The organism is Nonomuraea sp. NPDC005730 (assembly GCF_040630865.1).
Classification (GTDB): Bacteria; Actinomycetota; Actinomycetes; order Streptosporangiales; family Streptosporangiaceae; genus Nonomuraea.
In genome coordinates this window covers 1-207,975 of record NZ_JBEXYK010000010.1, presented here as the reverse complement: position 1 = coordinate 207,975, position 207,975 = coordinate 1, and the positions used below count along the sequence as shown (strand labels likewise).

Genomic DNA, 207,975 nt, shown 5'->3' with positions numbered 1-207,975 from the left:
TTGGGAAGATCACCCGTTCTACCGGATCTCCGTTCTCATGTCTTGATCACCGCAGGGCTAGACGATCCAGCCCCAGCCCTAACTAACCGGCATTGCCGCTAGAGGGCCGGCGGCGGGGAGCAGAGGAGGAATCGACGCGGCATGGGCGTCACCCTAGCCGCCGCCCGCCGCGAAAGCAGCGGGATTTCACGGCTTGCGGGCCACGCCTCCCAGCAGCAGCTCTTCCCAGGGGGCCAGCGGGCCGGGCAGCCGCTCGTCGGGGTGCCATTCGGGGAAGTGCACCACCCCGGGCTCCACCAGCACGAGCCCGTCGAAGTACGCCTCGATCGCCGGGCGGTCGCGGAAGTGGCCGGTGCCCATGGTGGCCTGGAGCAGCGTCTCCAGGGCCTTGGCCTTGGGGTTGCCGGAGGCGAACATGTTGGAGACGGCCAGGTGGCTGCCGGGGGCGAGTTCGGCGACGTACCGCCGGACCAGGCCGTGGGGGTCGTCGGCGTCGGGGAACAGGTGCAGCAGGCCGATGGCCAGCAGGGCGGTGGGCTGGTCGAGGTCGATCAGGCGGCCCAGCTCGGGGTGGCCGAGCACGGCGTCGACGTCGCGGGCGTCGGCGGTGATCGCGGTGGCGTCGGGGTTGCCGCTCAGGATCGCGCGGGCGTGCGGCTCGACCATGGGGTCGATGTCCACGTAGACCACCCTGGTACGGGGGGCGGCGAACTGGGCGACCTCGTGCGTGTTCTCGATCGTCGGCAGGCCGGCGCCGAGGTCGATGATCTGCCTGATGCCCGCCTCGCGGACGAGGAAGTCGACGATCCGGCCGATGAAGGCCCGGTTGCACCAGACGAGGTCGACCACCTCGGGCACGGCGTCCTTGAGCCGGCGCGCCACCGAGCGGTCGACGGAGAAGTTCTCCACGCCGCCGAGCAGGCAGTCGTGCACGCGGGCCACGCTGGGACGCGTGACGTCGACGCCCGGAGGGACCCACTCCTGCGCCTCGCCGACGGTCATCCGGCCCCCTTTCCAGTTCGTGACGCGGATCGTATCCGCCGCCACCGACGCTTTGTCGGGGGTTTACCGGAGTCTGTCCGGGTAGCGGGAGTCTTGCCCGAGAAAAGACGGAAGAAGAGAGGAAGAGAGCCCAATGGAGCTCTGGAACTATCGTCCTGACGTCTATGACCGTGGTCAGAGTCTGGATCTCGTGGGGTACCACGTCCAGGCGACCGACGGGAAGATCGGGTCCGTCGACGAGGCGACGTACGAGGTCGGCGAGAGCTACATCATCGTCGACACCGGTCCCTGGATCTTCGGCAAGAAGGTCATGCTGCCGGCGCAGGTCGTCACGCGCATCGACCCTCAGGAGCGCAACGTGCACGTCGCGCGCACCAAGGCCGAGATCAAGGACGCGCCCGAGTTCGACGAGGGCAGGTACAAGGAGTCCGAGTACCGCACGCGGCTGGGTGATTACTACGGCCGCTACGGCGGGTGACCCTCGCAGTCTGTCCTGGAGGGAGGGCCGCGTCCGGACAGGGCGCGGCCCTCCGCCCGTTCCGGGCCGCCCCATCAGGGCCACCGGGTCAGGGCCACCGGCTCTCGCCGCTGGCCACCACCGGCTCGCTCAGCACGCCCAGCCGCTCCAGCAGCGTCACGAACGTCGTCGCGTACGGCGAGTCCGCCGTCACCGCCACCACCCGCGGCCAGTCCACCTGCTCGCGCAGCGCCCGCACCTGGGCCAGCAGTGACCCGTAGTCGCAGGCGTGCTCCGACAGCGGCAGCAGCCACGAGATGACCAGGTCGGTGGCCTCCAGCACGGGCACGATCACCGCCGACGCCTTCAGCGGCTCGGCCCGGTTCAGCAGTTCCTCGGTGATGTCGTGGTCGGAGACCCGGAAGATCAGATCGACCAGCCGCCCCTCGTCGTACGCCTTGACCAGCCAGTCCTCCGGCGGTTTGGCGGTCTCGAAGCCCAGCCCGCGCAGGGCTTCCAGGGCGGCGGGCACGTCGTGCTCGGTGAGGACGAAGTCCACGTCGTGCAGGGAGGGGGCGGCCCCTCTGGCGTAAGCCGCGCAGCCGCCGGCCAGCGCGAACTTCACCCCGGCGTCCTTCAGCCCGGAGCTGGCGCGCTTCAACGTGTCAAGGATGGCGTCAGTGACCGCATGACCATGGCTGCTCATGGTTCCGGGCTACCCTCACGATCGTCATGTAGACGTTGCGAACAGCCCAAGAGACAGCCCGGGAGACGGGCGTAGAGGCAGGGGTTGAGGGTAGCGCCACACCCTATGACCGAGATGCTGGAGAAGACGGAACGGGCCTACGGCAACGGGCATGATCGTCCGCTGGGCGGCTACCTGGGCATCCTCGCCACGTACGGGGCGGGTGTGGCCGGTGCGGCGGCGGCCGCCGTGCTCACCAAGAGGAAGCTGCCCGAACGGGTCGGCGTCCTCGACATCGCGCTCATGGCGGCCTGCACGCACAAGGTCTCCCGGCGCCTGGCCAAGGACCCGGTCATGAGCCCCCTGCGGGCGCCCTTCACCAGGTACGAGGGCCAGGGCGGCCCGTCCGAGGTCCAGGAGGAGCCGCGCGGGCCGATGGGCGAGCTGCTGGCCTGCCCGTTCTGCCTGGCCCAGTGGGCGGCCACCGCGTACGCCGTCGGCCTGGTCTTCGCCCCCAGGGTGACCAGGCTCGTCGGCGCCACGATGACCGCGGTGGCCATCTCCGACTGGCTGCAGCTCGGGTACGCCAAGCTGATGAAGTCGGCCGACTAGCGCACCCTCCGGTACGCCGAGCTGATGAAGTCGGCCGGTCAGCGCACCCTCGGGAGCACCTCGCGCTCGTAGAAGTCGAAGAACGCGTCCTGCTCCGTGCCGATCTGGTTGACGTAGACCTCGTCGAACCCCGCGTCCACGTACTCCTTGAGCGCCCGCGCGTGGACCTCGGGGTCGGGGCCGACCGGGCTGCCGCCCACGGCCTCGTCCTCGGTGACCGACTCGGCGAGCTGCTCGAAGTGGCGCGGCAGCGGCAGGATCTGCGACGCCTCCCCCTTGATCCCCTGCGTGGGCCACAGGCGGTGAACGGTCTTGCGCGCGGTGGCCTCGTCGGCGGCGTAGCAGGCCTTGAGCCCGCCGAGCGCCGGTCTGCCCGCGCCGCCCGCCTCGCGGAACCGCGTGACCGACTCGGCGTCCGGCGCGGTGGAGATGTAACCGTCGGCCAGCCGGCCGGCCAGCGTCGTCGACTTCTCGCCGAACCCCGACATCAGGATGGGCACCGGCTCGTCGGGCAGCGTGTAGAGCCGGGCCGTGTCCACGCGGTAGTGGGCGCCCCGGTGGGTCACCAGCTTGCCGGTGAACAGCTCGCGCATCAGCCCGACGGCCTCTTCGAGCATCTCCAGGCGTTCGCTGAGCGGGGGCCAGCGCGACTCGACGACGTGCTCGTTCAGCGCCTCGCCGGTGCCCACGCCCAGCCGGAAGCGTCCGCCGGTGAGCGCCCCGGTGGTGGCGGCGGCCTGCGCGACGACGACCGGGTGCGTACGGATGAGGGGGCAGGTGACGGCTGTGGTGATGGGCAGGGAGGTCGCCTCGGCCAGCGCGCCCAGCACGGACCAGACGAAGGGCGCCTGGCCCTGCTCGTCCAGCCAGGGGTGGAAGTGGTCGGAGATCCACAGAGCCTCGAAACCGGCGCGTTCGGCGGCTTTGGCCTGACGTACCAGTTCTTTGGGTCCGTGTTCCTCGCACGACAAGAAATAGCCGAATGTCGTCATGAATCACCACCTGCCCGTTACGGCGGAGGAAAACATGTTACGGAGTCGCGCGTGGGGGCAGTTGCACTCACATGGCTACTTTGCTTTGGATCATCGCCGTAATCCTCGTCATCTCCGGAATCTACGTGATTCTGGCCCGGCGCGACCTCCTCTGGGGGATCGTGCTCATCGTCCTCGGCTTCCTCGTGGGGCCGGGTGGGGTCAGTATCTTCAATGTGTAGGGCGCACGCCGCCCCGCACTCCGTCCGTGACAACCCGCTGGGCCGAACCTCGAGAACGGCCCAGCGGACCCCCTAGTTTTGCCGAAATATCAGCACCACCAGCCCTCAATCCCGATTGATCGGGCATGGGGAGCGAGTGAGCAGATTCCCGCCGTTCAGCCGCTACGAGATGAACGCGGCTTCGGCACGGGTCCGTGAGCAACTTGTTCACGTACGCCGCCACCTGCGTACCCAGGCCATCCTCGACGAGGCCACGGCCCGCCTGGCCACCCGGCTCAACATCCGCCCAGGCGAGGCCGCCGAGCAACTCGCCAGGATGGCCCAGCACAGCGGTCTGGAGCTGATCGAGGTCGCCAAGGGCATCGAACGGCCGTCCGAGCAGGTGCTCGAACGGCCCGAGGTGCCCGAGTGGGTACGCGGCATGCTGGCGGGGGTGCACGCCTCGGCCCTCTTCCTCACCCCCGCCCGTGACGACGCGGGCCGCGTCGTCGACTTCCTCGTCCTGGCCGCGAACAGGCACGCCAGGACCCCCGCCGGACGCACGGCCGACGAGCTGGCCGGACGCCGGCTGCTCGAGGTCAGCCCCGGCGTGGCCAGTTCTGGCCTGCTGGACGACTACATCGCCGTGTACGAGTCGGGCGAGTCCCTGCACCACATGCCGCTGGAGTTCGTCGAGGCCATGGACTACCGGCTGTGGCCGGCGACCCTGAGCGTGCGCGCCGCGCGCGTGGACGAGGGCCTGCTGGTGAGCTGGCGCATCCTCGACGACGAGGAGCTGCTGGTCTCGGGCTGGGAACGCGCCCAGCGCCTGGCCGAGCTGGGCTGGGGGGAGTGGAACCTGGCGACCGAGCGCACTCTGTGGACACCGCAGATGTACGAGATGTTCGGCCGCGCCCGCGCCGACGGCCCGATGCCCCTGGAGGAGTTGCCCGGCGTGGTGGTCGCCGAGGACCTCCCGGTCATGGACGAGCAGATCCGCACGCTGCTGGAGTTCCGCGAGGCCGTGGAGAACGAGTTCCGCATCCAGCACCGGCACGGCGTGCGCCACCTGTGCGTCTACAGCGAGCCGATCCTCGACGAGGACGGCATGCCGGTCAAGGTCCGCTGCCTGGTCCAGGACGTCACCAAGAACCGTCGCAGGGAACGCGCGCTGGCCGTGGCGCACGAGCAGGCGACCAAGGAGAAGGAACGGGCCGAGCAGGAGCACCGGATCACCGTCCAGCTCCAGAACACGATCCTGCCGATCCGCCGGGGCCTCATCCCGCTGCCGGGGCTCGCCGTCGGCGTGCGCTACCTGCCCAGCGAGGACCTGGCCAGGCTCGGTGGCGACTGGTTCAAGGCCCGGCTGATCACCGACGGCCGCGTGCTGCTGGCCATCGGCGACGCCATGGGCCACGGCCTGACCGCGGCGAGCATCATGCTGCAGATGCGCTCCGGGCTGGCCGGCCTGGCGTACACCGGCGCTCCCGCCGGTCAGCTCGCCACCTGGCTGAACGACCTCATCGTGCACTCCAACGAGGACGTCACGGTCACCGGTACCGCGATCATCGGCCACTTCGACCCCGAGCGGCGCACGTTCGCCTGGACCAACGCCGGGCACCTCGCGCCCGTCCTGATCAGGGACGGCCGCGGGCGGGCCGTCGAGGGGGCCACCGGCACGCTGCTGGGGGCGTTCGACGCGGCCGAGTACGACATGACCGTCACCCAGCTCGAACCCGGCGACACCCTGCTCATGTACACCGACGGCGTCGTGGAGCGGCGCGGCCAGGACCTGGACACCGGCATCGCCGCGCTTCTGCGGGCCTCGCACGCGTGCGTGGGGGACGATCCCGAGCAGATGATCGACTGCCTGCTGCGGCGGCTCGGCGCCGACGACTCCACCGACGACGTGTGCGTGATCGCCGTACGCGTGTTGTGACGCCCTCCTGCGGGGTCAGTCGTCGTAGTCGTTGCCGGGCTCCTCCAGGCAGTAGACGCCGTACGCCCTGCCGAGGACGGGCAGGGCGACGTTGCGCACCCGGATGCCGCCCGAGGTCGTGCCCTTCTCCGTGCCCTTGTGGGCGTGCCCGTGCAGGATGAGGTCGGCGCCCGCCGTGTCCACCGCCTCGGCCAGCAGGTAGCTGCCGAGGAAGGGATAGATCTCCAGCGGCTCGCCCTCCAGCGTCTCCTTGATCGGGGAGTAGTGGGACAGCACCACGCGCTGGTCGGCCACGAGCTCCTTCAGCGCGACCTTCCACGCCTCGGCGATGTAGCGCGTGTGGGAGATGAAGTTCTTGATCTCGCGCTCGCCGAACTCGCTGGCGCTCTTGCCGGCGAACCCGCCGCCGAACCCCTTGCCGCCGACCACGCCCAGCTTCCGGTCACCGCACTGGATCACCGCGCCGTCGTCGTCGAGCACGATGACGCCGGCGTCGCGCAGCTCGGCGGCGATCTCGTACTGCAGGTCGGAGTGGTAGTCGTGGTTGCCCAGCACCGCCACGGTGGGGATGGGCAGGCCGCGCAGCTCGTCGGCCACGACCCGGCCCTCCTCCAGCGTGCCGTGCCGGGTGAGGTCTCCCGCGACCATGAACACGTCGGCACGTTCCTCGATGCCCTCAAGCCTGCGCCGGTACTGGCCTCTGACGTCCTCGCCCAGGTGGATGTCGCCCACCGCCGCGATTCGCAGGTCAGTCAAGATGCTCATCCTCCCCCGGCGCCGAGACGTCGACCACGCGTATCTCGTTGTGCAGGTGCAGCTGGGGCGCGATCTCCCGCGCCACCTGGCCGAGCCTGTCGCGCTGCTCGGCTCCGCTCACCTGGCCACGCAGGAACAACTGGTCGCCGCGGACGTCGACCCGGATGCCCAGCTCGTGCGTGCGTCCGTCCTCGGCCAGCGCCTGTTGGACGCGGGCCGCGACGTACTGCGGAGCTTCCATCTCTTGCCTCCTTCTATTGTCGCCGCATGCCCGGGGATTAACGGCTCAAACGGCGCGAATAAGGTCTATAACGGCCCGTTCCACCGTCCCGTGGGTGGCGAGCTGCCCGTAATCGGCGTCCGCTCCGAGTTCGGTGAGGGCCGCGGCGATCGTCCTGTCCTGGTCGTACGCCTCCACCACCCGCGGGTCCACGTACGACGCCCGCGCCACGGTCGGCGTGTTGCCCAGATACTCGGCCACCTCCCGCATCACCCGGGTGACCGCCCGCTTCCTGGCGGTGCCGCTCCCCCGGGCGTGCTTGGAGACCGCCAGGCCCACGGCGGCCAGGACGGTCGCGTGCCAGGTGCGGAAGTCCTTGGCGGTGACCTCGCAGCCGACCAGTTCGCGCAGGTAGTCGTTGATGTCCTCGCTCCTGACGTCGCCCCAGCCGCCTTCCGGGCGGCGGTAGCGGAGCAACTCGCCCTCCGCGCCGAGCGCCTTGAGCGAACGCAGCACCGTGCAGGCGCCGGGATCGGCCACCACGACCTCGCGGGAGATGTCCCCCTTGGCCTGGTAGGCACAGGTCACGACGCCGTTGCTGCAGGTCACGTGGTCCATGCGCAGGGTGGCCAGGCCGTAGGTGTCGTAGCTCTCGCCGCCGATCCTGAAGAAGCCGACGTCCAGCAGGCGGGCGGCGGCGGCCAGCACCCGGTCCCTGGTCAGGCCGCGGCCCTTGAGGCGGTCGTCCACGGCCTTGCGGAACGCGGGCAGGCGCTCGGCCACCTCCAGCACGTGGTCGAACTTCGCCTTGTCCTGCTGCTCGCGCCAGAGGTCGTGGTAGCGGTACTGCCTGCGTCCGGCCGCGTCCACGCCGACGGCCTGGAGGTGGCCGTACGGGGAGGGGCAGATCCACACGTCCTTCCACGCCGGGGGGATGACGAGCGACCTGATGCGCTCCAGCGTCGCCCTGTCGCGCACCGGCCGCCCGTCCGGTCCTTCGTAGCTGAACCCGCGCCCGCGACGGCGCCTGGCGATCCCCGGCTCACTCTGGTCACTGGGATGTAGCTCGGGCACGCAGGGCGGCTACCCAGCACGTTAGGCAACAAACAGGACGGGCAGGTGAGCGGCATGCCTGAGAACACGGATGACGGTAGATGGCACGAAGAGGGTGACCGGAAGGGCCACCCCATGGTGCCCGCCACACCGCGCGACGTGGTGCACATCAGGGTGGGGTCGTTCATTCTGGTGTTCCTCTTCGCGTTCACGGTGCTGGGGCTCATTGCGGGCGCGCCGGTGATGGCAGGGATCGCGATCGTGTTGTTCATCATCACGATCATCGACATCGCGATGGCGATCCGGCGGCAGAAGAATCGAGACACTGGAGAGGCAGGCTGACAACCGATATGGCATCCCTTCGAGGACGCGTGGTAGTGGTGACGGGCGCGAGCGGCGGGGTCGGCCGGGCGGTGGTGCGCGAGCTGGGCGCTCGCGGCGCGCGGGTGGCCCTGATCGCCCGCGGCACGGCGGGCCTCGGCGCGGCCGCCGTGGACGTGGGAACCGCGGGCGGGGACGCGAAGGTCTACGAGGCGGACGTGGCCGACTACGAGCAGGTGAAGGCGGCGGCGGAGCGCGTCGAGGCGGAGATGGGACCGATCTCGACCTGGATCAACACCGCCTTTTCCTCAGTCTTCGCCAAGTTCACCGATATTTCGCCAGATGAGTACGCTCGTACCACTTCGGTGACGTACCTCGGCTACGTGTGGGGCACCAAGGTCGCCCTCGACCTCATGGGCCCCCGCAACGCCGGGACCATCGTCCAGGTCGGCTCGGCGCTGAGCCATCGCGGCATCCCCCTCCAGTCGGCGTACTGCGGAGCCAAGCACGCCATCAAGGGCTTCACCGAGTCGCTGCGCACCGAGCTCCTGGCCGACCGGAGCGGCATCGACGTCACGCTGGTCCAGCTCCCGGCGGTCAACACCCCTCAGTTCGAGTGGGTCCTGTCCAAGCTGCGGCGGCACCCCCAGCCCGTACCCCCGATCTACCAGCCGGAGGTCGCGGCGCGCGCCATCGTGTACGCCGCCGAGCACCCCGGACGCAAGGAATACTGGGTGGGCGCCAGCACCGCGGCCACCCTCATGGCCCAGCGCGTCGCCCCCGCCCTGGTGGACCGGTACCTGGCCAGGACCGGCGTCCAGTCCCAGCAGACGGACGAGAAGCAGCCGAGCGGGGTGTCGAACCTCTGGGAGCCGGCCGACGAGGACAAGGACTACGGGGCGCACGGCACGTTCGACCGGCGCTCCCACGGTCACAGCCCCCAGGTGTGGCTGTCCCAGCACCGGCGCGCGGTGATGCTGGCGGCGGGGGGCGCGGCCGCTGCGGTCACGGTGGCCCGCCGGCTCGCCCGCTGACCGGGGGCCTTTCTCCGGCCCCCGCCCGGCACCTGGTTACCGGGTGGGCCGCGGGAGCCCATCCCGGACCAGGCGCGCAGCGAAGTGTCCTCTGCCGATGTACCCGCCATGCCCCATCGCCCGACCCGGCAACAGCCCTGTTCATCCCCCACCAGCCGCCCCAAAGATCATTGGTCGGGCAACGGGAGCGTCCCCGGACCACTGCGATCCTCAGAGTCGCAGCACTCGCCTCCAGAGGGCCCGAGGATCAAGGCGGTTCGGCTCAGCGCCCCGGCAAGGCTCGCTCCAGCTCGATCAAAGCCAGCGCAGGCCCCTCCTCGAACTCGTGGTCGTGAGTCCTGCCGGTCTCGGTGAAGCCGTTCTTGGCGTAGAAGCGGCGGGCCTGGGCCGAGTCCCGAATCGTCCACAGGTGCACGTCGTCGTACCCGGCGTCGCGTGCCGCGTCCAGGACGGCCGTCAGCAGAACGCCGGCGATGCCGCTGCCCCAGACGTCCGGATGGGCGAAGAAGGTATAAATCTCCGCGGAGCCGGGACGGGAAGTGGAAGCCCCGAACCGGGCGAAGGCCCCGGGCCGCTCGTTCAGGCGCGCCAGCAGGATCGGGTCCCCACCCTCGGCCAGGATGCCGTGCCACTTGCCGCGCCGCTCCTCGATCCCGGCCGCGGCGACCTTCGGCGCACACAGCGGGCCGTGCGAGACGCCCCAGGACAGGGCGTGGATCTCGCCGAGGACGTCCCCGTCGCCGGGTTGCGCGGGGTGGACCGTGATCACGTCAGGCATGCCTCAGACACTACTGTCAGCAACCGTTGCCAGCCTCGCCGGGGGACGAGAATTCGATCTACCGGTCCCCACATCGACATGGCAGATCAGACAGCCGTACGCGAGCCGGTCCCAGTTCCAAGGGCGCCTGCGACTCCGAGGAGCGCGCTGTCACGTCCTGCCCCTGGCTCAACGGAGCACAACTGAGAAGTGGGTTCTGAACGACGTTTCTCAGTTGCTCTCAGTACGTCGCGCGTCCCTTACGCGAGGATCGCGGTGGCTTCGACCTCGACCAGGTGGTCCGGGACGGACAGGGCCGCGACGCCCAGCAGGGTTGCCGGTGGGGTCGCCGTCGTGCCCAGTTTCGCCTTCGCCCGGGAGATCCCGTCCAGTAGCGCGGTCATCTTGTCGGGGGTCCAGTCCACGACGTGGACGGTGAGTTTCGCCACGTCGTCGAAGGAGCCGCCGGCCCCGGCGACGGCGGTGGCGACGTTGAGGTAGCACTGTTCGACCTGTGCGGCGAGGTCGCCCGCGCCGACGGTGGTTCCCTCGGCGTCCCAGGAGACCTGGCCGGCGACGAAGACCAGCCTCGTCCCCGACGCGACCGCCGTCTGGTGGTAGACGTCGATCTCGGGCAGCCCCTCGGGGTTCAGCAGGGTGACGGGCATGGTGGTACGCCTCCTCATGGGGGCGGCCGGGACGCGCACGGCCGCCCAAAGCTCTCTTGTGGTTACTGAGGAACTGTAGGAGAGTGTCCGCTGACGTGGAAGAACGCACTTTTCAGTGACTGGGGAACCTCATGGTGACCAAGCAGTTCAAGGGCTCGGACGGCGAGGCGGACCTGAGACGGGCCGACTCCCTGGCACGGGAGATCTTCACGGACGTCGCCAACAAGTGGGCGCTCCTGATCATCGAGGCCATCGGCGCGGGCACCCTGCGGTTCGGCGAGCTGCGCGGCCAGGTCGAGGGCATCAGCCACAAGATGCTCACCCAGAACCTGCGCATGCTGGAGCGCAACGGGCTGGTCGAGCGGAAGGTGTATCCGACCGTGCCTCCGCGGGTGGAGTACACCCTCACCGAGCCGGGGCGGGCCCTGCGCGCGACGGTCGACGCGATGTGCGCGTGGACACAAAGCCACCTCGGCGACATCGAGGCCGCCCGCCGCCGCTTCGACGCCTGACGCCCGACGCGGGGACCGGCCAGGCGAAGGAGGTTTCAACTGCCGACAAATGGGGTCGGGTGACGTCAGGCCCGAGTTAAGCGCCGCGCAGGGGGTAGGCGGCGTGAAACTCACGAGGAGGGTCTTGATGCCTGAACGCGATCTCCAGTACTTGACCGAACTGGCCGCGCAGCTGCGCGTCGACTCCGTACGCGCCGCCGCGGCGGCCGGTTCCGGGCACCCCACCTCGTCGATGTCGGCGGCGGACCTGATGGCCGTGCTGTTCGCCTGCCACCTCAGGTACGACTTCGACCGCCCCGACAACCCCGGCAACGACCACCTGATCTTCTCCAAGGGCCACGCCTCCCCCCTTCTCTACTCGCTCTACAAGGCGGCGAAGGTCATCGACGACGAGGAGCTGCTGTCGTTCCGGCGCCGGGGAAGCCGGCTGGAGGGGCACCCCACCCCCCGGCTGCCCTGGGTGGACGTCGCGACCGGCTCGCTCGGTCAGGGGCTGCCGGTGGGCGTGGGCGTGGCCATGGCGGGACGGCTGGAACGGCTGCCGTACCGGGTGTGGGTGTTGTGCGGTGACAGTGAGCTGGCCGAGGGGTCCATCTGGGAGGCGGCCGAGCACGCCGGGGCCGAAGGGCTGGCCAACCTGGTCGTGATCGTGGACGTGAACCGGCTGGGGCAGCGCGGCCCGACCCGGCACGGATGGGACACCGGGGCGTACGCGCGCCGGTTCGGCGCCTTCGGCTGGCACACGATCGAGATCGACGGCCACGACCCCGGCCAGATCGACTTCGCGCTGGGGGACGCCTGCAACACCCGCCGGCGTCCCACCGTGATCCTGGCCAAGACCCGCAAGGGCGAGGGGGTCGTCGAGGTCGAGAACCGGGAGGGCGCGCACGGCAAGGCGCTCAAGGATCCCGACAGGGCCATCGACGAGCTGGGCGGGCCGCGCAGCGTCCATGTGGACGTGCACAGGCCGGAGGGCGACGCCGAGCCGTACCACTTCGACCCGCGACCGGCGACGGTGCCCGAGTTCGAGGTCGGCGCGAAGGCGGCGACCAGGGCGGCGTTCGGCGCGGCGCTGGCGGCGCTCGGCGCGGCCCGCGGCGACGTGGTGGCGCTGGACGGCGAGGTGGCCGACTCGACCAAGACCGAGGAGTTCGGCCAGGCGTTCCCCGAGCGCTTCTTCGAGATGTACATCGCCGAGCAGCAGCTCGTGGCGGCGGCCGTCGGCCTGTCGGTGCGCGGCTGGACCCCGTACGCGGCCACCTTCGCGGCGTTCCTGACCAGGGCGCACGACTTCGTCAGGATGGCCGGCGTGAGCCAGGCGTCGATCCGGCTGGTCGGCTCGCACGCCGGCGTCTCGATCGGCGAGGACGGCCCCTCGCAGATGGGCCTGGAGGACCTGGCCATGATGCGGGCGGTGTACGGCAGCACGGTGTTGTACCCGTGCGACGCCAACCAGGCGGCGGCGCTGACCGTCGAGATGGCGGACCTGTCAGGGGTGTCCTACCTGCGCACCACCCGTGGCGAGACGCCGGTCATCTACCCGCCCGGCGAACGTTTCCCGGTGGGCGGCTCGCGGGTGCTGCGGAGCTCGCCCGACGACCGGGCCACGATCGTGGCGGCCGGGATCACGGTGCACGAGGCGCTGGCGGCGGCCGACGAGCTGAGGGCGGCCGGCATCCCGGTCGGCGTGATCGACCTGTACTCGATCAAGCCGGTGGACGCGGCGGTGCTGGTGGAGGCCGCCACGACGACGGGCAACCTGATCACGGTCGAGGATCACCGGCTGGAGGGCGGTCTCGGCGACGCCGTGCTGGACGCCGTCAGCGAGCTCGGCCCGCGGGTGGTGAAGCTCGCCGTGACCGGGTTGCCCGGGTCGGCGACGCCTGAGGAACAGCTCGCGGACGCCCGCATAGACCGCCACGCGATTGCCGAGGCGGTCAAGCGGTTGTTGTGAAGGAACTAGCGGGCCTTCGCCGTGGCCTTCCTGTTGGCCTTCTTGATGGCGTCCACCAGTTCCGTCTTGGTCATCCTGGATCGGCCGCGCACCCCGAGCCTGGACGCCACGCCCTGCAAGTGCTCCTTGCCGGCGTTGGCGTCCACGCCCTCCTCGGTCCTGCCGGAGCGGTCGGTCGCGCCCTTGTCGGACGGTCCCTTCTGCCCCTTGGGCTCCCAGTGGTCTCCGACCTTCTCGAAGGAGTGCTTGAGTGCGGCGAACGCGGTCATGTGCGCGCGCCGCCCCTCTCCGTACTCCTTCACGGCGGAGTCGTGCGCCTTGATCCACGTGTTCTGTGCCTTCTTCGGCGAACGCTTGATGGTCGACGGCAGCTCGTCAACGGCTGGCATGTCGATTCACCTCCTACAGCGGCGGCTCGTCGTAGTGGCGGCGCTCCTCGTACACCGTGGTCCTGCGGGTCTCCGGCTCCTCGTAGATCTCGTGCCGGTGCACCGGCTCGTCGATCGGGCCGACCGCCCTGCGGGTGACGCTGATCCGGTAGATGCCGAACAGCAGCCCCGCCAGGCCACCGAGCATGAGGATGACGCCCACGACGTTGATGTCGAGACCGGCGAGGTCGAACTCGACGGCCCAGGTGAGGATCGCACCGAGCATGATGAGGATGATGCTTCCGGCGATGGTCATCAGATTTACCTCCTTGACACGAAGGAACCTCTATCCACATGTCGAAAAACAAACCAGTCGTGGTGATCGGGCTGATGGGATCGGGTAAGACGACCGCGGGCCGCCTCCTCGCCACAGCGCTGGGGATGCCGTTCACGGACAGCGACCCGTTCCTGGAGAAGGAGCACGGCGGCACGGCGGCGCAGATCGCCGTCCGCGAGGGGGCCGGCGCGCTGCACCGGTACGAGGCCGAGCACGTGCTGGCGGCGCTGGCGGGCGAGCCGAAGGTGATCGCGGCGGCGGCCAGCACCGTGGAGGATCCCCGGGTGCGCGAGGCGTTGCGCGAGGCGTTCGTGGTCTGGGTGGACGCCGCCGACGCCGTCCTGGCCCGGCGCATGAGCTCGGGCGCGCACCGCCCCGAGTTCCAGCCCGCGGAGATGCGGGCCCGGCGCGAGCGCTACTTCCAGCAGGTGGCGGACCTGACGTGTGACGTCGGCGTGCTGACCCCCGAGGAGGTGCGCGACGCGGCTCTGCGGAAAATGGGTTTGCCCGCCGATGAGCAGGACTGATACCCAGAGGGGATGTTCGCCGAGAAACCCACTCTGACGGGTGAGCGCGTCCGGTTGCTCCCGGTCGGCCCCGAGCACGTCGAGGGCCTGATCACGTTGATCAGCGACCCGGAGGTGCAGCGGCTGACGGGCTCGCACGGCGAGGTCGACCACGGGGTGGCCCGCCAGTGGTACGGCACGAGGGGCGAGCACGCCGACCGGCTCGACCTGGCCATCATGGCCGGCGACGAGTACGTCGGCGAGGTCGTGCTCAACGAGCTCGACCGGCACAACCTGTCGTGCAACCTGCGGATCGCGCTGATCGGCGCCCGGGTCTTCGGCAAGGGCTACGGCACCGAGGCGATCGAGCTGGTCCTCGGCCACGCCTTCGCCACCACGCCGCTGCACCGCATCGGCCTCGGCGTCTTCACCTTCAACGAGCGGGCGCGGCACGTCTACAAGAAGATCGGGTTCGTGGAGGAGGGCGTGCAGCGCGACGCCCTGCTGTGGGAGGGCGAGTGGCACGACTCCGTGACGATGTCGGTGCTGCGGCCGGAGTGGCAGTCAAGATCCAGAAGCCTGGCATAATGATCATGACGCATGGGTCCCCCGAGGCGCGCGGGGGACCTGTGGTCGTTCCCTCACAACCAACGGCCGGTCCGGCGCATCTAAGCATCAGTGACGATGCGCTTGGTGCCTGGTGATCCCGAGAGGCTGGGCGGCTTCTGGCTGGCCGCCCGGCTCGGCGCGGGCGCGCGCGGGGTGGTCTACGACGCCTACGACGACGAGGGCCGCCGCTACGCGGTGAAGGTGCCCCGGGTCGAGGTCGAGCCGGTCGCGCGGGTGAGCTGCCCGCATCTGGCGGAGGTGGTCGCCTCCGGGGTCGATCACGGCATCCCCTACGTGGTGAGCGAGTTCGTCGACGGGCCCGACCTGCGGCAGGCGGTCGAGCGGCACGGGCCGTACCGGGGCGAGGAGCTGGCGGCGCTGGCGGGCGCGTTGGCCGGGGCGCTCCGCGCGCTGCACGCGGCCGGGCTGACGCACCGCGACCTGCGGCCGGAGAGCGTGCTGCTGGCGGCGGGCGGCCCCAAGGTGATCGACATGGGGGTGGCGGTCGGCGGGTCGCTGGGGGCGACGTGCACGTACCTGGCCCCCGAGATCCTGACCGGCAGCGGCCACGAGACGGCGACGGACGTCTTCTCCTGGGGGGCCGTGGTGCTCTACGCGGCCACGGGCGGCGATCCGTTCTCCGGGCGGAGTCTCGGCGCCGTGCTGCACCGGCTGCTGACCGTCGATCCCGACCTGAGCGCCCTGCCCGACGGGCTGCGCGAGCTGGTCGGGCGGGCGCTGGCCAAAGACCCCGCCGCCCGCCCCGCGGCGGACGAGCTGCTGGTCGAGGCCGATCCCGCCGCGTTGCGCCCGCCGGCGGGCGTGGCCGGGCACAGGTCGCTCGGCGAGCTGGCCGAGCGCGTCTACGCCGGGCTCACGCCGCGCCAGCAGGAGGCGGTGCCGGGCCTGCTGCTGCGCCTGATGGACGGCGACGACCCCCACGACGAGGGCGGCGTGCTGGCCCCGCTGATGGACGCCGGGCTGCTCGTACGCCGGAGCGTGCGGGTGCCGCCGACCGAGACCGCGGTCGGCAAGCTCGTGGCCGTGCGCGACGACCGGGTGGCGCCGGCCAGCGCCGCGCTCTACCGGGCCTGGCCGCGCCTGCGCGGCTGGGTGGCCGACGAGCGCGACGGCCTGGCCGTCCATCGGGAGCTGCGCCTGGCGGCCGACCGGTGGTCGCGCCACCGGCGCGGGCGCACGTACCTCTACCGCGGCGACCGGCTCGACACGGCGCTCGGCTGGGCCGCGGCCAGGCGCCGCCACCTGCGGCTCAACCAGCTCGAACGCGACTTCATCGGCGCGAGCGTGGCCATGTCCAAGCAGCGCAGGCGGCTGCTGCGGCCCTCGCTGGCGACCCTGGCCGCCGCCCTGGCCGTCGCGGTGTCGATGTCGGCCGTCTCGCTCAACGGCGAGCGGGAGCTGCGCGGACACCTCCTTGAGGCCAACGCGCGGGCCGTGGCCGCCCGCGCCGAGGCGCTGCGCTCCTCCGACCCGCGTACGGCGATGCGGCTGAGCGTGGCTGCCTGGCGGATGTCGCCGGTGTTCGAGGCACGGGTGGCGTTGCAGGCGTCGCTGGCGCAGCCGGAGCTGGGCGTGTTCACCGACCCCGCGGCCGACGAGCGGGCCGGCTACCTGCTGCGCGGCGACGAGCTGGTCAGGTGGCGCGACCGCACGCTGAACGTCTGGGACGTCCGCAGCGGCCGGCAGCTGGCCGCGCACGCGCTTCCCGAGGGCAGCGCCGCGCTGAGCGACGACGGCCGGTACGCCGAGGGCCCCGGCGGGCAGCCCGTCGAGGTGGCCACCGGCCGGGCCCCCGCGACCGGGACGTACACGATCACCAGCGGCAACCGCACCAGGGTCTACCGGGGCGCCGAGGTGCTGCTCGACGTGCTCGACCACCGGGTGGCGGTGTCACGTGACGGGAGCCGGGCCGCGGTCTCCGACCTGGACGGGCGGGTCGAGCTCTGGTCGCTTCCTGGCCGGGCCAAGGAGGGGGAGTTCACCGTACGGCCGCAGACCGGGCCGGACCGGTCTGCGCCGCCCCTGTCGTTCAGCCCCGACGGCCGCACCCTGGCCGTCGCGGGCCGCGACGGCGTGACCCTCCGCACGCCCGGCGCCGAGCCGCCGCAGGAAGCCACCGCGACGACCACCGCCACCACGGCCACCACGGCCATCACCGCGTTCGCGGCGGAGGCGGGCGACGGGGAGATGCCGGCGGACGGCTCCGCCGGCACGCCCGTGTTCAGCCCCGACGGCAGCCTGCTCGCCCTCCCCGGCCGGGACGAGGTGCGCCTGTGGAGCGTGGCCGACCGGCGGCTGGCCGGCGCCTACCGCTTCCGCGGCGACCAGCACGGCGACCTGGCCTTCTCCGCCGACGGCCGCACCCTGCGCTACCTGAGCGGCCTGGGCTCGGTCGTCTCGCTCGACGTCTCCGGGCTGCCGGCACCCTCCCACGGCGTCCGCACGGCCGCGCTGTCGAGCGACGGCCGGGTGGCGGCCAGAGACGTCGGGAACGCCATCCGGCTCACCGACGTGGTGGCGCGCAAGCCGCTGGCCGAGATCGCCGCCACCGGCGACGTGGCCTTCGACGCGGCGGGCAGGCTGCTGGCCGTGGCGGGCGACCCGGTCACCGTCTGGGAGGCGTCGGGCGGCAGGAGGGTCGCCGTCATCGACGCGGGCGGCGACGTACCGGCTGTGGCCCTGTCCCCCGGCGGCGACACGCTGGCCACCGCGCGCGGCCGTCGGCTGGAGACCTGGGACGTGCGCGCCGGCCGCCGGATCAGGGCCTACGAGGGTGCGGGCGACCTGGCGATGGCCTTCAGCCCCGACGGCTCGACGCTCGCCTCCGGCACGAACCTGCTCGACCTGCGTACCGGCGAGATCACTCCGCTCGCCCCGGCCGCCGCCCGGCCCACCGCGCTCGCCTTCTCCCCCGACGGCCGCACGCTGGCCCTCGGGCTCGGCGCCGGACGCGTCGAGCTGTGGGACGTACGCGAGCGCGAGCGGGCCGGCTCGGTCGAGGCCGGCACGGCCCCCGTGCACGACCTGCGCTTCTCCCCCGGCGGCGACCTGCTCGCGATCGACGCCGAACGCACCTCCCTGTGGGACGCCGGCACGTTGCGCGAGGTCGGCCAGGTCGGGTCGTGGGCCGAGGGCCTGGCCTTCAGCCAGGACGGCCGCAGGCTGCGCGGCGTGGCGGCGGACGGCAGCGTCCGCGAGAGCCCGGTGGACCCGGCGCTGACGGCGCAGGAGGTGTGCGCCCGCGCGGGCGGGCCGCTCAGCCAGGACGAGTGGAGCCGGCTGATCCCGGAGAGCGGCTACCAGGGCGGCTGCTGAGCCGGGCGGCCGGTCAGGAGGCGGGGTAGGTCTTGAGCACCCTGCCCTGGGGGTCGGCCACCAGGTAGCCGGTGCGGTAGGCGTCGCCGAGGTAGACGAGCAGGACCTGCTTGGTGCTGGTGAAGACGAAGTTGGGATCGATGATGAGGTAGCGCGTGGTGGGCTTGCGCACGCCGAGGACGCTCTCGGCCTTCTTGAGCAGGCCGGGCAGGGCGTCCCAGTTGTACTTGGCCAGGTCGACGGGCGGGGTGCGGACGGTGGAGCCGGTGCCCTCGCGGGTGGCCTTGCCGTCGCGGTAGGCGTAGCGGTCGTAGACGGCCGGGTCGCCCTTGAGCGGCGCCTCGGCGGAGATGTACGTGGGGTAGACGACCATCCGGACGACCTTGGTGCCGCCCATGACCGGCTTGAGCGCCTTGATCGCGGCGCGGATGCCGTCGGGGGTGAGCAGGTTCTCCGGCTGCGGCTCCGGCTCCTTGCTCGCCTCCGGCTCCTGGGCGTCGGTGGTCTCCACCGGGGTGATCTGCGGCGTGTCCGGCTGGGTCGGCTCCTCGGCGCCGCGCACGCCCGGGAGCAGCGCGTAGACCAGCACGCCGGTCACCGCCAGCGCGCCCACGGAGGCCGTCACGGCGGCGACCGGCGAACGGCGGGCGCGGCGCGACGCCACGGTGCCGGGCTGCGAGAACGACGGCTGCGGCCCCCAGGGGTGCGGCGCCCCGGGCGGCACGGTGGCCCCCTGCCGCGCCACGGGCGGCACGGTGGCCCCCTGCGGCCGGCCGTACTGGAGCGGACCCGGCGACGACGGACCCTGATGGAGCGGGCCGGGCGACGACGGGAAGTGGCCCTGATGGAGCGGGCCCGAGGGTGCGGACGGGTGACCGGGCTGGAGCGGTCCCGAGGGTGCGGACGGGTGGCCGGGCTGGAGCGGGGCCGGGGCGGGCGGCAGGTAGGCGGGCGGGGCCGAGCCGGGGTCGGCGGCGGCGGCGAGCATGCGGTCGAGGGTGTCGGCGTCGGGCCGGCCGGCCGGGTCGCGGCGCAGCAGCGCGCCGAGCACGGGACCGAGCGGCCCGGCCCGCTCCGGCGGCGGCACCTCCTGGTTGAGCACGGCGGCCAGCGTCGCCAGCGTGGTGCTCCGGCGCAGCGGGTGGCGGCCCTCGACGGCCACGTACAACAACATGCCGAGCGACCACAGGTCGGAGGCGGGGTCGCCCTCGTGCCCGTTGATGCGCTCGGGCGCCATGTACTCGGGCGAGCCGATGAACGACCCGGTCGCCGTCAGGCTGGTCGACTCGCGCACGGCGGCGATGCCGAAGTCGGTGAGCACCGAGCGGCCGTCCTCGCGCAGCAGCACGTTGGCGGGCTTGACGTCGCGGTGCTGGATGCCGACGGCGTGCGCGGCGCGCAGCGCGGACAGCACCTCGCGCCCCAGGCGGGCGGTCTCCCAGGGCGTCATGGGCCCGCGCGCGAGGCGGTCCTGGAGCGAGCCGCCGGTGACCAGCTCCATGACGATCCACGGGTAGCCGTCACCGCCCGGGTCGACGATGTGGTGGATGGTGGCGACGTGCGGATGGTTCAGCCGGGCCAGCGCGCGGGCCTCGCGCAGCACCCTGGCCCGCAGCTCGCGGGCGGCCTCGGGATCGTGCTCCTCGAACGAGGGATCGGGCGGCCGGACCTCCTTCAGCGCGACCTCGCGGTGGAGGGCGGTGTCCCAGGCGCGCCACACCAGGCCCATGCCACCGCCGCCGAGCCTCTCGGTCAGCTCGAAGCGGTTGTCGATCACGCGTTTGTGCATGGGAAGCAGCGTAGGGCCGGGTCGTGGTCGCCGTCATCAGGGTGGTCGCGGTGGTGATGGACGGGCTGGTTGGATGGGCGCCATGAACGCAGGCGATCACCAGCTCGGCATCTACCTGACGGGCATGCTCGAAGGCCGTACGCCGGAGCTGACCACCGACCTCTCGGCCCTGGAGGGCGCGGCCAGGCGGGTGCTCTCGCCCGAGGCGCTGGGCTACATCGTGCCCAGCGCGGGCAGCGGCTCGACCGCGCGGGCCAACCTGGAGGCGTTCGAGCGGCGCCGGATCGTGCCGAGGATGCTGCGCGGCGTCGCGCGGCAGCGTGACCTGTCGTGCGAGGTGCTGGGCACCCGGATGGCGGCGCCGGTGCTGGTGGCGCCCATGGGGGTGCAGACGCTGGCCCACGAGGAGGGCGAGCTCGCCACCGTGCGGGCCGCGGCCGCGGTCGGCGTCCCGTACGTGCACTCGACGGCCGCCGCCCACGACTTCGAGCAGGTGGCGGCGGCGGGCGGGGACGCGCCGCGCTGGTACCAGCTCTACTACCCGACCGACCGGGACGTGTGCCTGAGCTTCCTGCGCCGGGCCAGGGCGACCGGCCATTCGGTGCTGGTGGTCACGCTGGACACGACGCTGCTCGGCTGGCGTCCGGCCGACCTCGACCGCGGCTACCTGCCGTTCCTGGCCGGCACGGGCATCGCCAACTACCTGAGCGACCCCAACTTCGCCGGGGTCGAGAACCCGGTCGCCCACTGGGCGGGCATGTTCCCCAACCCGGGCTTGAGCTGGGACGACCTGCCGTTCCTGCGCGACCACTGGGACGGCCCGATCGTGCTCAAGGGCATCATGAGCACCGAGGACGCGCGCCTGGCCGCCGAGCACGGCGTCGACGGGATCGTGGTGTCCAACCACGGCGGCCGCCAGGTCGACGGCGCCCTGGCCGCGCTCGACGCGCTGCCCGGCATCGCCGAGGCGGTCGGCGACCGGCTGACGGTGCTGTTCGACTCGGGCGTGCGCACCGGGGCCGACGTGGTCAAGGCGCTCGCGCTGGGCGCGCGGGCCGTGCTGGTCGGCCGTCCCGTGCTGTACGGGCTGGCGCTGGGCGGGCAGGCGGGCGTCGAGCACGTGCTGCGCTGCCTGCTGGGCGAGCTGGACATCACGCTCGCCCTGTCCGGCTACTCCTCCCCGGACGAGCTGGGCCCCGACGCGCTCGCCTGAGGGCACATCGAGGTCCGGAAATGACCGCGATTGCCCCTACCTTTGTCCCCATGGATCCCCTCATCTCCCAGCGCGCGCTCAACCGGGCCACGCTCGACCGGCAGCTGCTGCTGCGCCGCGGCGGCGGCAGCGTGCAGGAGGTCGTCGAGCGGCTCGGCGGCCTCCAGGCGCAGACCCCCCACACCTGGTACGTCGGCCTGTGGAACCGCATCGAGGGGCTCAAGCCCGAGGACGCCTCCGGCCTGCTGGCCGGCCGCGAGCTGGTGCGCATCGCGTTGCAGCGCTCCACCATCCACCTGGTCACCGCCCGCGACTGCCTGGCCATGCGGCCGCTGTTGCAGGTCGTCACCGAACGCATGACCCGTACGACGTTCGGCCGGCGGCTGGCGGGCGTCGACCTGGACGAGCTGGCCGCGACCGGCCGGGCGCTGCTGGAGGAGCGTGCGATGACCTTCGCCGACCTCGGGCGGGCACTGGCCGAGCGGTGGCCGGAGCACGACCAGCACGCGCTCGGCCAGGGCGTGCGCTGGCTGCTGCCGCTGGTCCAGGTGCCGCCGCGCGGGTTGTGGGGCAGGAGCGGGCCGGTCGCGCACACCACCGCCGAGTCGTGGCTGGGCCCGGCGGAGGTGCCGCCGATGACGCCCGCCGAGCTGGTCCGGCGCTACCTGGCCGCCTTCGGCCCGGCCTCGGTGCAGGACGCGCAGACGTGGTCGGGCCTGACCAGGCTCGGCGAGGTCGTCGAGTCCATGGACCTGGTCCGCTTCAGGGACGCCGCCGGCCGCACGCTGTACGACCTGCCGGAGGCCGTCCGGCCGGCGGCGGACGTCCCGGCCCCGGTGCGGCTGATGTACGACTTCGACAACCTGTTCCTGTCGCACGCCGACCGCTCGCGGGTGATCAGCGAGCGGGGCGCGGCCGTCATGCAGGGGTCGTTCATGGGCACGAACGTGATCCCCCGGATCATCCTGGTGGACGGCGTCACCGCCGGCGACTGGACGGTGACCAGGGCCAAGGGCGTCTCCACGCTGAACGTGCACCAGTGGACGCCGATCGCCGAGCTGGACGAGGTCGAGCGGGAGGCGCGGCTGCTGCTGGAGTTCCTCGCCCCCGACGACAAGCACGACGTCTCAGTCCTTGACCGCCCCTCCAAGCCCTGACACGAGCCGCCGCTGCACCGCCACGAAGAAGATCAGCACCGGGATCGTCATCAGCGTCGAGGCCGCCATGATCCCGCCCCAGTCGTTCTCGTTGGGCTTGAAGAAGACGAGCAGCGCGGCGGGCAGGGTCTGGTTGTCCTTGGCCGAGATGATGAAGGTGCGCGCGAAGACGAAGTCGTTCCAGGCGGTGATGAAGGAGAACACGCTGGTCGCCACCAGGCCGGGCGCGACCAGCGGGAACAGGATGCGCCACAGCACTGTCGCGCGTCCGGCCCCGTCGATCATCGCCGCCTCCTCCAGCGCCTCCGGCACCGCGGCGACGAACCCGCGCAACATCCAGATCGTGAACGGCAGCGTGAAGGCGAGCTGCACCACCACCAGCGAGGCCAGCGTGTTGAGCAGCCCCAGGTCCCGGACCACGAAGAACAGCGGGATCGTCAGCGCCTCGACCGGCACCATCTGCGCGACCAGGAACATGATCAGCACGGTCGTCCTGAACCGGAAGGCGAACCTGGTCACGGCCACCGCCGCGAGGAAGGCGACCCCGGCCGACAGCACGACCACGACGAGCGCCACGATCGCGCTGTTGAGCAGGTAGCGGGCGAAGTTCTCCCCGGTCAGCACGCGGACGAAGTTGTCCAGCGTCGGATGGGACGTCCAGGGCCTGACCTCCAGCGACTGGATCTCCCCGGCGGGCTTGAGCGCCGACAGGACCATCCAGTAGAGCGGGAACGCGGTGAGCAGGGCGACCACCAGCGCGACCGCGTTGGGCAGAAGACGGCGTCGGTTCACAGGCGTTCCCCACTGCGCCGCAGCGCCCGGATGTAGAACAGGGTGATCACGAGCAGGATCAGCGTCATGACGACCGCGACGGCCGAGCCGAGTCCGTACTCGGAGGAGCCGAAGGCGATCTGGTAGGCGTAGACGTTGAGCACGGTGTTCTGCCCGGCCACGCCGCCGCCGTTGGTCATCACGTAGATCTGGGTGAAGAGCTTGAAGTCCCAGATGACCGACTGGATGACCACGATCGTGACCAGCGGCCGCAACATCGGCACGATGATCCGCCAGAACCCCTGCCAGGCCGAGGCGCCGTCCAGCGCGGCCGCCTCCAGCACCGAGGCGGGAACGGCCCGGATGCCCGCGTACAGGGTGATCATCACCAGCGGGAACGAGTGCCACACGACCGTCGCGCCGACCACGCCGAAGGTGACCCACCGGTCGTAGAACCAGTTGAACCCGTCGATCCCGAGCACCTGGTTGACCAGGCCGAGGTCGGCGTCGAACAGGAACATCCACACGGTGGAGCCGGTCATCGCGGGGGCCGCCCACGCGCCGAGCGCGGCCAGCGACAGGGCCGTCCTCGGCAGCGGCCCGGTCCTGGTCAGCAGCACGGCCAGGGTCGCGCCGACCGCCAGCGTCGCGACGACCAGCGCCGCCGCGAACCCCACGGTCTGCGCCAGCACCTCCCAGAACCGCCGGTCGCCGAGCAGCGCGGCGTAGTTGCCGAACCCGACGAACGTGCTCGGCTGCCCGCCGCTGACCTGCGCCTGCCGGTAGTCGAAGACCGACAGCAGGCCGAGCATGTAGACGGGATAGCCGAACATGGGGACCAGCACGGCCGCCGCGGGCAGCAGGTAGAGCCAGGGGCGCCCGCGGCGGACGGTCGTACCTCGGCTCACGAGCGGCCGAAGGCGGTCTTGACGGCCGCGGCCGCCTCGGTGGTGGCCTGCTCGACGGTGGACTGACCGGTCGCGACCTTCTGCAACATCGTGGGGACGACCTTGCCGTTGTCGATCTTCACCCAGGCGGGGTCGATCGGCACGAACCGGGTGCCCTTGGCCACCGTGTCCAGGAACGGCTTCACGAACGGGTCCTTGGCCGCCAGCTCGTCGCGGGCCGAGGTGAGCGTCGGCAGGTTGCCCATCGCGTCGTACATCTTGGCCTGGTACGCCTTGCCGCCCAGGAGCTTGACGAAGTCCGCGGCCAGGGTGCGGTGACCGGCGTTCTTCAGCACGCCCAGGTTGTTGCCGCCGGCGAAGGCGGGCGCGATCGAGCCCTCGGCCGCGCCGGGCAGCGGGACGACGGCGTACTTGCCGGCCGCCGCGCCGGCGTCCACGGCCGAGCGGTTGAAGTTGCCGAGTATGCCCATCGCGGCCTTGCCGCCGGCGAACAGCTCGACCGTCTTGCCGCCGGTCAGCGAGACGCACGCCTGCGGCGGGCAGACGTCGTCGGTCAGCAGGTCCGTGTACGCCTTGACGCCCTTGCGCGACTGCGGCGAGTCGAGCGAGGTGATGTCGCCGCCGGCGTCCCAGACGAAGGGCAGGGCGCCGAAGGTGTACTCGCCGCCGACGGCGATGCCGTACAGGTCGGGCTTCTTCTCGCGGATCGTACGGGCGGTCTCGGTCAGGGCGCCGATGGACGTGGGCGGTTTCAGACCGAGCTCGTCGAAGACGTCGGTGCGGTAGTAGAGGGCCCGGATGCCGATGAACCACGGCAGGCCGTACTGCTTGCCCTGGACGGAGGCCGACTTGACCAGGTCGGGGGTCAGGTCCAGGCCCTTCAGGTCGGCGGTGAGGTCGGCGAATCCGCCGGCGGCGGCGTACTCGGCGAGGTCGGTGTTGCCGTACTCGGCGACGTCCGGGGAGCTGGCCGGGTCGTTGAAGGCGCCCTTGAACTTCTCGTGCCGGGCGGGCGTGGTGGGGATGTAGGTGACCTCGACCTTGACGTCCGCGTGCGCGGCGGTGAACTCCTTGATCGCCTCGTTGACGACCTTGTCCTTGGGGGCCCGGTTGGGCTCGTCGAAGAGCCAGACGCGCAGCGTCCCCGTCCGCTCGTCGCCGCCGCCGGAGGCGGGAGCGGTCGAGGGGGCGCAGGCGGCCAGCGTGAGCAGGGCCGTTCCGGCCGCGGCAAAGTAAAGAAACTTCACTATTACCTCCTGCGCAGACACTAGGAATTCGCCCCGGAGTCGAGAAGACTTGTCAGGAGATGTTGTGCAGTGCACAACAGGGTGCTGCATTGCGCGAAATTTCATCGAATATGGTGACTTGCGTGCCCGAACGCAACCAGTCCGCCTCGCTCCGGCGCGCCCTGGCCGTCCTGGACCACGTACGCGGCCACACCGGCCTGTCGCTCACCCAGCTCGCCGAGGGCGTGGGCCTGTCCAAGAGCACGGTGCTGCGGCTGACCGTCCCGCTCGTGGAGGCCAGGCTGCTCGAACGCGACCGCAGGACCGGGGCGTACCGGCTGGGGCACGGCACCCTCCAGCTCGGGCAGGCGTACCTGGCCACGCTGGACCTGCGCGCGGTCGCCGCCGAGGAGTCGCACCGGCTGATGAGCGAGGTGCGCGAGACCGTGCACCTGGTCGTCTACGACCACCCGCACGTCGTCTACATCGACAAGGTGGAGAACGAGACGAACGTGCGCATGGCCTCGCGCATCGGCAGCCGCGGCCCGGTGCACGCCACGGCGGTCGGCAAGGCGATCCTGGCCTGGCAGCCGGAGGAGGCCCTGGCCGGGCTGGCGCTCGACCCGATCACCAAGCACACCATCACCGACGCCGACCGGCTGCGTGCCGAACTGACCCACATCCGGCGGCGCGGCTACGCGGTGGACGACCGCGAGAACGAGCCCGAGGTGCGCTGCGTCGCCGCGCCGATCTTCAACCACAACGACGCCGTCGTCGCCGCCGTCTCGGTCTCCGGGCTCACCTCGCGGATCACCGCCGCGCGGGTGCGGGAGCTCGGGCCGCTGGTGGCCGGGGCGGCGTCGCGGATCTCCAGAAAGCTGGGCAGGCCGACCACATGACCGAACTGGTGACCTTCGGCGAGACCATGGCGCTGTTCGCCGCCCGGCGCACCGGGCCGCTGCGCTTCGCCCGCGACTTCGACCTGGGCCTCGGCGGCGCCGAGTCGAACGTGGCGATCGGCGTGGCCCGGCTCGGCCACCGGGCGACGTGGGCCGGACGGGTGGGCGACGACGAGTTCGGCGACCTGATCCGGGCCACGCTCGCCGGCGAGGGCGTGGACGTGCGCGCGGTCACCGACCCGGACGCCCCCACCGGGCTGATGATCAAGGGCAGGCGCACGGCCGACCTCGTTGACGTGCGGTACTACCGCAAGGGCAGCGCCGGTTCCCGGCTGCGGCCGGCCGACCTCGATCCGGCGCTGATCGCCTCGGCCCGGGTGCTGCACGTCTCCGCGATCACCCCGGCGCTGTCGGCGTCGGCCCGGGAGACCGTGGCGCACGCGATCGCCGTTGCGCGGGCGGCCGGCGTGCTCGTCTCGCTGGACGTCAACTACCGGCGGGCCCTGTGGACGGCGCAGGAGGCGGGCGCCTGGCTGCGGGAGACGGTCGGCGGCGTGGACGTGCTGTTCGCGACCGTGCCGGAGGGCCGCCTGGTCGCCGACGTCGACGACCCGGCGGAGCTGGCCAAGGCGCTCGCCTCGCTCGGGCCCTCGTACGTGCTGGTCAAGTCGGGGTCGGCGGGCGCGCTGGAGTTGTCCGGCGGGGTGCTGCGCCGGGCGCGGCCGTACCGGGTGACCGAGGTGGACCCCGTGGGGGCCGGGGACGCGTTCGCGGCCGGGTGGCTGGCCGACTGGCTGGCCGGGGCGGACGCGGAACGGCGGCTGGACACCGCCTGCGCGGCAGGGGCGTTCGCTGTGACCTCGCAGGGCGACTGGGAGAGCCTGCCCCGCCGCTCCGACCTGGGCCTGCTCGGCCGGGGCGCCGACGGCGTGAGCAGGTAGCCGCCCAAGGACGAGGTTTTGCCCGTTTTCGACCCGTTCTTGAGGGCAGCCGGGGAAGATCTCGTCCGGGGAGAGGAACAGTGCGATGACAGACGTCTCCAGCAAGGGTCCGCAGTCGAACGACGAGCGCGAGGTGCTCACCAACCGACAAGGGCATCCCGTCTACGACAACCAGAACCAGCGGACGGTCGGCCCGCGCGGACCGGCGACGCTGGAGAACTACCAGTTCCTGGAGAAGATCAGTCACTTCGACCGCGAACGCATCCCCGAACGGGTGGTGCACGCCAGGGGCGCGCTGAGCTACGGCTACTTCGAGGCGTACGGCAAGATCGGCGACGAGCCGGTCAGCCGCTACACCAGGGCCAAGCTGTTCCAGGAGGCCGGCAAGCGCACCGACGTGGCGCTGCGCTTCTCCACCGTGATCGGCGGCCGCGACTCCGCCGAGACCGCCCGCGACCCGCGCGGCTTCGCGATCAAGTTCTACACCGAGGACGGCAACTGGGACCTGGTGGGCAACAACCTGGCCGTCTTCTTCATCAGGGACGCCATCAAGTTCCCCGACGTCATCCACGCGCTCAAGCCCGACCCGGTGACCTTCCGGCAGGACCCGAACCGCATCTTCGACTTCATGTCCCAGACGCCCGAGTCGATGCACATGCTGGTCAACCTGTTCAGCCCGCGCGGCATCCCCGCCGACTACCGGCACATGCAGGGATTCGGCGTGAACACCTACAAGTGGGTCAACCAGCAGGGCGAGACGTTCCTGGTCAAGTACCACTGGATGCCCAAGCAGGGCGTGCGCAGCATGACCGCGGCGGACGCGGCGGTCGTCCAGGCGGGCGACCTCGGGCACGCCACGAAGGACCTGCACGACGCCATCGAGCGCGGCGACCATCCCGAGTGGGAGCTGCTGGTCCAGCTCATGAGCGACGAAGAGCACCCCGAGCTGGACTTCGACCCGCTCGACGACACCAAGGTGTGGCCGGAGAACGAGTTCCCGGCCAGGCCGGTCGGCCGCCTGGTCCTGAACCGCAACGTCGACAACCAGTTCGCCGAGAACGAGCAGGCGGCCTTCGGCACCGGCGTCCTGGTGGACGGCCTCGACTTCTCCGACGACAAGATGCTGGTCGGCCGGACGTTCTCCTACAGCGACACCCAGCGCTACCGGGTCGGCCCGAACTACCTGCAACTCCCGGTCAACCAGGCCAGGAACGCGCCCATCAGGACCAACCAGCGCGACGGCCAGATGGCGTACTTCGTCGACACCGGCGGCGAGGACCCGCACATCAACTACGAGCCCTCGCTGCGCGGCGGCCTGCGCGAGGCCGAGTACCCGACCCTGGACGAGGAGGGCCCGGTCATCAACGGCCGGCTCATGCGCAGGCGCATCCCGCGGACCAACGACTACAAGCAGGCCGGCCAGCGCTACCTGCTCATGGAGCAGTGGGAGCGCGACGACCTGGTGCGCAACTTCGTCGACGCGCTCAGCCAGTGCGACCGGCGCATCCAGGAGCGCATGGTCTGGCACTTCCTGCTCGTGGAGGACGACCTGGGCCTGCGCGTCGGCGAGGGCCTCGGCATCACCCCGGACGACGTCGCCCAGCTGGAGCCGCTGGCGAGCCAGGACCTCACCGACGAGGACCGGGAGCGCCTGGTCAAGCTCGGGCGCAACGGCCCGCGCGACGTGGAGGGGCTGAAGATGACCCACTGCGTGCCCGACGAGCGGGCCGCCCACGCCGACGGCCTCTGAGCGACGGCTACAGCAGCCCGGCGGCGGCCAGCAGCTTGCCGACGCGGCCGGTCTCGTCGTCGTTCAGCGGGATCTGCGGCAGCGCGGTGAGCGGGCAGTCGATGACGCCCCGCAGGTGCAGGGCGGCCTTGAACGCGCCCAGCCCCGCCGAGCTGCCGCCCATGCGGCCCGCGCCGACCCGGACGATCTCGAACAGCCTGACCAGGCGTTCCTGCTCGGCCCTGGCCGCCTCCCAGTCGCCGCGGGAGGCGGCCCGGTACAGTTCGGCGTACCCGTGGGGGTCCACGTTGCCGAGGCCGGGCACCACGCCGTCGGCGCCCATCCACAGCGCGGAGTCCACGGTCACCTCCGACCCGGTGAGCACGCTGAACGGCGCCCGGCGGCCCAGGATGACCTGGCGCAGCCCGCCGTCGTCGCCGCTGGAGTCCTTGACCCCGGCGAGCGCGCCCTCGGCGGCCAGGTCGAGCAGCAGGTCCGCGCCCAGCTTGGTGTGCACGCTGACCGGCAGGTCGTAGGCGTAGACCGGCAGGCCGGCGCGGGCGGCGATCGTCCGGAAGTGGGTGCGGATCTCCTCGGGATGGGTGCGCGTGTAGAACGGCGCGGTCGCCACCAGCCCGGACGCCCCCGCCGCCGCCGCGACGCGGGCGTGTTCGAGCACCCGCGGCGTGGTCATGTCGATCACCCCGGCCAGCACCGGCACCTGGCCGCCCACGTGCCCGACGACCGTGTCCAGCACCACCCGCCGCTGCGCGTCGGTCAGGTAGGCCACCTCCGAGGAGGAGCCGAGCACGAACAGCGCGTCCACCCCGCCCGCCAGCAGGTGGTCCACCAGCCGGGTCAGGGAGGCGGCGTCCACCTCGTGGCCGGGGGTGAACGGGGTGCAGACCGGGGGGATCACGCCGGTCACCGTCGCGGACCCGGCGACATCGGGATCTGTCATGAGTGCTCCTGGATCAGCTCTAGGTCGGTGGCTCCGGCCGCCACCGGGTGGTGGCAGTGGAAGAGGTGGTCGTCCCCGGCCCGCGTGGCGGCGGGCATCTCGGCCGCGCACAGGTCGTCGGCCCGCCAGCACCGGGTGCGGAACGGGCAGCCGCTCGGCGGCCTGGTGGCCGACGGCACCGCGCCCACCAGCGGGATCGGGGTGATGGGCGAGATCAGCCCGGGGGTGGCCGAGAACAGCGCCCGTGTGTACGGATGCCTGGCCCGCCCCGGCACCGACCGCGCGGGCGTCTGCTCGACGATCCTGCCCAGGTACATGGTGACCACGCGGTCGCTCATCCGGCGCACGGTCTGGATGTCGTGCGAGATGAACACCATCGCCAGCCCGAGCCGGTCCTTGAGGTCGAGCAGCAGGTTGAGGATCTGGGCGCGGACCGAGACGTCCAGGGCGCTGGTGGGCTCGTCGGCGACGACCAGCCGCGGTTCGAGCGCGAGCGCCCTGGCCACGGCCACCCGCTGCCGCTGCCCGCCGGAGAGCTGGCCGGGCAGCGCGCCGGCCACGCCGGCGGGCAGGCCGACCAGGTCCAGCAGCTCGCGCACGCGGGCCTCGCGCTCGCCGGAGGTGCCCCGGCGGTGCACGTCGAGCGGGTCGCGCAGGATGCGCCCGACCGGCAGCCGCCGGTTGAGCGCCGTGGACGGGTCCTGGAAGATCAGCCCGACGCCGCCGCCGACGAGCATGCGCCGCTCGTCCTGCTTCAGCGTCCACAGGTCGCGGCCGTTCAGGCGCACGCTGCCCGAGGTCGGCCGCTGCAGCCCGACCAGCACCTTGGCCAGCGTGGACTTCCCGCAGCCCGACTCCCCCACGATCCCGACGGTCTCGCCGGGCGCGACGGCCAGCGAGGCGGCGGTCAGGGCGTGCACGCGGTCCCGCGCGAACAGCCCTCCCGAACGGGCCTTGTGCACGACGTGCACGTCGTTCAGCTCAAGCACGTGTCTCACTCCCTGCGAGTTCGACCGCCGGGTGGTGGCAGGCCACCGCGTGCCGCCTGGCCTCTCCGGCCAGCACCGGGGTCTGCGTACGGCACACGCCGGTGGCCATCGGGCACCGGTCGGCGAACCTGCACCCGGCCGGGAAGTCGGCGGGCGCGGGCACCACGCCCGGGATCTGCGTCAGCCGCTCGGCCCCCGACTCCAGCGACAACACCGAGCCGAGCAGCCCCCGCGCGTAGTGGTGGGCGGGCTCGCCGACCAGGGCGGCGGTGGCGCCGGTCTCGACGATCTGGCCGCCGTACATGACGACGACGCGGTCGGTGACGTCGGCGACCAGGGCCAGGTCGTGCGAGACCAGGATCAGCGCGAACCCCAGCTCCTCGCGCAGCCGCAGCAGCAGCTCGATGACCTGCGCCTGGACGGTCACGTCGAGCGCGGTCGTCGGCTCGTCGGCGACGATCAGCTTGGGGTCGCGCGAGAGCGCCATCGCGATCAGCACCCGCTGCCGCTGGCCGCCCGACAGCTCGTGCGGGTAGGCGGACAGGGTGCGGCGGGCGTCGAGGCCGACGAGTTCGAGCAGCTCGGCCGGGGTACGCCGGCCGCCCCTGCGGGTGAGCTGCCTGAGCTGGGCCCGGATGGTCATGGCCGGGTTGAGCGAGGACAGCGCGTCCTGGTAGATCATCGCCATCTCGTGGCCGAGCAGCCGGCGGCGGGCCCGGCGCGGCAGCGCGAGCAGCTCCCTCTGGTCGAAGCGCACGTGGCCGCCGACCCGGGCCTGGCGCGGTTGCAGGCCCATGACGGTCAGGGCGGTCAGCGACTTGCCGCAGCCGGACTCCCCGACCAGGCCGACGACCTCGCCGGGCCACACCTCGAAGCCGACGCCGTCCACGATGTCCACGCCGGGGTCGAAGCCGATCCTCAGCCGTTCGACGCTGAGGATCGGCTGTCCCTGCGGGAGCGGACGGGCGCGTCCGGCCAGCCGGCGGGCGGCCTCGGCCAGGCCGGGCAGCTCGACGACCTGGCCGGTGCCGGGGGCGGCCTGCTCGTAGGCGTCGTCCTTCTTGGGGGCGGCTCTGCGTACCGGGGCGGCCCAGGCGTCGGAGATGCCCTCGGACAGGATGTTCAGGGCCAGCACGGTGAGCAGGATCAGCAGGCCGGGGAAGACCGTGGCCCACCAGCCGCCGAGCAGCACCAGGTTCTTGCCGTCGGCGATGACGCTGCCCCACGACGGGTTGGGCGGGCGTACGCCGGCGCCGATGAACGACAACGACGCCTCGAACACGATCGCGTCGGCCACCATCACCGTGCAGAACACCAGCACGGGCGCCGCGCAGTTGACCGCGACGTGCCTGAGCACGATGTACGGCGTGCGCGCGCCGATGACGCGCTCGGCCGCCACGTAGTCCTCGCCGTACTGGGCGATCACGTTGGCCCGCACGACCCTGGCCACGGACGGCATGTAGAGGAAGGCCATGGCCATGACCAGCACCGGGATGCTGCCGCCGAACACCGCGACCAGCACGGCGGCCAGCGCGATGCCGGGGAAGGCCATGATCACGTCGAGCACGCGCATGACGGTCTCGTCCACGACCCGGCGCGAGGTGGCCGCGACCGCGCCGACGACCGCCCCGGCGACCAGGGCGAGCCCGGTGGCGCCGAGGCCGATGATCAGCGACCAGCGGGCGCCGTACAGGAGCCTGGACAGGATGTCGCGGTTGGCGCTGTCGAGGCCCATCCAGTGGGCGGCCGACGGGCCGCCGCCGGCGGCCTCCTGGAAGTACGGCGAGTGCGGCGCGATCAGCGGCGCGAGCAGGGCGGCCAGCACGACCAGGACGACGACCCCGACCGCCGGCCACGACGCCGCAGGCAGCCGCCGGAAGGCGACGCCGGGCCTGGACAGGCGTTCGGTGAGTCCGCTTCTCATCAGGCGGCACTCCTCAGGCGGGGGTTGACCAGCAGGTAGAGGATGTCGACGACCAGGTTGACCACCATGAAGCCGATCGCGATGGTGAGCACGACGCCCTGCACCACGGCCGGGTCGCCGTCGCGCACCGCGTTGATCATGAGCTGGCCCATGCCGGGCAGGCCGTAGATCGTCTCGATGACCACCGTGCCGCCGATCAGGTAGCCGATGCGCAGGCCGAGCACGGTCAGCGGGTTGATGAGCGCGTTGCGCAGCACGTTGCGGCCGACCACGACGATCATCGGCAGGCCGCTGCCGATCGCGGTGCGCACGTAGTCCCGGTCCAGCTCCTCGACCATCGACGTGCGGATGATGCGGGTGAGCTGGGCGGCGATCGGCAGCGACAACGACAGCGCGGGCAGTGTCATCGACTGCAGCCAGCCGGTGAGGGAGTCGGCGGGGTTGATGTAGCCACCGGTCGGGAACAGCCCCTCGCCGACCGCCAGCCACTGGATCATCAGCAGCGCCAGCCAGAACGCCGGGGCCGCCACGCCGACCAGCGACACGACCCGGATCGCCTGGTCGGGCCAGCGGTCGCGGAACAGCGCCGCGGTCACGCCGAACACCAGCGAGAGCACGATCGCCACGGCCAGGCCGAGGAACGTGAGCTGCAGGGTCAGTGGCAGTGCGGTGGTCACCGACTCGACGACCGGCTTCTTGGTGAGCACGCTGGTGCCCATGTCGCCCTGGGCGAGGTCGGCGACGAAGCGCACGTACCGCAGCGGCAGCGGGTCCAGCAGGCCGTTCTCCTCCTGGAAACGGTGGATCTGCTCCGCGGTGGGGTTCGCGCCCTGGAAGTAGGCGTACTCGGGCTTGACGCCCGAGAAGCGCATCACGACGAACACGAACGCGACCACGCCCAGGACCAGCGGGATCAGGATGAGGAGCCGCCGCAGCAGCATCCTGAGTACGAGCGTCATGTCCTCTTGGCCTGCAGCAGGTTGATGCCGGGGTACGGCTGGGCGCGGATGCCGGAGAGCTTCTTCGGGTCCCAGGCGGTCATCAGCTCGTTGTGGACGACGGGGTAGAGCACCGCCTGCTCGGCGACCAGGTCCAGATATTTGTGGATCTGCTCGCTCTTCTTGGCCTTGTCCGTCTCCTTGCCGGCCGCGTCCATCATGGCGAACAGCTTCTCGGCGTCCTTGCTGCCGTCCCAGTGGCTGTACTTCATCCACAGGCCGCCGGGCACGTAGTTGTAGTGCAGGATCAGGTCGGCGTCCATGCCGAACTGGTTGGGGTTCGAGGCCGCCGCGACCACCTGGTAGTCCTGGAACTGGTCCATCTTGGTGAACAGCGCGGCCGTGTCCTGCGGCTCCAGCGTGGTCTTGATCCCGACGGCCTCCCAGGAGGCGGCGATGGTGGGCAGGCAGTCGACGATCCAGCTCACGTTGACGGCCATGAGGTTGACCGTCAGGTTCGTCACGCCCGCCTCCTTCAGCAGCGCCCTGGCCTTGTCGGGGTCGTGGTCGTAGACGACCGAGGCGCGCCGGTGGTCGGGGTGGCCCTCGTTGAGGAAGGAGCTGGAGGCCGTGCCGTGGCCCTTGAGCGCCACGTCGATCATCTTCTGCTTGTCGATGGCGTAGTGCAGGGCCTGGCGGACGCGTACGTCGTCGAAGGGCTTGGCGGCGGTGTTGAACATCAGGAACATGTGGTTCATGCCCTTGCCGCCCTCGACCGTGAGGCCCTGCTGCTTGAGCTGGTCGACGTTGGCGTACGGGATGTTGTCGGCGATCTGCGCCTCGGCCGAGCCGCCGGAGATCTTGGCCACCCGGGCGGAGGCGTCCACGATGGTCAGCCAGTTCATTTTCTTGACGGTGGCCGGGCGGGGGCCGTTGTAGCCGTCGAACGCCTCGAAGGAGGTGTTGGATTTGGGGTTGTGCGCCGCCTGCTTGTACGGCCCGGAGCCGACCGCCATGCCGCTCTTGGCCTTGTCCCACGCGCCCGCCTGGCTGAACACGTGCTTCGGCATGATCTTGGCGATGGTCAGCCGGGGCGCCGCGTCGGGGAAGGGGAACTTCAGGACCAGCTCCACGGTCCGGTCGTCCACCTTCTTCACCTCCTGGAGCCACGGCTTGAAGAAGTTGCCGGTCAGCACGTTGTCGGGGCCGAGGATGCGCTCGAAGGTGAAGAGCACGTCGTCGGCGGTGACCGGCTGCCCGTCGTGCCACTTGGCGCCGTCGCGCAGGGCGAACGTCCACGACGTGGCGTTCGGGTCGGCGGGCAGCGCCGTCGCCAGGGCCGGGTACGGCTCCCGGGTGACCGGGTCGGTGTCGAGCAGCCCTTCGTAGACGTGACTGATCCCGGCCATCGCGAACGCCGACGCGGTCTGCGTCGGGTCCCAGCTCTGGTCGTTGCCGTAGCCGATGACGGCGGTGATCAGGTCTTTGTTCGATCCGGCGCCGACCGAGCCGGTCGAGGCCGGGCCTCCGGAACAGGCGGAGAGGGTGGCCGCGATGAACGCCGCCGCACCCGTGGCCCCGCTGTAGCGCAGGAAGTCACGGCGGCTGAACTCAGAGCTCACGGATGCCTCCTGGGGGGAAAGGTAGAACGTAGGACATCCCATGTCCTATCTTGTGCGTAACGTGGACGCTAAACGCCAGGGCGTCTTGAGGTCAACAGAGGATTTCCGGAATGTTACCTACGATGAAAGGAAGCTTCATGGCCGCAGTCCCGCGTCCGGCACGTCCCAGCCGGGCCGTCGAGGCCCAGGAGGGCGTCAAAGACCTGATCGTCAGGCGCGGGCTGGTCGCGGGCGACCCGCTGCCCACGGAGTCGGAGCTCATGGAGGAGCTCCAGGTCAGCCGCAACTCCGTCCGGGAGGCGCTGAAGGCCCTGCAGGCGGTCGGCATCGTGGACATCCGCCACGGCTTCGGCATGTTCGTGGGCCGGATGTCGCTGTCCGGGCTGGTGGACGAGCTGGCCTTCCACAGCCGCATCACCCTCCAGAACGGCCGCAACCACCTCGCGCACCTCATCGAGATCCGCGAGATCCTGGAGAGCGGGCTCGTCCAGCGGCTCATCGACCTCGGCCCGGAGGCCGACCTCGCCCCGGTGGCCGACGTCATGGCCCGCATGGACCACGAGTCGCAGGTCGGCGAGGTCTCCCCCGAGACCGACCGGCTCTTCCACGACCTGCTCTACCGGCCGCTCGGCAACCCGCTGGTCAGCCAGCTCCTCGGCGCGTTCTGGGACGTCTACCACCAGCTCCGCGACCACCTCGGCGCGCCCGACGAACCGCCCGGCGACGTGGCCAGGCGGCACCGCGACATCTACGCCGCGGTGCTGGCCGGCGACCGGGCCGCCGCGGTGTCGGCCGTGTACGCGCACTTCGACGGCGTGCGCAACCGGCTGGCCCGGCTGGGAGGTCAGTCCGGATAGCGGGCCACGCGCCTGGCCCACGGCCGCCGCCACTCCTCGTACCACTCGGCGAACCAGGGGTGGGGCGCGGCCAGCGGCACGATGTGGGTGACGGTCTCGTGGTAGTAGCGCTTCTGGAACCGCCAGTGGAGGCGCTGCAACTCCTGCACGTTGCTCACCCGGTCGGCCAGCTTCACCAGCACCGCCTGCGCCGGGGCCTTGGCCAGCGCGGCCAGGTGGTCGGCCTTCGCGCGCCCGGCGGGCCTGGTCACCCAGCGGACGAGCCCGGTCACCTCCGCGCCGAACCGCCGGGCCAGCTCCCGCTCGGTGCACGCGGTGTCCTCCAGCACGTCGTGCAGCACGATCGCGGTCAGCACGTCGGGGTCGCGCACCTGTGCCCCGGCCACCGCCACCTCCAGCGCCTCCAGCAGATGCTCCACGTACGGCCGCCCGGTGGGACGCTGCTGCACGCCGTGCTGCGTCCGGGCGAAGCGCACCGCCTCGCGCAACCTCGTGACGGCCTGCGACGGGAGCGCCTCGGCCAGGGGGCCGGCGGCCTGGCCCCACGACATCCAGCTCGTGAAGATCTTCATCGGGCTCCTCTCGACGTCCTAGGCTGAGAATATGACCGAGATCGCCGTTCCCGACGGCTCGTGGACGTTCAACGGAGAGATGCTGCGCATCGTCCCTGGCGGCGACAAGGACGTCCACGAGCTCCGCAAGGTGCTCGGCGAGGTCGCCGTGCCGCTGGAGGCCATCGCGACGTGCGCGTTCGAGCCCGGCCGCAAGGGCGGCCAGCTCCGCCTTCGCCTGCGCTACGGCGCCGATCCCCTGTCCGACCTCGTCGCCGGATCGCTGGCCGCCCCCGCCGACCCGTACCGGCTGGCGGTGCCCAAGGAGCGCGTCGGCGCGGCCCAGTACTTCGCCGACGAGGTCCGCGACACCCTGGAGATCAACCAGACGCCCAGCGGCCCCTGCGAGCACTACCTCCTTCCCGGCCCCGCCATCCCCGTCTCGGCCACGGCGGGCGACGGCACAGCGATCTTCGACGGCGAGCGCGTACGCCTGGAATGGACGGGTTTCGCCAGCTCGGAGAAGGAACGGGCGGGGTCGCAGGAGTTCCCGCTGGCCGAGCTGGTGGGCGTGGAGTGGAAACCGCAGTCCGGCCTCGGCTACGGCACCCTCCGCTTCCGGCTCAAGGGCGACGGGCCCGGCGCGTCCCCGCAGAAGGACCCCCACTGCGTCTCCTGGGGCATCCAGCGCTTCGGCGGCGCGACCGCGCTGGTCGGCGCCGCGGTGCTGGCCCGGCTGCCGCGCGAGCAGCCCGAGGAGCTGGAGCCGCCGGCCGCCGGCGGCGACGCCCACGACGCGGTGCTGCGCCGCCTGGCCGAGCTGGGCGAGCTGCACCGGTCCGGGGTGCTGACCGACGAGGAGTTCGCGGCGGCCAAGCAGGCCATGATCCGCCGGCTCTGACCGGCGACCGGCCGTGCCGGCGGACGGCCCGAAGGACAAGCCTCCGGGCCGCGGCCGGTCAGGCGGTCATCGGGTCAGCACCATCAGCGTGAAGAAGCCGGTGTACTGGCAGAAGTACGACAGGTAGGTGCCCTTCGCCTTGAGCTCCTTGCCCTTGGCGATGCACTTGGCCTCACTGCTGTAGTCGCCGTACTTGATCCAGGTGGAGGCGGCGGCCGAGGCGGCCGAGGTGGTGGCGGAGGCGGCGGGCGCGGTCATCGCGGTGCACGTCGCGGCCAGGGCGACGGCCGCGACGGAGGTGGCGGCGGCGCGGGTGAGCTTGGACATGGACATCCCTTCGGGGTCAGGGGTCATGGCGGAGAAAACTAGATCATTTCCCGCCATCGTGATCATAATCATCCGCGCGGCGGCCCGCTGATCCGCCGGCTTAATCGGCTTGGCTGACGTCCGTCCCCTGTGGGACGGTTGAGCCGTGTCCGACCAGCTTCCCCGTACCGTGCACGAGGCCGTCGAGGCGGAGCGGAACGGCCGCCTGCCGCGCTACCTCTACTTCTGGGGCCACCGCCCGGCCCGCGACGGCGGCCCCGGCCGCGGCTGCCTGTCGCAGTGGTGGCCGGTGACGTTCACCGAGGGCGACCACACCTTCGCCTCGGCCGAGCACTACATGATGGCCCACAAGGCATGGCTGTTCGGCGACCACGACAGCGCCGGCCGGATCCTCCTGGCCGCGACCCCGGGCGAGGCCAAGAAGCTCGGCCGCACCGTGCGCGGCTTCGACGAGGCCGTGTGGGCGGCACACCGGCTCGACATCGTCACCCGGGCCTCTCTCGCCAAGTTCGGGGCGCACCCGGACCTGCGGGAGTTCCTGGTCGGCACCCGCGCGCACGTGCTGGTCGAGGCCAGCCCGCTGGACCGGGTCTGGGGCATCGGCCTGGCCGCCGACGACGAGCGCGCCGCGTCCGCGGCGACCTGGCGGGGGCTGAACCTGCTCGGTTTCGCCCTGATGGCGGCCCGCGACGAGCTGGACGCCTGATCAGGTCAGCACCTTGGTGATCTCGGCCAGGTCCAGCCGCCGGAACTCGGCGGGCTCGTGGCACCACACGTCGAGGTCGGCGCCGCGCACCTCCGGGCCGCTGATCGTCAGCTCCTCACCGTCGTGGACGATCCGGGCCGTGCCGTGGTACTGCAGCTCCATCGCCACCCGTTCGCGGGCCTTGGGGGGCAGGGCGGTGGCGTACCGGGCGAACACCTCGCGGATCCCCTGGAGCACCGGGGTCGGCTCACCGGCGGTGGTCACCAGCCAGGCGGCGGCGCGTTCGGGGCTGAGCACCGCCTGCTCGCGGCGGGCCGGAGCGACCGGGGCGCGCCTGGGCTTTCTGGACGCCACCGCCAGCGAGCCGTCGGCCTCGCGGGCGACCGGCGCATAGCCGGCCTCCCTGAGCAGGGCCAGCGTCTGCGCCGGGTCGAGCGCGCTGGCCAGGACGGTGGGGGCCAGCAGGCGCGGACGCAGCTTGGCCAGGCTGCGGTGCGCGGCCAGCTCGGCCAGCAGGGCATGGTCGTCGCCGACCACGCAGCAGCCCACCGGGACCACGCCGATCTCGCCGTGCCGCCGCGCGACGTCGTGGATGAGGTACGTCAGCGGCTGCGGCAGCGGGCCGGAGGCCACCTCGGCCAGCGCCGCGACGAGGCCGTCGGCGGTGTGGCCGGCGTCCAGGGCACGACGCACCGAGGACGGGCCGAACCGCCACGAACCGCCGGGCTCGCGGTCGGCGGCCCGGTCGAGCACCTCCGCCAGGGCGGCGGCCGGAGGTCCGGTGACGACGGCGGTCAGGTCGGTCCCGAACAAGGCCGTCTGCCGGGCTCCCGCCAGCAGCCCCTCCGCGGCTTCGTCCACTCCCCCCGGCGCGGCCTTCTCACCGGCGCCTTCCTGGACGGACAGGGCGGGAAGGGTCGCCCGGAGTGCCAGGCCGGGCGGGCTGAGGGCGTCCGCGCCGACCAGTCCGAGCAGCCTCGACTCGGCCAGCACCGCCAGCACGACCTCGCGGCAGCTCTCCCGCTGCACCAGCGGGAGGTGCCAGCTCGCGGCCCGCGCCACCTCCTCCGCGTCCACCACCGACGCCGCGCCGGGAAGAAGGCCGAAGACCACCTCGCGGATGACGCTGGACGGCGTCCCGGTCCCGGCGGGGGCCAGGGGGAGGCGCGGCTTGCCGTCGTACCGGCGGGTGGGGCTGATCGGCAGCCGCCACCACGCCTCGACCAGCGCGACGTACCGGCCGGCGGGCGAGAGCCGCAACCAGGCGTCGAACCCCTTGGTCGGTGAGACGCCGGTGCGCCGCGTCTCGGTCGCCCGCCGCGTGCGCACCTGCGTGACCGGGTTGGCGCCCAGCAGCCCGGCGGCGTGCGTCAGGTCCAGCAGCAGGCGGACCTCGTCCTCGTCGCAGCTGAGCCGGCTCGCCAGGCGGCGCACCTCCTTCACCCCGACGCCACCGCCCTTCAGCTCGGGCAACGGCTCCCCCGCCGCGGCCTGCAGCAGCGCCGCGGCCCGGTCCAGCAGCCGCAGGGCGGCCACGGACGCCTCGTGCGCGACCAGGTCGGCGGCGACCGGCCGGGTCCGGACCGCGGGCGGCCCGGACGGAAGCTCGACCCGGTAGTCGCGCCCGCGCAGCGCGAGCGCGACCTCCATGGGCATGACGTAGGTGCGTTCCCAGTCGACGCTCCAGATCAGGCCGTGGTCGGCGGCCCACTGCACCGGGGACGCCGCGGCCCGCTGCCGGCGGTGGCCGCGGGCCGGGAACTCGTCGAGCACGCGCCCGGGGCCGCGCTGGAGGAAGTCGTCCAGCAGCTCACGGGTTCCGGCGGGGGCATGGGCGACCTGCCGGGCCAGCCGCTCGGGGTCGGCGAGGGCCGCCGTGATCGACTCGACCAGCACGGCCTTGCGGGCCGTACCCCTGCCGCCCAGCCGTCGGTGCACGTCGGTCAGCTCGGCCACGGTGACGTGCGTCAGGACCGAGGCCAGGCCGGGACCGAGCCCCAGGGGCGCCGGCAGCACCGCGGGCATCCCGGCGGCGAGGTGCAGCGCCCCGCCCTCGCCCCGCCGTACGAGCGCGACGCGTTCGAGCCGGTCGATCAGCCCCGGCAGGTCGGCGCCGGCGGCCACCAGCTCGGACAGCGGCCGGCCGCTGCGGGCCGACACCAGGATCGCCTCGACCAGCAGCAGGCAGGGCAGCGGTGTCCGGGACAGCGCCAGGTGCACGGACTCCGGCGCGTCGAGCCGCTCGGCCAGCTCGGCCAGCCGCCGCGGCGGCACGGGCCGCAACACATCGGGCCGCGCCGCCAGCAGCTCGGCCAGCCGCTCGCGCCCCAGCCCCGCCAGCCACCCCAGAAACGTCTCGTCCACCGACCGATTGTCGCAAGCCGCGGGGAGTGAAGGGGCCTGGAAAGCAGCGAAGCCGCCTGGTGAACCAGGCGGCTTCGGTGTGGTGCGCCGCCAGGGACTCGAACCCCGGACCCGCTGATTAAGAGTCAGCTGCTCTAACCAACTGAGCTAGCGGCGCAACAGGGTTAACTGTATCAGCCGCCGAACGGTGCCCGCACATCAGCCGAGCCGCTCCCCCAGCCGCCCGTACGCCCCCAGCACCAGGTCCCAGAAACCCTTCACGTCCACGGACGTCGCCACCAGCGCGTTCGCCTGCCGTCCGCGCAGGTCGAAGTCGGTGACGGTCATCCCCCGCGTGTACGTCCCGGCGGTCTCCACGTTCACCACGGCCGGCACGCAGGTGAACAACGACGGGTCCAGCACGTACGCCACCGCACAGGCGTCGTGGATGGCCGGGCCGCCCTCGGCCGTCACCACGCCGTAGAACTGCGCGGCGGGCACCAGCAGCTCCGACAGCCGGCCGAGCGGCCGCATGCGATCGAGCACGTCCGCGGTGACCAGGGCGGACAGGGTCACGTCGAGGCCGAGCTGGCGTACCTGCCAGCCGGCCTCGAAGACGATCGCCGCGGCCTCGGGGTCGGCCAGCATGTTGAACTCGGCCGCCGGGTTGTGGTTCCCGCGGGTGTACGAACCGCCCATGATCACCAGCTCCCGGGCCCACTCCACGACGCGGGGCTCGCGGCGTACGGCGAGGGCGATGTTGGTCAGCGGGCCCACCGCGACCAGTGTGATCTCGCCCGGGGCGGCACGCAGGGCGTCCACGATGAAGTCCACCGCGTGACCCTCGGACAGGGCGCGCACGGGGGCGGGCAGGACGACGTCGCCGAGACCGGTGTCGCCGTGCACGTGGCCGGCGCGGACCGTGCGGTGCAGCAGGGCGCCCGCGCTGCCGGGCGTGACCGGCACGTCGCCGAGGTCGAGGAACTCCCTGAGCGCCAGCGCGTTCGCGGTGGTCAGCTCCAGGTCGACGTTGCCGCCCACGGTGGTGACGCCCACGACGTCGAGGTCGGGGGAGCCGGCGGCGAGGGCCAGGGCGAGCGCGTCGTCGATGCCGGGGTCGCAGTCGATGAGAACTTTCTTCACACCACAGGACAATACGCATGGCCGATGGCAGGCGGGACAGCGCCGGGGCCGGCTGCGGGCATGGATCGGGGCCGGGCAGTTCCCCCAAATCTGCCCGGCCCCGATCGGTGGCGGTCCAGGCCGACGTCTTCCCCCAAAAACGTCGGCGGTCCCGCACTCGCGGACCGCGGTCCCCCTCCGCGTCCGCATCGGTGAAGGTCTGTTGTGGCCTCTCGACCTGCTACAACGCTACCGAGACGAATGCAACGGTCGCGTCATAACGGGGTCGAATAAGCGTTTAATCCGACTAGGGAAGCTCCAATCGAACCTCTGTACCGTCCTGCAACGATCTGCTCACCGTGCAGTACTTGTCGTGCACCCGCCCGGCCACCGCCCTGAAGACCTCGTCGGCCTCCTCCGAGGGCAGCTCCACGTCGTAGGTGACCGTCACCGGCCCGAGCTTGTTCGGCTCGACCTTCTCCGACTCCACCGTCATGGCCAGGCGCACCAGCCGGTGCCCGCGCTTGGCCGTGAGCGGCTCGACGGTCACGATGTTGCAGCCGCCCACCGCCGCGAGCAGCAGCTCGACCGGGGTGAACACGCCCTCGTCGTCGCCGCCGCCGATCTTCACCTCGGCGCCACGGGCGTTCGTGGCCCGGAAACCGCCGTCTTCTGTCCGCTCAACACGCACGTTAGCCATGTTTCAGACCTTACTCAGAAAGCTCTCATGTTCCTTCAGCATCGTCGTAGACATGGCTAGTGAGGTGAATGCGAGTCACGGTCCCATCCTCTTCTGGTGCGGGGTCGCGGTCGCCGAGTTCGGCGCGATCCAGCCCGGGTTCGGCTACCTCTGGCGGCCCACCGCGTACGCCGCCGCGGCGTTGCTCGTCGCACTCGGCTTCGCCATCGTCAAGGCCGCCGATCTGCTCCGCACCGAACAGGCCAGGCAGCGGCTGCGGCTCGGCGGCTACCTGGCCGGCGCGCTGCTGGTGGCCCACGAGCTGAGCTCCACCGCGTACGTGACGGAACTCAGCCGCGTCGGTTCACTCCTGCTGTACGCGATGGCGGCGGTCATGGCGGTCCGCAGCCACACGGTCGTCCCCGAGACCAGGGGCAGGGTGCTGATCGCGTCCGGCATGGACCCGGAGACCCTGCGCGCCCAGCTGACCGGCGGCACCGGGACGGACACCGTGGCGGTCTACCGGGCCGAGCGCGCCACCAGCGAGCTGCGCGACCTGGAGGCCAGGTACGGCCTCATCCTCGTCACCGGCGCCGAGCACGACCCGAGGGCCAAGGAGCGCATCAGCGCCTCCGGACTCAGCCGCGAGATCCCCGACATCGCCGAGCGCGAGGTGGTCGTCGAGGGCCCGCGCCCGTTCACCAGGTACGTCGGCGGCGCATTGTCACGCCTCGCGATCCCGAGATCACAGGTGCGTTTCAAACCAGGGCAAAAGGTTTAGCCTCACGTTACGGCCGACGTGAGAGCGTGGGCAGCGGACAAGGAGGCCAGGTGACGATTTTCCCCGGAAGCGCCCGTGTCGACACGGTCATGGGCATGCCCGTCAGCGTGGACATCCGCACGGCTCTGCCGGCCCGAGAGCTCACCCCCCTGCTCGACGACGCCTTCTCCTGGTTGCGCTGGGTGGCCGACACCTTCAGCCCGGCCAAGGAGGACAGCCAGATCTGGCGCCTGAACCACGGCCTGACCATCAGGCAGATCCCCGAGCTCGTCGAGGTCCTGCACCGCTGCGAGGAGCTGGGCGAGGCGACCGGCGGCTGGTTCGAGCACCGGATCAACGGCGTGATCGACCCCTCCGGCTACATCAAGGGCTGGGCCCTGGAACGCCTGTCGCGGGCGCTGTGCAACGCGGGCGCCGGTGACCACCGCATCAACGCGGGCGGCGACATCAGGGTGCGCGGCTCTGCCGCCCCGGGCAAGCCGTGGCGCGTCGGCATCCGCGACCCGCACACCGACGTCGTCAGGAAGGGGCTGTTCGCCCACGACCTCGGCATCGCCACCTCGGGCGGCGCGGCCGTGGTGGACCCGCGCACCGGGGAGCGCCAGCAGACGCTCGGCTCGGTCACCGTGATCGGCCCCGACCTCGGCGTGGCCGACGCCTACGCCACCGCCATGTACGCCATGGGCCCCACCCTGGCCAGGCGGTTCGCGACCGACCTGGCCGAGGCCGGCGCGTACGACACCATGATCGTGCTCCGGGACGGCCAGGAGGTCAGCACGCCGGGCATCTCGGGCATCGCCGCGGGGGCGCGCCTGGCCGGCTGAGCGGGCTCAGGCGTCGGGATGATCGCGTAGATACTCCAGGTAGATCGGGCGCAACGCCTCGCCCAGCTCACCCTCGCCCGCCGCGAGCGCGTCGCTGAGCAGCGCGGACACCCGGCTGAGGTCGTTGGCGGTCTCACTCTCGTGACCGCTCGCGGCCTCGGCGGCCGGGATCACCTTCAGCAGGTTCCACAGGAAGCCCAGATCCCCATGGCGTACGGCGTACCGCACCGCTCGGTCGTGCAACTCCGCCGCGGGCAACGAATCAAGACCATTAGCGTCCATCCCGCTCCCTTTCCCGACATGAGTCACAGGTAACCGCCGCCACCATGCGTGCTCGACCGGCTTCGTACAGTCGATCTATCGCGCCGGCGATCGCGAAGTGGGAGGATCAACCAGCGTGAGATTCATCATCAGAACCGTGGCCGCGGCCGCCGCCCTCTGGGTCGCCATCCAAGTCCTCGACGGCATCCGGATCACCGCCCCGGAGAACTCGGCCAAGTACTGGGGCGTGCTGCTCCTCGTGGCCCTGATCTTCGGTGTCGTCAACGCCACCGTGAAGCCGATCGTCAAGGCGCTGGGCTGCGCGGTCATCGTGCTGACCCTCGGGTTGTTCCTCCTCGTCATCAACGCGGCCATGCTGCTGCTGACCAGCTGGATCGCCGGCCAGTTCGACATCCCCTTCCACGTCGACAACTTCTACCCGGCCGCCTTCTGGGGCGCGATCATCATCAGCGTGGTCAGCTGGCTGCTCGGCCTGTTCATCCCCGACAACGACTGATCCCCTCCCCATGCAGCTCAACGGCGCCGGCCTGACCTGCGCCCAGGTGCACGAAGCCGCCCACGGCCGGGCCCGGGTCACGATCGGTTCCCTCGATCGGGCCCGGGCCTCGTGGGCCACCGCCCAGGGGCTGACCGGCCCCGTCTACGGCCGCAGCACGGGCGTGGGCGCCAACCGGGACGTCCGGCTCGACTCCCCCGGCCTCGACCTGCTGCGCAGCCACGCCTGCGGAGCGGGTCCCCTGGTGGCGGCCGAACGCGCGCGGGCCATGCTCGTCGTGCGGCTCAACCAGCTCATGGCGGGCGGCTCGGGCATCGACCCGGCCGTGCTGCCCGTCCTGGCCGAGGCGGTCGCGGGCGGGTTCACGCCGCCGGTCCGCACGTACGGCGCGATCGGCACCGGCGACCTGACCGCGCTCGCCACCACGGCCCTGTGCCTGCTGGGTGAGGTGCCCTGGCGGCGGGCGGGCGAGGAGACGGCCGGGCCGCGCTTCGCGCTCGCCTCCGGCGACGCGCTGCCCTTCATCAGCTCGGGCGCGGCCACGCTGGCCGACGCCGCGCTGGCCTGCCACCGGCTGGGCGCTCTGCTGGAGGCCGCCGTCGACGTGGCCGCCCTGTCCTTCACCGCGGTCGACGCCTCCGCCGAGCCGCTGGCCGCCGCCGTCCAGGAGGCCAGGCCGCATCCGGGCCAGTCACGCGTGGCCGGACGCCTGCGCGGCCTGCTCACCCACGAGCTGGCCACCCGCGTCCAGGACCCGTACGGTTACCGCGCCTTCGCGCAGGTGCACGGCGCGGCCGTGGACGCGTTGGAGCGTGCCACCGCCACCGTCGAGACCGACCTGAACGCCGCCACCGAGAACCCGCTCGTCACCGGCACCCTGGCCTGGCACAACGGCAACTTCCACTCGGCCCCGGTGGCCCTGGCCCTCGACGCGCTGCGCGCCGCGCTGGCCCAGACGGCCCAGCTCAGCACCGCCCGCCTGGCCACCCTCATGAACCCCGCCTACACCGGGCAGCTGCCCTTCCTGGCCGACCGGCCGGGCGCCTCCGGGCTCATGATCCTGGAGTACGTGGCCCAGGACGCCCTGGCCGAGCTGCGCCACCTCGCGGCCCCCGTGACGACCGGGACCGCGGTGATCTCGCTGGGCACCGAGGACCACGCCGGTTTCGCCACCCAGGCCGCCCGCCACGCGCTGCGCTGCCTCGAACCGCTGGAGATCGTGCTGGCCTGCGAGCGCGCCGCCGCCGTGCGGGCCCGCAAGGGGGCACGGCCCGACGGGCAGCTCACCGACGAGCTGGACGAGGCGCGGGCGGCGCTTGCGCGACCGAGCCACGCTCCCTGAGCGTCGGCTCCTGGACCACGCGGCGGCGGCGGGTGCCGCCGTCGGCCGCGGCCACGATGAGGCGCACCGCGGCCCTGACGATGCCGTCGATGTCCCAGTCGACGGTGGTCAGGCCGGGGGTGAGCAGGCCCGACATGGGATGGTCGTCGTAGCCCATGACCGACACGTCGCCGGGGATGGACAGGCCCAGCTCCTTGGCCGCGGCGTAGACGCCGTAGGCGATGGAGTCGGCGAAGCAGAAGACCGCGCCCGGCCTGGACGTGGAGAGGATCTCGTGGGCCGCCGAGGTGGCCGCCGCCAGGTCGTGGGGGGCCGTGACGACCTCGATGTCGAGCCCCAGCCGGTCGGCCTCGGCCAGGACGTGCACGTCGGCCGGACGGTCGGGGGTGCTGGCCTGGGTGGGCGTGAGCACGGCAACCCGGCGGTGACCGAGGCCGGCCAGGTGTTCCAGGGCCAGCGTGACACCCCGGCGGTTGTCGAAGACGACCTCGCCCGCCGTGCCCGCCAGTGAGTCGCCGATCGCGACGACGGGCAGCGACTCGCACAACTCGGCCCAGAACGGCGCGGCCGGATCGACCGGCTGCACGATCATGCCGTCGACGCGCTGGTCGCGGAGCTGCTGGGCGAGCACCCGCTCGCGGTCGGGGTCGCCGACCGCGTCGAGGATCAGGGCATAGCGGTCTTTCTCCCGCAGCCCCCTGCTGATGCCGACCGCCAGCGACTGCTGCCACAGGTCTTCGAGCGAGCCGCAGAGCAGGCCGATCATGCCCGTGCGGCCGCTGGCCAGGGCCCTGGCGATGGGGTCGGCCTCGTAGCCGAGCTCGGCGGCGGCGGCGCGCACGCGCTCCATCGTCTCCTCCGAGACCTGCATGCCGCGCAGCGCATAGGAGACGGCCGCCGGAGACAGGCCGGTCGCGCGGGCCACTTCCCGAATCGTCGCTCTCTTCCGCGGCATCCCGCCAGCCTATTGCCTGCCACCGACAGAAGCCGGGTTCCCGCACGGGCTCGCGGGGTTCTTCTTGGCCCGCCCTCGACGTGCCAACCGTTGACAAAAGGGACAGTGAAGCGTTTCACTGAACCGTATCAGTGAAACGGTTCACCTGCTTGATTTCGCAGTACACTTCGTTTACCTGTAATCTCAGTAGGAAATAGAGGGAGGTGTGATCGTGAGCATCGACGTGCACCAGCATCTGTGGACGGATTCGTTCGTCGCCGCGCTGCGCGCTCGCACCGTCCCGCCCCGGCTCGACGGCTGGACGCTGCTGCTCGACGGCGAGCCGCCGTACGAGGTGAACCCGGCCGACCACGAGCACCGGGACACGACCGGGCTCGACCTGGCGCTGGTGTCGATGTCGAGCCCGCTGGGCGTGGAGTTCCTGCCGCCGGAGGAGGCCTGGCCGGTGATCGACGCCTACCACGAGGGCGCGCTCGGGCTGGGCGAGCCGTTCGGGGTGTGGGCGGCGACCTGTCACAGCGAGCCCGATCCGGAGCGGCTGGCCAAGGACCTCGACCGGGGGCTGGCCGGGCTGCAGATCCCGGCCACCGCCGTACCGGACGACCGGCTGCTCGACGTGCTCACCGAGCGGGACCTGCCGCTGTTCGTGCATCCGGGGCCGGCCGCCGTGCCGCCGCCGCCGGGGGCGCCGCCGTGGTGGCCGGCGCTGGTGCCGTACGTGCAGCAGATGCACGCGGCCTGGCACCACTTCCACGCCGTGGTCCGGCCCCGGCATCCTCGGCTGCGGGTGTGCTTCGCGCTGCTGGCCGGGCTCGCGCCGTTGCACTCCGAACGGCTCATCGCCCGTGGCGGCACCGGGCGCGGCCTGGTCGATCCCGGTTTCTACGTGGAGACGTCCTCGTACGGGCCGCGTGCCATCGACGCGATCGTCCGCGAGCTGGGCGTGGACGTCGTCGTCAACGGCTCCGACGCCCCGTACGCCACCGCCCCCGACCCCGGCCTCGGCACCGCCGCCCGCCACGCCATCCAGTCCACCAACCCCCGCCGCCTCCTGGGCCTCCCCCAAACATGAACCCGCGAGGGAGCGCCGGTGCCTGGAGGAGCGGCGGGAGCGCAGCGACCAGAGCGGGGGAAGGCACCGGCATACAGGCGACCGAGCCGCCTCACGCAGTGAGGCAATCAGACCCGCAAGGGAGCGCCGGTGCCTGGAGGAGCGGCGGGAGCGCAGCGACCAGAGCGGAGGAAGGCACCGGCGCACAGGCGACCGAGCCGCCTCACGCAGTGAGGCAATCAGATACAGCGCCCGCCTCACGCAGTGAGGCCGTTAGACCCGCGAGGGAGCGCCGGCGTCTGGAGGAGCGGCGGGAGCGCAGCGACCAGAGCGGGGGAAGACGCCGGCATACAGGCGACCGAGCCGCCTCACGCAGTGAGGCCATTAGACACAGAAAGGAGACTCGTACGTGAGTGACATCCAGATCCAGGGCGGGGGCGTGTGTGCCGGGCTGCCGGAGCGTACGCTCGACCGGCGCGAGCTGCGCGACCTGGTCGACGAGCTGGCCGCCAACCCGCGGGAGTGGCGTGACATGGTCGACTTCCCGGCCGACGGCGGGCGGCACTACGCCTCCCTGTACCGGGACGCCTACGTGGACGTCTGGGTGCTGTGCTGGCGTCCCGAGGACGACACGGGCTGGCACGACCACGACATCTCCTCGGGCGCGGTGCACGTCGTGCAGGGGGCGTTGCAGGAGTGCAACCCGCGCATCGGCGGCGAGCACCTGGAGACCGTGGTGTCCGCCGGGCAGTCGTTCTCGTTCGGTCCCGACCACATCCACCGGCTCGGCGGCGCGGAGGGCGAGAGCGTCTCGATCCACGCGTACTCGCCGCCGTTGTGGCGGCTCGGCCAGTACTCCATCGACGACAGCGGCGTCATGCGCCGGGTGTCGGTGAGCTACGCCGACGAACTGCGTCCTATGGACGAGCCGGTCGCTGTGGCCTGAGCACGCAGCAGCTCCCGCACGCCTCGACGTCGGGCAGGGTGATCCACAGGCAGCACGTCCTGCGGAAGTAGCCGTCGTCGGCGGGCTCGACCAGCCCGTCGACCGGGCTGCCGAGCTCGGCGAGCAGGGCCATGTAGTCGCCCTTGACGATGCAGGTCAGCGGATGGGCGAACGCCTCGGCGGTCGAGCCCCACAACGTGCGCTCGCCGACCTTGGCGAGCGCGCTGATGGCCTTGACCAGCGGCTGCTGCGCCTCGGCCAGCGACTCGCGGATGGGTTCGACGCCGGTGCCCCAGCTGACGCGGGTGGCGGCGATCGTCACGCCGGCGTCGGAGACCCTGAAGTACGTGTCGGCCAGCCGCATGACGGGGATGCGGCCGTCGAGGGCCCAGCCGAGCGCCATGGGCAGGCTGTGCCAGTAGCCGAAGGTCTTCCAGAACAGCGCCGCGCCGACGTGCCGGGGCGCGTTCCAGCGCGCTGCCGTCTGCGCGACCAGGCCCTCCAACAGCGTGTACGGCTCCCGCACCAGGTCGGCGGCGGCCGTCCAGCTCTCGTCGGGGTCGATCACGAGCCCCGGCTCGACCCCGATGACACCGCCCCGGCCGTCGGCCAGACGCTGGAGAGCCTCGGTCAGCACGCTGCGGATCCCTTCTACAGGTTAGCCTTACCTAAGGTAGCAGGGCGTCCGGCGAACCATCCAGCCACCAGCTGGGCCCCGAGGACCCCCAGGCCGACCGTCAGCGGCACGGTCCAGCCGCCCGAGACCTCCCTGAGGTAGCCGAACAGCAGCGGGCCCAGAGCGGCCACGACGTACCCCACCGACTGGGCCACGGCCGACAGCGCGGTCACGCCGGCCGGATCGGCCGGGCGCAAGGCGATGATCAGCAGCGCCAGCGCGAACGAGGCCCCCTGGCCGATGCCGAGCACGATCATCCACAACCACGGCACGGTGGCCGGGGCCAGCAGCACGCCGAGGTAGCCGAGCACGGTCAGCACGCCGGCGCCCACCACGTACGGCACCTGCGAGGCCCGGCGGCCGGCCAGCACCGGCACCGCGAGCGAGGTCGCGACCTGGACCAGGTTCGTCAGGCTGAGCAGGTAACCGGCCTGGTCGGCGGGCAGGCCGGCGTCGAGGAAGATGGTCGGCAGCCAGGCCAGCATGACGTAGAAGGTGAGCGACTGCAGGCCCATGAGGGCGGTCACGTACCAGGTGACGCGGCTGCGCAGGACGGCGCCGAACGGTCTCGGGCCGCCCTGCTCGGCGGGCCCGCCCCGGACCGCCTGCGGCAGCCAGAGCAGGGCCGCGAGCACGGCGGGCACGGCGAGCAGCGCCGAGACGCCGCGCCAGTCGAACCCGGTGGCCCGCTCCAGCGGGATCACCAGGGCCGAGGCCCCGGCCGCGCCGGCCACCACGGCCGCGACGTAGACGCCGGTGAGCAGGTTGACGCGGGTGGGGAAGTGCTGCTTGACGATGCCGGGCATGGAGACGTTCATGACGGCGATGGCGGTCGCGGCCAGCGCCGAGCCCAGGTAGAGCATGGGAACGCCGTCGAGCCCGCGCAGGCACTCGCCCGCCGCGACCACGAGCAGGCCGGCCAGCAGTGTCCTGTCCAGGCCGATGCGCCGCGCGAGCAGCGGGGCCAGCGGGCCGAACACGCCCAGGCAGACCACCATGACGGTGGTGATCGCGCCGCCGCCCGACGGCGACAGCCCCAGGTCTTTCATGATCTCGTCGAGGAGCGGCGACAGGCCCGCAATGGCGGGCCTCAGGTTGAGCGCGGCCAGCACGAACCCGGCCACCAGCAAGACGTGACGCAACGGCATAGGGCACCTACTCTGGCACAGGCGTCTGACAACGTTGTCCGCCCGGGTGGAGTAGGACATGATCCATGCGTGAGACCGACGATGAAGGACGTCGCGTCGGCGGCGGGCGTGGCGCTCAAGACCGTCTCGCGCGTGGTCAACGGCGAGCCCGGCGTCCATCCGGCCACCGCCGAGCGGGTGCGGGCGGCCATCGACCGGCTGGGCTACAGCCGTAACGAGAGCGCCCGGGTCCTGCGCACGGGCATGACCGCCACCATCGGGCTGGTCATCGAGGACGTCGCCGACCCCTTCTACGCCGGTCTCAGCCGGGCCGTCGAGGACGTCGTCATCGACCACGGCTGCCTGCTGCTCAGCGGGTCCTCGGGCGAGGAGCCGGGCCGGGAGCGCGAGCTGGTCGAGACGTTCTGCGCGCGCAGGGTGGACGGGCTGATCGTCGTCCCGGCCGGCGACGACCACGCCTACCTGCGGGGCGAGCTGGAGGCCGGCACGCCCGTGGTGTTCGCCGACCGGCCGCCCGAGCCGGGGATCGACGTGGACACCGTGCTCGCCGACAACGCGGGCGGGGCCGAGCAGGCCGTCCGGCACCTGCTCACGCACGGGCACCACAGGATCGCGTTCCTGGGGGACGATCCGGCGATCTACACCGCGGCGCAACGGCTGGCGGGTTACCGGCGGGCGCTCGGGGGGCTGTTCGACCCGCGGCTGGTGGCGATGCGCCCGCCGTCGCTCGACGACGTACGGGCCGACCTGCGGCGCATGCTCGCCCTGGACGCGCCGCCGACCGCGCTGTTCACCGGGAACGGGCGGCTCATGGTGACCGCGTTGCGGGCCCTTCCGGAGCGGCGGCTCGCGCTCGTGGGGTTCGACGACTTCGAGCTGGCCGACCTGCTGCGGCCGGGGGTGAGCGTGGTGGCGCAGGATCCGGCGTGGATGGGCCGGGTGGCCGCCGAGCTGCTGTTCCGCCGCCTGCGCGGTGACGGCGGGCCGCCGGAGCACGTCGAGCTGCCCGTGCGTCTCATCCCGCGGGGCTCCGGGGAACTTCCGGCGACGTGACCGGCGCCCCGACCGTGCCGGAGGAACCGGAGGAACCGGCGGCACGGGAGGAACCGGCGGCACGGGAGGAACCGGCGGCACGGGAGGAACCGGCGGCGCCGGAGGGCGTGGAAGGGCGCGGCGGGCGCAGGGGCCCGATCAGGGCCAGGGCGACCAGGACGCCCGCCGCGCCCGCCGCGACGATCGCGGCACCCGGCCCGATCGTCTCACCCAGCGCGCCGACCAGCGCCGCCCCGGCCGCCTGCCCCGTCATCAGCCCCGCCGACTGCAGCCCGAACGCCTGCCCGCGCCCCTCCTCGGGCACCGCGTCCACGAACCGCCGCTGCAACCCGAGCTGGTACGACAGCCCCGCGGCCGCGCACGCGGCCAGCACCGCGGCCCACCCCGCGCCCGGCCCGAGCGCGAACCCCAGCCACGGCACCCCGAGCAGCACGGCGAGCGGTGCCGACAGCCGCTCCCGCAGCGGCGGCGCGGCGAACCTGCCCACGCTGAACTCCCCCACCGCCATCCCGGCCGCCGCGGCGGCGAGCACCACGCCCGCCCGCCCCTCGCCGCCCAGGTACGGCACGATCATCGCCTCCGCCCCGGCCAGGCACATCGTCGGCAGCCAGCCGGCCAGCAGCAACCCGCGCACCCGCCGGTCGGCCAGCAGCGACCGGTTCACCCGCATCGTCTGCCGCACGGCCCCCGTCCCGCCGCTCCCGGCGGCGGCGCGGGCGGGACGGTCGGGCAGGCCGAACCGCAGGACCACCGCGCCCACCGCCGACAGCGCGGCGGTGGCGGCCAGCGCGCCGGGCGCCCCGGCGAAGGCCAGGAACGCGCCTCCGGCCGCGAGCCCGCCGACCTGGGAGGCCGCCGAGGCGATCCCGAGCACCGACCGGCCGAGCACGAACGCGTCCCCCGGCAGGACGTCCGGCAGCGCAGCCGACCTGGCCGCGCCGAACACCGGCGAGAACAGCCCGCTGACCAGCACCAGCGCCAGCATCCCCCACACCGGCAGCCCGGCGTAGGCGAGCAGCAGGCACACCGCCGCCCTGACCAGCTCGCCGGTCACCATCAGCGCCCGGGGCCGCAGCCGGTCGGCCAGCGACAGCAGGAACATGCCGCCCACGATGTACGGCAGCCACCCCGCCATGTACGCCGCCGCCGACAACCCCGGGGAGCCCGTCCGCGCGTACACCAGCACGGACAGGGCCAGCATCTTGATCGATTCCCCGGTGATCAGCAGCGCGAAGCTGCCGAACAGCACCCGGAACTCCTTGACCGCGAACACGTCGCCGTACGTCGCCGCTCTCACATCCCCGATGCTGCTTAATCGGCTCCCGAGCGGGCTATGGTTTCGGATATAACCGAAAGGTGGCACTGAGGATCCAGGTGACCCCGCAGGACCTGGTGGCCAGCAGGTTCGCGATCTCGCCGCTGATCGAGACCATGCACGCCCACTGGACGCTCGACGGCAGGAACGAGCCGGGCGTGCACCGCCGGTGGGTGGAGCGATGGCGCGGCCCGTACCTGGACCTGGTGCGGCGGCATCCGGCGCTGCGCGCGCTGGCGGCGATCAGCGGCAACAAGGGCGACGCGAACGTCGACTTCATCGCCCCGCCGCCGGCCGGGATGAGCGTGCCGTTCGAGACCGAGCTGGCCTCGATGCGCCGGACCCCGGTCACCCAGGCGCACGAGGAGATCGCCGGGGTGCTGGCGGGGCTGCCGCCGGTGCCGGGGCCGGTCCGGGACCTGCTGTTCTCGCCGCGGGTGGTGGAGGTGCTGGCCGACGCGTACGAGGCGCTGTGGCAGGAGATCATCTCGGTGGACTGGCAGCGTTTCCACACGATCCTCGAACGCGACGTGATCCAGCGGGCCGGGCGCCTGGCCGCCTACGGCTGGGCCGCCGCCCTCGACGACCTGAGCGACCAGGTGCGCTGGCGTCCGGACGGGCACATCGAGGTGCGCCTGCACACCCGCCACGGCCTCCACGTGCTGGGCGGCGGGGGCCTGCTGCTCGTGCCGACCGCCTTCTCCGGCTCGGTCGGCGTGTACCTGGAGGCGGCCTGGCCCAACGCGCTGGTCTACCCGGCCCGCGGCACCGGCGCCGCGGTCGGCGTGCCGGACGGCGACCTGGCGCTGCTGATCGGCCGCACCAGGGCACGCGTCCTCACCGAGCTGGCCGTGCCCGCGACGACCACCCACCTGGCCGCCCTGCTCGGCCAGAGCCTCGGCGCGACCGGCGGGCACCTGGCCGTCCTGCGCAGGACGGGCCTGGTCGTGGGCACCCGCACCGGCCGTTCCGTCCAGTACGCCCGTACGCCGCTGGGCGACGCGCTGGCCGGCCGGTCACCGGCGTAGCGGGCCGTCCCGCGTCAGCCCTTCAGCGCGCCCGCCATCAGGCCGCGCATGAAGAACCGGCCGAGCAGCACGTAGATCAGCATGGTCGGGATCGAGGCCAGGATGGCCGCGGCCATCTGCTGGCTGTAGGGGGTGGCCTGGGCCCCGGCGATGTTGTTGAGCATGACGGTGGTCGGCCAGCTCTGCGGCCCGGTGATGAAGACGGCGAACAGGAAGTCGTTCCACAGCGAGGTGAACTGCCAGATGATCACCACCGCGATCGCGGGCCACGACACCGGCAGCACGACCGACCAGTACGCGCGCAGCATCCCCGCGCCGTCCACCCGCGAGGCCTCGATCAGCTCGTCGGGGATCGTGACGTAGTAGTTGCGGAAGATCAGCGTGCAGATGGGGATGCCGTACACGACGTGCGCGAGCACCAGGCCCGGGATGCCGCCGTAGAAGACGCCCTGCAGCCCGGTCTGCTCGTTCAGCCAGACCATGAGCTTGACCAGTGGGATCATCACGCCCTGGTAGGGGATGAACATGCCGAACAGGAACAGCGTGAACAGCACGTCCGCGCCGGGGAAGCGCCATTTGGACAGCACGTAGCCGTTCATCGACCCGAACGCGCACGACAGCAGCGAGCCGGGGACGGCCAGCAGCACGCTGTTCCACAGGCCGGGGGCCAGCTTCTCCCAGGCCACCCGCCACGCCTCGGTGGTCCACGTCTTCGGCAGGTTCCACGCCTGGCCGGGGTCGGCCTCGGTGAGCGGCTTGAAGCTGGTGGCCAGCAGCACGTAGATCGGCACGAGGACGACGACCACCAGGGCGAGCAGCAGGCAGAACCGCACGACCCCGAACCCGGTCCTGCGCCGGGCCGCGACGGCCGTCATGGCCTGCGCTCCTTGCGCACCGACCAGATCAGGTACGGGATCACGAAGACCGCCACGCTGAGCACGATGTACGAGGCGATCGTGGCCCCCTTCGCCGGGTCGTGCGAGTCGTAGACCGCCACCCACATGAACACCGCGGGCACGTCGGTGATGATCTGCTTGCCGGACACCGCCACGATGAGGTCGAAGACCTTGAGCGAGATGTGTCCCAGGATGATCAGCGCCGACAGGGTGACCGGCCTGAGCATGGGCAGCACCACGTGCCGGTAGACGCCCCACTCGCCGGCGCCGTCCACCCGCGCGGCCTCGCGCAGCTCCTCGGGGACGCCGCGGAAGCCCGCCAGGAACAACGCCATGACATATCCGGACATCTGCCAGATCGCTGGGAGCGCCATCGCGGCCATCCCCCAGTCCGGATCCCTGAACCACTGCCACTGCGGCAGCCCGATCGCGTCGAACAGCCGGTTCAGGCCGACCGCCCGCTCCCCCGTCCCCGAGTTCATCAGCCACCGCCACACGATGCCGGTCGCGACGAACGACACGGCCATCGGGAACAGGTAGATCGCCCGGAACGTGCCCTCCCCCCAGATCCCCTTCTCCATGAGGAACGCCAGGAACCAGCCCAGCACCAGCGCCCCCGCCACGAACGCGATCGTGAACACGATCGCGTGGTCGACCGACAGGCGCCAGCGCGCCTGGTCCCAGATGTCGACGAAGTTCTTCAGCCCCACGAACGTGCCCTCGGACACCTCATCGTGCTGGTCCGTCATGGCCAGGCGGAAGTTCCAGCCCAGCATGCCGTACACGAACACGCCGATCGCCACGATCGACGGCGCGACGAGGAGGAGTCCGGGCAGCCAGGTGCGTGCCCGCCTCACAACCGTTTCCCTTCGCGCGGGTACGGCGGGAGCGCCCCGCCGTACCCGCATGCGTCACTGAGCGTTGGCCTTGGCCGCGTCGGCCAGGCCTTGCTGCAGGCCCTTGACGTCCTTGCTGCCGATGAACAGCCCGACCGCCTCGTTGATCGAGGCCAGCCACGGCTGGCTCACCGAGACGCCGTGCTGGATGGAGCCGGCCAGCTTGTTGCCCGACCAGTCCTTCAGCGCGTCGGCCAGGTAGTCGGTGTAGAGCGACTGGTCGGCGTCCTTGCGGGCGGGGATGGAGCCCTTCTTGGGGTTGAAGGCGTCCTGGCCCTCCTTGCTCGCCGCGACCTTCAGCCACGCCACGGCCCCGTCCCGGTTCTTGGCGCCCTTGGGCAGCGTGAAGCTGTCCGACAGCCACATGTAGGTGCCCTCGGTGCCGGGCGCGGGCGCCCAGTCGAAGTCCATCTTGGACGTCTTGCCGAGGCCGCCCTCCGGCGGGTTGTGGAAGTAGCCGTAGGCCCAGTCGCCCATGATGTTGAACGCCGCCTCGCCGTCGGCCACCTGCTTGGCGGCGGGCTGCCAGTCGTCCTGCGGGTCGCCGGCGTACGACATGATCTTGGCGTAGTTCTCCAGCGCCTTCGTCATCTGCGGGCCGCTCCAGTCGGCGCCCGGCTTGAACAGCGCGTTGTAGGCGTCGGTGCCGAGCGAGCCGAGCAGCACGTTCTCCAGCAGGTGGGTGGCGGTCCACTCCGAGCCGACGGAGATCGGGATCTTGCCCTTGGCCTTGACCTTCTCCAGGTCGGCGATGAACTCCTCGATCGTCTTGGGCGCGGCCGCGATGCCGGCGTCCTTGAGCACCTTGGGGTTGAACCACAGGACGTTCGACCGGTGGATGTTGACCGGCACCGAGTAGATCTTGCCCTCGACGCTGATCTGCTCGACGAGCTGGGCGGGGAAGACGTCCTTGAGCTTCAGCTCGTCGTACAGGAACGTCAGGTCCTCCAGGTTGCCCGCCTTGATGTAGCCCTGCAACTCGGCGCCGGCGTGCCCCTGGAACGTGTCGGGCGGCGTGCCGGCCTGCAACTTCGACTGCAACAGCGCCTTGGCCTTGTCACCCGAGCCGCCCGCCACGGCGGCGTCGAAGAACGTGTAGTTCGGGTTCTTGTCCTCGAATATCTTCTTCATCGCCTGGAGGCCGTCGGCCTCACCGGGGCCCGTCCACCAGGAGAAGACCTCCACCTGTTTCTTGCCGCCGCTCGACGAACCCGGCTCAGCAGTCTGGCCGCCGCTGCCTCCGCCGCAGCCCGCCAGGCCCAGAACGCCCGCCATCGTGATCGAGACGGCCGCTAACCACCGTCGCATCGCACACCATTCCCTTCGCGATCCCCGAAGTTGGTGACCTTTGACAACGTTGTCAACAACGGCTATCAACCCACTTCACGCGCGCCGACGTCAAGGGCGGAGCAGGTAACAGGTCCGCATACTCAGCCCACGCGCTCCAGCGTGCCGGCCGGCCCGGTGAGCACGGTGACGCCCGCGTCGTAGCCGGAGCCGGGCAGGTCACCACGGCCGGCGGCCACGACCAGCGCGCCCTTGGACACGGCCAGGCCGACCAGGGCGGGCAGGTCGGCGCCGTCGCCGGGCGGCCACGTGCACAGCACGACGTCGGACTCCATCAGGCCGATGGGCACGTCGAGCTCGGCCATCCTGGCCAGCAGGTCGGCGTGCGTGAGCCGGGCGCCGCCGGGGAGCGCCAGCGCGTCCTGGCGCTTGGCGTCGAGGGCGGGCAGCGCGGTGGGCTCCAGCACGAGCAGGCCGCGGAAGTCGATCGTGTCGAGCGCCGGGCCCAGCGAGACCACCTGGCGCACGCGGGAGCCGTCGGCCGCCGCGATCGCCGTCTCGGCCAGGTCGGGGGTGGTGATCAGCATGCGGGCGTCGCACTCGCGCAGCAGCGCCGCCACCTCCTCGGCGCCGAGCCCCGCCCCGATCGGCGCGGCCACCCCGCCCGCCGCCAGCACGGTGTGCAGGGCCACCGTCTGGGTGCCGGTCGTGGAGACGTGCACCCCCACCACCTGGTCGCGGCGCGCTCCCCTGCGCACCAGCCCGGACGCCGCCCTGGTCACCTCGGTCACCAGGCTGCGGTAGCCGTAGACGTGGCCGCCGCGCAGATCGATGAGCGCCGGCCGCTCGCCCCGCTCGTAGGCCCGGCAGAACACCTCGTGGATCACGGTGCCGGAGGACGAGGCGGACGGCGTCATGCCCGTCAACGTACGGTCGCCCGCGCGCCGGCCGCATCCACCGATCTATGTAGAGCGGTGTGCATTTCCCCAGCCCAGGGCCGAGGTGGGCGGGCCCGAGCCCTGCGCGACTCGAGCCCGCTGTCACGCGTCCTGGAACCGGGCCCCCACCCCTCCGAGAAGGCCCGGCTCCGTCGGGACGCGTGACGTCCCTCGGTCGATCGGCCGTCGCGGCCCCCGGCGCGAGGACGGGAAGCGCGGGGCGCGGTCGATCACACGGAGAACGGTAGGCGTTCGGACCGGGGCGGCACATGCGCTGACATGGCCATTCGACGATGTAAGCGCCGGGCGGCGGCGATGTGTAGAGAACCCGCCGGGATCAGCGTCCGCCGATCACCCATGCGGCAATCTGTGTACGTGTGGAGAAGCCCAGCTTGCCGAGGATGTTGGCGACGTGCCGCGCGGCGGTGGCCGGGCTGATCACCAGTTCGTCGGCGATGGCCCGGTTGCTCAGCCCGCGGGCCACCAGCTCGGCGATCTCGCGCTCCCTGGCCGTCAGCCTGCTGTCCTGGGTGGCCGGGGCGACCGGCGCGGCCGGCAGCTCGGGCAACGGGCCGCCGAGCGCGCACGAGACCGCCTGGTCGGCCGTCATCGCCAGACCTTCGGCCCACAGCAGCGCCACCACGGTTTCGCCGAGCCGTTCGCGGGCGGGCGCCAGCAGCTCTTCGGTGCGGGCGTCGGGGCGGCGGTCGCGCAGCCCCAGGGAGGCGGCGGCCAGCAGGACCGCGCGCCGGTCGTCGCCCTCGGCCGCCACCAGGCGCGCCCAGGCCGCCAGCCGCCGGGCGATGCTGTCGCGCAGGCCCGCGTCGCGGCTGAGCACCAGCGCCTCGGTGAGCCGGGCGCGCGCCTCGGCCAGGTCGCCCTCGTCCAGCGCGACGCGGCCGAGCCCGGCCAGGCAGCTCACGATCTGCTGCCGGGCGTCGATGTGCCGCAGCAGGCGCAGGCCGGCCTCGTAGTGCCGCCGGGCGGCCGGCCGGTCGCCGGTGCGCCGGGCGATCTGGGCCAGGCCGACGTGCCCGTAGGACTGGCCGAGGTGGTTGTCCAGCCGTTCGCTCAGCGACAGGACCTCCTCGAACGCCCGCCGCGCCTCGTGCAGGCGGCCGGCCCGCAGGCCGAAGTCGGCCCGGGTGCCCTGGGCGAGCGACTCCAGGATCGGGTCGCCGCGCCGCCGCGCCGCCTCCAGGGCCGGGGTCAGGGGCTCCTGGTCGCCGGTCGCCTGGGCCAGCATGATCAGGCCAACGGCCTCGCCGTAGGCGTCCTGGGCGTCGACGCACAGCGCCAGCCCGATCTGTACGCACCGCGCCGCGAGCCCCGTCTCGCCGGCCGCGAGCGCCAGCTCACCGCGCAGGATCATCGCCTGCCCGCGTAAGCCCTCGGGCACGTCGGGGGCGTCGAGCGCGAGCAGCCGGTCGAGCCGCTCGGCGATGTCCAGCCGCCGCCCGCTGGCCATGAGCAGGTAACGCACGTCGGTCAGCAGCTGCAGGGCGGTCTGCGGCGACCCGCTCGCCACGGCCCAGTCGCAGGCCGCGCCCACCTCGGCCTTGAGCCCGTCGAACAGGTTGACGAAGCGCTCGACCACGGGCCACGACGTGCGCGTGCCCGGCGTGAGGACGTCCTTGAACCGGCCGGCCAGCCCGGCGAGCGCGGCCAGGTGCGCGCGGCGCAGCGCCGCCTCCTCGCCGGACTCCGCGAGCTGCTCCAGCGCGTATTCGCGGACGGTCTCCAGCAGCCGGTAGCGGGCCTGGCCGGCGACCTCGCCGTCGAGCACGACCAGCGACTTGTCCACCAGGTCGCACAGGCGCGGCAGCACGTCCTCCTCGGGCAGGCCGGTGCCGGCGCACACCGCTTCGGCCAGGTCGAGCGTCCAGCAGGAGCGGAAGGCCGCCACGCGGCGCAGCAGCAGGCGTTCCTGGGGGCTGAGCAGCCGGTAGCTCCAGTCGACGGCGGCGCGCAGCGTACGGTGCCTGGCGTGGGCCGTACGGGCGCCGCCCGCCAGCACCCTGAACCGGTCGTCGAGCCGCTCGACGAGCTGCCTGACCGACAACACCCGCACCATGGCGGCGGCCAGTTCGAGCGCCAGCGGCAGCCCGTCGAGCGCCTGGCACAGCTCGATCGCGAGCGGCAGCGTCTCCTCGTTCAGCTCGAAGCCAGGACGCGCGGCGGTGGCCCTGGTCACGAACAGGCGCACGGCCTCGCTCTCCTCGCCGACGAGCGAGAGCGGCGGCACCCGCCAGACCGTCTCGCCCGGCACCCGCAGCGGCTCGCGGCTGGTGGCCAGCACGGTGAGCCGCGGGCAGGCGCCGAGCAGGTCGCGGCAGAGCTCGGCGCACTCGCCGACCACCTGCTCGCAGTTGTCCAGGATGAGCAGCACCCGGCGGCCGCCGATGGTGTCCGCCAGGTCCTCGGCGATGCCGAGCGCGGCGCGGACCCGCTCCCGCAGCTCGCCCTTCTCCACGTCGGCCAGCTCGACCAGCCACACGCCGTCGGGGTGCTCGGCGGCGACCCTGGCGGCCAGGCGCAGGGCCAGGCGCGTCTTGCCGATGCCCCCCGCGCCGCACAGCGTCACCACGCGCGAGACGCGGCCGAGTTGGGCCAGCTCATCGAGATCGGACTCCCGGCCCACGAACAGGTTGGGCTCGGCCGGCAGGTTGCGGAAATCGGCGGTTCGCAGCATCACTGTGAGTGTGGCATCAACTACCGTTCGCGCCCAGACTCAAATCGGTGGAGAACTCGGCGGCCCGCGGTCAGGCCAGCGCGGCCTCCAGCACCGTGCGGGCCACCTGCGCCACCGCGCCGGCCCGGGGGCCGGGGTGCTCCAGCACCACGCCGACCGCCACCTCGGGGGCGGTCGCCGGGGCGAACGCCGTGGCCAGCGCGTGCTCGCCGCCCGCCGTAGCGATCTTGGCGGCCACCTCGACGCCGGGGACGGCGACGGCCGCCCCCGGCCCGCCCGCGTGCGTCTCCGTGGTCATCATCGCGGCCAGGTAGCGGGCCTGGACGGTCGTCATGGTGGTGCGGTACGGCTGCGGCCCCGCCTGGCCGAGCAGCGAGCCGTCCGGCAGGCTCACCTCCTCCACCAGGTACGGCCGCATCAGCACGCCGTTGTTGGCCACGGCCGCCGACAACATCGCGACCATCAGCGGCGTCGCCCGGTCCTGGTCCCGGCCGACGGCCGACAGGGCGGTCCGCGCCCGGTCCATGCCCTGCGGGTACGTGCTGGCCGCCGGAGCCATCGGCACGCGCAGGTCCCCGTCGCCGAACCCGAACGCCTCGGCCTGGTCCCGGAGGGTGTCCTGGCCGAGCCGCACCCCGATGCCCGCGAACGCGGTGTCGCACGAGGTCTGGAAGGCGCGCAGCAGCGTGGGCCGGGGCCTGCCGCACGAACCGGCGACCGAGGCGGGCAGCCGCGGCCGGACGGCGGCGTCCACGGGGGCCGTGGGCGTGTACTCGCCCGAGGCCAGCGCCGCGGCCGTGGTCACCAGCCTGAACGTGGCCCCGGGCGGATAGACCTGGTCCAGCGCCCGGTTCAGCAGGGGCCGGCCGGGGGCCTCGCGCAGCCGGTCGAGGGCGCCGTCGAGCCGGGCGGGGTCGAAGGTGGCCAGCGTGTTGGGGTCGTAGGACGGGTAGCTGGCCAGGGCGAGGATCGCGCCGGTCGCCGGGTCGACGGCCACGGCCGCGCCGGGCACGCCGGCGGCCTCCAGGGCGTGGTAGGCGGCCCACTGGGTGCGCTGGCCGATGGTCAGCCGCACGTCGGCGCCGGCCACGTCGCCGTCGCTGACCATCGAGCGCACCTTGACCTTGGCGTCGTCGCCGGACAGGACGCCGTCCTCGGCCTCCTCCACGCCCGTGGAACGGTAGAGGGACATGTAGCCGGTCACGGGGGCGTAGAGCTCGCCGTCGGTGTAGACCCGCTGGAACCGGTACGGGCCGCCGCCGGGCGTCGGGCGGCTCCTGGCCACGGTCGCGCCGTCGTAGGTCAGGATGTCGCCGCGCGGCCGGGCGAACCGGGCGATGAGCGAGCGCTCGTTGCGGCGGTCGGCGTTGAGCGCCCGCGCCCCGAACGCCTGGACGACCGTGACGTGGGCCAGCAGGACGAACAGCAGGGCCGCGCAGAGCACGGCCATGCGGCCCAGCGGGACGTCGATCTGCTTCGCCCTGGTTCCCGCCATGGTCCTTGGTCTAACAACCGGACCACCAAGGCGGGGCTACAGGACGCTGCGGTAGTAGGAAATCTTGCGGTGGATGTAGTTCTGGCGCTCGGCCAGGTTGACGATCTGGGCCTGGACCTGCCGGTCGTGCTCCTCCAGGAGCCTGATGCGGTCGGGGATCGTGTCGTCGCCGCCGCGGACGAGCTCGGCGAAGCGCAGCAGCATGGCGATGGGCATGCCGGTGTCGCGCAGGCAGCGGATCATGCCGAGCCAGCCGACGTCCTCCTCGCTGAACCTGCGCTGACCGGCCGCGTTGCGCTCCACGCGCTCCAGCAGGCCGATCTTCTCGTAGTAGCGGAGAGTGTCGAGGCTGAAGCCGGTCTCCTCGACGACCTCGGCGGGGGTGTACACGCTCACGCGTCCCAGTCTTTCACCTGGAGTGCACTCCAGGTCAACGGCTTGACATGGAGCGCACTCCAGGTCCGAGGGTCTGGCCCATGAACATCGCGCTCGGCACCATCCCGTTCGGCACCAGCGTCGGCCTGCGGGAGACCTTCGCCATCCTCGACCGCTTCCAGGATGCCGGCGGCACCATGCTGGACACCGCCAACAACTACCCCTTCTGGAACGAGGGCCGCACCGGCGACGAGAGCGAGGAGGCCATCGGCGCCTGGCTGGCCGCGCGCGGCAACCGGGACCGGATCTTCCTCGGCACCAAGGGCGGGGCCCGGCCGACCGTGCCCGGCGACCGCACCCTGGACTCGGCCGAGGGCCTGTCGGCGGCGGCCGTCGCGCGGGCCGCCGAGGCCAGCCTGCGGAGGCTGCGGACCGACTACGTCGACCTGTACTGGTCGCACATCGAGGACCGTTCGGTGCCGCTGCACGAGACGCTCGGCGCCCTGAACACGCTGGCCGAGCAGGGCAAGGTCCGCGCGCTGGGGGCGAGCAACATCGCCGCCTGGCGGCTGGAGCGGGCCAGGAACCTCTCGGGCGCGCACGGCTGGCTGCCGTACGGCCACCTCCAGCTCCGCCACACCTACCTGCGCCCGCGGCCCTTCACCCGGCTCCCGGAGGGCGGCCACACGCTGGCCTCGGACGAGACCCTCGACTACGTCGGCGCCGAGCCGGACGTGACGTTGTGGGCCTACAACACGCTGATGTCGGGGGCCTACACGCGGGCCGACCGGCCCATGCCGGAGGTCTACGACCACCCGGGCACCGCCCGCCGCCTGGCCGCGCTGCGCGAGGTCGCCGTCGAGCTGGGCGCGACGCCCAACCAGGTGGTGCTGGCGTGGCTGATGGCCGACGGTCACGTGCCCGTGGTCGGCGTGTCCACGACGGCCCAGCTCGACGAGGTCGTCGGCGCGGCGGACGTCAAGCTGGACGCCGAGCTGCGCGCCCGGCTGGACGCCGTCGCATAGGGGGTCAGGGCAGGTGGTCGGCGAGGTAGCGGCGGACGAGCTGCTTGCACTCGGCGATCAGGTCGGCGTCGCCGCCGGGATCGGCCCGGAAGGCGAGCTTGAGCACGGCGTCGGTGGCCTCGACGGCCACCACGAGCGCCCGGTCGAGCCCGGGGCCGGCGGGCGCGTCGAGCAGGGCGAGGGTGAGGGCGCGCAACCGGTCGGCCACGATGACGTTGTTGTCGAGGGCGCTGTCGAGCGTGCGTTTGGTGCCCTCCAGCGGCGGCCCGCCCGGGGTGGGCAGGACCTCGCCGAAGTCGACCACCGCGAACCCGGGGGTGGTGCGCTTCATGTCGACGAACTCGTCGATGGCCAGGTCGACCAGGTCGGTCCAGTGGCCGAGGTCGGCCTCGGCGATGCACTGGGTGACCCGCTGGAGGAACGCCTCCAGGTTGCGCAGCGCGAGGGCGCGCACCAGGCCCTGCTTGTCGTGGAAGAACTGGTAGAAGGTGCCGATGGGGACCTCGGCGCGGCGCGCGACCTCCTTCGTGGTCAACGCCTCGTAGCCCACCTCGTCGAGCAGGAGCGCGCACTCGTCGAGCATCCGCTCCACCCGCTCCACGCTCCGGCGCTGGGCGGGACGGCGGCGCAAGGTACTCGTCATGCTCCCCATCCTGGCTTATTACCAGCAGGTACAGACCGGCCACTTTGCCGTCCGTTAACATGAGCCATACTCGCATAAAGGAGCCGAGATGTTCTTATGGGGTACGGCGACCGCCGCCTACCAGATCGAGGGCGCGGTGGCCGAGGACGGCCGGGGCGCGTCCATCTGGGACACCTTCGCCCACGAGCCCGGCCGGACCAGGGACGGCCACACCGGGGACGTGGCCTGCGACCACTACCACCGCTGGCGCGAGGACGTCGCCCTCATGTCCGGCCTCGGCGTGAACGCCTACCGCTTCTCCGTCGCCTGGCCGCGGGTGCAGCCGCTCGGCGCCGGCGAGGTCAACCCCGCGGGCCTCGACTTCTACGAACGCCTCACCGACGGCCTGCTGGCGGCCGGCATCCAGCCCGTGCCGACGCTCTTCCACTGGGACCTGCCCCAGGCCCTCCAGGACCGGGGCGGCTGGACGGACCGCGACACGGCCGGCCGCTTCGCCGACTACGCCGCGATCGTCGCCGAGCGCCTGGCCGACCGCATCCCGCTGTGGATCACCCTGAACGAGCCGTTCGTCCACATGGCCTTCGGCCACGCCATGGGCATCCACGCCCCCGGCCAGGCCCTGCTGCTCGACGCCCTCCCCGTCGCCCACCACCAGCTCCTCGGCCACGGCCTGGCGGTCGCGGCCCTGCGCGCGGCGGGCGCGCGGCAGGTGGCCATCACCAACAACTGCACGCCGGTCTGGCCCGCGTCGCAGGAGGAGGCGGACGTCAAGGCCGCCGACGCCTACGACGTCCTGCACAACCGGCTGTTCAACGACCCGGTGCTTCTCGGGAAATATCCAGATCTGTCGGCTTACGCCGCCAACCTCGACTTCGTCCACGACGGCGACCTGGAGACCATCTCCGCCCCCCTGGACGCCCTCGGCATCAACTACTACAACCCCACCCGGATCGCCGCCCCGCCCCCCGGCGAGCTGCTCCCGTTCACCGACACCGGCGTCACCGGGTATCCCACCACCGCGTTCGGCTGGCCGGTCGTCCCCGACGGCCTGCGCGAGCTCCTGACCGGCCTCAAGGCCCGGTACGGCAGCGCGCTCCCGCCGATCCACGTCACCGAGAACGGCTGCTCGCAGCCCGACGAGCTCACCCCGCGGGGCACGGTCGAGGACCAGGCCCGCATCGACTACCTGCGGGGCCACATCGACGCCGTCATGGCCGCACGGGCCGAGGGCGTGGACGTGCGCGGCTACTTCGTCTGGTCGCTGCTGGACAACTTCGAGTGGGCCGAGGGCTACCACCAGCGCTTCGGCCTGGTGCACGTGGACTTCGCCACGGGCCGCCGCACCCCCAAGGCGTCCTACGCGTGGTACAGGGAGCGCGTCGCTCAGAACACCGACACGTGAACGTGGTCGTAGTGGTTGGCGGTCACGCCGCCCCGGTCGGACATGGGGTCCCAGCCTCCGCCTGACCGGATGTCGTAGTAGCGCTGCTTCCAGATGATGTACATGACGCCGATCCGCGAGCCGTTCTGGATGAGCCATTCGGCCAGGGCGTCCCCGCGGTCGGCGTCGGCCCCGGAGGCCATGGTGCCGCCGCGGGACATCATGAAGTCGCAGGCCCGGCCCTTGCCGTGCTCGCCGGGGTCGCCGGGGCGCAGGCAGCCCACGCCGTACTTCATCGGGAAGTTCTGCATGATCTCGGCGCGTACCGTGATCATGCGCTGGGTCAGGCCCTCGGCGCCGCCGGGCTGCTGGAAGCCGTACTTGGCGAGCAGGCGCTCGATCTCACGCCGCTTGCCCTGAAGGGTCCTGATCTCCTTCTTCAGCTTGTCGATCTTGTCGTTGGCGTTGAGCTTGGCCTCTTTGGACTTCGCGATGAGCTTCTGGATGCTCTGGACGCGCTCGGTCCGCTCGGTGGCCATGTACGACATGTTCGCGGCCTGCCCGAGCGCGGTGGCCGGGTCGACGTTGAGGCCGAACAGCTGCATGCCGTCGAGGGGGCCGTTGACGTAGGCCTGGCGCGCGATCTCGGCCACGCCGGCCTGGGCCGCGGCCAGGCGCGCCGCCAGGTCGCCGGAGGTGTCGGTGGCGTTCTTGGCCTGGATCCTGATCTCCTCCAGGCTCTGGATCTGGCCGCGGTAGAGGTCGTTGAGCCGGGACGCCTGCTTGGTGAGTCTGCGCAGCTCGTCGATGTTGGGATCGGCCGACGCCGGCCGCGGGGAGGCGAGCCCGAGCAGCCCGGAGAGGACGACGAAGACCGCGGCGAGCCGCCAGATCCTCACACCCGTCCCCTCCTCGCATAGACGGACCGAAACTATAGAAGATGATCTTGATGGCTGTCATCCGAACCGGCCAAGTGACGCACCTTTGGCGAGGTACATAGTCCTTTGTCGGAAATAAGGAAGATCTAAAATATTGGGCCTTGTGGAGGGCTTGATCCCGGTCTGAGATGGCGATCGAACTCGTCTCTGCGAAGGGGCAGATCGTGTCTCGAATCATGACCATCGCCGCGGCCGTGCTTCTCGGCCTGGGCACCTCCCTCGTCCCCCTCACCGCCGAGGCGTCGGTCGATCCGCTGCCGCCCGGCGACCGCATCGACCTCTACCAGGTGGACGGCAAGCCGGGCACCGCCCAGTTCCTGCGGGAGAAGGGCTTCGACGTCGTCCAGCACGAGAACGGCGGCGACAAGGAGCACGTCGAGCTGACCGCCGCCCAGGCCGACCTGGCCGGGCTGGCCAAGCTCGGCCTGCGGCCCGAGCCCGTGCGCAACCCGCAGGGGCAGAGCAACCTCCAGGCCGCCAAGGCCCAGGCGGCCGGCGGCTACACCGTGTGGCGGTCGTACTCCGAGCAGGGCGGCATCGCCGACCAGCTCAGGGCGATCGCGAACGCCAACAGGGACATCGTCAAGCTGCAGTCCATCGGCAAGACGCTCAAGGGCCAGGACATCCTCGCCGCCAAGGTCTCCACCGGAGCCCGGCTGCTGCCCGACGGCCTCAAGCCCGCCACGCTGTACTCGGCCACCCAGCACGCCCGCGAGTGGATCGCCGCCGAGGTGGACATGCGGCTGCTGAAGTACGTGGTCGCCAACAGGTCGGCGCTGCGGGACCTGCTCAACCGGACCGAGCTGTGGTTCGTGCCGGTGGCCAACCCCGACGGCTACGACTTCACCTTCACCGAGGGCAACCGCCTGTGGCGCAAGAACCTGCGCGACAACGACGGCGACGGGAAGATCGCCAACGGCGACGGCGTGGACCCGAACCGCAACTTCCCCACGAACTTCCGTTACGACGAGGAGGGCTCGTCGAGCATCCCGAGCAGCGAGACCTTCCGCGGGACCGGCCCGGCCAGCGAGCCGGAGACCAGGGCCATGGACGGCCTGCTCAACCGGGTCAGGTTCGAGATGAACCTGAACTACCACTCCTTCGGCCCGCTGCTGCTCTACCCGAGCGGGTTCCAGATCGCCACGAAGACCGCCGACAACCCGATCTACGAGGCCCTGACCGGCGACGACGACGCCCCGGCCGTCCCCGGGTTCGACCCCGACCTCGGCGCGGAGCTCTACACCACGAACGGCGACACCAACGACCACGCCCACGCCCGGTACGGCACCCTGTCCTGGACGCCGGAGCTCGACGAGGGCTGCGACGGCTGCGGGTTCGTCTTCCCCGACGACGAGGCGGCGGTGCAGGCGGAGTTCGCGAAGAACCTGCCGTTCGCGCTCGACGTCGCCAGGTCCGCGGCCGACCCGGTCGAGCCGGTCAGCCACCTGGGCAACAGGACGCCCGACTTCGTGCTCGACCCGTTCGAGTTCAGCTACGGCACCGACCAGGCCGTCCAGGTCACCGCCAAGCGGAGGATCGGCCCCGTCCTGCTCAACTACCAGGTCAACGGCGGCCGGACGAGGATCGCACCGACCGGCGAGTGGAAGGGCGGCGAGCGGTACGGCAAGGGCTACGACCGCTACTACCACCGGCTGCGCGGAAGGATCACCGGCACCCGGCCGGGCGACAAGGTCAAGGTCTGGTTCAGCGCGATCGGCAGGAAGAGCGGCGACTTCACCTACACCGTGCAGGACGACATCGGCGGCAAGGTGCTCGTGCTGGCCGCCGAGGACGTCACCGGCCTCAGCCCGGCCCAGGGCGGGACCGAGGCCAAGTACGCCGCCGACTACGTCAAGGCGCTCCAGGACGCCGGATACACGACCGACGTCTACGACGTGGACAAGATGGGCCGCAGGGCTCCGCACCCGCTCGGCGTGCTCAGCCACTACAAGGCGGTGGTCTGGGAGACCGGCGACGACGTCATCCCCCGCTCCCCCGGGCAGGTCGCCGGCACCACGTCGAAGGGCGGCGTGGACACCGAGCTGGCGGTGCGCGACTACCTGAACGAGGGCGGCAAGCTGCTGCACGCCGGCAAGTACCCCTCGTACGCGGCCAACAACAACGGCGCGTACTACTACGAGCCCGACCAACCCGGCCACCCCGAGTGCACGGTCCCCGACGACCCGCCGTGCATCCAGGTGTTCAACGACTTCCAGCAGTACTGGCTGGGCGCCTACGTCTTCTTCGACGACGGGGGCACCGACCAGGCGAGCGGGCAGCCGTTCGCGCTGAAGGGCAACGGCGGCAGATTCGAGGGCTTCGCCGGCACGCTGCAGCCCGGCCACACCAACTCGTTCGTGGCAACCTCGGCCATCCTGCCACCGGCGCAGTTCCCGCTGTTCGCGAGCTCGGCCCAGGTCAAGTGGGTACGCCCGGGCGGCCCCTTCGACCCCCACACCGGCTCCTGGGACGTCTACAGCGGCATCGCCGACGTCTCCTGGAAACGGCTGACCACGACCGTGGACCTGACCGGCAAGAGCTCCGGCGACCTGTCGTTCTGGACCTCCTACGACACCGAGGCCGACTGGGACTTCCTGACGGTCGAGGCGCACACCGCGGGCGCCGACGACTGGACCACCCTCCCCGACGTCAACGGCCACACCTCGCAGAGCACCGGCGAGAGCTGCAAGGCGGAGAACAGCGGCGGCTGGCGGGTGATCCACCCGTTCACCCAGCACTACCAGGGCGCGGCCTGCGAGCCGGCCGGGTCCTCCGGCGCGTGGCACGCCGCCTCGGGCAACTCCGGCGGCTGGCAGCAGTGGAAGGTGGACCTGACCGCGTACGCGGGCAAGCGGGTCGAGCTGTCGATCTCCTACCTCAGCGACTGGTCCACCCAGGGTGCGGGCGTCTTCCTCGACGACGCCAAGGTCACCCTGGACGGCGCGGCGGCCGGTGACACCTCCTTCGAGTCCGACCTCGGGGGCTGGGCCGTCGCCGCACCGCCGGCCGGCTCGGCCCCCTCGATCAACAACTGGTTCCGCACCGACCAGGTCTTCGAGGAGGGCGGCGGCATCGTCACCGCGGACACCGTCTATCTGGGCTTCGGCGTGGAGAGCCTGAGCGACCAGGCCGCGCGTACGGACCTGGTCAAGCGGTCGATGCGGCACCTGCTGGGCGACCCCCGCTAGCGACACCCCGAGGGGCGCGGCACACCGCTGCCGCGCCCCTCTTGCGTGCACGGACAGAACATGGTTCGGTCGCCTTGAGGCGTACGCGCAGCAAGCAAGCATTCGGTCAAGCAGGAGGCTCACGACATGCGCCAGCACGACAAGCTGTTCATCGGGGGCGAATGGGTGACCCCGGCGGGCACCGGGACGATCGACGTCATCTCCCCCCACACCGAGGAGGTCGTGGGCCGCGTCCCCGACGGCACCGCCGAGGACATGGAACGCGCGGTGGCCGCCGCCCGCCAGGCGTTCGACCACGGGCCGTGGCCGCGCATGACGTTCGCCGAGCGGGCCGCCGTGATCGAGCGGCTGGCCGCGATCTACAACGAGCGCCAGGGCGAGATGGCCGCCCTGATCACCGAGGAGATGGGCTCGCCGATCACCTTCTCCAACCTCGCGCAGGCGCCGCAGCCGCTCGGCATGCTGCAGTTCTACGCCGGGCTGGGCAAGGAGTTCGCCCAGGAGGAGGAGCGTCCCGGGCTGTTCGGGCCGATCACCGTGCGGCGCGAGCCGGTCGGCGTCGTCGCGGCCGTCGTCCCGTGGAACGTGCCCCAGTTCGTGACCATGACCAAGGTCGCGCCCGCGTTGCTGGCCGGGTGCACGATCGTGCTCAAGCCCGCGCCCGAGACGCCGCTGGACGCGTACCTGCTGGCCGAGTGGGCGGCCGAGGCCGGGATCCCGGCGGGCGTGCTCAACATCGTGCCCGCCGGGCGCGAGGTGAGCGAGCACCTGATCTCCCACCCCGGCGTCGACAAGGTGGCCTTCACCGGCTCCACCGCCGCCGGCCGCCGCATCGCCTCCATCTGCGGCGAGCAGCTCAAGCGGGTCAGCCTGGAGCTCGGCGGCAAGTCCGCCGCGATCATCCTGGACGACGCCGACCTGCAGGCGAGCATGGGCTTCCTGGCCATGGCCACGCTGATGAACAACGGCCAGGCGTGCGTCGCCCAGACCCGCATCCTGGCCTCGCGCAGCCGGTACGACGAGGTCGTGGACGCCGTGGCCAACATGGTCAACTCCCAGCCCGTCGGCGACCCGGCCGACCCGGCGACCGGCATCGGCCCGCTGGTGGCCAAGCGCCAGCAGGAGCGCGTCGAGGGCTACATCAAGATCGGCATGGACGAGGGCGCCAAGGTGGTCGTCGGCGGCCTCGACCGTCCCCGCGACCGCGGCTGGTACGTCGCCCCCACGGTCTTCGCCAACGTCGGCAACGACATGCGCATCGCCCGCGAGGAGATCTTCGGCCCGGTCCTGGCGGTGATCCCGTACGAGGACGAGGCCGACGCCCTGCGCATCGCCAACGACAGCGACTACGGCCTGGCCGGCACGGTCTGGACGGCCGACACCGAGCGCGGCATGAACGTCGCCCGCCAGGTGCGCACCGGGACCTACGGCGTCAACTGCTTCATGCTGGAGTCGAACGCGCCCTTCGGCGGCTTCAAGGCCAGCGGCATCGGCCGCGAGCTCGGCCCCGAGGGCCTGAACGGCTACCTGGAGTACAAGACGATCGCCCGGCTGGGCTAGCGGCGGGCGAAGAGGGGCCCCGCGCGCCGCGGGGCCCCTCTCGCGGGCCGGGGAAGGCACCCAGCGTGCCCCCGCGACGCTAGGTGCCGGATCCGCCGCCTACAGTCGGCGACTGCCCGGCTACTGAAGTATGTCCCACGGTCACCGCCAAGGCGGTTTCCTTCCCCGAGGACTTTTCTCCCGGCGGATCCTTTCCATCCGTCTTAGATAGACGGGTATTACTCACGAAAGGTTCGAGGAGATCCATTTACCGATACGCCGGATGAGTTCGGGGCTGGCGGCCGACTCCGCGTGCCCGTAGCCCGGCTCGATCCACAGCTCCTTGGGCTCGCGGGCGCCGTCGTAGAGCTGGTGGGCGTGGTCCAGCGGGAAGAAGGCGTCGGCGTCGCCGTGCACGACCAGCAGCGGCGCGGGCGAGACCAGGGCGGCGGCCTCGTGCGGCGGCATCGGGATCGGGTCCCACTGGCCGCTCGCGATCCTGGTGCGCTTGGCCAGCCGGGCGGCGAACCTGCCGAACGGCTGCTCGATGGCCCAGTGGACCTGGCGCATGGGCTTGGTGCCCCGGTAGTACCAGCGCGCCGGGCCGCTGACCGCCGCCACCGCGTCCACGCCCCGGCGCAGCGCCGCGTGCCGGACGGCCACCGCCGCCCCCATGGAGAAGCCCACCACCGCGATCCGGCGGTAGCCGACCACGCGGGCATGCCGTACGGCGGCCTCGACGTCGAGGATCTCCAGGTCGCCCACCGTCGTCTCGCCGCCCGAGCGGCCGTGCCCGCGGAAGTCGAACGCGAGCACGCCGCCGTGGCCGCTGAGCACGTGCGCGATGCGGCGGGCGGTGCGCTCGCGCCAGGATCCGGTGAAGCCGTGCGCCATGACGATCCCGATGTCCCCGGCCGCCGAGGGGGTGTGGGCGGCGTCGATGCGGACACCGTCCTCGGTCCTGAGCATCACCGGGAAATTGGGCGCGAAAGGCATGAATACCAGCTTATTCGTGGTCCGTTTCCAGGCCGTGCTCGGTGGCCCACACCGCGATCTGGGCCCGGGAGGCGAAGCCCAGCTTCTCCATGATGTTGGCGACGTGCCGGGCCACCGTGGCCGGGCTGATCACCAGCTTCAGGGCGATGGCCCGGTTGCTCAGGCCGCCGGTGAGCAGCGCGGCGATCTCCAGCTCCCGGCCGGTCAGCCCGCCCTGCCAACCCCCCGGCGACGGCCCGGACGGCCCCGCGGGAACGGCCTGGCCGGGATCGAGCACGCGCCTGGCGACCTCGTCGGGCGACTGCCGGGCCCCCTTGACCCACAGCAGCGACACCCGGCCCTCGCCGAGCCCGGCCCTGGCCCGCGTGAGCAGCTCCTGGACCGGGCCGGGGACGCCGTACTGGCCGATGGCCTCGCGCAGCGCGGTCGCGGCGGCGGCGGCCAGCACCGCGCCCTCCAGGTCGCCCTGCTCGGCCGCCAGCGCCGACATGGCCGTCAGCGCCCGCACCACGCCCCTGCGCTGGCCGGTGCGGGTGCTCAGCGCCAGGCTCGCGGCCAGGTGCAGCCGGGCGGCCGGATAGTCGTGCATCCGGGCCGCCACCCGGCCCAGCTTGGCCTGGCAGCGGGCCAGCTCGACCCGGTTGCCCATGTCCTCCAGCAGCGGCAGGGCCGAGGTGTGGCAGGTCATGGCGGCCTCCAGGTCGCCCGCCGCCTCGGCCACCGCGCCCAGGTGGGTCAGCGCCCTGGCCAGCGTCCAGTGGTGGCCGGCCTCCCTGGCCAGGGCCAGCGCCTGCTCGCCGCGCCGGCGGGCCTGGCGGAGCTGGCCGCGGAACAGCGCCAGGTTGAGCTGGGCGATGCGGACCGTGGCCAGGTTGAACAGGTCGTCGTGGGCGGTGGCCGCCGCCTCCAGCTCCTCCAGGTAACGCAGCGCCTTCTCGCTCTGGCCGGTGCGGAAGAACACGGCCAGCGCCACGCTGTAGGTGACGCCCAGCCAGTGGGTGTAAGGATGCCTCTTCTGCTCCTCCACCCCCTGCACGACCAGCTCCTCGGCGCGGGCCAGCTCGTCGCAGATCTCCAGCCCGTACGCCAGGCCGCCCTTGGCCACGGCGACCACGTCGGAGGGCACCGGGGACAGGTCGAGGGCGAGCAGCCGCTGGTGCCAGCCGACGGTCTCGCCCAGCTCACCGCGTACGGCCAGGATCGCCAGGGCGGCACGGGCCAGGCGCAGCCCGAGCACCGGGTCGGCCGACTCCACCGCCCGCTCCACCGCCGCCCGGCAGTCGTCCATCAGCGCGCGGCCCCTGACGAAGTGCGGGACGCGGGCGGACCAGGGCATGCGCGGGTCGAGCGTGCCGGCCTGGTAGCAGTGCTCCATCTCCTCGCAGATCACCCGCAGGTGCCGGTCGCGCAGCCGGGTCAGCTCGCCCGCCTCGGCCAGCCGCTCGGCGGCGTACTGCCTGATGGTCTCCAGCAGGCGGTAGCGCCCGTCGTGGTGGAGCACCAGCGACTTGTCCACCAGGCCGTTGAGCAGGTCGAGCAGCTCGGCCCTGGGCACGATGCCGCCGTCGGCGCACACCCGTTCCGCCACGACCAGGTCGAACAGCCCGGCGAACACCGACAGCCGGCGCAGCAGCACGCGCTCCTTGGGCCGCAGCAGGTCGTGGCTCCACTCGACGGTGGCCAGCAGGGTGCGCTGGCGGGCGGGCGCGGTACGGTCGCCCCTGGTCAGCAGGGTGAACCGGTCGCCGATGCGGTCGGCGATGCGGCCCGGGCTCATCAGGCTCGTCCGGGCCGCGGCCAGCTCCAGCGCCAGCGGCAGGCCGTCGAGCGCCCGGCACAGGCGGACGACGTCGTCCATGCTGCCGGTCACCGACCTGGCCCCCGCCGCCAGCGCCCGCTCGACGAACAGCAGCACGGACTCGGCGTCGGGATGGTGGTCGTCGGGCAGTTCCAGCGGCGGCACCCGCCAGACCAGCTCGCCGGGGATGCGCAGCGGCTCGCGGCTGGTGAGCAGGAAACGCAGCTGGGGGCAGTCGGCGATCAGGCCGGCGACCAGCTCGGCGCAGCGGTCGACCAGATGCTCGCAGTTGTCGAGCACGATCAGCGCCCTGGCCTCGCGCAGCCGTACGCGCAGGCCGTCGAGCAGCCGCCCCGGGGCCTCGTCGCGGACGCCGAGCACGCCGGCCATCTCGTTGACGATCAGGGCGGGGTCGGCGAGGCGGGCCAGCTCGACCAGCCAGACGCCGTCGGCGAAGCCCGGCGCGGCCCTGGCCGCCACCCGCAGCGACAGGCGGGTCTTGCCGATGCCGCCGACGCCGCTCAGCGTGACCACGCGTTCGTCGTGGACCAGCGTGCTCAGCTCGGTCAGGTCGCGCCCGCGGCCGACGAAACGGTTGGGCTCTGCGGGCAGGTTGTGCGGAACTGGCGGAGTCATGTCGGTGCCCAGGGTCAGCGGAGGATCACAGGTGCGCTCAGTCTCCACCTCCGGCCGACCGCGTGCGATCACTTTCCGTGGACTGTCCGCGACTGCGCGGATACGGATGCCGCCCGCCCAGCTCGGCCACGCTCATCACGATCCGCACGCGCGACTCCTCGGCCGCCTCCACCGCCTCCGGCACGTCGGAGATCATCACCCGCGCGCCGCTGGCCCGGATGCGCTCGCCCAGCCCGGCACGGTCGAGGTCGGCGGGCACCGGCCAGACGACGCCGCCCGCCGCCATCACCGCGTCCGCCGCCACCAGCAGGTCGGGCCCCACGGGCAGGCAGACGAGCACCGTGTCGCCCGCGCGTACCCCTCTGCGCCGCAACTGGGCGGTCGCGATCGCCGACCGCTCGTCCAGTTGCTTCTCGGTGAGCTCCACGCCCGTCCCGGAGTCCACCATGACGATGTGCTCATCCATGGCGTCCACGGTAGGGAGGGGGTCACGTGCCTACATGGGGCGGAATATGCAGATCCCTATGCAGAAGCGCTGGGGTGCTCGGCGGCCCACACCGCGATCTGCGCGCGCGAGGTGTACCCCAGCTTCTCCATGATGTTGGCGATGTGCCGGGCGACCGTGGCCGGGCTGATCACCAGCTCCTCGGCGATGGCCCGGTTGGACAGGCCGCGGGTGAGCAGGCCGGCGATCTCCAGCTCGCGCACGGTCAGCAGCGAGTGCCTGACCGGCTCGGCCGGCACGGGCGGCGGCGCCGCGGGCCGCTCCCCCGCCAGCACCTGGCGGGCGGCGGCGTCGGGGCTCATCGCCCGGCCGCGCGACCACAGGGAGGCCGTGCGGCCCTCGCCGAGCTTGGCGCGGGCGCGCGAGAGCAGCTCCTCGATCCTGATCGTGGCCGAGTGCTGGCCGATCGACTCGCGCAGCGTGGCCGCGGCGGCGGCGGCCAGCACCGCGCCGTCGAGGTCGCCCTCGTGCTCGGCCAGCACCGACAGGCCGGCCAGGCATCGGGCCACCCCCTGCCGCTGGCCGGTCTGCCGGCTCAGCGCGAGGCTGTCGGCCAGCCGCTCCCTGGCCGCGGCGAACTCGCCCAGCATGGCCGCGACCCGGCCCACCCTGGCCAGGCAGCGCGCCAGCTCCGAGTCGCTGCCCAGCTCGCACAACCACGGGACGGCCAGCTCGTAGCGGGACTTGGCGGTCTCCAGGTCGCCGCGGGCCTCGGCCACCGCGCCGAGCTGGGCGGCCATCCTGGCCATGAGCCAGCGGTGGCCGTGCTCGCGCGCCCGCGCCAGGGCCTCGTCGCCCAGCCGCTGGGCCTCGCGCAGCCGGCCCCTGGTCAGCGCCACCGCCGACAGCCCGGCCAGCCCCGCCGCCTGGTTCCAGGCGTCGCCCGACTCGGTGGCCTCGGCCAGGCCCCGCTCGGCGTGGTGCAGCGCCTCGTCGATGCGGCCCATGCGGAGCAGGACCACGACCACGAGGCTGTGCATGACGCAGCGGGTGAACACGTTCTCCTCGCCCAGGCCCGCCAGGCTCTGCGTGGCCACCTCCAGCGACCGGCTGAGCTCGTCGCGCGCCTCCAGCCCGTAGGCGAGGTACGCCTTGCCCTGCGCGACCTGCCCGTCGGGGACGGGTTCGAGGTCGAGCGAGAGCAGCCGCTCGATCCAGCCGACGATCTCGGTCAGATTGCCGGAGATGGGCAGCAGGGCGGTGCTGGCGGCGCACAGGCGCAGGCCGAGCCGCGCGTTGCCGGACTCGGCGGCCCAGTCGAGGGCGGCCCGCTGGTCGTCGAGCAGCTGCTTGCTGGCCGTCAGGCACTCCAGCCGCTCCGGCCAGGGCACGCCCGGCCGGACCATCTCGGTCGTGAAGTGGCGTTCCTGCAGATCGCACAGCACGGTCAGGTGCCGCTCACGGACGTCCTCGCGCTCGCCGGCCCGGTCCAGCCGCTTCATCGCGTACCGCTTGATCGTCTCCAGCATCCGGTAGCGCCTGCGTTCCTCGTCGCACAGCACGAGGGACTTGTCGACCAGGCCGCCGAGGAGATCGACGATCTCGTCCCGGGCGATGGGCCGCTCGGCGCAGACCTGCTCGGCCAGGTCGAGGTCGAAGTCGCGGGCGAAGACCGACAGCCTGCGCAGCAGCACCTGCTCCTTGGCCGACAGCAGGTCGTAGCTCCAGTCGACGGTGGCCAGCAGCGTGCGCTGCCGCGCCGGGGCCGTACGGCCGCCCGTGGTCAGCAGCGAGAAGCGGTCGTCGAGCCGGTCGGCGATCTGCCCGGGGCTGAGCAGGCTCGTACGGGCCGCCGCCAGCTCCAGGGCCAGCGGCAGCCCGTCGAGCGCCTGGCACAGGCGGACCACGTCGGGCAGGGTGTCGGGGCCGAGCCGGGTGCCGGCGGCGGCGGCCCGGTCCATGAACAGCTGCACCGACTCGGCGTCGGCGTATCCCATCTCGGGCAGGTCGAGCGGCGGCACCCGCCAGATCAGCTCGCTGGCGATGCGCAGCGGCTCGCGGCTGGTGGCCAGGATGCTCAGCCGGGGGCAGCAGGCGATCAGCTCGGCGGCCACCCCGGCGCACCCGTCGACCAGGTGTTCGCAGTTGTCGAGCAGCAGCAGGCAGCGCAGCTCGCGCAGCCGGGCGGTGACGGTGTCGAGCAGCGGGCGCCCGCTCTCCTCGCGCACCCGCAGCACCCTGGCGATCTCCTGGACGATCTGCTCCGGACGGTTGACCCGGGCCAGCTCGACCAGCCACACCCCGCCCGGATAGCCGCCCACCAGCCCGGCGGCCACCCGCAGGGCCAGCCGGGTCTTGCCGATGCCGCCGACGCCGCACAACGTGACCACGCGCGTCTCGCCGAACAACCCGCGCAGGTCGTCGAGGTCGCGTTCGCGGCCCACGAACCGGTTGGGCTCTGCTGGAAGATTGTGCCGGGGGGCCTCTGGCATGTGTTCACCCTGCGTCGCCGAAGGATCACACTCTTGCACAGTGTCGCACTTTTCACAGGCCAAGCGAGCTGACGATCGCCCTTTCGTCCACAACGCGCAGAATGGGGTTTCCCAGCAGCCGCCTGGCGACGTCGTACGGCGCCACGACCATGGTGGCCCTGCGCTCGGCGGCCAGCACCCGGCAGCCGATGACGGTCGGCTCGTTGGCGGCGATCACCACGTGGGCGCCGGACATCAGGGCCAGGTCAAGCACCCGCAGCCCCTTGAGCAGGTCGCCGGCCGCGTTGACGACGACGTCGTCCTTGCCGACCACCAGGCGGGCGGCCAGGTTGCGCAGGTCGGCGGCGAGCTCGTCGTGGTCGAGCACGCGGCCGCCGCCCGGCGCCAGCGCCGCGCCCGCCAGCGGGCCGAACTCCACCGGGCTCGCGTTGAGCAGCCCGGCGAACGGCAGCGCGCCCGGCGAGGGGCGGAAGGCGTAGACCCGGTCCGCGGCGACGCCGCCGGGCGCACGGGGGCCGCGGGTGATCACCATGCGGACCGGACCCGAGCCGTCCAGCACGGCGACGCCGCCCGCCCAGGCCACCGCGTGGACCGCCACCACCAGCGAGGCGCCGAGCGGCAGGTCGATGAGGACGCGGTCGCCGTAGGTCAGCCCGTCGCGCCGCAACCCGCCCGCCGCGCGGGTGACCCGCCTGGCGAACTGCGCGTACGACAGCACCTCGCCGGTCCTGACGTCGCTCACCGCCGGCTGGTCGCCCTTGCTCGGTGCCGAGCCCATAACCAGCTCTGTCCACGTCATGACGACAATGTAGGGACCGCGACGGCTCCTGCCATGCACACAAATGTGCAACCTGCTATGTACGTCCCGTCTCGCGCTCGTACAGCTCGGTGAGGGGGGCGAGCCGGTCGGCGGGCACGTTCAGGCGCAGGCCGGCGCCGGCTCCTCCGCCCAGGACCCGCGGTGCGTCGAGCTCGCCGGCCGCGCCCCCACGCGACGAGCAGCACCGGCCCTTCGTCCTCACGGGTGCTCGTTGCCCCCTGCTCGTGGTCCATGCGGGAGGCCGGGAATCAGACGCGCGGGCCGGGGCGTTCCCCCATACAGCGCCGCAGACGCCTTGTCCCGCTCTTGTCACGAGAGGGGATCAACTAGACTTGGTGGGTCGCGACTTCGCGCGGCCGCCCCCACGACACAGAGCGAGAAGTCATCATGCCTTTGAACAGCCGCGACGACCTGCGGAACATCGCGATCATCGCGCACGTCGACCATGGCAAGACCACACTGGTCGACGCCATGCTCTGGCAGTCCGGGGCCTTCCGCGCGAACCAGGACGTCGACGACCGGGTCATGGACTCCAACGACCTGGAGCGCGAGAAGGGCATCACCATTCTCGCCAAGAACACCGCCGTCCAGCACGGCGGCATGACCCTGAACATCATCGACACCCCCGGCCACGCCGACTTCGGCGGCGAGGTCGAGCGCGGCCTCTCCATGGTCGACGGTGTGGTGCTGCTGGTCGACGCCTCCGAGGGCCCGCTGCCGCAGACCCGGTTCGTGCTGCGCAAGGCCTTCGCCGCCAAGATGCCGGTCATCCTGTGCATCAACAAGGTCGACCGCCCCGACGCCCGCATCAAGGAGGTCGTCGACGAGGTCTACGAGCTCTTCATGGACCTCGACGCCACCGAGGAGCAGATCGACTTCCCGATCGTCTACGCCTCGGCCAAGGCCGGCCGCGCCTCCTTGAACCGTCCCGACGACGGCGGCATGCCCGACTCGGAGGACCTGGAGCCGCTGTTCGACATCATCAAGTCGACGATCCCGGCGCCCACGTACGACCCCAACGCCCCGCTGCAGGCGCACGTCACCAACCTCGACGCCTCCTCCTACCTGGGCCGTATCGCGCTGTGCCGGATCCACCAGGGCATCATGCGCAAGGGCCAGCAGGTCGCCTGGTGCCGTACCGACGGCACGATCCAGAAGGTGAAGATCACCGAGCTGCTGATGACCGAGGCGCTGGAGCGCAAGCCGGCCGAGGAGGCCGGCCCCGGCGACATCATCGCCATCGCGGGCATCCCCGAGATCATGATCGGCGAGACGCTGGCCGACCCGGAGGACCCGCGCCCGCTGCCGCTGATCACGGTCGACGAGCCGGCGATCTCGATGACGATCGGCACCAACACCTCGCCGCTGGTCGGCAAGGTCAAGGGCTCGAAGGTCACCGCCCGCATGGTCAAGGACCGGCTTGAGAAGGAGCTGGTCGGCAACGTGTCGCTGCGCGTGCTGCCCACCGACCGTCCCGACGCCTGGGAGGTGCAGGGCCGCGGTGAGCTGGCGCTGGCCATCCTCGTCGAGCAGATGCGCCGTGAGGGCTACGAGCTGACCGTCGGCAAGCCGCAGGTGGTCACCAAGACCATCGACGGCAAGGTGCACGAGCCGGTCGAGCGCCTGACGGTCGACTGCCCGGAGGAGTACCTCGGCGCGGTCACCCAGCTCCTGGCCGTCCGCAAGGGCCGCATGGAGCACATGACCAACCACGGCACCGGCTGGATCCGCATGGAGTTCGTGGTCCCGGCCCGCGGCCTGATCGGCTTCCGCACCGAGTTCCTGACCGAGACCCGCGGCACCGGCCTGGTCCACCACGTCTTCGACTCCTACGAGCCCTGGTTCGGCGAGCTGCGCACCCGCAACAACGGCTCGCTGGTGGCCGACCGGTCGGGCCCGGTGACCGCGTTCGCCATGCTCAACCTCCAGGAGCGCGGCACGCTGTTCGTCTCGCCGACCACCGAGGTCTACGAGGGCATGATCATCGGTGAGAACTCGCGTTCCGACGACATGGACGTGAACATCACCAAGGAGAAGAAGCTCACGAACATGCGCTCGTCCACGAGCGAGGAGACCGAGAAGGTCATCCCGCCGCGGACGCTCTCGCTGGAGCAGGCGCTGGAGTTCATCCGCGAGGACGAGTGCGTGGAGATCACGCCCGACGCGGTCCGCATCCGCAAGGTCGTGCTCGACGCCGCCACCCGCGGCCGCGCAGCCGCCCGCGCCAAGCGGGTCTGATTCGTTTTCTCCGCACCACGGCCGCGTGTCACTTTTCCCGGTGACACGCGGCTTCCGTGTCAGCGGGGCCTGTCAACGATCGGCCCGAGCACGCGCGATGGAACGTCTCTCCCGTGTCACGGTGTAAAGAAACGTGGTCATGAGACCATCTGTGATAACACCGTGACCCTATGCCATAGAACATTTCGGCATGCCGGAGAATCATCCCAATTGTGGGAAAGCTCCGGATGGCAATTTCATTCGGGCTGGCTCTGGTGTCGTTCGGGGCGATCGTTTGGTGCACCATCGCAGCCAGACCCGTGACCGGGTCCGACAGGCCCAAGAGCACCGTCGTGACCAATCCGTGGGCGGCCGCCGCCGCCCGCGCCGACCCGGCCGCCGGATGGGCCCGTACGGCCGCCACCGAGGTCTCGGTCACCCGGGCCCGCGCCGCCGACCTCGACGCCGTCCCCGAGGGGCGGATCGATCCCCGGCAGCGGCAGGTCAGGATCACCGTCAGGCACCGGCTGGACATGCGTCCCGACGACCCGCTGGCCGAGGCGCTGCGCCAGGGCGGCGGCTTCCCGGGCACGCTGCCGCAGGTGACCGACTCCGGGTTCGGCGCGCTCAAGGTGGACGGCCAGAGCCTGGCGCCCACCACCCGGCTCGCGCCGCTCGTCGTCTCCTCGCCGGGGCACGTCACGGCCGAGTTCACCGTGACACTGCTGCGCCAGGTCAAGGTCGAGGGGCTGTTGCGGCTCGACTTCACCTCGCCGACCGCGCTCCCGCTGATCGTCGTGGTACGCGCGGTCACCGTGCTGCCCGGCGAGTGGACCGTGCTGCGCGTCGAGGGCATCCAGCCGGAACGGCAGGAGCGCGGGCTGCTGCGGTTCTCCGTCGGCGCCTACCCGGTGAGCCTGACGCTGGCCCCCGGGTCCTACGGCTTCCCCGACGTCGCCGAGGAGGACGACTTCTCCTGGGCCACCGCGCTCGGCGTGCTCACGGCGTGCGCGCTGGCGGTGTTCCTGGTGCGCTCGCTCGGCCGTCGGTGGTGGCAGCGGGTGCCCAACAGGGAGCTGGTCGTCGGCCTGGCCATCGCCGCGCCGGCCCTGCTGATCCCGCTGGTCGCCGCGGAGTGGTCGCCGGTCGGGTACGTGATCCTGTTCGTCGCCGTGCCGGTGATGGCCCTGCGGCACGCCGGACGGGTGCTGCCCACCAGCCCGCCGTGGACCGGCCGCGACCTGCTCACGGTGACCGGGATCGGCCTGCTGGTCGGGATCGGCATGCTGAGCTGGTCCTGGCTGCACGGCCAGCTCCCCGGACGCGTGCTGCTGACCGGCGCGGCCGTCGCGGCCCTGGCGGCGGCGGGCGCGGCGGTCGGCTTCAGCGTGGACCTCGGGGTCAGGCCGGTGGTCGTCCGCCTGGCCGCGCTGTGGGCCGAGGCCGCGGTCGGGCTGCTGGCGCTGGCCCTGTGGCTGCGGGCGCTGCTGGACGGCGTGTACCCGCCCGACAGCGTCCGGTTGCTGCTGGCGCTGAGCTGGGCGATGATCCCCGTGGCGGCGGTGACCGTGGCGACCAGGCGGTGGAGCCGGGCCGCGGTGGTGGGCGCGGTCGTGGTGAGCCTGCTCGTGCAGGGCTGGCCCACGGAATGGCTGGACGCGGGGTCGTGGAGCCTGGCCGTGCCCCGCGCGGGCGTCCCGACGATCGGCAGCCTGCCGCTGGACCCGCTGGTCCGCGGGGTGCTCGGGCTGCTGCTGCTCGGGTTCGTGATGCTGGTGCTGCGGTTGTGGCGGCTGGGCTGCCGGGCGGCGGCCGTGCGCGACCCGGCCGCCGAGTCGACGATGGTCGTCGTGCTGATGGTGCTCTACATCACGCCCGGCGGCAGCACCACGCTGGCCGACATCGACGTGCCGCTGCCGCTGCTGGCGATCACCTCGATCGTGGCCTGGCTGACCGCGCGCTGGCTGCTGGCCGGGCCGCCCGCGTCCGTCGTGGAGCCGGACACGCAGGAGGAGCACCGGCAGTTCGTCCGCGCGGCCCTGCACAGACGCCTGCTGCTGCTCGCCGAGCAGGAGCTGTACCGCGCGGGACGGACCAGGCTGGCCGCGGACATGTCGATGGCCGAGTTCGACCAGCGGCGGCAGGCGCTGGAGTCGGCGCTGCGCGAGCACGGCCGCCATCCCGAGACCGCCTTCGCCACGGCGGCCGGCTGCACGCCCTGGCACAACGGCGTGTCGGCCTTCACCGTCAGCCTGCTGCTCAGCCTGCCCTTCGCGCTGGTCTACGGCCGGCCGGAGGGCGCGGACCTGACCAGCTTCCTCTTCGACGGCCGCTACCTGCTCACCCTGCCCGCGTTCGGCTTCCTGTTCGGCTACTTCTACCCGTGCGTCAGGGGCACCCAGCCGATGACCAAGGCGCTGCACCTGGCCGTCGCGGCCCTGCTGACCAGCCTGGCCGGCTACCTGTCGACGCTGGTCGAACCGGACATCGGCCCCCTCGACAAGGCCCAGGTCGTGGCCATCGTGGTGGGGCAGGTGATGATGGTCTGCGTCGGGCTCGGGCTGTTCTGGGAGTGGCGGATCATGCACCTGGCCGGCGAGCCGTGGGCCAGGGTGCGCAACCTGCGCAGCGTGCGCAGCCTGGCCGCGCCGACCCTGGCCCTCGCGCTGGCCGTGGGCACGACGGCGGCCAGCTCGGCGGCCGGGCAGACGGTCGACCGCATCCTGAAGGGGGACCAGGTCACCACGAGCCAGCGGTGACCCGTCAGCGGCGCGGCAGCTCGCTGCCCCTGACGTGCGCGCACTGCCAGTCGACCAGCGCCGCGAAGTCGCGCCAGGCCCGCTCGACGCGCCCGCGCACCTCGGCCGTGTGCACCCACGGCTCCGGCTCGTGGCGGACGCCCGCGAACAGGGACTTGTGGCGCAGCAGCTCGATGCGCGGGTGGTCCTCGTCGAAGCCGCGCGGCCTGGTCTTCAGGCGCTCGCCGCCGATGGTGTAGCCGGCGTCGGCGAGCCGGGCCGTGATCGACTCCAGCGGCTTGCCCGACACGTCCTCGTCCACGGCCGCGCGGTAGCGGGCGACCTGGTCGGCGGCCTGGGTGTAGCGGCCGCCGGCGACGTACAGGCCGGCGGCGCTGATCTCGACGTAGTAGCCGATGCCGGGCATCAGGTCGACGAAGGCGCCCTGATGGGTCTTGTACGGCGTCTTGTCCTTGGAGAAGCGCACGTCACGGTAGGGCCGGAAGAGCTGGGCCGGGCCGAACTCGGCGGCCAGCTCGTCGGTGAGCTCCGTCATGGGCCCGCGCACCGCGTCCTCGTAGAGGTGCTTGTGGCGGGTGAAGTAGGTCTTGGAGTTGTCCGCCTCAAGGCCCTCGTAGAAGATGAACGCCTCGTCGGGGAAGCCGGTGAAAGCCATGGCCCAAGGGTGCCATGCCACTCACCGTGCGGTGTACGTGCGGCCCGGCGTGGGCGGGCGGCCGTACAGTTCCGAGACCGTCACGAACGTGTAGCCCTTCTTGGCGAGCGTGTCGAGCACCTTCGGCACGGCCTCGACAGTGGTGGGGTGGATGTCGTGCATGAGCACGATCGACCCGGCCTTGGCGGTGTCGGCCCGCCTGACCACGGCTGCGGGCTCGCGGTGCAGCCAGTCGAGGGTGTCGACGTCCCACAGGATCTGGGCCAGGCCCTCGCGGCGGGTCTCGGCGGCGACGGCGTCGTCGGTGCTGCCGTACGGCGGGCGCATCACCCGCATCTTGATCCCGGTCAGCCGGTGGACGAGCTCGTCGGTGTGCCCCAGCTCGTTGCGCACCCCCTCGCGGGACAGGCCGGTCAGCGACGGGTGGGACCAGGAGTGGTTGCCGATCTCGTGGCCCTCGTCCACGATGCGGCGGGTGATCCGGCCACCGCTGTCGGCGGCCACCATCTCGCCCAGCACGAAGAACGTGGCCCTGACGTGGCGCTGGCGCAACAGGTCGAGCAGCTTGCCGGTGTAGGGCCCTGGACCGTCGTCGAAGGTCAGGGCCACACACTTGATCTTGCCGCAGTCGAACCTGCGGCTGCGCGGCCAGTCGGCCTGCTGCGCGATCAGCCGCTTGGCCAGGACCTCAGGACTGACCTGCGGCCGGATCATGGCGGAATGTCGGCGCGGCACCGGTTGGGTGGCGCAGCCCACGAGAACGATCAGGACGAATGGCAAAGCCCAAATGCGCATGTTTTCCCCCGAAACACCGCACGCGGGGGCCTTACGGATAGTCCTGGACCGGTCTCCCCCGTAGTTCCCTGGCCAGGTCGTCCCACCAGAGTGGGATATCCGCGTGCAGCTCCTTGTAGCGGCGCGCCACGCGCATGGCACATCCAACCGGATCCGTACCCAGATGACGACGTTTAACCGGACCTTCCTGCCAACGGTAAAAACCGTCCCTGTAGTGCACGACGAGACCTATCCAGACCGAGATGGTCGCTCCGTCCCCCACCTCGTACGCGCTGGTGACTCCCAGCCCGTGCAGCTCCGCCTGGAGTTTCTCCGCCGCCGCGCGGGCTTCGGTCACACGCCACCCCCTGCCGACGTTTCCGTACACAACAGATGTACCCAGCAACGGGCATCAGCCGTCCAAGACATGGAGTAATCATGAAACTCCGGGGAGTCACGCGCAGGCCGTTCGACGTTATTGGTCGACTTCCGCCGTTGCGCGGCCGGGCCGCCCTTGTTAGGTTGCGGCCGTGCGCCGTGAGCGGGCACAGTCGCTGAAGCACGTCGCGGTACCGTACGACTCCGATCGGGCCTTCCTCGACCTCGTCGTGCCGCGCGTGCGCACCGCGCTGGACGAAGACCGGCGCGTGCTGGTCGTCAACCGCCCCGACCGGCTGGCGTTGTTGTCGGAGGCCCTCGACGGCGACGCGCGGCGCATCGACAGCCGCCCGGCCGGCCCCTGGTACGACCACCCCCACCGGATGCTGGCCGCCTACCACGAGTACACGCGCGGCCGGCCCACCCTGGTCGTCGGCGAGCCCGTCTGGACCGATCTGAGCGAGCTGCGGATCCAGGACCTCATCCGCTACGACTCGGTCGTCAACGCCGCCCTGGCCGCGGCCCCGTCCGTCATGATGTGCCTGTACGACCTGCGCCACGTACCCGAGCCCGTGCGCGAGCTCACCTCGGTCGTCCATCCCCTGGTGCTGGGGTCGGGCGGCGAGGCCGCCAGCGGCCGGTTCGTACAGCCCCACGAGCTGGTGCTCGACGGCGACGACGCGCCGTTCCCCGAGCCGGGCCCCGGGGCCTGCCTGGTGCGTTTCACGGCCCGCGAGCTCAAGCGCCTGCGCCAGACCGTCGGCGACTACGCCAGGACGGCCGGCATGGACCGCAACCTCATCTCCTCGCTGGTGCTCAGCGTCTCGGAGATCGCCGCGAACTGCGTCGAGCACGGCGCCGGGTTCGGCACGATCACGATGTGGGTGGAGGAACGCGACCTCGTCTGCGAGATCGCCGATCCCGGCGGGGCGCTCGACGACCCCCTACCGGGCTACATACCGCCGGAGCCCGAGTCCCCGCGGGGGTACGGGCTCTGGATCAGCCGGCAGCTCTGCGACCGGGTGCAACTGCGCGACGAAGGCGGCGTGTTGCGCGTCCGCCTTCGTCTGTCCCTGGACTCCTCCTAGGCCGCGGCGCGGGGAGCGGGAAGGCGCACGGCGCCCTCCTCCCGCGCGTAGTCCTCCAGCATGCCGCGGAGCTGGCGGCGGCCACGGTGCAGACGGGACATCACGGTGCCGATGGGCGTCCCCATGCGCTCGGCGATCTCCTTGTACGCGAACCCCTCGACGTCGGCCAGGTAGACGGCCACGCGGAAGTCCTCGGGCAGGGAGCGCAGGGCGTTCATCACGACGCTGTCGGGCAGCCGGTCGAGCGCCTCGGTCTCGGCCGAGCGCAGGCCCGTCGAGGTGTGGGACTCGGCGGCGTGCAGCTGCCAGTCCTCGATGTCCTCGGCGGCCGACAGCTTCGGCGAGCGCTGCTTCTTGCGGTAGTCGTTGATGAAGTTGTTGGTGAGGATGCGGTGCAGCCACGCCTTGAGGTTGGTGCCCTCACGGAACTGGTGATAGGACGTGTACGCCTTGGCGACGGTCTCCTGCACCAGGTCCTCGGCGTCGGCGGCGTTACGGGTCAGGCGCATGGCGGAAGCGAACAGCTGCGACGTCACGGGCACGACATCGCGCTCGAACCAGTCCTGACGCTGCTCATCGGTCATAGTGATCAATTCATTCCCCCTTGCGCTATCCCCCGTTCGGCACAAGCCGCCTGACAGCGTTCCTCATCCTCGCAACTCCCAGGTAAGGGACGCGTTAGGAGAGTCCGCATAGGTCAGAAGGGGTTTGTAGTCCATCTGCTCGCGGCGTGCGTGGTCACGTCCACGGCCGGACAAGTCTCATTATCATAACACTACCCACCCAATTTCGTAGGAATAGTGGTCAGAGTCACAGGGGATAGCGTATGGACATGGAATCTGTGGACCGTCACGACACGGGGACACGTCGGTGGGTGGCGGAGGCCATCCGCAAGGTGGAGGCCGACGCCAACCGAAGTTGTGACACTCACCTGCACGTCTTTCCGCTTCCCTCGCACTGGGGCGTAAACCTCTATCTGAAAGACGAATCGGTGCACCCGACCGGTTCACTGAAGCACCGGCTGGCCCGGTCCCTGTTCCTGTACGGCCTCGCCAACGGCTGGATCGGCCCGGCCACCACGATCGTGGAGGCGTCCAGCGGCTCGACCGCGGTCAGCGAGGCGTATTTCGCCCGGCTGCTCGGCCTGCCGTTCATCGCCGTCATGCCGGCGTCCACGTCGCCCGAGAAGTGCCACCTCATCGAGTTCTACGGCGGGAAATGTCACCTCGTCGCCGACCCCGGGGCGATCTATGACGAATCTCACCGGCTGGCCGCCGAGACCGGGGGCCACTTCATGGACCAGTTCACCTACGCCGAACGCGCGACCGACTGGCGTGGCAACAACAACATCGCCGAATCGATCTATTCCCAGATGTCCATGGAGCCGCACCCCGAGCCCGCCTGGATCGTCGTCGGCGCCGGCACCGGCGGCACGTCGTCCACGATCGGCCGCTACATCCGCTACCGCCGCCACCCCACCCGCCTGGCCGTGGTCGATCCGGAGGGCTCGGCGTTCTACCCGGGCTGGGTCTCGGGCGACCCAACGGTGACGGCCTCCGGGTCGCGGATCGAGGGCATCGGGCGTCCCCGGGTGGAGCCGTCGTTCCTGCCCAGCGTGATCGACCGCATGATCGCCGTCCCCGACGCCCGCTCGATCGCCGCCATGCACTGGACCCGCGAGGTCACCGGCCTGGACGTCGGCGGCTCCACGGGGACGAACATGGCGGCGTGCGTCGAGCTCGTCAGGGAGATGCGCGAAGCGGGCGTCCAGGGCAGCGTCGTCACCCTGATCTGCGACCGCGGCGACCGCTACAAGGGCACCTACGACAACCCGGAATGGCTGGCCGGCCAGGGGCTGGACCTCCAACCCCACCTGGCCGACCTGCGGGCGCTGCTGCCGCGCTGAGCGCCTGGGCCTAGGAGGCGGCCTTGGCCGGGTCGACCGAGAAGGTCTTGGCCAGGTCGTCCAGGATGGCCTGGGCGCCCTGGATGCCCACGGCGCTCATCCAGGTCAGGTCGCTGACCTCGTGCTTGTCCCCCTTGAGCCGGCCCCACAGCGGGTTGCCGACGAACTTCTCCTTGGGGCCGTCGCTGGCCGGGTCCGGGTAGGTGGCGACGAAGATGTGGTCGGCGTCGAGGTCGGCGATGCGCTCCTGGCTGACGTCCACGGCGATGGCGTCGTCCTTGGTCGGCTGGCCCTCGGGGCGGGTGAAGCCGACGTCCTTCAGCACCACCCCGGAGTAGGACTTCTCGACGTAGAGCCGGACGGTGGGCTCACCGGCGAAGCGCACGATCGAGACGGTCGGCAGCTTCCCGCCCTGCTTCTCCTTGATCGCGGCCCCGATCGTGCCGGCGCGCTCCTCGAACGCCTTGATCCGGGAGTCGGCCAGGTCCTCCTTGCCCAGGGCGCGGCCCATGAGCCGCAGGTTCTCCTTCCAGATGGCGCCGGTCGTCTCGCTGAAGACCGTCGGCGCGATCTTCGACAGCTTGTCGTACAGGGCCTCGTGCCGGACCTTGGCCGACACGATCAGGTCGGGCTTGAGCGCGGCGATCTTCTCCAGGCTGGGCTGCTCCAGCGTGCCGACCGGGGTCGCCTCCTTGCCGTACTGGGCGACGAGCGGGCCGAGGTAGTCGGGCAGCTTGGTGTCGATCGACCGGTAGGTGGTGTAGCCGATCACGGGGGTCTCCAGCGTGAGCACCGCGTCCACGAAGCTCTGGTCGAGCGCGACGACCCGCTTGGGCTGACCCGAGATCTTGGTCGAGCCCATCGCGTGCTCGATCGTCCTGGCGGCCGGGTCGGCCGACGGCTTGGCCGCTGGCTCCGTCGAGCCGCACGCGGCCACCCCCGCCACCAGCAGTACACCGGTCAGCACCCGCCACGCTCTCATCGGAACCCTTTCTCGAAGTAAGGCGAACCTAAATTAGGTTAGCCCTGCCTAACCTGGCATACTTCACCACGATCGGGCAAACAAGGGGAGGAAACTGGTGACCGCGCTCGCGCCCCGCCTCCACGGCATCCGGCGCCGGCGGCTCGTCCTCCTGCTCCTCCTCCTCGCCGCCGTCGCGGCCGGGGTGGTGCTGAGCATCACGGTCGGCTCGAAGTCCGTACCGCCGGGCGACGCCTGGCAGGCTCTGACCGCGCCCACGGGCAGCGAGAACGACATCATCATCCGCTCGCTGCGCGTGCCGCGTACCGTGCTCGGAGTGCTGGCCGGGATCGCGCTCGGCGTCGCGGGCGCCCTCATGCAGGGCCACACGCGCAACCCGCTCGCCGACCCCGGCCTGCTGGGCGTCACGCAGGGCGCGGCGTTCGCCATGGTGGCCTCGATCATCCTGCTCGGCGCCTCCAGCCTGCTCGCCTACATCTGGTTCGGCCTGGCGGGCGCGCTGGTGGCCAGCGTGGCGGTGTTCGCGCTCGGCATGACGGGCGGCAGGGGCGGCCCCACCCCGGTCACCCTGGCCCTGGCCGGCACCGCGGTCAGCGCCCTGCTGTACGCCATGACCTCGGCCATCGTGCTCCTCGACGAGCAGGCCATGGACGTCTTCCGCTTCTGGCAGTCCGGCTCCATCGCCTCCAGGGGCCCGGACGTGGTCTGGCAGGTGCTGCCGTTCATCCTCGCCGGCCTGCTGCTCGCCCTGGTCAACGCCCCGGGCCTGAACGCCCTGTCGCTCGGCGAGGACGTCGCCCGCTCGCTCGGCCAGAACATCGCCCTGACCAGGACGGTCGGCGTCGCCTCCGTCACCCTGCTGTCGGGCGCGGCGGTGGCGGCCTGCGGCTCGCTGGCGTTCGTGGGCCTGATCGTGCCGCACCTGGCCCGGCCGCTGTCGGGCACCGACCACCGGTGGCTGCTGCCGTACTCGGGGCTGGTCGGGGCGGCGTTGCTGCTGATCGCCGACGTGCTCGGCCGGGTGGTCGCCCCTCCGGGCGAGCTGGAGGTCGGCGTGGTCCTCGCGTTGATCGGCGCGCCCTTCTTCGTCGCCCTGGTCCGCCGCAGAAAGCCGGTACGGCTATGACCGCGCTCCCCCTGCGCCTCGGCACGCTGTCCTGGCGGCTGCGCCTGCGCGCCGTCGCCGTCGGCGTGACCGGCCTGGCGCTCCTGGTCGTGCTCATGGCGCTGAACATGCGCATCGGCGACCTCCCGATGAGCCTGGCGGAAGTGCTCCAGGGCACCTTCGACGTCAACAGCCCGGCCCACTTCGTCATCATGGAGCTGCGCCTGCCGCGCGCCCTGACCGGCGCCCTGGTCGGCGCCGCGCTCGCGCTGTCCGGCGCGATCATCCAGTCCATCGCCCGCAACCCGCTGGCCAGCCCCGAGATCCTCGGCGTCACCACCGGCGCCTCGGTCACCGTGGTGGCCGGCGTGGTGGCCAGCGGCAGCGTCTACGGCGGCACCAGCGGCCTGCTGGCCGACCTGGGCATCCCCGCGCTCGCCCTGCTCGGCGGCCTGCTCGGCGCGTCCGTCGTCTACGGCCTGGCCTGGCGGCGCGGCCTGGACGGCTACCGCCTGGTCCTGGTCGGCATCGGCGTGGCCGCCGTGTTCACGAACGTGAAGTTCTGGCTGCTGACCGTCGGCGACGTGAACGACACCGGCCGGGCCATGGTCTGGATCAGCGGCTCGCTCAACGGCCGCGGCTGGGAGCACGTCGTGCCGGTGGCGCTCGCGCTGGCGGTGCTCGTCCCGGCCACCCTGCTCGGCACCCGCTCGCTGGACGCGCTGCGCTTCGGCGACGACGTGGTCACCGCCCTCGGCGTGCGCGTGAACGCGGCCCGCGCCCTGCTGATCCTGGGTGCCGTGCTGCTGGCCGCGGTGGCCACGGCCTCGGCCGGGCCGATCGCGTTCGTGGCCCTGGCCGCGCCGCAGATCGCGCTCCGGCTGACCCGCTCGGCCCGGCCGCCGCTGCTGTGCTCGGCGGTCACCGGGGCCGTGCTCACCGCGGGCGCCGATCTGATCGCCCGGACCGTCTTCTCCCCGATCGAACTGCCCGTCGGCATCGTCACGGCCGTGCTGGGCGCTCCGTACCTGATCCACCTGATCTGGAGGGCACGCAAATGAGGCTGCAGGCCGCGGGCGTCAAGCTCGGCTACGGCGACCGGACCATCGTGGACGGCCTCGACCTGGGCGTCGAGGCGGGCACGGTGACCACCATCATCGGCCCGAACGGCTGCGGCAAGTCCACCCTCCTGCGCGCGCTGGGCCGCCTGCTCAAGCCCCAGGGCGGCCAGGTGCTGCTGGACGGCAAGCGCATCGACGCCATCCCCACCCGCGAGGTGGCCAAGATCCTCGGCGTGCTGCCGCAGGCGCCCTCCGCCCCCGAAGGGCTCACCGTGGCCGACCTGGTCGCCAGGGGCCGGCATCCGCACCAGACGTGGTACCGGCAGTGGTCCTCCGACGACGAGTCGGCCGTCGCCGCGGCGCTGACCATGACCGGCCTGGCCGACCTCGCCGAGCGCCCGCTCGACGAGCTGTCGGGCGGCCAGCGGCAGCGGGCGTGGATCTCCATGGCCCTGGCCCAGGGCACCGACCTGCTGCTGCTCGACGAGCCCACCACGTTCCTCGACCTGGCCCACCAGGTGGAGGTGCTGGAGCTCGTCCGGCACCTGCACGAGCAGGCCGGCCGCACGGTCGTCATGGTCCTGCACGACCTCAACCTGGCCGCGCGCTACGCCGACCGGCTGGTGGCCATGCGCGCCGGCCGGGTCGTGGCCGCCGGCGCCCCGCACGAGGTGCTGACCGAGGAGCTGCTGCGCGAGGTGTTCGAGCTGGACGCGAAGGTCATCGAGGATCCGGTCGCGGGGACTCCTCTCGTGGTGCCGATCGGACCGCTCGCAGCTCCCCGAGCCTGACGGTACCGGCCGCCCGTCTCCTCAACCCTCGGCCAGCGCCCGCCTGACGTCCGGATCGTCGGGAGCGAGCTCGGCGGCTCTGAGCAGGTCCTGCCTGGCCTCCTTCGCCCGTCCCAGCTCGCGGTGGACCATCGCCCGGTTGAACAGCAGCTCGGCCGTCTCGGTCAGCTTCAGCGCGCGGGTCAGGTCGGCCAGCGCGCCGTCGGGGTCGCCGCGCTCGAAGGCGAGCACGGCCCGGTTCCCCCACGCGGCGGCCAGGTCGGGGTCGACCTCCAGCGCGGTGTCGAAGGCCGCGTACGCCTCCGGATGGCGGCCCTGGGCCGTCTCCACCTGGCCGAGCACGCAGAGCAGGTGGGCGTCGCGCGGCCGGAGCGCGAGCCCGCGCCGCACGTCCCGCCTGGCCTGGTCGTACTCGCCGTGGAGGGCGAGCAGGCCGCACCTGTTCACGTACGCGGGGGCGAAGTCGGGGTCGAGCTCCAGCGTGCGGTCGAGGTCGGCGCGGGCGCCGTCCAGGTCGCCGGCCGCGAACCGCAGCTCCGAGCGGTTGTAGTACGCCTCGGGGAAGGGCGGGCTGAGCCGGATGACGGCCTCGTAGTCGGCCAGGGCCTCGGCCGGTCTGCCCAGGTTGTACAGCAGGTTGCCCCGGTCGAGGTAGTAGTCCGGATAGCCGGGATCGGCGTCGATCGCCGCCGTGTAGTCGGCCAGCGCCTCCTCGTACCGGCCGGCCTGGGCCAGCAGCTGGGCCCTGTTGGCGCGCAGCACCAGCCGGTGGACCGGGTGCTCGTCCGCCAGGTGCTCGTCGGCCAGGGCGATGGCCTGCTCGACCAGCCGCAGCGCGGCGCCCGGACGGCCGGAGCGCAGCTCCACCAGGGCCTTGCCGTTGAGGTCGAAGCCGAGATGGAAGGCGCGTTCGCGGGGATCGGGCAGCAACGACGTGATCGTGACGGCCTCGTTGATCCACGCCATCGCCTCGCCGGGGTCACGGCGGGCGGGGTCGTGGTGGCGTACCAGGATCATCGCGGTGGCGTAGGCGATGGTGGCCCGGTGCTTGGGGTCGGTGCTGAGGCGCCTGGCCCGGTCGTAGAGCTCGCGGGCCTCCTCCTCGCGCTCCACCGCCTCCAGGGCCGCGGCGACGCGCTGCACGAGGGTCCGCCACCCTTCGGGGTCGTCCTCGTACGCCATGCCGCGCAGCGCCTCCGTGCCCGACTCGGCCATCGCATGGTGGAAGCCCTCGTCGCGGTAGCGGTCGAAGTCGGCGCACAGCGGGCCCTCACCGGGCGACGACGGGCCCTCCTCGACGCGCAGCAGCCCCGGGTCGAGCCGGCGGCGCAGCACCTCGACCAGTTCGCGGTCGGTGTGGTCGGCCTCGCCCAGGTTCGACACGACGAGCGTGACCGGCCCCGTGACCGCCAGCAGCTCGCGGACGAACTCGGCCAGCCCGTTGGCGATCCTGAGGCTGCGCCGCGCCCCCGGGATGAGGATGCGCTCCGCCCTCGGCAGGTCGTCGGCGAGCGAGCGCCTGCGCACCGGCACGAGCGGCCGCAGCCGGGGCGCCGTGACCCGGAGCTCCACGTCATGGGCGGCGACCAGGTCGGGCCGCCGGTCGAGGGCCTCGGGAACCAGAAGGTCGAGCAGCGCGGCGGCCAGCGTGTAGGGCCCGGCTGCCCGGCGGTCGGCGTCCAGGGCGATCGTCCTCACGACCGCCCCCTTCCCAGCGGTCGGCGTTCCCGCGTGGAAACGCCGACCCAGAGACAGGTCAAGCGCAGTGTCGCGGTGAGGCGAGCGTGGAGGGCCTGACAGTCCCGGGACGATGGACGACGATCTTCTTCATGGGCATCCCTTACGTGATCGCGGATAACCCGAACATGTCAGCACAAAGCTAACTAACGACTCAAGACTTTTCTGGTAAGGGCTATTTCGGCATGAATTAGGACACGACCGATAAACGGCGTTAGTCGCCCAGGATCGCGTCCACGAAGACATCCGGGTCGAAAGGCGCCAGATCGTCCGGCCCCTCGCCGAGCCCCACGAGCTTGACCGGCACGCCCAGCTCGCGCTGCACGGAGATCACGATGCCGCCCTTGGCGGTGCCGTCGAGCTTGGTGAGCGCGATGCCCGTGATGTTGACCACCTCGGCGAACACCTGGGCCTGGCGCATGCCGTTCTGGCCGGTGGTGGCGTCGAGGACGAGCAGCACCTCGTCGACCGTGGCCTTCTTCTCGATGACCCGCTTGACCTTGCCCAGCTCGTCCATCAGGCCGGTCTTGGTGTGCAGGCGGCCCGCGGTGTCGACGATGACGACGTCGACCTTGTCCTCGATGCCCTTGGCCGTGGCCTCGAAGGCCACCGAGGCCGGGTCGCCGCCCTCCGGCCCGCGCACGGTCTCGGCGCCGACCCGCTCGCCCCACGTCTGGAGCTGGTCGGCCGCCGCCGCGCGGAAGGTGTCGGCGGCGCCGAGCACGACCTTCTTGCCGTCGCCGATGAGCGAGCGGGCGAGCTTGCCGGTGGTGGTGGTCTTGCCCGTGCCGTTGACGCCCACGACCAGGACCACGGCGGGCCGCTCGCCGTGCTTCTGCACGTGCAGGCTGCGGTCGAGGTCGGGGTTGACCTGGGCGAGAAGCTGCTCGCGCAGCAGGCCCCTGACCTCCGCGGGCGTGCGGCTGCCCAGCACCTTGACCTTGGTGCGCAGCTCCTCGACCATCGCGCGGGTCGGGGCGACGCCCACGTCGGCGGTGATCAGGCTCTCCTCGATCTCGTCCCAGACCTCGTCGTCGAGCCGGTCGCGGGACAGCAGCTCCAGCAGGCCGCGGCCGAGCGCGCTCTGCGAGCGCGCCAGGCGCGAGCGCAGCCGCACCATCCGCCCCGCCGACGGCGGCGGCACCTCGACCTCGGGGGCGATGACCATCGGCTCGGCCGGCTGGACCGGCGGCGGCACCGTGGTGACCGCTCCGTCGGCCTCCTCGACCGGGCCGGCGGGCCGCTTCTCCTCCTCGGGAAGCGGCGGCGCCTCGGGCGGCGGCACGGGCGGCGCCGCCTTGCCACCCGGCCTGAACAGCAGGAAGAGGCCGCCGGCCGCCAGCAGGGCGACGACGGCCACGATCACTATGACGCCGAGGTAACCATCCACAAGATGTCAGTTTTCCAGATCGACCGGCATGGTCATGCCCAAGGCACACGGATGATGACAGGCCGGATCAGGCGGATTCGCGCTCCCGCAGGCGCTGGCTGACCACCTGCGTCACGCCGTCGCCGCGCATCGACACGCCGTAGAGGGCGTCGGCGATCTCCATCGTGCGCTTGTTGTGGGTGATGACGATGAGCTGGGAACTGCGCCGCAACTCCTCGAACAGGGTCAGCAGCCGCTGGGTGTTGGTGTCGTCGAGGGCGGCCTCGACCTCGTCCATCACGTAGAAGGGCGAGGGGCGCGCCTTGAAGATGGAGATCAGGAACGCCACCGCGGTCAGCGAGCGCTCGCCGCCCGACAGCAGGGACAGCCGCTTGACCTTCTTGCCCGGCGGCCTGGCCTCGACCTCGATGCCCGTGGTGAGCATGTCGGTGGGGTCGGTGAGCACGAGCCGCCCGTCGCCGCCGGGGAAGACCCGGGTGAAGATCTGCTCGAACTCGCGGGCGACGTCCTCGTACGCCGAGGCGAACATCTGCTCGACGCGGTCGTCGACCTCCTTGACCACGATCAGCAGGTCGCGCCGGGTCTTCTTGAGGTCTTCCAGCTGCGAGGTCAGGAAGGCGTGGCGCTCCTCCAGCGCGGCGAACTCCTCCAGCGCCAGCGGGTTGACCTTGCCGAGCTGGGTCATCTGCCGCTCGGCGGCCCTGGCCCGCTTCTCCTGCTCCTCCCGGACGTACGGGATCGGCGGGTCGCCCGGGACGGCCACGTCGGGGCCGTACTCGGAGACCAGCGCCTCGACCTCGACGCCGAACTCCTCCATCGCCCGCTCCTGGAGCTGCTCCAGCCGCAGGCGCTGCTCGGTGCGGGCCACCTCGCTCCCGTGGACCCGGTTGACCAGCTTGTCGAGCTCCTGGCCCAGCTCACGCACGCGCACGCGGACCTGCTTCAGCTCGGCGTCGACGGCGACGCGGGCGAGGTCGGCGTCGTCGCGCTCGCGGGAGGCGAGCCGGATCGACGAGGCCAGCGCCCCGAGCACCTGCCTGGCGCCCTTGCTGACCGCCTCGGCCAGCAGAGCCTGCCGCCTGCGCCTGGCCCGCTGAGCGGCGGCCTGGGCGCGTTCCTGGCGCTCGCGCTGGGCGGCCCGCAGCAGGCCGTCGGCGCGGCCCTCGATGCCCTTGACGCGCTCCTCGGCGGTGCGCACCTGCAGCCGGGTGTCCATCTCGCGCTGCCGGGCCGTCTCGCACGTGGCGGCCAGGTCGTCGCGCAGGTCGGTGGTGGGCTCGGTCTCCAGCTCCTGGGCGTATTCGGCCTCGGCCAGCCGGATCTCCAGCTCGGCCAGCTCCTCCAGCCCCTCGGTACGGGAGTCCTGGGCCGCGGTGACGCTGCGGGCCAGGCGTTCGGCCTCGGCGTGCGCGGCGTGCGCGGCGGCCTCCAGCTGGGCCAGCCGCCTGGCCGCCGCCGCGTTGCGCTGGTCGGCCTCCCGCTGGCGGGCCCTGACCTGGTCGAGGACGCCCTGCGCGGCGCTCACCCCGGCCTGGGCGGCGGTGACCGCGCTCTGGGCCTCGTTGACGTGCGCCTGGGCCGCCTCGACGGCCGTCTGGGCCGCCTGCTCGGCCTCGATCGCCTGGTCGAGCGCCTCGGCCGTCGCCTCCGCCGTGGCCTCGGCCACCCGCAGGTCGTGGACGGCCTCGTCGAGCGCCGCCCGCACCTGCAGGACGGAGGTGCCGCCGGCGGACCCGCCCCCGGCCAGATGGGCCCCGAGGACGTCGCCGCCCTCGGTCACCACGCGCAGCTCGGGACGCCGCCCCACCAGCTCGCGCGCCGCTTCGAGATCGGCGACCACGACGACCCTCGCCAGGACGTGGTCGAGCGCCGGCCTCAGCTCGTCGGGCACGGTGACCAGATCGGCGGCCCACCGCCCGCCCTCCGGCGCGGCGGGCCGGGATCGCGCAACCTGGGAGTGATGCGCGGTGTCCGAAACCCCGGTCTCGGCCACCAGCAGCGTGACCTGCCCCGCGTCGGTGCTGCGCAGCAGGCCGAGCGCCTCGACGGCGGTGTCGAGCGTCTTGACGGCAACGGACTCGGCGACCGGGCCGAGCACGGCGGCGACGGCCAGCTCGGCGCCCGGCGTGACCTGCATCGAGGCGGCCAGCGGGCCCAGCACCCCGGCCAGGTCGGCGTCGAGCAGCGCGGCGCCGCCGTCGCCCTTGGCCAGGCCCAGCTCCAGGGCGTCGCGGCGGGCCTGCAGCGCGGCCACCGAGCGCTGGGCCTCCTGGTCGGCGGCGCGGGCCGTGGTGACGCCCGCCTTGGCGGCCTGGACGGCGGCCCGCGGCCCGCCGAGCCCGGCCTTGGCCTCGTCGGCGGCCACGCGGGCCGCGTCGGCGGCGGCCCTGGCCTCCTCGACCACGGCCTGCGCGGTGGCCAGCTCCTCGGCCAGCGCCGGATCGGCCGCCGGCTCCTCGGCCCGCTCGGTCTCCAGGTCGGCCAGCGCCTGCCGTTCGCGCTCGGCGGCGTCGGCCACGGCCTTCTCCAGCCGGCCGATCTCCTCCTCGGCCGCGCGCGCCCTGCTGCGTACGGAGTCGACCTGGCCGCGCAGCCTGGCCAGGCCCTCGCGGCGGTCGGCGGCGGCGCGGGCGGCCATCGCCAGGCGCCGCTCCTCCGCGCCCAGCTCGGCCTCGGCCGTGGCCCGCCGCTCGACGGTCTCCGCCAGCAGCTCCTGGGCGTGTTCGAGCTCGGCCCGCAGGATGTGTTCCTGCTCGCGCGCCTCGCCCGCCTCGCGTTCGAGGTCTTCCGGGTCGCGGCCGCGGCGTTCGATGGCGGCGGCGTCGAGGGCGTGGCGGTGGCGTTCGGCGGCGAGCTGTTCGAGGCCGGTGATGCGCTCGCGCAGGGAGGAGAGCCTGAAGAAGGTCTCCTGGGCGGCGCTCAGCCTGGGCTGGGTCTCGGCCTCGGCGGCCTCCAGGGCGGCCTCGCGCTGCTGGCCCTCGGCCAGCTCGGCCTCGACCTGGTTGCGCCGGGCGGTGACGGCGGCCTCGTCGGCGGCCTCGCGTTCGAGCGTGGCGCGCAGGATGCCCAGGTCGTCGGCGAGCAGCCGCAGCCGGGCGTCGCGCAGGTCGGCCTGGATGACGGCGGCCTTGCGGGCGATCTCCGCCTGGCGGCCGAGCGGCTTGAGCTGGCGGCGCAGCTCGGTGGCGAGGTCCTGCACCCGGGTGAGGTTGGCCTGCATGGCGTCGAGCTTGCGCAGCGCCTTTTCCTTGCGCTTGCGGTGTTTGAGCACGCCCGCGGCCTCTTCGATGAAGGCGCGGCGGTCTTCGGGCCCGGCGTGCAGCACGGCGTCGAGCTGGCCCTGGCCGACGATGACGTGCATCTCGCGGCCGATGCCCGAGTCGGACAGCAGCTCCTGGATGTCGAGCAGGCGGCAGGTGTCGCCGTTGATGGCGTATTCGCTCTGCCCCGACCGGAACATCAGCCGGCTGATCGTGACCTCGGTGTAGTCGATCGGCAGCGCGCCGTCGGAGTTGTCGATGGTCAGCGTCACCTCGGCCCGGCCCAGGGGCGGCCTGGAGGAGGTGCCGGCGAAGATGACGTCCTCCATCTTGCCGCCGCGCAGCGACTTGGCGCTGTGCTCGCCCATGACCCAGGCCAGGGCGTCGACGACGTTGGACTTGCCCGAGCCGTTGGGGCCGACGACGCACGTGATGCCGGGTTCGAGGCGCAGGGCGGTCGCGGAGGCGAAGGACTTGAAGCCGCGCAGGGTGAGGGTCTTCAGGTACAAACGCCGACCCTCCTCCCCGGCCTCGGCTGAACGGGCTTCGGAAAAGCCTACTGGTCTCGGCCGCCCCTCGTGGGCATGTCGATGACCAGCGCATTTTCACCAGGGAAAATAACAAGGGACGCCTCTTCGAGACGTCCCTGGGTCTTGCGCTCCGATCACTCTCAGGTGAGTGCCGGCTCGCGCTCCTGCAAGCGACTGAGCGCTTCGTCGCGGGTTTGCGCCGCAAGAGCGTCATTCGTGGCCTGAAGTCGGATGAGTTCTGCCTCCAGATCCCGGATACGCTGCTGCAAGCGGCGCATCTCCGAGACCATTCGAGGGTCAGGACCGCCGACGTGGCCGAGTAGAGCCTTCGCCATGGTAAAGGGTCCTCCACGCTGAGTGACCAGACTGGTTCGCGCACTTCTATTCCGCGGGAGGGGTGCGCGTGGTACTTAACAAGAGTCGCACCGGCAGTGTGGGCGGTCAAGTCGATCCAACCGCAACGCCCTACTGATAGGCACTCCCGACATACAACTATACCCTATTTGGGCCGTTTAGCAAAAGCGACTACCGCTCTACAAAACCGCCCAAACTACCTCGGGGTTCACTCCATCGTTCCACTACTCCATCGACCCTTCCCGGCGTGTCGCAACCTTTGAGCAGCTCCAACAGCTTGACGCACGCCTCCTGCGGACCCTCGGCGACGACCTCGACCCGGCCGTCGTCGGTGTTCCGCGCCCAGCCGGTCAGGCCGAGCTCCAGCGCCCTCGCGCGCGTCCACCACCGGAAGCCCACCCCCTGGACCCTCCCCCGCACCCAGGCGGTTACTCGGACGTTTTCCGAACCTTTGTCGCCATTACTCTTCGTATCCGTCATGCGGCCACCGTCTCATGCCGCCGTACGACTTCCATGGCCAACTCGTTGAAGGCCAGGATCGAGGCCGTACGTCCGGCGCGCAGCCAGGCCAGCCCCAGGATCGACGGAGGCAGGCCGTCGACCGGCACGAACGCGATGTCGGGGCGGCGATGATGGTCGGCGCTCGGCTTGCAGAAGAGCATGCCGCCGCGGTTCAGCGCGACCTGCGTCAGGCCCTCCTGGGTGGTGGCCACCGAGCCGGCCCGCGCGATCGGCCGCCCGGAAGGGGTGAGGGTGGGGGCGATGTGCTCCTGCCAGCGGCGCGGCGCGGGGTCGTCGAGGCCGAACAGCGCGACCGAGGCCAGTTCCTCGGCGTCGACGCCGGCGCGTGCGGCCAGCGGATGGCGTACCGACAGCCCCAGCTCGACCGGGCAGTGGTTCAGCTCGGCGCCGCCCTCGAGATCCGGCTCCTCGAGCGGCAGCAGCGTGAACGTCAGATCCACCCGCCCCTCGCGCAGCTTGCTGAACGGGTCGGAGAGCGGCACCTCGACCAGCTCCACCATGCAGCCGGGATACCGCCGCTCGAACGCCGCCACGCTGCCGGTGACGATCTCGGTCGGCGTGGCCAGGAACCCCACCCGCAGCAGGCCCGCCACCTCCCGCGCCGAGGCCGTCGCCCGCGACACGGCCGCCGCCATGCCGTCGTAGGCCGGCCGCAGGTCGGCCAGGAAGCGCCGGCCGAGCGGCGTCAGGCGCACCCGCCTGCTGGTGCGGTCGAACAGGCGGCCGCCGATCCGGGTCTCCAGCGAGCCGATGAGCTGGCTCACCCGGCCGGGCGACAGATACAGGCGCTCGGCCGTACGCGCGAAGTGCAGCTCCTCGCTCAGCGCGACGAAGCACTCCAGTTCCCTGAACTCCATGCCACTCCCCGGACGCGATCACTTAGCCTGCCTAAAGCAAGGCTTCGAGCTTCGTCATTGTTCCGCCCCCGGCCGATGACAAGGCTGAACGGCATGACGACTCTTGAGACCTCCACTGTCGCGCGGGCCCGCTGGCTCGCCGTCCTCGCGGTCGCGGTGGGCACCTTCACCATCGTGACCAGCGAGATGTTGCCCGTCGGCCTGCTGACCTCGATCGCCGCCACCTTGGGGGTGTCCGACGGCACGGCCGGGCTGATGGTGTCGCTGCCGGGGCTGGTCGCGGCCGTCTCGGCCCCCGTGCTGGCCCTGGCCACCCGGCGGCTGGACCGGCGTGTCCCCTTGCTCGGCCTGATGGCGTTGCTCGCGGTGGCCAACCTGGCGGCGGCGTTCGCCACGAGCTTCCCCGTCATGCTGGGCGCGCGGGTGCTGACCGGGATCAGCATCGGCGGGTTCTGGGCCTTCGCGGCCGGGCTGGGCCTGCGGCTGGTGCCCGAGCGATCGGTGGGCCGGGCCACGTCGGTGATCCTCGGCGGCGTGTCGGTGGCCTCGGTGCTCGGCGTGCCCGCGGGCACGCTCATCGCCTCGGCGGCGGGGTGGCGCACGTCGTTCGCGGTCATGGGCGGGCTGGCGCTGGTGCTGCTCGGGTTGCTGGCCGCCGTGCTGCCGCCGATGCCGGGCGAGGACGCATCGGGCGGCTCCCGCGCGACGCTGCCGGGGACGCTGCGGGTCGTGCTGGCGGCGACCGTGCTGATCATCACCGGGCACTTCGCGGCCTACACCTACGTCCGGCCGTTCCTGGAACAGGTCGCGGACGCCGGTCCCGGCCTGGTCAGCGTCGCCCTGCTGGTGTACGGCGCGGCCGGCGTCGTCGGCAACTTCGTCGCGGGCGCCAGGGCGGCCCGCGACCCCAAGCCGGTGCTGATCGTCCTGGCCCTGCTCATCGCCGGGTCCACGGCGGCGCTGGCGCTGGTCGGGCTGCCCCTGGTCATGCTCGTCGTGTGGGGCCTCGGCTACGGCGGCGTGGGCGTGGCGCTGCAGCTGTGGATCATGCGCTCGGGCGGGGGCGAGCTGGGCACCGCGCTGTTCGTGGGAGCGTTCAACGTCTCGATCGCGCTCGGCTCGTTCGTCGGCGGCCGGGTGGTGGACGGCGTGTCGATCTCGTCGGTGATGTGGCTGGGCGCCGCGCTGGCCCTGCTCACCGCGGCTTTCGCTGGCATTTGGGGCAGGAGTACGACGACCGGTTCATGAACGCCTCCCGCCTGATGGGCGTGCCGCAGCGGGAGCACGGCAGGTCGCGGCGGCCGTAGACCTCCAGCGACCGGTCGAAGTAGCCGCTCTCGCCGTTGACGTTGACGTAGAGGCTGTCGAAGGAGGTGCCGCCCTGCTGCAGGGCGGCGCCCATCACCGTGCGCACGCCGACCAGCAGCTCGGCGACCTTCGGACGGGTGAGCGTCTCGGTGGGACGGGCCCAGTGGAGCCGGGCGATCCACAACGCCTCGTCGGCGTAGATGTTGCCGACGCCGCTGATCAGCGACTGGTCCAGCAACGCCCGCTTGATCTCGGTGCGCCTGGCCCTGAGCCGGCGGGTGAACTCCGCCTCGTCGAACGACGCCTCGAACGGGTCGGGCGCGATGTGCGCGATCGGCGCGGGCACGCCGCCGACGAGCGGGGTCAGCATGACGTGGCCGAACGTGCGCTGATCGACGAAGCGCAGGTCGGGGCCGCCGTCCTCGAAACGGAGGCGGACGCGCAGGTGCTTCTCGGGGGGGGTCTGCGGATCGACGACGAGCAGCTGGCCGCTCATGCCCAGATGGGCCAGGAGGGCCTCCTCGCCACCCGACAGGGGCAGCCACAGGTATTTGCCGCGGCGCTCGGCCGACAACACCGTACGGCCCTTCAGGCGGGCGGTGAACTCGTCGGCCCCGGGGACGTGCCGCCTGATCGCGCGCGGGTGGAGCACCTCCGCGGCGGCGATCTCGCGGCCGACGACCCATTGCGCCAGGCCGCGCCTGACGACCTCGACCTCTGGCAGCTCAGGCACCGTGCACCAACCGTCCTCTCGACTTCCCCGGCCGCAGGGCATGCCGCGGCAGGGGCGGATCCGCAGTCACAACGCCGGACGCTGGCCGGGGCTTCCCGTGCGCCGGGGTCAGTTCGCGGGCTGGCTCTCGCGCTGCTCGCGGCGGGCGCGGATGCGCGTCCAGGCCGCCTCGGCCGCCTGCTGCTCGGCCTCCTTCTTGCTGCGCCCGGTGCCCGAGCCGTAGGACTCGCCGCCCACGCGCACCATGGCCGTGAACGACTTGGCGTGGTCGGGCCCGCTCTCCTCGACGTGGTATTCGGGCACGCCGAGCGCCTCGGAGGCGGTGAGCTCCTGCAGGGACGTCTTCCAGTCGAGCCCCGCCCCCAGCGAGGCCGAGCGCACGATCAGCGGGTCGAACAGCAGGTGGACGACCCGGAACGCCTCGTCGAGGCCCTTGTCCACGTAGATCGCGCCGATCAGCGCCTCCAGCGTGTCGGCCAGGATCGAGGACTTGTCGCGCCCGCCGGTGCCCTCCTCGCCCCTGCCGAGCCGCAGGAAGCGGCCGAGGCCCAGGTTGCGGGCGACGTCGGCCAGCGCGCGCATGTTGACCACGGCGGCGCGCAGCTTGGCGAGCTGCCCCTCGGGCAGGTCGGGGTGGTTGCGGTAGAGGGTGTCGGTGACCACGAGACCCAGCACCGAGTCGCCGAGGAACTCCAGGCGCTCGTTGGTGGGCAGGCCGCCGTTCTCGTACGCGTAGGAGCGGTGCGTCAGGGCCCGCTCGAGAATGTCGGGGTCGAGGCCGACGACCAGGACCCGCTGCAGCTCTTCCCTGGCGACCTCCACGGCCACCGGCTTAGGACCTGCGCCCACGTGTTTCCTCCTCGGACATCTTCACAAGGCGGCCGCGGAAGATGCCCGAAAACGTGGTGGGCGTCGGGGTAACGTGTAGCCCCGGCGTCCACCACGGCCGCGGGCGAACCGCCGCCGTACGCATCTACAGACGTTAACGCCGACCGAGGCACAATGGCACCCGGTCGGCATCACGTCAACTGCTGACGGTGAAACCCGCCGCGAACATGACGGGCGGGCCTGCTGTCAGTGTGATCAGGCGGACGGCTCGATGACCTGACGACGGTTGTAGGTGCCGCAGGTGGGGCACGCGATGTGCGGCTGCTTGGGCGAACGGCACTGCGGGCAGCTCACCAGGGCGACAGCAGTCGTCTTCCACTGGGAGCGACGGGCGCGGGTGTTGCTCCGCGACATCTTTCGCTTCGGGACGGCCACGTCACTTCTCCTGATCGTTATCGTTCTCGGAAACCAGACCTTGCAACGACGCCCAGCGGGCATCGATCTTCTCGTGCCGATGATCGGCGCCGGCCTCGGCCAGCTTGATCCCGCACTCCGTGCAGAGCCCCTCGCAGTCCTCGCGGCACACGGGGCTCAGCGGCAGTGCGAGCACCACCGCGTCGCGGAACGTCGGCTCGAGGTCGAGCAGCTCCCCGTCGAGCAGTGAGTCCTCCTCCGAGGCGTCCTCGTCGGAGTAGAAGAACAGCTCCTGCAGATCGACCTCGATGTCCGAGGTGATCGGGTCAAGGCACCGCGCGCACTCCCCGGCGAGCGGGGCGTGCGCCGTGCCCGAGACGAGCACGCCTTCCATCACTGCTTCGAGCCGGAGGTCCAGCTCGACTTCGGCGTCTTTGGGGACACCGATCATATCGACGCCGAGGTTAGTCGGTGCCGGAAGGGACAGGGTCATCTGCCGCATCGTGCCCGGTCGCTTCCCCAGATCATGAGTGGAGAGCACCCAAGGGGAGCGGGGGTCGAGGTGCTGAGTCATCCTGCTCTCGCTAGGCATGGCGAAGACGCTCGCCGTCGTACAAGGCCGAAATGAAAGGATACCAGGTCGCGGTCAGCCCCTGAGACGCTCGATGAGCAGCTTGTGCACCAGGTCAGGGACCAGGCCGGACACGTCGCCACCATACCGCGCGATCTCCTTGACCCGGCTGGAGGACAGGAAGGAGTACTCGGGGTTGGTGGGCATGAAGAGCGTCTCGACGCCCGAGAGACGGTAGTTGAGCTGGGCCATCTGCAGCTCGTAGTCGAAGTCGCTGACGACCCTGATGCCCTTGACGATGGCGGGGATGTCGTTGTGCTTGCAGAAGTCCACCAGCAGGCCGTGGAACTTCTGCACCTTGACGTTGGGGTACTCCTTCGTCACGGTCTGAAGGATCTCTATCCGTTCGTCGACCGTGAACAGGCTGCTTTTCTCGATGTTGATGAGGACCGCCACGACCACCTCGTCGTACAGGCGGGCCGACCGGCCGATGATGTCGAGATGGCCATTGGTGATGGGGTCGAACGACCCCGGGCAGACAACGCGGCGCAAGACGCCTCCCAGGTCTACGGGTTCCCGGCGGCGCGACCGTACCAAACGGATGCTTCGCCGTATCTACGGACCCTCTCCTCAACATAACCTTCCGGCCACATCAAGGACTTTCCCCTCGTTTCCCTCTCGAATGCCACCAGCCCCTGGTCCATCAGCCAGCCGTTGTCGCGCAGCAGCTCCAGGACCCGCGTGACCTCGCCGTCACCCAGCGCGTACGGCGGATCGGCGAAGACGATGTCGTACGGCTCCTCCGGCGGCCTGGCCAGGACCCGCTCGACCTTGTCGGCCGCCAGCTCGGCGCCTTCGAGGCCGAGGGACTGGATGTTGGCCCTGATCGTCCGGATCGCCTTGGCGTCGGACTCGACGAGCAGCGCGTGGGCCGCGCCCCTGGACAGCGACTCCAGGCCCACGGCGCCCGAACCGGCGTACAGGTCGAGCACGCGGGCCTCGCGCAGGCCGTAGAGGGAGTCGAGGGTCAAGAAGATGCCTTCCCTGGCCCTGTCGCTGGTCGGCCTCGTGCCCCGCCCCGGCGGCACGGCCAACCGCCGCCCACCCGCGCTCCCCGCGATGATCCGAGTCATAAGGTCCATTGTTCCGCATGTTCGCCCAGGTCAAGAGTGGACAAGTGTCGGCCTCGACTGCGCAAGGGTGATTCACATCGGCCGGATCGGCCCGCATGATGAGTCTGCGGCCTTCAAGGTGACCCACATGAAGGCCGACCGGCGTGATCGTGAGCCCTTCCGCACGCCGGTTCCCTCGGCACCTGACCCGAGGGTGGGCCCAGCCGGGGACGGCATTCGGGGGGAGGCCGTCCCCGCGGCTGGGCCTTTTAAGATCTTTATCTTTACGGCTTCGCGTGGTTTTCCCACTCGCCGTACTTCGGCTGACGGCCCTCCACGCAACGCCCTCTGACCCTTCACCGGCTCGCCGCCGTCACGCGAGCCTTCGTCGACCGGCTCCGTGGTCTCCGGCCCTCACGTCTTCTCCAGGTACTCCGCCTTCTCGTCCTCCAGCAGGCGCGCTATCTCGGCGCGCAGGCCCTCATGGTGGGCCAGTTCGGGATCGTCCGACAGGAGCTGTGCGGCTTCGTCCCTCGCTGCTGTGATGACGTCTTCGTCTCTGAGGAGTTGGAGGAGCTTCAGCGAGCTGCGCTTGCCCGACTGCGCCGCCCCCAGGACGTCGCCCTCGCGGCGCTGCTCCAGGTCGACGCGGGACAGCTCGAAGCCGTCGAGCGTGGCGGCCACCGCGTCGAGGCGGGCGCGGGCCGGGGTGCCCTCGGGGAAGTCGGAGACCAGCAGGCACAGGCCGGGCAGGCCGCCCCGGCCCACCCGCCCGCGCAGCTGGTGGAGCTGGGAGACGCCGAAACGGTCGGCGTCCATGATGATCATGACCGAGGAATTGGGCACGTCGACGCCCACCTCGATGACGGTGGTCGCGATCAGCACGTCGAGCTCGCCCTTGGTGAAGGCACGCATGATCGCGTCCTTCTCCTCCGGCGGGAGCTTGCCGTGCAGGGTACCGACCCGGAGGTCCTGGAACGGGCCCTGGGTGAGCAGCTCGGCGACCTCCAGCACGGCCAGCGGCGGACGGCGGTCGTCGTCGCCCCCCGCCGCCGCCAGGTCGCCCTCGTCGCCCTCCAGGTCGCCGATCCGCGGGCACACGATGTACGCCTGCCTGCCCAGCTCCACCTCCTCGCGCACCCGCTGCCAGGTGCGTTCGAGATAGTGGGGCTTCTCGGCGGCCGGCACGACGTGCGTGGTGATGGGCGCGCGCCCCGACGGGAGCTGCGACAGCGTCGAGACCTCCAGGTCGCCGAAGACCGTCATGGCGACCGTGCGCGGGATCGGGGTCGCGGTCATCACCAGCACGTGCGGACGGCCCCCGCCCGCCTTCTCGCGCAACGCGTCACGCTGCTCCACGCCGAAGCGGTGCTGCTCGTCGACCACGACCAGCCCCAGGTCGGCGAACTGCACGTGCTCCTGGAGCAGGGCGTGTGTGCCGACCACGATGCCCGCCGTGCCCGAGGCCGCGTCGAGCAGCGCGGCCCGCCGCGCCGCCGCGCCCATCGAACCCGTCAGCAGCGTGACCGCCGTGCCGCCGAACATGCCGCCCTGGGCCAGCTCGCCCAGCATGTTCGTGATCGAGCGGTGGTGCTGCTGGGCCAGCACCTCCGTCGGGGCCAGCAGCGCGGCCTGGCCGCCCGCGTCGACCACCTGGAGCATCGCGCGCAGCGCCACGACCGTCTTGCCCGCGCCCACCTCGCCCTGCAGCAGCCGGTGCATCGGGTGCTCCAGCGCCAGGTCGGCCGCGATCTCCTCCCCCACCTGCGCCTGCCCCTCGGTGAGCGAGAACGGCAGCCGCCCGTCGAAGTCGGACAGCATGCCGCCGGAACGCCTCGGACGCGGCCTGGCCGGCCACGCCGTGGCCGCCTGGCGGCGCTGGAGCAGCACCGCCTGCAGCACGAAGGCCTCGTCGAACTTCAGCCGCTTGCGCGCCCGGCCCACCTCGGCGAGGTCCTTCGGCCGGTGGATGGCCACCAGCGCATCGGCGAGCGGCTGGAGGCCGTGCCTGGCCCGCAGCTCGGCGGGCAGCGGGTCGTCGAGCGGGCCCAGCGTGTCGAGCACCACACCGACCGCCCGGCGGATCGCCCACGGCGTCACGTCCTTGCCCGCCGGGTAGATCGGCACCGGCGCCGACGCGAACTCCTCGGCGCTCGCCTCGCCCTCCTCGAACAGCTCGAACTCGGGGTGCGAGAGCTGCCAGCGCGGCTTGGACCGCGCCCCGAACAGCCCCACCTTGCCGGCGAACATGCCGCGCCGCCCCGGCTTGAGCCGCGACTCGGCCACGTGGGAGCCCTTGCCGAAGAACGCCAGGTAGATGCGGTTGCCGTTGCCGTCGACGACCTCGGCCTCCAGCCACGTGCCGCCGCGGTTGCGCATGGGCTTGCGCATCAGCCTGGTCACCTCGCCGACCACGGTGACGTGCTCGTCGACCTCCAGCGCGTCGAGCGAGGTCAGCTCGCCGCGCTCGGCGTAGCGGCGCGGGTAGTGGCGCAGCAGGTCGCCGACCGTCTCCAGGCCGAGCACGCTGTGCAGCAGCTTGGCGGTCTTCGGGTCGAGCGCTTTGGTCAGGGGCTCGTCGAAACGGCTCACGGGATCCAGTTCTACCGCCTGCGGCCGACAGGAATCCCGCACCGGGCCCCGGAGTCGCCCGCGGAGGGGACCCGCACCGGGCCTCCGAGTCGCCCGTGGAAGGGGCCGTGCCGCTACTCGACGCCGATCAGCAGCGGGTAGCCGCCCTGCTCGCCGTCGTAGACGACCAGGTCGACGTCCGGCCGCGTGCGCCGCAGGTGGTCCTCCAGCCGGACGGCGAGCCGTTCGGGCAGGTCGGCGCCGGTGACCAGGGTCACCAGCTCGCCGCCGCCGGCCACCATCCTGTCGATGATCAGCCTCGCCACGCGCTCCAGGTCGCCGCCGATCACCGCCACGTCCCCGTCGATCAGGCCCAGCACGTCGCCCGGCCGGCACACGCCCGCGCTGGTGAACGCCTCCCTGTCCGCCACCGCCAGATGTCCGTACCTGGTGTGGCCGGCGGCGTCCGTCATGGCCACCACGTCGTCGTCGAACCGGCGCAGCGGGTCGTGCACGGCCAGCGCCGACAACCCCTGCACGGTCGCCCTGGTCGGCAGGACGCTGACGACCACGCCGTCCTCGCGGGCGATCTCCGCCGCCGCGACGGCGACCGCGAGGACGCCCTCGTCGTTCGGCAGCACGGCCACCTCGGCGCCCGCCTGCCTGATCGCGGCCAGCAGCTCGGGCAACGCGGGCCGGGTGCCCGGCGCGCGGCGCACCACGACCGCGCCGCTCTCCTCGAACAGCGCCGCGATCCCGTCACCGGCCGCCACCGCCACCACGCCCCTGCCCGCCCTGCCCCGGTGCGTGCGCTCGGCCAGGTACGTGATCCTGACCCGGTGCGGACGCCCCGCCCGCAGCCCCGCCTCCACGGCCGCCCCCGCGTCGGCCACGTGCACGTGCACGTTCCACAGGCCCTCGCCGCCCACCACGACCAGCGACTCGCCCATGGCGTCGAGCTCGTCGCGCAGCCCGGCCACCGCGCGCTCGTCGGCGTCCAGCAGGTACATCACCTCGTAGCCGGCGCCCACCTCGGTCATCGGCGTGACCCGCCCGGTCGGCGCCGGCACGTCGTAGTGGTCGCTGTAGGAGTCGGTGAGCACGGCGGCCAGGGTCTCCAGGACGATCGCCGCCCCCGCCCCGCCCGCGTCCACGACCCCGCTGCGGGCCAGCACGTCGAGCTGCCCCGGCGTACGGCGCAACGCGGCCCGCGCCTCCCGCGCCGCCTGCCGCGCCACCTCGCACGCGTCGCCGTCGGCGTCCCGGGCGGCTCGGGCGGCCGACTCCAGCACGGTCAGCACCGTGCCCTCGACCGGCCTGGCCACGGCCTCCCGGGCGAGCGTGGCCGCCCTGAGCAGGCCGGCACGCAGGTCGGAACCGTCCTTGAGCACCTCGGCCAGACCGCGCAGCGCCTGGCTGACGATGACCCCCGAGTTGCCGTGCGCGCCCACCAGCGCCCCGTAGGCGAGCGTCTGCCACACCACGGCGGCGTCGACGTCGTCGGGCAGGGACTCGACGGCCTCGGCCGCCGACAGCATGGTGAGGTGCAGGTTCGTGCCGGTGTCGCCGTCGGCCACGGGGAACACGTTGAGTGCGTCGATCTCCGGTCTCGCCCGGCCGAGGGCGTCGGCGGCCAGGCGGGCCCAGCGGCGCACCGCGGGCGGGTCGAGGGCCTTCATCTGCGCTCCTTCGACCTCCCCGCATGCGCTACCTTGTTGGAGGAGAATATCCCCGCACCGGCCACCGTCCAGTGCTCTGGTTCGCGCCCAATGGTGTGGATCAGATATTCTCGTCTGGCTGGCCGGTTGTCCCGGCATGCCCTCCGCCCGGAAAGCATCAGCGGACAGGGCTACATCGACTGTTTTAAGGAGCGATACCGTGGCTTCCGTCTGCGATGTCTGCCGCAAGGGGCCGACCTTCGGCAACAACGTGTCCCACTCGCACCGCCGTACCCGTCGTCGTTGGAACCCCAACATCCAGACGGTCCGCGCGGTCGTCGGCGGCACGCCGAAGAAGCTGAACGTGTGCACCTCGTGCATCAAGGCGGGCAAGGTCACCCGCTAGTTCTCGTCTTTCGCGAAGCCCGTCGCTCCTGATTGCTGGAGCGACGGGCTTTCGTCGTGCCCGCCCCCGGCAGTACCGCCTGGGTGGCGCTGAGGGGACGCTGGGGGGCACTGAGCCCGCCGCGGGTGCCACCGGCCCCGGAGGGTGTGGGTCAGCGCCGGACAAGCAGGGGTCAGCGCCAGCGCCAGGCGTGGTCGACCGGGCCGATGCCGGAGCCCAGGGGGAAGCCGCGGGCGATCGCGCCCGTCACGTACTCCTTGGCCTTCCCCACCGCCGTCGGGACGTCGTCGCCCAGCGCGAGCCGGGAGGCCAGGGCCGAGGCCAGGGTGCAGCCCGTGCCGTGGGTGTGGCGGTTGTCCAGGCGTTCGGCGGCGAAGCGGTGCTCGGTCGTGCCGTCGGTGAGGAGGTCGACGGGGGCGCCGGGCAGATGGCCGCCCTTGATGAGCGCCCAGGCCGGGCCCAGCGCGAGCACGGCGTCGGCGGCCCGGCGCAGGTCTCCCTCGTCCTCGACCTTGACGGAGGTGAGCTGCTCCACCTCCCACAGGTTCGGCGTCACGACCGTGGCCACGGGCAGCAGGCGCGTCCTGAGCGTGTCGACGGCCTCGGGGGCGAGCAGCGAGTCGCCGTGCTTGGACACCCCGACGGGATCCACCACCACCGGCGCGTCATAGGCCCCCAGCACCTCGGCCACCGTCTCCACCAGCACCGGCGAGGCCAGCATGCCGGTCTTGACGGCCTGCGCCCCGATGTCGCCCAGCACGGAGTCGAGCTGCGCGCGCACGGCCTCGGGCGGCAGCTCCCAGTAGCCCTGGACGCCCAGCGAGTTCTGGGCCGTGACGGCGGCGATCACGCTCATGCCGTGCACGCCCATCGCCATCATGGTCTTCAGGTCGGCCTGGATGCCCGCACCGCCTCCCGAGTCGGAGCCCGCGACGGTCAGCACACGTGGAGGGGTCGTCATGAATCCCATCCAACCACTCGACCGGCACCAGGCAGGCACTCAGCCGATCGCGCACTCCCCGCCGACCAGCCCGCACGCGCCGGGCTCCTGCGCCTTCCCCGTCGCCGAGTACGTGACGTCCACCGAGCCGCCGGCGGCCAGCGAGCCCGACAGGTCGATGATCAGCAGGTCGCCGTCCTGGGTCCAGGAGCCGCCGTTCACGTCCATGACGCGGCCCTCGACCGGGACGGAGAAGGTGGCGTTCGCCAGCGGGGCCGGCGACTGGTTGGTGACGCGCAGCGTGGCCGAGTACGAGGCGAGCCGCTGCTTGACCGTCTGCCGCACGTTGACCGAGCCGCCGCTGCCTCCGGACCCGGACGTGGAGGTGGTCGCGGGCGCGGGGCTGGTGCCCACCGTGGGGACGACGCCGGTGTCGGAGTTGCCCAGGGGCGTGCCGTCGTCGGTCGGGGCCTCGGAGATCGTCTCCTCGGCCGGCGGCTCCGGCTGCCGCGTCGGCTTGGCCGAGGTCTTCGTCCGCGTCCTGGTGGGCGTGGGGGTGGGGGCCGTGCTGCGGCGCGGGGCGCGGTTGCCGACCGTGGGGGCGGTGGTCGTCGGGGCGTCGGAGGGCGTGCTCGACTCTTCGTCCTCCGTCGGCTCCTCGGAGGGCTCTTCCTCCTCCGTGCCGGGGTCGGAGACCGCCGTGGTCGAGGGGCTGGTGCTGGTGTGGACGGCGGCGCAGCTCGTGTCCGCGCACTTGCCGGGGTCGCCGGAGGAGCTCATGAGCTTCACCCCGGCGACCGTGCCGCCGAGCACGACGGCCACGGCGGCGACCGACAGCAGCGCCATGCGGCCCCTGCCCTTGCCGCTGCCGCCGCCGGTGGGCGCGTTCAGCCCGTCGTCGTCGCCACCGCCGCCGCCCCTGGACGACTTGCGCCGGCCGCCGCGGCGACGGCCACGGGACTCGTCGGACTCGTCCAGATCGTCGAGGTCCTGGTCGGAGGACCAGCCCGAACGCAGGAAGCCGGTCTCGGCCTCCGCCCAGGCGGGGGTGTGCGCTGCGGTCGGCTCCCCGGCCACCTTCACGTCACCGGGCTCCGGCGGCCTCCCGTGGAAAGCGGTGTCGGACCCGGCGGGCACGTCGAACCTGGCCGTACTGCCGGACTCCGGCACGTCGAACCTGGCGGTGCCACCGGGTCCCGGCACGTCGAACCTGGCCGTGCCGCCCGGCTCCGGGGCGTCGAAGGGGCCGGTGTTCCTGCCCTGCCTGTCGAACGGGCCGCTGTCAGGACCCTGCGCGCCGAACGGGCCGGTGTTCCGCCGGGGGGCGTCGAAGGGGCCCGTGGTGCGGCCGGAGGCGTCGAAACTCGGCGGCGGCCCGAAGTCGGGCTGGGCGGAGGGGCCGACGGCGTCCCAGTCGGCCGGGCGGGCGAACGCGCCCGTCACCTCGAACGGCCCGGCCCCGTTCGGCTCGGGGTAGGGAGACCCGGCGAACTGGGGGCCGTTCGGCGGCGGAAAGGGGCCGGCGGGCGCGTCGGACGGCGGGAACCCTGGGGCGGCGTCGGCGGGCACGGCGAAGGCCCCCGTGGTCTCGAACGGCTCGGGCTTCCTGCCGCTGCGCTGCGGCGGACCGTCCTCGCGGCGCGGCATCGGAGCCCACTGCCCCGTCACCTCGACCTGGTCCGGCAACGCCGGCCAGCCCGGCGCCTCGGCCGGCTCGTCGGGACCCCAGAAAGCGCTGCCGTTCCCCCGTTCATCCCCATCGTCGGATCCACCGGTGCCGTGGCGGCCCATGGCTGCCCTTTCTCGCGGTTACAGTGGCCGCCAATCTTCATAACACCTTTACTACGTCCTTGTCACAACAATCCCGCTAGTGCCACCACAAACCCGGAAAATTTCACTTAAATCGGGACAAGTCATCACCGAAAGTGATCCCAGCCGCCCTGTCCCACCTGGCGGCCGTGCACCAGGACACCCTCGCCCTCGACCACCCGGCCCACGACCTGCCACGACGGCGGCAGCCGTACGTCAGCAGGGAAGACCGCGGCGAGCGCGTGATCCTCACCACCCGTGAGCACCCATTCCAGCGGATCCTGCCCCAGCTCCTTGGCCGCCGCCGCCACCGGCTCCCCCACGGTGAACGACTCGGGATCGAGCTCGACGCGTACGCCACTGGCCGCGGCCACGTGCCCGAGGTCCTGCACCAGGCCGTCGCTGACGTCGAGCATCGCGCTCGCGCCCAGCTCGGCCGCCCGCGGCCCCTCCTCGTACGGCGGGCAGGGCCGCCGGTGGGCGGCCACCGCCTCCGCCAGCACGGCCGAACCCGCGGCGACCCCGGCGGCCAGCAGCGCCAGCCCCGCGGCGGCGTACCCCAGCCGCCCGGCCACGGCCACCACGTGCCCCGGCCGCGCGCCGGAGCGCGTCACCGGCGCCCGCCCGCGCAGGTCGCCCAGCGCGGTCACCCCGATGACCACCAGGTCGGACCGGGTGATGTCGCCGCCGACCACGCTCGCGCCGACCACCGCGCACTCCTCGCGGAACCCGTCGGTCAGGGCGTCGAGCCAGGCCACCGGCAGGTCGGCGGGGATGCCGAGCCCGACCACGATGGACGTCGGCACGGCCCCCATGGCGGCGATGTCGGCCAGGTTCTGGGCGGCGGCCTTGCGGCCCACGTCGCGCCCGCCGGACCAGTCGAGCCGGAAGTGCCTGCGCTCGACCAGCAGGTCGGTCGAGACGACCACCCGCCCGTCGGGCGCGGCGACCATGGCGGCGTCGTCACCCGGGCCGAGCATGACCCCCTCTCCCTGGGGCAGGCGTCCGGCAATACGATTTACGACACCGAATTCGCCGAGATCTCCGACTGTGATGACGCACCTCCTGACGCACACAGGGTACGGTGGCCCTTCGGCGTGATCCAATCGCCCGGGAGGACGTGATGGTGCAGGCCTACATCCTTATTCAGACCGAGGTCGGCAAGGCCGCCGCCGTTGCCGAGGAGATCTCCGGAATTCCGGGGGTCACCCAGGCGGAAGACGTGACGGGGCCCTACGACGTGATCGTCCGCGCTGAGGCGCGCAACGTCGACGAGCTCGGGAAGCTGGTCGTTGCGCAGATTCAGGCGGTGGAGGGGATCACGCGTACTCTTACGTGTCCGATCGTTCATATCTGACACATTCGAGGTCTGGGTTCCATGCGCGCCGCCGCCGTCCTGCTCCTTCTTCTGGCACTCGCCGGCTGCGGCGGCGTGGTACAGGTCGATCCGCCCAAGCCTTCGGGGGAGGCGGCGGCGGCCTGTGACAGGCTCGCGTCCCTGCTGCCCAAGACGCTGGACGGCGCCGAGCGCGGCACGTCGGAGCCGACCTCGCCGTACGTGGCGGTCTGGGGGGAGGCGTCCATCGCGGTGCGCTGCGGTGTGCCGCGGCCTGCCCGGATGGCGCCGACCGACCAGCTCCAGGAGATCGACGGAGTGGGCTGGTTCGCCGATCCGGACAAGCCCATCCTGTTCACCGCGGTGGCCGCGCCCACGTACGTGGAGGTCACGGTCGGCGGCGACCACGCGGCGTCCGACGTGCTGGCCGAGCTGTCGGGGCCGATCGGGCGGGCCGTGTCAACGCAGTCCGGCTGAGCGCGACAGCGCGAGCTGGATCAGCCGGTCGACCAGCGCCGGGTACGACAGCCCCGAGGCCGCCCAGAGCTGCGGCGCGACCGACAACGAGGTGAACCCGGGCATCGTGTTGATCTCGTTGAAGACCAGCCGGCCGTCGGGCGTGTAGAAGAAGTCGACCCTGGACAGGCCCTCGCAGTCGAGCGCCTCGAAGGCCCGTACGGCCATCGCGCGCAGCTCCTCCGCGGTCTCGGCCGGGATGTCGGCGGGCACGGTGAGCGACATCTGGTCGGGGTAGTACTTGGCCTCGAAGTCGAAGAACTCCTGGCCGCCCTCGACCTTGACCTCGCCCGGGATCGACGCGGCGGCGGGCTCGTCGCCGAGGGACTCCAGCACCGCGCACTCGATCTCGCGGCCCTCGATCGCGGCCTCGATCAGCACCTTGGGGTCGTGCCGCCGGGCGGACTCCACGGCCGCCTCCAGCTCGGCGCGGTCGTGGGCCTTGGAGATGCCCTGCGAGGAGCCGGCCCTGGCGGGCTTGACGAACACCGGGAAGCCGAGCTCCTCGGCCTCCTTCAGCACGCACTCGCGGTTGAGCCGCCAGTCGCGGTCGCGGACGACGACGTAAGGGCCGATCGGCAGCCCGGCGGCGGCCATCACGGTCTTCATGTGGGCCTTGTCCATGCCGACGGCGCTGGCCAGCACGCCGGAGCCGACGTAGCGGACGCCGGCCATCTCCAGCAGGCCCTGGATGGTGCCGTCCTCGGCGAACGGGCCGTGCATGACGGGGAAGACGACGTCGACCGTGCCGAGCTCGACCGGAATGCTCCCGGGGTCGTAGGCCACCAGCCCGGCGCCGCCGCTGGGCAGCGCGAGCGCGGCTCCCGAGGTGTCGACCGCGGGCAACTCCCCGGCCTCGATGGCGAACCGCTGGTCGGACGCGGCGAGCACCCACCTGCCGTCCTGGGCGATCCCGACCGGGATCACCTCGTACTTACTCCTGTCGATCACATCCAGCACGCTGCCCGCGCCCATGAGGGACACGGCATGCTCAGAATTGCGACCTCCGAAAACGACGGCGACGCGTGGCTTGCTCATGACGTCCGAATCTACCGGGGTGTCCCCCTGACAGCGAGTCGAGCGCGCGGTGGCGTCCGGATTCACAGGCCGTACCGTTCGGGTTTGGGCGAGCGGGACATGAGCAGCATGCCCGCCTCCGACGGCGCCATGCCGTCGTGCACGACCCCGACGACCACCTCGGTGATCGGCATCTCGACGTCGTGCTTCCTGGCCAGCTCAAGGACGGACTCGCAGGACTTCACGCCCTCGGCGGTCTGCTTTGTGGCGGCGACGACCTCGGCGAGGGTCATGCCGCGGCCCAGGTTCTCGCCGAAGGTGCGGTTGCGCGACAGCGGCGAGGTGCAGGTGGCCACCAGGTCGCCCATGCCGGCCAGCCCGGCGAAGGTGTGGGGGTCGGCGCCCAGCGCGGCGCCGAGGCGGGAGATCTCGGCCAGGCCCCTGGTGATGAGCATGGCGCTGACGTTGTCGCCCATGCCCATGCCCGCCGAGACGCCCACGGCCAGCGCGATCACGTTCTTCACCGCACCGCCCAGCTCGACCCCCACCACGTCGGTGTTGGTGTACGGCCGGAACCACGGCGGCAGGTGGCAGGCGGCCTGGAGGCGTTCGGCGACCGACTCGTCGGTGCAGGCGACGACCGTGGCGGCGGGCTGGCGGTGGGCGATCTCCTTGGCCAGGTTGGGCCCGGACACCACCGCGACCCGCTCCTCGGGCACCTCGGCGACCTCGCGGATCACCTCGCTCATGCGCTTGGTCGTGCCCAGCTCGACGCCCTTCATGAGGCTGACCAGGACCGCGTTCGACGGGATGTGCTCGCGCCAGGCGGTCAGGTTGGGCCGCAACATCTGCGAGGGCACGGCCAGCACCACGAAGTCGGCGCCGTCGAGCGCGCGCACGGGGTCGGTGGTGGCGCGCAGCGCCTCGGGCAGCGTCACGCCGGGCAGGTAGTCGGGGTTGGCGTGGTCCTGGTCGATCGCCTCGACCAGCTCCGGCCTGCGCCCCCACAGCGTGACCTCGTTGCCCGCCTCGGCGAGGACCATGGCGAACGTGGTGCCCCACGAGCCCGTGCCGAGAACGGCTGCCTTTGTCATGCCATCACCGCCTGGCGGGATCGTAGGGAGTTTCCGGGGCCTTCTCGCCGCGCAGCTCGGTCAGCTGCTCGGTGATGGCCGCCATGATGTCGGCGGTCGCCTCGCGCAGCACACTGGCGCGCAGGGGCTGCCCCTCGTACTTGGACAGGTCGACCGGCGGGCCGACGGTGACGTGGAAGGTCTTGCGCGGGAACAGCCTGGGCCTCTTGGCGCCGTACGGGAGCAGCTCGTGGGCGCCCCAGTGGGCGATGGGGATGACCTGCGCGCCGCTCTCGAGCGCCAGCCGGGCGGCGCCGGTCTTGCCCACCATGGGCCACAGCTCGGGATCGCGGGTGCAGGTGCCCTCGGGGTAGAACAGGATGGCCGCGCCGTCGCGCAGCCGCTGGGCCGACGAGCTGAGCGATCTGGCCGCCTGGCTGCTGCCCCGCTCGACCGGGATGGCCAGCAGGCCGTTGAGCGCCCGGCCCAGGAAGGGCACCTTGAACAGCGCGGCCTTGGCCAGGATGACCGGCCAGCGGCCGTTGTTGAACAGGAAGTGCGACAGCAGGACGGGATCGCTCCAGGACAGGTGGTTGGCCGCGATGATGATGCCGCCGGTGCGCGGGAGTCGCTCGCCGTTTTGCCAGTCCTTCTTGACCAGGAACCACGACAGCGGCTTCACCACCGCTACGGCGAATGACTCCCAGAAACGCGAAGGTCGCGTGGGGCGGCTCATGGTCTCCTCCAACCCGTACGGTGTGCGCCCCAAGTCTCCCGGTTGGCCGCGTGGGATGTCGAGGCGAGATGCTTAAGCCTATGAGCAACCGCTGGTCTCTGGTCATTCCGGTGAAGACGCTGGTCGCGGCGAAGACCCGGCTGGCGGCCGCGACGGGCCCCCACCGTACGCGCCTGGCCGTGGCCGTGGCCTGTGACACCGTGGCCGCGGCGCTGGCCTGCCCGGCGGTGGCGCGGGTGATCGTGGTGACCGCCGACCCGGCCGCGGCGGGGCCGCTGGGGGCGCTGGGCGCGCAGGTGGTGCACGACCCCGACCGCGGGCTCAACACCGCGTTGCGCACGGGCGCGGCCCATGCCGTACGCGTCGCGCCCGGTGAGGCGGTGGGCGCGCTCCAGGCCGACCTGCCGGCCCTGCGACCGGCGGAGCTGGCGACGGCGCTGGCCGCGGCGGCCGAGTTCGACCAGTCGTTCGTGCCGGACGCCCAGGAGGTCGGCACGACGTTCTACGGCGTGCTCGCGGGGCGGCCGTTCACGCCGCGGTTCGGCGGCGAGTCGCGGGCCAGGCACCTGGCCGGCGGCGCGAAGGAGCTGTGCGTGCCGGGGATCGACTCGCTCCGCCGGGACGTGGACACCCCCGACGACCTGCGCGCGGCCCTCGCCCTGGGCCTGGGGCGGCACACGGCGGCGGTGGTCGCCGACCTGTGGCCGGAGGGGTGACCCTCCGGGCCGCCTCTCGCCCGCCGGGCGGCGGTCGGCTTAGGCTGGACGGCGTGCAGGCGACGGTACGCAGCTTCGACGAGGTCACCCGTTCCGGCTCGGTCTTCCTCGACGACGGGACGGTGCTGGAGTTCGGCACGCGCGCCTTCGACGCGGGGCCGCTGCTGCTGCTGCGCACGGGGCAGCGGGTGAACCTGGCGACCGACGGCGGGCAGATCACCTACATCACGCTGTCGACGTTCCCGATTCCCGCGCCCGAATGACGACGCGGTCCCGGAAAACAGCGAACGCCCGGGCGTGGGCCGCCCGGGCGTGATGTCCGCTGAGACTATTTCTTCTTGCCGACCTGCTTGCCGCCCTCGTTCACCAGGTCCTTGAATTCAGAGCCGGGACGGAACTTGGGCGCCCAGCTCTCGGCGACCTTGATCTCGGCGCCGGTCGACGGGTTCCTGGCAGTGCGGGCGGGCTTGTTCACCATCTCGAACGCGCCGAAGCCCGTGATGGAGACCTTGTCCCCGCTCGCCACGGCCTTCTGGATGGCCTCGATGACCGCGTTGACGGCCTCGGTGGCCGTCCTTTTGTCGCCCACCCGATCGGTGATGGCGTCGACGAGCTCTCGCTTGTTCATGAAAGTCCTGCTCCCCCAGTGACGGCTCGGGGTTCCAGCTCTCGAGTTCGACGTAGAAACCCCTTACGCGCTCGAAAGTAGGCGGGATCGCGGGGGAACTCAATCACCCTGCGTGTTTTCCCCCTCGCGTGGCGTGTCGAGAGCGCTCAGAAAGGCGTCGAGGCGGGCGGCCGCCCTTTCCGGATCGCGCTTGGCGAGATCGCAGATGGACAGGTAGCGGCGGGCCGCCCGTTCCCTGCCGGCGGCGGGGAGCATGCGGACGCGGCGGTGCGCCTCACGCAACCGCCGCGCCAGTTCGTCGTCTTCTAGACGGTCGTCGGCAGCCATGGCTGCCGACCATTCTCGTACGCGGCCACGTCGTCGGCGTGACGCAGGGTCAGGCCGATGTCGTCCAGGCCCTCGGTGAGGCGCCAGCGGGTGTAGTCGTCGATCTCGAACGGCACGACCTCGTCGGCCCAGCGGACCTGGCGTTCCAGCAGGTCGACGGTCACCTGCAGCTTCGGCTCGGCCTCGACGGCGGACTGCAGGGCCTCGACCTTCTCGGCGGGCAGGACGACCGGCAGCAGGCCCATCTTGGTGGAGTTGTTGCGGAAGATGTCGCCGAACCGGGCGGCGATCACGGCGCGGAACCCGTACTGCTGCAGGGCCCACACCGCGTGCTCGCGGGAGGAGCCGGTGCCGAAGTCGGGGCCGGAGACCAGGATCGAGCCGCCCTCGTAGGAGGGGTCGTTCAGGACGAACGTCGGGTCCTCGCGCCAGGCGGCGAACAGGCCCTTCTCGAAGCCGGTGCGGCTGACCTGCTTGAGCCAGACGGCCGGGATGATCTGGTCGGTGTCGACGTTGCTGCGGCGCAGCGGCACCGCCGTACCGGTGTGGGTGGTGAAGGCGTCCATCGGTCTGGTTCTCCTTACAGGTCGGCGGGGGCGGTCAGGCGGCCGGTGACCGCGGTCGCGGCGGCGACCTGCGGCGACACCAGGTGGGTGCGGCCGCCCTTGCCCTGGCGGCCCTCGAAGTTGCGGTTGGAGGTGGAGGCGCTGCGCTCGCCGGGCTTGAGCGTGTCGGGGTTCATGCCGAGGCACATCGAGCAGCCGGCCTCGCGCCACTCGGCGCCGGCGGCCTTGAACACCTCGTGCAGGCCCTCCTGCTCGGCCTGGAGCTTGACCAGCATCGACCCGGGCACGATCAGCGTGCGGGTGCGGACCTGGCGGCCGCGCAGGATCTCGGCGGCCGAGCGCAGGTCCTCGATGCGGCCGTTGGTGCACGAGCCGACGAACACGGTGTCGACCTCGATCTCGCGCAGCGGCGTGCCCGCGGTCAGGCCCATGTACTCCAGCGCGCGCTCGGCGGCCGAGCGCTCGACCGGGTCGGCGAAGCTGTCGGGGCTCGGCACGGACCCGCCCAGCGGCAGGCCCTGGCCGGGGTTGGTGCCCCACGTGACGTACGGGGTCAGCGTCGAGGCGTCGATCTCCACGACCTTGTCGAACACGGCGTCGTCGTCGGTGCGCAGCGACTTCCAGTACTCGACGGCCTGGTCCCACAGCTCGCCCTCGGGGGCGTGCGGGCGGCCCTTGAGGTAGGCGAACGTGGTCTCGTCCGGGGCGATCACGCCGGCGCGGGCGCCCGCCTCGATGGACATGTTGCAGACGGTCATGCGGCCCTCCATGGAGAGCTTGCGCACGGCCTCGCCGCGGTACTCGACGATGTAGCCCTGGCCGCCGCCGGTGCCGATCTTGGCGATGATCGCCAGGATCAGGTCTTTGGCCGTGACGCCGGCGGGCAGCTCGCCCGAGACCTCGATGGCCATCGTCTTCGGCCGGTAGGCGGGCAGCGTCTGGGTGGCCAGCACGTGCTCGACCTCGGAGGTGCCGATGCCGAACGCGATGCCGCCGAAGGCGCCGTGGGTGGAGGTGTGGGAGTCGCCGCACACGATCGTCATGCCCGGCTGGGTCAGGCCGAACTGCGGGCCGATGATGTGCACCACGCCCTGGCCGGCGTCGCCCATCGGGTGCAGCCTGATGCCGAACTCGGCGGCGTTCTTGCGCAGCGTCTCGACCTGGGCCTTGGAGACGGGGTCGGAGATCGGGCCGAGCACGGTCGGGACGTTGTGGTCCTCGGTGGCGATGGTGAGATCGGGCCTTCGCACCTTCCGGCCGGCGAGACGGAGGCCGTCGAACGCCTGCGGACTGGTCACCTCGTGAATGAGGTGCAGGTCGATGTAGAGCAGGTCGGGTTCGCCCTCCGCACGGCGGACGACGTGCTGCTCCCAGACCTTCTCGGCCAGTGTGCGGCCCATGATCTCCTCCTTGAGATTGCCTCCGACTTGCTTTCTCATATGTCGAGACGGCAGTATCGGTGTATGGACAACTCTAGCGGAGTCGGAGTACTCGACAAGGCCGTTCTTGTACTCAATGCCCTGGAAGCGGGTCCCGCTTCCCTGGCTCAGCTCGTCCAGGCCACCGGCCTGGCCCGCCCCACGGCCCACCGGCTGGCCGTCGCACTTGAGCACCACCGCATCGTGAGCCGCGACACCCAGGGCAGATTCGTGCTCGGGCCGCGGCTCGCGGAGTTGTCCACGGCGGCCGGCGAGGACCGGCTGCTCGCGGTGGCCTCGCCCGTGCTGATGCAGTTGCGCGACCTGACCGGCGAGAGCGCGCAACTCTACCGGCGCCAGGGTGACGAGCGGGTCTGCGTGGCGGCGGCCGAGCGGGCCAGCGGCCTGCGCGACACCGTCCCGGTGGGCTCGGCGCTGCCGATGACGGCCGGTTCGGCGGCCCAGATCCTGCTGGCCTGGGAGGAGCCCGACCGGCTGCACAGGGGCCTGCGCGGCGCCAAGTTCACCGCCGCCACCCTCGCCTCCGTGCGCCGCCGCGGGTGGGCCCACAGCGTCGGCGAGCGCGAGCAGGGGGTGGCCAGCGTGTCCGCCCCCATAAGGGGCAGCGGAGGCAAGGTGATCGCCTCCGTCTCGGTCTCCGGGCCCATCGAGCGGCTCACCCGGGCGCCCGGCCGGTTGCACGCCGTGCCCGTCATGGCGGCCGCCGAACGCATCACCGAGGCCATGCGCCGCACGTCATGATCGGCGAAAGCTCGTATTTCGGGGGCCGACTGCCTCGCGGGCGCACTAGCCTGAGTGCGTGACAGATCGCATCGAGGTAGCCGCCACTGAGCTGCGACCCCTGCTCGAAGAGTTCATCATGTGGGCGCGTTCCAACGCGCCCGACAGCGACCCCGAGCTCGTGGGGCCTGCCGCACTCTGGCACCGTCTCGCCTTCTCGCAGGATCTCGGCACGTGGAAGCGTGCCGACCTGCGCAACCTGCTGCTCGACCGCATGCCGAAGGTCGTGGAGGATCCCGACGCCGCCGCCGACGGCATGCTGCCCGCCGTCGACGCGTACCTGACGTTCCTCTCCCAGACCGGCAGGCTCGCCAAGGGCTCCGACTCCCTCGCCGACCTGCAGGCCGAGCTCGACGACGTCGAGGACGAGTTCGTCGAGCTCATGGAAGACCTGCTCGACGACGACGGCGCGGGTGACGACGAGGAGGAGACCGGCGACCTGGGTGACTTCGAGGCGTTCGCCGACGAGCTGGCCGAGCTCGACACGATCAGGTTGCGCCCCGACTCCGAGCTGGCCGCGGCCGCCCGCCAGGCCCCGCTGGTCGCCAAGGCCCGCGACCTGGCGCTGTGGGTCGGCTCCGGCCGCCGCGTCGGCGAGGACACCCTGCTCACCGACACCGAGGTGGAGGAGGCGCTGGCCGCCGTCGGCCTGCCCAGGCCCGAGACCGACGGCCCGGTGGCCGAGGCGGTCCCGCAGCTCTGGAACATCTGGAACCTCGCCGTCGACCTGGAGTTCCTCGAACCGGGCGAGGGCAACACCGTGGCCGTCCAGGACGACACCTCCGAGTGGCCGTTCGACGACGACGAGGACGTCCTCGACGCCTGGATGCTCGGCCTGCACTCGGTCGACTACGGCGACCCCGAGCTCGACGACGACGACCTGACGATGTCGCTGGCCGGCCTGACCCGGGGCCTGCTGGTCAGGCTGCTGCTGGCCGGCGGCTCGCGCGAGCGCGACGACCTGGCCCGCGAGCTGGCCGAGGCCGCCGCCGACCTCGACGAGCTGGGCGGCGACGCCTGGGAGGCGGCCGGCGACCCGCTGGCCCCCGCCATCGACTGGCTGACCGGCTACGGCATGATCGAGGTCGAGGGCACGACCGTGCGCCTCACCCCGCTGGGCACCGAGGGCGTCATCCACCTGGTGGACGACGCCGACATCGAGGTCGACGCCCGGCCCGCGATCGAGTCGATGAGCGCCCACGAGCTGCTCGCGCTGAGCGCCGAGCTGCCCGAGGACGAGGCCGACGCCGAGTTCGCGGCCTGGATGCGGCTCAGGGAGCCGGCCAAGGCCGCCGAGGAGCTGCTCGACGCGGCGGCCGAGGACGAGAGCGACGCCCTCATCCGGGTGCAGGCGGCCAGCGTGGTGGGCACGCTGGGCGAGGCCGCCGTCCCGGCCTGGCAGGCGGCGCTCAAGCAGGCGTCCCTGCGGCCGTACGCGGCGACGCACCTGAGCCAGCTCGGGGTCGAGGGGGCGCCCGAGCCCACCCAGGACGACACCCACTGGCTGATCCTCGACATGTGGACGATCTCGGCCGGGCTGGGGCGTTCCGAGTTCGTCAGCAGCCTGCGGGACATCGGCCCCGACATGGTCAACGGGCTCCTCGAGGTGATCTGGAAGATCCCGCACGCGCACGTTGAGGAGTTGCTGGACCTGATCTCCCAGGTTCACCCCGACAAGCAGATCGCCAAGACGGCCCGCCGCGCCCTGTTCAAGGCCCGCTCCTCGGCCTGATCCCACCACGGCCAGGGCCCCGCGCGACCCGCGCGGGGCCCTGTTCCCGTTCACGGGCGGCCCGTAGAGCGCGAGAGGTTTTGGTTCGCGAGCGGCCCGTGGAACACGAAAAACGCCCCGGTGCTTGACGCACCGGAGCGTTTGGGTGAACGTAGTCCCGACCGGATTCGAACCGGCGCTACCGCCTTGAGAGGGCGGCGTCCTGGGCCACTAGACGACGGGACCTTCGCACAGCTTGTGATTGTGGTAGTCCCGACCGGATTCGAACCGGCGCTACCGCCTTGAGAGGGCGGCGTCCTGGGCCACTAGACGACGGGACCTTGTCCACAAGCTGGTGTGCCGGGCCTCCCCGGCGACGCAGGTAACTCTACCGCACCCCGCAGACCACAACCAACCCGCTTATCAGCGCATGAGATCGGGCCGGTGGCGGCGGACCCAGTCGCCCATCGGCCCCCGTTCCCACAGCGGGTCGATCTCGCCGAGCGGGATCGCGACCTCGGGCCGTCCGGTGACGGGGTCGGCGGGCACCCGGGCCAGGCGCTCGCGCATCCACCACGGCGCCCGCGGCGGGAGCGTGCGCTCGCCCCACCCGACCAGCCCCACCGAGCGCAGGGCCTGGACGCGTACGCGGACGCCGCCGGGCCGGCCCAGGAGCCGCGGGTCGGCCGGCCGGGTGTCCACCACGCCGATCCTGGTGATGTCGGGCCAGCGCAGGCGCACCCGGAAGCCGCGGGCGTCGGCCAGCTCCACGCCCTCCGGCGAGAAGCGCACCACCGTGCCCGCGACCAGCCGGCGGTGCTTGACGACGAGCACGCCGGTCAGGGCCGCCGTGGCGAGCGCGCCGAGCACGACGCCCAGCGCCGAGCTGCCGGTGAGGACGGCCCCGAGCAGCAGGCAGACGGCGAAGAAGAGCACCAGCGGCGCGGCGAACGGGGCGACGAAACGGGCAAGGCCGCCCTCGCGCATGCGGAATTCGTCCATGAGGCGAGGGAGGCTACCCGCCGAGCAGCCCGCGGCGGAAGGCCTCGGCCACGGCGGCGGCGCGGTCGCGGACGTCGAGCTTGGCGTTGGCGTGCAGCAGGTGCGTCTTGACGCCGGCCGCGCTGATGAACAGCTCGGCCGCCGCCTGCCGGTTGGTCGCTCCCCCGGCCTCCAGCGCGGGCAGGACGTCGGTGTCGAACGTCGTGAGCACCAGCACCAGCACCCGCGGCCCGCTCACGCTCAGCTCCCTGATCGCGGCCAGGCCGTCCATGCCGGGCATGCGCAGGTCCATCAGGACGACGTCGGGCCGCAGCTCGGCCGCCAGCCGGACGGCCTGGGCGCCGTCGGCCGCCTCGCGACCTCCAGCGTGCCACCCACCGCGCGGGCCCGCCGGCGCATGCCTTCCACCCCGAAGCCCTCAGCAGCCTCCTGCGGAACGAAACCGCGCCCGTCGTCACGCGGATGTCGAGCATGACGACTTCGTCCGTGTACGACAGGGTCAGGGCCGTCCTGGTGGCATCAGCGTGCTTGGCGACGTTGGCCGGCGCCTCCTGGGCGATGCGGAACAGCGTGGCCTCGACGTCGGCGGACAGGGCGACGGGGGTGCCGCCGCGGACGCGCGCGGCGGGACGGATACCTGGGGGCTGGTGCCGCGGACGTACCTCAGGCACACCCGGGACCGGATGATCCCGCTCGCGCTGCAGGACCGGATGATCAGGGAGGCGGACGCGGCCACCCCGGGCAACAGGTTCGAGGTGCGCACGGTCGACGCCGGGCACGCGGCCACGGCCGCGGAGTACCGGAGCATCAGCGAGATCCTGGACGGCCTGGCGACCTGACGGGCCGCCGACACGAAAAAACGGACGTCTCTCAGGGAGACATCCGTTTCGGGAACTTGCTGGGGTACCAGGACTCGAACCTAGACTAACTGAACCAGAATCAGTCGTGCTGCCAATTACACCATACCCCACCGCTGCGAACCCCTTCTCGGAGCGCGCTTGGCGACGTCCGAAAGAATAGCCCAGCTCGGGGGGTAAGACCAAAACGATTGCCGAAGCGGCGTCCGGCCGCCTGCGGCACGGGCTCCGACGTGCCAAGCTGAAGAGGACAAAACACCACGTGGAGGAGCCCAAGCGTTGGCCGAGAACCCGTTCTTCGCCCCTAGTAGCCTGCCGTACCAGCTGCCGCCGTTCGAGGAGGTCCGCGAGGAGCACTACCTGCCCGCGTTCGAGCGCGGCATGGCCGAGCACCTGGCCGAGGTCGACGCGATCGCGAACAACACCGAGCCGCCCACCTTCGACAACACGATCGCGGCCCTGGAGCGTTCGGGGCGGATCCTCGACCGCACGGCCATGGTCTTCTTCAGCATGGCCGCGTCCAACTCCAGCGACGGGATCATGGAGATCGAGAAGGAGATCTCCCCGAAGCTGACCGCGCACAACGACGCGATCCGCCTCAACCGGGCGCTGTGGGCGCGGATCAAGCAGGTCGGCACGTCCGACGCCGAGGAGGCGTGGCTGCTGGAGAAGTACCGGGAGGACTTCGTCCGGGCCGGGGCCGACCTGTCGGAGTCGGAGCAGGACCGGCTGCGCGAGCTCAACGGCGAGCTGTCGAAGCTGTCGACCGAGTTCGCGCAGACCCTGCTCAAGGCGTCCACCGAGGAGGCCCTGGTCCTCACGGACCCCAAGGAGCTCGACGGCTTCGACGAGGCCAGGATCGAGTCCCTGCGCAAGGACGACGGCACGTACGTCCTGCCGCTGCTGAACTTCACCAACCAGCCCGGCCTGGCCCAGCTCACCGACCGTGACGTACGCCGCCGCCTGTACGAGCGGAGCGTCGGCCGCGCCCCCGCCAACTTCGACCGGGCCGCCAGGATGGCCACGCTGCGGGCCGAGCGGGCCGCGCTGCTCGGCTTCCCCGACCACGCCGCCTACTCGGTGGCCGACCAGACGGCCAAGACCGTCGAGGCGGTCGAGGAGATGCTCGGCCAGCTCGTCGGCCCGGCGGTGCGCAACGCCGGCAGGGAGGCCGAGGCGCTGACCGAACAGGCCGGGTTCGAGATCGAGCCGTGGGACTGGTCGTACTACTCGGAGAAGGTGCGGCTGGCCCGCTACGACTTCGACGCCGACGCCATGCGCCCCTACTTCGAGCTGAACCGGGTCATCAGGGACGGCGTGTTCTTCGCCGCCACCAAGCTCTACGGCATCACCTTCACCGAGCGGCCCGACCTGCGCGGCTACCACCCCGACGTGACCGTCTTCGAGGTGTTCAACGAGGACGGCGGCGCGCTCGGCCTGTTCCTGCTCGACCCCTACGCCAGGGCGAACAAGCGCGGCGGGGCGTGGATGAACAACCTGGTCGACCAGTCGCACCTGTTCGGCGAGCTGCCGGTGGTCATGAACAACCTCAACATCACCAAGCCGGCCTCGGGGCCGACGCTGCTGACGTACGACGAGGTGAACACCGCCTTCCACGAGTTCGGCCACGCGCTGCACGGGCTGTTCTCGCAGGTGCGCTACCCGCGCGTGTCGGGCACCAGCGTGCCGCGCGACTTCGTCGAGTACCCCTCGCAGGTCAACGAGATGTGGGTGACCTGGCCGGAGGTCCTGGCCAACTACGCCAAGCATCACGAGACGGGCGAGCCGATGCCCGCCGAGCTGGTGGAGAAGCTCAACGCGGCCGAGAAGTTCAACCAGGGCTTTGCAACGGTGGAGTACCTGGCGGCCACGCTGCTCGACTGGGCCTGGCACCGGCTGGCGCCCGGCGAGCAGGTGGCCGACGCGCAGGCGTTCGAGCAGCGGGCCCTGGAGGCGGCCGGGATAGACGTGCGGCTGGTACGCCCGCGTTACCGGACGAACTACTTCGCCCACATCTTCTCGGGCGGCTACAGCGCCGGCTACTACTCCTACATCTGGAGCGAGGTGCTCGACGCCGAGAGCGTGGAGTGGTTCAAGGAGAACGGCGGCCTGACCAGGGCGAACGGCGACCATTTCCGCCGCGAGCTGCTCTCCAGGGGCGGCAGCCTCGACCCGCTGACCGCCTTCCGCAACTTCCGCGGGCGCGAGCCGGGCATCGGGCCGCTGCTGGCCCGCCGCGGCCTCGACTGACCGCCGCTCCCCGCCTCCCCCGCTGAGGCTTCTCCCTACGGCTCCGGCAGCTCTTCGATGCGCTGCCGGAGCCATTCCTTCTCCGCCCGGCTCGACGCGCGGGCGATCTCCAGCATCCCGCGCCGGTACGGGTCGGGCTCGTCCTTGATCCGGACCGGCCGGCCGCCCTCGTGGAAGAAGCTCGCCGGCGCCTCCAGGAAGGCCAGCCTGCGCCGCAGCACCCGCGACCGGTCGGCGGGGTCGGGCAGCGCCGACAGGAACGTCAGCAGGGCGAAGAAGCGCGTCTGGTCGCTGACGTCGAGCTCGCTCGGGTCGCGCAGCCGCCGCAGCAGCTCCTCGCGGCCCTTGCCGGTGAGCGTGAGCACCTGCCTGCGGGCCGCCGCCGCGCCCGCCTCCTCGTGCCGCTCGACCAGGCCCTTGCTCTCCAGTCTCGATATGGCGGGGTAGAGGGCGCCGTCGCTGACCGGGCGGAGGTGGCCGGTGAGCGCGGCCAGGCGCGCCTTGAGCTCGTAGCCGTGCATCGGGCGTTCGTTCAGGAATCCCAGGATCGTGAGGGACAGATCCCCGCCGCTTGCCATGTCGTGCATCGTAACGCTATACCTCTAAACGAGGTACAACGAAACGAGGTATGCATGTTCAGGCTGGCTCTCCCCATCTACGTGGAGCTGCTCACGGCCGTGGTGGCGGTGGGGGTGATCGACCTGCTGTGGGTCTCCGGGCTCGGGGAGGGCGCCATCGCGGCCGTCACCGTGGGCACCACGGCCGAATACCTGGCCTACGGGCTGTTTTTGGCCGTCCCGACGGGGGTGACCGTGCTGATCGGGCGGCGTGACGGGCACGCGCCGATCGGGCCCGTGATCAGGACGGGCTGGGTGTTGTGGGCCGCGTTCTCGGTCGCCGTCGCCGTCCCCGGCGTGTTGCTGCGCGAGCCGCTGGCGGCCCTGTTCACCGACGATCCCCGGCTGACGGCCGACTTCTTCCTGGTCTCGCTGGCCGGGCTGCCGGTGTTCTTCGCCCAGACGGTCGTGGACGGCGTCCTCAAGGGGCTGGGCGACACGAAGGTCCCCATGCGGAACGCGCTCGTCTGCAACGCCCTGGTCGTCGTCCTGGACCCGCTGTTCATCTACGGCCTCGACCTGGGCGTCCAGGGGGCCGCGCTGGCCACCGTGGCGGCGCGGCTGGTCACGCTCGGGGTGGCGTTGACCTCCCTCGTACGGCTCCGCGCCACCGGCGGCGACGGCCTGCTCGCCGGCGAGGTGCTGCGGACCGGCCTGCCCATGTCGGGCGACTTCCTGGCCCGCTCCCTGGTGGGCATGGCGCTGGTGGAGATCGTGGCCGGGTTCGGCACGGCCGAGGTCGCCGGGTACGGCATCGGCCAGAAGATCATGCTGGCCGGGGTCATGGTCTTCTACGCGCTGCGCCAGGCGGCGATGATCCGCACCGCGCGGTCGGAGCCGGTCGGGTCACCGCTGCGGCTCGGGCTGGTGACGGGGGCGGTGGTCGCGGTCGTGCTCAACCTGGTGGCCGCGCCCGCGGCCGGGCTGTTCACCGACGACCCGGCGGTGGCCGTGGGCTTCCTGCGATGGATGGCGCTCTACCTGGTGCCGTTCGGCGGGCTGATCGCCGTCGGCGGGGTGCTCCAGGCGAGCGGAAGGGGCAGCCGCCTGCTCGCCGCCACGCTGGCGGGCTTCGCGGTACAGCTGCCCCTCGCCTACCTGCTGAGCTCGTGGCTCGGTGTCACGGGGGTGTGGTTGTCGATGGCCGTCGGGTCGTCGCTCAGCCTCGCAGGCGCGCTAGCGCCGCTCGGATCCGCTCCATGGCGCGCTCGCGCCCGAGCACCTCGATCGACTCGAACAGCGGCAGGCCCACCGTCCGGCCGGTGATCGCCACGCGTACGGGGGCCTGGGTCTTGCCCAGCTTGAGCCCGAGCGGCGCGCCGACCTCCTCCAGGGCCTCCTTGAGCGACTCCGGGTCCCAGGCGACCGTCTGCAGGCGGTCGAGATAGCCGCCGAGGATCTCCACCGGGGAGTTCTTCATCGCCTTGTCCCAGGACGGCTGGTCGAAGACGGGCTCGTCGAGGAAGAGGAAGTCGACGTTCTGCCGGATCTCCGACAGCACGCCGATGCGGGTCTGGGCCAGCGCCGCGACCTTGCTGAACAGCTCGCGGTCCCAGGTGGGGTCGAGGTAGGGCGAGCAGCGCTCCTCGAAGGTCTCCAGCGGCAGGGCCCTGATGTACTCGCCGTTGAAGGCCCGCAGCTTCTTCTCGTCGAAGAAGGCGCTGGCGGAGTTGACGTCCTCCAGCCTGAACAGCGGGACCATCTCCGCCCACGGCATGATCTCGCGGTCCTCGCCGGGGCCCCAGCCGAGCAGCATGAGGTAGTTGACCATGGCCTCGGCGAGGTAGCCCTCGTCGCGGTAGTCCTCCAGGGCCACCTTGTCGCGGCGCTTGGACAGCTTCTTGCGCTGCTCGTTGACGATCACCGGCAGGTGGGCCCAGACCGGCGGGGTCGAGCCGAGCGCCGGCCACAGCAGCACCTGCTTGGCGGCGTTGCCGAGGTGCTCCTCGCCGCGCACGACGTGCGTGATGCCCTGGGTGATGTCGTCGACGGCGTTGGCCAGCACGTAGAGCGGCGAGCCGTCGGTGCGGGCGATCACGAAGTCTTCCTGGGCCTCGTTGGGGAACTCGACGTTGCCCCTGATCAGGTCTTCGACGAGGGTGACGCCCTCGTCGGGGGTGCGGAAGCGCACCGCGCCCTCGGTCAGGCCGCGCTCGCGGCAGAACCCGTCGTAGCCCTTGTGCTCGGAGCCGGTGCGGGCCACCAGCGTCTCGCGGGTGCAGTCGCAGTGGTACGCCTTGCCGTCGGCCAGCAGCTTGGCCACGGCCTCACGGTGCTGCGGCTCGTAGGCCGACTGGAAGTAGGGGCCCTCGAACACCGGGTTGGTGCCGTTGATGCCGATCCAGTCGAGCGCCGAGATGATGCCCTCGGTCCACTCCGGACGGTTGCGCGTGGCGTCGGTGTCCTCCACGCGCAGGACGAAGCGGCCGCCGGACTGTTCGGCGAGTGCCCAGTTGAACAGCGCCGTACGGGCGCCGCCGACGTGGAACATGCCGGTCGGGGACGGGGCGAAACGCACCCGTAGATCAGTCACGGGAGACCACCTTGTTCGTGAGAGTGCCGATGCCTTCGATGCCGACGCTGACCTCGTCGCCGATCTCCAGCGGGCCGATGCCCGCCGGGGTGCCGGTCAGGATGACGTCGCCGGGGATCAGCGTCATGACGGCGCTGACGTAGGCGACCAGCGCCGGGATGTCGTTGATGAGCTGGCTGGTGCGGCCGCTCTGCCGGATCTCGCCGTTGACCGTGGTGGTCAGCGCGAGGTCGCTCGCGTCGAGATCGGTCTGGATCCAGGGCCCGAGCGGGCAGAACGTGTCGAAGCTCTTGGCCCGGGTGAACTGCACGTCCTTCTTCTGCAGGTCGCGGGCGGTGACGTCGTTGGCGCAGGTGTAGCCGAAGATGACGTCCTTGACCCGGTCGACGGGCACGTCGCGGCAGAGCCTGCCGATCACCACGGCCAGCTCGCCCTCGTAGTCGACCCGGTCGGACAGCGAGGTCGGGTAGGCGATGGCCTCGCCGTGGCCGATCACCGACGTGGACGGCTTCATGAAGATGAGCGGCTCGTCGGGCACCTCGTTGCCCATCTCGCGGGCGTGCTCGGCGTAGTTCCGGCCGATGGCGACGACCTTGCTCGGCAGCATCGGGGCCAGCAGCTTCACCTGGGACAGCGGGAAGCGCTCGCCGGTGAACTGCACCTGGCCGAACGGATGGCCGGAGACCGTGGAGACGAACTCCTCTCCAGGGCCGCCTTCGACCACGCCGAACGACACGCCTTCGCCTGTGGAGAACCTCGCTATACGCACCTGACAAGGCTATCGCCGCCGCCGGAGGGGTCCGCCCACCGCCAAAAAAGTCAGGAACTCTCCATTAATGCCCCCAGAGTCCGTTTTGTGGGGCATCGGTGGTGGTTAACCGGATATCTCTGCTTATCAGAGACTTCTAGGGGGTGACGGAACGTGCCGGACACGATGGTCAACCAGACTTCTGCCGTACCGCGGGCCAGAACGCAGGACGGCGGGCCGGCGACCTCGCTGGTCACCGACAAGGGCACGACGAGCATCGACGACGTCGTCGTCGCCAAGATCGCCGGACTGGCCGCACGCGAGGTCTCCGGCGTGCACGCCATGGGCGGCGGCGCCGCCAGGGCGCTCGGCAGCGTGCGTGGGATGGTCGGCGGCGAGCGCAGCGTCGCCCAGGGCGTCTCGGTCGAGGTCGGCGAGCGCCAGGCGGCCGTGGACATGGACCTGGTCGCCGAGTACGGCACCGCCATCCCCGACCTGGCCGCGGCCGTGCGCAGGAACGTCATCGCGGCGGTCGAGCGCATGTGCGGCCTGGAGGTGACCGAGGTCAACATCAGGGTCGACGACGTGCACCTGCCCGGCCAGGACCGCGACAGGGACCGCGACAGGGAGCGCGGCAGGAGCGACGGCAGGGGCGAGGACGCCGAGCAGCCGGAGCCCCGGGTCCAATGACCGGGGCCGGCGCCACCGCGTACACGCGGGCCGACGCCGACGCCGACGCCAAGGCGGAGGCCGAGACGCTGGCCGAGCTCGTACGGGCCTGCCCGGGGGTGGCGGGGCTCTCCGGCGGCCCGTTCGGGACGGTGGCGACGTACCTGCCCGGGGCGCGGGTCATGGGCGTCTCGGCCGACGGGGACACGGTGGAGATCGCCATCGTGGCGACCCTGGAACGGCCGCTGCCCGAGACCGCCGAGGACGTCCGCCGGGCCGTGTGGGAGCCGGCCGGCGGGCGTCCCGTCAACGTACGCATCGACGACGTGGTGGAGGAATCATGAGCAACGTCCCTTGGCTGCCGGTCATCGGCATGGCGGTCGGCATCATCCTCGGACTCGCGGGAGCCTTCGGCGGCCTCGGCGCGTTCCTGCTCGTCCTCGTGCTCGGCGCGGTCGGCTTCCTGGTCGGCAAGGTCGCCGAGACCGGCGAGGTGAACCTGTCCGGCCTGACCGCGAGGCGGCGATGACCGCCGGCGCTCCCCAGGTCGATCCACAGGGCGCTCTCCGGGTCACGGTTCCCCGGCAGCGGCTCGCGCCGGCGGCCGAGCCTGAGCGGCGGGGCCGTACCGAGATCTCGGAGCGGGTGGTCGCCAAGATCGCCTGCTGCGCGGCGCGGGAGGTGCCCGAGGTGCTCGACGTGCGGCTGGGCGGGGTGCCGTGGACGCACTCGTCCAGCGCCGAGGTGCGCGGCGAGCGGGCCACCCTGAAGCTGGACGTGACCGTCGCCTACCCGGCCCCGCTGCACGCCGTGGCCGCCCGGCTGCGCCAGCACGTGCGCAACCGGGTGGCCATGCAGACCGGCCTGGACGTCACCCGCCTCGACGTGATCATGACCGATCTGGCGGGAGGCCCGGCATGACCCATGACCGCACGCCAGGGGGTCCTGTGGACACGAATGGAGACGGCCCGCCGCGGGACAGGAGCGCCGACCGGGCCGCGGTGCGCGCGTTCCGGCCGCAGCGCCGGGTGCCCGCCATCGTGGTCGCCGTCCTGCTCACGCTGCTGGGGTTGCTGGTCGCCGCCGAGACGGTGTCCGCGCTGGCCGGCAGCCCGCTGCGGTGGTTGCCCTACGACCGGATGCTGGCGTGGGCGGCCACGACGCCGTGGTCGAACCCGCTGGTCCTGGCCGGGGCCACGATCGTGGCGCTGGTGGGGCTGGCGCTGCTGGTCACCGCCCTGGTGCCGGGACGGCCGCGGATGGTCCCCGTGCGGACCGGCGACCCCGACCTGATCATCGGCGTGCGTCCCAAGAGCTTCACCAGGGCCCTGGAGCACGCCGCCGAGGAGGTGCCCGGGGTGCGCTCGGCGCACGCCAGCCTGCGCGGCCGCACGGTCGCCGTCACCCCCGCCACGTCCGGCTGGGACGACGACGGCTTCGGCCGGGCCGTGCGCGAAGCCGTCCTCACCAGGCTCGCCGGGCTGGATCCGGTGGAGCCGTACCGGGTGGCGGTCAACGTCAAGGAGCGCCGATGAACAGGAAGACCGGCCGCGGCAACCGCTGGGGGCTGGCCCTGGTCGGGCTGGTGCTGGCCGTCCTCGGCGGGCTGACGCTGGCCCGCGGGCTGCTGGGGCCGGCCACGCCGATCGTGGACGCGGGCGTCCGCGGGTTCTTCACCCGCAACAGCCCGCCCGTGTGGTGGGCCGTGGCCGCCGTGTCGGTCCTGGTCGCGCTGCTGGCCCTGCGCTGGCTGGTCGCGCAGGGACGCAGGGACGCCCACACCCGGCTGCGCCTGGAGGCCGGCCCGGACGGCGTCACCGAGATCGCCGCGGGCGGCATGGCCCACGCGGTCGCCGCCGACGTCGAGGCCAGCCCCGCCGTCCTGAACGCCGACGCCGACCTGGTCGGCCCGCGCGGCCACCCCGAGGTACGGCTGCGCGTGGCCGCCGACGAGGCCGCCCCGATGAGCGAGCTGAGCGAGCACCTGTCCCGGGTCACCCTGCCGAACCTGCGGGACGCGCTGGACAGGGATCACGTACCGGCGGTGGCCCGCGTTAGCCTGGAGCCCTCACCTGCGACGCAGCGGGTCGTGCGCTAAGGCTTCGCCGAGAGGGGTCCTCCGTTGTCCATCGTGAAGATCAACGTCCTGACCGTGCCCGCCGAGATGCGGGAGGAGCTGGAGAGGCGTTTCTCCGGCCGGGCCGGGATGGTGGAGTCGGCCGACGGCTTCGAGTGGTTCGAGCTGCTGCGGCCGGTCGAGGGCACCGACCAGTACCTCGTCTACACGCGCTGGCGCAGCGAGGAGGACTTCCAGACCTGGCAGCAGGGCCAGGCGTTCCAGCGCGGCCACGCCCAGGCCGCCGCAGGGCACGGCCAGGGGCAGGGCCAGGGGCAGGGCCAGGGGCAGGGCCGGGGTCACGGTCACGGGCAGGGCCCGGCGGCGACGGACTCCCGGGTGTGGAGCTTCGACGTCGTTCAGAGCGCCGGGCCCAAGGGTTAGGCGTCGAGGGGGTTGGCGGCGATGCGGTCGGCGATCCCGCCGCGCACGAACCGGCCGGCGTAGCTCGACGGCTTGCGCGCGCCCTGGTCGGCGATGCAGGCGGCGAACTCCTTGGCGATCTCCAGCCGCGGGTGGCGCTCCAGCACCTCGCGCCGCACACCCTCGGGGATGTCCTCGGTACGCCGGCCGGAGATGTCCATGCCGGTGGAGAGCTCCAGCAGGTGGCCCTCCGGGTCCTCCTCCACCGGCACCTCCTCCCACATGTGCCGGATGATCACCTCGGCGGCGCGCAGCCGGCGCTCGGGCGACCAGCCGGCCCCGGCGCAGAAGGCCCAGGCCACGTGGCCGCCGGCCTCCTCGTACGGCACCGTCTGGCTGTCGAACTCGGCGACCAGGCCGATGTCGTGCAGCATGGACGACACGTAGAGCAGCTCGGCGTCGAAGTCGATCGCCCTGCTCTGGGCGTAAGCGGCGGCCCACAGGTACGCGCGCAAGGAGTGGTTGAGCAGCGAGGGCGTCTGGTAGCGGGTGGCCACCTCCAACGCGCCTCGGCAGGCGGGCGTGTCGGGCAGCACGATGTCGTCGAATCTCACGGCCCCAGCATGACATCCGCCGCGCCGGAGGCACCGGGGGGCATCGGGCCGTTAACGATCCGGTACGCGACTTGACCGGTTGATCGTGATTCCGAAAGCATGTCCCGCCCTCACTTTCTTGTCCGGAAGGAACCCTGGCGTGCGCCGGCTCGCGATACCTCTTGCCCTCACGCTCGCGCTCGGCGGGCTGACGAGCCCGGCCCAGGCCGCCGACAAGGTCACCCGTACCGCGCAGTGCCAAGGGGACTGGCTGCCGGGCACGCCGACGGCCGAGGACGTCATGAAGGGCGAGATCTCGCTGGTCGGGCTGCCGGCGTACAAGCTGGGCAAGGACATCAGCTGGGGGGCCAGCCCGTACCGGAACCGGTCGTGGGAGTTCGTCTTCCAGTCGTTGCGCTGGATGGGCACCCTGGTCGTGGCCTACGAGAACACCGGCGAGCGGCGTTACCTGGATCGTGCCACCGAGATCACCAAGGACTGGGTGGCGAACAACCGGCGCGGGGCCGCCGCCACCAAGCCGTACGTGTGGAAGGACCACCCGGTCTCGCTGCGCACGCAGCCGTTGTTGTGCCTGAGCATGCACGTCAAGGAGAGCTGGCTGAAGGACAGCCTGGCCGACCACGCCAAGCTGCTGTCGGACGCGCGGTTGTACAAGAAGGGCCACAACCACGGCATCGACCAGGACATCGCCCTCATGGGCATCGGCTGCCGGTACGGCCGCTCCGACTGGTCGAACCTGGCCTCCAGGCGGCTCACCGGCACGGTCAAGCTGGACGTCGACTCCCAGGGCGCGCTCATGGAGCAGGCCCCCCGCTACGCCGTCTACGTGTACGGCCGCCTCCAGGTCGCCATCACCAACATGAAGGCGTGCGACCGCAAGGTCCCGGCCGAGATCAGCCGGCGGGCCGAAGCGCTGAAGGACTTCATCGCCCACTCCACGATGCCCAACGGCTACATGGTCCCGATCGGCGACGGCAGCGCCGAGACCGAGCCGAAGATGGAGACCGGCACCCCGAAGCAGAAGGTCAAGGTCTACAAGGCCGGTTACGTCTATGGCCGGACGGCCTGGGGCAAGCCGGACTCGTCGTACTACTCGATCAGGTTCGGGCCCGGCATGAAGTTCCACGGGCACGAGGACCACCTGGGCGTGACGTACTACGCGCAGGGCCGCGACATCCTCATGGACGGCGGCTTCCACTCCTACGAGAAGAGCGCCTACCGCTACTGGACGCTCTCCCCCGAGGCGCACAACGTGCCGACGGTCGAGGGGGCCCGGTTCCGGCCGCGCACCTCGTCCAGACTGACCAAGACCTCCTACGGCAAGGACCGGCAGGCCTTCCGCCTCACGGACCGGGCCTACGGCGTGAGCCGGACGCGTTCGGTGCTGGTGAACCACGGCCGGGACCTGATGGCGGTGCTCGACACGGCCTCCGGGGGCAAGAAGGTCAGGAACCTGTGGCGGTTCGCGCCCTCGTACAAGGTCGTCTCGACCGGCGGCGGCAAGGTGGTGCTGGCCGACGGCGCCTTCAAGGTGACGCTGATGCAGTTCTCCTCGTGCGAGCGGGTCGGCGGCCAGAAGGTGGAGCGCGGCGGCAAGCTGGGCTGGGTGTCGCCCACCTACCTGGCCAAGGACGCGACCAACGTGGTGGTGTCACCGGCGGCGAAGTCGCTGCTGACGGTGATCGTGCCGGGTACCGACTCGCCCAAGGTGTCGTGCTCGGGGGGCAAGCTCACGGTCGAGGGCGAGACCCTCTCCGCGGGCCTGCTCTAACCGGTCTAGAAGGCGATCCGGCGGTACCACTCGTTGGAGAGCATCTGGGCGCGGGCCCGCTCCGGCAGCCCGGTCAGCATGGTCATCGACGCGCCGCGCTCCACCTCGGACTCGTGGGCGAGCATGGCCGCCCACTTGCGCTCCGACCAGCGCGACACGTCGATCGCGGCCGAGACCTGGTGGTCGGGGACCCCGGGCAGGGCCTGACCCGGCTCCGGATCGGCGCCGAAGACCGCCCGCCAGTGGGCCGTCACGACCGAGCGCGGGACGGTCGCCAGGTAGAGCGCGTGCGGCCGCCAGGGGTCGCCCGTGCCGGGGTAGAGCTGGTCGTAGCCGGCCGCCTCGACCGCGGCCAGGGTGACCCGGTGCACGTGGACGTGGTCGGGGTGGCCGTAGCCGCCGAAGCCGTCGAAGGTGAGCACGACGTCGGGCCGGACGGCTCTGATGTGCTCGACCAGCAGGCCCACCGCCTCGTCGAACGGCACGTCGAGGAAGCGCGGGCGGCCGGGGGCGGACTCGGGCTTGCCCGCGTCGGCCAGGCCGAGCAGCCGGGGCTTGCCCGCGCCGAGGATGTCGAGGGCCCGTTCGAGTTCCTGCGCCCGCTGGGTGCCCTCGGCCCAGGTGCAGGTGACGACGGCGGTCGTGGCGCCCTCGTCGGCGTATTTGGCGAGGGTGCCGCCGGTCCAGATCGCCTCGTCGTCCGGGTGGGCGTGCACGCCGAGCACACTGAAGCTCATGGGTCACCATCGTATGGAGGCCGGGCACCGGTCGGGACCCGCGTAGGCTCTACGCGGAACACACCCCCCGGAAGAGACGAGCCGATGAGCGAGCCCGTACCCCCTGACCTGCTGGAGATCGCCGACGCGCTCGTGCCCGGCGCTCCTCTGGGCAGCGCGCGGCTCGCCCGTGGCGGGATGCACGACGTCGTGCTGCTCCCGGGGGTGGCGGCCGTACGGGTCGGCCGGCGGCCGAGCGTGACCGAGGCGCTGCCCCGGCGGACCGAGCTGCTGCGCGCGATCGCGGCGGCCGGGCTGCCGTTCGCGGTGCCCGAGCCGCTGACGCCGGTGACGACGTTCGGGGAGCGCGCCGCCGTGGCCGTGTCCTGGCTGGACGGCGCCGGTCTCGACGCCGGCCGGGGCGACCCGGCCCTGATCGGCGAACTGCTCGGCGCCCTCCGCGAGCTGCCCGTCACCCCGGAGCTGCGTGCCCTGCTGCCCGCCCCGCGCTCGTACGCCGGGCCCGCGAGCTGGAGCACGATCCTCGCCGAAGAGGTCATCCCCCGCTTCCCGGCCAGGTGGCAGGAGGAGGGACGCCGACGCCTCGACGACGCCCTGGCCCTCGACCAGGTCCCCGACACGCTGGTCCACGGCGACCTCGTCGGCGACAACGTCCACTGGGACGCGAACGGCAAGCTGGTCGGCGTCCTCGACTGGGACCGGGCCCACCTGTTCGACCCGGCGATCGACGCGGCCTTCATGGGCTGGCACGGCTGGCGGCACCTGCGCGACGCCGTCGACGCCGGCACCTACCGGCGGGCGGTCACGTGGGAGCGCGCGTTCGGCGTCAACCAGCTGGTCGCCCTCCTCGTGCTCGCCGGCGAGCCCCTGACCCTCGTGGACAGCTTCACCACCCACGTCGTGGCCTGGCTGGACGAGGACGGCGGCCCCGACCGGCCCTAGACCGCCCGTTCCGGCGACGCCGGCATGCGGATGATCGACACGCCGACGCTGCCGAACGCGGCCAGCAGGATGACCGGGCCGCCGATCCCGAGCACCAGGTTCCACGCGCTCGCGCCGAACAGCCACACGACGATGCCTGCCAGCACGCCCGCCGGGAACCACCAGCCCGCCAGCCCCGCCCGCGGGTACGCGACCGCGACGAGGACCAGGCCCAGGAAGGACCCGATCATCCCGGGCAGCTGCCAGGCGGCGATGAGGGCGGGCTGCGCCGCGTCCTGCATGAGCTTCTCGGCCTGCGCGGCGGGCAGGGCGTCGAAGAGCACGATGTCGAAGAAGTCCGAGATCATCAGGGACGAGAAGTTGATCAGGCCGAGCACCGCGAGCGCGCCCGCGACGGTGGCCAGCGCCCTGCCCCTGCCCCGGACGAGCTGGACCATGCCGATCACCCCTGGCACGAACAGCACCCAGGTGTAGTGCAGGAGCGTCGCGCTGACCCCCACGGCGCCCGGGTTGTGCGCGTAGACCAGCGGGTCCTCGACCCCGGGCTCGGACGGGTCGGTGATCATGCCGAGGATCAGGCAGACCGGGGCCAGGACGAGGCTCGCGCCGGCCAGGAAGCGGCGGATGGAGAGTGCGTCGGTTGACATGCCGGGCACGGTAGGCGTCGCTCGCCGGGCCCGTCGTCAAGGCAGGCTTGGATCCGGCGTCCCCCTTTCGGTGGATTCCGCTGCACGCCGTGACAATCCGGGCGGGCTACCCTCGCCTCATGCTCCACCGCCGTTCCCCCTCCCCCGTCGACTGGCTCGTAGCGGCGGTCGTGGCCCTGTTCGCGGTCGTGGAGGAGGTCAGCGTGCGCTCGATGGCCTCTCCCCGCTCGTACGTGCTGCTGTGGATCGCCGCCGGGCTGGTCACGGCCGCCGCGGTGCTGTTCCGGACCCGCGCGCCCTTCGCGATCCTGGCCGTCTACTCGGCCGCCAACATCGCGACGTTCGCGCTGGCGCCCGGGTCCCCCGCGGCCTGGCAGTTCTACACCCAGCTCGTGCTGCTGTCCACGCTGCTGGCCGAGGTGCGCCCCGACAGCGCGCGGGCCGTGGCCGGGCTGACGGCGACGGGCGTGTTCGTGGCCGCCATGCTGTCCAGGACCTCCCCTCCGTCCGGATGGGGGGACGTCGCCGTGGCGCTGGTGATGTGCGCCATCGCCGCCGGAGCCGGTCTGGCCGTACGCCGCCACCGCGTGCTGGCCGTGCAGGCGGCCGAGCGCGGCGCGCTGCTGGCCCGCGAGTCGGTGCAGGAGGAACGGGCCCGCATCGCCCGCGAGCTGCACGACATCGTCGCGCACAGCGTCAGCGTGATGACCATGCACACCGGCACCGTCCGGCTGCTCCTGCGCGAGGACCAGGAGCCCGAGCGGCAGGCGCTCAGCACGGTGGAGGCGGCCGGCCGGGAGGCCATGGAGGAGCTGCGGCGCATGCTCGGGCTGCTGCGCGGCACGCAGGCGGGCGACCGGCTCCCGCAGGCCGGCCTCGACCGGCTGGCGGACCTGCTGGAGCAGTTCAGGACGGCCGGGCTCGACGTCACTCTTGAGGTGTCGGGAGAGCGGGTGCCGCTGTCCGCCGGGCTGGATCTGTCGGCGTACCGGATCGTCCAGGAGGCGCTGACCAACACCCTCAAGCACGCCGGGCCGACGCGGGCGGCGGTGACCGTCTCGTACCTGCCGGCGGAGCTCCGGCTGGAGGTCACGGACCGGGGGCCGCGCGGCCCCCGGCCGCCGTCGGGCGGGGGCGGCGGCCACGGCCTGATCGGCATGCGCGAGCGGGCCGCCCTCTTCGAGGGCACACTGACGGCGGCCCCCCTTCCTGGGGGCGGCTTCACGGTACGTGCGGAGCTCCCCCTGTGACCCCCTCCTCCCCGGGGCGCCCGGACGCCCCCGATGATCCCGCCTTCGGTGAACCCGGCGGGATCGGCGTGGTGATCGCCGACGACCAGGCGATGATCAGGGCCGGGTTGCGCCTGATGATCGGCACCCAGCCGGACCTGTCCGTGCTGGGCGAGGCGGCCGACGGCGAACGGGCCGTGGAGCTGGCCCGCGACCTGCGCCCCGACGTCGTCCTGCTCGACATCGCAATGCCCCGGCTGAACGGCCTGGAGGCCGCCCGCCGCATCCTCGCGGCCCCGGCGCCCCCACAGGTGATCATGCTGACCACCTACGACACCGACGAGAACCTCGACCTCGCGCTGCACGCCGGGGTCAGCGGGTTCCTGCTCAAGGTGTCGCCGCCCGAGCACTTGTTCGCCGCCATCCGCAGCGCCGCGCGGGGGGACGTCCTGCTCGACCCGGCGGTGACCGGCCGCGTCGTGGCGGCCTACCGGCGTACCGCCCCCGCCCCGTCCCCGGCGGCCACGGGGGTGACGGCCCGGGAGGAGGAGGTGCTGCGGCTGGTGGCGCGGGGCCTGTCCAACACCGAGATCGCCGGCACGCTGTCCATCACGGAGGCGACCGTCAGCACCCACATCAACCGCCTGCTGACCAAACTCGCCCTCCGCGACCGCGCCCAGATGGTCCGCCACGCCTACGAATCAGGCCTCGTCCGCCCCGGCGACCCCTCCGGACGGCACCCCATCGATCAGATAATCTGATTCCATGAAGGTGATGACCGCCACCGAGGCGTCCAGAAGCTTCGCCACCGTCCTCGACGAGGCCGAACACGGAGAGACGATCGTGGTCACCCGCGGCGGGAAGCGGATCGCCGTGATCGGACCGGCTCCCACGGCACCGGGCCGCATGGTCAAGGCGTTCCTGGCGAGAAGCGCGGCCTCCTTGGATGCCGACTTCGGAACCGATGTCGCCGCCGCCCGCGAGGCGTTCGACGACGAAATGAGGGACACGTGGCCCGACGCCTGATCCTGGACACAGGGGTGCTCATCGCAGCCGAGCGCGGCAGGTCGGCGATCGACGCGGTGGTCGGGGACACCGACGATGTGGCGATCGCGGCGATCACCGTGGCCGAACTGCTCGTGGGCGTCGAACTGGCCGACGACGCGCGTCGCCCGTACAGGCAGGCGTTCGTGGACGAGGCCCTCGCCCTGATTCCGGTCGAGGAGTACACCACGGACGTCGCCAGGGTTCATGGGCGCCTCATGGCTCATGTCCGGCGGGAGGGGAAGAAGCGAAGGGCCTACGACCTGCTCATCGCGGCGACGGCGGCGGCCACCGCGCGCGTCGTGGTCACCATGGACGCCTCCGCCGCGTTCGACGATCTCCCCGGCGTACGGGCCGTGGTTCTTCCTCACTGACGCCCGGCAGCGCCCAGTGGGGCCGCCGGGGGCACCCCTTGCCCCCGGCTGAGGGCCACCCCTTCCGCAGGGCGGCCCTCAGCCGCGAGGGCCGCTCGGAGCAGTCTCCCGGAGACCCACCCGGCAAGCGGGCGAACCGGCGAGCCGGAGCACGGGGTGCGCCGAAGGCGCCAGATGAGAACGCCTGAGCCCCCCTCGGCGCGCAGCGCCCCAAGGCGAAGACCGCTCGGAGCGCGCGCCGCCCCGGGGGTCAGCTGCAGTCGCGGCCCGCGCGTAGCAGGCCGTACGTGACCGCCTGCTCCAGCGCCTGCCAGGAGGCCTCGATGATGTTCTCGGCCACCCCCACCGTCGCCCACTCGGCGGTGTCGTCGCTGGAGGTGATGAGGACGCGGGTGACGGCGTCCGTGCCGTGGGTGCCCTCGAGGATGCGGACCTTGTAGTCCACCAGCTCCAGCCTGGCCAGCTCGGGGTAGAGCTGCTCCAGCCCCTGCCGTACGGCCTTGTCCAGGGCGTTCACGGGGCCGTTGCCCTCGCCGGTGGCGACGATGCGCTCGCCCTTGGCGTGCAGCTTGACCGTGGCCTCGCTGACCAGCTCGCCGCCCTTCGTCCGCTCGACGATCACCCGCCACGACTCCACCTCGAAGTGCCGCCGGCGCGCCCCCTGCACGGTGTCGCGCAGCAGCAGCTCGAACGACGCGTCCGCGGCCTCGAAGGTGAAGCCCTGCGACTCCAGCTCCTTGACGCGATCGACGAGCGTCTTGGTGTGCTCGGGGGTCAGCTCGTAGCCCAGCTCGCGGCCCTTGAGCTCGACGGAGGCGCGGCCGGCCATGTCGGAGACGAGCATGCGCATGTCGTTGCCCACGGCGGCCGGGTCGATGTGCTGGTAGAGGTTGGGGTCGACCTTGATGGCGCTGGCGTGCAGGCCCGCCTTGTGGGCGAAGGCGGACATGCCGACGTAGGGGGCGTGGGAGTTGGGGGTGACGTTGGTGACCTCGGTGATCGCGTGGGCGATGCGGGTCATGTCCGCCAGCGCCTCCCGCGGCACGAGGTCGAAACCGCGCTTGAGCTGGAGGTTGGCGACGACGGTGAAGAGGTTGGCGTTGCCCGAGCGCTCGCCGTAGCCGTTGGCGCAGCCCTGGACGTGCGTGGCGCCCGCCTTGACCGCGGCGAGGGTGTTGGCGACGGCGCAGCCGGTGTCGTCGTGGCAGTGGATGCCGACGCGGGCCCCGGTCTGGACGGCCGCGTGCACGGTCTCGGCCAGTTCGTCGGGCAGCATGCCGCCGTTCGTGTCGCACAGGGCGATGACGTCGGCCCCGGCTTCGGCCGCGGTCCGCAGCACTTCGAGCGCGTAGGCTGGGTTGGACGTGTAGCCGTCGAAGAAGTGCTCGGCGTCGAGGAAGACTCGCTGTCCCTCCGCACGAAGGTGAGAAACCGTGTCGCGGATCATCGCGAGGTTCTCCTGGAGAGTCGTGCGGAGGGCCAGCTCCACGTGCCGGTCGTGACTCTTGGCGACAAGGGTCACGACCGGCGCGCCGGATTCGCGCAATGCGGCTACCAATGGGTCGTCGGCGGCCTTCACACCGGCCCGGCGGGTCGCGCCGAACGCGGCGAGCTGCGCGTGCTTCAGGTCGAGCTCTGTTCGAGCGCGCCTGAAGAACTCTGTGTCCTTGGGGTTGGCGCCCGGCCAGCCCCCCTCGATGAAACCGACGCCCAGGCTGTCCAGCTGCCGTGCGATGGCGAGCTTGTCGACGACGGTGAGGTTGAGTCCTTCCTGCTGCGCGCCGTCGCGCAGGGTCGTGTCGTAGACGTGGAAGCGGTCGTCGGCCATGAAGTCTCTTCTTTCGGATCCGTGTCCTGGAAAACAAAAAGACCCCTCACGGACGTGAGAGGTCTGCGCGCTGGCGGTGTCCCTTTGTCAGCCAGCGCGCCTGCCGATAATGAGCAGACCGTAGAACATGGTGCCTGCCAGTCTGCCACAGGGATTCACCATCTGGCACATCGGTCTCAAGTTGTGGACACGACCTTTACACTTGCACGCCGGCGCCCCCGGTGACGGCACGTTCGAACGCCGCCGGGTCGAACACCTCGTTGCCGAGCTGCTGCCCGTCGAGCAGCACGGTCGGCGTGCCCTGGATGCGGATCTTCGCGGTCTCCGCCAGGTGGGTCTTGGCGTACGACTGCGAGGTCACGCACTCGTCCACCGAGGCGCCGACCTTCCTGGCGGCGGCCACCAGCTCCGGCACGGTGAAGCCCGAGGCCGAACCGTGCGGGGCGGGCTGCATGGCGTAGAGCTCGTCCCTGAAGGCCAGCCAGTTCTCCTCCGGCATGCACCGGGCGGCGGCCGCGGCCCTGATGGAGTTGGAGCGCATGGGCTCGTCCTGGAAGATCGTCACGGGGTGGAAGACGACCTTGAGCCTGCCCTCCCTGGCCAGCTTCTGGATCGTGCCGTCGACCTTGGAGTGCATCTCCTTGCAGATCGGGCAGTCGAAGTCTTCGTACACGTCGAGCACGGGCGCGTCGCTGGACCTGTCGGCCAGCACCATCGAACCGTCGAGCTGCCTGGTCAGGCGTACCGACCCGGCCGTCTCACCCGGCTCGGAGAAGGCCAGCACACCCAGCATCACCAGCGCCGCGCACGCGACCGCGACCGCAACCAACCGCTTCATCATCCGCCCACTTCCAGCTCACCGATCGCGCAGACCCTACCAACGACACAACCCCTCTCCGGACAGCCGGCCGGGGCGGGCCCGGCGCGGCGAGCCCGCCGGAGGATCTTCCATGGATACCTGATGACGATGAGAGAACGCTGTGAGGGGAGAATGACCTTCATGAAGGCGAACCTCCTCGACCCCGCGGTGGGCCGGTACATCCTCGACCACTCCACCCCGCCCGACCCTCTGCTCGACGAGCTGGCGCGGGAGACCGCCGAGGCGACGGGCGACGCCGCCAGGATGCAGATCTCCGCCGACCAGGGCCGGTTCCTGACCATGCTGACCCAGCTCGCGGCCCCGGCCGTGGCGGTCGAGGTGGGCACGTTCACCGGCTACTCGTCGGTGTGCATCGCGCGGGGGTTGTCCGGCGGGCGGCTGCACTGCTTCGACGTGAGCGAGGAGTGGACGTCGATCGCCCAGCGCTACTGGGAGCGGGCGGGCGTGGCCGACCGCGTCTCGCTGACGCTCGGCCCCGCCCTGGAGACGCTGGCCGCGTTCGACGAGCCGATCGACCTGGCCTTCCTCGACGCCGACAAGGGCAACTACCCCGGTTACTACGAGTTGCTGGTCGAGCGGCTGCGGCCGGGCGGCCTGCTGCTGGCCGACAACACGCTGCGCAGCGGCCACGTCGCCGATCCGGCGCGCTCGGAGACGACTACGGTGCAGATCCGCGAGTTCAACGACCTGGTGATCGAGGACCCGCGGGTGAGCGTGGTCATGCTGCCGGTCGCCGACGGGATCACGATGATCAGGAAGAACCACTAGATCACGGGACGCCACCCCCGTTACTCTGAGTGATCCTTTGGAAACCCCCCGGGAAAGCATGAGGACGCGGCATGGTCAGGCCCCTGGAAGAGCGCTACCGCACCGTGCGCGAACTGTTCCCCGAGTTCCGCATCGAGACGGTCCAGGGCCGGATCGTGGTGAACGAGCCGGGCACCTGGCAGCACAACACGATCCTGTCCCGGACGTTGTTCCAGCTCGCCGCCGCGGCGTCGGTCCGGGGCTGGGAGATCTGGCCGAACATCACCGTCTACCTGGGCCCCGGCCACGATCTCTACGTGCCCGACCTGGCCGTGGTCCCGCGCCGGCCGCGCCTGCACGAGGAGCACGCCGTCCACGGCGCCTCGACGATCCTGCTCGTGGACGTCGTCTCGGTGGCCACGACCTACGACGTGCACTTCGTCAAGACCGGCGGTTACGCGCGCGGCGGGGTGCCGCTCTACCTGGTGATCGACCCGTTCCAGCAGCTGGTGACGTTGTTCGGCGGGCCGGGCGGGCGGCGCTACCGCAGCGAGAACGTCGTCTCCCTGGGCGAGCCGGTGTTCCTGCCCGACCCGTGGAACCTCCACGTCGACACCGCGGCCCTGACGGAGGCCGGCGCCTGAACGCCGGCCGTCCGCGCGGCTCTAGCCGACCTTGTGGATCCAGTTGCGGGTGTCGGGACGGGCGCCGTACTGGATGCCGACGAGCTCCTCGCGCACCCGCATCGTCACCGGGCCGGGGGTGCCGTCGGCGATGGTCCAGGAGCGGTCGTCGCCCCTGACCGAGCCCACCGGCGTGACCACGGCGGCGGTGCCGCACGCGAACACCTCGGTCAGCTCGCCGGAGGCGCAGGCGGACTCCCACTCGTCCACCGAGATCAGCCGCTCCTCGGTCTCCAGGCCGAGGTCGCCGGCCATCTCCAGGATCGACTCCCGGGTGATGCCGGGCAGCAGGGTGCCGGTGAGCGCCGGGGTGACGAGCTTGTTACCGAAGACGAAGAACAGGTTCATCCCGCCCATCTCCTCGACGTACTCGTGCTTGTGGGCGTCGAGCCAGACGACCTGGTCGCAGCCGTTGTCGACGGCCTGGCGCTGGGCGACGAAGGCGGCGGCGTAGTTGCCGCCGCACTTGGCGAAGCCGGTGCCGCCGGGCGCGGCGCGCGTGTACTCGGTGGACAGCCAGACCGAGACCGGCTTGATGCCGCCGCTGAAGTACGAGGCCGCCGGCGAGGCGATCACCATGTACTTGTAGGTCTTCGACGGGTAGTTGACGCCGAGCCCGGCCTGCGTGGCGAACATGAACGGGCGCAGGTAGAGGCTGTGGCCCTCGGTGGTCGGCACCCACTCCTTGTCGGCCGAGACCAGCAGCTCCAGCGACTCCACGAACGCCTCCTCCGGCAGCTCGGGCATGGCCATGCGCTCGGCCGAGCGGTTGAAGCGGGCGGCGTTCGCGTACGGACGGAAGGTCGCGATCGAGCCGGAGATCTGCCGGTACGCCTTCAGGCCCTCGAACAGCTCCTGCGCATAGTGGAAGACCGAGGTCGCGGGGTCGAGCGAGAGCGGCCCGTACGGCATGAGCCTGGCGTCGTGCCATCCCTCGCCGTCGATGTAGTCGATCGAGATCATGTGGTCGGTGAAGACCTGCCCGAACCCGGGGTTCGCCAGTACCTGCTCCCGCTCGGCCGCGGTGCGAGCGTGGTCGGAATGCTGCACGTCGAAGCTGAGCTTCTGAGCGATGGTCATGACGGCGGTCCTTCTCTCTACGAATCTGCGACTTCAAAGCTGATTCTGGTAGCTACTGCCCGCGAGCAGTATTCGTACTTCCTAGTGTCTCGCGATTTGGGATGGCAAGAGGCAGTTGGGGGTGGTTCGATCCGGTGAACGCAAAAAAGCGCCTGGCAGTCCTCGTCCGGACCGCCAGGCGCGTGCGGGGCTAGGCGGTCCTAGCCGGCTACTCGCGCGGCGATGTCGTCGCCGATCTCGCTGGTCGTGCGGCCGGCGCGGCCGGTCACCCGCTCGGCGATGTCGGCGGCCACGGCCTGCTCGACCTTGGCGGCCTCGGCGTGCAGGCCGAGGTGGTCGAGGAGCATGCCGACGGACAGGATGGTGGCGGTCGGGTCGGCCTTGCCCTGACCGGCGATGTCGGGCGCGCTGCCGTGCACCGGCTCGAACATGCTCGGCGAGGTGCGCTCGGGGTTGATGTTGCCGCTGGCCGCCAGGCCGATGCCGCCGGCGATCGCGGCGCCGAGGTCGGTGATGATGTCGCCGAACAGGTTGTCGGTGACGATCACGTCGAAGCGCTCGGGCTGGGTGACGAAGAACATCGAGGCCGCGTCGATGTGGCTGTAGTCGGTGGTGACGTCGGGGAACTCGGCGGCCACGCGGTTGACCGTGCGCTGCCAGAGGTCGCCGGCGAAGGTGAGCACGTTCGTCTTGTGGACGAGCGTGAGCTTCTTGCGGGGCCGCGACCGAGCCTTCTGGAAGGCGTAACGCACGACGCGCTCGACGCCGTGGGCGGTGTTCAGCGACTCCTGGGTGGCGATCTCGTGCGGCGTGCCGCGGCGCATGACGCCGCCGGTGCCCGCGTAGAGGCCCTCGGTGCCCTCGCGGACGACGACCATGTCGATGTGCTCGGCGGAGGCGCCGGCCAGCGCGGTCTCGACGCCGGGGAACAGCTTGACCGGCCGCAGGTTGACGTAGTGGTCGAACTCGAACCGGAGCTTGAGCAGCAGGTCGCGCTCCAGGATGCCGGGCGGCACGCTGGGGTCGCCCACCGCGCCGAGCAGGATCGCGTCATAGCCGCGCAGCTCTTCGAGCACCGCGTCGGGCAGCGTCTCGCCGGTGCGGTGGTAGCGGGCTGCGCCCAGGTCGTAGTGGGTGGGCTCGATCTTCGTGCCCACGGCCTCCAGGACCTTGAGCCCTTCGGCTACGACCTCGGCGCCGATGCCATCCCCGGGGATGACGGCCAGGCGGATGTTACGCGACTCCATGGGCGGTACCTTACCTGCTCGTCTCGGCTGACGAACACATCATCTCAACAACCGGACAATCCGTTTTGGGGGGATTGCGACCTTTTGACCGTTTCGTTAGAGTCCGACGAGCCTAATCCACGCAGCCGCTGCGTGGAGCCGGGGACCCACCTTTCCCCCCGGGGCGAATCGGCTGCGCCTCCCCCCAAGGAGCACCGCCGTAGGGCTACTTCCAGGCCCGAGCCCGTCAGCTAACCCGGTCGGCCACGTGGAAGGACAGTCCCCTGTCTAGCATCGCCATCCTTTTGGCGGTGGCAGCGGGCGCCGCAGGTCTCGCGCCTGCCGCCCCCGCGGCTCCCGCCGCTCCGGCCGCCCCCACCCCCTCCGTCACCCTCACCGGCCCCCAGGTGAAACAGGTCCAGGAACGGCACGTGCCGAAACCGGCCTGGAAGATCGCCCTCGAATACGCCATGGACAAGCGCGGCACCCCGTACGTGTGGGGTGGCGCCAGCGAACGGGGCTACGACTGCTCGGGCCTCATGCTCCGGGCCTACGAAGACGCCGGTATCGAGCTCCCCAGAACCGCCGCGGAGCAGTACGGCGCCTTCTCCAGGAAGATCGCCTGGAAGGACCTCGAACCAGGCGACCTGGTGTTCTTCAGCGGCCTCGGCCACGTTGGCATGATCTCCAAGCCCGGCTACATGGTCCACTCCCCCCACACCGGCGACGTGGTGAAGGAGGAACGCCTGTCGCAGTGGCGCAGGCAGGCCTTCGTCGGCGCGGTACGCCCCGACCCCAAGGGCGTCAAGCGCTGGGCGGACTACAAGCAGCTCCGCGAGGCACCCGCCCCCGCCATGCTCACCGCGACCCTGTGACGACGACCTTCCCCGGGGCGTGCCCCTCCTCCTGGTAGCGGACGGCCGCCGGGAGCTCGCCGAACGGGAAGGTCCTGTCGATGACCGGGGTGACCGCGCCCTGCTCGATCAGCCCGGTCAACGTCAGCAGGTTCGCCCTGTTGCTCCCGCAGCGGACCACGTCCGCCCTGACGATCCGCTGCGGGACGAAGGGCCCCGACGCGAGCGCGGCGAACATGTGGCCGGCCGGCTGCACCCAGCGGCCGGCCGGTCCGCCGACCAGCACGTACGTGCCCTTCCTGGTCAGCACGCGGCGGCAGTCCGCCGGCCGGCGGCCGCCCGCCACGTCGAGCAGCAGGTCGAAGCGCCGCCCCGACGCCGCGAAGTCCTCCTTGGTGTGGTCGATGACGTCGTCCGCGCCGAGCGAGCGGACCAGGTCCGCGTTCCGCCCGCTGCACACGCCCGTGACGTGCGCCCCCAGCGCCTTGGCGAGCTGCACGGCGAACGTGCCCACGCCGCCGGACGCGCCGTTGACCAGCACCTGCTGGCCCGGCCGGACGCGTCCCTCGTCGCGCAGCGCGATCAGCGCGGTGTTGGCCGCCATCGGCACCGCCGCCGCCTGCTCGAACGACAGGCCCGCCGGCTTGGGCGCCACCTCGCCCTGCCGCAGGCAGACGTACTCGCCGAAGCCGCCCCCCAGCGACATCGCGTACACCTCGTCGCCGGGACGGAACAGCGTGACGTCCCTGCCGGCCGCCTCGACCACCCCCGCCACGTCGGCCCCGAGGACGGCGATGCTGGGCCGGCGCAGCCCGACCCCGCCGCCCATGACCCGGGCCAGGTACGGCTCTCCCCGCATGAAGTGCCAGTCGTAGGGCTGCACGGACGTGGCCCGCACCCGGACCAGCACCTCGTCGTCGCCCGGCACGGGCCGCTCGACGTCGGTCAGGACGAGCTGGTCGGGCGAGCCGAACGAGCGCAGGACGTACGCCTTCATCGTTTTTCTCCCTCGTGCCGCTGATGTGCCGTCAGTGTGGCCGTGACCTGCACGGACGCTCAACGGTCGAAAGGCGACGGCTCGATGGCCGAAAGTACGACCGCCCTCCCGCCGATGGTGCGAACCGGGACGGGCCGTCCGCGCGATGACCGGGCACGGGCGCGGGCGGCACGCTCTCAGGCATGAGATGGATCGCACCCGCCGGGTTGCTCGCGCTCAGCGTCGTCCCCCTGGTCGCCGGCGCGCTCCGGCTGACCGAACTGGCCGCCGGCGCCGCCGTCACGGCGGACAACGCGCGCTTCTTCGCCATGCCCGTGCCGGTGCTGCTGCACATCCCGGCCTCCCTGGTGTTCTGCGTCCTCGGCACGTTCCAGTTCCAGACCCGGTTCCGGGCCGGGCGGCCGGGGTGGCACCGCGCGGCGGGGCGGGTGCTGGTGGCCTGCGGGCTGGTCGCCGCGTTGTCGGGGTTGTGGCTGACGCTCTTCTCCGACCTTCCCGCCGGCGACGGGCTGCTGCTGGCCGCCTTCCGGCTGCTGTTCGGGACGGCCATGGCCGCCTGCCTCCTGCTCGGCCTGGCCGCGATCCGGCGGCGCGACGTGGCCCGGCATCGCGCCTGGATGACCCGCGGGTACGCGATCGGGCTCGGCGCGGGCACGCAGGCGTTCACCCTGGCGTTCGGGCTGGCCGCCTTCGGGCCGCCCGGCGAGCTCGGCCGGGCGCTGCTCGTCGGCGCGGGCTGGGTGATCAACCTGGCGGTGGCCGAGTCGATCCTCCGCAGAGTCCGTCGAGGTCAGGCGCGTACGCGGTCGGTCTCGTAGGCCCACATCGCGATCTCGACGCGGTTGCGCACGCCGAGCTTGGTCATCAGGCTCGCGACGTGGCTCTTGACCGTGCTGAGCGAGATGTGCAGCTCGCGGGCGATCTCGCTGTTGGTCCGGCCGCGGGCCACGGCGCGCAGGATCTCCTCCTCGCGGCCGGTGAGCGCCTCGATCGGCTGCGCGGGCGCCTCCGTACGCCCGGCTCCGGCGAACGCGGCCAGCAGGCGCGCGGTCACGCTCGGGGCGATGAGCGCCTCGCCGCCGGCCGCCGCGGTCACCGCCTGGGCGAGCAGCGCCGGGCCGGCGTCCTTGAGCAGGAAACCCCTGGCCCCGGCGCGCAGGGCGGCGTAGACGTACTCGTCGAGGTCGAACGTGGTGATCACGACCACCGCCATGGGGTCGGCGACGTCGGGTCCGGCCAGCTCGCGGGTGGCCGCGATGCCGTCGAGGCCGGGCATGCGGATGTCGAACAGGCACACGTCGGGGCGCAGGCGGCGGGCCAGCTCGACGGCCCGCCGGCCGTCGCCGGCCTCGCCGACGACCTCGATGCCGGGCTGGGCGTCGAGGATCATCCTGAGCCCGGTGCGGGCGATCTCCTGGTCGTCGGCGACCAGCACCCGGATGGCCGCCGCCCCGTCCGGATCGCTCACCGCGGCCTCCCGCCGGTCGTTCACGCCGCCTCCCTCCGGGTCGCTCACCGCGGCCTCCCGCCGGTCGTTCATGTGGTCTCTCTCGGCAGGACGGCGGTGACCGTCCAGCCCCGGTTGGGGTTGGGGCCCGCCTCGCAGGTGCCGCCGAGCAGGGCGGCGCGTTCGATCATGCCGATCAGGCCGTAGCCGGGGGCGGCGACCCCGCCGGCGCGGTCGCCGTCGTCGCTCACGGTCAGGTGCACGGCGGCGTCGTCGGCGGTGACCCGGACGGTGATGTGGGTGGCGTGGCGGGCGTGTCGCCGGGCGTTGGTGATCGACTCCTGGGCGATGCGGTAGAGCGCCGCGCCGGCCGAGGGCGGCAGGTCGCCGAGCCCGTCCGCGATCTCCACCTCGACGGCCGGGCCGACGCGCGGGCGTCCGGCGAGCCGCCGCAGGTCGTCGAGGTGGCGGCCCGGGGTAAGCTCCGCCGGTTCGTTCCTGCGCAGCACGCGGACCATGGCCCGCATCTCGGCGAGCGTGCGCGACGCCTCGGCCTCGATCACCCGCAGCGCGTCGGTGGCCGCGCCCGGCTCGGAGGCGGCGGTGGCCAGGCCCGCCTGGGCGCGGATGGCCATGGCCGAGACGTGGTGGGCGACGGTGTCGTGCAGGTCACGGGCGAGCTGTTCGCGTTCGAGCAGTTTGACCTGGTCGAGCTCGCGCAGCCGCGCGCCGGCCCGGTAACGGAAGGCGCTGCCCAGCCCGACGGTCGCGACCAGCACACCGAGCGCCGGGACGACGTCGCCGGGCGCCATGCGGCCGGAGACCAGCGACAGGCCGACCGCGACCAGCCCGGCCGCCATCCCGATCACGGCCTCGCGCCCCGATCCCCACCGGAACAGCGCGTAGAGCACGATCGTGACGAACGCCAGCGTGTACGTCTCCACCGGCTCGCCGCCGGTCAGCAGCGGGGCCACGGTGGTGGCGCCGAACACGAGCGCGACCATGAGCAGCGGCCTGCTCCTGCGCCACAGCAACGTGGGGATCAGCGCGACGGTGACGACCGTCGAGACCACCGGCCACCGGAGGTCGGGCCGTAACACACCCTCGATCACCGCGGCCGGCACGAGCACCGCGACGAGCGCCCAGTCGCGCCACACCCGCAGCGGCGGGCCGGGAGGACGAGGCTCGCGCCACACGGAACGAAGGAGGCCGGCCACCCCCTCATCGTAAAGGCCCCCACCTCCCCACAGAGCCCCAAACCCTCACCAACCCCCGCCCCCGAAAACTCCGGCACCGGAGGGGGCCGAGCCAGGGGTCCAGCGGGCAGACCCGGCCAACGGGACCGAGGAGCACGTGCCAAGCGAAGGGACCGGAGGCGGGGGGCGGGGGCGGCTGAGGGGTCGGGGTCGCCTCGGGGACTCAGAGGTGTGGGGGCTGCGGCGCTTCGGGGGTTGGAGCTACCGACCTGCAAGGGGGCGGGCTGGGTGGTCAGTGTTTGCGGGCGTCGAAGATGAGGTCCCAGGCGCGGGACTTGGCGTGGGCGACCGCGCCCAGCAGCACGCCGCTGTCGCCCAGCGCGCTGGCCACCACCCGCGGGCGCAGCGGCCCGAGCTCGGCGATGCGGCGCTCCACGGACGCGCCCAGCAGATCGAGGTTGCGGCCCACTCCCCCGCTCAGCACGATCACCTCCGGATCGAGCACGGCGGCCACGGCCACCAGCAATCCGCCGATGCGGCGGCCCTCTGCCTCCACCACCGACCTGGCCGCCTCGTTCCCGTCGGCGGCCGCGGCGAAGACCTCCCTGGCCGTCTCCAGTTCCAGCCCCGCCGCCCGAGCGGCGCGCACCACGCCGGGCGCGGAGGTGGCCGCCTCGGTGGCCCCGTGCGTGAAGGGGTCGGCGTCGTGCACGAAGGGGGCGTCCTGCGCGAAGGAGTCGGCGTCCTGCGCGTAGGAGTCGGCGTCCTGCGCGAAGGGGCCGGCGGGCAGAGCGGGGGCGGAAGGTTCCTCGGCGGCCGGGATGTAGGAGACCTCACCCGCCGCCCCCCGCGCCCCGACGTACAACTCACCGTTGATCACGATGCCCATGCCGACGCCGGTGCCGATGGACACCAGGGCGAAGTTGGCCTTGCCCCGCCCGGCCCCGTGGACGTGCTCGCCGACGGCGGCCAGGTTGATGTCGTTCTCGATGACGAGGTCGACGCCCAGGGCGGCGTGCAGCCGGTCGGCCAGGTCAGGCGGACCGGGCAGGTTGGGGGCGAAGTCGAGGCCGCCGCGCACGGGGTCGTACACACCGGGCGAGCCCACCACCGCGCAGGTGATCGAGCGCCACTCGACCTCGGCCTCGCGGGCCGCCGCCCTGGCCAGCTCGCCGACCAGCGCGGCCAGCTCGGCCGAGGTGCGGGCCGTGTTGCGGCCGTCGGTACGCCCGGCGAACGTGCCGCGCAGGTCGGCCACGGCCACCCTGATCCAGTCGCGGCCGATGTCGACCCCGGCGACGTGGGTCGAGGCGGCGTTCACGTCGTAGAGCGAGGAGACCGGGCCGGGCCGCCCGGACACCTCCCCCACCAGGTGGACCAGGCCGTCCTCGGCCAGGCCCGCCAGGGCGGCCGAGACCGTGGGCTTGGACAGGCCGGTGCTCTTGGCCAGGTCGGCGCGCGAGGCGGGACCGTGCTCGTGCAGCTGGTCGAGCAGGCGGCGCTCGTTGAGCACCCGTAGCAGCCGTGGATTCGCCAGGTCGCGTCGCATGTCCGGCCTCCCTCCGAGGTGCACTCTAGCCAACACGCCTGATAGTAAACTACCTTTCTTACCAAGCGGGGGCGGGCATCTTCTGAGAGGACGAAGTGCGATGCACCGAGCTTGGCGACTCATCCCCGCGGCGGCGGTCCTGCTGGCCGCCGCCTGCGGGACCAGCACCACCGGCACGACCACCACCACTCAGGCCGACGGAGCGTCGAAAGGCGGGACGATCGCCCTGTTCCTTCCCGAATCCAAGACCACCCGGTACGAAGCCTTCGACCGGCCCCTGTTCGAGGCCAAGGTCAAGGCGTTGTGCCCCGACTGCAAGGTGATCTACGGCAACGCCGAGCAGGACGCGGCCAAACAACAACAACAGGTCGAGGCCGCGCTCACCCAGGACGCCGACGTGCTCGTCCTGGACGCCGTGGACGCCAACGCGGTCGCGCCCCTGGTCAACCAGGCCAGGCAGAAGAAGGTCCCGGTGGTCGCCTACGACCGGCTGATCTCGGGGATCGACTACGCCTACTTCGTCTCGTTCAACAACGTACGGGTGGGCGAGATGCAGGGCCAGGCGCTGCTCGACGCCATGAACGCCAAGGGCACCACGGCCAAGGGCCAGATCGTGATGATCCACGGCTCGCCCACGGACCCCAGCTCGGCCGACTACAAGAAGGGCGCCAAGAGCGTCCTGGACGGCAAGGTCAGGGTCGGCAGGGAGTTCGACACCCCCGACTGGAGCCCCGACAAGGCGCAGCAGCAGATGGAGCAGGCGATCACCGCCATCGGCAGGGACCAGATCGTCGGCGTGCTGTCGGCCAACGACGGCATGGCGGGCGGCGCCATCGCGGCCATGAAGCGCGCGGGCTACAAGGAACTGCCGCCCATCACCGGGCAGGACGCCGAGCTGGCCGCCGTGCAGCGCATCCTCACCGGCGAGCAGTACATGACCATCTACCTGGACATCAGGAGGGAGGCGGAGAAGGCCGCCGAGCTGGCCGTCGCCCTGACCAAGGGTGAGCAGCCCGCCGCCACCTCCAAGGTGAACAACGGCACGGCCGACATCCCGGCCTTCCTCCTCGACCCCATCGCGGTCACCGCCGACAAGATCAAGGACACCATCGTGAAGGACGGGTTCTACCAGGCAGACCAGATCTGCACGGCCGAGGTCAAGGCCGCCTGCGCGAAGGCGGGCATCGAGTAGATGATCGCGGCGACCGGGATCTCCAAACGGTACGGAGCGGTGCGGGCGCTCGACGGGGCAGGACTGGAGCTGCGTCCCGGCGAGGTCGTGGCGCTCATGGGCGACAACGGCGCGGGCAAGTCGACGCTGGTCAAGACCATCTCCGGCGCGGTCGTGCCGGACGAGGGCGAGATCACGGTGGACGGCGTGCCGGTGCGCGTCGCCACCCCGCACGACGCGCAGGCGCTCGGCATCTCGACCGTCTACCAGGACCTCGCGCTCTGCGAGAACCTCGACGTCGTGGCCAACCTGTTCCTCGGCGCCGAACGCCGCCGCTGGTCGGTGCTGCGTCACCTGAGCATGGAACGCGCGACCCGCGACCTGCTCGCCCAGCTGGACGTGCGCATCGGCGACATCAGGGTGCCGGTGTCGACGTTGTCGGGCGGCCAGCGGCAGTCGGTGGCCATCGCCAGGGCGCTGCTCGGCGAGCCCCGGCTGGTCATCCTGGACGAGCCGACCGCCGCGCTCGGCGTCGAGCAGACGGCCCAGGTGCTGGCGCTGATCCGGCGGTTGCGCGAGCGCGGGCTCGCGGTGCTGGTCATCTCGCACAACCTCGCCGACGTGCACGAGGTGAGCGATCGGGTGGTGGTGCTGCGTCTCGGGCGCAACGCCGGTGAGTTCCGTACGGCCGAGGCCTCCCGCGAGGAGATCGTGGCCGCGATCACAGGAGCGGGCGAATGACGGCGATGCCGATCACGGTGACCGGACGGCTGCGCCAGGGAGAGGCCGGCGCCTGGCCGGTGGTCGGCGGCCTGGTGGCGATCACGATCGTGTTCAGCACGCTCAACGAGCGTTTCCTGTCGCCCGAGAACCTCACCAACCTGGCACTCCAGATGGCCGCCACGGGCACGATCGCGCTCGGCGTCATCATGGTGCTGCTGCTCGGCGAGATCGACCTGTCGGCCGGCTCGGTCAGCGGCCTGTGCGCCACGATCATGACGATCGCCCACGTCAAGCAGGGCTGGAACGCCCTGCTCGCCATCCTGCTGGCGCTGGCGGCCGGCGCGGCGATCGGGCTGCTGCACGGGCTCATGCTGACCAAGCTGCGGATGCCGTCGTTCGTGGTCACGCTGGCCGGGCTGATGGGCTGGCTCGGGCTGCTGCTCTACCTGCTGCGCCAGGGCGGGACGATCAACCTGCCGTTCAACGGGTTCATCTCGGGGCTGAGCGACACCTGGCTGCCGGGGTGGTTGTCCTGGGCGCTGGTGGTCGTGCTGGCGGGCGGTCACGCCGGGGTCGCCACGCTGGCCAGGCGGGCGCGGGTGGCCGCCGGGCTGCCCGTGGCGTCGGCGTGGCAGGTCCCGGTGACAGCGGGCGGGCTGGCGGTCGTGCTCGGCGCGGCGGTGGCGGTCATGTCGGCCGACCGCGGGGTGCCGCTGCTGCTGGTGCTCTTCGGCGCGCTGGTGGTCCTGCTCGACCTGGTCCTGCGGCACACCGCGTTCGGCCGCCACCTGTACGCCGTCGGCGGCAACGCCGAGGCCGCCAGGCGCGCGGGCATCAACGTGAGCAGGATCAGGATCCTGGCGTTCGTGCTGGCCTCGACGCTGGCGGCGGCCGGCGGCGTGCTGGCCGCCAGCCGGCTGTCGGCGGTCAACCAGGGGTCGGGCGGGAGCGACATCTTGCTCATGGCCATCGCCACGGCGGTCATCGGCGGCACGTCCCTGTTCGGCGGACGGGGACGGGCCTACGCCGCGCTGCTCGGGGTGCTGGTCATCCAGTCGATCACCAACGGCATGTTCCTGCTGAGCGTGGACTCCTCCGTCCGGTTCATGGTGACGGCCGGCGTGCTGGCCCTGGCGGTGGCGATCGACTCGCTGGCCCGCAGGGGCGCCGCGCGGTGAGCCGGGTCCTGGGCATCGACGTCGGCGGGACCAAGGTCGCGATCGGGGTATCGGGCTCCGACGGGCCCGTGGTCGCCGGACGCACCCGGCTGGAGACCGGGCCGGACACGCTCGTCCGGGCCCTCGCCGCCGCCCGCGCCCTGGACGGGCGGCCGGCCGCCATCGGCTTCTCGACCTGCGGGGTGATCAGGGACGGCGTGGTGCGCCTGGCGCCGAACGTGCCCGGCTGGGAGGGGCTGGAGCTGCCCAGGCTGCTGCGCGAGGAGTTCGGCGCGACGCCGGTGGCCATCGACAACGACGTGAACGCGGCGGCGGCGGCCGAGCTGCGGTGGGGCGCGCTGCGCGGCGTCTCCACGGGCGTCTACCTCAATCTCGGCACCGGCCTGGCGGCGGCCCTGGTGGTCGGCGGCCGGGTGGTGCCCGGCGCGCACGGCGCCGCGGGCGAGATCGGCTACCTCCAGGTCACGCCGGGGCAGGCGGCCTTCGCCGACGGGCGGGTGCCGCTGGAGGAACTGGTCTCCGGCGCGGGGCTGGCGGCCAGGGGCGGCGCGCTGCTCGGCCGCGCGACCACGGCGGAGGAGGTGCTCGCCGCGCGTTCCGGACCGCTGGCGGAGCTGGTGGCGCAGGCGCTGTCGGTGCTGACCATGACCGTGGCGAACCTGTGCGTCACCCTCGACCCCGAGGTGCTGGTCGTGGGCGGCGGCATGATGGGCGCGGCCGGGCTGATCGTACCCAGGCTGGCCGGGGAGGTGCGGCGCGCCGTGCCGTTCCCGCCGGAGATCCGGCCCGGCCGGTTCACGGACGACGCGCCGCTGCTCGGCGCGCTCGCCCTGGCCCACGCCGCGGCGCGGGCCTGAGGGCGGCGCTACCGGGCGGAGTTCTGGGGGGCGCCGCCGTTGTCCCTGCGGTCCAGGGCGGTCTGCAGGGCCTCGGCGGCCTCGTTCTCGTTCTCTTCGGTACGATTCCAGGCGTACATCTCGTACATGTCGCTCATCTCGTTTCGCTGGCGCGTTCCAGAAAAGGGGGCGTCGGACCCCGGTCGCGAATCCGACCGGGCCTGCTCTCGCGGGTCCGGGTCACGGACCGGGCGAAGGGAAGGGACTGACCGGCCGACGGCATCACCACTCACCGCGGCGGGTCGTCGGCCTGCCCTAACAGGCCCCGCCGCGGCAGGTAATGAGTACGAGAACCTGGCGCATTTCCACCAACGGTACCCGGCGGCTGTTTCGCTGTCTCGTTGGATGTCCTACTATCTCGCATTCTGAGACAAGAAAAGGCCGCCACCCGGAACGGTCCAGGTGACGGCCTTCCCCCGGATCGGGGGCTCAGACCTCAGGTCGCGAGGTCAGTCCTCCAGGTCGACCGAACGGCCGCTCTCGGCGCCGATCTCGGCCGCGATCTGGTCGATCACGGCGGCCGGGATGGCCGAGTCGACGGTCAGCGCGATCAGCGCCTTGCCGCCCTTGACGTCGCGGGCCACCTGCATCGAGGCGATGTTCACGCCGGCCTCGCCGAGCAGCCGGCCGACCACGCCGACGACGCCGGGACGGTCGGTGTAGGTGAAGAACGACAGGTGGGCCGTCGGCTCGATCTCCATCTCGTAGCCGTTGACCTCGACGATCTTCGTGATCTGCCGGGGGCCGGACAGCGTGCCGGAGACCGAGATCTGGCGGCCGTCGGCGAGCACGCCGCGCACGGTCACCACGTTGCGCCAGTCGGGGCTCTCGGAGCTGGTCACCAGCTCCACGCTGATGCCCCGCTCCTTGGCCAGCAGCGGCGCGTTGACGTACGTGACCTGCTCCTCGATCACGTCGGCGAACACGCCCTTGAGCGCGGCCAGCTCGATGACCCGCACGTCCTGGGAGGCGATCTCGCCGCGGACCTCGACGTCGAGCTTGGTGGCGACCTCGCCGGCCAGGGCGGTGAACACCCGGCCCAGCTTCTCGGCCAGCGGCAGGCCCGGCTTGACGTCCTCGGCCACCGCGCCGCCCTGGACGTTGACCGCGTCGGGCACGAACTCGCCCGCCAGCGCCAGCTTCACGCTCCGCGCGACCTGCGTGCCGGCCTTCTCCTGGGCCTCGTGGGTGGAGGCGCCGAGGTGCGGCGTGGCGACGACCTGGTCCAGCTCGAACAGGGGGCTGTCGGTGCACGGCTCCTTGGCGAACACGTCGAGGCCGGCGCCCGCGACGCGGCCCTCCTTGATCGCCGAGTAGAGCGCGCCCTCGTCCACGATGCCGCCGCGGGCCACGTTGATGATCCGCACGGACGGCTTGACCTCGTGCAGCTCCTTGTCGCCGATGAGCCCGAGGGTCTCCTTCGACTTCGGCAGGTGCACGGTGATGAAGTCGGCCTGCTTGAGCACCTCTTCGAGGCTGAGCAGCTTGACGCCCATCTGCGCGGCGCGGGCCGGCGGCAGGTAGGGGTCGTAGGCGATCAGCTCGACGCCGAACGGCTGGAGCCGCTGGGCCACGAGCTGGCCGATCTTGCCGAGGCCGAGGATGCCGACGACCTTCTCGTCCAGCTCGACGCCGGTGTACTTGGAGCGCTTCCACTCCCCGTTCTTCAGCGCGGCGTGGGCCTGGGCGGTGTTGCGGGCGCTGGCCAGGATGAGCGCGATGGTCTGCTCGGCGGCGCTGGTGATGTTGGAGGTCGGCGCGTTGACGACCATGACACCGGCCTTGGTGGCGGCCTCGACGTCGACGTTGTCGAGGCCGACGCCGGCGCGGGCGACCACGCGCAGCTTCGGCGCGGCGGCGATGGCCTCGGCGTCGACCTGCGTGGCGGAGCGCACGATCAGGGCGTCCACGTCGGCGAGGGCGGGCAGAAGCTGGGAACGGTCCGCTCCGTCGGTGTGGCGGACCTCGAAATCAGCGCCGAGCACGGCGAGGCCGGCCTCGGACAGCTCCTCTGCGACCAGAACGACGGGCTTGTTCACAGGCGTGGATCCTTAGGGGCATGCGGCGGGCTGGAGGGACACGTCGCTGGGCCCCTCGGATCCCTCAGAGTCTATCCGCGCTTGTGAACGCGTTCACGAGGGACCCACGATTTGAGACGGCCCGCTCGGCGTCGCGACACCCTGGACGCGGCTCGGATACCCAGGCGGCAGCAAAGTCATCCACTCTGCACACATCTTTGTCTTGATCGGGGGATTTGTTGGCCATTAGCCTGATAAGCCGTGGCCGACTACCTATGGTTCGTCATATGAGCATCGGGAATCCTGCGCTTGCCGACGTGCTCGCACAGCATGGCACGCCCCATCGCCTGCTGGCGGCCCTCGCCGACGGTGGAGTCCTGGTGGCAGTGCGACCAGATCGATCGGTCGTCCTTGGGACGACCCAGGCGGGTGACCGGGTTCTGCTCGGGTACACCAGCCCTACGACCTACGCCAGGCACCGCGGCAGCCATTCCCTCTCGGTGTGCGACGCCGACACCATCCTGGACATCCAGCGCGTCACCGGCGTGCCGGAGATCGTGATCGACGCCGCGGGCCCCGCAGCCGCGGCCGTGCCCATCGACGATCTCCAGCGCTTCCTCACCGGCACGCGTTCTGGGCCCACACCCGTGCTGTCGGGGGCGGTGCCCGCCGCCTACGCGACCGGCGCCATGGCCACCGTCTCGCGTGTGCCCTCGCTGGCGCAGGTGGCCCCGCCCACCCCGCAGGCGCCCGCGTTGCCGTGGGTCCCCGCGCCCCGGCCCCACCTGTCGGGGCCGATGCAGCAGGTGGACCCCGGCTACCGCAGGTGCACGCACCCGATCCTGCCGGCGCTGCGGCAGGCCATCGCGCAACTGCTGGCCGACTTCCCGCTCGTGCACCACGTGTGGATCTCCGAGGCCGGCACCGCGTCCGGGGCCACCGGGATCATGCTGCACGTCAAGGTGCACATGTCGGCCGCCGAGGACGTCGTCCGCGACCTGCACCGCCTGGTACGCGCCCGCCTGCCGCAGTTCGCGGCCAGCGGCGCGCCGATCCTCATGGCCAGGGTCGCCGACGCGCGCAGCGAGCGCCGGATGATCGAGATCGGCGCGCACGTGGTCTGCGCCAACGTGCGCGAGTAGCCGGCGTACGGGAGCGACCCGGTGGGGCCCGGGAAACTGGGCCCTACCGAACAAGCTCTCGCTCGGCTTGAATGGGTCTCATGATCACATCGCCGGTGAGCGCGCCCACGGTCTCCAGGGGCGTGCGCCTCGGCTACGGCGTGGGCTCCTTCTGCACGGCCACGGTCAGCGCCGTGCCCGGCCTGCTCCTGCTGTACTACATGACCAACTTCCTGGCCGTGCCCGCGTGGCTGGCCGGCGTGGTGGTCACCGCGCCCAAGGTCTGGGACCTGATCATCAACCCGCTGGTCGGGCGCTGGTCGGACCGGACCGTCTCGCGGATGGGGCCGCGCCGCCCCTGGTTGCTGGCCGGGTCGCTGACGCTGCCCGTCGCGTTCTTCCTCGTCTTCGCCGGGCCGCCGCTGACCGGGGTGCCGGCCGCCCTGTACGTCGGGCTGTGCTTCATGGCGACGGCGACCGCGTACGCGCTGTACGAGGTGCCGTACAAGGCCATGCCCGGCGAGATGACCAACGACTACCACGAGCGCACCTCGCTGCTGCAGTGGCGGATGATCTTCATCGGCGCGGCCACCGCGATCAGCGGCGTGCTGGCCCCGATGATCGCCACCGGCCAGGGCGAGGAGGGCACGCTCGGCAGCTACCGGCTGATGGGCCTGACGATCGCCCTCATCCTGCTGGCCTCGATGCTCGGCTCGTTCTTCGGCACCGCCCGCGCCCCCATGACCGGCGCGCCCGAGGCCGACCACGGCGGGTGGCGCGAGCAGCTCGCGGCGATCAGGGGCAACCGGGCGTTCCTGTGGCTGACCGTCATGGCCTGCCTGCAGATGCTCGCCGTCAGCATGATGCTGGCCGCGGCGCCGTACTTCGCGTCGTACACGCTGGGGTCGCCGAAGAGCACGCAGACGCTCTTCGCCGCGCTGGTCGGGCCGATGCTGCTGACCATGCCGCTGTGGGTGTGGCTGGCCCGGCGCTTCGACAAGCGCGGCGCGATGATCCTGGCCGCGCTGTTGTTCGGCGGCGGCACGGCGGCGGCCATGGCGACCCCGCTGTTCGGCCCCCTGTACGCCCACCTGACCATCCTGCTCGTCGGCATCGGCATCGCCGGGGTCGAGCTCATGCTCTTCTCGATGCTGGCCGACGTGGTCGCCGCGGACGCCGCCGAGTCGGGCAAGCGGCGGGCCGGCGTGCTGACCGGGCTGTGGACGGCCATCGAGAGCGGCGTCAGCTCGTTCGGGGCGCTGATCTTCGGGATCATCCTGTCGATCGGCGGGTTCGTCGAGTCCGACGCGAGCACGCCCGTCCAGCAGCCGGACAGCGCCGTGACCGCGGTCCTCATCGGGCAGACCGCGGTCCCGGCGCTCATCATCTTCCTGTCCGTGCTGGTGACACTGCGGTACCGGCTCAGGCCACCCGACGGGCCAGCACCAGGCGCGTCCGGGTGAACAGCCCGGCCACCAGGGCCGCGACGAGCGGCAGACCCAGCACGACCGCGGCCAGGAACAACCAGGGGACGTCGATCACGGCGGGACCGTCCAGGAAGTCACGCGAGCCGCCGAATCCGTTCCTGGTCAGCGGCCAGGTCACCGCGACCCCGACGACGGATCCGGCCAGGAGGCCCGCCACGGCGCCGAGTCCGGCGATGTAGGCGGCCTGGGCGGCCACCACGAGCCTGCGCACCCGGGGCGCCGCGCCGACCGCCGACAGGTTGTTCAGGTCGGGGCGCATGTCGGCCGCCGCCAGCCCGGTGGCCGCGAGCGTGCCTCCGAGCACGAGGACCAGCGCCGCACCGAGCACGATCAGGAGGGCGAAGGCGCGGTCCTCCACCTTCCCCCGCTCGGCGTAGAGGTACAGGTTGCCGTTCACCTCACCCCGCAGGTCGGCCTCCATGCGCCGTTCGTCCTGCGGCGGGGACGCGGTGTAGAGCAGCCGCTCGACCGCGCCGAGCCCGGCCTTGGCCAGCGCCTGCGGCGGGATCATGGCGCCCGCCTGACGGGCGTCGGCGCCGTTGGACACCACGGCCGGGATCCGGATGGTCCTGATCTCCGTGCGGGTGCTCCCGTCCTGGCGGTCGACGACCACCTCGATCATGCCGTCGCGCACCACGTCCGGGCTGAACGCCACGGCCTTGCCCGCCGCCAGCGCGGCGGCCGCCCGCGGGTCCCGGCGCTTCTGGAGGAAGGCGAGCAGGTCCGCGCCGCCGATCGGGGGGCGGTCGTGGAACTGTTGCGGGCACGCCGGCCCGCACGTCTGCTTCACGGTCAACCACATGGTCCTGCCCTTGGCGTCCGTCACCTCCTGTCCGGGGACGATCTCCGTGCCGGGGAAGCGGACGCGGACGGCCTCCTTGAGCCGGGCCCACGTCTGGCCGTCCATCGCCGTGGCGCCGCCGACCACCGTGGTGCCCAGCGGGAACACCGAGATGTTGATCTCCTCCTGGTGGGTGTACGCGCTGCTGCTGCCGATGCCGAGCGCGACCGCCCCCATGGTGGCCGCCATGACGGCGGCGGCGGCGGAGGCCGTACGGACGCGGTGGCGCGCGGCGTCGCGCACGGACAGGCGCAGCGGGAGCGGCAGCCGGGCGGCGATCCGCGAGCCGGCCTGGACCAGCCACGGCATCAACGCGACCATGCCGAGCACGAACGGCACGGAGGCCGCCGTCATCGACACCACGCCCCTGGTCATGGCGTAGCCGGTCGCCCCCAGCCCGACCAGCAGCAGCACGATCCCGAGCACCGGACGCCGGGCCCGCCCACGGACCTCGGCGGCCCGACCGGCCAGCACCTGCGCGGTGTGCTGCCGGCTCGCCTGCACCGCGGGCACGATCGCCGCGACCAGCCCGCTGACCAGGCCGAGCACCGCCACGCCGAGCACCGGCAGCCACGGCACCTCGGCCGGCCCCTGCGACCAGTCGAATTCCCTGGCCACGATCGACTCCACGAGCAGGCCGGGGCCGATGCCCAGAACGACCCCGAGCACGGCCGCCGCGCCGCCGAGCACCAGGCCGTCGGCCAGCACGATCATGCGCAGGTGCCGGGCCGACCCGCCCTGCGCGGAGATCATCGCCAGCTCCCTGCGCCGCCGCCGCAGCCCCACGGCGAACGCCGGCCCGGCCAGCAGCACGGTCTCCATGACCACGAGCACGATCGCGACGCCGAGCAGGACCAGATCCCGCGCGCGCCCCGGGCCGTCGAAGCGGGAGTCGTCCCCCGTGTGGGCGTCGAGCACCGCGCGGGAGGTGACACCGAGGCCCACGCGGTTGAGCTGCCGCACCGTCGACCGCGTGACCGGGCCGGCGGTGTCGGCGAGCCAGCCGCTGCTGTTGCCGTCGTTCTGGCGGTTGAGCAGGCCCTCCGGCAGGGCGGCCAGTTCCAGGCTGCCGGGCCGGTTGGGGTTCTCGGCGACGCCGACCACCTTCACGGTGCGGTCCGGCCGCCGCACGGTGAGCGTGTCGCCCACCCGGACGCCCAGGTCGGCCATCTTCGGCGAGATCGCCACCTCGCCGGGCGCGGCGGCGTAGCGGCCCTGCTGCAGGGTGCGCATCCCGGCCGTCATGGGGTCGCGCAGATCGACCTCCACGACGTCCGCCTGGTTGAAGCCGTCGGGCAGCCGGACGTTGACCGGGCTCGTCTGGTAGCGCAGCAGGCGGCCGGGGAGCAGCGTGTTGATCTCCGGGGCCGTCCACGGCCGCTGCGAGTCGCCGCTCTTCGGCTGGTACGCGGACTCACCGCTGTAGTCCTGCTGGACCGGGGTGCGGTACGGGAAGGTGATCAGGCGGGCGTCGGCCGCCCCTAAGCGCGTGAGCGCCTGCTCCTTGACGGTGACACTGGTCGTGGCGGCGCCGGTGAGCACCGCCGTGATCACCAGGACGGGCAGGCCGATCATCACCATGATCAGGGCGCTGCGGCCCTTGAAGCGCGACGCGTCCCTGCGGGAGATCCGCAGGGCGGCGAGGAAGGCGCTCATCGCGAGCTCTCCATCCGCATCGCCGACGCCTCCGCGATCAGGCCGTCCCGCAGGTAGACCACCCGGTCCGCCCAGGCCGCGTAGCGCGGCTCGTGGGTGACCAGCAGCACCGCCGCGCCCTCGTCGCAGCGGTTGCGCAGCAGGTGCAGGATCTCGTCGCCGGTGGCCGTGTCGAGCGCGCCGGTCGGCTCGTCGGCCAGCAGCAGCCGCCGCTCGCCGACCAGCGCCCTGGCGATGGCCACGCGCTGGCGCTGGCCGCCGGACAGTTCCTCGGGAAACCGGTCGGCGATCTGGTCGACGCCCACGTCGGACAGGACGGCCAGCGCCTCCCGGCGGGCCTGGCCGGCGCGGACGCCGTCCAGTTCCCTGGGCAGCATCACGTTCTCGGCGGCCGTCAGGGACGGGATCAGGTTGAGGTCCTGGAAGACGTACCCGACGCTGCCGCGTCGCAGGGCGGCCAGGTCGCGGACCTCGGCCAGGTCGCGGCCCTCGATCCGGACCGTGCCCGACGTGGGCCGGTCGAGGCCGCCGGCCAGGTTGAGCAGGGTCGACTTCCCCGAGCCCGACGGGCCCATGACCGCGACGAGCTCACCTTGTGCCACCTCCAGGCTCACGCCGCGCAGGGCGTGCACCTGGCCGTGCTCGCGGGTCACGTCCCGCAGCTCCACCACAGTCATTGGTTCTTCTCCTTGACAACGGCCTCGCAGTGGTCGAGCCAGCGCTGCTCGGCCTCGGCCTTGAAGATCATCGATTCCAGGACGAGCCGCTGGGCGAGGCCGTCACCGGCGGCCCTCTTGGCCCTGGTCAGGTCCTGGAGCGTACGCATGGTCGCCATCCGCTGGGCCAGGATGACCGCGCCCACGTCCACGTCGGTGGCGGCGACGGCCATCGCGATCTTGATGGCGAGTTCGTCCCGAGGCCGGTCGGAGTGGTCGACGGGGGTGCTGAACCATCGCTCCAGTTCCTCCCGACCGGCCTCGGTGATCGTGTAGACGGCCCTGCCCTGCTCGTCGGCTCCGCCCGGCGCCACCAGGCCGTCACGTTCCAGGCGGGCGAGCGTCGTGTAGACCTGGCCGATGTTGAGCGGCCAGGTCGCCCCCGTCGACGCCTCGAACTCCACCCGGAGCTGGTAGCCGTAGCGCGGCGCGCTGCTCAGCAGGGCGAGCAGTCCGTGTCTGATCGACATGGATACTGAGTATGCATACTGAGTATGTCCATCGCAACTGATCCGCGTATTCTGGACACGGAACGCCGTTCAGGCCGATACTCGGGACATGAGCTCCACCCAACCGCCGTTCCGCGCCTCCGACGGAGAACGCGACCGTGCGATCGACGAGCTCAAGCACCGGGCCGTGGAGGGCCGGATCTCCCACGACACCTTCGTCGGCCGGGTCGACCAGGCGCTGCGGGCGCGCAACCAGCACGAGCTCGACGAGCTGGTCGCCGACCTGCCGCGGCGGCCCACGATCAGGCAGCGGCTGACGGACGCGGTCTCGTCGGTGTCGGAGCTCACCACCCGGCTGCAGGCGGCCTGGCGGCGGCCGCGGCTGCCCCGGCTGGCACTGCCGGACGACGACCGGCTGCGTTACGTCGTGGGCCGGGGGTCGGCCTGCGACCTCGTCCTGTCGGACCTGACGGTGTCGCGCGTGCACGCCGAGCTGCGGCGGGAGGGTGACGGCGGCTGGATGCTGGTCGATCTCGGCTCGCTCAACGGCACCCGGCTCAACGGGTGGCGGCTGGTGGGGCCCGTCCGGGTCAAGTCGGGCGACGAGATCTCCTTCGGCGACTGCGGCTTCCTTGTCGCCTCAGGCCAACCCTCCACCTGACCCCTCCTCCGCCTTCTCCCCTGACCGCACCCTCGCGCCGGACGCGCCGAGTCGGCTCCAGAAATACGGATATTTGCGGATTACACGGCGACTGCGCTGATCCATGCTCACATGCGATCCCCCAGTCCCTTGGAGACCACATGCGGCGCACCTCAGCCTCCCTCCTCGCGGGCACGCTCGTCGCGGCACTCGCGTGGGCGTCCGGCCCCTCCACACCGGCGGTCGCCCTCGACCCCTCCCCCGGCGTGGCCGACCTGACCCAGGACATCAACCAGATCCTCGGCGACTCCCGGCTCACGATCGCCAGGGCGGGCGTCGTCGTGAAGAGCGCGGCGAACGGCGAGCAGCTCTACGCCACCGACGCCGGCAAGCTGCTGACCCCGGCGTCCAACACCAAGCTGTTCACCTCGGCGGCGGCGGTGGAGACGCTCGGCCTGGACTACCGCTTCCCGACCACCGTGCTGAACGCCGGCCGCAAGGTCGGCTCGGTGCTCACCGGCGACCTCGTGCTGCGCGGCACCGGCGACCCGACCATGCTCGCCGAGGACTACGACGCGCTGGCGGCCAAGGTCGCGGCGGCCGGCGTCAAGGTCGTCACGGGCAAGCTGATCGCCGACGACACCTGGTTCGACGGCCAGCGGCTCGGCACCGACTGGGCCTGGGACGACGAGACCGCCTACTACGCGGCGCCGATCTCCGCACTGACCGCCTCCCCCGACCGCGACTACGACGCCGGCTCGGTGATCGTCTCGGTCGAGGCGGACGGCGGCCAGGTCAAGGTCTCGACGACCCCGGTGACCGACTACCTGAAGATCGTCAACAAGGCCACCGTGGGCGCCGAGACCGACGTCCTCATCGAGCGGCAGCACGGCACGCGGACGGTCGTGATCACCGGCACGGTAGCCGACCCGTACCAGGAGTGGGTGGCCGTGGACGACCCCACGGCGTACGTGTCCTCGCTGTTCCGCAAGGCGCTGGCCGCGCACGGCGTCCGGGTGCTCGGGCCGACGGCGACGGGCGCGGCTCCCGCCGGGGCGGCCGAGCTGGCCAGGCACGACTCGATGCCCCTCAGCGAGCTGCTGGTGCCGTTCCTGAAGCTGAGCAACAACATGCACGCCGAGATCCTCACCAAGGCCATGGGCCGCAAGGCCGCGAACCAGGGCACGTGGTCGGCCGGGCTGAAGGTCGCCACGGACTTCGCGAAGGCCGGCGGCGCCCAGGTGATCAACATGCGGGACGGCTCGGGGCTGTCGCGCCGCGACGGCTTCTCGCCGGACTCGATCGTCCGGCTCCTGACCGCCGTACGGACCAAGCCGTGGTTCAGCACCTGGTACGAGGCCCTGCCCATCGCCGGCAACGCCGACCGTTTCACCGGCGGCACGCTGCGCAGCCGGATGCGGAACACCCCCGCGGCCAACAACGTGCACGCCAAGACGGGCTCACTGACCGGCGTGACCTCGCTGTCCGGCTACGTGACCAGCGCCGAGGGCGAGCCGCTGGTCTTCTCGATCATGCTGAACCAGTACCTGTCCGGCTCGCCGAAGGACATCGAGGACAAGATCGCCGTACGGCTCGCCCAGTTCTCGCGGGCGACGGCGACCGACGTCACCGCCCAGCTCAAGGCCGCCGACCAGAGCCCGGCGGGCGACCTGGAGTGCTCGTGGCTGAAGCCGGCCCAGTGCTAGCGAACCGGTAGACGACCCCGGTGGCCTCCGGACGTCCGGCGGGCCGCCGTGGTTCGCCCGGCTCGACAGGGCGGTCATCACGCTCCGATCACCTGGAGCTCCAGATATAGTTCGCATTTTCACTACATAGCCGACATGGGCGCGCCAGAATTCGGATTCAACGCCGTGGCGAACCCCCCGATCCCCGGGAGCGCCGGGCCGTCGCCGGCCCCCACCCCCAAGCCGGTCGTCCCACCACATGCCCGGCACGCTCCCCTCCCGGCGGGCCCGCGCCGTACGTCCCCCCGCACACCGGACCGCGGCCGGGCCCGCCCCCCTCTCCTGACAGAGGGCGGCCTGCCCCTTCGAGACGGCCTTTCCTCGCCGGACCAGACAAGGGGCATGCAAAAGGGCACGACTAAGGGGCCTGCCCTGTGGACAGGCCCCTTAGTCGCGCAGTTCAGCCGCTGAGGAATTACTTCAGCTGACGGCGCACTTCGTGTCTTTGCTCTTGATGCCGAGGATCTGGCTCAGGATGTCGCCGGTCTCGAGGACGAGCACGCCGCTGGTGCTGTTGTCGACCTCGCCACGGGCGAAGATGTTCTCGTCACCGCAGACGAAGAGAACCCGGCCCGGGTCCTCGTCGGAGTGAGGGACGAAGGCCATGTGAGGGGTCGCCGCTAGAGCGGAGCCGCCGACCATGACCATCCCGCCGACGAGCCCGGCCAGGATGAGCCCTTGTCTGAACATATCGATTCTCCTTGATACCTATCGACTACTCTCCGTAGCTATCGGGAGGAGATTTGCCCTAGGCCCTCTTTCAACAAACGCCGGTATTTCTGTCTTTACCAGCGAAAATACGCCGCATGGGGGAAGGGGTGACGCAGCTCGCTCTTCTTGACCGATCGGTGTGCGCGGCGGAGGAATATCCGGTGCCGCCATGACCGCCCGCTGAAGGCAGGCGTCAGGGAAGGGTGAGAACCACCGGGCCGTCGGCGGTGATGGCCACCGTGTGCTCGACGTGAGCACTCCTGCTGCCGTCCGCCGAGCACACCGACCACCCGTCCTCGGCCATGAGGTACTCGTCGTCGCCGCCCGCCATCAGGCTCGGCTCGATGGCGATCACCAGTCCGGGGCGCAGTCGCAGGCCGCGTCCGGGGCGGGCCTCGTTGGGCACGAACGGCGACTCGTGCATGGCCCGGCCGATGCCGTGGCCGCCGAAGTCGTTCTGCATGCCGTAGCCGGCGCCGCGGCCGACCAGCGACATCGCGTGCCCGATGTCGCCCATCCAGCCGCCCGGCACGGCGGCCGCGATGCCCGCCGCCAGCGTCTCCTCGGCCACCTGGATGAGCTTGAGGTCCTCGGCCCGCGCGTGCCCGACGGTGAAGGTGACCGCGCCGTCGGCGTGCCAGCCGTCGACGTGCGCGCCGAAGTCCACGCTCAGCACGTCGCCCGCACGCAGCCGGTACGGCGTGGGCAACCCGTGCAACATGACCCCGTTCACGGACGTGCACACCACCCCCGGGTACGGCATCGCCCCGAACGACGGGTGGTAGCCGAGGAACGACGACCGCGCCCCGGCCTCGTGCATGACCTCGCGGGCCACGTCGTCGAGCTGCAGCAGCGACACCCCGACGGCGGCCCGCTCCCTGACGGCGGCATGCACGGCGGCCACGACGCGGCCCGCCTCCCGCATGGCGTCGATCTCCCCGGCGGTCTTGAGCGTGATCACAGCGGCCTCCCAGCCCTCGGCGCGATAACTATACCGGTATTATTATCACGCTTCCCGAGAGCTTGCAGCGCTCCCGCCACCCGCTTGACCAATCACCCAGAGTAATCGTTATAGTGCTCAGAGTATGCGTTTCGGACGGTTCTCCATGCTCGCTCTGGCGCTCGCGGCAGGGGCCGTCGACGCGCTGAGCTTTCTCGCGCTCGGACAGGTGTTCACCGCGAACATGACCGGCAACGTCGTCCTCCTCGGCCTGGCGCTCGGCACCGGCGACACCTCGCACGTCATCCGCTCGGGGATCGCCCTGGCCACGTTCTGCCTGGGCCTGGCCATCGGCTTCACCCTGCTGGGCCGCACCGCCCCCGCCGGACGCGCTCCCCCGCCCCCGCGGGCCGCCACACCACCCGCCCGCGCGCCGACGGAGGCGCCGGGCGGGGAACCGCCGGAGGGGCCGGATCGGGAGCCCGCGAAAGTGCGGGCCCGGGAGCCTACGGAGGTGCCGGTCGGGACGCCGGTGGGGGTGCCCGTGCGTCCGCTGGTGGTGCTGCTCGCGGAGCTGGTGCTGCTGGTGGTGGTGGCGGCCGGATGGGCGGCGCGCGCGCTGCCGCATCCGGCGCTGATCGCCGCCTCGGGAACGGCGATGGGCCTGCAGAGCGCGGTCACGCGCTGGGCGGGCGGCCCCGGCCTGTCCACGACCTACGTCACGGGCACGCTGACCAGCCTGGCGGGCCAGGCGGTCGGCCCGCGCTCGGGGATGCTGCGCCCGCTGGGCGTGGTGCTCTGCGTGGCCGCGGGCGCCGTCGTCGCGGCCTCGGCGCTGCGCGTGCACGCCGCCGTCACCCCGTTCATCGCCCCGGCCACGGTCGCGGCGGCCACCGCCGCCTGGGTCCTCACCACGCCCCACCGCGCAAAGCCGCGCCCACACGACCGCTCGGCCCTGTAGCGGGAAGGCAGGGGGCCGGCGCTGCACCCCGGCGGCGGCACACTCCGTGACAGGTCAGCCTGGACGCCCCGACGCGGCACACCTTGCGCCGAGTCAGCCCGGAAGCACCGAGGTGGCAGGTTTGCGGTAGGTCAGCAGGTAGCGCCAGAAGAGCAGCCTGCGCAGGGAGAAGCCGGGCAGCAGGGACGCCGCTTCCCGCCGTACCTCCGCCAGAGACATGTCCGCCGGCCGTACCGGCGCGGGCACGGTCCCGGCACGCGCTCCGCCCGCCCGTTCCCCCGCCGCCACCGCCACCCGTGCCGCCGCGTTCACCGGTACGGCGGCCAGGCTCCACACGAAGTCGGCGGCCGTCCGCTCCGCGTAGCACCCGAGGACGGCCAGCACCCCGCCGGGCGCCAGCGCGTCCCGGAAGGCGGCCACGGTCCCGAACGGCATGTGGTGCAGGCTGGCCAGGCAGGAGATGTAGTCGTAGCGCCCCGCGGGCAGCTCCATGCGCGTGACGTCGGCGCACAGGAACCGGACCCCGCTCACCGGCGACGACGAGGCGGCCTCGATCACCTCGGGCGCCGGGTCGACCGCGTCGACCTCGATCCCGAGGCCCGCCAGCCGCCGCGCGAACCGCCCGGTGCCACAACCCACGTCGAGCGCCGTCCTGGCTCCTCTGGGCACGAGCCGCGCCATCGCCGGGTGGTAGTGATCGTTGTGATCGAAAGGCATCCCGGCATCATGCCATCGCCTCGCCGGCGAACCCCCGAAAGCGGGCGAAAAGCATCGCCCGCCCGCTGACCGTGCAGCAGGCGGGCGACGTACGGCGGAAGGGTCAGGCCTTCAGCCAGCTCATCATCGGACGCAGCTTCGCGCCCGTCTTCTCGATCGGGTTCTCGGCCAGCTCCTCGCGGTGGCGCGTGAACTCCTTCTGGCCGCCGTCGAACTCCTCGACGAGCTGCCGGGCGAAGGTGCCGTCCTGGATCTCGCCGAGGATGCGGCGCATCTCCTGACGGGTCTCGTCGGTGATGACGCGCGGGCCGCGGGTGTAGCCGCCGTACTCGGCGGTGTCGGAGACCGACCAGTACATCTTGGAGATGCCGCCCTCGTACATGAGGTCGACGATGAGCTTCATCTCGTGGAGGCACTCGAAGTAGGCGACCTCGGGCTGGTAGCCGGCCTCGATGAGGGTCTCGAAGCCCGCCTTGATCAGCTCGGAGACGCCGCCGCACAGCACGGCCTGCTCGCCGAACAGGTCGGTCTCGGTCTCCTCGGTGAAGGTGGTGCGCAGCGCGCCGGCGCGGGTGCCGCCGATGCCCTTGGCGTACGACAGCGCCAGGTCGAGGGCCTTGCCGGAGGCGTCCTTCTCGACGGCGACGAGACACGGGACACCGCGGCCCGCCTCGAACTGGCGGCGGACCAGGTGGCCCGGACCCTTCGGGGCGACCATGCAGACGTCGACGCCCTCGGGTGCCTCGATGAGGCCGTAGCGGATGTTGAGGCCGTGGCCGAAGAAGAGCGCGTCGCCCTCGACGAGGTTGGGGGCGACGTGCTCGGCGTACAGGTGGCGCTGGATGTGGTCCGGCGCGAGGATCATGGTGAGGTTGGCCTCCTCCACCGCCTCGGCCGGGGTGACGACCCGCAGCCCGTCGTTCTCCGCCTTCTCGCGGCTCTTGGAGCCCTCGGGGAGGCCGACGCGCACGTCGACGCCGGAGTCACGCAGGGAGAGCGCGTGGGCGTGGCCCTGGCTGCCGTACCCCAGCACGGCCACGTGACGCCCCTGGATGATCGACAGGTCGGCCTGGTCGTCGTAGTAGATCTCGGTCACTTGAATAAAACCTTTCAGGCGGTACGGTCCAGTGCCCTGAGGGACCGGTCTGTGATGGAACGGGCGCCGCGGCCGATGGCCACCATGCCCGACTGGACGAGTTCTTTGATCCCGAACGGCTCAAGGACCTTGACGAACGCCTCAAGCTTGTCGGGAGTGCCGGTGACCTCGATGGTCACCGCGTCGGCCGCGACGTCCACGCAGCGGGCACGGAAGAGGTTGACGAGTTCGAGGACGTGCGACCGGTTCTCGGCGTCCGCCTTGACCTTGATCAGCATGAGTTCGCGCTGGACCGACTGTGACGGGTCCAGTTCGACGATCTTCAGGACGTTGACCAGCTTGTTGAGCTGCTTGGTGACCTGTTCAAGGGGCAGCTCCTCCACGCTCACCACGATCGTGATGCGCGAGATGTCGTCGTGCTCGGTGGGCCCGACGGCGAGCGAGTCGATGTTGAACCCCCGCCTGCTGAACAGCGCGGAGACCCGAGCGAGAACACCCGGCTTGTTCTCGACAAGCACGGACAGCGTGTGCCTGCTCATTGGTCGCTCACCGCTCCTCCTTCGCTCCGCGGGCGCTCCTTCGTCGCGACCGCTGCACTCAGTGCGTCGGGTTCGCTCCTACTCATCCTCGTTCTCCCACTTCGGCGCCATGTCACGGGCGATCTTGATGTCGTCGTTGCTGGTGCCGGCCGCGACCATGGGCCAGACCATGGCGTCCTGGTGGACGACGAAGTCGATCACGACCGGCACGTCGTTGATCTCCATGGCCTTCCTGATGGTCGCGTCGACGTCCTCGGCGCGCTCGCACCTCAGGCCCACACAACCATAGGCCTCCGCCAGCTTGACGAAGTCGGGGATGCGACGCGCGGTCTGCAGGTTGGTGTTGGAGTACCGCTCCTCGTAGAAGAGCGTCTGCCACTGGCGGACCATGCCGAGGTTGCCGTTGTTGATGACGGCGATCTTGACCGGCACGCCCTCCAGGGCGCAGGTGGCCAGCTCCTGGTTGGTCATCTGGAAGCAGCCGTCGCCGTCGATGGCCCACACCGTGGCCTCCGGCCGGCCCATCTTCGCGCCCATGGCGGCCGGGACGGCGAAGCCCATCGTGCCGAGACCGCCGGAGTTGATGAACGTCCCGGGGTTCTCGTAGTCGATGAACTGCGCGGCCCACATCTGGTGCTGGCCGACCCCGGACACGTAGTAGGCGTCCGGCCCGGCGATGGCGCTCAGCCGCTCCATCACGTACTGGGGGGCCAGCGTGCCGTCCTCGAAGGTCTCGTAGCCCAGCGGGTAGGTCTCCTTGTAGCCGTTCAGGACGGTCCACCAGTCGGTGTAGTCGCCCTTCTGGCCGGAGGCCTGGATCGCGCCGACGAGGTCGCTGATGACCTCCTTGCAGTCACCCACGATGGGCACGTCGGCGTGCCGGTTCTTGGAGATCTCGGCAGGGTCGATGTCGGCGTGCACGATCTTGGCCTGCGGCGCGAACGAGGCCAGGTTGCCGGTCACCCGGTCGTCGAAGCGCACGCCCAGCCCGATGATCAGATCGGATCTCTGCAGCGCGCCCACGGCCGAGACGCTACCGTGCATGCCCGGCATGCCCATGTGCTGGGGGTGGCTGTCCGGGAACGTGCCACGGGCCATCAGGGTGGTGACGACCGGGATGCCGGTCAGCTCGGCTAGCTGCAGCAGCTCGGCCGACGCGCCGGCCTTGTGCACGCCGCCGCCGACGTACAGGACCGGCCGCCGGGACTCGGCGATCAGCTTGGCGGCCTCGCGGATCTGCTTGGAGTGCGGCCTGGTGACCGGGCGGTAGCCCGGCAGCTGCATGACCGGCGGCCAGCTGAAGGTGGTCTGGGCCTGCAACGCGTCCTTGGAGATGTCCACCAGCACCGGCCCCGGACGGCCGGTCGAGGCGATGTGGAAGGCCTCCATGATCGTGCGCGGGATGTCCGCGGGATCGGTGATCAGGAAGTTGTGCTTCGTGATCGGCATGGTGATGCCGGAGATGTCGGCTTCCTGGAACGCGTCCGTGCCGATCATCGGCGCGGCGACCTGGCCGGTGATCGCCACGATCGGCACCGAGTCCATGAAGGCGTCGGCGATCGGCGTCACCAGGTTGGTGGCCCCGGGGCCGCTGGTCGCCATGCACACGCCCACCTTGCCGGTGGCCTGCGCGTAACCCTCGGCCGCGTGGCCGGCGCCCTGCTCGTGCCGTACAAGCACGTGCCGGACCTTGGTCGAGTCGTAGAGGGGATCGTAGGCGGGCAGAATCGCGCCGCCCGGGATCCCGAACACGGTGTCGACTCCCACGTGCTCCAGCGCCCTCACCAGGGCCTGTGCACCTGTCATCCGTTCGGTCATCGGCTCGTTCCTTGCGTGGCTACTCACTTAAGGACATAAAAAATGCCCCTTCCCACCGACGGGGGTGGGACTGGGGCGGCGCGCAGGTCGGAGTGCTTCGCTATCGGCCTGCGCGCCGGCGAAGTACTACGAGAATCTCACTGCGAAGCATGGCTTACACCATAGCCGCTCAGAACGCCCCGATGTCAACTTGGCGGGACGCGAGTCTCAAACCGTGAGACTCGTACGCATGAGACTGTCCACGCCGCGGGCCGCCATGGGACGCGCCACCAGGAAACCCTGCCCCCTGGTGCAGCCCATCTCGCGCAGCAGTTCCAGCTGCTCGGGCCGTTCGATGCCCTCGGCCACCACGGTGAGGCCGAGGTCGTGGCCGAGCCGCACGATCGTACGGGTGAGCAGGGTCAGCGTGTCGTCCCTGCCCAGGCCGGACACGAACGACGGGTCGATCTTGATCATGTCGACCGGGAGCTGCCTGAGGAAGGCCAGCGAGGCGTAGCCGGTGCCGAAGTCGTCGATCGCCAGCCGCACGCCCAGCGCGCGCAGCTCCGACAGCCGCCTGATGGTCTCCTCGGCGTCCTCGACGAGCATCTCCTCGATCACCTCCAGGGTGAGCGCGGAGGCGGGCAGGCCGCTCTCGGCCAGCGCCTGCTCGACGGTCTCGACGAAGCGGGGAGCGGTGATCTGCCGGGCCGACAGGTTGAGCGACAGGCCGATGTCCCAGGACGAGGCCCGCCAGGACGCCACCTCGCGGCACGCCTCGCGCAGGATCCACTCGCTCAGCGGCACGATCAGCCCGGTGTCCTCGGCCGGGCCGAGGAACTGCTCGGGCGGCACGAACACCGAGCCGCGCCACCACCGCACCAGCGCCTCGACCGCGGTCACCCGGGACGTGGCCAGGTCGACCACGGGCTGGTACTCGATGGCGAACTGCTGCTCGATGAGCGCCCGCTGCAAATCGGCGGCCAGCTCCAGGCGGCGCACCACGTCGGCGTGCATCTGCGCGGCGAACACCTCGACCCGCCGCCCGCCCAGCTCCTTGGAACGCGCCATCGCCACATCGGCGTTGCGCATGAGGTCGCCGGCGGGCAGGCCGTCCTCGGTGAAGGCCACGCCCACGCTCGCGGTCAGCGCCACGTCGCGGTCGGCCACCCGGAACGGCTCCTGGGAGACCGCGCGTACCAGGCGCTCGGCCATGTCCACGGCCATCTGCGCGTCGCCGCCGGTCTCCACGAGCACGGCGAACTCGTCGCCGCCCCACCGGGCCAGCGTGTCGTCGGCGCGTACGGCCCCGCGCAGCCGGCGGGCGGCCTGGCCGAGCAGGTAGTCGCCGCTGGCGTGCCCCACCGAATCGTTGACGGAGGTGAACCCGTCGAGGTCGAGGAAGATCACCGCGACGTTGCCGGACGTGCGGCCGGACAGCACCTCGCGGGTGCGCTCCTCGAAGTAGGCGCGGTTGGGCAGCCCGGTGACGCCGTCGTGGAAGGTCAGGTGGGCGACCTGGTTGCGCAGGGCCTCCTCGTCGCTGACGTCGCGGGTGGTGACGAGCATGAGGTCGTCGCCGCCGATGTGGCGGGTGGCGACGGACTCGGTGGGCCGCCAGGTGCCGTCGGCGGCGCGCACCCGGCAGGCGATCATGCAGGCGCCCGGCGCGGCGCCCTCCTCGTCGGTGGTCATGGCGCGCATCGCGGCCTGGATGCCCGGGACGTCCTCGGGGTGGATGTAGTCGAAGATCGAGCCGCCGACCAGCTCCTCGGGCGGGTAGCCGTACGTGACCTCGACGCCGGCGCCGATCTCGTGGACGACGCCCTCGTAGTCGCACAGCAGCACCACGTCGCCGGTGCTCTCGGCCAGCTCCCTGAGCTGCCGCTCGCCCAGCGAGACCAGGCCGCGCAGCCGGATGGACGCCGCCGAGAGCACGAACAGGCGGACGAGCAGGAGCAGCACCACGGAGACCGCGACCACCACCACGCCGGTGACCGGCTGCGCGGCCCGGGATCCGGCCAGGTGGGCGAGCAGCGTGCAGGCGGCCACGGCGACGAGCGCGAGCGGCATCATCGCGACCACGTTGCGCACGACGGGACCGGCGACCGGCCGCGCCCGCGGCCCCCAGGGCACCGCGGCCAGCAGCAGCAGCGCGACGGGGACGAGCATGACGGTCCACATGGGCGGCGGGTCGCCGGCCAGGCGGGCCATGGCGGCCGACAGGCCGCCGACGGTCATGGTGGCCAGCACGCCCACCCCGGCCAGGCCGAGCAGCCAGGAGCCCGCCCGGCTGGTGAGCACCGAGGGGATCACCCCGCAGGTGACGAGCAGCGCGATCATCGGCGGCACCATGGCGAACGTGAACGTGGGCGCGTCGCCCGCGTCCTCGTAGTAGTGGCGCAGCGCCACCACCCAGCCGACGAGGAAGAGCGAGGCCGCGCACAGGTACGCGTCCGTGAGATGCCGTAACACGACCTTGGCCGGGAACCTGCGGTCGGCGGCGATCAGCGCGCCGCCCGCGATGATCACGGTGCCGAGCAGGACGAACAGGTCGGCGAAGCTGACGACGAAGCTGGTGGCCACCGAGCGCAGCGCCACGCCGGCGAGCCACACGACGGCGCCGCCGCCCATCCAGCGCGCGGCCATCGCCATCGAGCGGTGCTCGGCCGACCTGACCGAGGCCACCAGCAGCGAGGCGGCGGCGACCAGGGCCGCCACGCCGCCCGCCACGGCACCGGTCAGCACGGCCGGCCCGCCCGCGAGGAGCGCGGCGGTGAACGCCACCACTCCGGCCGCCCCTGCGGCGGCCAGCGGCGCCCGTGGATCACGCCAGCGGATCACAGTCGTTGCCCATCCTGTCTTGAACCCTGCACCAGTGACCGCCGAAGCCCGGCGTTCACATCGCCAGTGTGTGCGGTCGCGGATGCGCGGGTGGTGACAACGCCGATGTCGTCACCGATCTGATAACCACACAGACCAATTTCCGCCAAGAGTTCCTTGACAGCGAGTCAGGAACTCCCTGCAGACGCCACCGTACGCACGAAAGGTCACGGACCAGCCACGTTCCGGGATCCTCTCAATACGAGTCGGTAATGACGTTGATCAACTCTTCACCTGCGAGGTAGCGCCCGAGCTGCTCGCGGATCAGCCGGAGCGTGCGCCGTACGGAGGCGGGGGTGCTGCCCGCGATGTGCGGCGTGATCAGCACGCCCGGAGCGCTCCAAAGGGGGTGGCCCTCCGGCAGCGGCTCGGGCGCGGTGACGTCGAGCGCGGCGCGTAGCCTACCGGTTTTGAGCTCGGCGATCAGGGCTTCGGTGTCGACCACGCCGCCCCTGGCCGCGTTGACCAGGACGGCGCCGTCCTTCATGCGGGCCAGGAAGGCGGCGTCGACCATGCCCGCGGTGTCGGGCGTGGCGGGCACGAGCAGGACCACGACGTCGGCCGACGGCAGCAGCGCGGGCAGCTCCTCCATGGCGTGCACGCCCTCACGCGCGCTCCTGGCCACCCGGACGACCTCGACCTCGAAGCCGCCCAGCCGCCGCTCGACCGCCGCGCCGATGGACCCGTGGCCGACGATGAGCACGGTGGAGTCGGCCAGCACGCCGGTGTGGTGGTAGGTCCACTCGCCGCGGCGCTGGGCGTCGGTGAATCCGGGGAACTCCCTGAGCACCGCGATCATCGCGCCGACCGCCCACTCGGCGGTGCCGGCGTCGTGCACGCCGCGGGCGTTGCACAGCACCGCCCCCTCGGGCAGGTGCGGCCGGTACGGCTCCACCCCCGCGGTGACGGTCTGCACCAGCCGCAACGAGCGCATCCGCGCCAGCGTCCCCGGCACGTCGGGCACCACGACCAGCGGCGGGATCCAGACTTCGACGTCCTCGATGCCGTCCGGCATGGCCGAACCATCGTAAACAGTGCATTCGACGCCTGGCATGTCAGACAGGACATCCGCCGCCGCTTCGGACGGAACCCAGATCTTCATGCCGAGAACCTTACGACCCGCGGGGAAGTATGGAACACATGAGGAAGCTCTGGACGATCGTGCTCCTGGCCGCGCTCGCCGCCTGCTCGGCCGGCGGCGAGGCGCCGACGGCCGCGGACCCGGCGGCCTCCGCCCCGACGGCCCCGGACCCGGCAGCCGCGGCCCCGACGGCCTCGGTCCCGGCGGCCAGGGCGCCCCGCGCCCCCAAGGACGTGGCGACCGGCCTGGCGGTGCCGTGGGCGATCGCGTTCCTGCCCGGCGGGGACGCCCTGGTCACCGAGCGGGACACGGCCAGGCTGCTGCGCGTCACCCCCGCGGGCGGGGTCACCGAGGTCGCCCGGATCGGCGCCGCGCGGCCCGGCGGCGAGGGCGGCCTGCTGGGCGTGGCGGTCAAGGACCGGCAGGTCTTCCTGTACTACACCGCCGAGCAGGACAACCGGATCGTCCGCTACCGGCTCGGCGACGACGGCCTCGGCGACGAGCGGCTCCTCGTGCAGGGCATCCCCAAGGGCGGCATCCACAACGGCGGCCGGCTCGCCTTCGGCCCCGACGGCCACCTGTACGCCACCACCGGCGAGACCGGCGACCGCGGCCTGGCCCAGCGGCGCGACTCGCTCGGCGGCAAGATCCTGCGCATGACCGTGGACGGCGCCCCCGCCCCCGGCAACCCGTTCGGCACGCTCGTCTACAGCTACGGCCACCGCAACGTCCAGGGCCTGGCCTGGGACGCCGCGGGCCGCCTGTACGCCTCCGAGTTCGGCGCCGACACCTACGACGAGATCAACCTGGTCCGGCCGGGCGCCAACTACGGCTGGCCGGAGGTCGAGGGCAAGGGCAAGGACGCCCGGTTCGTCAACCCCATCCTCACCTGGTCCACCGGCGAGGCGTCGCCGTCCGGCATGGCGTACGCGGACGGCGCGCTGTGGGTGGGCACGCTGCGCGGCCAGCGGCTGTGGCAGGTGCCGCTGGCCCGGGACGGCTCGCCGGGCACGCCCGTGGCCCGTTTCACCGGCCGCTACGGCAGGCTGCGCGCGGTCACCGCGGCGCCCGGCGGCGGCCTGTGGGTGAGCACCAGCAACAAGGACGGCCGCGGCTCACCGCGTCCTGGTGACGACCGGATCCTGTCGGTCGCCACGTCCTAGCCGGCCGCGCCGCAGGTGAGCGCGGTCTGCGGCCGGTACTTGGTGACCAGCTTCTTGTCCTTCTTCACGATCTCGCCATCCTTGTGGAACACGCGGGTGACGTCGATCGTGAAGCCCTGCTGGCCGGTGGCGGGCACGCAGCCCGGCTCGTCGCTGGTCGCCCGGCCGAACGGCTTGAAGTCGCGCCGCTCGGACTCGACCGCCTCGACCTTGTCGTACCGCTTGGTGCTCCACAGGGTGACGCTGACCGTCGTGGCGGTGGTGGTGGCCTTGATCAGCACGCCGTACTCGGAGTCGTTGCGCCACTTGAGGTCGCGGTCGGGGTAGAGCAGCGCCACGTCGCGCCCGGCCGGGTAGGAGGGCGCGTAGTAGTCCATGGGCTCGTGCTCGACCAGGTCGAAGCCGCCGAGGAAGGCCGCGTTGTACAGCGTGGTGGCGAACTGGGAGACGCCGCCGCCGACGATGTCGACCATCCGGCCGCCGACGATCTGGCCGGCCCGGACGTAGCCGTCCTCGACCGTGCGCTCGCCGGTCACCTCGTTGAGCGAGAGCGTCTCGCCCGGTTTGACCAGCCTGCCGTCGAGCTCCTGGGCCATACGCCGGATGTTGGTGACGCGCGGCGGGCAGCAGTCGAAGGTCGTGCTGAACGTGCCGACGTTCTCCTTGATGCCGAGGCCGCGGATCTGGCTCGTGGTGACCTCCGGGGTGACCACGCCCAGCTTGACCTCCACGGTCCGCGGGCCCGCGGCGGCGAGCAGCTTCTCCACGTCGCGGGCCAGCAGCTTGGCGTTCACGCCCCTGCCCTTGCGCGCGGGCACCAGCACCGGCTTGTCGCCGACGATCTGGTACGTCGCGTCGCGCGGCTGCTGGGTGGCGTCCACGAGGCTGTTCTCCACCGGCGCGAGCGCGGCCTCCGCGTCGAACTCGGGGACGAGCGCGCCGTCACCGCCCGGCACGTAGGTCAGGTGGGCGGCGATCATGGCCGGGGTGAGCTGGGCCTGCTTGCCGGCGAGGGTCAGCGTGACGGGCGCGGAGACGGCCTTCCTGGCCGCGGCCAGGGCCGACTCGACATTCTCGGTCGAGGTGGCGGGCTTGGCCGGGCGCATGGACAACACCACCGCGCCGCCGCCGCGCAGGAACGCCTCGCCGATCCGGCGCACGGCGTCGTCCCGGTCGAGGAGCACGCCGTCCTCGGGCATGCGGGCCTTGGGCTCCAGCCCCGAGAAGGTCACCCGGCCCTCGCGGGCCTGCTTGTCCACGCCTTCGGCCAGGCCCTCGACGGTCCTGGTGAGCTGGGAGGAGTCGATGGTGATCTTGGGCGGGACGTCGGTCGTGCCGGTCAGGCCGCGCCAGACCTCGACGGGGCCGGGGAAGCCGCTGGGGGCCTGCCCGATGGTGCCGACCACGTCGAGTTCGAGTCCGGCCTCGTCGGGCTGAACGGTGTCCTTCTTGCCGTTGATGTTCACCGTGACCGGCCGGCTGAGCCTGGGGCCCAGCTCGGTGCGCAGCTTGTCGGCGGCCTGGGTGACGGTCAGGCCGCCGATCTCCACGCCGCCCACCCGGGTGCCGCGCAGCACGGCCCCCGACATCATCACGGCCGGCACCACGTACGCCAGCGTGGCCAGGACGAGCACCAGCACCAGCACCCCGGGCAGCAGGCGGCGCCGGCGGACGGGCTCCGGCTCGAAGGCGGGCGGCCGGGCGCCGCCGCCCCCGAACACGGGGGCGGGCGCGGCGGGGTCCTTGTCCTTCATCGGCCACGGCTGCGCGGGCGGCGCCTTCGGTGGCAGCGCGCCCCCGGTCTGACCGCCGGGCGCGCTCGGTCCTGGGGCCGGCCGGGGCTCCTGCTGGTCCTGCGGGCCGAAGATGTCACGGGACACACCCGGAGGTAATCCTTCGATCCGCGGCTTCTTGGAGACACCCGACGTGGGCATCGGCACCGAGGCGAACGGGTCGGTCGGTGATTCGATCGGTCCGGCGTTTCGCACGCCTCAATCTCCTCCCGGTCCGCAGCCAAGTCTCAGGCAACAGTAAGGCACGAGTGTCCGACTATGTCACCAGAAACGAATACGGAAGTGTGTCAACCTAGCCACCGGTAGCGATGTTCCGGCCGTCCCGCGGTGCCGTACCTGGGGTGGAGCTCGGCCCGGCCCGACGCGCACAGGTGCTCCAGATACCGCCGCGCGCTCACCCTCGACAGGCCCGTGAGCTCGGCCGTCTCGGCCGCCGACAGGTCGCGCCCGGCCTCGCGCAGCGCCTGCGCCACCAGCGCGCAGGTGGCCGGCGACAGGCCCTTGGGCACCGGGACGGGCTGCTTGGGCGCGCCGAACAGCCGGTCCACGTCGTCCTGGCGGGCCTGGGGGCCGATGGCGGTGAGCCGCCTGCGGGTGTCGGCGTACTGGCGGAGGCGTTCGGTGAGCGCGGCGGCGGTGAACGGCTTGATCAGGTAGTTGACCGCGCCGCCACGCATGGCCTCCCTGACCGTGGCGACGTCGCGGGCCGCGCTGATCATGAGGACGTCCACGTCGTCGATGGCCTTGAGCACCTCCAGGCCGGACATGTCGGGCAGATAGATGTCGAGCAGGACCAGGTCGGGCCGGAGCTCGGCCACGGCGGCGAGCGCGTCGGCCCCGGTGTGCGCCACGGCGACGACCTCGAAGCCGGGCACGCGCGCGACGTACCCGCCGTGGATGCGGGCGACCATGAAGTCGTCGTCCACCACCAGGACCCGTACGTCGTTCACGCGCGGGCCTCGGTGGGCAGCAGGGCGGTGAAGACGGCGCCGCCGGCGTTGCGCACCCGGACCCAGCCGCCCCTGCGCAGGCACGCCTGCCGGGTCAGGGCCAGGCCCAGTCCGCGCGGCCCCGACAGGGCGGCCTTCGTCGTGAACCCCTCCCTGAAGACCTCCTCCACCAGCTCGGGGGTGATGCCGGGCCCTGAGTCGCCGACGCGGACGTGCAGGCCCTCGGCGTCGGCCACGACCGAGACCTCGATCGTGCCGCCCGCGCCGTCGAGCGCGTCGATCGCGTTGGCGACCAGGTTCCCGACCACCAGGACGGCGTCCTGCGGATCGCCGAGCGCGCCCTCCGGCACGGCGGAGTCCTCGGCCAGCACCAGCCGCGCCCCGCGCTCGGCCGCCTCGGCCGACTTGGCCAGCAGCAGCGCGGCCAGCGTGGGGTCCTGGACGCGTTCGCGCAGGCCGGTGGCGTACGCGCCGGCCGTGGTGCGGGTGATGAAGCCGATCGCGGCCTCGTGCTCGCCGAGCTCCAGCAGGCCGACGACGGTGTGCATGCGGTTGGCGAACTCGTGGGCCTGGGCGCGCAGGGCCTCGGTCGCGCTGCTGGTGTCGTCCAGCTCGCGGGCCAGGCGGACCAGCTCGGTGCGGTCGCGCAGGGTGACGACCCAGCCGCGGTGCCGGCCGCGTACCGCGACCGGGGTCCTGTTGAGCACCAGCACCCGCTCGCCGTGCAGCACCACGCGGTCCTCGCCCGGGTCGGCGCCGGTCAGCACGTCGCGCATGCGCTCGGAGACCGGCATGCTCGTCACGTCGGTCCCGAGGTCGCCGAGCAGGTCGCGGGCCGCGTCGTTGACCAGCGTGACCCGGCCGGCCAGGTCGAGGGCGAGCACGCCCTCCTTCACGCCGTGCAGCACGCCCTCGCGCTGCTCCAGCAGCGCGGCGATCTCGCGCGGCTCCAGCCCGAACGTCTGCCTGCGCACCCGGGCGGTGATCAGCGCGGCCAGCGCCAGGCCGGCCAGCAGCACGGCGAGCGCGGTCCAGATCAGCGGCGGCAGCGCGCCGCCGAGCTGGCCGGTGACCGTGGTCTGGAGCACGCCCACCGACACCAGGCCGATGACGTTGCCGTATTCGTCGCGGATGGGGGTCTTGCCCCTGACCGTGGTGCCGATCGTGCCCGTCTCGGTGCCGACCCAGCTCCGGCCCGTCCGCAGGACCGCGGTGCCGTCGGTGGACAGCCGCTTGCCGATCAGGGCGGCGTTGGGATGGGCGTAGCGCTTCTGCTCGGCGTTGGCGATGGCCACGTAGTCGGCTCCGGTCTCGTGCTGGACGCTGAGCGCCAGCGGCTGCAGCACCGACTCCGGGTTCTCCAGCCTGAAGGCGTCGCGCACCTGTGGAAGGGCGGCCACCGACTGGGCGATGGCCAGGGCGCGCTGCTGGTGCAGCGCGTCGAGCTGCTCCCTTGTGTGCCCCGCCCACACGCCTGCCGTGCCGCCGACGGCGAGCAGCACGATCACCATCTGGAGCACGAACAACTGGGTGCCGAGGGGGGCGTCGGTAACCCTGCGCACGCCCACATGGAAACAAAGCCAGGTCACGGCCAGGTCGCGACCAATACGACCACTATGACGGCAACCGCCCAAAGCCTCGACCGGGCAGGGAACGGGCATCACCATCGCAGCCCTACGACTGTGCGAATCCCCCCTTGGAGTGATCATGCGCTTGCGCGTATTCGCCGCCGCCCTGGCGGCACTCTCCGTCGCCGCCCTGTCCGGCTGCGGCGAGACCGGCGCCTCCGGCGGCGACGGATCCCTGCGGATCATGGCCCCCGCGGCGGCCGGCGGCGGCTGGGACCAGACCGCCCGCACGGCCGAGCAGGCACTCAAGACGGCCGACCCCAAGCGCAAGGTCGAGGTCTACAACGTGCCGGGCGCGGGCGGCACGATCGGCCTGGCCCAGCTCGCCGGCGAGAAGGGCAACGGCAACCTGCTGATGACCATGGGCCTGGTCATGGTGGGCGCGATCGAGCAGAACAAGTCGAAGGTCACCCTGGCCGAGACCACCCCCATCGCCAAGCTGACCGAGGAGTACGAGATCGTCGTGGTCCCGGCCGACTCCCCGTTCAAGACGCTGGCCGACATGGTCGCCGCGTGGAAGGCCGACCCGGCGAAGGTCTCCGTCGCGGGCGGCTCGGCGGGCGGCACCGACCACATCGTGGCCGGCCTGATGGCCAAGGCCGCGGGCGTGGACCCCAAGCAGGTCAACTACATCGCCCACTCCGGCGGCGGCGAGGCGCTCAACGCGCTGCTGGGCAGCAAGGTCAGCGCGGGCATCTCGGGCATCGGCGAGTTCGCCGAGCACGTCAAGTCCGGCAAGCTGCGGGCGCTGGCCGTCAGCAGCGGCTCGCGCGTGGCCGGCCTGGACGCGCCGACGCTGAAGGAGGGCGGCCTGGACGTCGAGCTGGCCAACTGGCGCGGCTTCGTCGCCCCCGGCGGCCTGGACGACGCCGCCAAGAAGTCCCTCACCGATCTGGTCACCAAGATGCACGACTCCCAGCCGTGGAAGGACGCCGTCGCCAAGAACGGCTGGATCGACTCCTTCCAGACCGGGCAGCAGTTCGCCGACTACCTGAAGTCCGAGGAGACCAAGGTCAAGGGCATCATCGCCGAAATGGGGCTCGTGTCCTGATGGCGCGTCGGTGGCGGCCCGAACTCGGGCTGGCGGTCGTGGTGCTCGGGCTGGGCGTGTTGGTGATGGTCGGCACGCTCGACGTCTCGGCCGCGGCCTCCCAGCTCGGCCTCGGGCCGCGCTTCTTCCCCATGCTGGTCGGCGGGGCCATGGTAGTGATCGGCCTGTTCTACGTGATCGACGTGCTGCGCGGCGGCGCCGGCGACCCCGAGGAGAGCGAGGACGTGGACGCGGACGCGCCCACCGACTGGCGCAGCGTCGGCCTGGTCAGCGGCGTCTTCCTGGCCTTCGCCGCGCTCCTCGACGTGCTCGGCTGGGTCATCGGCGCGAGCCTGCTGTTCTTCGGCCTGTCGGTCGTGCTCGGGGCCGAGCACAAGGTGCGGGCCGCCGTGGTGGCCGTGGTCCTCGGCGTGACGACGTACCTGCTGTTCGTCAAGGGCCTCGGCGTCTCGCTGCCGGCCGGCCCGCTCGGCGGGGTGATCTGAGATGGGCTCGTTCCAGCTCCTCATGGACGGCTTCGCCGCCGCGCTCACCCCCGTCAACCTCCTGTACGCCCTGGTCGGCGTCACCCTCGGCACCCTGGTCGGCGTGCTGCCCGGCATCGGGCCCGCGATGACCGTGGCGCTGCTGCTGCCGATCACCTTCACCGTGCCGCCGGCCAGCGCGTTCATCATGTTCGCCGGCATCTACTACGGCGGCATGTACGGCGGCTCGACCACCTCCATCCTGCTCAACACGCCCGGCGAGTCGTCTTCCATGATCACCGCCCTGGAGGGCAACAAGATGGCCAGGCGCGGGCGGGCGGCGCAGGCCCTGGCCACGGCGGCCGTCGGGTCGTTCGTGGCCGGCACGATCGCCACCGCGCTGCTGGTGGTGGCCGCGCCCGCCGTGGTGAGCTTCGCGATCTCGTTCGGCCCCGAGGACTACTTCGCGCTGGCGATCCTGGCCTTCACCGCCGTGTCGTCGGTGTTGTCGCGTTCGGTCGTGCGCGGGCTGGCCTCCCTGGGGCTGGGGCTGGTGATCGGGCTGATCGGCATCGACCAGCAGACCGGTCAGGCGCGGCTCACGCTGGGCGTCCCGCAGCTGCTCGACGGCATCGACGTGGTGATCGTCGCGGTCGGCCTGTTCGCGGTCGGCGAGGCCCTGTACGTGGCCTCCCGGCTGCGGCACGCCGCGCCCGAGGTGGTGCCCGTGGGCCGGGCGTGGATGGGCCGCGCCGACTGGCGGCGCTCCTGGTTGCCCTGGCTGCGCGGGACCGCGCTCGGGTTCCCGTTCGGCGCGCTGCCCGGCGGGGGCGCGGAGATCCCCACGTTCCTGTCGTACGCGGCCGAGAAACGCCTGGCCAAGGGCGTGGCCAAGGAGGAGTACGGCAAGGGCGCCATCGAGGGCGTCGCGGGCCCGGAGGCGGCCAACAACGCCTCGGCCGCCGGGACCCTGGTCCCGCTGCTCACGCTGGGCCTGCCCACGTCGGCCACGGCCGCCATCCTGCTGGCCGCCTTCCAGCAGTACGGCCTGCAACCCGGCCCGCAGCTCTTCGACCACAACCCGGCCCTGGTGTGGGCGATGATCGCCTCGCTGTTCGTCGGCAACACGATGCTGCTGGTGCTGAACCTGCCGCTGGCTCCCCTGTGGGCCCGCGTCCTGCGCATCCCCCGGCCGTACCTGTACGCCGGGATCGTGCTGTTCGCCGCGCTCGGCGTCTACGCCGTGAACGGCACCGTCGTGGACCTGTTCGTCCTTTACGTCCTCGGCCTGCTCGGGTTCTCCATGCGCCGCTTCGGCCTGCCCGTCGCGCCCGCGGTGATCGGCATGATTCTCGGGCCGATGGCCGAGATCCAGCTCCGCCGCGCGCTCGCCATCGGCGCGGGCGACGTCAGCGTGCTGGTACGCAGCCCGATCGCCGCCGTGCTCCTCGCCCTCGCCCTGCTCGCGCTGCTCACGCCGTTGTTGCGGCGGCTGATGGGACGGCTGATGGCACGCCGCGGCGTCGATGCGGTCACACCCGTGTCACGCGAGGACTGACCGGCCCGCCCACCGGGAACGTCGCCCGGTGGTTCTTGGGACCCGCCTTCCGGCGGCGGAACGCGCGGAAGGCACGGCGCCCGCGAGCGCGACCCCTCGGTGGCCCCGTCGATATGTCCGGATCGGCGGGACCACCAGGGGCCCCGCCGACGGCTCCGGGGCGGCCGGACCCACCAAAGGCCCCGCCGATGTGCACGCATCCGCGGGACCGTCACAGGCCCCGCGGATGGGCCGTGCCTACTCCGAGACGCCCAGCTTCTCCAGGATGAGCTGCCGGGCGCGGGCCGCGTCGGCCTTGCCGCGGCTGGCCTTCATCACGCCACCCACCAGCGCACCGGCGGCGGCGATCTTCCCAGACCGCACCTTCTCGACCGCGTCCGCGTTGCCGGCCAGCACCTGGTCGATGATCGCCGACAGCTCGCCCTCGTCGTTGACGATCTGCAGGCCGCGCGCCTCGACCACCTCGTCGGGCGTGCCCTCACCGGCCAGCACGCCTTCGAGCACCTCCCGGGCGAGCTTGTCGTTGAGCGCGCCCGAGGCCACCAGCTCGGTGACCCTGGCGATCTGGGCCGGCGTGATGGGCAGCTCGGCCAGCGCGACGCCGCTCTCGTTGGCGCGCCGCGCCAGCTCGCCCATCCACCACTTGCGCGCGTCGGCCGCCGGGGCGCCGGCCGCGACCGTGGCCTCGACCAGGTCGATCGCGTCGGCGTTGTGCATGGCCTGCATGTCGAGGTCGGACAGACCCCACTCGGCCTGCAGCCGCTTGCGCTTGACCGACGGCAGCTCGGGCAGCGCCGCCTTCAGCTCGGCCACCCACGCCGGGTCGGGCTCGATCGGCACCAGGTCGGGCTCCGGGAAGTACCGGTAGTCCTGGGCCTCCTCCTTGGACCGGCCGGAGGTGGTGGTGCCGGTGTCCTCGTGGAAGTGCCGCGTCTCCTGGATGATCTTGCCGCCCTCGGCGAGAACACCAGCCTGGCGCTCGATCTCGCTGCGCACCGCCCGCTCGACGCTGCGCAGCGAGTTGACGTTCTTGGTCTCGGTGCGGGTGCCCCACTCCGAGGCCCCGCGCGGCATGAGCGAGACGTTGACGTCACAGCGCAGCGAGCCCTCCTCCATGCGCACGTCGGACACGCCGAGCGAGCGCATGATCTCGCGCAGCTCGGTGACGTACGCCTTGGCCACCTCCGGCGCGAGCCGGTCGGTGCCCGGGATGGGCTTGGTGACGATCTCCACCAGCGGGATGCCCGCGCGGTTGTAGTCGACGATCGAGTAGTCGGCCCCGTGGATGCGGCCGGTCGCGCCGCCCACGTGGGTGGACTTGCCGGTGTCCTCCTCCAGGTGCACGCGCTCGATCTCGATGCGCACGGTCTCGCCGTTGATCTCGACGTCGACGTAGCCGTCGAAGCAGAGCGGCTCGTCGTACTGGGAGATCTGGTAGTTCTTCGGCATGTCCGGATAGAAGTAGTTCTTCCGGGCGAAGCGGCACCATTCGGCGATCGAGCAGTTCAGCGCCAGGCCGATGCGGATCGTCGACTCGATGGCCATGGCGTTGGCCACGGGCAGCGAGCCGGGCAGCGCCAGGCAGGTCGGGCAGACCTGGGTGTTGGCCGGGGCGCCGAAGGCGGTCTTGCAGCCGCAGAACATCTTCGACTTCGTGCCGAGCTCGACGTGCGTCTCCAGCCCGAGCACCGGCTCGAACCTGTCGAGCGCTTCGTCATAGACCATGGTCATAGCGACGGGGCCTCCTTCAGCAGCGGGCCGCCCCAGCGGCTCTCCAGGGCCTTCTCGACGGCGGCGCCGACGCGGTAACAACGGTCGTCGGCCAGAACCGGGGCCATGATCTGCAGGCCGACCGGCAGGTTGTCCTCGTCGGCCAGGCCGCACGGCACCGAGATGGCCGCGTTGCCCGCGAGGTTGGACGGGATGGTGCACAGGTCGGCGAGGTACATCGCCATCGGGTCGTCGGTGCGCTCGCCCAGCCGGAACGCCGTGGTCGGCGTGGTCGGCGAGACCAGCACGTCGACCTGCTCGTAGGCCGCCTGGAACTCCCGCGAGATGACCGTGCGCACCTTCTGCGCCTGGCCGTAGTAGGCGTCGTAGTAGCCGCTGGACAGCGCGTACGTGCCCAGCATGATGCGCCGCTTGACCTCGGGGCCGAACCCGGCCGCCCTGGTCAGCGCCATGACCTCCTCGGCGCTGCGGGTGCCGTCGTCGCCGACGCGCAGGCCGTAACGCATGGCGTCGAAGCGGGCCAGGTTGGACGAGCACTCCGACGGCGCGATCAGGTAGTACGCCGGCAGCGCGGTCGTGAACGACGGGCAGGACACCTCGACGACCGTGGCGCCCAGCGACTCCAGCAGCTTGACGACCTCGTGGTAGCGGGCCAGCACGCCCGGCTGGTAGCCCTCGCCGGCGAACTCCTTGACCACGCCGATGCGCATGCCGGACACGTCGGGGTTCCTGGCCGCCTCGACGACGCTCGGGACCGGCGCGTCGACCGACGTGGAGTCCATCGGGTCGTGCCCGGAGAACGCCTCCTGCAGCAGCGCCGCGTCGAGCACGTTCCGCGCGAACGGCCCCGGCGTGTCGAGCGAGCTCGCGAACGCGATCAGCCCGTACCGGGACGAACCGCCATAGGTGGGCTTCATGCCCACGATGCCCGTGACGGCGGCGGGCTGCCGGATCGAGCCACCGGTGTCGGTGCCCGTGGACAGCGGCGCCTCGTACGCGGCGACGGCCGCGCTGGACCCGCCGGACGAGCCGCCCGGGATCCTGTCCAGGTCCCACGGGTTGCGGGTCGGGTGGTAGGCGGAGTTCTCCGTGGAGGAGCCCATGGCGAACTCGTCGAGGTTCGTCTTGCCGAGGATGACCAGCCCGGCCGCGCGCAGGCGCGCGGTCACGGTCGCGTCGTACGGCGGCCGCCACCCTTCGAGGATCTTGGACCCGGCCGTGGTCGGCATGTCGCGGGTGGCGAAGATGTCCTTGTGCGCGACCGGCACCCCGGCCAGCGGCCCGAGCTTCTCGCCCGCACGCAGCCGGGCGTCGACCGCCCGCGCCTGCTCAAGGGTCGTCTCCCGGTCGACGTGCAGGAACGCCTGGACCTTGGGCTCCACCTCGGCCATGCGATCGAGGTGCGCCTCGGCCACCTCGGCGGCCGACACCTCGCCCGCGGCGATCATCGCCCCCAGCTCGGCGGCGGTCTTGCGGATCAGACTCATGCCTCCTCCCCGAGGATGCGCGGCACACGGAAGCGGTCGTCCTCGACGGCGGGAGCGCCGGAAAGGGCTTGCTCGGGCGTCAGGGACTGTCGCACCTCGTCGGCACGGAAGACATTGGTCAGCGGAAGCGCGTGCGACGAAGGCGGCACGTCCTCGGCGGCGACCTCGGCCACCTTCGCGACCGACTCGATGATGGCATCGAGCTGGGTGGCGTAGTGGTCGAGCTCGTCGTCGGTGAGCGCCAGCCTGGACAACCGGGCCAGGTGGGCGACCTCGTCGCGGGTTATGGCGGACATGAGTCGTTGAACCCGTTTCGTGGATGGAGTTTGGGACACTGCCATCCTAGGGGGCGTGACGCCGCAGGCCCGAACCCTTATCCCGGTGGAACACACTCATCCGTAGAGCCGGTCCAGGCCGATCGCCAGCACGTCGCTCTCCTGGGCCAGCGCGGCGTCGAATCCCGCCCCGCTGTAGCAGGCCAGCTTGGCGTCCCGCACGTCGTACCCCTTGGCGTCGAGCAGGTCCCGCGCCCTCCTGAGCCGGGCGACATGCCGGGGCCCCATGACCTTGCCCCATTTCACCTCGCCCAGCGACAACACCCGCCTGCGCTCGCCGCGCATCGCGGGCGCGAAGACCGCGACGTCGATCTGGATCTGCTCGTGCCGTACGGGGTCGACGACGGTTCCCGCGCCGATCTCGCCGGGCGAGTTTCCCAAGACCTCGAGTTCCAGCAGGTGGAACTGACGGCACATCTCCTCGAAGTGCGGGCCGAGCACCTGGTCGCTGAAGCCGGGCTTGGCGTTCTCCCAGGCGTTGGTGGCCAGGCCGCTCTCCAGCAATCCCCACTGCGGCCGCATGACGACCTCGTAGAAATGGATGAGCGGCTCGCACACCCGGTAGACCGATCGCGAGGGACGGAAGACGTCCGGCTCTCTCCGCAGCAGGCTGCTGTCTTCCAGCACGTTGAGGTGATGACCGATGTCGGCCGCCTTGCGCCCCACGTAGTTCGCGATTCCACCTCGTGTGCTGTTCCCCGTGGCCACCGCCGCCAGGACGGACTTGTACATGGAGTCCCGCGTCTCCGTCTCCTCTTCGAGGACATAGCGAGCTTCCCTGAAGAGCGGGGTGGTGGACCGGAGCACCGTTCGCCGCACCCAGTCGTCGAAGTCAACGAGGTCTTTCGGTCTGTCGTTGTTGACCAAGGGCAGGTAGGCGGGCGTTCCTCCGGTCACCGCATGCAGCTGGACGGCCAGCCGGGGGTCGGTGATCTCCCAGTACCGGGCGGCGAGACGGTAGTCGAACGGCCGGACCGAGAGCTCCATGGAAGCCCGGCCCCGCAACGGCGCGTTGCCCGCCAGGAGCCGGCCCATCACGGACATCGCCGAGCCGCACAACAGCAACGACACGGGCAGTTCGTCGAAGACGGCGCGATCGATCTCCCGCTGAATGATCGAGGGCAGCGCCGGCGATGCCCTGCTGAGGTAGGGGAACTCGTCGATCACCATGAGCTGGCGTCGCTCGGCGCTGATGGCGAAGAGGTGCCTGATCGCGTCGTCCCAGGTCGCGAAGTGGATCGGCGGCGCCCCGATGTGGCGGCTCAGTGCCTCCGCGAACAGGTTCAGCGATTCCCTCTCCGTGGCCTCCGACGCCCCGAAATAGAAACCGCCCGTTTCGCGGGCCATCGAGGCGACCAGCAGGGTCTTGCCCTGGCGGCGCCTTCCGCTGACGACACCCATCTGCGGGCGAGAGGTGCGGCGCTCGACGAAATCGGACAGCGCCTGCCACTCGAAGTCTCGCGCGAAGATCCGCTCTGGCTTTGGGATCACCGAACCCCCACAACATCGAAGTCAACTTCGACGAAGTGTACTTCGACGAAGTTGACTCCTGTAGTCGTTCAGGCCGTCTGGGTGACCTCGGGCTGGTAGCCGAACTCGATCGCCGGCGCCGCCTCGCAGCGGCCCCTGAGCCAGGCGGTGGCGTCGGCGGCCGGCATGGGCTGGCAGAACAGCCAGCCCTGGCCCAGGTCGCAGCCCATCTCGGCCAGCCGCAGGGCGACGTCGTCGGACTCCACGCCCTCGGCCACCGAGCGCAGGCCGAGCGAGCGGACCAGATCGACGATCGAGCGCACGATGCGGTCGTCGTCCTCGGACTCGGCGATGCGGCGGACGAACGAGGCGTCGATCTTGACCTCGGAGACCGCCAGGCGCTGGAGCCTGATCAGCGAGGAGTAGCCGGTGCCGAAGTCGTCGAGGGACAGCGGGACGCCGAGCGTGGCCAGCGCCTTGATGGTCTCCTGGGTGTAGGCCTGGTCGCCGGTCAGGATGCGCTCGGTGACCTCCAGCTGGATGGCGGCGGGCGGCAGGCCGTACCGGGTCAGGCCGACCTCCAGCTGCTCGGGCAGCGCCGCGTCGAGCAGGTCGCGGGCGGAGATGTTGACCGAGATCTGCACCTGAAGGCCGGTGTGCCACCAGTGGGCGGCCTGCTCGAGCGCGGCCTCGATGACGTATTCGGTGAGCTGGCGCATCAGGTACGTCTGCTCGGCCAGCGGGACGAAGTCCGACGGCGGGATCGGCCCGTGCACCGGATGGCACCAGCGCAGCAGGGCCTCCACCCCGGTCACCGCGCCGCCGGCCAGGCTGACCTTGGGCTGGTAGTGCAGTTGCAGCTCGCGGTTGTCGATGGCGCGGCGCAGGTCGCCCAGCAGGTTGAGCCGTTCGGGCGAGTTCCGGTCTTTGTCGGGCTGGTAGAGCTCTACCCCGGTACGCCCTTCCTTGGCCAGGTACATGGCCACGTCGGCGCGTTGCAGCAGCAGCTCGAAGTCGGGGGCGTGGTCGGGGAAGAGCGCGATGCCGACCGAGCCGTCGAGGTCGAAGCTCATGCCCTCCAGGCGTACGGGCTCGGTCAGGGCGGCCCGCAGCCTGGCGGCCACCTCCCTGGCGGCGTTGGCGTCTCTGATCGAGGGCAGCAGCACGGCGAACTCGTCGCCGCCGAGCCTGGCCACCACGTCACCCGGACGCACGGAATGGGTGAGCCGGTGGGCCACCATCTGCAGCAGACGGTCGCCCACCGGATGGCCCATCGTGTCGTTGACCTCCTTGAACCGGTCGAGGTCGAGGAGGAACAGCCCGACCCGCTCGTCCTGGCGGGACTCGGCCAGCGCCTCCTCCGTGCTGACGATGAGCATCTTGCGGTTGGGCAGGCCGGTCAGCTCGTCGTGCAGGGCCTGGTGGTCGCGGCGCATGGACAGCGTGGCGGTGAAGTAGACGGCGGCGAGGGGGGCGACGAAGAGCGGCACGAGGCCGGGCGAATGGTCCATCACCACGACGACCAGCGGCGCGAGGCCCAGCAGAGCGGTGTAGACGAGCCCCTGCGGCCCGGCGGTGACCCGCAGCACGCGCACGATCGAACGCCGCTCGTGGAGGGCGACCGCCCCGGACACGAGCGCGGCCCTGGTGGCGAAGTAGGCCACCCCGGCCAGCGCGATCGCCGGCAGGTCGGCCCCGCTGGGCGTCCACGGCACGGCCGGGCCCGGCACGACGCCGAACAGCCCGAGCACCACGGCCGCGGCGGTGAGCGCGAGGGTGGACTGGGCGACGTTGAACATGACCCGGTGCCACGCCTTGCGCGTCACGACGCCGTTCATGGCGATGGCGACGGCCTGCATGAGCACGGCCGTGGACAGCCCGAAGTGCAGCAGCACCGCGAAGGTGAACATGGTCGACGGGTAGGTGCCGCCGACCGCGGTCGCCGAGGACACCATGACGGGCCGCAGCTCGCCCAGCATCACCAGCACCGCCAGCACCCAGAACAGCGGGGTACGGGCGAGCTCCGCCAGCGCGACCGGATCCAGCCTGAGCAGGGCCACGATCAGCGCGGTGAAGCCGATCACGGTGATGCCCGCGAGGAACGCCCAGAGCGGCGTGCCGACGCGTGGACCGGTGTCACGGGTGTCGGTTGGGTCAGTCATCGGTAACAGAACCCCCATTAGGTCACTATGGGAGGGTACGACCTTCACCCCACTTCGCGAAACCAAGCGCGTACGTTCCGTCACTTCTCCTTTCCGACATATACCCAAAAACCACTATGGGTAGCGCGGCCATCGACAGTCCGTACACGACTCTGATCCCCAGCCCGCCGGGCGCCCATCCGCGAGGCCACCGAACACCAGCCCCGCCGCAAGGGCGAGCCGGGGCTCCGCTACCCCTCCTCGACGACCGCCACGCGCGCCGCGGCCTCCGGGCCCTCCTTCAGAAGCAGCTCGAACCCCTGCTCGTCGAGGATCGGCACCTTCAGGCTGATCGCCTTGTCGTACTTCGACCCGGCGTTCTCCCCCGCCACCAGGAACGACGTCTTCTTCGACACCGAACCGGCCACCTTCCCGCCCCGGCCGGTCAGCGCCTCGGACGCGGTGTCGCGGGTGTACGCCTCCAGCGTCCCGGTGACCACGAACGTCAGCCCCTCCAGGATCTGGGGCTCGGTCTTCTCCGGAGCGGGGCCGTCGTCCATCCGCACCCCGGCCCGGCGCCACCGCTCGACGATCTCCCGGTGCCAGTCGACCTCGAACCACTCCCGGATCGTCGCCGCCACCCGCGGCCCGATGCCCTTGACCGAGGCCAGCTCCTCCTCCGAGGCGTTCATGATGGCGTCGATCGACCGCATGGAGTCGGCGAGGTCACGCGCCGTCGGTGGCCCGACGTGCCGGATCGACAGCGCCACCAGCACCTGCGCGAGCGGCGCCGACTTGGCGCGGGCGAGCTCGTCGACCAGCGTGCGGGCGGCCTGGCTGGGCCCGCCGTCGAGGTTGGCGAACAGGGAGACGACCTTCTGCTCGCCGGTCTCGGGGTCGAGCTTGGGCAGGCCGGTGTCCTGGTCGCGGACGACCGACCGGATGGGCATGAGCTGCTCGATCGTCAGGTCGAACAGGTCGGCCTCGGTGCGCAGGACGGGCTCCTGCGGCGGCACCGGCTGGGTGAGCGCGGTCGCCGCCACGTAACCCAGCCCGTCGATGTCGAGCGCGCGCCGGCCGGCCGCGAAGTAGAGGCGCTCGCGGATCTGCGCGGGGCAGCTGCGGGCGTTGGGGCAGCGCAGGTCGGCGTCGCCCTCCTTCTCGTAGGCCAGCTCGGTGCCGCACTCCGGGCAGTGGGTCGGCATGACGAACTCCCGCTCGGAGCCGTCGCGCAACGCCGTGACCGCGCCGACGATCTCGGGGATGACGTCGCCCGCCTTGCGCAGCACCACGGTGTCGCCGACGAGCACGCCCTTCTTGATCACCGTGGCCGCGTTGTGCAGGGTGGCCCGCTCGACGGTCGAGCCCGCGACCACGATGGGCTCCATCACCGCGTACGGCGTGACCCGGCCGGTGCGGCCCACCCCCACCTGGATGTCGAGCAGCTTGGTGTTGACCTCCTCCGGCGGGTACTTGAAGGCGATCGCCCAGCGCGGGGCCCGCGAGGTGGACCCCAGCTCCCGCTGCGTGCGGAAGTCGTCGACCTTGACCACGACCCCGTCGATCTCGTACGCCGGATCGTGCCGGTGCACCCGGTAGTGCTCGATGAACTCGTCGACCTCGGTGAGGCCGGGCACCACCTGGAACAGGTCGCTGACCGGCAGCCCGAACTCCCGCAGCCGCTCGTAGACCTCCGACTGGGTGCGCGGCACGGCCGAGCCCTCCCAGACGCCGATGCCGTGCACGAGCATGCGCAGCGGGCGCTGGGCGGTGACGCGCGCGTCCTTCTGCCGCAGCGTGCCCGCCGCCGAGTTGCGCGGGTTGGCGAACGGCGGCTTGCCCTGCTCCACGAGCTGCTCGTTGAGCTGCTTGAAGCCCTCGACCGGGATGTAGACCTCGCCGCGCACCTCGACCAGGCTCGGGACGCCCTCGCCCTTGAGCCGGTGGGGCACCCCCTTGATCGTGCGCACGTTGGCCGTGACGTCGTCGCCGACCCGGCCGTCACCCCGGGTCGCGCCGCGCTCCAGCTTGCCGTCGCGGTAGACCAGCGCGATGGCCAGCCCGTCGATCTTCAGCTCGCACAGGTAGGGCCCCGGGTCGCGCTCGGCCAGCCGCTCGACGCGGGCCATCCAGGCGGCCATGTCGGCCTGGTCGAAGGCGTTGTCGAGGCTCTCCATGCGGTTGAGGTGGCTGACCTTGGCGAAGTCGCCCGAGGCCGGCGCGCCCACCTTCTGGGTGGGCGAGTCGGGTGTCTGCAGCTCCGGATGGGCCTGCTCCAGCGTGAGCAGCTCGCCGAACCACTCGTCGAACTGCGCGTCGCTGACCGTCGGCTGGTCGAGCACGTAGTAGCGCCAGCGCGCGTCCTCGACCAGCTCGCTCAGCTCCGCATGCCGCTTGAGCCCGGCCACGGGCACGCCCCCGACCTCGGTGTCACGCTCGCTCACGCTGGGTCTCCTTCCACGTCAGACACGCTGAGCAAACGCTACCGCCGGGCCCCGACAGGAACGACTCCGCCGGTCATCCGCCCTGGGCCCAGACGCCTTCCCAGACCGAGCAGTTACCGGTGATCTTCCTTGCCGTGCCCCGGCAGACCCTGCCCTCGATGGAGAGCATGTAGCCGGTCTCGAGCGAGAACTCCAGCGGCTTGGTGCCCGAGCAGTTGCGGTACGTCTTGTGCCCGGCGCCGCCGCCGTCCTTGACCCAGCGCAGTTGCAACCACGAGCACCCGGTACGGCCGGGGAAGTCGTACAGCCTGCCGCTGACCACGAACCCCGGCCGGTCGAGCAGGACCTTGCCCTTGGCCTTCCCGGCCCGGTCGGCGGAGTAGATCGACCCCCAGCTCCAGATCTCGGGGTTGGCCGAGGCCCCGGCGGGGACGGCGATCGAGGCGGACGCGATCAGCATGGCGGCACCGACGGCCAGAGCGCGAACAATCATGGCGAGGACGCTACTCAGCCGCCTTGCATCCCGCTTGCCGGATCGTCCTTGAGCACCTGGGCGGCCTTCCTGCACGCCGCCAGGGCCGCCCGCGCGTAGCGGGGCGAGGCTCCGGCGAGGCCGCAGGCGGGCGTCAGCGTGACCTTGGCGGCCAGCCCGTCGGGGGCGAACCCGAGCCGCCGCCACAGCTCCACCGCGGGCCTGGCGACCACCCCGGTGTCCGGCAGCGCGACGTCTCTGCCCGGCACGACGCCGAGCAGCAGGCCCGCCCCGGCCTCGAAGAGCTCGCCGAGCTGGTCGTCGTCCCTGCGGCGCAGCAGCGACGCGTCGACCGACACCGCACGCGCCCCGGCCCGCCGCAGCAGCGCATAAGGCACCCCGGGCGCGCAGCAGTGGACCACCGGGTCGGGGAACAGCCGCAGCGACTCCTCCACCCGCCACTCCTCGACCGCCGCGAGCCGCCCGAACCCGGACGCGGTCGGTACCGTGCCCGCCAGCACGCCCGGCAGCCCCGGCTCGTCGAGCTGCAGCACGATCTCGGTGACCCCCGGCAACCGCCGCCGCACCTCGGCGCAGTGGTCGGCGACCCCCTGGGCCAGCGACGCGACCAGGTCGCGCACGGCGCCCGCGTCGGAGAGCATCTTGTCGCCGTACTTCAGCTCAAGGGACCCGGCCAGCGTCCACGGCCCGCACACCTGCAGCTTGAGCGGCCCGGAGTAGTCGTGCGCGACCTCCTCCAGCCCGTCGAGGTCGCGGCGCAGGTGATCGACGGCCCGCTGATGGTCGCGGCCGGGCCGGTCGGCCAGCCGCCACCCGGACGGCTGCACCTCGACCGGCAGGTCGATCAGCAGCCCGGCCGTCCTGCCGATCATGTCGGCGCCGACCCCGCGGGCCGGCAGCTCCGGCAGGTACGGCAGGCCGGGCAACTCGCCGAACACGACACGGATCGCCTCAAAATGATCCTCACCCGGATGTGACCCGACCCCGGTGGCTTCCCACGTAGACATGGGCACAAGCGTAGGCTCTGCCGAATGGAGCTCACCAAACTCACGCACGCCTGCGTACGCCTTGAGAAGAACGGCAAGGTCCTGGTCATCGACCCGGGCACCTTTTCGCAGGAGCCGGTGCTCGACGGGGTCGACGCGGTGCTGATCACCCATCAGCACTTCGACCACTTCGACATCGAGAAGCTGAAGGCCGCCCCCGCCGGGGTCGAGGTCTGGACGTGCGAGGGCGTCGCGGCCGAGCTGACCGACGTGCCGGTCAAGGTCCAGGTGGTCCGGCACGGCGATTCCTTCGACGCGGCCGGTTTCCGGGTGAAGGCGTTCGGCGAGTGGCACAGCAAGAACCACCCCGACGCGCCCGTCGTACAGAATGTCGGTTTCATGCTCGACGACGAGGTGTTCTACCCCGGCGACGCGCTCACCTTGCCCGGCGTCGAGGTGCCCACCCTCCTCGCGCCGACCAACGCCCCCTGGATGAAGCTCAGCGAGATGGTCGAGTACCTGCGCACAGTCCGCCCGGCCCGCGCGTTCTCCACGCACGACGGCCTGCTCAACGACATCGGCCTGTCGCTGGTGGACAACTACCTGGAGCTGGAGTCGGACAAGCAGGGCGCCGACATGCGCCGGCTCAAGGTCGGCGAGTCGGTGACGCTGCCCTAGGCGGCCGAGACGATGGTGGCCGAGCCGATGACCGCGTCGCCGGAGTAGAGCACGGCCGCCTGGCCCGCCGCGACGCCGGTGGCCGGGCGGTCGAGGTCGATGCGCAGGCCGCCCGCCTCCTCCTCGAAGCGGCAGCCGTAGACCTCGCCGTGGGCCCTGAGCTGCACGGTCAGGTCGTCGAGGTGGGACGGGCCGTTCCAGACCGGGCGGACACAGGAGATCGAGGTGACCTCCAGCGCCGCGCGCGGGCCGACCGTGACCGTGTTGGAGACCGGCTCGATCGACAACACGTAGCGCGGCCTGCCGTCGGCGGCCGGACGGTCGATGCGCAGGCCCTTGCGCTGGCCGACCGTGAAGCCGTGGGCGCCCTGGTGGGTGCCCACCACCGCGCCCTCCTGGTCGACGATCGGGCCCTCCTCGGCGCCGAGCCGGCCGGCCAGGAAGCCGCGGGTGTCGCCGTCGGCGATGAAGCAGATGTCATGGCTGTCGGGCTTGTCGGCGACGGTCAGGCCGCGCCGCGCGGCCTCCTCGCGCACCTCGGCCTTGGTGGAGCCGCCGAGCGGGAAGATCGCGTGGCTGAGCTGCTCACGGGTGAGCACCCCCAGCACGTACGACTGGTCCTTGCCCTGGTCGACGCTCCTGGACAGCACGCCGTCGGACAGCTTGGCGTGGTGGCCGGTCGCGACGGCGTCGAAGCCGAGGGCGAGCGCCCGGTCGAGCACCGCCTCGAACTTGATCTTCTCGTTGCACCGCAGGCACGGGTTGGGTGTGCGGCCCGCGGCGTATTCGGCCACGAAGTCCTCCACCACGTCGCGCTGGAACCTCTCGGCCATGTCCCAGATGTAGAACGGGATGCCGATCACGTCCGCGGCCCGCCGCGCGTCGCGGGAGTCCTCGATCGTGCAGCAGCCCCGCGCACCCGTGCGGTGGGATTGGGGGTTGGCCGACAGGGCCAGATGCACACCAGTGACGTCGTGACCGGCCTCGGCTATCCGGGCGGCGGCCACGGCGGAATCGACGCCGCCCGACATGGCGGCAAGCACACGCAGTCCCATGACCGTTCCAGCGTACTGTCCGGCGGGGAGTGCGCGGCCATCGGCTCCGTCTGGAAGGATTCAGCGCATGCGACTGTTCGGGCGCAAGGACGAAGAAGAAGAGGCCGACCGGCCCGGCGACGGCGTGGCCGCGTTCTGGGCGTGGTGGCAGGAGGCCAGGCCGCGGCTCGACTCGCTGGTGGCGGCGGGCACGGCCGACGGCATCGAGGAGCTGGTCGCCCCCGCCGTGGCCGCGATCGACCCCGGCCTGGTCTGGGAGGTGGCGCCCGGCAGGAACGCCGCGCACGCCCTGGTGGTGACCGCGGCCGGCGACGCCGAGCTGCGCTCGCTCGCCCACCGCTGGGCCAGGGCCGCGCCGCCGGCCGACCTGTTGTGGGAGTTCCATCCGTCCCGGCAGGCCAACCCGCAGGCGCTGGAGCTGACGCTCGACGTGGGCGGTTTCGAGTTCGCGCTCGACAAGCTGGTCTTCGGGCTGCGCGTGCCGCGCAACCAGCCGCGCGTCGACGTGGCCGCCCACCACCCGATCTTCAGCGAGCTCGACGAGGAGACCCGCCTGGAGGCGACGCTGCTCGCCCTCGACTGGCTGCTGGGCGAGGACGACGTCGCCAGATGGGTGGGCGAGATCACGCCCGCCACGTTCCAGCCGATCGACGCGGTCGCCGCCGTCCACCTGCCCGCCGTGGTCGCCGACCTGGCCTCGGGCTATCAGGGCGAGGAGTGGCTGCTGCTGGAAGGCCAGACCGGCGAGGGCGCGTCGCTGGTGGCCACCGCGCGCTTCCCGCTGCGGCCCGTCGACCACCCGCTGCTCGACCAGCACATCGAGATCACGCTCCCGTACGCCCACCGCGACGCCGACGGCCTGCCCGTCGGCGATTCGCTGAAGGCGTTGCGCGACTTCGAGGAGCGCCTGGCCGCCCGCCTGCTCAAACTTCGCGACGACGCCCTGCTGGCCGCGCACCTGAGCGCCGCAGGCCACCGGGTCATCCACGTCTACGCCGACCCGGCCTCCGACGCGGCGATCCACGCCAAGGAGCTGATCGTGAGCTGGGAGGAGGGCGAGCCGCGGGTCGACGTGGGCAGCGACCCCGCCTGGGCCGCGGTCTCCCCCTTCCTCAGCTGAGCCCGGCCCTGCGGGCCCGTTCGACAGCCGCGGGCAGCACCTCGATCAGGCGGTCGACGTCGGCGCCGGTCGAGGTGTGGCCCAGGGTGAACCTGAGCGAGCCGCGCGCGGCCGCCGCGTCGGCGCCCATCGCGAGCAGCACGTGCGAGGGCTGCGCCACGCCCGCCGAGCAGGCCGAGCCGGTCGAGCACTCCACGCCCTTGGCGTCGAGCAGCATGAGCAGCGCGTCGCCCTCGCAGCCGGGGAAGGAGAAGTGGGCGTTGCCGGGCAGCCGGCCGGTCGGGTCGCCGTTGAGCACGACGTCGGGGACGGCCTGGCGGACGCGTTGGATGAGCTCGTCGCGCAGCGCCGTCAGGCGGCGGCCGAGGGCCTCCTGCTCCTTCACGGCTGTCCGCACGGCGGCGGCCAGGCCCGCGATGGCGGGCGCGTCGAGCGTGCCGGAGCGCACGTCGCGCTCCTGCCCTCCGCCGTGCTGCACCGACACCGGGGTCAGCCCCCTGGTCAGCAGCAGCGCGCCCACGCCCATCGGGCCGCCGACCTTGTGGCCGGTCAGCGTGAGCGCGTCGGCGCCGGAGTCGGCGAACGACACCGGGAGCTGCCCGATCGCCTGCACCGCGTCGGTGTGGAACGGGACGCCGTGGTCGTGGGCGACGGCCGCCAGCACGTGGACCGGCTGGACCGTGCCCACCTCGTTGTTGGCCCACATGACGCTGATCATGGCGACGTCGTCGGGGTCGCGCTCGATGGCGGCGCGCAGCGTGTCGGGGTGGACCCGGCCGTATTCGTCGACGTCGAGCAGCTCGACCTCGGCGCCCTGGCTCTCGGCCAGCCACGCGGCCGGGTCGAGCGCGGCGTGGTGCTCGACGGAGCTGAGCAGGATGCGCCGCCGGGGCCTGCGCGCCCAGTAGAGGCCCTTGATCGCGAGGTTGTCGGCCTCGGTGCCGCCCGAGGTGAACACGACCTCGCTCGGCCGGGCCCCCAGGGCGTCGGCGATGCTCTCGCGGGACTCCTCGACGACCCTGCGCACCTGACGGCCCGCGGCGTGCAGCGATGAGGCGTTGCCGACGCGTTTGAGTTGCTCCGTCATGGCCTCGATCGCTTCGGGCAGCATGGGCGTGGTCGCCGCATGATCAAGATAGGCCGACGGTCGTGTCACCAGATCAGGGTATCTCGTTTGCCACTGTACCGTCCGGACGGTACAGTTGAGGCATGCGAAGGGACGAGCTGTTGGACGCGGCGGAAGACCTCCTGTGCGACCAGGGGTCGGCCGCGCTGACGCTGTCCGCCGTGGCCGACCGGGCCGGGGTGAGCAAGGGCGGCCTTCTTTACCACTTCGGCACCAAAGAGGCCCTGATCAAGGGCATGGTCGAACGGCTGATCGAAGAGTTCGACGACCTGATGGCCGCGCAGCCGGACGGCACGTACACCGAGCGCTACCTCGGCGCCACGCTGATCGCCGTGCGCTCGGGGCGGCTCCGAAGATGGGCCGTCGTGACGGGCGCGTCGGGGAACCTCTTCCTGCTCGCGCCGCTGCGGGAGGCGATGTCGCGATGGCACCGGGAGGGGTTGAGCGACGAGCCCGACCCGCTGGCCGCGCAGATCGTGCGGCTGGCCTGCGAGGGGTTGTGGGACGTGGCCAGTCATGATCCGCAGCTCAACTCGGAGGCGGACCTGCGTGCCCTCGAAGCCCGGCTGAGAGCGCTGCTCAAACCCGGCTGAACCGGCTGGTTCCGGTGTGTCGGGAGTCACTGTGGTCCCGGGAATGTGCCGGGGTCACTTCTGGTTCAGCTGTCGGAGCTTCGATCACGGAGCTTTCCGCAGTTCTCCGCGGCTCTCTGTGGTTTTCTGCGGCTTTCTGTGGCTTCTGTGGTGGGCCGGAACGGATGGGAGGGTGGCCTCGCGATGACGATCCCGTGCTCCCACGACCCCTGTCCCATGGCCTTCGCCCGCTTTTCCTCCAGACCGAGCGCCTCGGCGGCGCCCGCCGTCCCCGTCAGACCGGTCCGTACGGGCTGGGCAGGCCGGACGCGCAGGCCCCCGTCAGGCAGACGGTAGGCCGGAGGGCGCGGCGGTCGGTCGAGCGGCGGGACCGACCCGGTCTGGCCGTCAGCCTGGCAGGGCCGACCGTCCGGCCATGACGCGGGCCACGATCGAGACCCCGGGTCGCTCACCGAGCAGCACGACCTGACCCCGACCGGCACCAGCCGGCCACCCGCGCCCCCACACCAACCACGACGCCCTCAGCCGGGCCTCAGCCCACCCAAGGGCCCCGAACCGACCAACCGCCTCAACCCACCCAACGGCCCAGGCCGGTTCGCCCGACCTCGGCCCGCCAACGCCTGCACGGCCCCGCTCGCCCTCCAGCCAGGCCCATCGACAAGCCAAGTCGCTCGACCTCCATGGAGGCCAGGCGGCCGAGCCAGCCCTAGCGGGTGCTCAGGTGCAGGTCGGGGGGCCGGCCGGGCACCAGGGAGGTAGGACCGGCCGGACGCTGGGTGAGCCGGGCCGCAGGCCCGGCCGGCCGGTTCGGCGAACCGGAGGCACAGGGGCCGTCGGGCCGGCCGAGCACTCGGTGAGCCGGGTCGGCGGCGAACTGGCCAAAGACACGAAGCCGGGCCGGTGAACCGGCGGGGCACTTCGAGCGGGCCGGGTCGGGCACTCGGGGCCGACTCAGTGACCCGGGACCGAACCAGCGGCTCGGGGCCAGGGTGGTGGGCCGGGGTTTTGGTTGGTGGTTTTTGTCCCTTCGAGTGTTCATCCCCCAGTTTTCTGGGCGCCCCCACAAGGGGACGCCTGATTTGTGGCGAAATAACGAGTTTGTGAGAGGTGTGCCATATGACCCGCGACCTGAGGACGGCCCGCTACGGGGCGATCCTCACCTTCGTCCTCGGCGGCCTGATGGTGGGCACGATGACCGTGCGCATCCCCGCCCTGACCGACAAACTCGGCCTGTCCGAGTCCACGGTCGGCGCGGTGCTCCTCGCATGGGGCCTCGGGGCCCTCGTGACCATGCAGTCCATGCGACGGATCTTGGCCCGCGCGGGCAGCAGGGCGGTTCTGCGGATCGGCGCCCCACTCACCGCGGTCGGCCTGCTGGCCGTCGCCTTCGCCCCGAACCTGCCCCTCCTCGTCGTGGCCGCCACGTTCTTCGGTATGGCCTTCGGCACCGTGGACGTCGCCATGAACGCCCAGGGCTCCACCGTCGAGCAGGCGTACGGCCGTCCGCTGATGAACGGCATGCACGCCGGCTGGTGCGTGGGCGCCATCTCGGCGGGCGCCCTGGGCAGCCTGTCGATCGCCGCCGGACTGTCGTTCACCGCCAACCTGGCAGTGGTCGCCCTGGTCTCGCTGCCGGTCGCGCTGCTGCTCGGCCGTACGTACCTGCCGGAGGCCCCGGTGACGGAGGCGGCGCGCACGGCCCGGCACCGCATGCCGGCGATCGTCTACCTGCTCGGCGCGATCATGTTCTTCGCCTTCATGGTCGAGGGCATGGTCGCCGACTGGAACGGCCTGTACATGCGCAACGAGCTCGGCGCGCCCGAGGCGCTGGCCGCGCTCGGCTACCCGGTGTTCGAGGCCGGCATGCTGCTGGCCAGGCTCACCGGTGACCGGCTGCGCTCCCGGTTCGGGGTGCGCGGCATGCTGGGCGTGTCCGGCGTGGCCACGGCCGGTTTCTTCACGGTCGTGCTGATGGCTCCGGCGGCGCTGGTGGCGGTGCTGGCGATGTTCTTCGTCGGGCTCGGCGTGGCGACGATCGCGCCGCTGACGCTGTCCCTGGCGGGCACCGCGACCGACGCCCCCGGACCGGCCATCGCCCAGGCGGGCGCCATGGGCTACGCGGGCCTGCTGCTCGGCCCGGTGGCGATCGGCTTCCTGTCGGACGCCACCTCGCTGCGCGGCGCGCTCGGCATCGCGGTCGTCCTGGGCGTGCTGATCGCCGTGGCGTCGCGGTTCCTGCCCAGGCGGGAGGCGCCGGTGTTCGGAGCCGTTCCGGTGCGGGAGCCGGTGAAGGTCGCCGCGTAGGACATTTGTCATGCCAAGCCTCGTACATCCATCCATGTCCGATTCATGGATGGAGTGCGAGGCTTAGGCGTTGTTCAAGCCATAGGTCACCGCCGTCGTCTTCGTCGGCCGCGATCTCCGGCGGCGAATGGTGGCGGCTGGGGACGGCGCTGCGAAGGCGGCCGGCGCCCGGACCGCGCCCGCCACGTCCGCCTGAGACGGCGAAGCGGCGCCGCACGTCGTGCGGCGCC

Annotated in this window: 198 protein-coding genes, 4 tRNA genes, 1 pseudogene and 1 riboswitch; of the genes and pseudogenes, 83 read left to right on the top strand and 120 right to left on the bottom strand. The window is 71.8% G+C overall.

The window, feature by feature from the left end:
• Positions 1-186: 186 nt before the first annotated feature.
• Positions 187-1,002: an SAM-dependent methyltransferase gene (locus tag ABZ444_RS16285; RefSeq protein WP_357996697.1), complete on the bottom strand. Its 816-nt coding sequence runs from the start codon at positions 1,000-1,002 to the stop codon at positions 187-189.
• A 190-nt stretch (positions 1,003-1,192) separates the two neighbouring features.
• On the opposite strand from ABZ444_RS16285, the gene ABZ444_RS16280 reads away from it, so the two are divergent.
• On the top strand, positions 1,193-1,480 hold the full coding sequence (locus tag ABZ444_RS16280) for a PRC-barrel domain containing protein (protein WP_357996694.1): 288 nt from the start codon (positions 1,193-1,195) through the stop codon (positions 1,478-1,480).
• A gap of 88 nt (positions 1,481-1,568) precedes the next feature.
• Here the strand turns inward: ABZ444_RS16280 and ABZ444_RS16275 are convergent, their stop codons facing one another.
• A complete protein-coding gene (locus tag ABZ444_RS16275; RefSeq protein WP_357996691.1) occupies positions 1,569-2,120 on the bottom strand; it encodes a nucleotidyltransferase in 552 nt (183 codons plus the stop codon).
• Positions 2,121-2,270: 150 nt separating this feature from the next.
• On the opposite strand from ABZ444_RS16275, the gene ABZ444_RS16270 reads away from it, so the two are divergent.
• Positions 2,271-2,756, top strand: a complete 486-nt coding sequence (locus tag ABZ444_RS16270; RefSeq protein ID WP_357978663.1) for a DUF1360 domain-containing protein — start codon at positions 2,271-2,273, stop codon at positions 2,754-2,756.
• 38 nt (positions 2,757-2,794) lie between these two features.
• Here ABZ444_RS16270 and ABZ444_RS16265 read toward each other — a convergent pair whose 3' ends face one another.
• Positions 2,795-3,748 (bottom strand): TIGR03557 family F420-dependent LLM class oxidoreductase, encoded by a 954-nt coding sequence (locus ABZ444_RS16265; protein ID WP_357996688.1) that lies wholly within the window; start codon positions 3,746-3,748, stop codon positions 2,795-2,797.
• A gap of 71 nt (positions 3,749-3,819) precedes the next feature.
• Between ABZ444_RS16265 and ABZ444_RS16260 the strand changes: the two genes are divergently transcribed.
• Positions 3,820-3,969, top strand: coding sequence for a GPGG-motif small membrane protein (locus ABZ444_RS16260; RefSeq protein ID WP_165959640.1), 150 nt, complete (start codon positions 3,820-3,822; stop codon positions 3,967-3,969).
• Positions 3,970-4,105: 136 nt separating this feature from the next.
• A complete protein-coding gene (locus ABZ444_RS16255) occupies positions 4,106-5,887 on the top strand; it encodes a SpoIIE family protein phosphatase (protein WP_357996685.1) in 1,782 nt (593 codons plus the stop codon).
• A gap of 15 nt (positions 5,888-5,902) precedes the next feature.
• Here the strand turns inward: ABZ444_RS16255 and ABZ444_RS16250 are convergent, their stop codons facing one another.
• Genes ABZ444_RS16250 through ABZ444_RS16240 form a run of 3 tightly spaced genes read right to left on the bottom strand, consistent with a single transcriptional unit; the run spans position 5,903 to position 7,937 of the window.
• The gene (locus tag ABZ444_RS16250; RefSeq protein ID WP_357972829.1) at positions 5,903-6,643 is read right to left on the bottom strand and encodes a metallophosphoesterase; all 741 of its coding nucleotides are present in this window, start codon (positions 6,641-6,643) and stop codon (positions 5,903-5,905) included.
• Positions 6,636-6,884 (bottom strand): BON domain-containing protein, encoded by a 249-nt coding sequence (locus ABZ444_RS16245; RefSeq protein ID WP_357972832.1) that lies wholly within the window; start codon positions 6,882-6,884, stop codon positions 6,636-6,638. The genes ABZ444_RS16250 and ABZ444_RS16245 overlap by 8 nt, the downstream gene beginning before the upstream one ends.
• Positions 6,885-6,929: 45 nt before the next feature.
• Positions 6,930-7,937 carry a DNA topoisomerase IB gene (locus tag ABZ444_RS16240; protein ID WP_357996682.1) on the bottom strand — a complete coding sequence of 336 codons (1,008 nt, stop codon included), beginning with the start codon at positions 7,935-7,937 and terminating at the stop codon, positions 6,930-6,932.
• A gap of 54 nt (positions 7,938-7,991) precedes the next feature.
• Between ABZ444_RS16240 and ABZ444_RS16235 the strand changes: the two genes are divergently transcribed.
• Together ABZ444_RS16235 and ABZ444_RS16230 are read left to right on the top strand one after the other, a co-directional pair.
• Positions 7,992-8,258 carry a hypothetical protein gene (locus tag ABZ444_RS16235; RefSeq protein ID WP_357996679.1) on the top strand — a complete coding sequence of 89 codons (267 nt, stop codon included), beginning with the start codon at positions 7,992-7,994 and terminating at the stop codon, positions 8,256-8,258.
• An 8-nt stretch (positions 8,259-8,266) separates the two neighbouring features.
• Complete coding sequence (locus ABZ444_RS16230) at positions 8,267-9,271, top strand: SDR family oxidoreductase (RefSeq protein ID WP_357996676.1); 1,005 nt, start codon at positions 8,267-8,269, stop codon at positions 9,269-9,271.
• Between the two features lie 262 nt (positions 9,272-9,533).
• Here ABZ444_RS16230 and ABZ444_RS16225 read toward each other — a convergent pair whose 3' ends face one another.
• Both ABZ444_RS16225 and ABZ444_RS16220 read right to left on the bottom strand, forming a co-directional pair.
• Positions 9,534-10,049, bottom strand: a complete 516-nt coding sequence (locus ABZ444_RS16225) for a GNAT family N-acetyltransferase (protein ID WP_357996673.1) — start codon at positions 10,047-10,049, stop codon at positions 9,534-9,536.
• 239 nt (positions 10,050-10,288) lie between these two features.
• Positions 10,289-10,696 carry a RidA family protein gene (locus ABZ444_RS16220; RefSeq protein WP_357996670.1) on the bottom strand — a complete coding sequence of 136 codons (408 nt, stop codon included), beginning with the start codon at positions 10,694-10,696 and terminating at the stop codon, positions 10,289-10,291.
• 131 nt (positions 10,697-10,827) lie between these two features.
• Here ABZ444_RS16220 and ABZ444_RS16215 point away from each other — a divergent pair, with 131 nt between their 5' ends.
• Positions 10,828-11,208: a helix-turn-helix domain-containing protein gene (locus tag ABZ444_RS16215; RefSeq protein ID WP_357996667.1), complete on the top strand. Its 381-nt coding sequence runs from the start codon at positions 10,828-10,830 to the stop codon at positions 11,206-11,208.
• 127 nt (positions 11,209-11,335) lie between these two features.
• The gene (locus ABZ444_RS16210) at positions 11,336-13,162 is read left to right on the top strand and encodes a transketolase (RefSeq protein ID WP_357996664.1); all 1,827 of its coding nucleotides are present in this window, start codon (positions 11,336-11,338) and stop codon (positions 13,160-13,162) included.
• 5 nt (positions 13,163-13,167) lie between these two features.
• Here ABZ444_RS16210 and ABZ444_RS16205 read toward each other — a convergent pair whose 3' ends face one another.
• Positions 13,168-13,551, bottom strand: coding sequence for a ChaB family protein (locus ABZ444_RS16205; RefSeq protein WP_357996661.1), 384 nt, complete (start codon positions 13,549-13,551; stop codon positions 13,168-13,170).
• Positions 13,552-13,564: 13 nt separating this feature from the next.
• A complete protein-coding gene (locus ABZ444_RS16200; protein WP_352319513.1) occupies positions 13,565-13,846 on the bottom strand; it encodes a hypothetical protein in 282 nt (93 codons plus the stop codon).
• Between the two features lie 38 nt (positions 13,847-13,884).
• Between ABZ444_RS16200 and ABZ444_RS16195 the strand changes: the two genes are divergently transcribed.
• The 3 genes from ABZ444_RS16195 to ABZ444_RS16185 all read left to right on the top strand — a co-directional run bounded on the left by ABZ444_RS16195 (position 13,885) and on the right by ABZ444_RS16185 (position 18,318).
• A complete protein-coding gene (locus ABZ444_RS16195; RefSeq protein WP_357996658.1) occupies positions 13,885-14,394 on the top strand; it encodes a shikimate kinase in 510 nt (169 codons plus the stop codon).
• A 12-nt stretch (positions 14,395-14,406) separates the two neighbouring features.
• A complete protein-coding gene (locus tag ABZ444_RS16190; protein ID WP_357996655.1) occupies positions 14,407-14,961 on the top strand; it encodes a GNAT family protein in 555 nt (184 codons plus the stop codon).
• Positions 14,962-15,066: 105 nt separating this feature from the next.
• Positions 15,067-18,318 carry a serine/threonine-protein kinase gene (locus ABZ444_RS16185; RefSeq protein ID WP_357996652.1) on the top strand — a complete coding sequence of 1,084 codons (3,252 nt, stop codon included), beginning with the start codon at positions 15,067-15,069 and terminating at the stop codon, positions 18,316-18,318.
• Positions 18,319-18,331: 13 nt separating this feature from the next.
• Here the strand turns inward: ABZ444_RS16185 and ABZ444_RS16180 are convergent, their stop codons facing one another.
• Positions 18,332-20,107, bottom strand: coding sequence for a protein kinase (locus ABZ444_RS16180; protein WP_357996649.1), 1,776 nt, complete (start codon positions 20,105-20,107; stop codon positions 18,332-18,334).
• Between the two features lie 82 nt (positions 20,108-20,189).
• Between ABZ444_RS16180 and ABZ444_RS16175 the strand changes: the two genes are divergently transcribed.
• Both ABZ444_RS16175 and ABZ444_RS16170 read left to right on the top strand, forming a co-directional pair.
• Complete coding sequence (locus tag ABZ444_RS16175) at positions 20,190-21,320, top strand: lactate 2-monooxygenase (protein ID WP_357996646.1); 1,131 nt, start codon at positions 20,190-20,192, stop codon at positions 21,318-21,320.
• A gap of 50 nt (positions 21,321-21,370) precedes the next feature.
• Positions 21,371-22,477, top strand: coding sequence for a winged helix DNA-binding domain-containing protein (locus ABZ444_RS16170; protein WP_357996644.1), 1,107 nt, complete (start codon positions 21,371-21,373; stop codon positions 22,475-22,477).
• Here the strand turns inward: ABZ444_RS16170 and ABZ444_RS16165 are convergent.
• Genes ABZ444_RS16165 through ABZ444_RS16155 form a run of 3 tightly spaced genes read right to left on the bottom strand, consistent with a single transcriptional unit; the run spans position 22,448 to position 25,403 of the window.
• Complete coding sequence (locus tag ABZ444_RS16165) at positions 22,448-23,269, bottom strand: carbohydrate ABC transporter permease (RefSeq protein WP_357996641.1); 822 nt, start codon at positions 23,267-23,269, stop codon at positions 22,448-22,450. The two genes, ABZ444_RS16170 and ABZ444_RS16165, sit on opposite strands and share 30 nt — an antisense overlap.
• Positions 23,266-24,156 carry a sugar ABC transporter permease gene (locus ABZ444_RS16160; protein ID WP_357996638.1) on the bottom strand — a complete coding sequence of 297 codons (891 nt, stop codon included), beginning with the start codon at positions 24,154-24,156 and terminating at the stop codon, positions 23,266-23,268. The genes ABZ444_RS16165 and ABZ444_RS16160 overlap by 4 nt, the downstream gene beginning before the upstream one ends.
• Entirely contained in the window at positions 24,153-25,403 is a 1,251-nt protein-coding gene (locus ABZ444_RS16155; RefSeq protein WP_357996635.1) for an extracellular solute-binding protein, read from the bottom strand. The genes ABZ444_RS16160 and ABZ444_RS16155 overlap by 4 nt, the downstream gene beginning before the upstream one ends.
• A 122-nt stretch (positions 25,404-25,525) precedes the next feature.
• On the opposite strand from ABZ444_RS16155, the gene ABZ444_RS16150 reads away from it, so the two are divergent.
• The 3 genes from ABZ444_RS16150 to ABZ444_RS16140 all read left to right on the top strand — a co-directional run bounded on the left by ABZ444_RS16150 (position 25,526) and on the right by ABZ444_RS16140 (position 28,972).
• The gene (locus tag ABZ444_RS16150; protein WP_357972885.1) at positions 25,526-26,281 is read left to right on the top strand and encodes an IclR family transcriptional regulator; all 756 of its coding nucleotides are present in this window, start codon (positions 25,526-25,528) and stop codon (positions 26,279-26,281) included.
• Positions 26,278-27,222: a sugar kinase gene (locus ABZ444_RS16145; RefSeq protein WP_357996632.1), complete on the top strand. Its 945-nt coding sequence runs from the start codon at positions 26,278-26,280 to the stop codon at positions 27,220-27,222. Before ABZ444_RS16150 ends, ABZ444_RS16145 begins: the two co-directional genes overlap by 4 nt.
• Before the next feature lie 85 nt (positions 27,223-27,307).
• Complete coding sequence (locus tag ABZ444_RS16140) at positions 27,308-28,972, top strand: catalase (protein WP_357996629.1); 1,665 nt, start codon at positions 27,308-27,310, stop codon at positions 28,970-28,972.
• A 7-nt stretch (positions 28,973-28,979) separates the two neighbouring features.
• Here the strand turns inward: ABZ444_RS16140 and ABZ444_RS16135 are convergent, their stop codons facing one another.
• The 5 genes from ABZ444_RS16135 to ABZ444_RS16115 are packed head-to-tail and all read right to left on the bottom strand — an operon-like array spanning position 28,980 to position 35,385.
• Positions 28,980-29,912 (bottom strand): dihydrodipicolinate synthase family protein, encoded by a 933-nt coding sequence (locus ABZ444_RS16135; protein ID WP_357996626.1) that lies wholly within the window; start codon positions 29,910-29,912, stop codon positions 28,980-28,982.
• A complete protein-coding gene (locus tag ABZ444_RS16130; RefSeq protein ID WP_357996623.1) occupies positions 29,909-30,901 on the bottom strand; it encodes an ABC transporter ATP-binding protein in 993 nt (330 codons plus the stop codon). Before ABZ444_RS16130 ends, ABZ444_RS16135 begins: the two co-directional genes overlap by 4 nt.
• Positions 30,894-32,825 carry a dipeptide/oligopeptide/nickel ABC transporter permease/ATP-binding protein gene (locus ABZ444_RS16125; protein ID WP_357996620.1) on the bottom strand — a complete coding sequence of 644 codons (1,932 nt, stop codon included), beginning with the start codon at positions 32,823-32,825 and terminating at the stop codon, positions 30,894-30,896. Before ABZ444_RS16125 ends, ABZ444_RS16130 begins: the two co-directional genes overlap by 8 nt.
• Positions 32,825-33,784 carry an ABC transporter permease gene (locus ABZ444_RS16120; RefSeq protein ID WP_357996617.1) on the bottom strand — a complete coding sequence of 320 codons (960 nt, stop codon included), beginning with the start codon at positions 33,782-33,784 and terminating at the stop codon, positions 32,825-32,827. The genes ABZ444_RS16125 and ABZ444_RS16120 overlap by 1 nt, the downstream gene beginning before the upstream one ends.
• Positions 33,781-35,385 (bottom strand): ABC transporter substrate-binding protein, encoded by a 1,605-nt coding sequence (locus ABZ444_RS16115; RefSeq protein ID WP_357996614.1) that lies wholly within the window; start codon positions 35,383-35,385, stop codon positions 33,781-33,783. Before ABZ444_RS16115 ends, ABZ444_RS16120 begins: the two co-directional genes overlap by 4 nt.
• Positions 35,386-35,522: 137 nt before the next feature.
• On the opposite strand from ABZ444_RS16115, the gene ABZ444_RS16110 reads away from it, so the two are divergent.
• A complete protein-coding gene (locus tag ABZ444_RS16110) occupies positions 35,523-36,242 on the top strand; it encodes a FadR/GntR family transcriptional regulator (RefSeq protein ID WP_357972908.1) in 720 nt (239 codons plus the stop codon).
• Here the strand turns inward: ABZ444_RS16110 and ABZ444_RS16105 are convergent.
• Complete coding sequence (locus ABZ444_RS16105) at positions 36,230-36,814, bottom strand: HD domain-containing protein (protein WP_357972911.1); 585 nt, start codon at positions 36,812-36,814, stop codon at positions 36,230-36,232. The two genes, ABZ444_RS16110 and ABZ444_RS16105, sit on opposite strands and share 13 nt — an antisense overlap.
• 31 nt (positions 36,815-36,845) lie before the next feature.
• Here ABZ444_RS16105 and ABZ444_RS16100 point away from each other — a divergent pair, with 31 nt between their 5' ends.
• Positions 36,846-37,694 carry a DUF4429 domain-containing protein gene (locus ABZ444_RS16100; protein WP_357996611.1) on the top strand — a complete coding sequence of 283 codons (849 nt, stop codon included), beginning with the start codon at positions 36,846-36,848 and terminating at the stop codon, positions 37,692-37,694.
• 66 nt (positions 37,695-37,760) lie between these two features.
• Here ABZ444_RS16100 and ABZ444_RS16095 read toward each other — a convergent pair whose 3' ends face one another.
• Positions 37,761-38,048: a hypothetical protein gene (locus ABZ444_RS16095; protein ID WP_357996608.1), complete on the bottom strand. Its 288-nt coding sequence runs from the start codon at positions 38,046-38,048 to the stop codon at positions 37,761-37,763.
• A gap of 118 nt (positions 38,049-38,166) precedes the next feature.
• Between ABZ444_RS16095 and ABZ444_RS16090 the strand changes: the two genes are divergently transcribed.
• Positions 38,167-38,727, top strand: a complete 561-nt coding sequence (locus tag ABZ444_RS16090; RefSeq protein WP_357996605.1) for an NADAR family protein — start codon at positions 38,167-38,169, stop codon at positions 38,725-38,727.
• On the opposite strand, the gene ABZ444_RS16085 is transcribed toward ABZ444_RS16090, so the two are convergent.
• From ABZ444_RS16085 to ABZ444_RS16070, 4 genes are all read right to left on the bottom strand, one after another.
• Positions 38,728-41,091, bottom strand: a complete 2,364-nt coding sequence (locus ABZ444_RS16085; protein ID WP_357996602.1) for a helicase-associated domain-containing protein — start codon at positions 41,089-41,091, stop codon at positions 38,728-38,730.
• 80 nt (positions 41,092-41,171) lie between these two features.
• Positions 41,172-41,248: transfer RNA gene (locus tag ABZ444_RS16080), tRNA-Lys, on the bottom strand.
• Positions 41,249-41,289: 41 nt separating this feature from the next.
• Positions 41,290-42,213, bottom strand: a complete 924-nt coding sequence (locus ABZ444_RS16075) for a nucleoside hydrolase (protein ID WP_357996599.1) — start codon at positions 42,211-42,213, stop codon at positions 41,290-41,292.
• Positions 42,214-42,499: 286 nt separating this feature from the next.
• The gene (locus ABZ444_RS16070) at positions 42,500-42,892 is read right to left on the bottom strand and encodes an OsmC family protein (RefSeq protein WP_352319472.1); all 393 of its coding nucleotides are present in this window, start codon (positions 42,890-42,892) and stop codon (positions 42,500-42,502) included.
• Positions 42,893-42,944: 52 nt separating this feature from the next.
• Here ABZ444_RS16070 and ABZ444_RS16065 point away from each other — a divergent pair, with 52 nt between their 5' ends.
• Both ABZ444_RS16065 and ABZ444_RS16060 read left to right on the top strand, forming a co-directional pair.
• Complete coding sequence (locus ABZ444_RS16065; RefSeq protein ID WP_357996595.1) at positions 42,945-43,652, top strand: hypothetical protein; 708 nt, start codon at positions 42,945-42,947, stop codon at positions 43,650-43,652.
• A 50-nt stretch (positions 43,653-43,702) separates the two neighbouring features.
• Positions 43,703-44,476 (top strand): FAD:protein FMN transferase, encoded by a 774-nt coding sequence (locus ABZ444_RS16060; protein ID WP_357996592.1) that lies wholly within the window; start codon positions 43,703-43,705, stop codon positions 44,474-44,476.
• A gap of 6 nt (positions 44,477-44,482) precedes the next feature.
• Here ABZ444_RS16060 and ABZ444_RS16055 read toward each other — a convergent pair whose 3' ends face one another.
• Positions 44,483-44,758, bottom strand: a complete 276-nt coding sequence (locus ABZ444_RS16055) for a hypothetical protein (protein WP_352319467.1) — start codon at positions 44,756-44,758, stop codon at positions 44,483-44,485.
• 115 nt (positions 44,759-44,873) lie between these two features.
• Between ABZ444_RS16055 and ABZ444_RS16050 the strand changes: the two genes are divergently transcribed.
• Positions 44,874-45,254 (top strand): phage holin family protein, encoded by a 381-nt coding sequence (locus tag ABZ444_RS16050; RefSeq protein WP_357996589.1) that lies wholly within the window; start codon positions 44,874-44,876, stop codon positions 45,252-45,254.
• 10 nt (positions 45,255-45,264) lie between these two features.
• Complete coding sequence (locus ABZ444_RS16045) at positions 45,265-46,596, top strand: aromatic amino acid ammonia-lyase (RefSeq protein WP_357996585.1); 1,332 nt, start codon at positions 45,265-45,267, stop codon at positions 46,594-46,596.
• Here the strand turns inward: ABZ444_RS16045 and ABZ444_RS16040 are convergent.
• Positions 46,538-47,521 (bottom strand): LacI family DNA-binding transcriptional regulator, encoded by a 984-nt coding sequence (locus tag ABZ444_RS16040; RefSeq protein ID WP_357996582.1) that lies wholly within the window; start codon positions 47,519-47,521, stop codon positions 46,538-46,540. The two genes, ABZ444_RS16045 and ABZ444_RS16040, sit on opposite strands and share 59 nt — an antisense overlap.
• 241 nt (positions 47,522-47,762) lie before the next feature.
• Between ABZ444_RS16040 and ABZ444_RS16035 the strand changes: the two genes are divergently transcribed.
• Both ABZ444_RS16035 and ABZ444_RS16030 read left to right on the top strand, forming a co-directional pair.
• Positions 47,763-48,623, top strand: coding sequence for an amidohydrolase (locus ABZ444_RS16035; protein ID WP_357996579.1), 861 nt, complete (start codon positions 47,763-47,765; stop codon positions 48,621-48,623).
• 388 nt (positions 48,624-49,011) lie between these two features.
• Complete coding sequence (locus ABZ444_RS16030) at positions 49,012-49,548, top strand: cysteine dioxygenase family protein (RefSeq protein ID WP_357996576.1); 537 nt, start codon at positions 49,012-49,014, stop codon at positions 49,546-49,548.
• On the opposite strand, the gene ABZ444_RS16025 is transcribed toward ABZ444_RS16030, so the two are convergent.
• On the bottom strand, positions 49,520-50,185 hold the full coding sequence (locus ABZ444_RS16025; protein WP_357996573.1) for a hypothetical protein: 666 nt from the start codon (positions 50,183-50,185) through the stop codon (positions 49,520-49,522). The two genes, ABZ444_RS16030 and ABZ444_RS16025, sit on opposite strands and share 29 nt — an antisense overlap.
• A gap of 14 nt (positions 50,186-50,199) precedes the next feature.
• The gene (locus ABZ444_RS16020; RefSeq protein WP_357996570.1) at positions 50,200-51,366 is read right to left on the bottom strand and encodes an MFS transporter; all 1,167 of its coding nucleotides are present in this window, start codon (positions 51,364-51,366) and stop codon (positions 50,200-50,202) included.
• An 87-nt stretch (positions 51,367-51,453) separates the two neighbouring features.
• Between ABZ444_RS16020 and ABZ444_RS16015 the strand changes: the two genes are divergently transcribed.
• On the top strand, positions 51,454-52,425 hold the full coding sequence (locus tag ABZ444_RS16015; protein WP_357996709.1) for a LacI family DNA-binding transcriptional regulator: 972 nt from the start codon (positions 51,454-51,456) through the stop codon (positions 52,423-52,425).
• On the opposite strand, the gene ABZ444_RS16010 is transcribed toward ABZ444_RS16015, so the two are convergent.
• A complete protein-coding gene (locus tag ABZ444_RS16010) occupies positions 52,388-53,722 on the bottom strand; it encodes an MFS transporter (RefSeq protein ID WP_357996568.1) in 1,335 nt (444 codons plus the stop codon). The two genes, ABZ444_RS16015 and ABZ444_RS16010, sit on opposite strands and share 38 nt — an antisense overlap.
• Before the next feature lie 59 nt (positions 53,723-53,781).
• On the opposite strand from ABZ444_RS16010, the gene ABZ444_RS16005 reads away from it, so the two are divergent.
• Positions 53,782-54,768, top strand: a complete 987-nt coding sequence (locus ABZ444_RS16005) for a winged helix-turn-helix domain-containing protein (RefSeq protein WP_357996565.1) — start codon at positions 53,782-53,784, stop codon at positions 54,766-54,768.
• A 14-nt stretch (positions 54,769-54,782) separates the two neighbouring features.
• Here ABZ444_RS16005 and ABZ444_RS16000 read toward each other — a convergent pair whose 3' ends face one another.
• From ABZ444_RS16000 to ABZ444_RS15970, 7 genes are all read right to left on the bottom strand, one after another.
• Positions 54,783-55,643 (bottom strand): carbohydrate ABC transporter permease, encoded by an 861-nt coding sequence (locus tag ABZ444_RS16000; protein ID WP_357972960.1) that lies wholly within the window; start codon positions 55,641-55,643, stop codon positions 54,783-54,785.
• The gene (locus tag ABZ444_RS15995) at positions 55,640-56,521 is read right to left on the bottom strand and encodes a sugar ABC transporter permease (RefSeq protein WP_357972963.1); all 882 of its coding nucleotides are present in this window, start codon (positions 56,519-56,521) and stop codon (positions 55,640-55,642) included. The genes ABZ444_RS16000 and ABZ444_RS15995 overlap by 4 nt, the downstream gene beginning before the upstream one ends.
• Positions 56,522-56,575: 54 nt before the next feature.
• Complete coding sequence (locus tag ABZ444_RS15990; protein ID WP_357996562.1) at positions 56,576-57,868, bottom strand: ABC transporter substrate-binding protein; 1,293 nt, start codon at positions 57,866-57,868, stop codon at positions 56,576-56,578.
• 122 nt (positions 57,869-57,990) lie between these two features.
• The gene (locus ABZ444_RS15985) at positions 57,991-58,764 is read right to left on the bottom strand and encodes an AMP-binding protein (RefSeq protein ID WP_357996559.1); all 774 of its coding nucleotides are present in this window, start codon (positions 58,762-58,764) and stop codon (positions 57,991-57,993) included.
• A gap of 358 nt (positions 58,765-59,122) precedes the next feature.
• Positions 59,123-61,477, bottom strand: coding sequence for a LuxR C-terminal-related transcriptional regulator (locus ABZ444_RS15980; RefSeq protein ID WP_357996556.1), 2,355 nt, complete (start codon positions 61,475-61,477; stop codon positions 59,123-59,125).
• 70 nt (positions 61,478-61,547) lie between these two features.
• Positions 61,548-62,972, bottom strand: a complete 1,425-nt coding sequence (locus tag ABZ444_RS15975) for a penicillin-binding transpeptidase domain-containing protein (protein WP_357996553.1) — start codon at positions 62,970-62,972, stop codon at positions 61,548-61,550.
• Positions 62,973-63,008: 36 nt separating this feature from the next.
• Complete coding sequence (locus ABZ444_RS15970) at positions 63,009-63,368, bottom strand: MerR family transcriptional regulator (RefSeq protein WP_357996550.1); 360 nt, start codon at positions 63,366-63,368, stop codon at positions 63,009-63,011.
• An 80-nt stretch (positions 63,369-63,448) separates the two neighbouring features.
• On the opposite strand from ABZ444_RS15970, the gene ABZ444_RS15965 reads away from it, so the two are divergent.
• Entirely contained in the window at positions 63,449-64,372 is a 924-nt protein-coding gene (locus ABZ444_RS15965; RefSeq protein WP_357996547.1) for an aldo/keto reductase, read from the top strand.
• Positions 64,373-64,376: 4 nt separating this feature from the next.
• Here the strand turns inward: ABZ444_RS15965 and ABZ444_RS15960 are convergent, their stop codons facing one another.
• Positions 64,377-65,015, bottom strand: coding sequence for a TetR family transcriptional regulator (locus ABZ444_RS15960; protein ID WP_357996544.1), 639 nt, complete (start codon positions 65,013-65,015; stop codon positions 64,377-64,379).
• A gap of 88 nt (positions 65,016-65,103) precedes the next feature.
• Between ABZ444_RS15960 and ABZ444_RS15955 the strand changes: the two genes are divergently transcribed.
• The gene (locus ABZ444_RS15955) at positions 65,104-66,417 is read left to right on the top strand and encodes a GH1 family beta-glucosidase (protein WP_357996541.1); all 1,314 of its coding nucleotides are present in this window, start codon (positions 65,104-65,106) and stop codon (positions 66,415-66,417) included.
• Here ABZ444_RS15955 and ABZ444_RS15950 read toward each other — a convergent pair.
• Entirely contained in the window at positions 66,399-67,295 is an 897-nt protein-coding gene (locus tag ABZ444_RS15950) for a hypothetical protein (RefSeq protein ID WP_357996538.1), read from the bottom strand. The two genes, ABZ444_RS15955 and ABZ444_RS15950, sit on opposite strands and share 19 nt — an antisense overlap.
• 203 nt (positions 67,296-67,498) lie before the next feature.
• Here ABZ444_RS15950 and ABZ444_RS15945 point away from each other — a divergent pair, with 203 nt between their 5' ends.
• Both ABZ444_RS15945 and ABZ444_RS15940 read left to right on the top strand, forming a co-directional pair.
• A complete protein-coding gene (locus tag ABZ444_RS15945) occupies positions 67,499-70,522 on the top strand; it encodes a M14 family zinc carboxypeptidase (RefSeq protein ID WP_357996535.1) in 3,024 nt (1,007 codons plus the stop codon).
• A gap of 126 nt (positions 70,523-70,648) precedes the next feature.
• On the top strand, positions 70,649-72,082 hold the full coding sequence (locus ABZ444_RS15940) for an aldehyde dehydrogenase (protein WP_357972994.1): 1,434 nt from the start codon (positions 70,649-70,651) through the stop codon (positions 72,080-72,082).
• 222 nt (positions 72,083-72,304) lie between these two features.
• Here ABZ444_RS15940 and ABZ444_RS15935 read toward each other — a convergent pair whose 3' ends face one another.
• From ABZ444_RS15935 to ABZ444_RS15910, 6 genes are read right to left on the bottom strand one after another with little or no spacing between them, the layout of a single operon-like run.
• A complete protein-coding gene (locus ABZ444_RS15935) occupies positions 72,305-73,057 on the bottom strand; it encodes an alpha/beta fold hydrolase (RefSeq protein WP_357996531.1) in 753 nt (250 codons plus the stop codon).
• Between the two features lie 10 nt (positions 73,058-73,067).
• A complete protein-coding gene (locus ABZ444_RS15930; protein WP_357996528.1) occupies positions 73,068-75,491 on the bottom strand; it encodes a LuxR C-terminal-related transcriptional regulator in 2,424 nt (807 codons plus the stop codon).
• 37 nt (positions 75,492-75,528) lie between these two features.
• On the bottom strand, positions 75,529-75,957 hold the full coding sequence (locus tag ABZ444_RS15925) for an AMP-binding protein (protein WP_357996525.1): 429 nt from the start codon (positions 75,955-75,957) through the stop codon (positions 75,529-75,531).
• Positions 75,958-76,013: 56 nt separating this feature from the next.
• Positions 76,014-78,428 (bottom strand): LuxR C-terminal-related transcriptional regulator, encoded by a 2,415-nt coding sequence (locus ABZ444_RS15920; protein ID WP_357996522.1) that lies wholly within the window; start codon positions 78,426-78,428, stop codon positions 76,014-76,016.
• Between the two features lie 52 nt (positions 78,429-78,480).
• Complete coding sequence (locus ABZ444_RS15915; protein WP_357996519.1) at positions 78,481-79,227, bottom strand: AMP-binding protein; 747 nt, start codon at positions 79,225-79,227, stop codon at positions 78,481-78,483.
• 55 nt (positions 79,228-79,282) lie between these two features.
• Positions 79,283-79,450 (bottom strand): hypothetical protein, encoded by a 168-nt coding sequence (locus tag ABZ444_RS15910; protein WP_357996516.1) that lies wholly within the window; start codon positions 79,448-79,450, stop codon positions 79,283-79,285.
• A gap of 185 nt (positions 79,451-79,635) precedes the next feature.
• Here ABZ444_RS15910 and typA point away from each other — a divergent pair, with 185 nt between their 5' ends.
• Entirely contained in the window at positions 79,636-81,486 is a 1,851-nt protein-coding gene (gene typA / locus ABZ444_RS15905; protein ID WP_357973020.1) for a translational GTPase TypA, read from the top strand.
• A 299-nt stretch (positions 81,487-81,785) separates the two neighbouring features.
• Positions 81,786-84,224 carry a hypothetical protein gene (locus tag ABZ444_RS15900; protein WP_357996513.1) on the top strand — a complete coding sequence of 813 codons (2,439 nt, stop codon included), beginning with the start codon at positions 81,786-81,788 and terminating at the stop codon, positions 84,222-84,224.
• A 4-nt stretch (positions 84,225-84,228) separates the two neighbouring features.
• Here ABZ444_RS15900 and ABZ444_RS15895 read toward each other — a convergent pair whose 3' ends face one another.
• From ABZ444_RS15895 to ABZ444_RS15885, 3 genes are all read right to left on the bottom strand, one after another.
• On the bottom strand, positions 84,229-84,879 hold the full coding sequence (locus ABZ444_RS15895; protein ID WP_357996510.1) for a DUF2461 domain-containing protein: 651 nt from the start codon (positions 84,877-84,879) through the stop codon (positions 84,229-84,231).
• A 21-nt stretch (positions 84,880-84,900) separates the two neighbouring features.
• Positions 84,901-85,593, bottom strand: a complete 693-nt coding sequence (locus tag ABZ444_RS15890; protein WP_357996507.1) for a polysaccharide deacetylase family protein — start codon at positions 85,591-85,593, stop codon at positions 84,901-84,903.
• A gap of 112 nt (positions 85,594-85,705) precedes the next feature.
• On the bottom strand, positions 85,706-86,011 hold the full coding sequence (locus ABZ444_RS15885; protein WP_352324847.1) for a hypothetical protein: 306 nt from the start codon (positions 86,009-86,011) through the stop codon (positions 85,706-85,708).
• Between the two features lie 172 nt (positions 86,012-86,183).
• Between ABZ444_RS15885 and ABZ444_RS15880 the strand changes: the two genes are divergently transcribed.
• Positions 86,184-87,119: a sensor histidine kinase gene (locus tag ABZ444_RS15880; RefSeq protein ID WP_357996504.1), complete on the top strand. Its 936-nt coding sequence runs from the start codon at positions 86,184-86,186 to the stop codon at positions 87,117-87,119.
• Here the strand turns inward: ABZ444_RS15880 and ABZ444_RS15875 are convergent.
• Positions 87,116-87,703: a sigma-70 family RNA polymerase sigma factor gene (locus tag ABZ444_RS15875; RefSeq protein ID WP_352324845.1), complete on the bottom strand. Its 588-nt coding sequence runs from the start codon at positions 87,701-87,703 to the stop codon at positions 87,116-87,118. The two genes, ABZ444_RS15880 and ABZ444_RS15875, sit on opposite strands and share 4 nt — an antisense overlap.
• Before the next feature lie 248 nt (positions 87,704-87,951).
• Here ABZ444_RS15875 and ABZ444_RS15870 point away from each other — a divergent pair, with 248 nt between their 5' ends.
• Entirely contained in the window at positions 87,952-89,025 is a 1,074-nt protein-coding gene (locus ABZ444_RS15870) for a PLP-dependent cysteine synthase family protein (protein WP_357996501.1), read from the top strand.
• A gap of 10 nt (positions 89,026-89,035) precedes the next feature.
• Here ABZ444_RS15870 and ABZ444_RS15865 read toward each other — a convergent pair whose 3' ends face one another.
• Positions 89,036-90,007 carry an iron-siderophore ABC transporter substrate-binding protein gene (locus ABZ444_RS15865; protein ID WP_357996498.1) on the bottom strand — a complete coding sequence of 324 codons (972 nt, stop codon included), beginning with the start codon at positions 90,005-90,007 and terminating at the stop codon, positions 89,036-89,038.
• Between the two features lie 97 nt (positions 90,008-90,104).
• Here ABZ444_RS15865 and ABZ444_RS15860 point away from each other — a divergent pair, with 97 nt between their 5' ends.
• Genes ABZ444_RS15860 through ABZ444_RS15850 form a run of 3 tightly spaced genes read left to right on the top strand, consistent with a single transcriptional unit; the run spans position 90,105 to position 92,964 of the window.
• Positions 90,105-91,133, top strand: a complete 1,029-nt coding sequence (locus ABZ444_RS15860; RefSeq protein ID WP_357996495.1) for an iron ABC transporter permease — start codon at positions 90,105-90,107, stop codon at positions 91,131-91,133.
• Complete coding sequence (locus ABZ444_RS15855) at positions 91,130-92,173, top strand: iron chelate uptake ABC transporter family permease subunit (RefSeq protein ID WP_357996492.1); 1,044 nt, start codon at positions 91,130-91,132, stop codon at positions 92,171-92,173. The genes ABZ444_RS15860 and ABZ444_RS15855 overlap by 4 nt, the downstream gene beginning before the upstream one ends.
• Positions 92,170-92,964: an ABC transporter ATP-binding protein gene (locus ABZ444_RS15850; protein WP_357973038.1), complete on the top strand. Its 795-nt coding sequence runs from the start codon at positions 92,170-92,172 to the stop codon at positions 92,962-92,964. Before ABZ444_RS15855 ends, ABZ444_RS15850 begins: the two co-directional genes overlap by 4 nt.
• 21 nt (positions 92,965-92,985) lie before the next feature.
• Here the strand turns inward: ABZ444_RS15850 and ABZ444_RS15845 are convergent, their stop codons facing one another.
• The 6 genes from ABZ444_RS15845 to ABZ444_RS15820 all read right to left on the bottom strand — a co-directional run bounded on the left by ABZ444_RS15845 (position 92,986) and on the right by ABZ444_RS15820 (position 101,614).
• Positions 92,986-94,662, bottom strand: a complete 1,677-nt coding sequence (locus ABZ444_RS15845; RefSeq protein WP_357996489.1) for a tetratricopeptide repeat protein — start codon at positions 94,660-94,662, stop codon at positions 92,986-92,988.
• Between the two features lie 253 nt (positions 94,663-94,915).
• Entirely contained in the window at positions 94,916-96,091 is a 1,176-nt protein-coding gene (gene ftsY / locus ABZ444_RS15840) for a signal recognition particle-docking protein FtsY (protein WP_357996486.1), read from the bottom strand.
• Between the two features lie 67 nt (positions 96,092-96,158).
• Positions 96,159-99,860: a chromosome segregation protein SMC gene (gene smc / locus ABZ444_RS15835; protein WP_357996483.1), complete on the bottom strand. Its 3,702-nt coding sequence runs from the start codon at positions 99,858-99,860 to the stop codon at positions 96,159-96,161.
• Positions 99,861-100,021: 161 nt separating this feature from the next.
• A complete protein-coding gene (locus ABZ444_RS15830; RefSeq protein ID WP_026214481.1) occupies positions 100,022-100,216 on the bottom strand; it encodes a hypothetical protein in 195 nt (64 codons plus the stop codon).
• Positions 100,217-100,406: 190 nt separating this feature from the next.
• Entirely contained in the window at positions 100,407-100,715 is a 309-nt protein-coding gene (locus ABZ444_RS15825; protein ID WP_357996480.1) for an acylphosphatase, read from the bottom strand.
• Positions 100,712-101,614, bottom strand: coding sequence for a LysR family transcriptional regulator (locus tag ABZ444_RS15820; RefSeq protein ID WP_357996477.1), 903 nt, complete (start codon positions 101,612-101,614; stop codon positions 100,712-100,714). Before ABZ444_RS15820 ends, ABZ444_RS15825 begins: the two co-directional genes overlap by 4 nt.
• 93 nt (positions 101,615-101,707) lie before the next feature.
• Between ABZ444_RS15820 and ABZ444_RS15815 the strand changes: the two genes are divergently transcribed.
• A complete protein-coding gene (locus ABZ444_RS15815; protein ID WP_357996474.1) occupies positions 101,708-102,862 on the top strand; it encodes an MFS transporter in 1,155 nt (384 codons plus the stop codon).
• Here ABZ444_RS15815 and mutM read toward each other — a convergent pair.
• The 8 genes from mutM to ABZ444_RS15775 all read right to left on the bottom strand — a co-directional run bounded on the left by mutM (position 102,810) and on the right by ABZ444_RS15775 (position 110,830).
• The gene (mutM, locus tag ABZ444_RS15810; protein WP_357996470.1) at positions 102,810-103,655 is read right to left on the bottom strand and encodes a bifunctional DNA-formamidopyrimidine glycosylase/DNA-(apurinic or apyrimidinic site) lyase; all 846 of its coding nucleotides are present in this window, start codon (positions 103,653-103,655) and stop codon (positions 102,810-102,812) included. The two genes, ABZ444_RS15815 and mutM, sit on opposite strands and share 53 nt — an antisense overlap.
• Positions 103,656-103,763: 108 nt before the next feature.
• The gene (gene rnc / locus ABZ444_RS15805) at positions 103,764-104,483 is read right to left on the bottom strand and encodes a ribonuclease III (RefSeq protein ID WP_357996706.1); all 720 of its coding nucleotides are present in this window, start codon (positions 104,481-104,483) and stop codon (positions 103,764-103,766) included.
• Positions 104,484-104,738: 255 nt separating this feature from the next.
• Positions 104,739-104,918 carry a 50S ribosomal protein L32 gene (rpmF, locus tag ABZ444_RS15800; protein ID WP_033409409.1) on the bottom strand — a complete coding sequence of 60 codons (180 nt, stop codon included), beginning with the start codon at positions 104,916-104,918 and terminating at the stop codon, positions 104,739-104,741.
• Position 104,919: 1 nt separating this feature from the next.
• On the bottom strand, positions 104,920-105,471 hold the full coding sequence (locus ABZ444_RS15795; protein ID WP_357996467.1) for a YceD family protein: 552 nt from the start codon (positions 105,469-105,471) through the stop codon (positions 104,920-104,922).
• Between the two features lie 72 nt (positions 105,472-105,543).
• On the bottom strand, positions 105,544-106,020 hold the full coding sequence (coaD, locus tag ABZ444_RS15790; protein ID WP_352324821.1) for a pantetheine-phosphate adenylyltransferase: 477 nt from the start codon (positions 106,018-106,020) through the stop codon (positions 105,544-105,546).
• Positions 106,021-106,034: 14 nt separating this feature from the next.
• A complete protein-coding gene (gene rsmD / locus ABZ444_RS15785; protein WP_357996464.1) occupies positions 106,035-106,601 on the bottom strand; it encodes a 16S rRNA (guanine(966)-N(2))-methyltransferase RsmD in 567 nt (188 codons plus the stop codon).
• A gap of 393 nt (positions 106,602-106,994) precedes the next feature.
• Entirely contained in the window at positions 106,995-109,172 is a 2,178-nt protein-coding gene (recG, locus tag ABZ444_RS15780) for an ATP-dependent DNA helicase RecG (RefSeq protein WP_357996461.1), read from the bottom strand.
• 113 nt (positions 109,173-109,285) lie between these two features.
• On the bottom strand, positions 109,286-110,830 hold the full coding sequence (locus tag ABZ444_RS15775; protein WP_357996458.1) for a DAK2 domain-containing protein: 1,545 nt from the start codon (positions 110,828-110,830) through the stop codon (positions 109,286-109,288).
• Positions 110,831-111,029: 199 nt separating this feature from the next.
• On the opposite strand from ABZ444_RS15775, the gene rpmB reads away from it, so the two are divergent.
• On the top strand, positions 111,030-111,215 hold the full coding sequence (rpmB, locus tag ABZ444_RS15770; RefSeq protein ID WP_043618345.1) for a 50S ribosomal protein L28: 186 nt from the start codon (positions 111,030-111,032) through the stop codon (positions 111,213-111,215).
• A gap of 172 nt (positions 111,216-111,387) precedes the next feature.
• On the opposite strand, the gene thiD is transcribed toward rpmB, so the two are convergent.
• The 3 genes from thiD to ABZ444_RS15755 all read right to left on the bottom strand — a co-directional run bounded on the left by thiD (position 111,388) and on the right by ABZ444_RS15755 (position 115,040).
• A complete protein-coding gene (gene thiD, locus ABZ444_RS15765) occupies positions 111,388-112,185 on the bottom strand; it encodes a bifunctional hydroxymethylpyrimidine kinase/phosphomethylpyrimidine kinase (RefSeq protein ID WP_357996455.1) in 798 nt (265 codons plus the stop codon).
• Positions 112,186-112,215: 30 nt separating this feature from the next.
• A complete protein-coding gene (locus ABZ444_RS15760) occupies positions 112,216-113,841 on the bottom strand; it encodes a hypothetical protein (protein WP_357996452.1) in 1,626 nt (541 codons plus the stop codon).
• A 230-nt stretch (positions 113,842-114,071) separates the two neighbouring features.
• Positions 114,072-115,040, bottom strand: a complete 969-nt coding sequence (locus ABZ444_RS15755) for a thiamine-phosphate kinase (RefSeq protein WP_357996449.1) — start codon at positions 115,038-115,040, stop codon at positions 114,072-114,074.
• Between the two features lie 47 nt (positions 115,041-115,087).
• Here ABZ444_RS15755 and ABZ444_RS15750 point away from each other — a divergent pair, with 47 nt between their 5' ends.
• Together ABZ444_RS15750 and ABZ444_RS15745 are read left to right on the top strand one after the other, a co-directional pair.
• Positions 115,088-115,321 carry an Lrp/AsnC ligand binding domain-containing protein gene (locus ABZ444_RS15750; protein ID WP_125637145.1) on the top strand — a complete coding sequence of 78 codons (234 nt, stop codon included), beginning with the start codon at positions 115,088-115,090 and terminating at the stop codon, positions 115,319-115,321.
• 21 nt (positions 115,322-115,342) lie between these two features.
• Entirely contained in the window at positions 115,343-115,777 is a 435-nt protein-coding gene (locus tag ABZ444_RS15745; protein WP_357996446.1) for a DUF3515 domain-containing protein, read from the top strand.
• Here ABZ444_RS15745 and ABZ444_RS15740 read toward each other — a convergent pair.
• From ABZ444_RS15740 to ABZ444_RS15730, 3 genes are all read right to left on the bottom strand, one after another.
• Positions 115,760-116,854 carry a D-alanine--D-alanine ligase family protein gene (locus ABZ444_RS15740; RefSeq protein WP_357996443.1) on the bottom strand — a complete coding sequence of 365 codons (1,095 nt, stop codon included), beginning with the start codon at positions 116,852-116,854 and terminating at the stop codon, positions 115,760-115,762. The genes ABZ444_RS15745 and ABZ444_RS15740 overlap by 18 nt on opposite strands.
• A 62-nt stretch (positions 116,855-116,916) precedes the next feature.
• A complete protein-coding gene (locus ABZ444_RS15735) occupies positions 116,917-117,927 on the bottom strand; it encodes an NAD(P)H-dependent glycerol-3-phosphate dehydrogenase (protein WP_357996440.1) in 1,011 nt (336 codons plus the stop codon).
• A 4-nt stretch (positions 117,928-117,931) separates the two neighbouring features.
• Complete coding sequence (locus ABZ444_RS15730; protein ID WP_357996437.1) at positions 117,932-118,642, bottom strand: lysophospholipid acyltransferase family protein; 711 nt, start codon at positions 118,640-118,642, stop codon at positions 117,932-117,934.
• An 80-nt stretch (positions 118,643-118,722) separates the two neighbouring features.
• Here ABZ444_RS15730 and cofC point away from each other — a divergent pair, with 80 nt between their 5' ends.
• Together cofC and ABZ444_RS15720 are read left to right on the top strand one after the other, a co-directional pair.
• Positions 118,723-119,358 (top strand): 2-phospho-L-lactate guanylyltransferase, encoded by a 636-nt coding sequence (gene cofC, locus ABZ444_RS15725; RefSeq protein ID WP_357996434.1) that lies wholly within the window; start codon positions 118,723-118,725, stop codon positions 119,356-119,358.
• Between the two features lie 53 nt (positions 119,359-119,411).
• Positions 119,412-119,621: a hypothetical protein gene (locus tag ABZ444_RS15720; protein ID WP_352324833.1), complete on the top strand. Its 210-nt coding sequence runs from the start codon at positions 119,412-119,414 to the stop codon at positions 119,619-119,621.
• Between the two features lie 65 nt (positions 119,622-119,686).
• On the opposite strand, the gene ABZ444_RS15715 is transcribed toward ABZ444_RS15720, so the two are convergent.
• The 4 genes from ABZ444_RS15715 to leuC form a co-directional block, all read right to left on the bottom strand.
• Positions 119,687-119,986, bottom strand: a complete 300-nt coding sequence (locus tag ABZ444_RS15715; RefSeq protein WP_125637152.1) for an HU family DNA-binding protein — start codon at positions 119,984-119,986, stop codon at positions 119,687-119,689.
• A gap of 99 nt (positions 119,987-120,085) precedes the next feature.
• Entirely contained in the window at positions 120,086-120,313 is a 228-nt protein-coding gene (locus tag ABZ444_RS15710; RefSeq protein WP_357996430.1) for a hypothetical protein, read from the bottom strand.
• Positions 120,292-120,879, bottom strand: coding sequence for a 3-isopropylmalate dehydratase small subunit (leuD, locus tag ABZ444_RS15705; RefSeq protein ID WP_357996427.1), 588 nt, complete (start codon positions 120,877-120,879; stop codon positions 120,292-120,294). The genes ABZ444_RS15710 and leuD overlap by 22 nt, the downstream gene beginning before the upstream one ends.
• A 14-nt stretch (positions 120,880-120,893) precedes the next feature.
• Positions 120,894-122,279 (bottom strand): 3-isopropylmalate dehydratase large subunit, encoded by a 1,386-nt coding sequence (leuC, locus tag ABZ444_RS15700; RefSeq protein ID WP_357973094.1) that lies wholly within the window; start codon positions 122,277-122,279, stop codon positions 120,894-120,896.
• 63 nt (positions 122,280-122,342) lie between these two features.
• Here leuC and ABZ444_RS15695 point away from each other — a divergent pair, with 63 nt between their 5' ends.
• Entirely contained in the window at positions 122,343-123,059 is a 717-nt protein-coding gene (locus ABZ444_RS15695; protein WP_352319070.1) for an IclR family transcriptional regulator, read from the top strand.
• Positions 123,060-123,117: 58 nt separating this feature from the next.
• Positions 123,118-124,830, top strand: coding sequence for a hypothetical protein (locus ABZ444_RS15690; protein ID WP_357996424.1), 1,713 nt, complete (start codon positions 123,118-123,120; stop codon positions 124,828-124,830).
• Between the two features lie 152 nt (positions 124,831-124,982).
• Here the strand turns inward: ABZ444_RS15690 and ABZ444_RS15685 are convergent.
• From ABZ444_RS15685 to ABZ444_RS15670, 4 genes and pseudogenes are all read right to left on the bottom strand, one after another.
• Positions 124,983-125,055 (bottom strand) — tRNA-Glu (locus ABZ444_RS15685).
• Between the two features lie 19 nt (positions 125,056-125,074).
• A tRNA-Glu gene (locus ABZ444_RS15680) sits at positions 125,075-125,150 on the bottom strand.
• A gap of 82 nt (positions 125,151-125,232) precedes the next feature.
• Positions 125,233-125,811 (bottom strand): hypothetical protein, encoded by a 579-nt coding sequence (locus ABZ444_RS15675; protein ID WP_357996421.1) that lies wholly within the window; start codon positions 125,809-125,811, stop codon positions 125,233-125,235.
• Between the two features lie 13 nt (positions 125,812-125,824).
• Positions 125,825-126,172, bottom strand: a pseudogene (locus ABZ444_RS15670) (response regulator); the annotation flags it as partial.
• A gap of 163 nt (positions 126,173-126,335) precedes the next feature.
• Here ABZ444_RS15670 and ABZ444_RS15665 point away from each other — a divergent pair.
• Positions 126,336-126,650 carry a hypothetical protein gene (locus tag ABZ444_RS15665; RefSeq protein WP_357996418.1) on the top strand — a complete coding sequence of 105 codons (315 nt, stop codon included), beginning with the start codon at positions 126,336-126,338 and terminating at the stop codon, positions 126,648-126,650.
• Between the two features lie 59 nt (positions 126,651-126,709).
• Here the strand turns inward: ABZ444_RS15665 and ABZ444_RS15660 are convergent.
• Positions 126,710-126,781: transfer RNA gene (locus tag ABZ444_RS15660), tRNA-Gln, on the bottom strand.
• Positions 126,782-126,947: 166 nt separating this feature from the next.
• Here ABZ444_RS15660 and ABZ444_RS15655 point away from each other — a divergent pair.
• Positions 126,948-128,918 (top strand): M3 family metallopeptidase, encoded by a 1,971-nt coding sequence (locus ABZ444_RS15655; RefSeq protein ID WP_357996415.1) that lies wholly within the window; start codon positions 126,948-126,950, stop codon positions 128,916-128,918.
• 35 nt (positions 128,919-128,953) lie between these two features.
• Here the strand turns inward: ABZ444_RS15655 and ABZ444_RS15650 are convergent, their stop codons facing one another.
• A complete protein-coding gene (locus ABZ444_RS15650) occupies positions 128,954-129,496 on the bottom strand; it encodes a PadR family transcriptional regulator (RefSeq protein WP_357996413.1) in 543 nt (180 codons plus the stop codon).
• A 54-nt stretch (positions 129,497-129,550) separates the two neighbouring features.
• Here ABZ444_RS15650 and ABZ444_RS15645 point away from each other — a divergent pair, with 54 nt between their 5' ends.
• Positions 129,551-130,801 carry an MATE family efflux transporter gene (locus ABZ444_RS15645; protein WP_357996410.1) on the top strand — a complete coding sequence of 417 codons (1,251 nt, stop codon included), beginning with the start codon at positions 129,551-129,553 and terminating at the stop codon, positions 130,799-130,801.
• Here the strand turns inward: ABZ444_RS15645 and gltX are convergent.
• A complete protein-coding gene (gltX, locus tag ABZ444_RS15640) occupies positions 130,695-132,068 on the bottom strand; it encodes a glutamate--tRNA ligase (RefSeq protein WP_357973121.1) in 1,374 nt (457 codons plus the stop codon). The genes ABZ444_RS15645 and gltX overlap by 107 nt on opposite strands.
• Positions 132,061-132,837: a fumarylacetoacetate hydrolase family protein gene (locus tag ABZ444_RS15635; RefSeq protein ID WP_352319059.1), complete on the bottom strand. Its 777-nt coding sequence runs from the start codon at positions 132,835-132,837 to the stop codon at positions 132,061-132,063. The genes gltX and ABZ444_RS15635 overlap by 8 nt, the downstream gene beginning before the upstream one ends.
• 153 nt (positions 132,838-132,990) lie before the next feature.
• Here ABZ444_RS15635 and ABZ444_RS15630 point away from each other — a divergent pair, with 153 nt between their 5' ends.
• From ABZ444_RS15630 to ABZ444_RS15600, 7 genes are read left to right on the top strand one after another with little or no spacing between them, the layout of a single operon-like run.
• On the top strand, positions 132,991-133,506 hold the full coding sequence (locus ABZ444_RS15630; RefSeq protein WP_357996407.1) for an Asp23/Gls24 family envelope stress response protein: 516 nt from the start codon (positions 132,991-132,993) through the stop codon (positions 133,504-133,506).
• Positions 133,503-133,829, top strand: a complete 327-nt coding sequence (locus tag ABZ444_RS15625) for a hypothetical protein (RefSeq protein WP_357996404.1) — start codon at positions 133,503-133,505, stop codon at positions 133,827-133,829. Before ABZ444_RS15630 ends, ABZ444_RS15625 begins: the two co-directional genes overlap by 4 nt.
• Positions 133,826-134,014 (top strand): hypothetical protein, encoded by a 189-nt coding sequence (locus tag ABZ444_RS15620; protein WP_352319054.1) that lies wholly within the window; start codon positions 133,826-133,828, stop codon positions 134,012-134,014. Before ABZ444_RS15625 ends, ABZ444_RS15620 begins: the two co-directional genes overlap by 4 nt.
• On the top strand, positions 134,011-134,406 hold the full coding sequence (locus ABZ444_RS15615) for an Asp23/Gls24 family envelope stress response protein (RefSeq protein ID WP_357996401.1): 396 nt from the start codon (positions 134,011-134,013) through the stop codon (positions 134,404-134,406). The genes ABZ444_RS15620 and ABZ444_RS15615 overlap by 4 nt, the downstream gene beginning before the upstream one ends.
• Before the next feature lie 26 nt (positions 134,407-134,432).
• On the top strand, positions 134,433-135,020 hold the full coding sequence (locus ABZ444_RS15610; protein WP_357996398.1) for a DUF6286 domain-containing protein: 588 nt from the start codon (positions 134,433-134,435) through the stop codon (positions 135,018-135,020).
• Positions 135,017-135,583: an alkaline shock response membrane anchor protein AmaP gene (locus ABZ444_RS15605; RefSeq protein ID WP_357973137.1), complete on the top strand. Its 567-nt coding sequence runs from the start codon at positions 135,017-135,019 to the stop codon at positions 135,581-135,583. The genes ABZ444_RS15610 and ABZ444_RS15605 overlap by 4 nt, the downstream gene beginning before the upstream one ends.
• A 24-nt stretch (positions 135,584-135,607) precedes the next feature.
• The gene (locus ABZ444_RS15600; protein WP_357996395.1) at positions 135,608-135,985 is read left to right on the top strand and encodes an antibiotic biosynthesis monooxygenase; all 378 of its coding nucleotides are present in this window, start codon (positions 135,608-135,610) and stop codon (positions 135,983-135,985) included.
• Here ABZ444_RS15600 and ABZ444_RS15595 read toward each other — a convergent pair.
• Entirely contained in the window at positions 135,982-136,578 is a 597-nt protein-coding gene (locus tag ABZ444_RS15595; RefSeq protein WP_357996392.1) for an HD domain-containing protein, read from the bottom strand. The two genes, ABZ444_RS15600 and ABZ444_RS15595, sit on opposite strands and share 4 nt — an antisense overlap.
• Positions 136,579-136,717: 139 nt before the next feature.
• Here ABZ444_RS15595 and ABZ444_RS15590 point away from each other — a divergent pair, with 139 nt between their 5' ends.
• Complete coding sequence (locus ABZ444_RS15590) at positions 136,718-138,349, top strand: heparinase II/III family protein (RefSeq protein ID WP_357996389.1); 1,632 nt, start codon at positions 136,718-136,720, stop codon at positions 138,347-138,349.
• 5 nt (positions 138,350-138,354) lie between these two features.
• Here the strand turns inward: ABZ444_RS15590 and ABZ444_RS15585 are convergent, their stop codons facing one another.
• The gene (locus ABZ444_RS15585; protein WP_357973150.1) at positions 138,355-139,086 is read right to left on the bottom strand and encodes a PIG-L family deacetylase; all 732 of its coding nucleotides are present in this window, start codon (positions 139,084-139,086) and stop codon (positions 138,355-138,357) included.
• Positions 139,087-139,170: 84 nt separating this feature from the next.
• Between ABZ444_RS15585 and ABZ444_RS15580 the strand changes: the two genes are divergently transcribed.
• A complete protein-coding gene (locus ABZ444_RS15580; RefSeq protein ID WP_357996386.1) occupies positions 139,171-140,028 on the top strand; it encodes a phosphotransferase in 858 nt (285 codons plus the stop codon).
• On the opposite strand, the gene ABZ444_RS15575 is transcribed toward ABZ444_RS15580, so the two are convergent.
• Complete coding sequence (locus tag ABZ444_RS15575) at positions 140,025-140,675, bottom strand: hypothetical protein (RefSeq protein WP_357996383.1); 651 nt, start codon at positions 140,673-140,675, stop codon at positions 140,025-140,027. The genes ABZ444_RS15580 and ABZ444_RS15575 overlap by 4 nt on opposite strands.
• Before the next feature lie 119 nt (positions 140,676-140,794).
• Between ABZ444_RS15575 and ABZ444_RS15570 the strand changes: the two genes are divergently transcribed.
• Genes ABZ444_RS15570 through ABZ444_RS15555 form a run of 4 tightly spaced genes read left to right on the top strand, consistent with a single transcriptional unit; the run spans position 140,795 to position 143,322 of the window.
• On the top strand, positions 140,795-141,925 hold the full coding sequence (locus ABZ444_RS15570) for a sensor histidine kinase (RefSeq protein WP_357996380.1): 1,131 nt from the start codon (positions 140,795-140,797) through the stop codon (positions 141,923-141,925).
• Positions 141,922-142,665, top strand: coding sequence for a response regulator transcription factor (locus ABZ444_RS15565; protein ID WP_357996377.1), 744 nt, complete (start codon positions 141,922-141,924; stop codon positions 142,663-142,665). Before ABZ444_RS15570 ends, ABZ444_RS15565 begins: the two co-directional genes overlap by 4 nt.
• A 13-nt stretch (positions 142,666-142,678) precedes the next feature.
• Positions 142,679-142,930, top strand: coding sequence for a type II toxin-antitoxin system prevent-host-death family antitoxin (locus tag ABZ444_RS15560; protein ID WP_357996374.1), 252 nt, complete (start codon positions 142,679-142,681; stop codon positions 142,928-142,930).
• Positions 142,915-143,322, top strand: coding sequence for a PIN domain-containing protein (locus ABZ444_RS15555; RefSeq protein ID WP_357996372.1), 408 nt, complete (start codon positions 142,915-142,917; stop codon positions 143,320-143,322). Before ABZ444_RS15560 ends, ABZ444_RS15555 begins: the two co-directional genes overlap by 16 nt.
• A 250-nt stretch (positions 143,323-143,572) precedes the next feature.
• Here the strand turns inward: ABZ444_RS15555 and cimA are convergent, their stop codons facing one another.
• Both cimA and ABZ444_RS15545 read right to left on the bottom strand, forming a co-directional pair.
• Positions 143,573-145,150, bottom strand: coding sequence for a citramalate synthase (gene cimA / locus ABZ444_RS15550; RefSeq protein WP_357996369.1), 1,578 nt, complete (start codon positions 145,148-145,150; stop codon positions 143,573-143,575).
• A gap of 196 nt (positions 145,151-145,346) precedes the next feature.
• Positions 145,347-145,991: a thioredoxin domain-containing protein gene (locus tag ABZ444_RS15545; RefSeq protein WP_357996366.1), complete on the bottom strand. Its 645-nt coding sequence runs from the start codon at positions 145,989-145,991 to the stop codon at positions 145,347-145,349.
• Positions 145,992-146,150: 159 nt separating this feature from the next.
• Between ABZ444_RS15545 and ABZ444_RS15540 the strand changes: the two genes are divergently transcribed.
• A complete protein-coding gene (locus ABZ444_RS15540) occupies positions 146,151-146,798 on the top strand; it encodes an O-methyltransferase (RefSeq protein ID WP_357996363.1) in 648 nt (215 codons plus the stop codon).
• 71 nt (positions 146,799-146,869) lie between these two features.
• Complete coding sequence (locus ABZ444_RS15535) at positions 146,870-147,421, top strand: Uma2 family endonuclease (protein ID WP_357996360.1); 552 nt, start codon at positions 146,870-146,872, stop codon at positions 147,419-147,421.
• Between the two features lie 21 nt (positions 147,422-147,442).
• On the opposite strand, the gene ABZ444_RS15530 is transcribed toward ABZ444_RS15535, so the two are convergent.
• Together ABZ444_RS15530 and ABZ444_RS15525 are read right to left on the bottom strand one after the other, a co-directional pair.
• A complete protein-coding gene (locus ABZ444_RS15530) occupies positions 147,443-148,540 on the bottom strand; it encodes a branched-chain amino acid aminotransferase (protein WP_357996357.1) in 1,098 nt (365 codons plus the stop codon).
• Between the two features lie 200 nt (positions 148,541-148,740).
• Positions 148,741-149,787, bottom strand: coding sequence for a 3-isopropylmalate dehydrogenase (locus tag ABZ444_RS15525; RefSeq protein WP_357996354.1), 1,047 nt, complete (start codon positions 149,785-149,787; stop codon positions 148,741-148,743).
• 99 nt (positions 149,788-149,886) lie between these two features.
• A riboswitch (cyclic di-AMP (ydaO/yuaA leader) is annotated at positions 149,887-150,047 on the top strand.
• 30 nt (positions 150,048-150,077) lie between these two features.
• Between ABZ444_RS15525 and ABZ444_RS15520 the strand changes: the two genes are divergently transcribed.
• The gene (locus ABZ444_RS15520; protein ID WP_357996351.1) at positions 150,078-150,641 is read left to right on the top strand and encodes a C40 family peptidase; all 564 of its coding nucleotides are present in this window, start codon (positions 150,078-150,080) and stop codon (positions 150,639-150,641) included.
• Here ABZ444_RS15520 and ABZ444_RS15515 read toward each other — a convergent pair.
• Positions 150,625-151,617: an NAD(P)-dependent alcohol dehydrogenase gene (locus ABZ444_RS15515; RefSeq protein WP_357996348.1), complete on the bottom strand. Its 993-nt coding sequence runs from the start codon at positions 151,615-151,617 to the stop codon at positions 150,625-150,627. The genes ABZ444_RS15520 and ABZ444_RS15515 overlap by 17 nt on opposite strands.
• A gap of 182 nt (positions 151,618-151,799) precedes the next feature.
• Here ABZ444_RS15515 and ABZ444_RS15510 point away from each other — a divergent pair, with 182 nt between their 5' ends.
• Positions 151,800-152,435 carry a DUF2306 domain-containing protein gene (locus ABZ444_RS15510; protein WP_357996345.1) on the top strand — a complete coding sequence of 212 codons (636 nt, stop codon included), beginning with the start codon at positions 151,800-151,802 and terminating at the stop codon, positions 152,433-152,435.
• Here ABZ444_RS15510 and ABZ444_RS15505 read toward each other — a convergent pair.
• The 3 genes from ABZ444_RS15505 to ABZ444_RS15495 all read right to left on the bottom strand — a co-directional run bounded on the left by ABZ444_RS15505 (position 152,408) and on the right by ABZ444_RS15495 (position 155,809).
• Positions 152,408-153,052: a response regulator transcription factor gene (locus ABZ444_RS15505; protein ID WP_357996703.1), complete on the bottom strand. Its 645-nt coding sequence runs from the start codon at positions 153,050-153,052 to the stop codon at positions 152,408-152,410. The genes ABZ444_RS15510 and ABZ444_RS15505 overlap by 28 nt on opposite strands.
• A gap of 101 nt (positions 153,053-153,153) precedes the next feature.
• Positions 153,154-154,281, bottom strand: coding sequence for a sensor histidine kinase (locus ABZ444_RS15500; RefSeq protein WP_357996342.1), 1,128 nt, complete (start codon positions 154,279-154,281; stop codon positions 153,154-153,156).
• A gap of 271 nt (positions 154,282-154,552) precedes the next feature.
• On the bottom strand, positions 154,553-155,809 hold the full coding sequence (locus ABZ444_RS15495) for an ROK family transcriptional regulator (protein WP_357996339.1): 1,257 nt from the start codon (positions 155,807-155,809) through the stop codon (positions 154,553-154,555).
• 100 nt (positions 155,810-155,909) lie between these two features.
• Between ABZ444_RS15495 and ABZ444_RS15490 the strand changes: the two genes are divergently transcribed.
• The 4 genes from ABZ444_RS15490 to ABZ444_RS15475 are packed head-to-tail and all read left to right on the top strand — an operon-like array spanning position 155,910 to position 159,738.
• Positions 155,910-157,001 carry a sugar ABC transporter substrate-binding protein gene (locus ABZ444_RS15490; protein ID WP_357996336.1) on the top strand — a complete coding sequence of 364 codons (1,092 nt, stop codon included), beginning with the start codon at positions 155,910-155,912 and terminating at the stop codon, positions 156,999-157,001.
• Positions 157,002-157,721 carry an ATP-binding cassette domain-containing protein gene (locus ABZ444_RS15485; RefSeq protein ID WP_357973200.1) on the top strand — a complete coding sequence of 240 codons (720 nt, stop codon included), beginning with the start codon at positions 157,002-157,004 and terminating at the stop codon, positions 157,719-157,721.
• The gene (locus tag ABZ444_RS15480; RefSeq protein WP_357996333.1) at positions 157,718-158,881 is read left to right on the top strand and encodes a sugar ABC transporter permease; all 1,164 of its coding nucleotides are present in this window, start codon (positions 157,718-157,720) and stop codon (positions 158,879-158,881) included. Before ABZ444_RS15485 ends, ABZ444_RS15480 begins: the two co-directional genes overlap by 4 nt.
• Entirely contained in the window at positions 158,878-159,738 is an 861-nt protein-coding gene (locus ABZ444_RS15475; protein ID WP_357996330.1) for an ROK family protein, read from the top strand. Before ABZ444_RS15480 ends, ABZ444_RS15475 begins: the two co-directional genes overlap by 4 nt.
• A gap of 8 nt (positions 159,739-159,746) precedes the next feature.
• Here ABZ444_RS15475 and ABZ444_RS15470 read toward each other — a convergent pair whose 3' ends face one another.
• Both ABZ444_RS15470 and serA read right to left on the bottom strand, forming a co-directional pair.
• A complete protein-coding gene (locus ABZ444_RS15470; RefSeq protein ID WP_352318996.1) occupies positions 159,747-159,875 on the bottom strand; it encodes a hypothetical protein in 129 nt (42 codons plus the stop codon).
• A gap of 351 nt (positions 159,876-160,226) precedes the next feature.
• On the bottom strand, positions 160,227-161,816 hold the full coding sequence (gene serA / locus ABZ444_RS15465) for a phosphoglycerate dehydrogenase (RefSeq protein ID WP_357973210.1): 1,590 nt from the start codon (positions 161,814-161,816) through the stop codon (positions 160,227-160,229).
• A 296-nt stretch (positions 161,817-162,112) separates the two neighbouring features.
• On the opposite strand from serA, the gene ABZ444_RS15460 reads away from it, so the two are divergent.
• Together ABZ444_RS15460 and ABZ444_RS15455 are read left to right on the top strand one after the other, a co-directional pair.
• Positions 162,113-162,937, top strand: a complete 825-nt coding sequence (locus tag ABZ444_RS15460) for a hypothetical protein (protein WP_357996327.1) — start codon at positions 162,113-162,115, stop codon at positions 162,935-162,937.
• A gap of 80 nt (positions 162,938-163,017) precedes the next feature.
• Positions 163,018-164,379: an MFS transporter gene (locus ABZ444_RS15455; RefSeq protein ID WP_357996324.1), complete on the top strand. Its 1,362-nt coding sequence runs from the start codon at positions 163,018-163,020 to the stop codon at positions 164,377-164,379.
• Here ABZ444_RS15455 and ABZ444_RS15450 read toward each other — a convergent pair.
• From ABZ444_RS15450 to ABZ444_RS15440, 3 genes are read right to left on the bottom strand one after another with little or no spacing between them, the layout of a single operon-like run.
• The gene (locus ABZ444_RS15450) at positions 164,339-166,900 is read right to left on the bottom strand and encodes an FtsX-like permease family protein (protein WP_357996321.1); all 2,562 of its coding nucleotides are present in this window, start codon (positions 166,898-166,900) and stop codon (positions 164,339-164,341) included. The two genes, ABZ444_RS15455 and ABZ444_RS15450, sit on opposite strands and share 41 nt — an antisense overlap.
• Entirely contained in the window at positions 166,897-167,577 is a 681-nt protein-coding gene (locus tag ABZ444_RS15445; RefSeq protein ID WP_357996318.1) for an ABC transporter ATP-binding protein, read from the bottom strand. Before ABZ444_RS15445 ends, ABZ444_RS15450 begins: the two co-directional genes overlap by 4 nt.
• Positions 167,574-168,086, bottom strand: coding sequence for a helix-turn-helix transcriptional regulator (locus ABZ444_RS15440; protein WP_352318985.1), 513 nt, complete (start codon positions 168,084-168,086; stop codon positions 167,574-167,576). Before ABZ444_RS15440 ends, ABZ444_RS15445 begins: the two co-directional genes overlap by 4 nt.
• A gap of 88 nt (positions 168,087-168,174) precedes the next feature.
• Between ABZ444_RS15440 and ABZ444_RS15435 the strand changes: the two genes are divergently transcribed.
• Together ABZ444_RS15435 and dacB are read left to right on the top strand one after the other, a co-directional pair.
• Positions 168,175-168,726, top strand: a complete 552-nt coding sequence (locus ABZ444_RS15435) for a DUF1707 and FHA domain-containing protein (RefSeq protein ID WP_357996315.1) — start codon at positions 168,175-168,177, stop codon at positions 168,724-168,726.
• Between the two features lie 140 nt (positions 168,727-168,866).
• Positions 168,867-170,411: a D-alanyl-D-alanine carboxypeptidase/D-alanyl-D-alanine-endopeptidase gene (gene dacB / locus ABZ444_RS15430; RefSeq protein WP_357996312.1), complete on the top strand. Its 1,545-nt coding sequence runs from the start codon at positions 168,867-168,869 to the stop codon at positions 170,409-170,411.
• Between the two features lie 459 nt (positions 170,412-170,870).
• On the opposite strand, the gene ABZ444_RS15425 is transcribed toward dacB, so the two are convergent.
• Positions 170,871-171,140, bottom strand: a complete 270-nt coding sequence (locus ABZ444_RS15425) for a hypothetical protein (protein ID WP_352318980.1) — start codon at positions 171,138-171,140, stop codon at positions 170,871-170,873.
• Positions 171,141-171,354: 214 nt separating this feature from the next.
• Positions 171,355-172,122 (bottom strand): type I methionyl aminopeptidase, encoded by a 768-nt coding sequence (gene map, locus ABZ444_RS15420; protein WP_357996308.1) that lies wholly within the window; start codon positions 172,120-172,122, stop codon positions 171,355-171,357.
• Positions 172,123-172,246: 124 nt separating this feature from the next.
• Between map and ABZ444_RS15415 the strand changes: the two genes are divergently transcribed.
• A complete protein-coding gene (locus ABZ444_RS15415; protein ID WP_357996305.1) occupies positions 172,247-173,062 on the top strand; it encodes a YoaK family protein in 816 nt (271 codons plus the stop codon).
• Positions 173,063-173,155: 93 nt separating this feature from the next.
• On the opposite strand, the gene ABZ444_RS15410 is transcribed toward ABZ444_RS15415, so the two are convergent.
• The 6 genes from ABZ444_RS15410 to ABZ444_RS15385 form a co-directional block, all read right to left on the bottom strand.
• Complete coding sequence (locus ABZ444_RS15410; protein WP_357996302.1) at positions 173,156-173,779, bottom strand: class I SAM-dependent methyltransferase; 624 nt, start codon at positions 173,777-173,779, stop codon at positions 173,156-173,158.
• A 103-nt stretch (positions 173,780-173,882) separates the two neighbouring features.
• A complete protein-coding gene (gene ilvC, locus ABZ444_RS15405; protein ID WP_357973514.1) occupies positions 173,883-174,866 on the bottom strand; it encodes a ketol-acid reductoisomerase in 984 nt (327 codons plus the stop codon).
• A 23-nt stretch (positions 174,867-174,889) separates the two neighbouring features.
• A complete protein-coding gene (gene ilvN / locus ABZ444_RS15400) occupies positions 174,890-175,414 on the bottom strand; it encodes an acetolactate synthase small subunit (protein ID WP_352318972.1) in 525 nt (174 codons plus the stop codon).
• Between the two features lie 78 nt (positions 175,415-175,492).
• Positions 175,493-177,259, bottom strand: coding sequence for an acetolactate synthase large subunit (locus ABZ444_RS15395; protein ID WP_357996299.1), 1,767 nt, complete (start codon positions 177,257-177,259; stop codon positions 175,493-175,495).
• A gap of 180 nt (positions 177,260-177,439) precedes the next feature.
• A complete protein-coding gene (locus tag ABZ444_RS15390) occupies positions 177,440-180,055 on the bottom strand; it encodes a sensor domain-containing phosphodiesterase (protein WP_357996296.1) in 2,616 nt (871 codons plus the stop codon).
• Between the two features lie 235 nt (positions 180,056-180,290).
• On the bottom strand, positions 180,291-181,109 hold the full coding sequence (locus ABZ444_RS15385) for a 2-hydroxyacid dehydrogenase (protein ID WP_357996293.1): 819 nt from the start codon (positions 181,107-181,109) through the stop codon (positions 180,291-180,293).
• A 116-nt stretch (positions 181,110-181,225) separates the two neighbouring features.
• On the opposite strand from ABZ444_RS15385, the gene ABZ444_RS15380 reads away from it, so the two are divergent.
• A complete protein-coding gene (locus ABZ444_RS15380; protein WP_357996290.1) occupies positions 181,226-182,338 on the top strand; it encodes a PQQ-dependent sugar dehydrogenase in 1,113 nt (370 codons plus the stop codon).
• On the opposite strand, the gene ABZ444_RS15375 is transcribed toward ABZ444_RS15380, so the two are convergent.
• The 3 genes from ABZ444_RS15375 to ABZ444_RS15365 form a co-directional block, all read right to left on the bottom strand.
• Positions 182,335-184,218 (bottom strand): VanW family protein, encoded by a 1,884-nt coding sequence (locus ABZ444_RS15375; RefSeq protein ID WP_357996287.1) that lies wholly within the window; start codon positions 184,216-184,218, stop codon positions 182,335-182,337. The genes ABZ444_RS15380 and ABZ444_RS15375 overlap by 4 nt on opposite strands.
• Before the next feature lie 200 nt (positions 184,219-184,418).
• Positions 184,419-185,081, bottom strand: coding sequence for a response regulator (locus ABZ444_RS15370; protein ID WP_357973252.1), 663 nt, complete (start codon positions 185,079-185,081; stop codon positions 184,419-184,421).
• Positions 185,078-186,643: a sensor histidine kinase gene (locus tag ABZ444_RS15365; RefSeq protein ID WP_357996283.1), complete on the bottom strand. Its 1,566-nt coding sequence runs from the start codon at positions 186,641-186,643 to the stop codon at positions 185,078-185,080. The genes ABZ444_RS15370 and ABZ444_RS15365 overlap by 4 nt, the downstream gene beginning before the upstream one ends.
• 145 nt (positions 186,644-186,788) lie before the next feature.
• Between ABZ444_RS15365 and ABZ444_RS15360 the strand changes: the two genes are divergently transcribed.
• Genes ABZ444_RS15360 through ABZ444_RS15350 form a run of 3 tightly spaced genes read left to right on the top strand, consistent with a single transcriptional unit; the run spans position 186,789 to position 189,782 of the window.
• A complete protein-coding gene (locus ABZ444_RS15360) occupies positions 186,789-187,760 on the top strand; it encodes a tripartite tricarboxylate transporter substrate binding protein (protein WP_357996280.1) in 972 nt (323 codons plus the stop codon).
• Positions 187,760-188,245, top strand: a complete 486-nt coding sequence (locus ABZ444_RS15355; protein WP_357996277.1) for a tripartite tricarboxylate transporter TctB family protein — start codon at positions 187,760-187,762, stop codon at positions 188,243-188,245. The genes ABZ444_RS15360 and ABZ444_RS15355 overlap by 1 nt, the downstream gene beginning before the upstream one ends.
• 1 nt (position 188,246) lies before the next feature.
• Entirely contained in the window at positions 188,247-189,782 is a 1,536-nt protein-coding gene (locus ABZ444_RS15350; RefSeq protein ID WP_357996273.1) for a tripartite tricarboxylate transporter permease, read from the top strand.
• A gap of 237 nt (positions 189,783-190,019) precedes the next feature.
• Here ABZ444_RS15350 and gatB read toward each other — a convergent pair whose 3' ends face one another.
• The 8 genes from gatB to ABZ444_RS15310 all read right to left on the bottom strand — a co-directional run bounded on the left by gatB (position 190,020) and on the right by ABZ444_RS15310 (position 200,890).
• Positions 190,020-191,507, bottom strand: coding sequence for an Asp-tRNA(Asn)/Glu-tRNA(Gln) amidotransferase subunit GatB (gatB, locus tag ABZ444_RS15345; protein WP_357996700.1), 1,488 nt, complete (start codon positions 191,505-191,507; stop codon positions 190,020-190,022).
• 2 nt (positions 191,508-191,509) lie between these two features.
• Positions 191,510-193,000, bottom strand: coding sequence for an Asp-tRNA(Asn)/Glu-tRNA(Gln) amidotransferase subunit GatA (gene gatA / locus ABZ444_RS15340; protein WP_357973265.1), 1,491 nt, complete (start codon positions 192,998-193,000; stop codon positions 191,510-191,512).
• Positions 192,997-193,296 (bottom strand): Asp-tRNA(Asn)/Glu-tRNA(Gln) amidotransferase subunit GatC, encoded by a 300-nt coding sequence (gene gatC / locus ABZ444_RS15335; protein WP_101787882.1) that lies wholly within the window; start codon positions 193,294-193,296, stop codon positions 192,997-192,999. Before gatC ends, gatA begins: the two co-directional genes overlap by 4 nt.
• A gap of 96 nt (positions 193,297-193,392) precedes the next feature.
• Positions 193,393-194,826: an ATP-binding protein gene (locus ABZ444_RS15330; protein WP_357996270.1), complete on the bottom strand. Its 1,434-nt coding sequence runs from the start codon at positions 194,824-194,826 to the stop codon at positions 193,393-193,395.
• 68 nt (positions 194,827-194,894) lie between these two features.
• Positions 194,895-196,967 carry an EAL domain-containing protein gene (locus ABZ444_RS15325; protein WP_357996267.1) on the bottom strand — a complete coding sequence of 691 codons (2,073 nt, stop codon included), beginning with the start codon at positions 196,965-196,967 and terminating at the stop codon, positions 194,895-194,897.
• A gap of 230 nt (positions 196,968-197,197) precedes the next feature.
• On the bottom strand, positions 197,198-199,390 hold the full coding sequence (gene ligA, locus ABZ444_RS15320; RefSeq protein WP_357996264.1) for an NAD-dependent DNA ligase LigA: 2,193 nt from the start codon (positions 199,388-199,390) through the stop codon (positions 197,198-197,200).
• Positions 199,391-199,463: 73 nt separating this feature from the next.
• Positions 199,464-199,883 carry a hypothetical protein gene (locus ABZ444_RS15315; RefSeq protein ID WP_357996261.1) on the bottom strand — a complete coding sequence of 140 codons (420 nt, stop codon included), beginning with the start codon at positions 199,881-199,883 and terminating at the stop codon, positions 199,464-199,466.
• Between the two features lie 14 nt (positions 199,884-199,897).
• Positions 199,898-200,890, bottom strand: coding sequence for a methionine synthase (locus ABZ444_RS15310; protein ID WP_357996258.1), 993 nt, complete (start codon positions 200,888-200,890; stop codon positions 199,898-199,900).
• Between the two features lie 24 nt (positions 200,891-200,914).
• On the opposite strand from ABZ444_RS15310, the gene ABZ444_RS15305 reads away from it, so the two are divergent.
• Positions 200,915-201,547 (top strand): MBL fold metallo-hydrolase, encoded by a 633-nt coding sequence (locus ABZ444_RS15305; RefSeq protein WP_357996255.1) that lies wholly within the window; start codon positions 200,915-200,917, stop codon positions 201,545-201,547.
• Here ABZ444_RS15305 and mnmA read toward each other — a convergent pair.
• Positions 201,544-202,602 (bottom strand): tRNA 2-thiouridine(34) synthase MnmA, encoded by a 1,059-nt coding sequence (gene mnmA / locus ABZ444_RS15300; protein ID WP_357996251.1) that lies wholly within the window; start codon positions 202,600-202,602, stop codon positions 201,544-201,546. The genes ABZ444_RS15305 and mnmA overlap by 4 nt on opposite strands.
• Positions 202,603-202,669: 67 nt before the next feature.
• Here mnmA and ABZ444_RS15295 point away from each other — a divergent pair, with 67 nt between their 5' ends.
• A complete protein-coding gene (locus tag ABZ444_RS15295) occupies positions 202,670-203,722 on the top strand; it encodes a DUF695 domain-containing protein (RefSeq protein WP_357996248.1) in 1,053 nt (350 codons plus the stop codon).
• On the opposite strand, the gene ABZ444_RS15290 is transcribed toward ABZ444_RS15295, so the two are convergent.
• Entirely contained in the window at positions 203,715-204,878 is a 1,164-nt protein-coding gene (locus tag ABZ444_RS15290; protein ID WP_357996245.1) for a cysteine desulfurase family protein, read from the bottom strand. The genes ABZ444_RS15295 and ABZ444_RS15290 overlap by 8 nt on opposite strands.
• Positions 204,879-204,931: 53 nt before the next feature.
• On the opposite strand from ABZ444_RS15290, the gene ABZ444_RS15285 reads away from it, so the two are divergent.
• Positions 204,932-205,441, top strand: a complete 510-nt coding sequence (locus tag ABZ444_RS15285) for a TetR/AcrR family transcriptional regulator (RefSeq protein ID WP_357996242.1) — start codon at positions 204,932-204,934, stop codon at positions 205,439-205,441.
• Between the two features lie 1,116 nt (positions 205,442-206,557).
• Positions 206,558-207,745: an MFS transporter gene (locus tag ABZ444_RS15280; RefSeq protein WP_357996239.1), complete on the top strand. Its 1,188-nt coding sequence runs from the start codon at positions 206,558-206,560 to the stop codon at positions 207,743-207,745.
• A gap of 43 nt (positions 207,746-207,788) precedes the next feature.
• Here ABZ444_RS15280 and ABZ444_RS15275 read toward each other — a convergent pair.
• On the bottom strand, positions 207,789-207,975 hold a 187-nt coding region (locus ABZ444_RS15275; RefSeq protein WP_357996236.1), incomplete at its 5' end, for a hypothetical protein.

Bases quoted from the DNA above. Each gene is read 5' to 3' on its own strand.
- ABZ444_RS16285 (WP_357996697.1), bottom strand. From the start codon at position 1,002: ATGACCGTCGGCGAGGCGCAGGAGTGGGTCCCTCCGGGCGTCGACGTC.
- ABZ444_RS16270 (WP_357978663.1), top strand. From the start codon at position 2,271: ATGACCGAGATGCTGGAGAAGACGGAACGGGCCTACGGCAACGGGCAT.
- ABZ444_RS16265 (WP_357996688.1), bottom strand. From the start codon at position 3,748: ATGACGACATTCGGCTATTTCTTGTCGTGCGAGGAACACGGACCCAAA.
- ABZ444_RS16260 (WP_165959640.1), top strand. From the start codon at position 3,820: ATGGCTACTTTGCTTTGGATCATCGCCGTAATCCTCGTCATCTCCGGA.
- ABZ444_RS16245 (WP_357972832.1), bottom strand. From the start codon at position 6,884: ATGGAAGCTCCGCAGTACGTCGCGGCCCGCGTCCAACAGGCGCTGGCC.
- ABZ444_RS16235 (WP_357996679.1), top strand. From the start codon at position 7,992: ATGCCTGAGAACACGGATGACGGTAGATGGCACGAAGAGGGTGACCGG.
- ABZ444_RS16230 (WP_357996676.1), top strand. From the start codon at position 8,267: ATGGCATCCCTTCGAGGACGCGTGGTAGTGGTGACGGGCGCGAGCGGC.
- ABZ444_RS16225 (WP_357996673.1), bottom strand. From the start codon at position 10,049: ATGCCTGACGTGATCACGGTCCACCCCGCGCAACCCGGCGACGGGGAC.
- ABZ444_RS16220 (WP_357996670.1), bottom strand. From the start codon at position 10,696: ATGCCCGTCACCCTGCTGAACCCCGAGGGGCTGCCCGAGATCGACGTC.
- ABZ444_RS16215 (WP_357996667.1), top strand. From the start codon at position 10,828: ATGGTGACCAAGCAGTTCAAGGGCTCGGACGGCGAGGCGGACCTGAGA.
- ABZ444_RS16210 (WP_357996664.1), top strand. From the start codon at position 11,336: ATGCCTGAACGCGATCTCCAGTACTTGACCGAACTGGCCGCGCAGCTG.
- ABZ444_RS16205 (WP_357996661.1), bottom strand. From the start codon at position 13,551: ATGCCAGCCGTTGACGAGCTGCCGTCGACCATCAAGCGTTCGCCGAAG.
- ABZ444_RS16200 (WP_352319513.1), bottom strand. From the start codon at position 13,846: ATGACCATCGCCGGAAGCATCATCCTCATCATGCTCGGTGCGATCCTC.
- ABZ444_RS16195 (WP_357996658.1), top strand. From the start codon at position 13,885: ATGTCGAAAAACAAACCAGTCGTGGTGATCGGGCTGATGGGATCGGGT.
- ABZ444_RS16190 (WP_357996655.1), top strand. From the start codon at position 14,407: ATGTTCGCCGAGAAACCCACTCTGACGGGTGAGCGCGTCCGGTTGCTC.
- ABZ444_RS16180 (WP_357996649.1), bottom strand. From the start codon at position 20,107: ATGCACAAACGCGTGATCGACAACCGCTTCGAGCTGACCGAGAGGCTC.
- ABZ444_RS16175 (WP_357996646.1), top strand. From the start codon at position 20,190: ATGAACGCAGGCGATCACCAGCTCGGCATCTACCTGACGGGCATGCTC.
- ABZ444_RS16170 (WP_357996644.1), top strand. From the start codon at position 21,371: ATGGATCCCCTCATCTCCCAGCGCGCGCTCAACCGGGCCACGCTCGAC.
- ABZ444_RS16145 (WP_357996632.1), top strand. From the start codon at position 26,278: ATGACCGAACTGGTGACCTTCGGCGAGACCATGGCGCTGTTCGCCGCC.
- ABZ444_RS16140 (WP_357996629.1), top strand. From the start codon at position 27,308: ATGACAGACGTCTCCAGCAAGGGTCCGCAGTCGAACGACGAGCGCGAG.
- ABZ444_RS16135 (WP_357996626.1), bottom strand. From the start codon at position 29,912: ATGACAGATCCCGATGTCGCCGGGTCCGCGACGGTGACCGGCGTGATC.
- ABZ444_RS16125 (WP_357996620.1), bottom strand. From the start codon at position 32,825: ATGAGAAGCGGACTCACCGAACGCCTGTCCAGGCCCGGCGTCGCCTTC.
- ABZ444_RS16120 (WP_357996617.1), bottom strand. From the start codon at position 33,784: ATGACGCTCGTACTCAGGATGCTGCTGCGGCGGCTCCTCATCCTGATC.
- ABZ444_RS16110 (WP_357972908.1), top strand. From the start codon at position 35,523: ATGGCCGCAGTCCCGCGTCCGGCACGTCCCAGCCGGGCCGTCGAGGCC.
- ABZ444_RS16105 (WP_357972911.1), bottom strand. From the start codon at position 36,814: ATGAAGATCTTCACGAGCTGGATGTCGTGGGGCCAGGCCGCCGGCCCC.
- ABZ444_RS16100 (WP_357996611.1), top strand. From the start codon at position 36,846: ATGACCGAGATCGCCGTTCCCGACGGCTCGTGGACGTTCAACGGAGAG.
- ABZ444_RS16095 (WP_357996608.1), bottom strand. From the start codon at position 38,048: ATGACCCCTGACCCCGAAGGGATGTCCATGTCCAAGCTCACCCGCGCC.
- ABZ444_RS16070 (WP_352319472.1), bottom strand. From the start codon at position 42,892: ATGGCTAACGTGCGTGTTGAGCGGACAGAAGACGGCGGTTTCCGGGCC.
- ABZ444_RS16065 (WP_357996595.1), top strand. From the start codon at position 42,945: ATGGCTAGTGAGGTGAATGCGAGTCACGGTCCCATCCTCTTCTGGTGC.
- ABZ444_RS16055 (WP_352319467.1), bottom strand. From the start codon at position 44,758: ATGGACGCTAATGGTCTTGATTCGTTGCCCGCGGCGGAGTTGCACGAC.
- ABZ444_RS16045 (WP_357996585.1), top strand. From the start codon at position 45,265: ATGCAGCTCAACGGCGCCGGCCTGACCTGCGCCCAGGTGCACGAAGCC.
- ABZ444_RS16015 (WP_357996709.1), top strand. From the start codon at position 51,454: ATGAAGGACGTCGCGTCGGCGGCGGGCGTGGCGCTCAAGACCGTCTCG.
- ABZ444_RS16000 (WP_357972960.1), bottom strand. From the start codon at position 55,643: ATGACGGCCGTCGCGGCCCGGCGCAGGACCGGGTTCGGGGTCGTGCGG.
- ABZ444_RS15990 (WP_357996562.1), bottom strand. From the start codon at position 57,868: ATGCGACGGTGGTTAGCGGCCGTCTCGATCACGATGGCGGGCGTTCTG.
- ABZ444_RS15985 (WP_357996559.1), bottom strand. From the start codon at position 58,764: ATGACGCCGTCCGCCTCGTCCTCCGGCACCGTGATCCACGAGGTGTTC.
- ABZ444_RS15980 (WP_357996556.1), bottom strand. From the start codon at position 61,477: ATGCTGCGAACCGCCGATTTCCGCAACCTGCCGGCCGAGCCCAACCTG.
- ABZ444_RS15975 (WP_357996553.1), bottom strand. From the start codon at position 62,972: ATGGCGGGAACCAGGGCGAAGCAGATCGACGTCCCGCTGGGCCGCATG.
- ABZ444_RS15965 (WP_357996547.1), top strand. From the start codon at position 63,449: ATGAACATCGCGCTCGGCACCATCCCGTTCGGCACCAGCGTCGGCCTG.
- ABZ444_RS15960 (WP_357996544.1), bottom strand. From the start codon at position 65,015: ATGACGAGTACCTTGCGCCGCCGTCCCGCCCAGCGCCGGAGCGTGGAG.
- ABZ444_RS15955 (WP_357996541.1), top strand. From the start codon at position 65,104: ATGTTCTTATGGGGTACGGCGACCGCCGCCTACCAGATCGAGGGCGCG.
- ABZ444_RS15940 (WP_357972994.1), top strand. From the start codon at position 70,649: ATGCGCCAGCACGACAAGCTGTTCATCGGGGGCGAATGGGTGACCCCG.
- ABZ444_RS15935 (WP_357996531.1), bottom strand. From the start codon at position 73,057: ATGCCTTTCGCGCCCAATTTCCCGGTGATGCTCAGGACCGAGGACGGT.
- ABZ444_RS15930 (WP_357996528.1), bottom strand. From the start codon at position 75,491: ATGACTCCGCCAGTTCCGCACAACCTGCCCGCAGAGCCCAACCGTTTC.
- ABZ444_RS15925 (WP_357996525.1), bottom strand. From the start codon at position 75,957: ATGGATGAGCACATCGTCATGGTGGACTCCGGGACGGGCGTGGAGCTC.
- ABZ444_RS15920 (WP_357996522.1), bottom strand. From the start codon at position 78,428: ATGCCAGAGGCCCCCCGGCACAATCTTCCAGCAGAGCCCAACCGGTTC.
- ABZ444_RS15915 (WP_357996519.1), bottom strand. From the start codon at position 79,227: ATGACGTGGACAGAGCTGGTTATGGGCTCGGCACCGAGCAAGGGCGAC.
- typA (WP_357973020.1), top strand. From the start codon at position 79,636: ATGCCTTTGAACAGCCGCGACGACCTGCGGAACATCGCGATCATCGCG.
- ABZ444_RS15895 (WP_357996510.1), bottom strand. From the start codon at position 84,879: ATGGCTTTCACCGGCTTCCCCGACGAGGCGTTCATCTTCTACGAGGGC.
- ABZ444_RS15890 (WP_357996507.1), bottom strand. From the start codon at position 85,593: ATGATCCGGCCGCAGGTCAGTCCTGAGGTCCTGGCCAAGCGGCTGATC.
- ABZ444_RS15875 (WP_352324845.1), bottom strand. From the start codon at position 87,703: ATGACCGATGAGCAGCGTCAGGACTGGTTCGAGCGCGATGTCGTGCCC.
- ABZ444_RS15870 (WP_357996501.1), top strand. From the start codon at position 87,952: ATGGAATCTGTGGACCGTCACGACACGGGGACACGTCGGTGGGTGGCG.
- ABZ444_RS15865 (WP_357996498.1), bottom strand. From the start codon at position 90,007: ATGAGAGCGTGGCGGGTGCTGACCGGTGTACTGCTGGTGGCGGGGGTG.
- ABZ444_RS15855 (WP_357996492.1), top strand. From the start codon at position 91,130: ATGACCGCGCTCCCCCTGCGCCTCGGCACGCTGTCCTGGCGGCTGCGC.
- ABZ444_RS15850 (WP_357973038.1), top strand. From the start codon at position 92,170: ATGAGGCTGCAGGCCGCGGGCGTCAAGCTCGGCTACGGCGACCGGACC.
- ABZ444_RS15830 (WP_026214481.1), bottom strand. From the start codon at position 100,216: ATGGCGAAGGCTCTACTCGGCCACGTCGGCGGTCCTGACCCTCGAATG.
- ABZ444_RS15825 (WP_357996480.1), bottom strand. From the start codon at position 100,715: ATGACGGATACGAAGAGTAATGGCGACAAAGGTTCGGAAAACGTCCGA.
- ABZ444_RS15820 (WP_357996477.1), bottom strand. From the start codon at position 101,614: ATGGAGTTCAGGGAACTGGAGTGCTTCGTCGCGCTGAGCGAGGAGCTG.
- ABZ444_RS15815 (WP_357996474.1), top strand. From the start codon at position 101,708: ATGACGACTCTTGAGACCTCCACTGTCGCGCGGGCCCGCTGGCTCGCC.
- ABZ444_RS15795 (WP_357996467.1), bottom strand. From the start codon at position 105,471: ATGACTCAGCACCTCGACCCCCGCTCCCCTTGGGTGCTCTCCACTCAT.
- rsmD (WP_357996464.1), bottom strand. From the start codon at position 106,601: ATGACTCGGATCATCGCGGGGAGCGCGGGTGGGCGGCGGTTGGCCGTG.
- ABZ444_RS15775 (WP_357996458.1), bottom strand. From the start codon at position 110,830: ATGAAGGCCCTCGACCCGCCCGCGGTGCGCCGCTGGGCCCGCCTGGCC.
- thiD (WP_357996455.1), bottom strand. From the start codon at position 112,185: ATGGGATTCATGACGACCCCTCCACGTGTGCTGACCGTCGCGGGCTCC.
- ABZ444_RS15750 (WP_125637145.1), top strand. From the start codon at position 115,088: ATGGTGCAGGCCTACATCCTTATTCAGACCGAGGTCGGCAAGGCCGCC.
- ABZ444_RS15745 (WP_357996446.1), top strand. From the start codon at position 115,343: ATGCGCGCCGCCGCCGTCCTGCTCCTTCTTCTGGCACTCGCCGGCTGC.
- ABZ444_RS15740 (WP_357996443.1), bottom strand. From the start codon at position 116,854: ATGAGCAAGCCACGCGTCGCCGTCGTTTTCGGAGGTCGCAATTCTGAG.
- ABZ444_RS15735 (WP_357996440.1), bottom strand. From the start codon at position 117,927: ATGACAAAGGCAGCCGTTCTCGGCACGGGCTCGTGGGGCACCACGTTC.
- ABZ444_RS15730 (WP_357996437.1), bottom strand. From the start codon at position 118,642: ATGAGCCGCCCCACGCGACCTTCGCGTTTCTGGGAGTCATTCGCCGTA.
- cofC (WP_357996434.1), top strand. From the start codon at position 118,723: ATGAGCAACCGCTGGTCTCTGGTCATTCCGGTGAAGACGCTGGTCGCG.
- ABZ444_RS15715 (WP_125637152.1), bottom strand. From the start codon at position 119,986: ATGAACAAGCGAGAGCTCGTCGACGCCATCACCGATCGGGTGGGCGAC.
- ABZ444_RS15710 (WP_357996430.1), bottom strand. From the start codon at position 120,313: ATGGCTGCCGACGACCGTCTAGAAGACGACGAACTGGCGCGGCGGTTG.
- leuD (WP_357996427.1), bottom strand. From the start codon at position 120,879: ATGGACGCCTTCACCACCCACACCGGTACGGCGGTGCCGCTGCGCCGC.
- leuC (WP_357973094.1), bottom strand. From the start codon at position 122,279: ATGGGCCGCACACTGGCCGAGAAGGTCTGGGAGCAGCACGTCGTCCGC.
- ABZ444_RS15695 (WP_352319070.1), top strand. From the start codon at position 122,343: ATGGACAACTCTAGCGGAGTCGGAGTACTCGACAAGGCCGTTCTTGTA.
- ABZ444_RS15675 (WP_357996421.1), bottom strand. From the start codon at position 125,811: ATGGACGAATTCCGCATGCGCGAGGGCGGCCTTGCCCGTTTCGTCGCC.
- ABZ444_RS15650 (WP_357996413.1), bottom strand. From the start codon at position 129,496: ATGGCAAGCGGCGGGGATCTGTCCCTCACGATCCTGGGATTCCTGAAC.
- ABZ444_RS15645 (WP_357996410.1), top strand. From the start codon at position 129,551: ATGTTCAGGCTGGCTCTCCCCATCTACGTGGAGCTGCTCACGGCCGTG.
- ABZ444_RS15625 (WP_357996404.1), top strand. From the start codon at position 133,503: ATGACCGGGGCCGGCGCCACCGCGTACACGCGGGCCGACGCCGACGCC.
- ABZ444_RS15620 (WP_352319054.1), top strand. From the start codon at position 133,826: ATGAGCAACGTCCCTTGGCTGCCGGTCATCGGCATGGCGGTCGGCATC.
- ABZ444_RS15615 (WP_357996401.1), top strand. From the start codon at position 134,011: ATGACCGCCGGCGCTCCCCAGGTCGATCCACAGGGCGCTCTCCGGGTC.
- ABZ444_RS15605 (WP_357973137.1), top strand. From the start codon at position 135,017: ATGAACAGGAAGACCGGCCGCGGCAACCGCTGGGGGCTGGCCCTGGTC.
- ABZ444_RS15585 (WP_357973150.1), bottom strand. From the start codon at position 139,086: ATGAGCTTCAGTGTGCTCGGCGTGCACGCCCACCCGGACGACGAGGCG.
- ABZ444_RS15580 (WP_357996386.1), top strand. From the start codon at position 139,171: ATGAGCGAGCCCGTACCCCCTGACCTGCTGGAGATCGCCGACGCGCTC.
- ABZ444_RS15575 (WP_357996383.1), bottom strand. From the start codon at position 140,675: ATGTCAACCGACGCACTCTCCATCCGCCGCTTCCTGGCCGGCGCGAGC.
- ABZ444_RS15570 (WP_357996380.1), top strand. From the start codon at position 140,795: ATGCTCCACCGCCGTTCCCCCTCCCCCGTCGACTGGCTCGTAGCGGCG.
- ABZ444_RS15560 (WP_357996374.1), top strand. From the start codon at position 142,679: ATGACCGCCACCGAGGCGTCCAGAAGCTTCGCCACCGTCCTCGACGAG.
- cimA (WP_357996369.1), bottom strand. From the start codon at position 145,150: ATGGCCGACGACCGCTTCCACGTCTACGACACGACCCTGCGCGACGGC.
- ABZ444_RS15545 (WP_357996366.1), bottom strand. From the start codon at position 145,991: ATGATGAAGCGGTTGGTTGCGGTCGCGGTCGCGTGCGCGGCGCTGGTG.
- ABZ444_RS15540 (WP_357996363.1), top strand. From the start codon at position 146,151: ATGAAGGCGAACCTCCTCGACCCCGCGGTGGGCCGGTACATCCTCGAC.
- ABZ444_RS15535 (WP_357996360.1), top strand. From the start codon at position 146,870: ATGGTCAGGCCCCTGGAAGAGCGCTACCGCACCGTGCGCGAACTGTTC.
- ABZ444_RS15530 (WP_357996357.1), bottom strand. From the start codon at position 148,540: ATGACCATCGCTCAGAAGCTCAGCTTCGACGTGCAGCATTCCGACCAC.
- ABZ444_RS15525 (WP_357996354.1), bottom strand. From the start codon at position 149,787: ATGGAGTCGCGTAACATCCGCCTGGCCGTCATCCCCGGGGATGGCATC.
- ABZ444_RS15515 (WP_357996348.1), bottom strand. From the start codon at position 151,617: ATGAAGGCGTACGTCCTGCGCTCGTTCGGCTCGCCCGACCAGCTCGTC.
- ABZ444_RS15510 (WP_357996345.1), top strand. From the start codon at position 151,800: ATGAGATGGATCGCACCCGCCGGGTTGCTCGCGCTCAGCGTCGTCCCC.
- ABZ444_RS15495 (WP_357996339.1), bottom strand. From the start codon at position 155,809: ATGCGACGCGACCTGGCGAATCCACGGCTGCTACGGGTGCTCAACGAG.
- ABZ444_RS15490 (WP_357996336.1), top strand. From the start codon at position 155,910: ATGCACCGAGCTTGGCGACTCATCCCCGCGGCGGCGGTCCTGCTGGCC.
- ABZ444_RS15485 (WP_357973200.1), top strand. From the start codon at position 157,002: ATGATCGCGGCGACCGGGATCTCCAAACGGTACGGAGCGGTGCGGGCG.
- ABZ444_RS15480 (WP_357996333.1), top strand. From the start codon at position 157,718: ATGACGGCGATGCCGATCACGGTGACCGGACGGCTGCGCCAGGGAGAG.
- ABZ444_RS15470 (WP_352318996.1), bottom strand. From the start codon at position 159,875: ATGAGCGACATGTACGAGATGTACGCCTGGAATCGTACCGAAGAGAAC.
- ABZ444_RS15455 (WP_357996324.1), top strand. From the start codon at position 163,018: ATGATCACATCGCCGGTGAGCGCGCCCACGGTCTCCAGGGGCGTGCGC.
- ABZ444_RS15450 (WP_357996321.1), bottom strand. From the start codon at position 166,900: ATGAGCGCCTTCCTCGCCGCCCTGCGGATCTCCCGCAGGGACGCGTCG.
- ABZ444_RS15445 (WP_357996318.1), bottom strand. From the start codon at position 167,577: ATGACTGTGGTGGAGCTGCGGGACGTGACCCGCGAGCACGGCCAGGTG.
- ABZ444_RS15440 (WP_352318985.1), bottom strand. From the start codon at position 168,086: ATGTCGATCAGACACGGACTGCTCGCCCTGCTGAGCAGCGCGCCGCGC.
- ABZ444_RS15435 (WP_357996315.1), top strand. From the start codon at position 168,175: ATGAGCTCCACCCAACCGCCGTTCCGCGCCTCCGACGGAGAACGCGAC.
- dacB (WP_357996312.1), top strand. From the start codon at position 168,867: ATGCGGCGCACCTCAGCCTCCCTCCTCGCGGGCACGCTCGTCGCGGCA.
- ABZ444_RS15425 (WP_352318980.1), bottom strand. From the start codon at position 171,140: ATGTTCAGACAAGGGCTCATCCTGGCCGGGCTCGTCGGCGGGATGGTC.
- ABZ444_RS15415 (WP_357996305.1), top strand. From the start codon at position 172,247: ATGCGTTTCGGACGGTTCTCCATGCTCGCTCTGGCGCTCGCGGCAGGG.
- ABZ444_RS15410 (WP_357996302.1), bottom strand. From the start codon at position 173,779: ATGCCTTTCGATCACAACGATCACTACCACCCGGCGATGGCGCGGCTC.
- ilvN (WP_352318972.1), bottom strand. From the start codon at position 175,414: ATGAGCAGGCACACGCTGTCCGTGCTTGTCGAGAACAAGCCGGGTGTT.
- ABZ444_RS15385 (WP_357996293.1), bottom strand. From the start codon at position 181,109: ATGCCGGACGGCATCGAGGACGTCGAAGTCTGGATCCCGCCGCTGGTC.
- ABZ444_RS15380 (WP_357996290.1), top strand. From the start codon at position 181,226: ATGGAACACATGAGGAAGCTCTGGACGATCGTGCTCCTGGCCGCGCTC.
- ABZ444_RS15360 (WP_357996280.1), top strand. From the start codon at position 186,789: ATGCGCTTGCGCGTATTCGCCGCCGCCCTGGCGGCACTCTCCGTCGCC.
- ABZ444_RS15355 (WP_357996277.1), top strand. From the start codon at position 187,760: ATGGCGCGTCGGTGGCGGCCCGAACTCGGGCTGGCGGTCGTGGTGCTC.
- ABZ444_RS15350 (WP_357996273.1), top strand. From the start codon at position 188,247: ATGGGCTCGTTCCAGCTCCTCATGGACGGCTTCGCCGCCGCGCTCACC.
- gatB (WP_357996700.1), bottom strand. From the start codon at position 191,507: ATGGTCTATGACGAAGCGCTCGACAGGTTCGAGCCGGTGCTCGGGCTG.
- gatA (WP_357973265.1), bottom strand. From the start codon at position 193,000: ATGAGTCTGATCCGCAAGACCGCCGCCGAGCTGGGGGCGATGATCGCC.
- gatC (WP_101787882.1), bottom strand. From the start codon at position 193,296: ATGTCCGCCATAACCCGCGACGAGGTCGCCCACCTGGCCCGGTTGTCC.
- ABZ444_RS15325 (WP_357996267.1), bottom strand. From the start codon at position 196,967: ATGACTGACCCAACCGACACCCGTGACACCGGTCCACGCGTCGGCACG.
- ABZ444_RS15315 (WP_357996261.1), bottom strand. From the start codon at position 199,883: ATGATTGTTCGCGCTCTGGCCGTCGGTGCCGCCATGCTGATCGCGTCC.
- ABZ444_RS15310 (WP_357996258.1), bottom strand. From the start codon at position 200,890: ATGTCTACGTGGGAAGCCACCGGGGTCGGGTCACATCCGGGTGAGGAT.
- ABZ444_RS15305 (WP_357996255.1), top strand. From the start codon at position 200,915: ATGGAGCTCACCAAACTCACGCACGCCTGCGTACGCCTTGAGAAGAAC.
- mnmA (WP_357996251.1), bottom strand. From the start codon at position 202,602: ATGGGACTGCGTGTGCTTGCCGCCATGTCGGGCGGCGTCGATTCCGCC.
- ABZ444_RS15295 (WP_357996248.1), top strand. From the start codon at position 202,670: ATGCGACTGTTCGGGCGCAAGGACGAAGAAGAAGAGGCCGACCGGCCC.
- ABZ444_RS15285 (WP_357996242.1), top strand. From the start codon at position 204,932: ATGCGAAGGGACGAGCTGTTGGACGCGGCGGAAGACCTCCTGTGCGAC.
- ABZ444_RS15280 (WP_357996239.1), top strand. From the start codon at position 206,558: ATGACCCGCGACCTGAGGACGGCCCGCTACGGGGCGATCCTCACCTTC.